Annotated in this window: 222 protein-coding genes and 5 tRNA genes (2 of these 227 only partly in view); 136 read left to right on the plus strand and 91 right to left on the minus strand. The window is 66.0% G+C overall.

The annotated features are described in order from the left end of the window. From KNJ79_RS10075 to KNJ79_RS10100, 6 genes are all read left to right on the plus strand, one after another. Positions 1–198 carry the 3' portion of a zinc-binding dehydrogenase gene (locus tag KNJ79_RS10075; protein WP_317153842.1) on the plus strand. The gene continues 939 nt to the left of window position 1, outside the view, so 198 of the gene's 1,137 nt are visible here — the last part of the coding sequence; its start codon lies off the left edge, out of view; its stop codon occupies positions 196–198. Positions 199–345: 147 nt separating this feature from the next. After that, positions 346–1,668: an HD-GYP domain-containing protein gene (locus KNJ79_RS10080; protein WP_317153843.1), complete on the plus strand. Its 1,323-nt coding sequence runs from the start codon at positions 346–348 to the stop codon at positions 1,666–1,668. A gap of 123 nt (positions 1,669–1,791) precedes the next feature. Further along, entirely contained in the window at positions 1,792–3,180 is a 1,389-nt protein-coding gene (locus KNJ79_RS10085; protein WP_089214467.1) for a TIGR03013 family XrtA/PEP-CTERM system glycosyltransferase, read from the plus strand. A 2-nt stretch (positions 3,181–3,182) separates the two neighbouring features. Continuing rightward, the gene (gene prsK, locus KNJ79_RS10090) at positions 3,183–5,279 is read left to right on the plus strand and encodes an XrtA/PEP-CTERM system histidine kinase PrsK (protein WP_317153904.1); all 2,097 of its coding nucleotides are present in this window, start codon (positions 3,183–3,185) and stop codon (positions 5,277–5,279) included. Continuing rightward, entirely contained in the window at positions 5,276–6,658 is a 1,383-nt protein-coding gene (gene prsR, locus KNJ79_RS10095) for a PEP-CTERM-box response regulator transcription factor (protein WP_317153844.1), read from the plus strand. Before prsK ends, prsR begins: the two co-directional genes overlap by 4 nt. Next, on the plus strand, positions 6,651–8,504 hold the full coding sequence (locus KNJ79_RS10100; RefSeq protein WP_317153845.1) for a tetratricopeptide repeat protein: 1,854 nt from the start codon (positions 6,651–6,653) through the stop codon (positions 8,502–8,504). Before prsR ends, KNJ79_RS10100 begins: the two co-directional genes overlap by 8 nt. Before the next feature lies 1 nt (position 8,505). On the opposite strand, the gene KNJ79_RS10105 is transcribed toward KNJ79_RS10100, so the two are convergent. Both KNJ79_RS10105 and KNJ79_RS10110 read right to left on the minus strand, forming a co-directional pair. Next, positions 8,506–8,853: a GntR family transcriptional regulator gene (locus KNJ79_RS10105; RefSeq protein WP_317150967.1), complete on the minus strand. Its 348-nt coding sequence runs from the start codon at positions 8,851–8,853 to the stop codon at positions 8,506–8,508. Positions 8,854–8,923: 70 nt separating this feature from the next. Continuing rightward, positions 8,924–9,505, minus strand: a complete 582-nt coding sequence (locus KNJ79_RS10110; RefSeq protein ID WP_317150968.1) for a nitroreductase family protein — start codon at positions 9,503–9,505, stop codon at positions 8,924–8,926. A gap of 167 nt (positions 9,506–9,672) precedes the next feature. Here KNJ79_RS10110 and KNJ79_RS10115 point away from each other — a divergent pair, with 167 nt between their 5' ends. The 4 genes from KNJ79_RS10115 to KNJ79_RS10130 are packed head-to-tail and all read left to right on the plus strand — an operon-like array spanning position 9,673 to position 14,764. After that, on the plus strand, positions 9,673–11,301 hold the full coding sequence (locus tag KNJ79_RS10115) for a peptide MFS transporter (protein WP_317150969.1): 1,629 nt from the start codon (positions 9,673–9,675) through the stop codon (positions 11,299–11,301). Between the two features lie 14 nt (positions 11,302–11,315). Then, entirely contained in the window at positions 11,316–12,722 is a 1,407-nt protein-coding gene (locus KNJ79_RS10120; RefSeq protein ID WP_089214776.1) for an amidohydrolase, read from the plus strand. After that, positions 12,719–14,020, plus strand: a complete 1,302-nt coding sequence (locus KNJ79_RS10125) for an amidohydrolase family protein (RefSeq protein WP_317150970.1) — start codon at positions 12,719–12,721, stop codon at positions 14,018–14,020. The genes KNJ79_RS10120 and KNJ79_RS10125 overlap by 4 nt, the downstream gene beginning before the upstream one ends. Positions 14,021–14,065: 45 nt before the next feature. After that, entirely contained in the window at positions 14,066–14,764 is a 699-nt protein-coding gene (locus tag KNJ79_RS10130) for an NnrU family protein (RefSeq protein WP_317150971.1), read from the plus strand. A gap of 276 nt (positions 14,765–15,040) precedes the next feature. Here KNJ79_RS10130 and KNJ79_RS10135 read toward each other — a convergent pair whose 3' ends face one another. Next, positions 15,041–16,036 (minus strand): aldo/keto reductase, encoded by a 996-nt coding sequence (locus KNJ79_RS10135; protein ID WP_317150972.1) that lies wholly within the window; start codon positions 16,034–16,036, stop codon positions 15,041–15,043. Further along, the gene (locus tag KNJ79_RS10140; protein WP_317150973.1) at positions 16,033–17,280 is read right to left on the minus strand and encodes a dicarboxylate/amino acid:cation symporter; all 1,248 of its coding nucleotides are present in this window, start codon (positions 17,278–17,280) and stop codon (positions 16,033–16,035) included. Before KNJ79_RS10140 ends, KNJ79_RS10135 begins: the two co-directional genes overlap by 4 nt. A gap of 106 nt (positions 17,281–17,386) precedes the next feature. Here KNJ79_RS10140 and glmM point away from each other — a divergent pair, with 106 nt between their 5' ends. From glmM to folP, 7 genes are all read left to right on the plus strand, one after another. Then, entirely contained in the window at positions 17,387–18,724 is a 1,338-nt protein-coding gene (gene glmM / locus KNJ79_RS10145; protein ID WP_317150974.1) for a phosphoglucosamine mutase, read from the plus strand. Positions 18,725–18,773: 49 nt separating this feature from the next. Next, complete coding sequence (locus tag KNJ79_RS10150; RefSeq protein ID WP_089214478.1) at positions 18,774–19,007, plus strand: DUF1272 domain-containing protein; 234 nt, start codon at positions 18,774–18,776, stop codon at positions 19,005–19,007. Between the two features lie 16 nt (positions 19,008–19,023). Next, the gene (thiD, locus tag KNJ79_RS10155; protein ID WP_317150975.1) at positions 19,024–20,178 is read left to right on the plus strand and encodes a bifunctional hydroxymethylpyrimidine kinase/phosphomethylpyrimidine kinase; all 1,155 of its coding nucleotides are present in this window, start codon (positions 19,024–19,026) and stop codon (positions 20,176–20,178) included. A 127-nt stretch (positions 20,179–20,305) separates the two neighbouring features. Beyond that, complete coding sequence (locus KNJ79_RS10160) at positions 20,306–20,863, plus strand: ribonuclease HII (RefSeq protein WP_317150976.1); 558 nt, start codon at positions 20,306–20,308, stop codon at positions 20,861–20,863. Positions 20,864–20,881: 18 nt separating this feature from the next. Further along, positions 20,882–21,778 (plus strand): oxidoreductase, encoded by an 897-nt coding sequence (locus KNJ79_RS10165; protein ID WP_317150977.1) that lies wholly within the window; start codon positions 20,882–20,884, stop codon positions 21,776–21,778. A 228-nt stretch (positions 21,779–22,006) separates the two neighbouring features. Continuing rightward, positions 22,007–23,146 carry a site-specific DNA-methyltransferase gene (locus tag KNJ79_RS10170; protein ID WP_317150978.1) on the plus strand — a complete coding sequence of 380 codons (1,140 nt, stop codon included), beginning with the start codon at positions 22,007–22,009 and terminating at the stop codon, positions 23,144–23,146. A 178-nt stretch (positions 23,147–23,324) separates the two neighbouring features. Further along, complete coding sequence (gene folP / locus KNJ79_RS10175; protein ID WP_317150979.1) at positions 23,325–24,455, plus strand: dihydropteroate synthase; 1,131 nt, start codon at positions 23,325–23,327, stop codon at positions 24,453–24,455. Between the two features lie 6 nt (positions 24,456–24,461). On the opposite strand, the gene KNJ79_RS10180 is transcribed toward folP, so the two are convergent. Beyond that, positions 24,462–25,895, minus strand: a complete 1,434-nt coding sequence (locus KNJ79_RS10180; protein WP_089214484.1) for a sigma-54-dependent transcriptional regulator — start codon at positions 25,893–25,895, stop codon at positions 24,462–24,464. A gap of 230 nt (positions 25,896–26,125) precedes the next feature. Here KNJ79_RS10180 and KNJ79_RS10185 point away from each other — a divergent pair, with 230 nt between their 5' ends. From KNJ79_RS10185 to KNJ79_RS10210, 6 genes are all read left to right on the plus strand, one after another. Beyond that, positions 26,126–26,248, plus strand: coding sequence for an aa3-type cytochrome c oxidase subunit IV (locus KNJ79_RS10185; protein ID WP_089214485.1), 123 nt, complete (start codon positions 26,126–26,128; stop codon positions 26,246–26,248). A 10-nt stretch (positions 26,249–26,258) separates the two neighbouring features. Beyond that, the gene (locus KNJ79_RS10190) at positions 26,259–27,380 is read left to right on the plus strand and encodes an NAD(P) transhydrogenase subunit alpha (RefSeq protein ID WP_317150980.1); all 1,122 of its coding nucleotides are present in this window, start codon (positions 26,259–26,261) and stop codon (positions 27,378–27,380) included. A 114-nt stretch (positions 27,381–27,494) separates the two neighbouring features. Beyond that, positions 27,495–28,082, plus strand: a complete 588-nt coding sequence (locus KNJ79_RS10195) for a fasciclin domain-containing protein (protein WP_317150981.1) — start codon at positions 27,495–27,497, stop codon at positions 28,080–28,082. A gap of 153 nt (positions 28,083–28,235) precedes the next feature. Further along, positions 28,236–28,517 (plus strand): NAD(P) transhydrogenase subunit alpha, encoded by a 282-nt coding sequence (locus KNJ79_RS10200; RefSeq protein ID WP_053554080.1) that lies wholly within the window; start codon positions 28,236–28,238, stop codon positions 28,515–28,517. Positions 28,518–28,630: 113 nt separating this feature from the next. Next, complete coding sequence (locus KNJ79_RS10205; protein ID WP_089214488.1) at positions 28,631–30,052, plus strand: NAD(P)(+) transhydrogenase (Re/Si-specific) subunit beta; 1,422 nt, start codon at positions 28,631–28,633, stop codon at positions 30,050–30,052. A gap of 111 nt (positions 30,053–30,163) precedes the next feature. Continuing rightward, positions 30,164–30,862, plus strand: a complete 699-nt coding sequence (locus KNJ79_RS10210; RefSeq protein ID WP_089214489.1) for an aspartate/glutamate racemase family protein — start codon at positions 30,164–30,166, stop codon at positions 30,860–30,862. A gap of 150 nt (positions 30,863–31,012) precedes the next feature. Here KNJ79_RS10210 and KNJ79_RS10215 read toward each other — a convergent pair whose 3' ends face one another. Next, positions 31,013–31,426, minus strand: a complete 414-nt coding sequence (locus KNJ79_RS10215) for a DUF2147 domain-containing protein (RefSeq protein ID WP_170935414.1) — start codon at positions 31,424–31,426, stop codon at positions 31,013–31,015. 98 nt (positions 31,427–31,524) lie between these two features. Here KNJ79_RS10215 and KNJ79_RS10220 point away from each other — a divergent pair, with 98 nt between their 5' ends. The 7 genes from KNJ79_RS10220 to KNJ79_RS10250 all read left to right on the plus strand — a co-directional run bounded on the left by KNJ79_RS10220 (position 31,525) and on the right by KNJ79_RS10250 (position 37,249). Then, on the plus strand, positions 31,525–32,727 hold the full coding sequence (locus KNJ79_RS10220) for a parallel beta-helix domain-containing protein (RefSeq protein WP_317150982.1): 1,203 nt from the start codon (positions 31,525–31,527) through the stop codon (positions 32,725–32,727). Then, on the plus strand, positions 32,724–33,749 hold the full coding sequence (locus KNJ79_RS10225; RefSeq protein ID WP_089214492.1) for an SO2930 family diheme c-type cytochrome: 1,026 nt from the start codon (positions 32,724–32,726) through the stop codon (positions 33,747–33,749). Before KNJ79_RS10220 ends, KNJ79_RS10225 begins: the two co-directional genes overlap by 4 nt. Before the next feature lie 165 nt (positions 33,750–33,914). Then, complete coding sequence (maiA, locus tag KNJ79_RS10230) at positions 33,915–34,547, plus strand: maleylacetoacetate isomerase (RefSeq protein ID WP_317150983.1); 633 nt, start codon at positions 33,915–33,917, stop codon at positions 34,545–34,547. A gap of 105 nt (positions 34,548–34,652) precedes the next feature. Beyond that, positions 34,653–35,099 (plus strand): MarR family winged helix-turn-helix transcriptional regulator, encoded by a 447-nt coding sequence (locus tag KNJ79_RS10235; RefSeq protein ID WP_317150984.1) that lies wholly within the window; start codon positions 34,653–34,655, stop codon positions 35,097–35,099. Beyond that, complete coding sequence (locus KNJ79_RS10240) at positions 35,092–35,373, plus strand: HPr-rel-A system PqqD family peptide chaperone (protein ID WP_317150985.1); 282 nt, start codon at positions 35,092–35,094, stop codon at positions 35,371–35,373. Before KNJ79_RS10235 ends, KNJ79_RS10240 begins: the two co-directional genes overlap by 8 nt. Further along, positions 35,370–36,236 carry an HprK-related kinase A gene (locus KNJ79_RS10245; protein WP_317150986.1) on the plus strand — a complete coding sequence of 289 codons (867 nt, stop codon included), beginning with the start codon at positions 35,370–35,372 and terminating at the stop codon, positions 36,234–36,236. The genes KNJ79_RS10240 and KNJ79_RS10245 overlap by 4 nt, the downstream gene beginning before the upstream one ends. A gap of 5 nt (positions 36,237–36,241) precedes the next feature. Further along, entirely contained in the window at positions 36,242–37,249 is a 1,008-nt protein-coding gene (locus KNJ79_RS10250) for a nucleotidyltransferase domain-containing protein (RefSeq protein WP_317150987.1), read from the plus strand. Between the two features lie 143 nt (positions 37,250–37,392). Here the strand turns inward: KNJ79_RS10250 and KNJ79_RS10255 are convergent, their stop codons facing one another. Continuing rightward, complete coding sequence (locus KNJ79_RS10255; RefSeq protein ID WP_317150988.1) at positions 37,393–38,058, minus strand: HAD-IA family hydrolase; 666 nt, start codon at positions 38,056–38,058, stop codon at positions 37,393–37,395. 48 nt (positions 38,059–38,106) lie between these two features. Between KNJ79_RS10255 and glmU the strand changes: the two genes are divergently transcribed. The 10 genes from glmU (at position 38,107) to istB (ending at position 45,549) form a co-directional block, all read left to right on the plus strand. After that, positions 38,107–39,465, plus strand: coding sequence for a bifunctional UDP-N-acetylglucosamine diphosphorylase/glucosamine-1-phosphate N-acetyltransferase GlmU (glmU, locus tag KNJ79_RS10260; protein ID WP_317150989.1), 1,359 nt, complete (start codon positions 38,107–38,109; stop codon positions 39,463–39,465). A gap of 66 nt (positions 39,466–39,531) precedes the next feature. Continuing rightward, positions 39,532–39,690 carry a GNAT family N-acetyltransferase gene (locus tag KNJ79_RS22515; RefSeq protein WP_394357175.1) on the plus strand — a complete coding sequence of 53 codons (159 nt, stop codon included), beginning with the start codon at positions 39,532–39,534 and terminating at the stop codon, positions 39,688–39,690. A 41-nt stretch (positions 39,691–39,731) separates the two neighbouring features. Then, positions 39,732–40,049, plus strand: coding sequence for a hypothetical protein (locus KNJ79_RS10265; protein WP_089214497.1), 318 nt, complete (start codon positions 39,732–39,734; stop codon positions 40,047–40,049). 49 nt (positions 40,050–40,098) lie between these two features. Next, positions 40,099–40,341 carry a CopG family ribbon-helix-helix protein gene (locus KNJ79_RS10270; protein WP_317150990.1) on the plus strand — a complete coding sequence of 81 codons (243 nt, stop codon included), beginning with the start codon at positions 40,099–40,101 and terminating at the stop codon, positions 40,339–40,341. 6 nt (positions 40,342–40,347) lie between these two features. Next, positions 40,348–40,713 (plus strand): type II toxin-antitoxin system VapC family toxin, encoded by a 366-nt coding sequence (locus KNJ79_RS10275; protein WP_317150991.1) that lies wholly within the window; start codon positions 40,348–40,350, stop codon positions 40,711–40,713. 18 nt (positions 40,714–40,731) lie between these two features. Next, complete coding sequence (gene glmS, locus KNJ79_RS10280) at positions 40,732–42,555, plus strand: glutamine--fructose-6-phosphate transaminase (isomerizing) (RefSeq protein ID WP_317150992.1); 1,824 nt, start codon at positions 40,732–40,734, stop codon at positions 42,553–42,555. After that, positions 42,552–42,965 (plus strand): GFA family protein, encoded by a 414-nt coding sequence (locus tag KNJ79_RS10285; RefSeq protein WP_212541882.1) that lies wholly within the window; start codon positions 42,552–42,554, stop codon positions 42,963–42,965. The genes glmS and KNJ79_RS10285 overlap by 4 nt, the downstream gene beginning before the upstream one ends. Positions 42,966–42,969: 4 nt before the next feature. Beyond that, the gene (locus KNJ79_RS10290; protein ID WP_317150993.1) at positions 42,970–43,215 is read left to right on the plus strand and encodes an HAD hydrolase-like protein; all 246 of its coding nucleotides are present in this window, start codon (positions 42,970–42,972) and stop codon (positions 43,213–43,215) included. A 76-nt stretch (positions 43,216–43,291) separates the two neighbouring features. Further along, positions 43,292–44,785 carry an IS21 family transposase gene (istA, locus tag KNJ79_RS10295; RefSeq protein ID WP_031294232.1) on the plus strand — a complete coding sequence of 498 codons (1,494 nt, stop codon included), beginning with the start codon at positions 43,292–43,294 and terminating at the stop codon, positions 44,783–44,785. Then, positions 44,782–45,549, plus strand: coding sequence for an IS21-like element ISSsp5 family helper ATPase IstB (gene istB, locus KNJ79_RS10300; protein ID WP_007686288.1), 768 nt, complete (start codon positions 44,782–44,784; stop codon positions 45,547–45,549). The genes istA and istB overlap by 4 nt, the downstream gene beginning before the upstream one ends. Before the next feature lie 43 nt (positions 45,550–45,592). Here istB and KNJ79_RS10305 read toward each other — a convergent pair whose 3' ends face one another. Continuing rightward, positions 45,593–45,904 (minus strand): LysE family translocator, encoded by a 312-nt coding sequence (locus tag KNJ79_RS10305; protein ID WP_317150994.1) that lies wholly within the window; start codon positions 45,902–45,904, stop codon positions 45,593–45,595. A 74-nt stretch (positions 45,905–45,978) separates the two neighbouring features. On the opposite strand from KNJ79_RS10305, the gene KNJ79_RS10310 reads away from it, so the two are divergent. The 8 genes from KNJ79_RS10310 to queE all read left to right on the plus strand — a co-directional run bounded on the left by KNJ79_RS10310 (position 45,979) and on the right by queE (position 52,906). After that, a complete protein-coding gene (locus tag KNJ79_RS10310; RefSeq protein ID WP_317150995.1) occupies positions 45,979–46,431 on the plus strand; it encodes an Lrp/AsnC family transcriptional regulator in 453 nt (150 codons plus the stop codon). A 239-nt stretch (positions 46,432–46,670) separates the two neighbouring features. Continuing rightward, complete coding sequence (locus tag KNJ79_RS10315) at positions 46,671–47,657, plus strand: LLM class flavin-dependent oxidoreductase (RefSeq protein WP_317150996.1); 987 nt, start codon at positions 46,671–46,673, stop codon at positions 47,655–47,657. Between the two features lie 153 nt (positions 47,658–47,810). Continuing rightward, a complete protein-coding gene (locus KNJ79_RS10320) occupies positions 47,811–48,998 on the plus strand; it encodes an aspartate aminotransferase family protein (RefSeq protein ID WP_089214506.1) in 1,188 nt (395 codons plus the stop codon). Then, positions 48,995–49,921 (plus strand): ornithine carbamoyltransferase, encoded by a 927-nt coding sequence (gene argF / locus KNJ79_RS10325; RefSeq protein ID WP_317153905.1) that lies wholly within the window; start codon positions 48,995–48,997, stop codon positions 49,919–49,921. The genes KNJ79_RS10320 and argF overlap by 4 nt, the downstream gene beginning before the upstream one ends. Then, complete coding sequence (gene hslO, locus KNJ79_RS10330; RefSeq protein ID WP_317150997.1) at positions 49,918–50,832, plus strand: Hsp33 family molecular chaperone HslO; 915 nt, start codon at positions 49,918–49,920, stop codon at positions 50,830–50,832. The genes argF and hslO overlap by 4 nt, the downstream gene beginning before the upstream one ends. Before the next feature lie 136 nt (positions 50,833–50,968). Beyond that, a complete protein-coding gene (locus KNJ79_RS10335; protein ID WP_089214508.1) occupies positions 50,969–51,382 on the plus strand; it encodes a DUF3617 domain-containing protein in 414 nt (137 codons plus the stop codon). A 191-nt stretch (positions 51,383–51,573) separates the two neighbouring features. Further along, on the plus strand, positions 51,574–52,269 hold the full coding sequence (gene queC, locus KNJ79_RS10340; protein WP_317150998.1) for a 7-cyano-7-deazaguanine synthase QueC: 696 nt from the start codon (positions 51,574–51,576) through the stop codon (positions 52,267–52,269). Positions 52,270–52,273: 4 nt separating this feature from the next. Further along, positions 52,274–52,906, plus strand: coding sequence for a 7-carboxy-7-deazaguanine synthase (queE, locus tag KNJ79_RS10345; protein ID WP_317150999.1), 633 nt, complete (start codon positions 52,274–52,276; stop codon positions 52,904–52,906). 3 nt (positions 52,907–52,909) lie between these two features. On the opposite strand, the gene KNJ79_RS10350 is transcribed toward queE, so the two are convergent. Further along, complete coding sequence (locus KNJ79_RS10350; RefSeq protein ID WP_317151000.1) at positions 52,910–53,254, minus strand: hypothetical protein; 345 nt, start codon at positions 53,252–53,254, stop codon at positions 52,910–52,912. Positions 53,255–53,263: 9 nt separating this feature from the next. Further along, on the minus strand, positions 53,264–53,917 hold the full coding sequence (gene lipB / locus KNJ79_RS10355; RefSeq protein ID WP_317151001.1) for a lipoyl(octanoyl) transferase LipB: 654 nt from the start codon (positions 53,915–53,917) through the stop codon (positions 53,264–53,266). A 127-nt stretch (positions 53,918–54,044) separates the two neighbouring features. On the opposite strand from lipB, the gene KNJ79_RS10360 reads away from it, so the two are divergent. Further along, complete coding sequence (locus KNJ79_RS10360) at positions 54,045–54,794, plus strand: hypothetical protein (RefSeq protein ID WP_317151002.1); 750 nt, start codon at positions 54,045–54,047, stop codon at positions 54,792–54,794. Positions 54,795–54,833: 39 nt separating this feature from the next. Then, positions 54,834–55,694, plus strand: coding sequence for a hypothetical protein (locus KNJ79_RS10365; RefSeq protein ID WP_317151003.1), 861 nt, complete (start codon positions 54,834–54,836; stop codon positions 55,692–55,694). 37 nt (positions 55,695–55,731) lie between these two features. Here the strand turns inward: KNJ79_RS10365 and hemF are convergent, their stop codons facing one another. Both hemF and KNJ79_RS10375 read right to left on the minus strand, forming a co-directional pair. Further along, positions 55,732–56,592 carry an oxygen-dependent coproporphyrinogen oxidase gene (gene hemF / locus KNJ79_RS10370; protein ID WP_317151004.1) on the minus strand — a complete coding sequence of 287 codons (861 nt, stop codon included), beginning with the start codon at positions 56,590–56,592 and terminating at the stop codon, positions 55,732–55,734. Next, complete coding sequence (locus KNJ79_RS10375; RefSeq protein WP_317153906.1) at positions 56,589–57,047, minus strand: tRNA (cytidine(34)-2'-O)-methyltransferase; 459 nt, start codon at positions 57,045–57,047, stop codon at positions 56,589–56,591. Before KNJ79_RS10375 ends, hemF begins: the two co-directional genes overlap by 4 nt. Positions 57,048–57,267: 220 nt before the next feature. Between KNJ79_RS10375 and petA the strand changes: the two genes are divergently transcribed. The 4 genes from petA to KNJ79_RS10395 are packed head-to-tail and all read left to right on the plus strand — an operon-like array spanning position 57,268 to position 60,543. Then, positions 57,268–57,825: a ubiquinol-cytochrome c reductase iron-sulfur subunit gene (gene petA / locus KNJ79_RS10380; protein WP_089214516.1), complete on the plus strand. Its 558-nt coding sequence runs from the start codon at positions 57,268–57,270 to the stop codon at positions 57,823–57,825. A 14-nt stretch (positions 57,826–57,839) separates the two neighbouring features. Beyond that, positions 57,840–59,123 (plus strand): cytochrome b, encoded by a 1,284-nt coding sequence (locus tag KNJ79_RS10385; protein ID WP_317151005.1) that lies wholly within the window; start codon positions 57,840–57,842, stop codon positions 59,121–59,123. Positions 59,124–59,154: 31 nt separating this feature from the next. Further along, positions 59,155–59,964, plus strand: a complete 810-nt coding sequence (locus tag KNJ79_RS10390; protein ID WP_089214518.1) for a cytochrome c1 — start codon at positions 59,155–59,157, stop codon at positions 59,962–59,964. 24 nt (positions 59,965–59,988) lie between these two features. Beyond that, positions 59,989–60,543, plus strand: a complete 555-nt coding sequence (locus tag KNJ79_RS10395) for an adenine phosphoribosyltransferase (protein ID WP_317151006.1) — start codon at positions 59,989–59,991, stop codon at positions 60,541–60,543. 259 nt (positions 60,544–60,802) lie between these two features. Here KNJ79_RS10395 and KNJ79_RS10400 read toward each other — a convergent pair whose 3' ends face one another. Continuing rightward, the gene (locus tag KNJ79_RS10400; RefSeq protein WP_089214520.1) at positions 60,803–61,594 is read right to left on the minus strand and encodes a DUF1134 domain-containing protein; all 792 of its coding nucleotides are present in this window, start codon (positions 61,592–61,594) and stop codon (positions 60,803–60,805) included. 249 nt (positions 61,595–61,843) lie between these two features. On the opposite strand from KNJ79_RS10400, the gene KNJ79_RS10405 reads away from it, so the two are divergent. Then, positions 61,844–61,936 (plus strand) — tRNA-Ser (locus KNJ79_RS10405). A gap of 40 nt (positions 61,937–61,976) precedes the next feature. Here KNJ79_RS10405 and KNJ79_RS10410 read toward each other — a convergent pair. After that, positions 61,977–62,699, minus strand: coding sequence for an energy transducer TonB (locus KNJ79_RS10410; RefSeq protein WP_317151007.1), 723 nt, complete (start codon positions 62,697–62,699; stop codon positions 61,977–61,979). A gap of 48 nt (positions 62,700–62,747) precedes the next feature. Continuing rightward, on the minus strand, positions 62,748–63,614 hold the full coding sequence (locus KNJ79_RS10415; protein ID WP_089214522.1) for an alpha/beta fold hydrolase: 867 nt from the start codon (positions 63,612–63,614) through the stop codon (positions 62,748–62,750). A 92-nt stretch (positions 63,615–63,706) separates the two neighbouring features. On the opposite strand from KNJ79_RS10415, the gene KNJ79_RS10420 reads away from it, so the two are divergent. Continuing rightward, positions 63,707–64,498, plus strand: coding sequence for an SDR family oxidoreductase (locus KNJ79_RS10420; RefSeq protein ID WP_317151008.1), 792 nt, complete (start codon positions 63,707–63,709; stop codon positions 64,496–64,498). Between the two features lie 98 nt (positions 64,499–64,596). After that, the gene (locus KNJ79_RS10425; RefSeq protein ID WP_089214523.1) at positions 64,597–65,862 is read left to right on the plus strand and encodes an MFS transporter; all 1,266 of its coding nucleotides are present in this window, start codon (positions 64,597–64,599) and stop codon (positions 65,860–65,862) included. On the opposite strand, the gene rsmD is transcribed toward KNJ79_RS10425, so the two are convergent. Together rsmD and KNJ79_RS10435 are read right to left on the minus strand one after the other, a co-directional pair. After that, a complete protein-coding gene (rsmD, locus tag KNJ79_RS10430) occupies positions 65,837–66,382 on the minus strand; it encodes a 16S rRNA (guanine(966)-N(2))-methyltransferase RsmD (protein ID WP_317151009.1) in 546 nt (181 codons plus the stop codon). The two genes, KNJ79_RS10425 and rsmD, sit on opposite strands and share 26 nt — an antisense overlap. Then, a complete protein-coding gene (locus KNJ79_RS10435; protein ID WP_317151010.1) occupies positions 66,379–67,227 on the minus strand; it encodes a pseudouridine synthase in 849 nt (282 codons plus the stop codon). Before KNJ79_RS10435 ends, rsmD begins: the two co-directional genes overlap by 4 nt. Before the next feature lie 154 nt (positions 67,228–67,381). Here KNJ79_RS10435 and KNJ79_RS10440 point away from each other — a divergent pair, with 154 nt between their 5' ends. The 3 genes from KNJ79_RS10440 (at position 67,382) to KNJ79_RS10450 (ending at position 70,137) form a co-directional block, all read left to right on the plus strand. Beyond that, the gene (locus KNJ79_RS10440; protein ID WP_317151011.1) at positions 67,382–67,819 is read left to right on the plus strand and encodes a response regulator; all 438 of its coding nucleotides are present in this window, start codon (positions 67,382–67,384) and stop codon (positions 67,817–67,819) included. A 63-nt stretch (positions 67,820–67,882) separates the two neighbouring features. Further along, positions 67,883–68,623: a DUF1223 domain-containing protein gene (locus KNJ79_RS10445; RefSeq protein WP_317151012.1), complete on the plus strand. Its 741-nt coding sequence runs from the start codon at positions 67,883–67,885 to the stop codon at positions 68,621–68,623. A gap of 83 nt (positions 68,624–68,706) precedes the next feature. Further along, complete coding sequence (locus tag KNJ79_RS10450; RefSeq protein WP_317151013.1) at positions 68,707–70,137, plus strand: AmpG family muropeptide MFS transporter; 1,431 nt, start codon at positions 68,707–68,709, stop codon at positions 70,135–70,137. Here KNJ79_RS10450 and KNJ79_RS10455 read toward each other — a convergent pair. From KNJ79_RS10455 to purB, 9 genes are all read right to left on the minus strand, one after another. Continuing rightward, on the minus strand, positions 70,109–71,425 hold the full coding sequence (locus KNJ79_RS10455) for a bifunctional folylpolyglutamate synthase/dihydrofolate synthase (RefSeq protein WP_317151014.1): 1,317 nt from the start codon (positions 71,423–71,425) through the stop codon (positions 70,109–70,111). The two genes, KNJ79_RS10450 and KNJ79_RS10455, sit on opposite strands and share 29 nt — an antisense overlap. A gap of 140 nt (positions 71,426–71,565) precedes the next feature. Then, the gene (accD, locus tag KNJ79_RS10460) at positions 71,566–72,417 is read right to left on the minus strand and encodes an acetyl-CoA carboxylase, carboxyltransferase subunit beta (protein WP_317151015.1); all 852 of its coding nucleotides are present in this window, start codon (positions 72,415–72,417) and stop codon (positions 71,566–71,568) included. Then, the gene (gene trpA, locus KNJ79_RS10465) at positions 72,414–73,205 is read right to left on the minus strand and encodes a tryptophan synthase subunit alpha (protein WP_317151016.1); all 792 of its coding nucleotides are present in this window, start codon (positions 73,203–73,205) and stop codon (positions 72,414–72,416) included. Before trpA ends, accD begins: the two co-directional genes overlap by 4 nt. Beyond that, positions 73,202–73,510: a hypothetical protein gene (locus tag KNJ79_RS10470; protein ID WP_317151017.1), complete on the minus strand. Its 309-nt coding sequence runs from the start codon at positions 73,508–73,510 to the stop codon at positions 73,202–73,204. Before KNJ79_RS10470 ends, trpA begins: the two co-directional genes overlap by 4 nt. Further along, on the minus strand, positions 73,507–74,718 hold the full coding sequence (gene trpB, locus KNJ79_RS10475) for a tryptophan synthase subunit beta (protein ID WP_317151018.1): 1,212 nt from the start codon (positions 74,716–74,718) through the stop codon (positions 73,507–73,509). Before trpB ends, KNJ79_RS10470 begins: the two co-directional genes overlap by 4 nt. Positions 74,719–74,833: 115 nt before the next feature. After that, positions 74,834–75,466 (minus strand): phosphoribosylanthranilate isomerase, encoded by a 633-nt coding sequence (locus KNJ79_RS10480; protein ID WP_317151019.1) that lies wholly within the window; start codon positions 75,464–75,466, stop codon positions 74,834–74,836. 137 nt (positions 75,467–75,603) lie between these two features. Beyond that, positions 75,604–76,278, minus strand: a complete 675-nt coding sequence (pyrF, locus tag KNJ79_RS10485) for an orotidine-5'-phosphate decarboxylase (protein WP_317151020.1) — start codon at positions 76,276–76,278, stop codon at positions 75,604–75,606. Further along, entirely contained in the window at positions 76,275–76,616 is a 342-nt protein-coding gene (locus KNJ79_RS10490; protein WP_089214534.1) for a lipopolysaccharide assembly protein LapA domain-containing protein, read from the minus strand. Before KNJ79_RS10490 ends, pyrF begins: the two co-directional genes overlap by 4 nt. A 59-nt stretch (positions 76,617–76,675) precedes the next feature. Next, positions 76,676–77,992 (minus strand): adenylosuccinate lyase, encoded by a 1,317-nt coding sequence (purB, locus tag KNJ79_RS10495; RefSeq protein ID WP_317151021.1) that lies wholly within the window; start codon positions 77,990–77,992, stop codon positions 76,676–76,678. Positions 77,993–78,191: 199 nt separating this feature from the next. On the opposite strand from purB, the gene KNJ79_RS10500 reads away from it, so the two are divergent. Further along, positions 78,192–78,689 (plus strand): EF-hand domain-containing protein, encoded by a 498-nt coding sequence (locus tag KNJ79_RS10500; protein ID WP_089214536.1) that lies wholly within the window; start codon positions 78,192–78,194, stop codon positions 78,687–78,689. A gap of 93 nt (positions 78,690–78,782) precedes the next feature. Here KNJ79_RS10500 and rnk read toward each other — a convergent pair whose 3' ends face one another. Then, positions 78,783–79,181: a nucleoside diphosphate kinase regulator gene (gene rnk / locus KNJ79_RS10505; RefSeq protein ID WP_317151022.1), complete on the minus strand. Its 399-nt coding sequence runs from the start codon at positions 79,179–79,181 to the stop codon at positions 78,783–78,785. Positions 79,182–79,396: 215 nt separating this feature from the next. After that, positions 79,397–80,089, minus strand: coding sequence for a RadC family protein (gene radC / locus KNJ79_RS10510; protein ID WP_317151023.1), 693 nt, complete (start codon positions 80,087–80,089; stop codon positions 79,397–79,399). Positions 80,090–80,294: 205 nt separating this feature from the next. Between radC and KNJ79_RS10515 the strand changes: the two genes are divergently transcribed. From KNJ79_RS10515 to KNJ79_RS10550, 8 genes are all read left to right on the plus strand, one after another. After that, positions 80,295–83,450 (plus strand): YdbH domain-containing protein, encoded by a 3,156-nt coding sequence (locus KNJ79_RS10515; protein WP_317151024.1) that lies wholly within the window; start codon positions 80,295–80,297, stop codon positions 83,448–83,450. Beyond that, positions 83,447–83,659: a YnbE family lipoprotein gene (locus KNJ79_RS10520; protein ID WP_089214540.1), complete on the plus strand. Its 213-nt coding sequence runs from the start codon at positions 83,447–83,449 to the stop codon at positions 83,657–83,659. The genes KNJ79_RS10515 and KNJ79_RS10520 overlap by 4 nt, the downstream gene beginning before the upstream one ends. A gap of 21 nt (positions 83,660–83,680) precedes the next feature. Then, positions 83,681–84,088 carry a YdbL family protein gene (locus KNJ79_RS10525; protein WP_394357117.1) on the plus strand — a complete coding sequence of 136 codons (408 nt, stop codon included), beginning with the start codon at positions 83,681–83,683 and terminating at the stop codon, positions 84,086–84,088. A 157-nt stretch (positions 84,089–84,245) separates the two neighbouring features. Then, positions 84,246–84,629 carry an AtpZ/AtpI family protein gene (locus KNJ79_RS10530; protein ID WP_394357118.1) on the plus strand — a complete coding sequence of 128 codons (384 nt, stop codon included), beginning with the start codon at positions 84,246–84,248 and terminating at the stop codon, positions 84,627–84,629. A 57-nt stretch (positions 84,630–84,686) separates the two neighbouring features. After that, the gene (locus KNJ79_RS10535; protein ID WP_089214787.1) at positions 84,687–85,469 is read left to right on the plus strand and encodes a F0F1 ATP synthase subunit A; all 783 of its coding nucleotides are present in this window, start codon (positions 84,687–84,689) and stop codon (positions 85,467–85,469) included. Positions 85,470–85,510: 41 nt separating this feature from the next. Continuing rightward, the gene (locus tag KNJ79_RS10540; RefSeq protein WP_067108963.1) at positions 85,511–85,741 is read left to right on the plus strand and encodes a F0F1 ATP synthase subunit C; all 231 of its coding nucleotides are present in this window, start codon (positions 85,511–85,513) and stop codon (positions 85,739–85,741) included. A 98-nt stretch (positions 85,742–85,839) separates the two neighbouring features. Continuing rightward, positions 85,840–86,337 carry a F0F1 ATP synthase subunit B family protein gene (locus KNJ79_RS10545; RefSeq protein WP_089214542.1) on the plus strand — a complete coding sequence of 166 codons (498 nt, stop codon included), beginning with the start codon at positions 85,840–85,842 and terminating at the stop codon, positions 86,335–86,337. Next, positions 86,330–86,866: a F0F1 ATP synthase subunit B family protein gene (locus KNJ79_RS10550; RefSeq protein WP_089214543.1), complete on the plus strand. Its 537-nt coding sequence runs from the start codon at positions 86,330–86,332 to the stop codon at positions 86,864–86,866. The genes KNJ79_RS10545 and KNJ79_RS10550 overlap by 8 nt, the downstream gene beginning before the upstream one ends. 297 nt (positions 86,867–87,163) lie before the next feature. Here the strand turns inward: KNJ79_RS10550 and KNJ79_RS10555 are convergent, their stop codons facing one another. Further along, entirely contained in the window at positions 87,164–87,820 is a 657-nt protein-coding gene (locus KNJ79_RS10555) for a glutathione S-transferase family protein (protein ID WP_317151025.1), read from the minus strand. 78 nt (positions 87,821–87,898) lie between these two features. Here KNJ79_RS10555 and uvrC point away from each other — a divergent pair, with 78 nt between their 5' ends. The 8 genes from uvrC to KNJ79_RS10595 all read left to right on the plus strand — a co-directional run bounded on the left by uvrC (position 87,899) and on the right by KNJ79_RS10595 (position 95,218). Beyond that, positions 87,899–89,833, plus strand: a complete 1,935-nt coding sequence (uvrC, locus tag KNJ79_RS10560) for an excinuclease ABC subunit UvrC (protein WP_317151026.1) — start codon at positions 87,899–87,901, stop codon at positions 89,831–89,833. A gap of 57 nt (positions 89,834–89,890) precedes the next feature. Continuing rightward, on the plus strand, positions 89,891–90,283 hold the full coding sequence (locus KNJ79_RS10565; protein WP_317151027.1) for a PaaI family thioesterase: 393 nt from the start codon (positions 89,891–89,893) through the stop codon (positions 90,281–90,283). Beyond that, the gene (gene recO, locus KNJ79_RS10570) at positions 90,271–91,008 is read left to right on the plus strand and encodes a DNA repair protein RecO (RefSeq protein WP_317151028.1); all 738 of its coding nucleotides are present in this window, start codon (positions 90,271–90,273) and stop codon (positions 91,006–91,008) included. Before KNJ79_RS10565 ends, recO begins: the two co-directional genes overlap by 13 nt. 146 nt (positions 91,009–91,154) lie before the next feature. Continuing rightward, positions 91,155–92,246, plus strand: coding sequence for a 3-isopropylmalate dehydrogenase (gene leuB, locus KNJ79_RS10575; protein WP_394357119.1), 1,092 nt, complete (start codon positions 91,155–91,157; stop codon positions 92,244–92,246). An 18-nt stretch (positions 92,247–92,264) separates the two neighbouring features. Next, positions 92,265–93,470 (plus strand): trans-sulfuration enzyme family protein, encoded by a 1,206-nt coding sequence (locus KNJ79_RS10580; RefSeq protein ID WP_317151030.1) that lies wholly within the window; start codon positions 92,265–92,267, stop codon positions 93,468–93,470. Positions 93,471–93,487: 17 nt separating this feature from the next. After that, entirely contained in the window at positions 93,488–93,889 is a 402-nt protein-coding gene (apaG, locus tag KNJ79_RS10585) for a Co2+/Mg2+ efflux protein ApaG (RefSeq protein ID WP_317151031.1), read from the plus strand. Then, a complete protein-coding gene (locus tag KNJ79_RS10590) occupies positions 93,886–94,677 on the plus strand; it encodes a LysR family transcriptional regulator (protein WP_317151032.1) in 792 nt (263 codons plus the stop codon). The genes apaG and KNJ79_RS10590 overlap by 4 nt, the downstream gene beginning before the upstream one ends. A gap of 58 nt (positions 94,678–94,735) precedes the next feature. Then, positions 94,736–95,218, plus strand: coding sequence for a DUF417 family protein (locus KNJ79_RS10595; RefSeq protein ID WP_317151033.1), 483 nt, complete (start codon positions 94,736–94,738; stop codon positions 95,216–95,218). On the opposite strand, the gene KNJ79_RS10600 is transcribed toward KNJ79_RS10595, so the two are convergent. Both KNJ79_RS10600 and parE read right to left on the minus strand, forming a co-directional pair. Beyond that, on the minus strand, positions 95,204–96,520 hold the full coding sequence (locus KNJ79_RS10600) for a serine hydrolase (RefSeq protein ID WP_317151034.1): 1,317 nt from the start codon (positions 96,518–96,520) through the stop codon (positions 95,204–95,206). The genes KNJ79_RS10595 and KNJ79_RS10600 overlap by 15 nt on opposite strands. A gap of 52 nt (positions 96,521–96,572) precedes the next feature. Next, entirely contained in the window at positions 96,573–98,552 is a 1,980-nt protein-coding gene (gene parE, locus KNJ79_RS10605) for a DNA topoisomerase IV subunit B (RefSeq protein ID WP_089214551.1), read from the minus strand. 172 nt (positions 98,553–98,724) lie between these two features. On the opposite strand from parE, the gene KNJ79_RS10610 reads away from it, so the two are divergent. Next, positions 98,725–99,558, plus strand: a complete 834-nt coding sequence (locus tag KNJ79_RS10610; RefSeq protein WP_317151035.1) for an outer membrane protein — start codon at positions 98,725–98,727, stop codon at positions 99,556–99,558. Positions 99,559–99,611: 53 nt separating this feature from the next. On the opposite strand, the gene KNJ79_RS10615 is transcribed toward KNJ79_RS10610, so the two are convergent. Further along, positions 99,612–100,007, minus strand: a complete 396-nt coding sequence (locus KNJ79_RS10615) for a PaaI family thioesterase (protein WP_317151036.1) — start codon at positions 100,005–100,007, stop codon at positions 99,612–99,614. After that, entirely contained in the window at positions 100,004–100,687 is a 684-nt protein-coding gene (locus KNJ79_RS10620) for a GcrA family cell cycle regulator (protein WP_089214791.1), read from the minus strand. Before KNJ79_RS10620 ends, KNJ79_RS10615 begins: the two co-directional genes overlap by 4 nt. Positions 100,688–100,809: 122 nt before the next feature. Between KNJ79_RS10620 and KNJ79_RS10625 the strand changes: the two genes are divergently transcribed. After that, positions 100,810–101,682 carry an ABC transporter permease gene (locus KNJ79_RS10625; protein WP_089214554.1) on the plus strand — a complete coding sequence of 291 codons (873 nt, stop codon included), beginning with the start codon at positions 100,810–100,812 and terminating at the stop codon, positions 101,680–101,682. Positions 101,683–101,694: 12 nt separating this feature from the next. On the opposite strand, the gene hspQ is transcribed toward KNJ79_RS10625, so the two are convergent. Continuing rightward, complete coding sequence (gene hspQ, locus KNJ79_RS10630; RefSeq protein ID WP_089214555.1) at positions 101,695–102,081, minus strand: heat shock protein HspQ; 387 nt, start codon at positions 102,079–102,081, stop codon at positions 101,695–101,697. 165 nt (positions 102,082–102,246) lie between these two features. Between hspQ and KNJ79_RS10635 the strand changes: the two genes are divergently transcribed. The 3 genes from KNJ79_RS10635 (at position 102,247) to KNJ79_RS10645 (ending at position 105,423) form a co-directional block, all read left to right on the plus strand. After that, a complete protein-coding gene (locus KNJ79_RS10635; protein WP_317151037.1) occupies positions 102,247–102,891 on the plus strand; it encodes a Yip1 family protein in 645 nt (214 codons plus the stop codon). A gap of 429 nt (positions 102,892–103,320) precedes the next feature. After that, positions 103,321–104,229 (plus strand): tyrosine-type recombinase/integrase, encoded by a 909-nt coding sequence (locus tag KNJ79_RS10640; protein ID WP_317151038.1) that lies wholly within the window; start codon positions 103,321–103,323, stop codon positions 104,227–104,229. A gap of 3 nt (positions 104,230–104,232) precedes the next feature. Beyond that, on the plus strand, positions 104,233–105,423 hold the full coding sequence (locus tag KNJ79_RS10645) for an IS91 family transposase (RefSeq protein ID WP_317151039.1): 1,191 nt from the start codon (positions 104,233–104,235) through the stop codon (positions 105,421–105,423). A gap of 350 nt (positions 105,424–105,773) precedes the next feature. Here KNJ79_RS10645 and KNJ79_RS10650 read toward each other — a convergent pair whose 3' ends face one another. Both KNJ79_RS10650 and KNJ79_RS10655 read right to left on the minus strand, forming a co-directional pair. Continuing rightward, on the minus strand, positions 105,774–106,268 hold the full coding sequence (locus tag KNJ79_RS10650) for a Mov34/MPN/PAD-1 family protein (RefSeq protein WP_317151040.1): 495 nt from the start codon (positions 106,266–106,268) through the stop codon (positions 105,774–105,776). Further along, positions 106,265–108,031 (minus strand): HesA/MoeB/ThiF family protein, encoded by a 1,767-nt coding sequence (locus tag KNJ79_RS10655; protein WP_317151041.1) that lies wholly within the window; start codon positions 108,029–108,031, stop codon positions 106,265–106,267. Before KNJ79_RS10655 ends, KNJ79_RS10650 begins: the two co-directional genes overlap by 4 nt. Before the next feature lie 290 nt (positions 108,032–108,321). Here KNJ79_RS10655 and KNJ79_RS10660 point away from each other — a divergent pair, with 290 nt between their 5' ends. The 3 genes from KNJ79_RS10660 to KNJ79_RS10670 are packed head-to-tail and all read left to right on the plus strand — an operon-like array spanning position 108,322 to position 109,807. Beyond that, a complete protein-coding gene (locus KNJ79_RS10660; protein WP_317151042.1) occupies positions 108,322–108,645 on the plus strand; it encodes a helix-turn-helix domain-containing protein in 324 nt (107 codons plus the stop codon). After that, on the plus strand, positions 108,642–109,472 hold the full coding sequence (locus KNJ79_RS10665) for an ImmA/IrrE family metallo-endopeptidase (protein ID WP_317151043.1): 831 nt from the start codon (positions 108,642–108,644) through the stop codon (positions 109,470–109,472). The genes KNJ79_RS10660 and KNJ79_RS10665 overlap by 4 nt, the downstream gene beginning before the upstream one ends. Then, a complete protein-coding gene (locus KNJ79_RS10670) occupies positions 109,469–109,807 on the plus strand; it encodes a hypothetical protein (protein ID WP_317151044.1) in 339 nt (112 codons plus the stop codon). Before KNJ79_RS10665 ends, KNJ79_RS10670 begins: the two co-directional genes overlap by 4 nt. Before the next feature lie 76 nt (positions 109,808–109,883). Here the strand turns inward: KNJ79_RS10670 and KNJ79_RS10675 are convergent, their stop codons facing one another. Continuing rightward, on the minus strand, positions 109,884–110,456 hold the full coding sequence (locus KNJ79_RS10675) for a thermonuclease family protein (protein ID WP_317151045.1): 573 nt from the start codon (positions 110,454–110,456) through the stop codon (positions 109,884–109,886). Between the two features lie 140 nt (positions 110,457–110,596). Between KNJ79_RS10675 and KNJ79_RS10680 the strand changes: the two genes are divergently transcribed. The 6 genes from KNJ79_RS10680 to KNJ79_RS10705 all read left to right on the plus strand — a co-directional run bounded on the left by KNJ79_RS10680 (position 110,597) and on the right by KNJ79_RS10705 (position 116,088). Next, a complete protein-coding gene (locus KNJ79_RS10680) occupies positions 110,597–110,902 on the plus strand; it encodes an excalibur calcium-binding domain-containing protein (protein ID WP_317151046.1) in 306 nt (101 codons plus the stop codon). A 12-nt stretch (positions 110,903–110,914) separates the two neighbouring features. Further along, positions 110,915–111,751, plus strand: a complete 837-nt coding sequence (locus KNJ79_RS10685) for a hypothetical protein (protein WP_317151047.1) — start codon at positions 110,915–110,917, stop codon at positions 111,749–111,751. 75 nt (positions 111,752–111,826) lie between these two features. Then, positions 111,827–112,207, plus strand: coding sequence for a hypothetical protein (locus KNJ79_RS10690; RefSeq protein WP_317151048.1), 381 nt, complete (start codon positions 111,827–111,829; stop codon positions 112,205–112,207). 98 nt (positions 112,208–112,305) lie between these two features. After that, positions 112,306–112,956, plus strand: coding sequence for a hypothetical protein (locus tag KNJ79_RS10695; protein WP_317151049.1), 651 nt, complete (start codon positions 112,306–112,308; stop codon positions 112,954–112,956). Between the two features lie 14 nt (positions 112,957–112,970). Next, on the plus strand, positions 112,971–114,881 hold the full coding sequence (locus KNJ79_RS10700) for a caspase family protein (RefSeq protein WP_317151050.1): 1,911 nt from the start codon (positions 112,971–112,973) through the stop codon (positions 114,879–114,881). Positions 114,882–114,891: 10 nt separating this feature from the next. Then, positions 114,892–116,088, plus strand: a complete 1,197-nt coding sequence (locus tag KNJ79_RS10705; protein ID WP_317151051.1) for a hypothetical protein — start codon at positions 114,892–114,894, stop codon at positions 116,086–116,088. A gap of 229 nt (positions 116,089–116,317) precedes the next feature. Here KNJ79_RS10705 and KNJ79_RS22520 read toward each other — a convergent pair whose 3' ends face one another. From KNJ79_RS22520 to KNJ79_RS10725, 5 genes are all read right to left on the minus strand, one after another. After that, positions 116,318–116,665 carry a helix-turn-helix domain-containing protein gene (locus KNJ79_RS22520; RefSeq protein ID WP_394357120.1) on the minus strand — a complete coding sequence of 116 codons (348 nt, stop codon included), beginning with the start codon at positions 116,663–116,665 and terminating at the stop codon, positions 116,318–116,320. A gap of 585 nt (positions 116,666–117,250) precedes the next feature. Next, positions 117,251–118,180, minus strand: coding sequence for a nucleotidyltransferase and HEPN domain-containing protein (locus KNJ79_RS10710; RefSeq protein WP_317151052.1), 930 nt, complete (start codon positions 118,178–118,180; stop codon positions 117,251–117,253). A gap of 52 nt (positions 118,181–118,232) precedes the next feature. Next, the gene (locus tag KNJ79_RS10715) at positions 118,233–118,481 is read right to left on the minus strand and encodes a sigma factor-like helix-turn-helix DNA-binding protein (RefSeq protein WP_317151053.1); all 249 of its coding nucleotides are present in this window, start codon (positions 118,479–118,481) and stop codon (positions 118,233–118,235) included. Then, on the minus strand, positions 118,478–119,629 hold the full coding sequence (locus KNJ79_RS10720) for a tyrosine-type recombinase/integrase (protein ID WP_317151054.1): 1,152 nt from the start codon (positions 119,627–119,629) through the stop codon (positions 118,478–118,480). The genes KNJ79_RS10715 and KNJ79_RS10720 overlap by 4 nt, the downstream gene beginning before the upstream one ends. Positions 119,630–119,774: 145 nt before the next feature. Beyond that, a tRNA-Ser gene (locus tag KNJ79_RS10725) sits at positions 119,775–119,864 on the minus strand. Positions 119,865–120,003: 139 nt separating this feature from the next. On the opposite strand from KNJ79_RS10725, the gene KNJ79_RS10730 reads away from it, so the two are divergent. The 7 genes from KNJ79_RS10730 (at position 120,004) to KNJ79_RS10760 (ending at position 128,235) form a co-directional block, all read left to right on the plus strand. Beyond that, positions 120,004–121,182, plus strand: coding sequence for a CaiB/BaiF CoA transferase family protein (locus tag KNJ79_RS10730; protein WP_317151055.1), 1,179 nt, complete (start codon positions 120,004–120,006; stop codon positions 121,180–121,182). 73 nt (positions 121,183–121,255) lie between these two features. Beyond that, positions 121,256–122,134, plus strand: coding sequence for a glutathione-dependent disulfide-bond oxidoreductase (gene yghU / locus KNJ79_RS10735; protein ID WP_317151056.1), 879 nt, complete (start codon positions 121,256–121,258; stop codon positions 122,132–122,134). A gap of 183 nt (positions 122,135–122,317) precedes the next feature. Then, on the plus strand, positions 122,318–122,749 hold the full coding sequence (locus tag KNJ79_RS10740) for a TadE/TadG family type IV pilus assembly protein (protein WP_317151057.1): 432 nt from the start codon (positions 122,318–122,320) through the stop codon (positions 122,747–122,749). A gap of 4 nt (positions 122,750–122,753) precedes the next feature. Next, entirely contained in the window at positions 122,754–124,379 is a 1,626-nt protein-coding gene (locus tag KNJ79_RS10745) for a TadG family pilus assembly protein (RefSeq protein ID WP_317151058.1), read from the plus strand. Between the two features lie 118 nt (positions 124,380–124,497). After that, positions 124,498–125,379 (plus strand): PAS domain-containing protein, encoded by an 882-nt coding sequence (locus KNJ79_RS10750; protein WP_317151059.1) that lies wholly within the window; start codon positions 124,498–124,500, stop codon positions 125,377–125,379. Between the two features lie 410 nt (positions 125,380–125,789). Further along, on the plus strand, positions 125,790–126,983 hold the full coding sequence (locus KNJ79_RS10755) for an acyl-CoA dehydrogenase family protein (protein WP_317151060.1): 1,194 nt from the start codon (positions 125,790–125,792) through the stop codon (positions 126,981–126,983). A gap of 112 nt (positions 126,984–127,095) precedes the next feature. Continuing rightward, positions 127,096–128,235, plus strand: a complete 1,140-nt coding sequence (locus KNJ79_RS10760) for an acyl-CoA dehydrogenase family protein (RefSeq protein WP_317151061.1) — start codon at positions 127,096–127,098, stop codon at positions 128,233–128,235. Positions 128,236–128,446: 211 nt separating this feature from the next. Here KNJ79_RS10760 and KNJ79_RS10765 read toward each other — a convergent pair whose 3' ends face one another. The 5 genes from KNJ79_RS10765 to lptD all read right to left on the minus strand — a co-directional run bounded on the left by KNJ79_RS10765 (position 128,447) and on the right by lptD (position 134,855). Then, positions 128,447–128,929 (minus strand): hypothetical protein, encoded by a 483-nt coding sequence (locus tag KNJ79_RS10765; protein ID WP_317151062.1) that lies wholly within the window; start codon positions 128,927–128,929, stop codon positions 128,447–128,449. Positions 128,930–129,143: 214 nt separating this feature from the next. Further along, a complete protein-coding gene (gene rsmA, locus KNJ79_RS10770; RefSeq protein ID WP_317151063.1) occupies positions 129,144–129,980 on the minus strand; it encodes a 16S rRNA (adenine(1518)-N(6)/adenine(1519)-N(6))-dimethyltransferase RsmA in 837 nt (278 codons plus the stop codon). Position 129,981: 1 nt separating this feature from the next. Continuing rightward, complete coding sequence (gene pdxA, locus KNJ79_RS10775) at positions 129,982–131,001, minus strand: 4-hydroxythreonine-4-phosphate dehydrogenase PdxA (RefSeq protein ID WP_317151064.1); 1,020 nt, start codon at positions 130,999–131,001, stop codon at positions 129,982–129,984. Then, positions 131,001–132,341: a peptidylprolyl isomerase gene (locus tag KNJ79_RS10780; RefSeq protein ID WP_317151065.1), complete on the minus strand. Its 1,341-nt coding sequence runs from the start codon at positions 132,339–132,341 to the stop codon at positions 131,001–131,003. Before KNJ79_RS10780 ends, pdxA begins: the two co-directional genes overlap by 1 nt. 144 nt (positions 132,342–132,485) lie before the next feature. Further along, positions 132,486–134,855 (minus strand): LPS assembly protein LptD, encoded by a 2,370-nt coding sequence (gene lptD / locus KNJ79_RS10785; protein ID WP_317151066.1) that lies wholly within the window; start codon positions 134,853–134,855, stop codon positions 132,486–132,488. 130 nt (positions 134,856–134,985) lie between these two features. Here lptD and KNJ79_RS10790 point away from each other — a divergent pair, with 130 nt between their 5' ends. From KNJ79_RS10790 to ndk, 4 genes are all read left to right on the plus strand, one after another. Then, entirely contained in the window at positions 134,986–136,440 is a 1,455-nt protein-coding gene (locus KNJ79_RS10790) for a leucyl aminopeptidase (RefSeq protein ID WP_317151067.1), read from the plus strand. 153 nt (positions 136,441–136,593) lie between these two features. Then, positions 136,594–137,043, plus strand: coding sequence for a DNA polymerase III subunit chi (locus tag KNJ79_RS10795; RefSeq protein WP_317151068.1), 450 nt, complete (start codon positions 136,594–136,596; stop codon positions 137,041–137,043). A 9-nt stretch (positions 137,044–137,052) separates the two neighbouring features. Next, positions 137,053–137,571, plus strand: a complete 519-nt coding sequence (locus KNJ79_RS10800) for a hypothetical protein (RefSeq protein WP_317151069.1) — start codon at positions 137,053–137,055, stop codon at positions 137,569–137,571. Positions 137,572–137,754: 183 nt separating this feature from the next. Next, on the plus strand, positions 137,755–138,177 hold the full coding sequence (gene ndk, locus KNJ79_RS10805) for a nucleoside-diphosphate kinase (protein ID WP_089214569.1): 423 nt from the start codon (positions 137,755–137,757) through the stop codon (positions 138,175–138,177). A 52-nt stretch (positions 138,178–138,229) separates the two neighbouring features. Here ndk and cls read toward each other — a convergent pair whose 3' ends face one another. From cls to purM, 3 genes are all read right to left on the minus strand, one after another. Then, entirely contained in the window at positions 138,230–139,675 is a 1,446-nt protein-coding gene (gene cls, locus KNJ79_RS10810; protein ID WP_317151070.1) for a cardiolipin synthase, read from the minus strand. A 42-nt stretch (positions 139,676–139,717) separates the two neighbouring features. Continuing rightward, positions 139,718–140,620, minus strand: a complete 903-nt coding sequence (gene purN / locus KNJ79_RS10815) for a phosphoribosylglycinamide formyltransferase (RefSeq protein WP_317153908.1) — start codon at positions 140,618–140,620, stop codon at positions 139,718–139,720. A 192-nt stretch (positions 140,621–140,812) separates the two neighbouring features. After that, positions 140,813–141,919, minus strand: coding sequence for a phosphoribosylformylglycinamidine cyclo-ligase (gene purM, locus KNJ79_RS10820; RefSeq protein WP_317151071.1), 1,107 nt, complete (start codon positions 141,917–141,919; stop codon positions 140,813–140,815). A gap of 302 nt (positions 141,920–142,221) precedes the next feature. On the opposite strand from purM, the gene KNJ79_RS10825 reads away from it, so the two are divergent. The 4 genes from KNJ79_RS10825 to KNJ79_RS10840 are packed head-to-tail and all read left to right on the plus strand — an operon-like array spanning position 142,222 to position 147,791. Further along, complete coding sequence (locus tag KNJ79_RS10825; protein ID WP_317151072.1) at positions 142,222–143,493, plus strand: heavy-metal-associated domain-containing protein; 1,272 nt, start codon at positions 142,222–142,224, stop codon at positions 143,491–143,493. Then, on the plus strand, positions 143,493–144,152 hold the full coding sequence (locus tag KNJ79_RS10830; protein ID WP_089214574.1) for an HdaA/DnaA family protein: 660 nt from the start codon (positions 143,493–143,495) through the stop codon (positions 144,150–144,152). The genes KNJ79_RS10825 and KNJ79_RS10830 overlap by 1 nt, the downstream gene beginning before the upstream one ends. 5 nt (positions 144,153–144,157) lie before the next feature. Beyond that, a complete protein-coding gene (locus tag KNJ79_RS10835; protein WP_317153909.1) occupies positions 144,158–146,329 on the plus strand; it encodes an RNA degradosome polyphosphate kinase in 2,172 nt (723 codons plus the stop codon). Further along, positions 146,322–147,791: a Ppx/GppA family phosphatase gene (locus tag KNJ79_RS10840; RefSeq protein ID WP_317151073.1), complete on the plus strand. Its 1,470-nt coding sequence runs from the start codon at positions 146,322–146,324 to the stop codon at positions 147,789–147,791. Before KNJ79_RS10835 ends, KNJ79_RS10840 begins: the two co-directional genes overlap by 8 nt. A gap of 3 nt (positions 147,792–147,794) precedes the next feature. Here KNJ79_RS10840 and rnd read toward each other — a convergent pair whose 3' ends face one another. Continuing rightward, on the minus strand, positions 147,795–148,982 hold the full coding sequence (rnd, locus tag KNJ79_RS10845) for a ribonuclease D (protein WP_317151074.1): 1,188 nt from the start codon (positions 148,980–148,982) through the stop codon (positions 147,795–147,797). A gap of 107 nt (positions 148,983–149,089) precedes the next feature. Here rnd and KNJ79_RS10850 point away from each other — a divergent pair, with 107 nt between their 5' ends. Both KNJ79_RS10850 and KNJ79_RS10855 read left to right on the plus strand, forming a co-directional pair. Beyond that, a complete protein-coding gene (locus KNJ79_RS10850) occupies positions 149,090–149,419 on the plus strand; it encodes a hypothetical protein (protein ID WP_170935421.1) in 330 nt (109 codons plus the stop codon). Further along, positions 149,419–150,930: an FAD-binding protein gene (locus KNJ79_RS10855; RefSeq protein ID WP_317151075.1), complete on the plus strand. Its 1,512-nt coding sequence runs from the start codon at positions 149,419–149,421 to the stop codon at positions 150,928–150,930. Before KNJ79_RS10850 ends, KNJ79_RS10855 begins: the two co-directional genes overlap by 1 nt. Before the next feature lie 8 nt (positions 150,931–150,938). On the opposite strand, the gene KNJ79_RS10860 is transcribed toward KNJ79_RS10855, so the two are convergent. After that, positions 150,939–151,187 carry a hypothetical protein gene (locus KNJ79_RS10860; RefSeq protein WP_317151076.1) on the minus strand — a complete coding sequence of 83 codons (249 nt, stop codon included), beginning with the start codon at positions 151,185–151,187 and terminating at the stop codon, positions 150,939–150,941. A gap of 144 nt (positions 151,188–151,331) precedes the next feature. On the opposite strand from KNJ79_RS10860, the gene aspS reads away from it, so the two are divergent. The 6 genes from aspS (at position 151,332) to KNJ79_RS10890 (ending at position 156,224) form a co-directional block, all read left to right on the plus strand. Beyond that, positions 151,332–153,113 carry an aspartate--tRNA ligase gene (gene aspS / locus KNJ79_RS10865; RefSeq protein WP_317153910.1) on the plus strand — a complete coding sequence of 594 codons (1,782 nt, stop codon included), beginning with the start codon at positions 151,332–151,334 and terminating at the stop codon, positions 153,111–153,113. 39 nt (positions 153,114–153,152) lie between these two features. Further along, positions 153,153–153,488, plus strand: coding sequence for a hypothetical protein (locus tag KNJ79_RS10870; protein ID WP_317151077.1), 336 nt, complete (start codon positions 153,153–153,155; stop codon positions 153,486–153,488). Continuing rightward, positions 153,485–153,871 (plus strand): type II toxin-antitoxin system VapC family toxin, encoded by a 387-nt coding sequence (locus KNJ79_RS10875; RefSeq protein WP_089214580.1) that lies wholly within the window; start codon positions 153,485–153,487, stop codon positions 153,869–153,871. The genes KNJ79_RS10870 and KNJ79_RS10875 overlap by 4 nt, the downstream gene beginning before the upstream one ends. 11 nt (positions 153,872–153,882) lie before the next feature. Further along, positions 153,883–154,779 carry an alpha/beta fold hydrolase gene (locus KNJ79_RS10880; protein ID WP_317151078.1) on the plus strand — a complete coding sequence of 299 codons (897 nt, stop codon included), beginning with the start codon at positions 153,883–153,885 and terminating at the stop codon, positions 154,777–154,779. 59 nt (positions 154,780–154,838) lie between these two features. Continuing rightward, complete coding sequence (locus KNJ79_RS10885; protein WP_317151079.1) at positions 154,839–155,624, plus strand: polyphosphate kinase 2 family protein; 786 nt, start codon at positions 154,839–154,841, stop codon at positions 155,622–155,624. A gap of 63 nt (positions 155,625–155,687) precedes the next feature. Continuing rightward, positions 155,688–156,224, plus strand: coding sequence for a J domain-containing protein (locus KNJ79_RS10890; protein ID WP_089214583.1), 537 nt, complete (start codon positions 155,688–155,690; stop codon positions 156,222–156,224). Positions 156,225–156,226: 2 nt separating this feature from the next. Here the strand turns inward: KNJ79_RS10890 and KNJ79_RS10895 are convergent, their stop codons facing one another. From KNJ79_RS10895 to KNJ79_RS10910, 4 genes are all read right to left on the minus strand, one after another. After that, positions 156,227–158,620 (minus strand): TonB-dependent receptor, encoded by a 2,394-nt coding sequence (locus KNJ79_RS10895; protein WP_317151080.1) that lies wholly within the window; start codon positions 158,618–158,620, stop codon positions 156,227–156,229. A gap of 1 nt (position 158,621) precedes the next feature. Further along, a complete protein-coding gene (locus KNJ79_RS10900) occupies positions 158,622–159,554 on the minus strand; it encodes a FecR family protein (protein WP_317151081.1) in 933 nt (310 codons plus the stop codon). Next, positions 159,544–160,158 (minus strand): RNA polymerase sigma factor, encoded by a 615-nt coding sequence (locus tag KNJ79_RS10905; protein WP_317151082.1) that lies wholly within the window; start codon positions 160,156–160,158, stop codon positions 159,544–159,546. The genes KNJ79_RS10900 and KNJ79_RS10905 overlap by 11 nt, the downstream gene beginning before the upstream one ends. A 191-nt stretch (positions 160,159–160,349) precedes the next feature. After that, positions 160,350–163,553, minus strand: a complete 3,204-nt coding sequence (locus KNJ79_RS10910) for an autotransporter outer membrane beta-barrel domain-containing protein (RefSeq protein ID WP_317151083.1) — start codon at positions 163,551–163,553, stop codon at positions 160,350–160,352. 180 nt (positions 163,554–163,733) lie between these two features. Between KNJ79_RS10910 and KNJ79_RS10915 the strand changes: the two genes are divergently transcribed. Then, entirely contained in the window at positions 163,734–164,447 is a 714-nt protein-coding gene (locus tag KNJ79_RS10915; protein ID WP_317151084.1) for a 2OG-Fe(II) oxygenase, read from the plus strand. Between the two features lies 1 nt (position 164,448). On the opposite strand, the gene KNJ79_RS10920 is transcribed toward KNJ79_RS10915, so the two are convergent. Further along, positions 164,449–164,538: transfer RNA gene (locus KNJ79_RS10920), tRNA-Ser, on the minus strand. Positions 164,539–164,690: 152 nt separating this feature from the next. Here KNJ79_RS10920 and KNJ79_RS10925 point away from each other — a divergent pair. From KNJ79_RS10925 to mazG, 10 genes are all read left to right on the plus strand, one after another. Continuing rightward, positions 164,691–165,749, plus strand: a complete 1,059-nt coding sequence (locus KNJ79_RS10925) for a lytic murein transglycosylase (RefSeq protein WP_317151085.1) — start codon at positions 164,691–164,693, stop codon at positions 165,747–165,749. Beyond that, the gene (locus tag KNJ79_RS10930; protein ID WP_317151086.1) at positions 165,733–166,719 is read left to right on the plus strand and encodes a septal ring lytic transglycosylase RlpA family protein; all 987 of its coding nucleotides are present in this window, start codon (positions 165,733–165,735) and stop codon (positions 166,717–166,719) included. The genes KNJ79_RS10925 and KNJ79_RS10930 overlap by 17 nt, the downstream gene beginning before the upstream one ends. Before the next feature lie 76 nt (positions 166,720–166,795). Continuing rightward, positions 166,796–167,977, plus strand: a complete 1,182-nt coding sequence (locus tag KNJ79_RS10935; RefSeq protein ID WP_317151087.1) for a D-alanyl-D-alanine carboxypeptidase family protein — start codon at positions 166,796–166,798, stop codon at positions 167,975–167,977. Beyond that, positions 167,971–168,600 (plus strand): dTMP kinase, encoded by a 630-nt coding sequence (gene tmk, locus KNJ79_RS10940; protein ID WP_317151088.1) that lies wholly within the window; start codon positions 167,971–167,973, stop codon positions 168,598–168,600. Before KNJ79_RS10935 ends, tmk begins: the two co-directional genes overlap by 7 nt. Continuing rightward, complete coding sequence (locus tag KNJ79_RS10945; RefSeq protein WP_317151089.1) at positions 168,588–169,562, plus strand: DNA polymerase III subunit delta'; 975 nt, start codon at positions 168,588–168,590, stop codon at positions 169,560–169,562. The genes tmk and KNJ79_RS10945 overlap by 13 nt, the downstream gene beginning before the upstream one ends. Positions 169,563–169,734: 172 nt before the next feature. Then, positions 169,735–171,312, plus strand: a complete 1,578-nt coding sequence (gene metG / locus KNJ79_RS10950) for a methionine--tRNA ligase (RefSeq protein ID WP_317151090.1) — start codon at positions 169,735–169,737, stop codon at positions 171,310–171,312. Beyond that, complete coding sequence (locus tag KNJ79_RS10955; RefSeq protein ID WP_317151091.1) at positions 171,312–172,088, plus strand: TatD family hydrolase; 777 nt, start codon at positions 171,312–171,314, stop codon at positions 172,086–172,088. The genes metG and KNJ79_RS10955 overlap by 1 nt, the downstream gene beginning before the upstream one ends. Before the next feature lie 13 nt (positions 172,089–172,101). Continuing rightward, on the plus strand, positions 172,102–172,869 hold the full coding sequence (locus KNJ79_RS10960; protein ID WP_089214595.1) for an MBL fold metallo-hydrolase: 768 nt from the start codon (positions 172,102–172,104) through the stop codon (positions 172,867–172,869). Beyond that, positions 172,866–173,042 carry a hypothetical protein gene (locus tag KNJ79_RS10965; protein ID WP_170935423.1) on the plus strand — a complete coding sequence of 59 codons (177 nt, stop codon included), beginning with the start codon at positions 172,866–172,868 and terminating at the stop codon, positions 173,040–173,042. Before KNJ79_RS10960 ends, KNJ79_RS10965 begins: the two co-directional genes overlap by 4 nt. A 119-nt stretch (positions 173,043–173,161) precedes the next feature. Next, complete coding sequence (mazG, locus tag KNJ79_RS10970; RefSeq protein ID WP_245836491.1) at positions 173,162–173,887, plus strand: nucleoside triphosphate pyrophosphohydrolase; 726 nt, start codon at positions 173,162–173,164, stop codon at positions 173,885–173,887. Here mazG and hflX read toward each other — a convergent pair. The 7 genes from hflX to dusB form a co-directional block, all read right to left on the minus strand. Beyond that, the gene (hflX, locus tag KNJ79_RS10975; RefSeq protein ID WP_317151092.1) at positions 173,865–175,205 is read right to left on the minus strand and encodes a GTPase HflX; all 1,341 of its coding nucleotides are present in this window, start codon (positions 175,203–175,205) and stop codon (positions 173,865–173,867) included. The two genes, mazG and hflX, sit on opposite strands and share 23 nt — an antisense overlap. A 7-nt stretch (positions 175,206–175,212) precedes the next feature. Further along, positions 175,213–175,710, minus strand: a complete 498-nt coding sequence (gene hfq / locus KNJ79_RS10980) for an RNA chaperone Hfq (protein WP_089214598.1) — start codon at positions 175,708–175,710, stop codon at positions 175,213–175,215. Between the two features lie 114 nt (positions 175,711–175,824). Continuing rightward, complete coding sequence (gene ntrX, locus KNJ79_RS10985) at positions 175,825–177,204, minus strand: nitrogen assimilation response regulator NtrX (RefSeq protein ID WP_089214599.1); 1,380 nt, start codon at positions 177,202–177,204, stop codon at positions 175,825–175,827. Continuing rightward, positions 177,194–179,485, minus strand: a complete 2,292-nt coding sequence (locus tag KNJ79_RS10990; RefSeq protein WP_317151093.1) for a sensor histidine kinase — start codon at positions 179,483–179,485, stop codon at positions 177,194–177,196. The genes ntrX and KNJ79_RS10990 overlap by 11 nt, the downstream gene beginning before the upstream one ends. 82 nt (positions 179,486–179,567) lie before the next feature. After that, positions 179,568–180,986: a nitrogen regulation protein NR(I) gene (ntrC, locus tag KNJ79_RS10995; protein ID WP_317151094.1), complete on the minus strand. Its 1,419-nt coding sequence runs from the start codon at positions 180,984–180,986 to the stop codon at positions 179,568–179,570. Continuing rightward, entirely contained in the window at positions 180,983–182,077 is a 1,095-nt protein-coding gene (locus KNJ79_RS11000) for a two-component system sensor histidine kinase NtrB (RefSeq protein WP_089214602.1), read from the minus strand. Before KNJ79_RS11000 ends, ntrC begins: the two co-directional genes overlap by 4 nt. Continuing rightward, positions 182,074–183,072: a tRNA dihydrouridine synthase DusB gene (gene dusB, locus KNJ79_RS11005; protein WP_317151095.1), complete on the minus strand. Its 999-nt coding sequence runs from the start codon at positions 183,070–183,072 to the stop codon at positions 182,074–182,076. Before dusB ends, KNJ79_RS11000 begins: the two co-directional genes overlap by 4 nt. Before the next feature lie 97 nt (positions 183,073–183,169). Between dusB and KNJ79_RS11010 the strand changes: the two genes are divergently transcribed. Together KNJ79_RS11010 and KNJ79_RS11015 are read left to right on the plus strand one after the other, a co-directional pair. Continuing rightward, the gene (locus KNJ79_RS11010; RefSeq protein WP_317151096.1) at positions 183,170–184,351 is read left to right on the plus strand and encodes a bifunctional 2-C-methyl-D-erythritol 4-phosphate cytidylyltransferase/2-C-methyl-D-erythritol 2,4-cyclodiphosphate synthase; all 1,182 of its coding nucleotides are present in this window, start codon (positions 183,170–183,172) and stop codon (positions 184,349–184,351) included. After that, positions 184,348–184,908: a CinA family protein gene (locus KNJ79_RS11015; RefSeq protein ID WP_089214605.1), complete on the plus strand. Its 561-nt coding sequence runs from the start codon at positions 184,348–184,350 to the stop codon at positions 184,906–184,908. The genes KNJ79_RS11010 and KNJ79_RS11015 overlap by 4 nt, the downstream gene beginning before the upstream one ends. Positions 184,909–185,157: 249 nt before the next feature. On the opposite strand, the gene KNJ79_RS11020 is transcribed toward KNJ79_RS11015, so the two are convergent. Further along, the gene (locus KNJ79_RS11020) at positions 185,158–185,598 is read right to left on the minus strand and encodes a type II toxin-antitoxin system RatA family toxin (protein ID WP_317151097.1); all 441 of its coding nucleotides are present in this window, start codon (positions 185,596–185,598) and stop codon (positions 185,158–185,160) included. A gap of 3 nt (positions 185,599–185,601) precedes the next feature. Next, on the minus strand, positions 185,602–186,537 hold the full coding sequence (gene lipA, locus KNJ79_RS11025; RefSeq protein WP_089214607.1) for a lipoyl synthase: 936 nt from the start codon (positions 186,535–186,537) through the stop codon (positions 185,602–185,604). A 62-nt stretch (positions 186,538–186,599) separates the two neighbouring features. On the opposite strand from lipA, the gene KNJ79_RS11030 reads away from it, so the two are divergent. From KNJ79_RS11030 to KNJ79_RS11045, 4 genes are all read left to right on the plus strand, one after another. Beyond that, a complete protein-coding gene (locus KNJ79_RS11030) occupies positions 186,600–187,238 on the plus strand; it encodes a carbonic anhydrase (RefSeq protein ID WP_089214608.1) in 639 nt (212 codons plus the stop codon). A 47-nt stretch (positions 187,239–187,285) separates the two neighbouring features. Beyond that, a complete protein-coding gene (gene putP, locus KNJ79_RS11035) occupies positions 187,286–188,719 on the plus strand; it encodes a sodium/proline symporter PutP (protein WP_317151098.1) in 1,434 nt (477 codons plus the stop codon). Further along, on the plus strand, positions 188,712–189,422 hold the full coding sequence (locus tag KNJ79_RS11040; RefSeq protein ID WP_317151099.1) for an NYN domain-containing protein: 711 nt from the start codon (positions 188,712–188,714) through the stop codon (positions 189,420–189,422). Before putP ends, KNJ79_RS11040 begins: the two co-directional genes overlap by 8 nt. A 93-nt stretch (positions 189,423–189,515) precedes the next feature. Beyond that, positions 189,516–190,856: a chloride channel protein gene (locus KNJ79_RS11045; protein WP_317151100.1), complete on the plus strand. Its 1,341-nt coding sequence runs from the start codon at positions 189,516–189,518 to the stop codon at positions 190,854–190,856. Between the two features lie 65 nt (positions 190,857–190,921). On the opposite strand, the gene KNJ79_RS11050 is transcribed toward KNJ79_RS11045, so the two are convergent. From KNJ79_RS11050 to ettA, 3 genes are all read right to left on the minus strand, one after another. After that, on the minus strand, positions 190,922–192,478 hold the full coding sequence (locus KNJ79_RS11050; RefSeq protein WP_317151101.1) for an arylsulfatase: 1,557 nt from the start codon (positions 192,476–192,478) through the stop codon (positions 190,922–190,924). A 129-nt stretch (positions 192,479–192,607) separates the two neighbouring features. After that, a complete protein-coding gene (locus KNJ79_RS11055) occupies positions 192,608–193,057 on the minus strand; it encodes a PaaI family thioesterase (protein ID WP_089214613.1) in 450 nt (149 codons plus the stop codon). Between the two features lie 4 nt (positions 193,058–193,061). Continuing rightward, the gene (gene ettA / locus KNJ79_RS11060; RefSeq protein WP_089214614.1) at positions 193,062–194,741 is read right to left on the minus strand and encodes an energy-dependent translational throttle protein EttA; all 1,680 of its coding nucleotides are present in this window, start codon (positions 194,739–194,741) and stop codon (positions 193,062–193,064) included. 146 nt (positions 194,742–194,887) lie between these two features. On the opposite strand from ettA, the gene KNJ79_RS11065 reads away from it, so the two are divergent. Both KNJ79_RS11065 and KNJ79_RS11070 read left to right on the plus strand, forming a co-directional pair. Next, positions 194,888–196,276, plus strand: coding sequence for a M28 family peptidase (locus KNJ79_RS11065; protein ID WP_317151102.1), 1,389 nt, complete (start codon positions 194,888–194,890; stop codon positions 196,274–196,276). Positions 196,277–196,279: 3 nt separating this feature from the next. Then, positions 196,280–196,708 carry a hypothetical protein gene (locus KNJ79_RS11070; RefSeq protein WP_317151103.1) on the plus strand — a complete coding sequence of 143 codons (429 nt, stop codon included), beginning with the start codon at positions 196,280–196,282 and terminating at the stop codon, positions 196,706–196,708. A gap of 86 nt (positions 196,709–196,794) precedes the next feature. Here KNJ79_RS11070 and KNJ79_RS11075 read toward each other — a convergent pair whose 3' ends face one another. Together KNJ79_RS11075 and KNJ79_RS11080 are read right to left on the minus strand one after the other, a co-directional pair. Continuing rightward, positions 196,795–196,962, minus strand: a complete 168-nt coding sequence (locus KNJ79_RS11075) for a peptide ABC transporter permease (RefSeq protein ID WP_141133904.1) — start codon at positions 196,960–196,962, stop codon at positions 196,795–196,797. Between the two features lie 2 nt (positions 196,963–196,964). Next, a complete protein-coding gene (locus tag KNJ79_RS11080; RefSeq protein ID WP_089214617.1) occupies positions 196,965–197,336 on the minus strand; it encodes a PRC-barrel domain-containing protein in 372 nt (123 codons plus the stop codon). Between the two features lie 26 nt (positions 197,337–197,362). On the opposite strand from KNJ79_RS11080, the gene KNJ79_RS11085 reads away from it, so the two are divergent. After that, on the plus strand, positions 197,363–197,611 hold the full coding sequence (locus KNJ79_RS11085) for an EF-hand domain-containing protein (protein WP_317151104.1): 249 nt from the start codon (positions 197,363–197,365) through the stop codon (positions 197,609–197,611). 10 nt (positions 197,612–197,621) lie between these two features. Here KNJ79_RS11085 and KNJ79_RS11090 read toward each other — a convergent pair whose 3' ends face one another. From KNJ79_RS11090 to KNJ79_RS11115, 6 genes are all read right to left on the minus strand, one after another. Next, positions 197,622–198,041, minus strand: coding sequence for a YidH family protein (locus KNJ79_RS11090; RefSeq protein WP_317151105.1), 420 nt, complete (start codon positions 198,039–198,041; stop codon positions 197,622–197,624). Positions 198,042–198,154: 113 nt separating this feature from the next. After that, positions 198,155–198,231, minus strand: a tRNA-Pro gene (locus KNJ79_RS11095). A gap of 48 nt (positions 198,232–198,279) precedes the next feature. After that, entirely contained in the window at positions 198,280–199,755 is a 1,476-nt protein-coding gene (locus KNJ79_RS11100) for a M20 family peptidase (protein WP_317151106.1), read from the minus strand. 65 nt (positions 199,756–199,820) lie between these two features. Continuing rightward, a tRNA-Ile gene (locus KNJ79_RS11105) sits at positions 199,821–199,896 on the minus strand. A gap of 54 nt (positions 199,897–199,950) precedes the next feature. Further along, positions 199,951–200,979, minus strand: a complete 1,029-nt coding sequence (locus KNJ79_RS11110; RefSeq protein WP_317151107.1) for a polysaccharide deacetylase family protein — start codon at positions 200,977–200,979, stop codon at positions 199,951–199,953. A gap of 13 nt (positions 200,980–200,992) precedes the next feature. Beyond that, positions 200,993–202,657, minus strand: a complete 1,665-nt coding sequence (locus KNJ79_RS11115) for a sensor histidine kinase (RefSeq protein WP_317151108.1) — start codon at positions 202,655–202,657, stop codon at positions 200,993–200,995. A 182-nt stretch (positions 202,658–202,839) separates the two neighbouring features. Here KNJ79_RS11115 and KNJ79_RS11120 point away from each other — a divergent pair, with 182 nt between their 5' ends. After that, the gene (locus KNJ79_RS11120) at positions 202,840–203,313 is read left to right on the plus strand and encodes an Lrp/AsnC family transcriptional regulator (protein WP_089214799.1); all 474 of its coding nucleotides are present in this window, start codon (positions 202,840–202,842) and stop codon (positions 203,311–203,313) included. A gap of 87 nt (positions 203,314–203,400) precedes the next feature. Here KNJ79_RS11120 and KNJ79_RS11125 read toward each other — a convergent pair whose 3' ends face one another. Both KNJ79_RS11125 and KNJ79_RS11130 read right to left on the minus strand, forming a co-directional pair. Continuing rightward, positions 203,401–204,699 (minus strand): tetratricopeptide repeat protein, encoded by a 1,299-nt coding sequence (locus KNJ79_RS11125; RefSeq protein ID WP_317151109.1) that lies wholly within the window; start codon positions 204,697–204,699, stop codon positions 203,401–203,403. A gap of 197 nt (positions 204,700–204,896) precedes the next feature. Further along, positions 204,897–205,193 (minus strand): Hpt domain-containing protein, encoded by a 297-nt coding sequence (locus tag KNJ79_RS11130; protein ID WP_089214624.1) that lies wholly within the window; start codon positions 205,191–205,193, stop codon positions 204,897–204,899. Positions 205,194–205,261: 68 nt separating this feature from the next. On the opposite strand from KNJ79_RS11130, the gene KNJ79_RS11135 reads away from it, so the two are divergent. Then, positions 205,262–207,622 (plus strand): hypothetical protein, encoded by a 2,361-nt coding sequence (locus KNJ79_RS11135; protein WP_317151110.1) that lies wholly within the window; start codon positions 205,262–205,264, stop codon positions 207,620–207,622. 158 nt (positions 207,623–207,780) lie between these two features. On the opposite strand, the gene KNJ79_RS11140 is transcribed toward KNJ79_RS11135, so the two are convergent. The 12 genes from KNJ79_RS11140 to nuoG form a co-directional block, all read right to left on the minus strand. Further along, the gene (locus KNJ79_RS11140) at positions 207,781–208,041 is read right to left on the minus strand and encodes a DUF1467 family protein (protein ID WP_317151111.1); all 261 of its coding nucleotides are present in this window, start codon (positions 208,039–208,041) and stop codon (positions 207,781–207,783) included. A gap of 3 nt (positions 208,042–208,044) precedes the next feature. Continuing rightward, positions 208,045–209,679: a ribonuclease J gene (locus KNJ79_RS11145; RefSeq protein WP_317151112.1), complete on the minus strand. Its 1,635-nt coding sequence runs from the start codon at positions 209,677–209,679 to the stop codon at positions 208,045–208,047. Beyond that, a complete protein-coding gene (locus KNJ79_RS11150) occupies positions 209,676–210,461 on the minus strand; it encodes a type III pantothenate kinase (protein WP_317151113.1) in 786 nt (261 codons plus the stop codon). Before KNJ79_RS11150 ends, KNJ79_RS11145 begins: the two co-directional genes overlap by 4 nt. A gap of 3 nt (positions 210,462–210,464) precedes the next feature. Next, positions 210,465–211,268: a biotin--[acetyl-CoA-carboxylase] ligase gene (locus tag KNJ79_RS11155; RefSeq protein WP_317151114.1), complete on the minus strand. Its 804-nt coding sequence runs from the start codon at positions 211,266–211,268 to the stop codon at positions 210,465–210,467. Beyond that, entirely contained in the window at positions 211,190–212,620 is a 1,431-nt protein-coding gene (nuoN, locus tag KNJ79_RS11160) for an NADH-quinone oxidoreductase subunit NuoN (protein ID WP_089214630.1), read from the minus strand. Before nuoN ends, KNJ79_RS11155 begins: the two co-directional genes overlap by 79 nt. Continuing rightward, entirely contained in the window at positions 212,617–214,164 is a 1,548-nt protein-coding gene (locus KNJ79_RS11165; protein ID WP_317151115.1) for an NADH-quinone oxidoreductase subunit M, read from the minus strand. The genes nuoN and KNJ79_RS11165 overlap by 4 nt, the downstream gene beginning before the upstream one ends. A gap of 8 nt (positions 214,165–214,172) precedes the next feature. Then, positions 214,173–216,224 (minus strand): NADH-quinone oxidoreductase subunit L, encoded by a 2,052-nt coding sequence (nuoL, locus tag KNJ79_RS11170; RefSeq protein ID WP_089214632.1) that lies wholly within the window; start codon positions 216,222–216,224, stop codon positions 214,173–214,175. A 114-nt stretch (positions 216,225–216,338) separates the two neighbouring features. Next, positions 216,339–216,644, minus strand: coding sequence for an NADH-quinone oxidoreductase subunit NuoK (gene nuoK / locus KNJ79_RS11175; protein WP_089214633.1), 306 nt, complete (start codon positions 216,642–216,644; stop codon positions 216,339–216,341). Then, a complete protein-coding gene (locus tag KNJ79_RS11180; RefSeq protein ID WP_317151116.1) occupies positions 216,641–217,252 on the minus strand; it encodes an NADH-quinone oxidoreductase subunit J in 612 nt (203 codons plus the stop codon). The genes nuoK and KNJ79_RS11180 overlap by 4 nt, the downstream gene beginning before the upstream one ends. 164 nt (positions 217,253–217,416) lie before the next feature. Then, complete coding sequence (gene nuoI / locus KNJ79_RS11185; RefSeq protein WP_003051603.1) at positions 217,417–217,905, minus strand: NADH-quinone oxidoreductase subunit NuoI; 489 nt, start codon at positions 217,903–217,905, stop codon at positions 217,417–217,419. Beyond that, entirely contained in the window at positions 217,902–218,945 is a 1,044-nt protein-coding gene (gene nuoH, locus KNJ79_RS11190) for an NADH-quinone oxidoreductase subunit NuoH (RefSeq protein ID WP_317151117.1), read from the minus strand. The genes nuoI and nuoH overlap by 4 nt, the downstream gene beginning before the upstream one ends. 155 nt (positions 218,946–219,100) lie before the next feature. Then, positions 219,101–220,450, minus strand: partial view of an NADH-quinone oxidoreductase subunit NuoG gene (gene nuoG / locus KNJ79_RS11195; protein WP_317151118.1) — the 3' portion only. 663 nt of this gene lie beyond the right edge of the window; only the last 1,350 of its 2,013 coding nucleotides appear in the window; its start codon lies off the right edge, out of view; the stop codon is at positions 219,101–219,103.

Here is a 220,450-nt window from a genome sequence, read left to right on the forward strand (position 1 = left end):
CTCACACCCTTCATGCAAAAGGCGGGCGCGGACGTCGTCGGGCGGATGCGTGCGCGCGTGGTCGCCGAACTGACGACCACCTTCAAGAGCCACTACAGCCACGAAATCTCGCTGACCGATGCCCTCTCGCTCGACACGATCGCAAATTACAATGCGAAGCGCACGGGCGAGAAATATCTGATCCGGCCGCACGGTTGAAGTGCCGGCCGCCGAGCCGCTAGCCGTGCGACGCTGCGATTTAATCTCGTCTTTCCCGTGCCGTTAACGCTCTTCAGTGGTTGATCGCGCGCACGGGGCCAACAGTGCATGCTGCTTAGGATAAGTCCGGACGAAGTTGAGATCGGTATGTTCATCCACACCTTTGAGGGGCGGTGGATCGATCATCCCTTTTGGCGCAGTCGCTTCCTGGTCGAAACCTCCGAACAGCTAGAAAAGATCCGGCAATCGCGCGTCGAGGCGCTGGTGATCGACCCTAGCCGCAGCGTCGTCATGCCGGTGATCGACGAGGGCGCGGCGACCGATGACGGCCCCGCGGAGAAAGAGCCGCCAGCGTCTGGCCCAGCGGTCCCTGCCGCCGCCCGTGCAGAAGCGATCGATCGTCCGCCGGTCCACACCATCGCCACGCCATGGCCGGTGGCGGCACGCCCGCAGCCGCTGTTCGCGCCCGAGCGCGCGCGCGACGTCCGGCGTGCCCGGAAAAGCTATGGTCCCGAGCGCCGGCGTGCGCTGCGGGTGATCGACAAATCGCGCCGTGCGATGGTCGACGTGTTCGAATCGGCTCGCCTCGGGCGCGCGATCGAGGTCAAGTCGCTCGTCCTTCTGACGCAGGAAGTGGCCGATTCGATCCACCGCGATCCGCGCGCACTGCTCAATCTCGTCCGGCTGAAGAACAAGGACGAATATACCTATCTTCACTCAGTTGCGGTCTGCGCGCTGATGATCAATTTCGCGCGGCACCTGCAACTGGACGAGGCGACGGTACAGGATTTGGGGGTCGCCGGCCTGCTGCACGACATCGGCAAGATTGCGATTTCGGACGACATATTGCTGAAGCCCGGCGCGCTCGACAGCCGCGAGCGTCAGGCGGTCGAGGAACATCCCGTAGCCGGGCACAAGCTGTTGGCGCGGTCCCTCTCCATTCCACCAGCCGCGCTCGAGGTCTGCCTGCGACATCATGAAAAATTCGACGGCACGGGTTATCCCGACGGGCTGAACGGCGAGAAGCTCTCGCTCTTCGCGCGAATGGCGGCAATCTGTGACGTCTATGACGCCGTGACCTCCGACCGTGCCTATAGAGCGGCGTGGGCACCGTGCGAAACATTAACCGAAATGCAGAGCTGGCCGGGACATTTCGATCCGAAACTGCTCGAACGCTTCGCCGACAGTCTGGGCATATTTCCGATCGGAACGCTGGTCCGGATTTCGAACGGGTTGCTGGGTATCGTCTCGGGCAATTGCGGCACGCTCGACGAGGACGTCACGGTCCGCGCCTTTTTCGACAGCGACCGGCTCGAAGACATCGAGCCCTATGATTGCACCATCTCGCCGGGCGCGGACGATCCGCGGATCATCTGCCGCGACAGCCCGACCTTCTGGCGCTTCGACGATTGGGACGCGATGCGGATGCGAGTCATGGCCACGCGCGTCGGCCGCCCCGAAAAGGCCTGAGCGCCCGCGACATATTCCAAGCGAAGACGAGCCGGCTCCAGGGGCGGCCAGGTAAGTGTAAAATTAACCGACAGTTGACGCCTGCCGCGCTATAGACCCGAGCGAAAGGGCGCTGCGTCTTCGATGTTCAGACTGTTCAAACATTATGTTCCGCACGCGGTCGTCTGGCTGGCGCTGATCGAGTTTGCCGTGGTGCTGCTGTCGGCCGAGGCGGCGTGGCACCTCTATGCGCATCAGGCCGATTTCGACGCGGGGGGGCTCGGTGAGCGCTGGCTGCCGCTTTTGACCTTTGCGCTTTCCAATTCGCTCGCGATGATGGCGGTCGGCATGTACGGGACCGAGGCGCTGCGCTGGCTGGGTTTCGCGACCGCGCGGCTGATCGCGGCGATTTCGCTCGGCGTGATTTTTCTGTCGTTGCTCCGCTTCCTGTTGCCCGGCGCGACGCTGTGGCGCGCGAACAGCCTCTATGCGATCGTCTTTGTGATCGCCGGTATCTTCCTCGTCCGTTTCGCGGTGACACAGCTTGGTGGAACCGAAGCCTTTCGCCGCCGCATCCTCGTGCTCGGTGCCGGACCGCGCGCGGCGCGGCTCGCGGCGCTCGCGGCGCGGCCGGGGAGCGGGCTCAGCATCGTCGGCCATATCGCGATGGCCGGCAACGAGCGCGCGGTCGCGGGAGCGCTGCCGCGCGGCGCGGTCGCCAACCTGGCCGAACATGCGGTGACGCTGGGCGCCGGCGAAGTCGTATTGGCGATGGAGGAGCGGCGCGGGGCGCTGCCACTCGCCGCATTATTGCGGGTCAAGACGACCGGGGTTCATGTCAACGATATTGCGAGCTTCATCGAGCGCGAGACGGGGCGCATCGACCTGGCGACGACCAATCCGAGCGGACTGATTTTCTCGGACGGATTTTCGGCGGGCCAGCGGATTTCGAAGGTCGGCAAGCGCTTGTTCGACATTATGGCGAGCCTGGTCGTGCTGATCGTAGGCCTGCCGCTGATCCTGGTCGCAGCGATCGCGGTCAAGCTCGACAGCAAGGGACCGGTTTTCTATCGCCAGCAACGCGTCGGCCTGTTCGGCGAGCCCTATGATATCGTCAAGATCCGCTCGATGCGCACCGACGCCGAAGCCGCGGGCAAGGCAGTGTGGGCGAGCGAAAACGACCCGCGAATCACGCGCGTCGGCCGCATCATCCGCCAGCTCAGGATCGACGAGCTGCCGCAGCTCTGGTGCGTGCTGAAGGGCGAGATGAGCTTCGTCGGGCCGCGGCCCGAGCGCCCCGCCTTTGTCGAGGAGCTGACGCGCGAGCTGCCCTTTTACGCCGAGCGCCACATGGTGAAGCCGGGTCTCACCGGCTGGGCGCAGATCAACTATCCCTATGGCGCGTCGATCGAGGATGCGCGCGCGAAGCTCGAATACGACCTCTATTATGCGAAAAATTATTCGCCCTTCCTCGACCTGTTGATCCTGCTGCAGACGGTGCGCGTCGTGCTGTGGCCCGAAGGGGCGCGGTGACGATGCTCGCGGCGCTGTCGCACCTGCTCGCGGGCGCTGCGCTCGCAGGATTCGCTGGCGTCACCCTGTGGTTGCTCAGCCGGCCGCGCGCCCGGATGGCGGCGCTGATGCCGGCACCGAAATGGCTGGTCGCCGCCGCCGTGGCGACCGCGCTCTGGTGCCTGCCGGTCTATGTCTTCGGACCGGGTTCGGCCGAGGGTCTCGTCGGCCGCGCGCTTCGCAATGTCGCCTGGCTCGGCTGGCTCGGCGCAAGCTTCTGGTCGCACGATGCGCCGATGTCGCGGCCGCAGAAACTGATTCAGCGTCTGCTCATCGCGATTTCGCTGGTCGCGGCGGTCGTGGCGGGGGCGACGCTGCTGCGCACCGGACAATCCTCGCTGCCGTGGATCGGGCTGAGCCTCTCGCTGACCGCGATGATCACCGCCTCGGGCGGGTTGCTGCTCGTCGACAGCGGCGTGCGGCACGGCGGATCGGGTCTGCGGATGCCGATCGTGGCGGTGGCGGGTGCTTTCGCGATGCTCTGGGCCTACGAGCTCAACGTCCAGCTGATCGGCGCCCTGACCGGAAAGCCGGCCTCGACCCTGATGCTGCTGGCCCCCGCCGTCGCGCTGCTGATGCTGCCGACTTTCGTGCTCGCCGCGATGGACGTCGGGCGCGAGCGCATCCGATTGTCGCGCCCTGCCGCGATGCGGACGATCGCGCTGCTCGGCGCCGCGGCCTATCTGGTGCTGATCGGGCTCGCGGGGGCGGTCGCGCGGCTCGGCGGCGGCGATTATGGCGAGCTGGCGCAGGGGTTGTTCCTGATCGTCGCGCTGGGGGCGGGCGGCCTGCTGCTCGCTTCGCCGCGGTCGCGTGCGTGGCTCTCGGTGACGATCTCGAAGCATTTTTTCGAGCATCGCTATGATTATCGCACCGAATGGATGCGGTTCACCGCGACGCTGGGGCAGAGCGACGAAGGCGACAGCAACCTTTATCGCCGCGTTGCCAAGGCACTCGCCGAACTGACGGGAAGCCCGGCGGCGCTGCTGATGCTGCCCGACGTCCAGGGCTGTTTTCGCATCGCCGACCAGTGGCGCTGGCCGGCGCGCATCGACGATGAGCTTTCGCTTTCCTTGCGCTGCGCCTTCACCTTGCAGGAGGCGCAGCACATCGTCGACCTCGACGCCGTCCGGCACGGCGTTGCTGTCGAGCCCGATCTGGCCATTCCCGAGTGGATGATCACCGACACGCGTGCATGGGTCGTCGTTCCGGTGCTGCATTTCGGCCGCATGATCGCGCTCGCCGTGCTGCATCGCCCCACCGTGTCGCGCGCGCTCGATTGGGAAGATCTCGACGTGCTGCGCATCGCGGGGCAGCAGGCGGCGAGCTATCTCGCCGAATCACAGAGCCAGGCGGCGCTATCCGAAGCGAAGCGCTTCGATGAGTTCAACCGCCGCTTCGCCTTCATCATGCACGACATCAAGAATCTCGCGAGTCAGCTGTCGCTGCTCGCGCGCAATGCCGAGCGTCATGCCGACAAGCCGGAGTTTCGCGCCGATATGATCGAGACGCTCAAACTCTCCGCAGGCCGGCTGAGCGATTTGCTCGCGCGCCTGTCGCCCCGCGAGCGCAACCGGGCGAGCGAGGCGGCGCATACGCTGGTCGAACCGCTGCTCTCCGACATCGCCGCGCAGATGCGCCCGCGCCGCAACATCTTCGTGGGCTGCACGACCGGCCTCGCGGCGTGGGCCGATGTGGCTTCGGTGCGGCAGATCCTCGAACAACTCGCGACCAATGCGATCGACGCCTCGCCCGAGGGAAGCCCGGTGCAGATCATCGCGGCGAAGGAAGCGGGGCGCGTGCGCATCGACGTGCTCGACCAGGGCTGCGGGATGAGCCGCGACTTCATCCGCGAGGAGCTGTTCAAGCCCTTCGTCTCGACGAAGGAAGGCGGTTTCGGCCTCGGGGCCTTCGAGGCGCTGGGGCTCGCGCAGGCGATGAACGGCACGATCGAAGTGCTGAGCGAGCCGGGCGAGGGGAGCTGCTTTACGCTGTGGCTGCCCGCGGCGGGGGAGAATGGCGCCGATGGCGGCGAAGAGTGGATGAAGGTGGCATCATGACCAAGGAAGCGGCCGAGACGCCGCGCAAGCTGCTCGTCGTCGAGGACGACGCCGGGCTCCAGACGCAGCTCAAATGGGCCTATGACGATTATGAGGTGCTGATCGCGGGCGACCATGACGCGGCGCTCGACCTGCTGCGCGCCGAGGAGCCCGCAGTGGTGACGCTCGACCTCGGCCTGCCGCCCGATCCCGACGGGACCCGCGAGGGTTTTCGCGTGCTGAGAGCGATTCTCGAAATGAAGCCCGATGCCAAGGTGGTCGTCGTGTCGGGGCACGGCGAACGCGCGAGCGCGCTCACCGCGATCGCGAGCGGGGCATGGGATTTCTATCAGAAACCGATCGACATCGAGGAACTCGGGCTGATCGTGCGCCGCGCCTTTCACGTCCGCGACCTCGAGGTCGAGAATGCCCGGCTTGCCGAAGCGGGAGCGAGCGACAATCGCGTGCTCGGCGGGATGATCACCGGCGCGCCCGAGATGCTGAAAGTCGCGCGCACGATCGAGCGCGTCGCCAATCTGGACGTGTCGGTGATGCTGCTCGGCGCGAGCGGGACCGGCAAGGAACTGCTCGCGCGCGCCCTGCACGAGGCGAGCGCGCGGCGCGACGGCGCGTTCGTCGCGATCAACTGCGCCGCGATCCCCGAGAATCTGCTCGAAAGCGAGCTGTTCGGGCATGAGAAGGGGGCGTTCACCGGCGCGGTCAAGACGACCGAGGGGAAGATCGAGCTCGCGCACGACGGGACCTTGTTCCTCGACGAGGTCGGCGACATTCCGCTGCCGCTGCAGGTCAAATTGCTGCGCTTTTTGCAGGAGCGGACGATCGAGCGGATCGGCGGGCGCAAGGCCATCGCCGTCAACACGCGCATCGTCTGTGCGACGCACCGCGACCTCGATGCGATGATCGCCGCGGGCAGCTTTCGCGACGATCTTTACTACCGGCTCGCGGAGATGGTGGTGAAGATCCCTTCGCTCGCCGAGCGGCCGGGCGACGCGGTGCTGCTCGCGCGGCATTTCCTTCACCAATATGCGCCCGAGATGAACCCCGCGGTGCGCGGTTTCGCATCCGACGCCTTGCAGGCGATCGACGAGGCGCGCTGGCCGGGCAATGTCCGCGAGCTCGAAAACCGGATCAAGCGCGCGGTCATCATGGCCGACGGCAAGCTTGTAACGAAGGACGACCTCGATCTGGCGGCGGGCGCGGGCGACGCGGACGAGGCGGCATGGCTCAATCTGCGCAGCGCGCGCGAGGCGGCCGACCGCGTCGCGATCCGCCGCGCGATGGCGCAGAGCGAGGGCAATATTTCGGCGGCGGCGAAGCTGCTCGGGATCAGCCGGCCGACGCTCTATGATCTCTTGAGGCAATATCGGATGCATGGCTGACATGACGGCGGGGCGGCTTCGGGCCGGCGCGCTGCTCGCGGCGTTGCTGCTCGCCGGCTGCGGTGGGCGTGAAGCCGAGGCGCCGCGCGCGGCGCTCGAGCGTCAGCGCGCCGAATTGACGCGCTATGTCGCCGATCACCCCGAAGCGGTGCGCGAGCGCGCCGCGCTGGCGCGCGTCGCCATGCGGCTCGGCGACGGCGTGACGGCCGAAGCGGCGGTCGAGGAGGCGATCGCGGCGGGCGGCGCGGGCGAGGTGCTGCGTCCGCTGCTCGCGCGCGCCTATGCGATGCAGGGCGAGGGCGACCGGGCGATCGCGACGCTCGATGCGGGGCCGATCGCACCCGAAATGCTCGGCGAAGCGGCGTGGGTCGAAGCCAATGTCCGCCTCGATCGGGGCGACCTGGACGGCGCGCGCAAGGCCTTTGACCTCGCGCTCCGCGAGCGGCCGCGCGAGGCGGGGCTGTGGGCCGACGTCGCGCGCTTTCGTGCCGCCAACGCCGACGCGCGCGGCGCACGCCAGGCGGTCGACCATGCGATCGACCTCGACGCCGGAAATGGTGCGGCGCTCGCGCTCAAGGCCGATCTGGTGCGCGATCAGCAGGGACTGGCGCCCGCGCTTGCATGGTATGACAGGGCGCTCGCCGCCGACCCCGGCAATGCCGAGGCGTGGATCGAGCGCGCGGCGACGCTCGGCGATCTCGGCCGCTATCGCGAAATGCTCGCGTCGCTGCGCCGTGCCGCCACGTTGACGCCGGGCGAGCCGCGCCTTTTCTATCTGCAAGCCGTACTCGCCGCGCGCGCGGGCAACTACCGCCTCGCGCGCAGCCTGCTCCAGCGCACGCGCGGGCAGCTCGACGACGAGCCGGGATTCATGCTGGTCAGCGCAATCGCCGAATTGCAGCTCGGCGGGCAGGCGCTCGCCGCGACCTGGGCCGAACGGCTGGTCGAGGTGCAGCCGCATAATTTTACCGTCCGCCGCCTCCTTGCCGCGGCGAACTGGGCCGATGCCGACGATGAGGGCGCGGCAGCGGCGCTGGCCCCGATCGTCGCGCGCGCCGACGCCGACAGCTGGTCGCTGCTGCTCGCGGCGCGCGTCGCGGCCGAGCAGGGCGACGGGAAGGGCTCGGCGGCCTATCAGGACCGCGCGGCGCGCCTGGCCCGCGGCGCGGCGGCGCCCTTCGCGGTCGATGATGATCCGCTGCTCGTCGCGATGGCAGCCGAAGCCGCGCCGCTCGATCCGTCGAAGGTGATTCCGGCGATCGCGGCCGACGTGATGCAGGGCAACGGTGCGCGCGCGCTCGAACGTGCGGCGCGGCTGCGCGACGCCAATCCCGGGGTCGCCGACGCGCACCGGCTGTTCGGCGATGCCGCGCTGGCGGAAGGGCGCCTGGACCTTGCAGTCGCCGCCTTTCGCAAGGCGCGCAACCTCGATGCGGGCGAAGGTGCGGCATTGCGCCTTGCCGACGCGCTGCTTCGCAGCGGCGATTCCGCGGGAGCCGCCGCGGCGGTCGCTGCGTTACGCGAAAGCGGCCCCTCGAGCATCGCCGCCGACCGGTTCGCCGGCCGCCTGGCGCTCGATCGCCGCCGCTGGGATGCGGCGATCGCGGCGTTCGAGCGCGTGCGCCGCCGCCTCGGCGACCGCGACGCGGTGATCCTGCGCGATCTTGCGCGGGCGTGGATGGCAAAGGGCGAAGCGAAGCGCGCGCTGCCGCTGGCGGCGCGCGCCTATCGACTGCAACCGCTCAATCGCGGCATCATGCTGCTCTATGCCGATCTGCTCGAAGCGCAGGGCGATGCGGCGAATGCCGCCGCGCTGCGCGACAAGGCGGCGCAGGCCGGTCGGTAGCTCAGGCGTCGCTGAGGTCGAGCAGGGTGCGCGCGTCGAGGCCGATGCGGCGCATCTGCTGCGCGACGGGCGGCCAGACGTTGGTCAGGAAATCGTCGCGCATCAGTTCGCGCAGCCGTTCGGTCGCGCCTTCGGCGACGAACATGCCGACTCCACGCTTGACCGTCACCAGTCCCTCGTCCTGAAAGGTCTGATAGGCCTTTGCCACGGTGAGCGGATTCGCGCCCTCCTCGGCCGCGAGCGAGCGCACCGACGGCAGCATGTCGCCGTCGCCATAGGCGCCGTCGAGGATCGCGTTGGCGATGACGTCGCGCAGGCGCTGATACACGGGCTTGGACTGATCGAGCATGCCGCCTTAATGCCATAAGACAGCAGGACAGTCAAATCGCCCACTTGCTCGACCGGTCCAGTTTTTGAAACTAAATGTCCCAGTCGCCGACCACGTCATCATAATCTGGCCGCGGCCGTTCGGACAGCTCGGCGCCAGGGGTTCCGAAAAAGAAGAATCCCACGATCGTGTCGCCGTCGCGCGCACCAAAGGCGGCCGCGACGTCGCGGTTATAGGCGGCCCAACCGGTAAGCCAGCTCCCCACGAAACCGTGCGCATGCGCGGCGTGGAGCAGGTTCATGCCGACCGCGCCCGCCGACATCTGCTGTTCCCAGACCGGGATCTTGCTGTCCTGCACCGGCGTCGAGAGGAGCAGGAGCAGCGTCGGCGCCTGATGCGCGAACTGGTCGAGCGCCGAGAGGTCGAGTCCCTCTGCCCCCGGATGCTCGGCGATCCAGGCGCGTTTGAGCAAGTCGGCGAGCCTGCCGCGCTGGTCGCCCGCGACGGTGACGATGCGCCACGGTGCGAGCTTGCCATGGTCGGGCGTGCGCAAGGCGAGCGCGACGATGTCGCGCAGCGTGTCGGCATCGGGGCCGGGCGCGATCATGTCGCGCGCCTTGCCCGAACGGCGGGTGGCGAGGTGCGAGCGGAGCGAGGAGATGTCGTTGAACATGGCGGGGCATGTGGCCCTTTTGCGAGGCTTTCGCAAGAGCGTCGCGGCGCCTCCATTGGTTTCACGCGCAATTAGATTCTTTCAATCCGTCATTTTCGCGCTAGGTTGCGCGCCATCGCGCGGCAAAAGCCGCAGCAAAATCAAACGGGGACAAGGGACGCACACGCATGAAAGATATAGGTTTGTGGGATGAAGGGGACTGGCTGGCGGTCATCGCGGTCGTGGTATTGGGCGCGTTTCTGACCGTCGGCGCGATGATCGCGGCGAGCAAGAAACCGGAATTCGCCGGCCACCCCCGCGGCCTCTATATGCTCTTCTTTGCCGAGATGTGGGAGCGCTTTTCCTACTATGGTATGCGCGCGCTGCTGATCTTTTACCTGACGCAGCACTGGCTGTTTTCGGACGGCAAATCGAACCTGATCTATGGTGCCTATACCAGTCTCGTCTATATTACCCCGGTGCTTGGCGGCTATCTGGCCGATCGCTATCTCGGACAGCGCAAGGCGGTGCTGTTCGGCGGGGTGCTGTTGTCGCTCGGCCATTTGTTCATGGCGTTCGAGGGCACCGGCGGACAGTCCGATCCGACGATCAACATCTTCTGGTTCGCGCTCGCGCTGATTATCGTCGGCTCGGGCTTTTTGAAGGCCAACATCTCGGTCATGGTCGGCCAGCTCTATCGCCTGACCGACATGCGCCGCGACGCCGCCTATACGATCTTCTACATGGGCATCAACGTCGGCGCCGCGCTTGGCACCATCCTCGTCGGCTATCTGGGCCAGACCGTCGGCTGGGCCTATGGCTTCGGCCTTGCCGGTATCGGCATGGTCGCCGGCCTGATCGTCTTCGTGCTCGGCAAGAAGGTGCTGCTCGGTGCGGGCGAAGCGCCCGAACCGCTCGCGCGCAGCAAGGAAATGACCATCTATGGCATCGGCCTCGCCGCAGTCGCGGTGATGTGGGCGCTGGTACAATATCAGGATGTCATCCAGACGCTGCTGATCATTTCGGGCTTCGCCCTGCTCGGCTGGGTGCTCTTTCAGGCTTTCAGGCTCGACAAGGAGCCGCGTGAGCGGATTTTCGCCATCCTGTTCCTCATCGCGCTCAACCCGCTCTTCTGGGGTCTGTTCGAGCAGGCGGGGGGCAGCTTCAACCTCTATACCGACCGCTATGTCGATATCGGCGGGGTGCCGGCTTCGGTGTTCCAGTCGATCAACCCCATTTATATCATCCTGTTCGCGCCTGTCTTCGCCGCGCTGTGGCAATGGCTCGGCAAGCGCGGGCTTGAGCCGTCGGCGCCGGCGAAATTCGCGCTGGCGCTCGCGCAGGTCGGCCTCGGCTTTCTCGTCTTCGTCTGGGGCGCGAAGAGCGTCGGAATGGAAACGATGACGCCCGTGATCTTCGTCTTCCTGCTCTATCTGCTCCACACGACCGGCGAGCTTTGCCTGTCGCCGGTCGGGCTCAGCGCGATGAACCGGCTCGCGCCGTCCTTCATGGCATCGCTCATCATGGGCGCCTGGTTCTACATGACCGCGGTCGGCAATTTCGTCGCGGGCAAGATCGGCGAGGCGACCGGCGGCGAGAGCGGCGAAATGACCAAGGAGGCGACGCTCGCCATCTATAACGAGATCGGCTGGATCACGCTCGGGGTGGCGGTGGTCGTCCTTGCGCTGTCGCCGATCGTCAAGCGCTGGATGCACCTCGACACGCTGCGCGACCGTCCGTCCGATGTCGCGGGCGCCGAGGAACTGGGCGAGGCACAGGCTGCCGGCGTCCACCCCGAACCCAAGCCGGCGAGCTGATCATGGTCCGGGGCATGAAGAGCGGCCTTCTGGCCGCGGCGACGCTGGTGTTCGCAGGATGCGCGGCGACCGACGCGCAGCCGCAGGCGGCGGGGAGCGACGCCGCGCCGGCGGCGACCGGCGCGAAGGCCGAACGGTTCGACAAGAACCCCTATCCCTCGACCTATCACGCCTATCCGGGCCGCGTGACCGCGGTGACGGGCGTGACGATTTTCGACGGCGAGGGCGGGCGGATCGACGGCGGCACGGTGGTGCTGGCGGAGGGCAAGGTCGCGAGCATCGGCGGCGCCGATACAGCAATCCCCGCCGACGCGCTGGTGATCGACGGGCGCGGCAAGTTCGTCACGCCGGGGGTGATCGACGTCCACAGCCACCTCGGCGTCTATCCGTCGCCCGGCGTCGACGCGCATAGCGACGGCAATGAGATGACGAGCCCGACGACCCCCGAAGTATGGGCCGAGCATAGCGTCTGGCCGCAGGACCCGGGCTTTTCGCGCGCGCTCGCCAACGGCGGGGTGACGACCTTGCAGATCCTGCCGGGCAGCGCGAACCTGATCGGCGGGCGTTCAGTGACGCTGAAGAATGTGCCGTCGCGCACCGTGCAGGGCATGAAATTCCCCGGCGCGCCTTATGGCATGAAGATGGCGTGCGGCGAGAATCCGAAGCGCGTCTATGGCGGCAAGGGGCGGATGCCCTCGACCCGCATGGGCAATTTCGCGGTCGACCGCCAGACCTGGGCGAAGGCCGCAGCCTATAAGAAGAAGCTCGATGAGGGCAAGACGGTCGATCGCGACCTCGCGATGGAAACGCTCGCGGGCGTGCTGTCGGGCGAGATCCTCGTCCACAATCACTGCTACCGCGCCGACGAAATGGCGCAGGTCATCGATATGAGCCACGAGTTCGGCTACAAGGTCACCGCGTTCCACCACGCGGTCGAGGCTTACAAGGTCGCCGACCTGCTCAGGAAGGAAGGCATTTGCGCCGCGCTGTGGGCCGACTGGTGGGGCTTCAAGATGGAGGCCTATGATTCGGTGCCCGAAAATCTGCCGATGGTCGAGCAGGCGGGGGCGTGCGCGATCGTCCATTCGGACGATGCGAACCAGATCCAGCGGCTCAATCAGGAGGCGGCAAAGGCGCTCGCCGCGGGGCGCCGCATGGGGCTGACGATCAGCGACGAGCGCGCGTGGCGCTGGCTCGCGATCAACCCCGCGACCGCGCTCGGCATCGCCGACAAGACGGGCAGCCTGAAGCCCGGCAAGATGGCCGACGTCGTGCTGTGGAACGGCAATCCGTTCAGCGTCTATACGCGTCCCGAAAAGGTATGGATCGACGGTGCGCTGCTGTACGACGCCGATGATCCGAAGCGGCGGCCGGTGAGCGATTTCGAGTTGGGCCAGCCGGGCGAGGGAGATGTGAAATGATCCGCGCGCTCCTGCTTTCCGCCGCCGCGCTGCTTGCGCTTCCTGCTGCGGCGCAAGACGTCGCGATCACCAATGCGAAGCTCGTCATCGGCGACGGCAGCGCGCCGGTCGAAGGCGGCACCGTCGTCGTGCGCGGCGGCAAGGTCGTCGCGGCGGGTGCGGGCGTTGCGGTGCCCGCGGGGATCGAAACGGTCGATGCCGGCGGCCATTATGTGACGCCGGGGATCGTCGCGGCGTTCAGCCGCGTCGGGCTGACCGAAGTCGATGCGGTCTCCGGCACCAACGATCGCAGCGCGCCGCGCACGCGCTTTTCCGCCGGGCTCGACATTGCGCCGGCGCTCAACCCGATGGGCTCGCCGGTCGTGGTGAACCGCGCAGCGGGCGTCACGCGCGCAGTTGTGGCGCCCGGAGGCAGCAGCAATTTGTTCGCAGGTCAGGGCGCGGTCGTCGATCTGGGCGACGACATGGCCATGGTCACGCGCCCGCGCGCGCTGCAATATGTCGCCTTTGGCGAGGATGGCGCGTCGAAGGCGGGCGGCAGCCGCGCCGCGACCTTCCTGCTCTTTCGCGAACAATTGCTCGCGGCGCGCAGCTATGCCCGCGGGGCCGCGACGCTCGCCGAATGGGGCAATGACGCGATGATCCAGCGCGCCGACGCCGACGCGCTGGTGCGCGTGATCGACGGCACGACGCCGCTGTTCGTGCGCGTCGACCGCGCCGCCGACATATTGAACGTCGTCAAGCTGAAGCAGGATTTTCCCGCGATGAAGCTGGTGCTCGTCGGGGCGACCGAAGGCTGGCTGGTGGCGCCGCAGATCGCGGCGGCGCGCGTGCCGGTGATCGTCTCGCCGCTCACCGACCTGCCGAACAGCTTCGAACAGCTCGGCGCGACGCAGTCGAACGCCGGGCGGCTCGAAGCCGCGGGGGTGACGGTCGCGGTCGGCGTGTTCGACGACGACGATGCGCACAAGATGGGCTATGCGACGCAATATGCAGGCAATCTGGTCGCGCTGACCAAAATGCCGGGCACGAGCGGGTTGAGCTGGGATCAGGCCTTTGCCGCGATCAGCAGCGGCCCCGCGCGCGCGGTGGGCATGGACGATCGCATCGGCTCGCTGAAGCCGGGGCGCGTCGGCGATGTGGTGATCTGGGATCGCGATCCGCTCGAGCTGGGCAGCCGCCCGACCGCGATCTGGATCGACGGCAAGCGCCAGTCGCTGACGACGCGGCAGGACCGGCTGCGCGACCGCTATGCCGATCCGGCCGAGGGCGCGCTGCCCAACGCCTATGACTGGTAGCTGCCGCGCCTGAACCGACGCGGCCATGATGAAGGGAAGAGGGCCGTGGAACCGATGTCGTTGCTGATCGTCACCTGCGCGCTGTTCGTCGGCTCGCACCTGATCCTGTCGCACCCGCTGCGCGAGCCGCTCGCGGGGCGGATGGGCGAGCGAGCCTTTCAGATCGTCTATTCGCTGGTCGCGATCGCGACGCTGGTCATGGTGGTGCAGGCGTGGCGGTCGATGCCGCCCGAACCGCCGCTCTGGGCGGTCGACGATCCGCTGTGGGCGCTCGCATCGCTGATCGTCCTCGTGGCGAGCATCTTGTTCATGGGATCGCTCGTCGGCAATCCCGCGCTTCCCGCCCCCGGCGCCGCCGCGACCGCGCAAAGGGCGCCGCGCGGCGTCTTTGCGATCACCCGCCATCCGATGATGTGGGGCTTTGCGCTGTGGGCGCTCGCGCATGCGCTCGTCATGCCGACGCCGGCGCAGCTCGTCCTGTCGGCAACGATCGCCTTCCTCGCGCTCGTCGGGGCGGCGGGGCAGGATGTGAAGAAGGCGAAGCAGATGGGCGATGCGTGGCGCCACTGGACGGCGCGGACGAGCTATCTGCCCTTCGCCCGCCAGTTCGGCGGCGCAGCGCCGTGGGGCGACACGATCCCGCGCGGTCACGCGCTGTGGGGCGGGATCGTCCTTTGGCTCGCGGCGACCTGGGCGCATGGCGCGCTCGGCTATATCGCCGCGGGGATCTGGCGCTGGATCTGAGCGCCGCGATGGCCGCCGCCGACGCGCATCTGTCGGATATGGCGCTGCGGCTGCACCACAAACTCGACGTGCTCGCCGAGGCGGTGAACGAGATCAAGGGGCGGGGGTGAGCGTTTCCGCCCTTCAAGATGGATTTGCCAAAGTTCGTGTGTCCCCGCGGAGCCGAAGGCGGCGCGTAGCGCCAACGCGGGGACCCATCACCGGTCGTTTTCCAATGGCGCCGGCAGGAGATGGGCTCCCGCCTTCGCGGGAGCACACGCTATGTCCTACAATATCCTACAGCCGCACCATCCGCATCCCCTGTTCGCCGTAGCGTGGGCCGCTTGTGGCGCCGACGGGTGCCGCCGCCGCGATCGCGGCGAGGTCGTCGGCGTCGAGCGTCAGGTCGGCGGCGGCGACGCTGTCCTCCATCGTCGCGCGGCGCTTGGTGCCGGGGATCGGGACGATGTCGTCGCCCTGCGCGAGCAGCCAGGCGAGCGCGACCTGCGCGTTCGAGACGCCATGCTTTGCCGCGACGTCCGCGATCGCATCGACGATGCGCAGGTTGGCGGCGAAATTCTCGTCCGACCAGCGCGGGTCATTCCGCCGCCAGTCATTCTCGGGCAGCTCGTCGCGGCTGCGCACCGTGCCGGTCAGGAACCCGCGGCCGAGCGGCGAATAGGGGACGAAGCCGATGCCATGTTCGCGGCAGACGGGCAGGATTTCGGCCTCGACCTCGCGCTCCCAGACCGAATATTCGCTCTGCAGCGCGGTGATCGGCGCGGTTTTCGCCGCGCGGCGCAGCGTGTCGGGGCCTGCCTCGGAGAGCGCGATGTGGCGCACCTTGCCCTCCTTGACGAGCTCCATCATCCCGCCCACCGTCTCCTCGATCGGGACGTTCGGGTCGACGCGGTGCTGGTAGAAGAGGTCGATCGTGTCGATGCCGAGCCGCTGGAGCGAGCCTTCGCACGCGCGGCGGGCGTTTTCGGGCGAGCCGTCGACCCCGGTGATCGTCTTGCCTTCGAAGCGGAAGCCGAACTTGGTCGCGATGACGAGGCCCTCGCGCCGGCCCTTGATCGCCTGTCCGAGCAGTTCCTCGTTGCTGAACGGGCCATAGATTTGCGCGGTGTCGAAAAAGGTGACGCCAAGGTCGATCGCGCGGTGGATCGTGCGCGTCGCTTCATCCATGTCGGCGGCTTCGCCATAGAGGATGTTGCCGCCCTTGATCATCGGCATGCAGCCGATGCCGATCGCGGACACTTCAAGGCCGTGGCCGAGGGTGCGATATTTCATGCTCGCTCTCCATGATTGTCGTCGGGGGAGCCGCGCGCCGCGAATTTGGTTGCCGCGACGTCGGCGATGACATTGCCGACTGTACGCCAGATGTCGGGAAAAGTCTCGACCGCAACGAGCAGGCCGAGCGGGCCGACGGGAACACCCATGGCCCCCGCGATCGGGGCGATCGACACGACATAGCTGATCGAGCCCGGCAGGCTGACCGAACTGAGCGCCGAGGCGACCGCGACGAGCAGCCCCATCACGACAGCCCAGATGCCGATATCGACGTGGAACAGCCACGCGATGTAGAGCACGACGGCGAGGTTCATCGCCGTGCTGGTGAAGCGAAACAGCGCGACCGCTAGCGGCAGCACGACGTCGGCCTTCTCCGGATCGACGCCGAGTTCTTCCGATGCCTCGAGCATCGCGGGCAGGCTGGCGAGCGAGCTTTGCGTGCTCACCGCAACCGCGAAGGTCGGGATCATCGCCCGGGCGAAGCGCAGCGGCGACAGGCCGGCGAAAAGAAAGGCGAGCGCGAAGGCGAGGATCACGCAGCAGACGCCGATGCCCGAGACGATCAGCACATAATGGACGAGCCCGCCGAACGCCGCGAGCCCCGCCTTGATCGCGAGCGCATAGCCGAGCGCGAAGACCCCGACGGGCGCGACGGCGAGCACCCAGCCGATGACGACGAGCATGGCGTCGCCCAGCGCCTTGAACAGCCCGGCCAGCGTCGCGCGCTGTTCGGGCGCTATGCGCGTGATCGCAAAGGCGAAGATCGTCGTGAAGACGATCAGCGGCAGCACCGCGGTCTCCGCCGCTGCGGCAATCGGGTTGGTCGGGACGAGGCCGAGGATGAAATCGGCGAAGCCGGGCGATGGCCCGGTCGCGGCTTCACCGCCGAGTCCGTGCCGCAGCGCCGCAGCGGCATCGGCCGACAGCGGGAACAGCCGCAGCAAAAGCGGGGTCATCACGAAGGACATCGCGCCCGAGATCATGATCGCGGCGATGAAGGTCGCGACGGCGCGCGCCGCGAGCCTGCCCGCGCGCGCCGCGTCGGCGGTCGCGGTGATGCCGGTGATGAGCAGCGCGACGATCAGCGGCACGATCGTCATCTTGAGCGCGTTGAGCCAGAGCTGCCCGATCGGCTCGATGATCGGCAGCGCGCGCGCCGCGACGTCGGGCGCGAGCGCTTCGGCGCCAAGCCCCAGCAGCATCCCGGCGATCAACGCCGAGAGAATGATCCATGCCGATTTCAAGCTCAAAGTCCCCCGCCAACTTGCAAAGAAAAAAGCGGTAACCTAGGGCCGGTGGAGACCGACGGGACACCATGCTTCCGCCGAAGGATTAAGTAGCGGAGCGACCATGCGCAAGTTTTTCGGAACCGACGGGATTCGCGGGCTGACCAACAAGGCGCCGATGACCGCCGAGGTCGCGATGCGGGTCGGCATGGCGGCGGGCGCGCATTTTCTGCGCGGCGCGCACAAGCATCGCGTCGTGATCGGCAAGGATACCCGCCTGTCGGGCTATATGATCGAAAATGCACTCGTCGCGGGCTTCACCAGCGTCGGCATGGACGTCGTGCAGGTCGGCCCGATGCCGACCCCGGCGGTGGCGATGCTCGTGCGCTCGATGCGCGCCGACCTCGGCGTGATGATCTCGGCGAGCCACAATCCCTTCGCCGACAATGGCATCAAATTGTTCGGCCCCGACGGCTACAAGCTCTCCGACGCCGACGAGGTGCAGATCGAGGCGTTGCTTGCCGGCGAACCCCGGCTCGCCGAGCCTGCGCAGATCGGCCGCGCCAAGCGGATCGAGGACGCGCGCGGGCGTTATATCCACGCGGTCAAGCAGAGCTTGCCCCAGCATATCCGCCTCGACGGACTGAAGATCGTCGTCGATTGCGCGAACGGCGCCGCCTATAACAGCGCACCGACCGTGTTCTGGGAGCTCGGCGCCGACGTCGTGGCGATCGGCGTGTCGCCGAACGGGCTCAACATCAACGACCAGTGCGGATCGACCGCGCCCGCCTTGCTTCAGGAGACGGTCGTGGCGAGCGGCGCCGACATCGGCATCGCGCTCGACGGCGACGCCGACCGGCTGATCGTCGTCGACGAGGCGGGCGCGATCGTCGACGGCGATCAGATCATGGCGCTGATCGGCGCGAGCTGGGCGCGGCAGGGGCGGCTGACCGGCGGCGGGGTCGTCGCGACGGTGATGTCGAACCTGGGGCTCGAACGCTTCCTCGAAGGCGAAGGGCTGAGGCTCGAGCGCACCAAGGTCGGCGACCGCTATGTTCTCGAGCGGATGCGCGAGGGCGGTTTCAACGTCGGCGGCGAGCAATCGGGGCACATGATCCTGTCGGATCATGCGACGACCGGCGACGGGACGCTCGCGGCGTTGCAGCTGCTCGCCGAACTCGTTACGGGGGGCAAGCCCGCGAGCGAATTGCTTCACCAGTTCGACGCCGTCCCGCAGATTTTGAAGAATGTCCGCTTTGCGGGCGGGAAGCCGCTCGACGATAGCGCGGTGCAGGCGGCGATCGCCGAGGGCGAGGCGACGCTTGCCGGACGCGGGCGGCTCGTGATCCGCGCGTCGGGTACCGAACCGGTCATCCGCGTGATGGCCGAAGGCGACGATGCCGGCGAGGTCGAGCGCGTCGTCGACATGATCTGCGACGCGGTGCGCGTCGCGGCGGGCTGATATATCGAAAGGGCTCCGCCAGAGTGCGGAGCGAAGAAAGGTTTTGACTATGCTGGAAATGCGTCCCGATTGCGAACGGTGCGGCCGCGACCTGCCTGCCGACAAGCACGGCGCCTTCATCTGTTCGTTCGAATGCACCTTCTGCGCCGATTGCGCCGACAAGCTGGAGGAGCGCTGCCCCAATTGTGGCGGCGACCTGCTCGACCGGCCGATGCGTGAAGGCCCGGCGCTGGCGAAATTTCCCGCTTCGACCGAACGGCGCCATCCGGGAGCGCGGGGCTGATCGTGCGGAGGGCGGCATGACCGCGCGCGTTCTCATCATTGCGGGGTCCGACAGCGGCGGCGGCGCCGGGATTCAGGCCGACATCAAGACGGTGACGATGCTCGGCGGCCACGCGATGACCGCGATCGCCGCGATCACCGCGCAGAACACGCTCGGCGTGCAGGGCGTCCATGCGGTGCCGACCGAGATGGTGCTGATGCAGATCGACAGCGTCGTCGCCGATATCGGCGTCGACGCGGTGAAGATCGGCATGATCGGCAGCGCCGAAACCGCGGCGGCGGTCGCCGAGCGGCTGGGACGTCCCGACCTTGCCGGTGCGGCGGTAGTATTCGATCCGGTGATGGTATCGACGAGCGGGTCGACGCTCGCCGATGCGGCGACCGTGCGCGCCTTTCAGGCGTTGATGGCGCGTGCGGCTGTGACGACGCCCAATGCGGGCGAGCTTGCGGCGCTCGGCGGCGAGGAGGCGGTGCTCGCACATGGCTGCGCGCTGCTCGCCAAGGGCGGGCATGGTGAAGGCGACATGGTGGTCGACCGGTTGATCGAACCCGAGGCGGGCGAGGTTGCGCGCTGGGAAGCGCCGCGGATCGACACGCCGCACACCCACGGCACCGGCTGCACGCTCGCGAGCGCCATCGCGACCGGGCTCGCGCAGGGGATGCCGCTCGAACCCGCGGTGGCGCGCGCGCGCGACTTCGTGCGGCTAGCGCTGCTCGATGCGCCGGGGCTGGGCGGGGGGCACGGCCCGATGGGGCAGCAGGCCGTTCGCAACGACGGGCTGTTCACCGGTCCCGCACTCAACCAGATCACACTGCCCGCGGCCGATTATGCCGCGTCGGTCGCCTTCTACAAGCAGCTCGGGTTGACGCAGATCGTCGATAGTCCGGACAATGGCTATGCGCGGTTCGAGGCGGCGAACGGCGTCACCCTCTCGATCCATCTTTCCCCTCCCGCAAGCGGGAAGGGAGAAACGGGAGCCACCACCTATCTCGAAAGCGGTGCGCTCGATGCGTGGGTCGCCTATCTGGCGCGGCGCGGGGTGCGCTTCGACCAGATGCCGAAGGACGAGGATTGGGGCTGGCGCGAGGCGCGGTTGACCGATCCCGACGGTAACCGCTTGTGTCTTTATCAGGCGGGTGAGTATCGGAGGTTTCCGCCGTGGCGGATCTGATCTCCTCTCCCGCTTGCGGGAGGGGCCAGGGGTGGGCGCATCTCGCCCTGGTCCCGGCCCACCCCGCTGCGACTAGCGAGCAAGCTCGCAAGTCTCGCTGCCCCTCCCGCAAGCGGGAGGGGAGGCCATGTTGATCGTCGGCGTCGACGAGGCCGGGCGCGGGCCGCTCGCGGGGCCGGTTGTGGCCGCGGCGGTGATCCTGTGCGAGCGCGGGATCGACGGGCTCGACGATTCCAAGAAGCTCTCCGCAAAGCGACGCGCCGAGCTCGACATCGAGATCAAGGCGCATTGCCGCTGGGGCGTGGGTGAGGCGAGCGTCGCCGAGATCGACGCGATCAACATATTGCAGGCGACCTTCCTCGCGATGACGCGCGCGGTCGAGGCACTGGGGTGCGATCCGCACGAGATACTGGTCGACGGCAACCGCCTGCCGCGCTGGCGCTATCGCGCGCGCGCCATCGTCGGCGGCGATGCGCTGCACCCGTGCATCTCGGCGGCGAGCATCGTCGCCAAACAGCATCGCGATCGCTTCATGGTCGCGGCTGCGCGCGACTTTCCGGGCTTTGGCTGGGAAAGGAACATGGGCTATGCTACGCCCGAGCATCTGACGGCGCTGCGCCTCCACGGCCCGACGCCGCTCCATCGGACCAGCTTTGCACCGGTTGCGCAAAGGTCATTGATCTGATCGAGAAGAGGGGGCGCGATGAGGGACGGATTTACGGCCGACGATGTTGCGGCGCAGACCGGCCGCACCTTCCTGATCACGGGCGCCAATGCGGGCATCGGGTTCGAGGCGGCGCGGGTTCTCGCCGCGCGCGGCGGGCGGGTGATCCTCGCATGCCGCGACGAAAGCCGTGCCACGGCGGCGATCGAGCGCATTCGCGCCGATGTGCCGAAGGCCGAGCTCTCCTTCCGGCGCCTCGACCTCGCCGATCTCGATCAAGTGCGCGAAGCGGCGGCGGCGGTGCTGGCGGGACCGCGGATCGACGTGCTGATCAACAACGCCGGGGTGATGATCCCGCCGCGCAGCTTGACCCGGCAGGGTTATGAGCTGCAGTTCGGGGTCAACCACCTCGGCCACTTCGCCTTCACCGGACTGGTCCATCGGCACGTCGACGACCGGATCGTGGTCACCGGCAGCCTCGCGCATCGCGGCGGTGAGATGGATTACAGCGACCTCGGCGCGGAGCGCGGCTATCATAACTGGTCGCGCTATCAGATGAGCAAGCTCGCCAACATGCTCCATATGTTCGAGCTCGACCGGCGGCTCGGCGCCGCCGGTCGCGCGACGCAGGCGATCGGCTGTCATCCCGGCGTCGCGCTGACCGAGCTGCAGCGGCACCTGCCGATGCCGCTGCGCTATCTGGCGCCGCTCGCCGCGCCCTTCTTCAACAGCGCGGCGCGCGGCGCGTGGCCGACCTTGCACGCCGCGACCGGCGCGCATGTGCAGGGTGGCGACTATGTCGGGCCGCAAGGGCTGGGCGAGGTCACCGGGCGATCGGGACCGGCGCGCACGGCGGGCGTCGCGCGCGATCCGGCGCTGGCGCGCGAGCTTTGGGAGCGCTCGATCGACCTCAGCGGGGTCGATCCGGGGATTTGACCGCGCGCGCCGGCCCGCGCCGAAAAAATTTCCGCGCTGAGTCCTCATCGCCACACCACCAGTGGTTGAGTCTCCGAGTCGCGACCGACTCCATATGTCGTGGCAGACTCCTTTCGTTCTCCTGCCGTTAACCATTTTGTCAGGGCTTGGGCCTAGCGACTCGTGCTTGACGGCGGGTGTCGCCGGACTCATCAGGGCCTTCTTTGGTTAAGAACGAGGGGCAAGCGCATGGGTGTGATGGAGCGGGTCAAGGCGCCGGCGGCGAAGGCACGGACGGCGAAAGCGACCCCGGCGGACCTGCCGCTCGACCGCATATTGCAGGGCGATTGCATCGAGATGATGCGCTCGCTGCCCGCGGCGTCGGTCGACATGATCTTCGCCGATCCGCCCTATAATCTCCAGCTCGGCGGCGATCTCCTCCGCCCCGACGGCAGCCAGGTCGACGCGGTCGACGATGATTGGGACAAGTTCGACAGCCTTGCCGCCTACGACCGCTTCACCCATGCCTGGCTCGCCGAGGCGCGCCGCATCCTCAAACCCAACGGCAGCATCTGGGTGATCGGAAGCTATCACAATATCTTCCGCGTCGGAGCGGCATTGCAGGATCAGGGCTATTGGATCCTCAACGATGTCGTGTGGCGCAAGGCGAACCCGATGCCCAATTTCAAGGGCACGCGCTTTACCAACGCGCACGAAACGCTGATCTGGGCGTCGATGGGCGAAAAAGCGCGCTATACGTTCAACTATCGCGTGATGAAGACGCTGAACGACGAGTTGCAGATGCGCAGCGACTGGCTGATCCCGATCTGCGGCGGGCCGGAGCGGCTGAAGAAGGGCGGGCACAAGGTGCATCCGACACAGAAGCCCGAGGCTTTGCTCTATCGCGTGCTGCTCGCCTGCTCGAACCCCGGCGACGTGATCCTCGATCCCTTTTTCGGCACCGGCACGACCGGCGCGGTCGCGAAGCGGCTGGGGCGCCATTATATCGGGATCGAGCGCGAGGACGATTACATCGCGGCGGCGAAAGAACGCATCGAGATGGCGCTGCCGCTCGACGAGAGCACGGTGAAGACGATGATGGCGCCCAAGGCGGCGACGCGCGTTGCTTTCGGCACGCTCGTCGAATGCGGGATGATCGCGCCGGGGTCGCGGCTCACCGACGCGAAGCGCCGCTGGCAGGCGGTGGTGCGCGTCGACGGCAGCCTCGAATGCGAAGGCCAACCGGCAGGCTCGATCCACAAGGTCGGCGCGGGCGTGCAGGGCGCGCCGAGCTGCAACGGCTGGACCTTCTGGCACATAGACGACGGCAGGCAATTGCGCGTGATCGACGCGGTGCGGCAGGACTGGCTGCTCGCGAACGAGGCGTAGGGATATTCGACAAGTGTTGGACAACAGAGCCGCGTGTCCCCGCGAAGGCGGGGACCCATCTCCGGTCGGTTCCAGATGGCGCCGGCGGGAGATGGGCTCCCGCGTTGGTGCTACGCGCCGCCTTCGGCTCCGCGGGAGCGCACGGCTTTTATTCGGCGGAAGGGCGTAGCGAAAACCGATGTTCCAGCCACTCATCAAGGCCGACCTCGGCAAAGCGTCTTCCGATGCCCGCGTCTATCTGCGCCCCGCCTGCCTCCTCGACCGGCCGCACGAGTTCGACGACGCCTGCTTGCGCATTGCGGATACGATGCTGTGGTTCGCCGCGTGGCACGTCAGCGTGCGTGACAAGGACGCGGTGAAATCGGCGATCGTTCTGGTTCCCGAACTCGACGACTGGATCGCGGCGATGCCCGATGCGCTGGCCGAAGCCGCGGCCGCGCAGCGCGCCGCGACGCAGCGGCCGCGCGGGACGCTGCAGCTCGGCGAGCGGACGATCCGCCTCAGCGAACCGCAGCTGATGGGCATTTTGAACGTCACCCCCGACAGCTTCTCCGACGGCGGCAAGCATGTCGACCAAGCGGCGGCGATCGACGCGGGCTTTGCGATGGGCATGGCGGGCGCGGCGATCGTCGATGTCGGCGGCGAATCGACACGCCCCGGCGCGCCGCTGATCTGGGAAGGCGATGAAATCCAGCGCGTCGAAGGCGTCGTCGCGGCGCTTGCGAAGGGCGGGGTTGCGGTGTCGATCGACACGCGCAAGGCCGCGGTGATGGAGGCGGCGCTCGCCGCCGGCGCGGCAATCGTCAACGATATTTCGGCGCTGCGCTACGACGAGCGCGCGATCGAGGTCGTCGCAAATGCGGGCTGCCCGGTGGTCCTGATGCACGCCCCCTCGGCGAAGAGCGACCCGCACGAGGGAGGCAGCTATGCGCACATCCTCTTCGACGTCTACGACATGCTCGCCGAGCGGATTGCGGCGTGCTCGGCGGCGGGGATTGCGCGCGAGCGGATCATCGTCGATCCGGGCATCGGCTTCGGCAAAGGGGTCGCCGACAATCTCGCGCTGGTGAACGGCCTTGCGCTCTTCCATACGCTCGGCTGCCCGGTTCTGGTCGGCGCGAGCCGCAAGCGGATGATCGGCGCGCTCGACAATGAGGCCGCGGCCGATGCGCGGCTCGGCGGCTCGATCGCGCTCCACTACCAGGCAGCGGGGCAGGGGGCACAGCTCTTGCGCGTCCACGATGTTGCCGAGACGCGGCAGGCGCTGCGGATCTGGCGCGGCCTGCGCGACGCGGCGCTGACGGCCTGAGCGCGCTCAGGCTGCGGTGTCGATGCCGAGTTCGCCGAGCTTGCGATAGAGCGTCGAGCGCCCGATGCCCAGACGGCGCGCCACCTCGCTCATCCGGCCGCGATAGTGGCCGATGGCGAGGCGGATGACGTCGGCTTCGATCTCCTCGAGCGGGCGCAGATTGCCGTCGGGAAGATAGAGGGTGACGCCGATCGCTTCGCCGTTGATCGCGATCTCGCCGTCATTGTTCGCCGTTCCGCCGCCCAGCGCCGCCTCGATCGCCGAAAAATCGGCTGCGGTGAGGACGTCGGTCTTGCTCTCGACCGCGGCGCGGAACAACACGTCCTGTAGCTGCCGGACATTGCCCGGCCATGCATAGGAGACGAGCAGGCGCAGTGCATCGTCGGTGATGCCGATCTGTCCCATGCCCGGCAATCCGCTGATGCGGGTAAGCAGGTGGCGCGTGAGCGGCCCGATGTCGCCGCGGCGTTCGCTGAGCGAGGGCAGCGTCAGCTGCGCCGTCGTCAGCGCATAATAGAGATCCTCGCGGAAATGCCCGGCCTCGATCAGCTTGTCGAGCGGGCTCGCGCTGGTCGAGATGATCCGGACGTCGACATTCTGCCGGATGCTGCCGCCGATCATCTGGACTTCGCCGGTGCTCAGAAATTCGACGAGCCTGGCCTGCGTTTCGAGCGGGATGCACTCGATATGGTCGATGATGATGCTGCCGCCGTCGGCCTGCACCAGCCGGCCGATCTGGCGATCGAAGGCGCCGGGAAAGGCGCCGCGCTCGTGCCCGAACAGTCCCGATCCGATCAGCCCCGGCGACACCGCCGAACAATCGACCATCACCAGCGCGCCGCGCGACCGCGGGCTGGCGCTATGGATCGCGCGCGCAAAAACCTCTTTGCCGGCGCCGGGCTTGCCGTTGATCATCACCGGGATGCGCGCGCGCGCCGCCTTCGCGGCGATCGCGAGCGCGGTACGGAAATTGGGTGAGGAGCCGATGATTTCCTCGAAACCGAGCGGCGCGCGGAGCTTTTCGGTCAGCGGCCGGAGCTCGCCCTGCGGACCGCCGGAGCCGGTAACGCGGTCGAGCGCTTCGAGCAGCCGGTCGGGTGCGATCGGCTTCTGGACGAAATCGCTCGCCCCCGCGCGCATCGCGGCGACCGCCATTTCGACTCCGTTGCGCATCGTGATGACGACCAGCGGCAGCGCGGGGCGCCAGCGTCGCAGTTCGGCGACGAATTCGGGGATCGGGATGCCGGGCGCGCCCTGATCGACGATCACTGCGTCGAGCGCCATGCCGTCCTGCGTTCCCAGTCTGGCGAGCGCGGTGTCGGTATCGGCCGCGATCACGCTGCGCCAGCCGCCACGCGAGGCGAGCGCCGAAAGAAAGCGCTGTTGCGCCGGTTCGCTGTCGACGATCATCAGCATTCGTGTGTCGCGGTTGGTCGCCATCGTTCCCGATTCTTCCCTTTGTTCCAGTCCAATATGCCATTGTTCCGCGTTGGGACAGTGACCTACGCCACAGGGGGTAAAGGGGCGATTAAGGCCGCACGACATTTGCGGCCCCGAAGCGCCGCGACACGCGGCCCCTTGAGCATCGCGGGAGGCGTGGCTAAGACCGGCGCGAATCCGGATTTTCGGCCCGCGCGCGCGGCCGGGCAAAGCTATGTAGGGGAAGAGCGATGGCGGAACAGGAAATGAAGACGGCGAACGAAACCTATGCGGGTTTTCTGAGCCTGCTCAAGACGGGCACGATCCTGACCGTGATCGTTGCGGCCTTCGTCGTCCTCCTGATCGCGTCCTGACGCGACCGGCATGCGCATCGCCGTATTGAAAGAGCTCGCCCCGGGCGAGACTCGTGTCGCCGCGACCCCCGAAACCGTGAAGAAATTCATCGGGCTGGGCGCCGAAGTTGCCGTTGAATCGGGAGCAGGCAACCATGCCTCGATTGCCGACGCCGATTATAGCGCCGCGGGCGCAAAGGTCGGCAGCCGCGCCGACACGCTGAAGGGCGCGAACATCATCCTCGGCGTGCAGGGGCCCGATCCCGAGAGCCTGTCGGGCTTTGCCGACGGGGCATGGCTGGCGGCGGGGCTCAACCCGTTCGGGGAGCGCGCGCGCGTCGATGCCTATGCCCAGTTGGGGATCGAGGCGCTGGCGATGGAATTCATGCCGCGCATCACGCGTGCGCAGTCGATGGATATCCTCTCGAGTCAGGCGAATCTAGCGGGCTACAAGGCGGTGCTGATGGCGGCGAACGCCTATGGCCGTGCCTTTCCGATGATGATGACCGCCGCCGGCACGGTGAGCGCCGCCAAGGCGTTCGTGATGGGCGTCGGCGTCGCCGGGCTGCAGGCGATCGCGACCGCGAAGCGCCTCGGCGCGCAGGTCAGCGCGACCGACGTGCGCTCGGCGACCAAGGAGCAGATTCTCAGCCTCGGCGCCAAGCCGATCTTCGTCGAAAGCGTCGCGGGGATCGAGGGCGAGGGCGCGGGCGGCTATGCCACCGAAATGTCCGACGAATATAAGGCGGCGCAGGCCGAACTTGTGTCGTCGCATATCGCGAAACAGGACATCGTCATCACCACCGCGCTGATCCCGGGCCGCCCCGCGCCGCGGCTGATCTCGGATGCGCAGCTCGCGACGATGCGCGCGGGCAGCGTGATCGTCGACATGGCGGCCGAAAGCGGCGGCAATGTCGAAGGTTCGGCGCCGGGCGAAACGAAGAAGATCCACGGCGTCACGGTGATCGGTGCGCAGAATATCGCGGCGCTGATGCCCGCCGACACGAGCGCATTGTTCAGCCGCAACCTGTTCAATTTCCTCTCGGCTTTCTGGGACAAGGAGGCGGGCAAGCCCGTGCTGGACGAGGAGATCGGCAATGCTGTGCGGCTGACGCAGGGCGGCAAGGTCGTCAACGAGCGGTTGCTCGGCTGACGCGGCCGACTTTCTGCTGAAACTTTCGCGCCCCACTGCGCGTTCGCGGGAGGGACGGAGGCGAGCTTCTGATATGCTCGCCCGTCCTCCGGCGGGATTTCGAACGAGGAGAGCATGAGCGTGAACAGGCAGCTTCTATGCGCGGCCGCCGTGGCGGCGATCACCCTGACGGGATGCGACAAGACCCCCGAGCCGCCGGCGACCGAGACGATGAAGATCGACGGCGGCGCGGTGGCCGGAACCACCGATGCGTCGCACAATATCATCGAAAATCTGATGGCGATGCCCAATGAAAAAACGCTGGTTTCGGCAGTAACCGCGGCGGGGCTCGCCGAAATGCTGTCGGGCGACGGGCCATACACCGTCTTCGCGCCGAGCGACGCAGCGTTTCAGCAGGTTCCGGTGGTCACGCGCAACGGCTGGATGCGCCCCGCGCAAAAGGATGTGCTCGCCGGCGTGCTCAAATATCATGTCGTCCCGGGCAAGCTGGCGGCGGCCGACCTTGCGGCGAAGATTGAGCAGGGCGCCGGCAAGGCGGTGCTGACCACCGTCGACGGGCAGGAACTGACCGCCTCGATGAACGGCGACAAGATATTGCTCACCGCGGCAAGCGGTAACAAGGCGACCGTGACCGCCAGCGATCTCGACCAGTCGAATGGCGTCGTGCATGTCGTCGATGCGGTGCTGTTGCCCAAGACGTAGAGCCTCCGTGCTGCCGTGAAATTTTATGTCGCTAAACGCCGGTATTTTTGGCGATAATGCCTCGCGGGCGCGACTTTTCGACCGCTTAGGAGTCGACAGCCCCGCTCCCGGGCTGCAATAGGGGCGCGCACGGAATCAACAGGGGAGTATGCCGTGGATTTCATCGCCATCTTTTCGATCTTCGTCCTCGCCTGTTTCGTCGGCTATTTCGTCGTCTGGTCGGTGACCCCGGCGCTGCACACGCCGCTGATGAGCGTGACGAACGCGATTTCGTCGGTGATCATCGTCGGCGCGCTGATCGCGAGCGCCGCCGCGGGCTCGCCGCTGTCGAAATGGCTGGGCCTCGCGGCCGTCGTCATGGCGAGCGTCAACATCTTCGGCGGCTTCGCGGTCACCGAACGCATGCTCGCAATGTACAAGAAAAAAGAGCGCTAACAGTCGGAAATCAATCGTCACCCCGGCGAAGGCCGGGGTCTCCACGTCAAGGCCTGACGCAATGATGAGATACCGGCTTTCGCCGGGATGACGGCAGGGGGACAAGCCTTATCATGCACGAAGTCGCACCGATCAATCCCTGGGTGGCACTGGCCTATCTGGTTGCCGGGGTCTGTTTCATCCTCGCGCTGCGCGGCCTGTCGTCGCCCGCCTCCTCGCGGCGCGGCAACCGCTTCGGCATGGCGGGCATGACGATTGCGGTCGTCACCACCCTGTTGACGCACGAACTCGCCAACCCGGTCGAGGTGATCGGCGCGATCGCGATCGGTGCGGTGATTGGCCTCGTGATGGCGCGGCGGATCGCGATGACCGCGATGCCGCAGCTCGTCGCCGCCTTCCATAGTCTCGTCGGCCTCGCCGCGGTCGCGGTGGCCGCGGCGGCCTATCTCAATCCCGGTGCCTTCGGCATCGCCGATGCCACCGGGCAGATTTTCACCGTCAGCCGCATCGAAATGGGGCTCGGCGTCGCAATCGGCGCGATCACCTTTTCGGGGTCGGTCATCGCCTTCCTGAAGCTCAACGGCAATATGTCGGGCGCGCCGATCATCCTGCCGCTGCGCCACGTCATCAATCTCGGCACGCTCGCGGCGATCCTCGGGCTCATCGGCTATTTCCTGACCGACCAGTCGCCCGCGGTGTTCTGGACGATCACCGCGCTGAGCTTCCTGATCGGTTTCCTGCTGATCATCCCGATCGGCGGCGCCGACATGCCGGTCGTCGTGTCGATGCTCAACAGCTATTCGGGCTGGGCCGCCGCCGCGATGGGCTTTACGCTGCATAACAGCGCGATGATCATCACCGGCGCGCTCGTGGGCTCGTCGGGTGCGATCCTGTCCTACATCATGTGCCGCGCGATGAACCGCAGCTTCATCAGCGTCATCGCCGGCGGCTTCGGCGCCGATGCGGCGGCAGCGGGCGGCGCGGCGAAGGAGCAAAGGCCGTGGAAACCCGGCAGCGCCGAGGATGCGGCCTTCCTGATGAGCCAGGCCGACAATGTCATCATCGTTCCCGGCTATGGCATGGCGGTTGCGCAGGCGCAGCACGCGCTGCGCGAAATGGCCGACATGCTCAAGAAGGAGGGCGTGAACGTCAAATATGCGATCCACCCGGTCGCGGGCCGTATGCCCGGCCATATGAACGTGCTGCTCGCCGAAGCGAACGTCCCCTATGACGAGGTGTTCGAGCTGGAAGACATCAACAACGAATTCGCGCAATGCGACGTCGCCTTCGTCATCGGCGCCAACGACGTGACCAACCCGGCGGCCAAGACCGACAAGACGTCGCCCATCTATGGCATGCCCGTCCTCGACGTCGAAAAGGCGAAGACGGTGCTGTTCGTGAAGCGCTCGATGGGCGGCGTCGGCTATGCCGGGGTCGACAACGACGTCTTCTACATGGATCAGACGATGATGCTGCTCGGCGACGCCAAGAAAATGGCCGACGATATCGTCAAGGCGCTCGGCGAGGGGCACTAGTTTTTCCGTCGCCCCCGCGAAGGCGGGGGGCCGCCATCGCCCTTGCGCAGGATTGCTTGCGGCCCCCGCCTTCGCGGGGGCGACGATAATTTTGAGGGATAGTTTCATCATATGCGCAAGATCGGTTTGATCGGGGGAATGAGCTGGGCATCGACCGAGCTCTATTACCGCCATCTCAACAAGGGCGTGCAAAAGCGCGTCGGGACAGGTTGTTCGGCGCCGATCCTGCTCGAAAGCCTCAACTATTGCGAGCTGTCGCGGCTGACCACCGAAGAGCAATGGGCACATGCCAGGGACGTCCTCATCGAATCGGCAAAGCGGCTCGAAGACGGCGGCGCGACCGCATTGATGATTGCCGCCAATTCGATGCACCGTGTCGCCGAGGATGTGGCGGCCGCGATCTCGATTCCGATCCTCCATATCGTCGACGAGACGGGCGAGAGGCTGCACGCCGACGGGGTGAAGGCGGCCGCGGTGATCGGCACACGCAACGTGATGACCGAACCATGGTTCCGCCAGCGGCTGGTGCGTCATGGCCTGACGCTCGCGCCCTATGACGGCGAGCGCGTCGAAGAGATCGACCGGATCATCTATGACGAGCTGATGCAGGGCAAGGTGAGCGAAGGTTCGCGCCGCACGATGCGCACCTTCATCACCGACATCGCGAAACAGGATATTCAGGCGCTCGTCCTCGCCTGCACCGAACTCGTGATGCTCGTCGATCCCGACGCGAACGTCCTGCCGATCTACGACACGACGCGCATCCACGTCGCCGCGGGGGTCGACTGGATATTGGGCGACGCGCCCTAGAGTGATTTCGAGTGAAATGGAACATTTCACGGCTCGGAAATCACGGCAAAACAAGAATCTAGAGTGCCGGTTTTGATTCTATCAAAACCGAACGCACTCTAGAATCTGCCCTGTTCAGGCGGAATCATTTCCTGCTGCGGTTCAATCTCTCTATGCGATCCGCGTCCAGGTCACCGTCCGGCAAAAGATCGATACGCATCCCTTCATCGTCAGCCGGTCGCCCTTCACGCGCAGATGTGCGGTGTAATAGCGCCCGTCCTCGGGGCTATAGCCTTGTCCCTTCCAGCCGTCGCCCGTTCGCACCAGATCCCAATAGATTTGCAGCCCCTCGACCTTGCGGCTGCGCTTGGCCGCGTCGGGATTGCGCACGTCGCGCTGACCGCCCGGGGGCTCCTCGATCAACAGCCGCTCGATCCGGCCGCACATCCTGCCGCCGCACGGCGCCATCGCGACGATGCCTTTGCCGTCGTCGGTTTTCCAGCGTCCGGCAAGGCCCGCCGGCGCCGCTGCGAGCGACGGGGCGGCGATCAGGGCGCCGAGCGCCAGACCTGTCCTGTATAGCATTGCGACCTCTCCCTCTTTTGACACGCATGTCAGCAACATTGCTTGGCATCCGTCAACACTTGTCGCATGATCGCTGCCAAACATGGGGAGAGAGAGCGATGCGAGTCCTGTTCCTGCCGATCGCGGCCGCCGTCGCGGTCGCTGCCACGCCTGCCGCCGCCAAGACGATCAGCGTCAGCGCAGCAACACCGGACGCCAATGAAAAGCTGCAAGAGGCGCTGATCCTCGCCGAGCCCGGCGATGTGGTCGAACTCGGTGCGGGAGTGTGGAAACTCACCGACGGCCTGTCGCTCGACGTCGATAAGGTCACGCTGCGCGGTGCCGGGGTGAAGGACGGCGAGGGTTCGATCCTCGACTTCTCCGGCCAGCAGGGCGCGGGCGAGGGGCTGCTCGTCACCTCCGACGACGTGCTGCTCACCGATTTCGCGGTGCTCAATACCAGGGGCGACGGGATCAAGTCGAAGGATGCGAACCGCATCGTCTATCACCGGCTGCGCGTCGAATGGACCGCGGGGCCGAAGGAGACCAACGGCGCCTATGGCATCTATCCGGTCGAGAGCCGCGACGTGCTGATTGACAGCGTTTATGTCCGGGGCGCGTCCGACGCGGGCATCTATGTCGGCCAGTCGAAGAATGTCGTCGTGCGCGATTCGATCGCCAAGGAAAATGTCGCGGGGATCGAGATCGAGAATTGCTATGACGCCGACGTCCACGACAATATCGCGGTGCAGAATACCGGCGGCATCCTGGTCTTCGACCTGCCGAGCCTGCCGCAGCAGGGCGGGCACAACGTCCGCGTCTTCGACAATATCGTGCAGGACAACAGCACGCCGAACTTCGCGCCCAAGGGCAATATCGTTGCGAGCGTGCCGACCGGCACCGGGGTGCTGGTGATGGCGAACCGCCGCGTCGAAATATTCGGCAATGCGCTGGAGAATAACGGCACCGCGAATGTGATGATCGTCGGCTATCGCTATCCCTATGACGACGCGAAATATCAGCCGCTGCCGCAGGACATCCTCGTGCGCGACAATGTCCATGGCAAGGCGGGCTTTGCGCCGGCTTTCCCCGGCGGCGCCGAGATGGCGGCAGCGATGGGCGGCACGATCCCGCCGATACTGTGGGACGGTGCGGGGAGCGCGGTCGTCAACGACGACGTCGGCGTCCTGTCGCTTGGCCTGCCCGACGTTTCGACCCCGCAGAGCGAAGCGCAACCCTCGCCCGCCGACCTGAAGGGCGATGCCCCCGCCACGCTGCCCGGCGTCACCCTGCCCGCCAGCATGGAGGCCAAGGTTCAGTGAGACGTATCGCCGCCGCCCTCGCCGCGGCGCTGCTGTGTGCGAGCGGCGCGGTCGCGGTGCCCGAGGCCGGTCCCAACCAGGCGGCGATCGACGGCGATGCGATGCCGCGCAAGCTCTCCGAATTCGGGATATTTCGCGCCGGCACCAGCGAGCCGGTCGACGCGCTGCTCGGCTATACGCTGCACACGCCGCTGTTCAGCGACTATGCGCAGAAACAGCGGCTGATCTGGGTGCCGCCGGGCAAGCAGGCGACGCTTTCCGACGATGGCCATATCGACTTCCCGGTCGGCAGCATGATCGTCAAAAGCTTCGGCTGGCCCGGGCAGAATGGCGGCCGCCCGGTCGAGACGCGCCTGCTCCTCCACCGCGCGGACGGCTGGACCGCGCTGCCCTATATCTGGGATGCCGACGGCAAGGATGCGACGCTGGCGATCGCCGGGCGGCGCGTGCCCGTGACCTTCAAGGCGCCCGACGGCGCTATGCACAGCATCCCATATGCGGTGCCGAACAAAAATCAGTGCAAGGAATGCCACAGCAAGGCGGGCGAAATCGTCCCGATCGGTCCCAAGGCCGCGAATATCAATTTCGAAAATGCGCTAGACCGTCATGATTTCGCAAGGTTTTTTGCGGAGCCTCCCATTTCGGCCGACCCGATGCCGCAGTGGGACGACCCGGCGAGCGGCACGCTCGAGCGGCGCGCGCGCGCCTATCTCGACGTCAATTGCGGTCATTGCCACAACCCGCAGGGGAGCGCCTCGAACAGCGGCCTCTTCCTGCGCTGGACCGACCCCAAGGGCGTCAGTCTGGGCATCGGCAAGCGCCCGACCGCCGCGGGACGCGGCAGCGGCGGAATGGAATTCGCGATCAAGCCCGGCGATCCCGATCACAGCTTCCTGATCTATCGTCTCGAGAGCCTCGACCCCGGCATCGCGATGCCCGAGCTCGGGCGCTCGACCGTGCATAGGGAGGGTGTCGCGCTGCTCAGGCAATGGATTGCGCAGATGCCGAAGGACGGGCATTAGCCGGTTAGCTTTCCCGCCCTCGTCATTGCGAGGAGCGAAGCGACGCGGCAATCCAGCGTGGCGTAAACCGCTCTGGATTGCTTCCCCCGGCTTTCGCCGGGGTCGCAATGACGAGGCTTTGTCCAGACGCTTGCCAAAACGACCAAATAGTTTCTAGGTCTGCCTATGGCCACCCTCGTCCTCCACGATTATTTCCGCTCCTCGGCGAGCTTCCGCGTCCGCATCGCGCTCAATCTCAAAGAGCTCGACTATGATCGCGTCGAGGTCAGCCTGATTGCAGGCGAGCAGAAGAGCGACGCCTATCTCGCTCAAAATGCGCAGGGTTTCGTACCGATGCTCGTCGCCGATGGCGAGCCGATCATCCAGAGCCTCGCGATCATCGACTGGCTCGACCGCGCCTTTCCCGAGCCGCGGCTGATCCCCGACGAGGCGATGCCGCGCGCGGTCGCCCTCGCGCAGGCGCATGTCGTCGTATGCGACATCCATCCGCTCAACAATCTGCGCGTGCTCAAATATCTGACCAGGGACCTCGGGCTCAACGAGCAGACCAAGGATCATTGGTATCGCCACTGGGTCGCGGAAGGCTTCGACGCGCTCGAGGCGATGGCGGGCGAGGGGCGCTATCTGGGCGGCGACGTGCCGGGGATCGCCGACTGCTGCCTCGTCCCGCAAATGTATAATGCGCGGCGCTTCGACCTGCCGCTTGACGCTTATCCGCGCCTTGTCGCGATCGACGCGGCGTGCATGGAGCTCGAAGCCTTCCAGCGCGCGCATCCCGATGCGGTGAAGGCGGGTTAGCTCAACCGATGATCGTCATTCCGGCCTTCGCCGGAATGACCGGCCATGGGGAAGCGCGCGCATTCGGGGCTTGCGGGGCGCCGCGGCTGCGATAGGATGCGCGCTATGGCCGCCAAGACGCTGAACCTCGACCAGTTCCTTCCCTATCGCCTGTCGATCGCGTCGAACGCGCTGTCGGAACGGATCGCCGAGGAATATCAAAGCCGCTTCGGGCTCAAGATCCCCGAATGGCGGCTGATGGCGGTGCTCGGCGAAGGCCAGCCGAAGACGCAGCGCGAACTCGTCGCCGCGACGCGGATGGACAAGGTGACGGTCAACCGCGCCGCCAAGGCGCTTGCCGACCGCCAGCTGATCGCGCGGCAGGCGCATGAAGCCGATGGGCGCTCGCATCATCTGGCGCTCACCGAAACCGGCCGTTCGCTCTACGACGCCATCGGCCCCGCCGCCCTCGCGACCGAAGAACGGCTCGAATCGCATCTCAGCGCTGCCGAGCGCAAGACGCTGATGGCCATCCTTGCAAAGCTGATCAAAGCCGCCGAAGATTATGGGTGATCGCCGCTACCGCGCCGCGCCGCCGGGGGCGCTGCGCGTCGAGCCGCTGGGCGAGCTGACCGCGATCTTCGACCGGCGGTCGGTCCAGACGCATCTGGTCGTGTCGCCCATCCCCGAGATTCTCGCCGCAATGGGCGAGAAACCGTGCGACGCCGCGACCCTCGCCGCACGGCTCGCCGCCGATTTCGAGGTCGAGGCCGAAGGCGACGTGCACGCGGTCGTCGCCGAACGGCTGCGCGAACTCGCCGACCTCGGGCTGGTGGCGCCGGCGTGAGGCACGGCACGCGCATCGCGGTCGGTCCGGTGCAATTCCGCGTCGGCAGCGATTGGGCGAAACCGATCGCGGCACTCGACCGGCTCTACGCGGACTATCCGCAGCACGAGGACCGGCCCGCCGATGCGACGGTGCGACTGTTCGCGGCGCGGCCGTGGCGGCGCTGGCTGCGCCCGTCGGTGCATATCGGCGGCGATTATGTCGTCCCCGACGCGCTGCCGCTGCCGCTCTCGATGGGGCTGCTCGCCGCCGAAATGGGGATGAATTTGCAGGTCGCGCTGGGCTGGCGCCGGCACCTGCTGCTCCACGCGAGCGCGGTCGCGAAGAATGGCCGCGCGGTCATAATGTCGGGCGCGTCGGGATCGGGCAAATCGACGCTCGCCGCGCTGCTCGGCGAGGGAGGCTGGCGTCTGATGGGCGATGAATTCACGCTGATCGCGCCCGCCAGTGGCGAGGCTTTCGCCTTTCCGCGCGCGGTGAGCCTGAAGAATCAGGCGATCGCCGAGCTGGCGTCGCGCGTCGATCCGGCGCGGCTCGGGCCGCTGCTTGCCGGCACGCCCAAGGGCGACATCCGCCACCTGATCCCGCGCGCCGATGCGATCGAGACAATGCACGAGCCCGCACGGCCCGCCTTGCTCCTCTTTCCGCGCTTCGGCGGCGAGGCGGCGGTCGTGCCGATGGGCGAGGGCGAAGCCTTCGTGCGGCTCACCGAGGCGTCGACCAACTATATCGCGCTCGGCGAAGCAGGCTTCGACGCGCTGACCCGGCTGGTGCGCACCGTGCCGGCCTTCGCCATCGCCTATCCCGACAGCGCGAGCGGCATCGCGCTGGTCGAAGATCTGTGGGCGGAGGCGGCACGGTGAGTGCGATGGCAATCCTCGTAGCGCTGTTCGCCGGGCGCCGCGACGCGGCGGCGCTGGCCCCGCGCGAGTGGGACGGGGTGATCGGCGTCGCACGGGCCGAGGCGATGCTCGCGACGCTGGCGCACCGGCTCGCCGAGGTCGACGTGCCTGAACCCGTCGCACTGCTGCTCGCCGACCAGCGCCGCGCCGCCGAAGTCGCGACCGGGCAGGCGCTGTGGGAGGCCGAGATGGCGCGGCGCGCGCTCGCGCCCGAGCGGATCGAATTCGTGCTGCTGAAAGGCACCGCCTATGCCGCCGCGGGCCTGTCCTGCGCGGCGGGCCGGCAGATCGGCGACCTCGACATCCTCGTCGGCAAACACGATCTGGCGCGCACCGAAAATGCGCTGCTCAAGGCGGGGTGGGAGTGGGTGAAGTCCGATCCCTATGACGACACCTATTACCGCGCGCATATGCACGAGCTGCCACCGCTGATTCACGGGGGCCGCGACCGGATGATCGACGTCCACCACACGATCCTGCCGCGCACGCACAGGAAGACGCCCGATCCGCTCGCGATGCTCGCCGATGCGGTGCCGGCTCCGGACGGGTTCGCGGTGCTGTGTCCGACCGACATGGCGTGCCACTGCGCAGCGCACCTGCTCGCTGACGGCGATTTGCAGGGGGGATTGCGCAATTTGTGGGACTTCCACTGCCTTGCCAGCGACTTTGCCGTCGCCGATCCGGGGTTCTGGGGCAAGCTCGACGGGCGCGCCGATCAGCACGGGCTTCGAAGCGAAGTGCGCCGCGCGGCGCGGCTCGCGCGCGACCTGTTTGGCACGCTGCTTCCGTCGGGATGGGATGCGCACGACCCGACCGACCGCTGGTTTCGCCGCCGCCTGCTCGCCCGAGACGATTGGGGGCGATCGAGCGATTTCCTGCTCCAGCAGGCCTTCTACGTCCGCTCGCACTGGCTGCGGATGCCGCCGGCGATGCTCGCGCGTCATTTGTGGACCAAATGGCGCAAGCGGAGATGATCGCTGACCGTGGATGACCCTCCGTGTATCCCCGCGAAGGCGGAGGCGGCGCGTAGCGCCAACGCGGGGACCCATCTCCGGTCGGTTCAAGATGGCACCGGCAGGAGATGGGCTCCCGCCTTCGCGGGAGCACATACCTTACTTCAAAGCCTGGCGAGCAAAGGCACCAACTCGGCATAATCGCCGATTACATGGTCGGCGCCCAGATCGCCGACCGGATGGTGAAGCTGGCCGAAATCGACCGCAACGCTCGTTGCCCCGGCGCCTCGTGCCGCCATGACGTCATGGATGCTGTCGCCGACGAAGGCGGTGCGTCCGCCCCCGCACGCGGCGATCATTGCGCGAACCGGCGCGGGCGACGGCTTCGCCTTGCCGGGGCCGAGCGTGTCGCCCCCGACGATCGCCGCCATGCGGCCCGCGATCCTCAGCGCATCCAGCAAGTCGCGCGCGAGCCGCTCGAGCTTGTTGGTCACCACCGCGGTCTTCACCCCGAGCGCCGCCAGCCGGTCGAGTGCCTCGACCGCGCCCGGGAACAGCCGCGTCCGCTCGGCAACATGCGTTTCGTAATAGGCGATCAGCTCGCGATAAAGATGTCCTGAATCGTCGGGTATGCCGCCCGTCGCCGTCAGCCCCTGTTCGAGCAGATGCGCGGTGCCGAGCCCGATCATCGGCCGCACCGCCTCGACATCGAGCGGGTCGCGCCCGGCGACGGCGAGCGCATGGTTGAGCGCCGCGGCGATGTCGCCCACGCTGTCGACGAGCGTGCCGTCGAGGTCGAAGCCGACGATGGCGAAGGGAAAATCGTGCATCGCGGGCGACATGCCGCGATGCTCTGGAATCCGCAAGGATTTGCTGGCATGGCAGCGCGCATGAGCAACGCGATCGCCGCCGTCATCCTCGCCGCGGGCAAGGGCACCCGCATGAAGTCCGATCTGCACAAGGTGCTGCACCCGATCGCGGGCCGCCCGATGCTGCTGCACCTGATGGCGAGCGTCGACGAACTGAACCCCGCGAAAAAGGTGGTCGTCGTCGGCGACAAGGCGGACCAGATCGAAGCCGCGCTGAACGGGAGCGCTGCGCTCGCGGTGCAGGAGCCGCAACTCGGCACCGGCCATGCGGTGCAACAGGCCGAGGCGGCGCTGGCGGGTTTCGATGGCGACGTGCTGATCCTCTATGGCGACGTCCCCTTCGTGCCGCCTGCGACGATGCGCGCGATGATCGACCGCCTCAATGCGCCCGATACGCCCGCAGTGGTCGTCCTGGCGTTCGAGCCTGCCGACCCGCTGCAATATGGGCGCGTCATCACCGACGGTGACCGCGTCGTGAAGATGGTCGAGCACAAGGACGCGACCGAGGCCGAGCGCGCGGTGCGGCTGTGCAATTCGGGGCTGATGGCGGCGAAGGCGCGCGATCTGTTCGCGCTGCTCGCGCGCGTCACCGACGACAATGCCGCGAAGGAATATTATCTCGTCGACATCGTCAATATCGCCAACGCCGACGGGCGGCATTGTGCGGTAGCGAGGGCCGACCCGGCCGATGTCGCCGGCATCAACAGCCGCGCCGAACTCGCCGCCGCCGAGGCGCAGTGGCAGAGGTTCAAGCGCGATGAGGCGATGGCGGAGGGCGCATCGCTGCGCGCGCCCGAAACCGTGTGGTTTTCCTGGGATACCGAGCTGGGCCGCGACGTTACGATCGAGCCCAATGTCGTGTTCGGCCCCGGCGTGACGATCGCCGACAATGTCATCGTCAAGGCGTACAGCCACATCGAGGGCGCGACGATCGCGGCGGGGTGCGAGGTCGGCCCCTTCGCGCGGCTGCGTCCCGGCACGGTGCTCGGCGAAAAGGCGAAGATCGGCAATTTCGTCGAAACCAAGAAGGCCGAGCTCGGCAAGGGCGCCAAGGCGAACCATCTGACCTATCTCGGCGACGTCACGGTCGGCGCGAACGCCAATATCGGCGCGGGCACGATCACCTGCAATTATGACGGCTATTTCAAATATCGCACCGAGATCGGCGAAAATGCCTTCATCGGATCGAACAGCGCGCTCGTCGCGCCGGTGAAGATCGGGCGCGACGCGATCGTCGGCGCGGGCAGCGCGGTGACGCGCGACGTCGCCGATGGCGAGCTGCGGCTCGTGCGCGGCGAACAGCTCGTCAAGCCGGGCTGGGCCGATCGCTTCCACGACGCGATGCGCAAGAAAAAGGCGGAGAAATAGCCGCGCGGGCGAGCGGCTGCCGGGAAAAGTCTCGACTTCGGGTTTGAACCTGCCCGCACAAGGCGTATCTTCGCCAATACCGGTCCCGGCAATGCGGGGTCGATCGCACTGCTCGAGCGGCTGGGTTTCCGGCGCGAAGGGCGGCTTCGCGGCGAATGGCCGACCCATGTCGGGGTGCGCGATTCGCCGATTTTCGGGATGTTGCAGGGTGAACGGCCGGCTTGAGTCTTCGCTTTGGAGTGCCCCTTGCATCGGGAGACACGATTATGAGCGACCGCTACGACGGCAAACCTTTCCTGATTCTGATCGACGCCTGGGTGCTCGATGCGATCGGCCACCTCGACGCCGACTGGCAGGCGACGGTCGAGGCGATGGAGCCGCAACTGCGCCAGACCTTCGGCGGCGAGGGCGCGTGGCAGGACATCGTCGCCGAACAGATGAAATTTCCCGACGGGCTCGGCGCGCAGGTCGAGCGCATCTGGCTCGACGGCAAGGCGCGGTTCGAGGAAGCACGCGGCGAGGCGCCCAATCCGGTGGCCTTTGCGCAGATGTTCGTCGACAGGAATTTCCAGCGCGCAGAGTGAATGTCACCGCGATGCTTGCAATGATATCATGATATGATATCTATATATCATGACTCGCATCTTGACCGAAATCCCCGACGAAGACGTGCAAAAGCTGGATGCGCTCGCGGCGCGGACCAACCGGTCACGCGCTGCCGCCATTCGCGAGGCCGTGCGGCTCTACCTCGTTCAGAATAGCGGCAGCACCGACTGGATCGCGCGCGGGGCAGGCTATTGGAAGGACCGGGCCGACATCGGCGATGCGGTCGGCTATCAGCGCGCGCTTCGCGAAGACCGCGATTCATTCGATTGAGCGCCCGTGTCCGATCCCTTTTTCGATACCAATATTCTGATCGACTGGTTGAAAGACCGGCCGCAGGCGAGCGCCGAACTGTCGCGCTACAAGCGGCATCGCATCAGCCGCATCGTGTGGACCGAAATATTGGCGGGCGAAGCGCTTGAGGGCCGCGATGCGGTGCAGCAACTGCTCGCGCCTTTCGAAATCGTCGAGATCGACGCGCGGATCGCTTCGGCCGCTGCCGACATCCGCCATCGCACGCGAATGAAACTGCTCGACGCCTATGTTCTGGCGACCGCGCAGGTGAACGGCGCGATATTGATTACCCGCAATAGCAAGGATTTTCCGGCGAACATGCCGGGCATCCGCATTCCTTACACAATCTGACAAGAAAGCCCTCCAACCATGTGCGGAATCATCGGAATCATCGGCAAGGAAGCGGTGGCGGACCGGCTCGTCGACGGCCTCAGGCGCATGGAATATCGCGGCTATGATTCCGCAGGTGTCTGCACGGTGGAGGGCGGCGAGCTGATCCGCCGCCGCGCCGAGGGCAAGCTCGCCAATCTGGTCAGAGAACTTGGCGTCAACCCGGCTCCCGGCAATGTCGGTATCGCGCACACGCGCTGGGCGACGCACGGCGCGCCGACGACGAGCAACGCGCACCCCCACGCGACCGGCGAGGTCGCGCTCGTCCACAATGGCATCATCGAGAATTTCAAGCCGCTGCGCGAGGCGCTGGCCGGTCGCGGCCGCAAATTCGAGAGCGAGACCGATACCGAGGTCGTCGCGCATCTCGTTTCCGAACAGGTCGAAGCGGGCCATTCCCCCGCCGATGCCGTGAAGGCGGTGCTGCCGCAACTGCGCGGTGCCTTCGCGCTCGCGATCGCCTTTCGCAGCCACCCCGACCTCTTGATCGGTGCGCGGCTCGGCTCGCCGCTCGTCGTCGGCTATGGCGAAGGGGAGACCTATCTGGGCTCCGACGCGCTGGCGCTTGCGCCGCTGACCCAGCGGATATCCTATCTCGAAGAGGGCGACTGGGTCATCATCGGGCGCGAAGGCGCGAAGATATTCGATAGCGAAAACAATCCGGTGAGACGCGAAGTTACGACGTCGGGCGTCACTGCGGCGGCGGTCGAGAAGGGCAATTACCGCCACTTCATGCAAAAGGAGATTTTCGAGCAGCCGACGGTGGTCGCGCAGACGCTCTCCTCCTACATCCGCCCGCTCGAACAAACGGTCGCGCTGCCGCAGATGGATTTTGACCTCAGCAAGATCGACCGCATCACCATCGTCGCCTGCGGCACCAGCTTCTATGCCGGGATGGTCGCCAAATATTGGTTCGAGCAATTCGCGCGCGTGCCGGTCGACATCGACGTCGCGTCGGAGTTCCGCTATCGCGACCCCGTACTGCAACCCGGCGGACTCGCGCTCTTCATCTCGCAGTCGGGCGAGACCGCCGACACGCTTGCCGCGCTGCGGCACTGCAAGGCGGCGGGGCAGACGATCGCGGTCGTCGTCAACGTGCCGACGAGCAGCATGGCGCGCGAGGCCGATCTGCTGCTCCCGACGCACGCGGGGCCGGAGATCGGCGTCGCCTCGACCAAGGCCTTCACCTGCCAGCTCGCGGTGCTCGCCGCGCTTGCGGCGCATCTGGCGCTCAAGAAGGGCAAGCTGTCGGCCGATGAGGAGCGCGAGATCGTCAAGCATCTGATCGAGGCGCCCGCTGCGCTCAATGCCGCGCTCGCGCACGACGAGGACATTGCGGCAATGGCGCACCTCGTCGCCCCCGCGCGTGACGTGCTCTACCTCGGGCGCGGACCCGATTATCCGCTCGCGCTCGAGGGCGCACTAAAACTCAAGGAAATCAGCTACATCCACGCCGAAGGCTATGCGTCGGGCGAGATGAAGCACGGCCCGATCGCGCTGATCGACGAAGCCGTGCCGGTGATCGTTCTCGCGCCGTCGGGCCCGCTCTTCGAAAAGACCGTCAGCAATATGCAAGAAGTGATGGCGCGCGGCGGCAAGGTCGTGCTGATCAGCGACGCCGACGGCATCGCCGAAGCCGGCGAGGGCTGCATGGCGACGATCGAAATGCCCAGGGTTCACCCGCTGATCGCGCCGCTTGTCTATGCCGTGCCGGTGCAGCTGCTCGCCTATCATGTTGCGGTGGCAAAGGGCACCGATGTCGACCAGCCGCGCAATCTGGCGAAGTCGGTGACGGTTGAATGAGCTGGGAAGCCTCCTGCCACTGCGGCGCCGTCTCGATCCGCCTTGCCAAGGCGCCCGAAGAGGTCGCCGAGTGCAATTGCTCGCTCTGCTTTTCGCACGGCATCCTGTGGGCCTATTATTCGCCGCGCGATGTCGTGATCGAGGGGGCGACGCGGACCTATAACCGCGCCGATCGCGCCAGCCCCAATTCGGACCTGCATTTCTGCGCGACCTGCGGCTGCTCGACGCACTGGTCGGCGACCGAGGGGTTGATAGAGCGGATGGGCGGCGAGGTCGACCTGATGGGCGTCAATATGCGCCTGTTCGGCCCCGCGCAGCTCAGCGGGATCAGGCTGGTCTTTCCCGACGGACGCGGCTGGTCGGGCGAGGGGCCGTGGGACTATGCGCGCGATGCAGAGGTCATGCCCTGACGCCATGTCCTTCGCTGCCATCATCTTCGATTTCGACGGCGTGATCGCCGACAGCGAGGTGCGCGCGAACCGGTCGCTCTCCGAAAGCCTGACCGCGATCGGGATGCCCGCGACCTATGAGGACTGTCTGCGCGACTATTACGGGCATAATTGGCAGGAGACGGCGCGGCGGATCGAGGCGCGCTTCGGGCGGCCGCTGCCCGCCGTGAGAACGGCGGAGCAATATTCGACCACGGTAGCGGCGGGATAGTCCTGCTGCGGGCGGCGTAAAAGTCGTCCACCTTGAAGCCTTTCTGCCGAGTCAGGGAGGTGTGGGGATCTACAGCGTGGAACTTTATCTTCAGGTCCGTCTGGCTTGCGCGGATGGCATGAGCCAACGGGCGGCGGCGAAGCGTTTCAATGTGTCGCGCGATACGGTACGCAAGATGCTGTCGTTTTCATCGCCGCCGGGTTACCGGCGCCAGTCCGTACCGCAGCGCCCGAAGCTGGACGGGTTTGTGGCGATCATTGATGGATGGCTTGAGGGTGACCGCAGTGTCCCGCGCAAGCAACGCCATACGGCGAAGCGGGTATTCGACCGTTTGCGCACCGAGCATGGTTTCACCGGCGGCTATACGATCATCAAGGATTACATCCGGGAGCGCGAACAGCGCAGCCGGGAGATGTTCGTGCCGCTGGCGCACCCTGCGGGAGATGCGCAGGCCGATTTCGGGGAAGCGCTGGTGGAGATCGGCGGGGTGGAGCAGAAGGCCTACTTCTTCGCGCTCGATCTGCCGCACAGTGATGCCTGCTATGTGCGGGCCTATCCGGCGGCGGTGGCGGAGGCCTGGGTGGACGGACACGTGCATGCCTTCGCGTTTTTCGGCGCGGTACCGCGCTCGATCGTCTATGACAACGATCGCTGCCTTGTGGCGAAGATCCTGCCCGACGGCACGCGGCAGCGTGCAACATTGTTCAGCGCTTTCCTGTCACATTACGTGATCCGCGACCGCTATGCTCGCCCGGGCAAGGGGAACGAGAAGGGCAATGTGGAGGGGCTGGTAGGCTATTGCCGGCGCAACTTCATGGTGCCGATCCCGAAGTTCCCGACCTGGGAGGCGTTCAACCTGTGGCTGGAGGAGCAATGCCGCGAGCGCCAGCAGGACAAGGTGCGCGGGCAGAGCGAGACGATCGGTGAGCGGCTGCAGCGCGATCTCGCGGCCATGCAGCCTCTGCCCGCTACACCCTTCGAGGCCTGCGATCAGAAAGGCGGGCGGGTCTCCTCGCAATCCCTGGTGCGCTACAGGACCAACGATTATTCGGTTCCGGTGGCCTGGGGCCATCAGGAGGTCTGGATCAGGGCCTATGTCGATGAGGTGGTGATCGGCTGCCGCAGCGAAGTCATCGCCCGTCATCCTCGTTGCTATGCCCGCGAGGAGGTTGCCTTCGACCCGCTCCATTATCTCCCGCTGATCGAGCAGAAGATCAACGCATTCGACCAGGCTGCGCCTTTGCAGGGCTGGGACCTGCCCGAAGCGTTCACGACACTGCAGCGGTTGATGGAAGGGCGCATGCACAAACATGGCAAGCGCGAATATGTGCAGGTACTGCGCCTGCTGGAAACGTTCACCCTCGCCGATCTCCAGGCGGCGGTCGAACAGGCCATCGATCTTGGCGCCATCGGCTTCGATGCCGTCAAGCACCTCGTCCTGTGCCGGATCGAACGCGTACCGCCCAGGCTGGACCTGGACGTCTATCCCTTCCTGCCACGCACCACGGTCGAGAAGACCTTTGCCAGAGCCTATCTGAGCCTGCTCTCCGACCGGCAGGAGGCCGCATGAGCGATCAGGCCCCGGAGATCCTTCTCGCTCACCATCTCAAGGCGCTCAAGCTGCCTACGTGCCTGCGTGAGCATCACAAGCTCGCGCGGCAATGTGCCGCTGAAGGCGTCGATCATATCCGCTTCCTCGCCCGCCTCGTCGAGATGGAAATGATCGACAGGGAGCGTCGCATGGTCGAGCGGCGCATCAAGGCCGCGCGCTTCCCCGCCGTCAAAAGCCTCGACAGCTTCGACTTCGCCGCCATCCCCAGGCTCAACAAGATGCAGGTGCTCGAGATGGCGCGCTGCGAGTGGATCGAGCGGCGTGAGAACGCCATCGCTCTGGGGCCATCAGGCACCGGAAAGACGCACGTAGCGTTGGGGCTCGGACTGGCAGCATGCCAGAAAGGACTGTCGGTGGGCTTCACCACCGCGGCAGCGCTGGTCAGCGAAATGATGGAGGCCCGCGACGAGCGCCGTCTTCTGCGCTTCCAGAAGCAGATGGCCGGATACAAGCTGCTCATCATCGACGAACTGGGCTTTGTGCCGCTCTCCAAGACCGGCGCCGAACTGTTGTTCGAGCTGATCTCCCAGCGTTACGAACGCGGCTCCACCTTCATCACCAGCAACCTGCCCTTCGACGAATGGACCGAAACCTTCGGATCTGAGCGTCTCACAGGCGCGCTCCTCGATCGCCTGACCCATCACGTCAGCATCCTCGAGATGAACGGCGAAAGCTATCGCCTCGCGCACAGCCGGGCCCGCAAGGCCAAAACCAGACCCTGAAAATTACACCAATGCCGGGGGGAGTGGCCCTCGGGCTACGCCCTCACGCCACTCCCCCCGGCATGTAACACGATGGCCTGGTTTTACGCCGCCGAATGGCCGACTTTTGCTCCGCCGTTGACACCACTTTCAATATCGTCCCCAGCGCCGGGAAGAGGTCGAACAGCCCCATCAGCCCCACGCCGACCAGCACGATCATCAGCATGAAGCCGAGCCCGACGCCCAGCGCGTGCGGAACAGTGCGGCGCAGCCCGAAATTGGCGCCCGATGCCATCAGCATCATATTGTTCGGCCCCGGCGTGATCGACGAGACGAAGGCGAAAGCCGAAAGGGCGAGAAGAGCGGTTTGATTCATGCGGCGCAATATAATCAGGAAAGGCGCGCCGTGGATTGCAAAGATGTCTTCTAATCGGCTAGAATTTGCAATCCATGAGCAAGATGGACGCCATAGACCGCAAGATATTGCGCGAACTGACCCGCGACGGTCGCATATCCAATATCGAGCTCGCCGACCGCGTCGGCCTGTCGCCCTCGGCCTGCCTGCGCCGGGTGCAGGAACTCGAACGCTGCGGGGCGATCAAAGGGTATCGCGCGGTGATCGACCCCGCGAAGCTGGGGCTGACCTTCATCGCCTATGTCACCGTCGGCCTGTCGTCGCACACCAAGGCCTCGCAGGCGGGGTTCGAAGCGGCGATGGCCGAAGCGCCCGAGGTGCGCGAGTGCCACAACATCACCGGGACGATCGAATATCTGCTGCGCGTCGAAACGGAGAATCTGGCGACTTACAAGCATTTTCACACCGAAGTGCTCGGCGTGCTGCCGCAGGTCCATTCGATCACCACCTATGTGCTGATGGACTCGCCGAAGGACGAGCGGGGGTAGATAGCAAACCCCTCCTCTTCAGAGGAGGGGCAGCGAGACTTACGCGCTTTGCGCGTTAGTCGCAGCGGGGTGGTGCCTGATCTCTTGCGTGCTGTCGCGCGCCACCACCGGCGTCGGGTGAACAGTCCCCCGGACTGTTCAGGTCGGTCCGGGGGACCGACCGACCCGACACCCCCCTCCTCTGAAGAGGAGGGGCTTTACGGCTTGAACCGCCGCCCCACCCACCGCATATCGGTTGCATGCCGAAACTTTCCTTTCTCGACCTCGTGCCCGTCACCGACACCGGCACGATCGCCCGGTCGCTCGCCAACGCCGCGGATCTCGCTCGCCATGCCGAGGCGCTCGGCTACCATCGCTATTGGGTCGCCGAGCATCACGGCATGGCGGGTATTGCAAGTGCGGCGACCGCGGTGGTGCTCGCGCATATTGGCCACGCCACCGCGACGATGCGCATCGGCGCGGGCGGGATCATGCTGCCCAACCACGCGCCGATGGTGATCGCCGAACAGTTCGGCACGCTCGAGGCGCTGTTTCCCGGCCGCGTCGATCTGGGGCTCGGCCGTGCGCCCGGATCGGACCAGCGCGTCGCGCACGCGCTGCGTCGCACGCTCGCGAGCGACGAGCGGCAATTCCCGCAGGATGTGGTAGAATTGCAGGCGTTTCTCGCCGGCGACGAACGCCTCGGCATCCGCGCGGTGCCGGGCGAGGGGAGCAGGGTGCCGCTGTGGATCCTGGGGTCGAGTCTGTTCGGTGCGCAGCTCGCCGCGGCGCTCGGGCTGCCCTATGCCTTTGCCAGCCATTTCGCGCCCGACGCGCTCGACGAGGCGCTCGACGTCTATCGCCGCCAGTTCAAGCCGTCGGAGCAGCTTTCCGAACCCTATGCCGCCGCGGCGTTCAACGTCTTCGCCGCCGACACGCGCGAGGAGGCCGAACTGCTCACCAGTTCGCAGCAACAGGCCTTCGTTGCGCTGCGCACCGGCAATCCGGGGCGGATGAAGCCGCCGCTCGCGGGCTATAAGGACAGCCTGCCGCCGAACGCGCGGGCCATTCTCGACCATGTGCTGCAATGTTCGGCGACCGGAACGGTCGACGATGTCGCGGCGGGGCTGAAGGCCTTCGTCGAGCGGACCGGCGTCGACGAGGTGATTGTGGCCTCTTCCATGTACGATCACGCCGCGCGCAAACATTCGCTGGCGCTGGCGATGGAGGCGGCGAAAGCGCTGTGACGACCGATGCGATGCCCCCGGTTTCATCATATTCGGTGGTTCCGAGCCCCGTGTTGACGCGGCTCCGGCTGCGGCAGTATAGGAGCGGCCCGACCGAGGGCGGCCCGCATGGGGTCGCCTTTTTGCTTTGTCTGCTCACGAAAGGTGCAAGCCATGTCGATCACGCCGCTGATGCCCGTCTATCCCCGGTGCGCGGTGCGTCCGGTCCGCGGCGAGGGGGCCTATCTGATCGGCGAGCGCGGCGAGCGTTATCTGGACTTTGCAAGCGGCATCGCGGTCAATCTGCTCGGCCACGGCCATCCGCATCTGACGCAGGCGATTCAGGAGCAGGCGGCGACGCTGATGCATGTGTCGAACCTCTACGGCAGTCCGCAGGGCGAGGCTTTTGCCGCGCGGCTCGTCGAGCATACGTTCGCCGATACCGTCTTCTTCACCAATTCGGGCGCCGAGGCGGTCGAGTGCGCGATCAAGACCGCGCGCGCCTATCATTCGAGCGCGGGCAATGCCGAAAAGCATGTTCTGATCACCTTCAACAATGCCTTCCATGGGCGCACGCTCGGCACGATCTCTGCGACCAATCAGGAAAAGCTGCGCAAGGGGTTCGAGCCGCTGCTGCCGGGCTTTGCCTATGCGCCGTTCGACGACCTCAACGCGGCGCTCGACCTCGTCGACGACAATACCGCCGGTTTCCTCGTCGAGCCGATCCAGGGCGAGGGCGGCATCCGCCCGGCGTCGCAGCCCTTCCTTCAGGCGCTGCGCGACATCTGCAACGAACGCGACCTGATGCTGATCTTCGACGAGGTCCAGTGCGGCGTCGCGCGCACCGGCACGCTCTATGCCTATGAACAATATGGCATCGCCCCCGACATCATGGCGAGTGCGAAGGGCATCGGCGGCGGCTTCCCGCTCGGCGCGTGCCTCGCGACCGAAAAGGCGGCGCGCGGCATGGTGATCGGCACCCATGGCTCGACCTATGGTGGCAACCCGCTCGCGATGGCGGCGGGGCAGGCGGTGTTCGACGTGATCCTCGAGGACGGGTTTCTCGACCAGGTCAAGGCGACCGGCGAGCGGCTGCGCGGGGCGCTCGAGCAGCTGATCCCCAACCATGACGGGCTGTTCGACAGCGTGCGCGGCATGGGATTGATGCTCGGGATCAAGATGACATCGGAAAGCCGCCCCTTCGTCGCGCATCTGCGCGACAATCACGGGCTGCTGACCGTCGCGGCGGGCGACAATGTCGTGCGCATCCTGCCGCCGCTCAACATCGAGCAAAGCCATATCGACGAGTGCATCGAGAAATTGTCGGCGGGCGCGGCGAGCTATACGCCGCCGGAAAGCTGATGCGGCACTTCCTGAACCTGTCGGACGCCGGCGCCGATTCGGTGGCGGCGATGCTGTCCGATGCGATCGACCGCAAGGCGGCGCGCGCCGGTTGGCCAAAGGGGCGGGCCGATGCCGACGCCCCGCTCGCCGATCATGTGCTGGCGATGATCTTCGAGAAAAGTTCGACGCGCACCCGCGTGTCGTTCGACATGGCGATGCGCCAGCTCGGCGGCAGCGCGATCGTCATGGACGCGGGCTCGATGCAGCTCGGCCGCGGTGAAACGATCGCCGACACCGCGCGCGTCCTGTCGCGCTATGTCGATGCGATCATGATCCGCACCGACGATCATGCGAAGATCGAGGAACTCGCCGCCTATTCGAGCGTGCCGGTCATCAACGGGCTGACCGACCTGTCGCATCCGTGCCAGATCGCCGCCGACCTGCTGACTTTGGTCGAGCATGGCAAGGCGCTCCCGGGGCTCGAGCTGGCGTGGCTCGGCGACGGCAACAATGTCCTCACCTCGCTGATCGAGGCGGCGGGCCTGTTCGGCTTCAACATCCGCGCCGGCGTGCCGCAGGGCTATGAACCCGATGCGTCCTTCGTCGAGGCGGCGCGGGCCAGGGGTGCGCGCGTCGACCTCGTGCGCGACGCGCGCGAGGCCGTTGCGGGCGCGGACGTCGTCGTCACCGACACCTGGGTGTCGATGGGGCAGGATCATGCGCACAACAAGCTCGCCGCGATGGCGCCCTTTCAGGTCGACGAACGGCTGATGGGCGAAGCGAAAGACGATGCGCTCTTCCTCCACTGCCTGCCCGCGCACCGCGGCGAGGAAGTCGTCGATGCGGTGATCGACGGCAAGCAGTCGCGCGTCTGGGATGAGGCCGAGAACCGCGTCCATGCGCAAAAATCGGTGCTTTTGTGGGCGCTTGAAAAGCTGTGAGCGAAACGACCGAAACCTGGTTCGACCAACCGCTCGCCTTCACCATCGCCGAACGCCATGTTCGCGGGCGGTTGGTGCGGCTTTGCCCGGTGCTCAACACGATCATGACGGCGCACAGCTACCCGCCCGCCGCCGAAAAGCTGCTCGCCGAAGCGCTGGTGCTGACCGTCCTGCTCGGCTCGACGCTCAAGGATGCGGGAAGCCAGCTGACCTTGCAGGCGCAGACCGGCGGCGGTCCGGTCGAATTGCTCGTCTGCGACTATAAGGACGGCGAACTGCGCGGCTATCTGAAGTTCGACGCCGAACGGCTGGCCGAGGTCGGCAGCGATCCGACGCTGTTCGCGCTCTTCGGCGAAGGCTTTCTGGCGATCACCTTCGACCAGGCCGCGACCGGCGAGCGTTATCAGGGGATCGTGCCGCTCGAAGGAACGTCGATTGGCGACGCGGCCGAACATTATTTCGAACAGTCCGAACAAATCCCCAGCCTGATCAAGCTGTCGTCGCGCCACGATGCGGAGGCGGGATGCGTCGCCGGCGGACTGCTGCTCCAGCATCTGCCCGAGGGCGAGGTCGGCCGAGACCGTCTCCATGTCCGGCACGACCATCCCGAGTGGGAACATGCGCGGACGATCGCCGAAACGCTGAAGGGCGACGAACTCACCGACCCCGCGACCTCGCTCGAAACGCTCGCCTGGCGCCTGTTTCACGAGGAAGAGGTGCGCATCGAGCCCGGTGCCGCCATATCGCGCGGTTGCCGGTGCAGCACCGGCTATTTCGCCGGCGTGCTCGCCAAATTTCCCGAAGCCGAGCGGCGTGACATGGCCGACGAGGCGGGGGTGATCCGGATCGACTGTGCCTTCTGTTCGCGCATCTTCCCGGTTCCGCTCGACGAGATTTCGGCCGCCTCCTGACCCGCCGGCCCCGGCCGCGCATCGACGAAGCGAGGCATATCGTCGCCAAGCGGTTGAAATGTCACGAGGGCGTTGTTATCTCGGCCGCCGTGCAGGGGTCGCATTCTTGCCGAATGGCGTCGTTGGACAGGTGGATATGGCGATCGTCTCTCCCAAATCGCGTTACATTTTCGCCCTCGGAGCGCTGATCGGCGCCGGCTCGGTCGCGGCACCGGCGCAGGCGCCGTCGCTTGCGATGCTCGACCGGCTCGAAAAGGGCCGGTGGGAACTGACCGAGCGCGGTCAGCAAAAGCCGCTCCAGACGATGTGCCTCGGCGATGCGCGCAAGATGATCCAGATCCATCATCCGCGCGGCGAATGCTCGCGCTATGTGATCGAGGACCGTCCGGACTCGGTGACCGTCCACTATACCTGCCCCGGCGCTGGGCACGGCCGCACGACCATCCGTGCCGAAACCAACCGCCTCGTGCAGATCGACACGCAAGGGATCGCAGGCGGCAAGCCCTTCTCGCAGGCGATCGAGGCGCGCCGCGTCGGCCCCTGCGGCTGACGGCTCAAACGGTAACGCCGAATTAACCATTCATGCTGCATAAGGGCGGCACGACGCACCGATGTGTGTTCTTCTCCCTAACGGCATTATGCCAAACTGGGTCGTATGGCACTTTGCCCTGCGGCCCATTTCTTTGTTGCGCCGCAGCACACGCCCTTGCACGCGCCGCCGCCGGGGCGTATCGGGCGCCTATGCAGATGATGCACGGAAAGACGATGATCGTCCTGCTTTCGGGCGGGCTCGACTCGATGGTATGCGCCGGTCTGGCGCGCGAAGCGGGCGCGCGGATCGTCGCGCTGACGGTCGATTACAACCAGCGCCACCGCGTCGAGCTCGAATCCGCGGCGCGGATCGCCGCCGCGGTCGGCGCCGCCGAGCATATCGTCCTGCCGCTCGATTTGCGGCGCTTCGGCGGTTCGGCGCTGACCGACGATATAGCGGTGCCCAAGGAAGGTGTGTCGCAAGACGATATTCCGGTCACCTATGTTCCCGCGCGCAACCTGATTTTTCTGTCGCTGACGCTGGGCCTTGCCGAAGCACGGCTTGCGCAGGACATCGCGATCGGGGTCAATGCGCTCGACTATTCGGGCTATCCCGACTGCCGCCCCGAATTCATCGCCGGGTTCGAGGCGCTGGCGCGGCTCGCGACGCGCGACGGCGACAAGGGCGTCGATTTCAAGATCCACGCCCCGCTTCAGCACATGACCAAGGCCGACATCGCGGCAGAGGCGGCGCGGCTCGGCATGGACGCCGGGATGAGCTGGTCGTGCTACGACCCGACGCCGGCGGGGCTGCACTGCGGCCAGTGCGACAGCTGCCGCCTGCGCCACAAGGGCTTCGTCGACGCCGGGCTCGCCGATCCGACGCGCTACGCCGTCGCGGTGTGATCCGATGGCCTATGCGGTCAAGGAAATCTTCCTCACCCTGCAGGGCGAGGGTGTGCAGGCGGGGCGCCGCGCGGTCTTCTGCCGCTTCGCCGGCTGCAATCTGTGGACCGGACGCGAGCAGGATCGCGCCAAGGCGATCTGCCAATTCTGCGACACCGATTTCGTCGGCACCGACGGAACGCTCGGCGGCAAATATGCCGATGCGGCGGCGCTGGTGCGCATCATCGCCGAATGTTGGGGCGAGGGCGGGGACGACCGCTTCGTCGTGCTGACCGGCGGCGAACCGATGCTGCAGGTCGATGATGCGCTGATCGACGCGCTCCACGCGGCGGGCTTTACGATCGCGATCGAAAGCAATGGCACGCAGGCGGTGCCGCGCAGCATCGACTGGATCTGCATCAGTCCCAAGGCTGGAAGCGAACTTGTGCAGACGAGCGGCGACGAGCTGAAGCTCGTCTGGCCGCAGCCGGGCAGCGATGTCGACCGGCTCGCGGCGCTCGACTTCCGCCACCGGCTGATCCAGCCGCTCGACGATCCGAACGCCGCGGCGAACGTCCGCGCGTGCATCGACCTCGTGATGGCCGATCCGCGCTGGCGCCTGTCGCTCCAGGCGCACAAGGCGCTCGGGCTGCGCTGAGGGTCAGTCGGCGCCGGTTTTGCTTGCCGCGTCGGGCGTGACCGACTGCTTGACCTTGGGGGCCGGGACGGCGTCGGGATCGGCCTTTTCCTCGCTCTCTTCGGTGGCCGCCGCCGCCTCGTCGTCGGCCTTCTTCCCGGCGGGCTTCGCCGTGTCGCCCGCGGGCACGCTGTCGTCGACCGCGGTGCCGTCGATATTCGTATCGTCGAGCACGATCATCGAATCGCTGATCGTGCCGGGCTCAACCTCGACCGCGTCGAGCTTGGTCGTCGTCTTGTTCGTCGAATCGCTCCCGCCACAGGCGGCGAGCGTCAAAAGGAGCGCGGCGGGCAGGATAAGGCGGGTCATGGGCCTGTCCTAATCGCTCGGCGAAAGCTTGTCGAGAAAGGCGGGCAGGCTTGCGTGCAGCGCCGCGTCCACCGCCGCGAAATCGGCGTCGATGCCGAGCGCGGCGAGGCTCGTCACCGGAAATTCGGCGATCCCGCACGGCACGATGCCGCCGAAATGCGAGAGGTCGGGAGCGACGTTGAGCGAGAAGCCGTGCAGCGTCACCCAGCGACGCACGCGCACGCCGATCGCCCCGATCTTCGCCTCGCGCCCTTGCGGATCGTCGGTCCAGATGCCGATGCGCCCCTCGGCGCGGCGCGCGGCGACCCCGAAGCTACCCAGCGTGTCGATCACCCAGCCTTCGAGCGCCGAAACGAAGCCGCGCACGTCGCGCCCGCGCTGCGCAAGGTCGAGCTGGACATAGCCGACGCGCTGGCCGGGGCCGTGATAGGTATAGCGCCCGCCGCGCCCCGCATCATAGACCGGAAAGCGCGGATCGAGCAGTTCGGCGGGGTCGGCGCTCGTTCCCGCGGTGTAGAGCGGCGGATGCTCGAGCAGCCAGATGCGTTCGCGCGCTTCGCCGGCATGGATCGCGGCGGCGCGGGCCTCCATGTCCGCAAGCGCCCCCTCATAGCCGGTGAGGCCGGGCGACACGGTCCATTCGGGCAGGGTGGGGTGGGTCATCGCGCGCCTCTGCACCCGCGCGCGCGCCGAAGCAAGAGACGTGCGGCTCGGGGCGCCGGTCGGGACAAGGGCTGGACAGCCGCGGCGAAGAGCGCCACTCTGCGTGCGACCATTAAATCACGGAGAGATGATGCGGAAATTCGACATGGCTGCGGCATGGGACGATGCGCGGCAACTGATGCGATCCTATACGGCGCTCACCGTCGCGATTGCCGCGGTTTTCCTGTTCCTGCCCGCGCTTGCCTTCGCGTGGCTCGGCCCTGCGCCCGTTGCGCCGACCGAAGGCATGGGGATCGACCAGATAGTGCGGATCTATGAACAGAATATGGTGCAGAGTCTGGTCCCGCGCATCGGCGTCGCGCTCGCTGCGCTGATCGGCACCGCGGCGATACTGCGACTGTGGCTCGCGCGCGGCGGGGTGAGCGTTGGCGAATCGCTCGCCTTTGCGCTGGCGCTGTTTCCGACGCTGATCGCGATCGAATTGCTCACCAGCCTCGCGTTCGCGCTCGGCCTGTTGCTGCTCATCGTTCCGGGCCTCTATCTCGTCGGCCGCCTCGCGGTGACTGTTCCGGCGGCGATTGATCGCGGCATCCGAAATCCGATTGACGCCATCCGCACCAGCTGGCGGCTGACCGACGACAATGGCTGGAGCATATTCTTCTTTCTCTTGCTGGTCACGCTGGTGATCGGGATCATCAGCGTCATCGCGGGGGTGGTGACGATGTCGCTGTTCGGCGCCGAAGCGGGCGCAGGGAAGATCGTTTCCGGATTGGTCGGGGCCGCGTTCATCGCCGCGGGCAGCTTCGTCTCGCTCGCCGTTTCGGCCGCCATCTATCGGCAACTTGCGGCGGAGGGCACCGCAGGCGTTTTCGAATAGGCCGCCAAGGCCATCATGGAATTTGCAGGGGAGAAAACCATGAACCGGATAAGCATCAGTCAGGCCTGGTCCTACACGACCAGCTTCTTTAACGGGCAGGGCGTCAACCACGCCATCGTCCTGATCGGGGTCGGCATCCTCGTGCCGCTGATTCTGCAATTGCTGCTCGGCGGCGGGGCGACGATGTTCGACCCCGCGAGCATGGCCGAAGGCGGCGGTGCAGCGGCGATCGCCGCGATGGGCGCGGGTGGCTTCCTGCTCAGCCTCGTCAACTATCTGCTCCAGACGGGCAGCTATTTCGCATCGTGGCGGATCGGTTTGACGGGTGGCGGCGAGCCGGTCGGCACGGCAATCGGTTACGGCCTGATCGCCGCGCTGCCGGTGTTCCTGCTCACGGTGGTCATCGTGCTCGTCCTCGGCATCGTCGGTTTCCTCGTCTTCGGAAGCGCGATCATGTCGATGGCGTCGGGACAGCGGCCGAGCGATTCGGCGCTCGCCGGGCTGGGCCTTGCGCTCTTCCTGCTCGTGCCGCTGTTCCTTCTGTTTCTTGCGTGGGTTGCCGCACGCTTCTGCTGCACCGGGCCGGCGATGGCCGACCAACGCAGCTATAATGTGCTGAGCGCCCTCGGCACCTCGTGGCGGATGACCGCCGCGTCGCAGTGGAAGATTCTCGCCTATTTCATCCTGCTCGGGATCGCGATGTTCGTCGTCTTCATGATCCTCGGGATGATCGTCGGCGTTTCGGCCTTTGCCGGCGGGCTCCAGAGCACCGGGTCGATGTTCAGCCTGATCGTCGGGGCGATCATCATCAGCATCCCGCTCGCCTATCTGCAGGTCGGCGTGCCCGCGGGCATCTATCGTGCGCTCGGCGGGACGAGCACGAGCGAAGTATTCGCCTGAACGACCATGGACGAGGGGGCGCTGCGGCGCCCCCTCGTCACGCCCATTTTGCGAGCGGCGGCAGGCTCATCAGGATCGCGTCGATATTGCCGCCGGTCTTGAGCCCGAACAGCGTGCCGCGGTCATAGACCAGATTGAATTCGGCATAGCGGCCGCGCCAGACGAGTTGTTCCTCACGCTCGGCCTCGGTGAAGGGCTGGTTCATCCGGCGCCGCACGATCTGGGGAAAGACGTCGAGGAAAGCCTCGCCGACCGCGCGGGTGAATTCGAAATTGCGGTCATATTCGGCATCGTCGCCGCATTCGAGATGGTCGTAGAAGATCCCGCCGACGCCGCGATGCACCCCGCGGTGCGGGATATAGAAATAGTCGTCGGCCCATTTGGCATAGCGTTCATAGACGTCGGGGCCAAAGGGCGCGCAGGCAGCGCGCAGCCGTGCGTGAAAGGCGTCGGTGTCTTCCCGATAGGGGATCGGCGGGTTGAGGTCGGCGCCGCCGCCGAACCAGCGCTTTTGCGTGACGAGGAAGCGGGTGTTCATATGCACCGCCGGCACATGCGGATTGGCCATGTGCGCCACGAGGCTGATCCCCGTGGCAAAGAAGCTCGGATCCTCGTCCGCACCGTGGATCGACTGCGCGAAGTCGGGGGCGAAGTGGCCGCCGACCGTCGAGACGTTGACCCCGACCTTTTCGAAGACCTTGCCCGTCATCACCCCGCGCACGCCGCCGCCGCCTTCGCCGGGGGCAATGCCCTCAGCCTCGCGGTCCCACGGCGTGTAGGCGAAGGTCGCGTCACTCCCCGCTTCGGCCTCGATCGCCTCGAACTCGGCGCAAATGCGGTCGCGGAGCGATTCGAACCAGTCGCGGGCCGCCTGCTGCTGGGGATCGAGCGAAATCATGATGCGAAACCTTTCGTCTGCCGAAGCGCCTCGGCGAGCGCGATGCCAGCCGCGACCGCGACGTTCAAGGAGCGAAAGCCGGGCCGCATCGGAATCGCGACCCGCGCGTCGGCCGCGGCGTGGACATGCGCTGGCACGCCCGAGGATTCGGACCCGAACAATAGCATGTCGGCGGGGGTGAAGGCGAAGGCGGGAAGGGGCGTCGCGCCCGCGGTGGTCAGCAGCACGATCCGCCTGCCCGCCGCCGCGCTCCACGCGCGAAACGCGTCCCAGTCGGCGTGGCGCCGGACATTGGCGCGCACCGCATAATCCATTCCGGCGCGCTTCAGGGCACCGTCGGAAAAGGGGAAGCCGCACGGTTCGACGATATGTGCTGCGGCGCCGAAACAGGCGGCGGTGCGCAGCGTCGTGCCGACATTGCCGGCGATATCGGGCTGGAATAGCGCAAGGTCCATCATGGCTCCATAGGACGAGCCGCGGGTCAAATCGAGGGGCCGCCGATACGATCATCGCGCGGCAGGGCAAGCGGAAATTGTCTGTTGGCAAGCCCATTATGTGCGGCTATCAGGCCCGCAATTCCCGGAGGGGCTGCCGGGAGAGGCGCATGTTCGTGCCTGCAACGGGGCGGTCCATTCCGGCGGAATTTTGTCAGTTCACCCATGCAAGGGCAGTCGAATGGCCAGTGAAACCAATCTCAACGCCGGCATCGAAGAAGGCGTCCGGCGCCGGGATTTCATCAATATCGCCGCCGTCAGCTTCGCCGGGGTCGGCGCCGTCGCGGTGGTCCTGCCGCTGGTCAACCAGATGAACCCGTCGGCCGACGTCCTGGCGCTGTCGTCGACCGAGATCGACATTTCGGCCATCGAAACGGGGCAAGCGATCAAGACGAGCTGGCGCAAGCAGCCGGTTTTCGTCCGCAACCTGACCGCAACCGAGATTGCGGCGGCGAACAAGGTGCCGCTCAGCGAACTGCGCGACCCGCAGACGCTCGCCGAGCGCACCAAAGTGGGCAAGGAAAACTGGCTGATCACCCTCGGCGTCTGCACGCACCTTGGCTGTGTCCCGCTCGGTGCCGCCGAAGGCGAGCCGCGCGGCGATTTCGGCGGCTATTTCTGCCCGTGCCACGGGTCGCACTACGATACCGCGGCGCGCATCCGCAAAGGCCCGGCGCCGAAGAACCTCGTCGTGCCGCCCTATGAATTCACCAGCGACACCGCTGTAACGATCGGCTGAGGAGCGAGATTGAGATGAGCTTTCCCTGGGCCAAGCAATATGAACCCCAGCAGCCGCTGATGAAGTGGCTCGACGAGAAGCTGCCACTGCCGCGCCTCGTCTATAATGCCGTCGGCGCGGGCTATCCGGTGCCGCGCAACCTCAACTATTTCTGGAACTTCGGCGTTCTTGCCGGGGCCGCGCTGGCGATTCAGATCATCACCGGTATCGTGCTCGCGATGCACTATGCCGCGAATGCCGGCGTCGCTTTCAACTCGGTCGAGCATATCATGCGCGACGTCAACGCCGGCTGGTTCATCCGCTACGCGCACATGAACGGCGCAAGCATGTTCTTCATCGTCGTCTATCTCCACATCTTCCGCGGCCTTTACTACGGTTCGTACAAGGCGCCGCGCGAGATGGTGTGGCTGCTCGGCGTCGTGATCTTCCTCCTGATGATGGCGACCGCCTTCATGGGCTATGTGCTTCCCTGGGGTCAGATGAGCTTCTGGGGTGCGCAGGTGATCACCGGCTTCTTCTCGGCGATTCCGGTCGTCGGCGAGCCGATCCGCGTCTGGCTGCTTGGCGGCTTCGCGCCGGACAATGCCGCGCTCAACCGCTTCTTCTCGCTGCACTATCTGTTGCCCTTCGTGATCGCGGGCGTCGTGATCCTGCACATCTGGGCGCTGCACATTCCGGGGTCGAACAACCCGACGGGCATCGAGGTGAAGGACGAACAGGACACGGTCCCGTTCCACCCCTATTACACCGCGAAGGACGGCTTCGGGCTCGGCATCTTCCTGCTCATGTTCGTGCTGCTGACCTTCTTCAGCCCGAACCTGCTCGGTCATGCCGACAATTATATTCCGGCGAACCCGCTCTCGACGCCGGCGCATATCGTCCCCGAATGGTATTTCTGGCCCTTCTACGCGATCCTGCGCGCCTTCACCTTCAACTTCCTGTGGATCGACGCAAAGCTGTGGGGCGTCATCGCGATGTTCGCCTCGATCGCGCTGCTGTTCTTCCTGCCGTGGCTCGACAGCTCGCCGGTCAAGTCGTCGACCTATCGCCCGCTGTACAAGAAGTTCTTCTGGGTGCTTGTGCTCGACGTGCTGCTGCTCGGTGTCTGCGGGAAAATGCCGGCGGAACAACCGTGGGTTGTCCTCAGCCAGATCGGCGCCGCCTATTATTTCGCCCACTTCCTGATCATTCTGCCGATCGTGTCGCGGATCGAACGTCCGGCGCCGATGCCGAACTCGATCACCGAAGCGGTTCTCGCAAAGCATGCCGACGACATGTCGGCGGCGGCAACGGCCTGAGCGCCGGACTTTAATAGGAGCTGAAACAGCCATGGTTCGTCCGCTCGGATTTCTCGTCGGCCTTGGTTTTATCGCGGCGCTGTTGTGCGCGATTTTCACCACGCCGCTTTCCAACGAGCCCAACGCCGCGCATGAGTTTCACAAGCACCCGCGCCACCTCGCCCTGTCGAGCGACGGGCTGTTCCCCCGCTGGGATTTGCAGAAGCTGCAGCGCGGGATGCAGGTGTACAAGGAGGTTTGTTCGGCCTGCCACAGCCTGAACCATGTCGCCTTCCGCGACATCGGCGAACTCGGCTATACCGAAGGCCAGGTTAAGAGCTTCGCCAAGGGCTTCCAGGTGCCGTCGGTCAATCCCGATACGGGCGAGCCGGCGACGCGCGATGGCCTGCCGTCGGATTATTTCCCGGCGCCCTATGCCAATGAAGTCGCGGCGCGCGCGGCGAACAACAATGCGCTGCCGCCCGACCTGTCGCTGATCACCAAGGCACGCGAAGGCGGCAAGGACTATGTCTATTCGCTGCTCACCGGCTTCCAGAACCCGCCGGCGAATCTGCCGAAGGAACTGCAACCGGCGACGGGCCTGCACTACAACCCCTATTTCGCGAATCTCAACCTCGCGATGGCGCCGCCGCTCAGCGACGGCCAGGTCACCTATGCCGACGGCACCAAGGCGACGGTCGATCAGATGGCGAGCGACGTCACCGCCTTCCTCGTATGGACCGCCGAGCCGAAGCTGGTGAAGCGGGTGCAGGTGGGCTGGGCAGCGGCGCTGTTCCTCGTGATCTTCTGCGTCCTCGCCTATCTGTCGTACCGCAATATCTGGGCCGACAAGAAGCATTGATGGGGTAAAGGGGCGGCTGGGCCGATGATCGCGCTGCCGCCCCGTCCCGACCTCGATCTGGCGGCGCTCGTCCGCACCATCCCCGACTTTCCGAAACCGGGGATCCGGTTCCGCGACATCACGACGTTGATCGGCGACGCTGAGGGCTTTTCCGAGAGCGTCAGGCGCCTCACCGATCGTGCCGCGGTCTATCGCCCCGATCTGATCGTCGCGGTCGAAGCGCGCGGCTTTCTGTTCGGTGCCGCGATGGCGACCGCGATGGGGCTCGGCCTCGTCCCGGTGCGCAAGGCGGGCAAGCTGCCCGGCGTGACGATCGGCGTCGACTATGAACTCGAATATGGCGTGGACAGGCTCGAACTGCACGAAGGCGCGGTGGTCGCGGGGCACCGCGTCATCCTGATCGACGACCTGCTCGCGACCGGCGGCACGATCCTCGCCGCGGCGCAGCTGATGCGCAACGTCGGGGCGGAGGTCGCGGCGGCGATGTTCGTGATCGACCTGCCCGACCTCGGTGGCTCAGCGCGGCTGCGCGATGCGGGGCTCGCCTGCGAGACGCTGATCGCGTTCGATGGGGATTAGCGGTCGAGACGGCTGCTTCGGGGTGGGGAGCTGTCGTCCCCCATCTTCGTCATTCCCGCGAAAGCGGGAATCCAGGGCGTGCGTCGGCCGACCCCACACGGGATTCCCGCTTTCGCGGGAATGACAAGGTTATGATACAAAATGTCGCCGATCTATCGCAAGCCGACAAATTCGCCGCGAAACGGCGGCCGCTTGCTTAGACAAGAAAAAAGCCCGCGCCGAAGCGCGGGCTCTCGCCCCCTTGGCAAGCACGCGGGGATCAGAAGGGCAGCCAGCTCTGCTTCTTGCGGAACTTCATATAACCGACGTTGGCACCCAGCCGCGCGCCGACGCCGACGCGGATCGGGATCAGGACGATGTCGCCGCTGCGCAGGTAGCTCGCGTTGAATCCGCCGATCAGATAGGCCGCGCCCTCACCCGCGGGGAAGCGCTTGTAGAGATCCTCGCTGTCGAAGAGATTATAGACCAGGATAAAGGTGTTCCCCGCATTGGCGCCCGCGTCGAAGCCGATCGACGGTCCGGTCCAATAGGCGGGCATCTCGCCCTCGACCTTGTGATAGAGCGTGCCCGAGCCATAGCGCACGCCGATGCCGAGCGCGCCGCTCGCTTCGCGGCCGACGATATAGGCGTTGGGCTCGCCCTGCTTCTTGAGGACGTCTTCGATCAGGCTTGCAAGCCCCTGCGCGCCCTTGCCGAACACTCCTTCGGCGGCGCCGATCAGGTCGTCCTCCTTATAGGTCGTGCCCGGGTCGGCGGTCGTGGCGGCGGTCTGCGGATCGGTCCCGACCGTGGCGGTCGTTGCGGGTGGGTCGACCGGCGCGCCGGTGATCTGTTCGTCGCCCGTCGCGAGGTCGCCGTCATAGGAGGGAGTGCTGCTATCGGTCGAAGGATAGGCCGGCGGCGGGGGTGTCTGGTCGGGATTGTCGAGGTCCGAATCGATCACCGTATTCGGATCGACCTCGGTCATCTGCGCGGCGGCGGGGAGCGGCGACAGGGCAAGGCCGAGCGTCGCGAGCGCCATCGCGGCGAATTTGGTTAAGACTGGACGCATGCATTCCCCCACTATTCCGGTGGCGCCGCCAAAAATCGTCGCGACGCGCGTTAATCATGACTCCTGCTGTGACTCGCGGGCAATGAACGGGCGATGACCCGAGTCGATTTTACGCCGGAACGAATCCCTTTTACCGCGAACGGCACGGCACGGCAGAAAAAAAGGACAATATTGGGCGTTGCGGGCCGCCGCACTGCTGGCTATAGCGCCCGCTCAGGCCAACACTGTCGCCGACGCGGCGGGCCATGCGGAGACGTGGGTGAGTGGCTGAAACCAACGGTTTGCTAAACCGTCGTACTGGTAAATCCGGTACCGAGGGTTCGAATCCCTCCGTCTCCGCCACCTCCCTTTTTCGTTCTTTTTCGATACCACGGCTCGCCCCCTAACGCCGTTCGAGCCACCAGCGCTGGCGCCAGCCATATTGCGTGGCGATGGCGGTTCCCGCAGCGTTGGTCGCGGGTCTGAAACGAAAGCGCTCTTCGATCAGGCGGCAGGTGGTCGCGTCGAGCGATGCGTCGCCGCTCGATCGCGTGATGCGGCAGCCCGTCGCGCGGCCCGTCGGCTGGACGGTGAAGCGCACTTCGACCTCGCCACCGGATTTCGCGCGGCTCGCGGCTTTCGGATAATCGCTGTCCTCGATGCGGCCCCTGAGCAGGACGGGGCGCGTTCCACCGCCGCCCGTGCCATCGCCCGAACCACCCGACCCGGTGCCGTCGCCCCGCCCCCCGGCACCCGAGCCGGGGCCGGGCGCCGGTGCCGCACCCGCTGCGGGCTCGGTGCCTTTTCCCGGGCTCGGCGCCGCAGCGACCGGCGGCGGATCGGGAAGCCGAATCTTCGGTTCGGGCGCCGCGACTGGCGCCGCCTTTGCGACCTTTGCCGGTGGAGCGGCTTGGCCCGCGGCCTTGTCCGCTTTGGGCTCCGCGAGCGGCGGCGCTTCGGGCGGCGGCGCGGGGAGGGCAATCGCGGTGATGGCCTCGCTCGCCGTGCGCACCGCGCTGAGATCGAGACCGCTCGCCAGTCCCGCGCCGATCAGGGCGACCGCGGCCAGCGCAGCGCCGGCGGAGGCGGCCCGCTGCTGGCGCGAAAGCTGTCCGGTATAGACCATGCGACCCTCTCCGGACGCGCCGCTTCCGCGCGCCCTCAGGCGGTCATCCTAAAGGAATTCGTCTAGCGTGGACATGAACCGGTCGAACTGGTCGTGGTGGAGCCAATGGCCGGCATTGTCGAACTCGATCACCTTCGCGGTGCTGAAATGCTCGATCCGGCCGTCCTTTTCGGGATTGGAGGCCCAGCTGTCGGCGCCGTAAAGGAGCAACGTCGGACAGATGATCGCCGACCACAGCGCTTCGATGTCGTTCTGCGGCAGGTCGAACACCGGCCAGACGTTCAGATAATTGTCGAACTTCCAGCTCCAGCTGCCGTCCTCATTGCGGTTGATCCCCTGCACGGTCAGGTGGCGCGCCTGTTCGGGGGTCAGATAGGCATTCTCCGCCATCATCCGCGCGAGCGCATCGTCGAGCGTTGGATAGCGCTTCGGCATTCGGCCCGCCGCCTGGCGCTTGTCCTCGATCCATTTGCGGAAACGGTCGCCGACCGGGATCGCCGCGCGCTCCGCAATCACTTTCGGCGAGGGGCCGAGGCCCTCGATCGCGACGAGCTTTGCGACATTTTCGGGATAAAGGCCCGTATAGCGCAATGCGATATTGCCACCGAGCGAGTGCGCAACGATCGTCACCGGCGCGAGGTCGAGCTGGTGGATCAGCTGCGCGAGGTCATAGACGAGCGTGTCCATGTCGTAATTGGCGTCGGGCGACCAGGCGCTGTCGCCGTGACCGCGCAGGTCGGGCGCGATGACATGATAGCGGTCCGCCAGCCTTTCGGCGACCCAGTCCCAGCTCCGGCAATGGTCGCGCCCGCCGTGGACCAGCAACAGAGGCGGCGCCTCTTCATTGCCCCAGTCGACATAATGCAGCTTCAGCCGCTGCGAAATGAAGCTGTGCGAAGTGGGGCCTCTTGTCATCCTGTCGTCCTTGCTGTCTGTTTGGGTTTCAAAAGGCGACCGAGGTGCGATCCGTCAACCCCGGATCGCGAATGGGAAAGGGAGAGAAGGCGATGTCGACGTTCCGGGACAATCTGCTCGAGGGCAAGACCGCCTTCGTCGCGGGGGGCACCAGCGGGATCAACCTCGGCATCGCGAAACGCTTTGCCGAGCTCGGCGCCAAGGTGGCGGTCGCCGGCCGCGACCCCGAAAAGGCGCAGCGCGCTGCCGCCGAGATCGGCGCGGGCGCGATCGGTCTCTCGGGCGATGTGCGCGATTATGACGCGATCCGCGGCGTGATGGAGGCCGTTGCCGACAGGCTGGGACCGATGGACATCGTGATCTCGGGCGCGGCGGGCAATTTCCTCGCGCCGGTGCTCGGCATGTCGGCCAACGCCTTTCGCACCGTCGTCGATATCGACCTCAACGGCACCTTCAACGTGTTTCGCGGCTGCCACGACCTGCTCAACACGCCCGGCGCGTCGCTGATCGCCATCACCGCGGGACAGGCGGTCAACGCCTCGGCGTTGCAGGCGCATGCCTGCGCCGCGAAAGCCGGGATCAACCAGCTGATCCGCGTCCTCGCGCTCGAATGGGGACCCGATGTGCGGATCAACGGCATTTCGCCGGGTCCGATCGCCGACACCGAGGGCATGAAGCGCCTTGCCCCCGATGCGGCTTCGCGCGAGGCGCATTATGCACGCATCGCGATGAGGCGCTGGGGCAGGATCGAGGAGGTCGCCGAATCGGCGGTGTTCCTCTGCTCGCCCGCCGCGAGCTACATCACCGGCACGATCCTCGATTGCGACGGCGGCAGCCAGGTGGGCGACGCTTCGCGTATCGACCTTGCACGCGGCATGGCCTAGGGCGGCGATCCTTTCCGGCAGAACAAGGGCTTGCGCGCCGGGGCGTCCTGCGTCCAAAGCGACGCCGAACCGGAAAGGGGAGAGCGGCGCCCGTGGATATGGCACCCTATCGCGCGCATCGGCGCATATTGACCGCGAGCCTCGTCGGCACGGCGGTCGAATTCTATGATTTCTATATCTATGGCACCGCAGCGGCGCTCGTCTTCGGTCCGCTCTTTTTTCCGTCGGAGTCCGAATCGGCGCAGCTGATGCTCAGCTTCATGAGCTTCGGCCTCGCCTTTTTCGCGCGGCCCGTCGGCGCGGTGGTGTTCGGCCATTTCGGCGACCGCATCGGGCGCAAGTCGACGCTCGTCGCCTCGCTGATGCTGATGGGCGGCTCGACGCTGCTGATCGCCTTCCTGCCGACCTATGCAATGGCGGGGTGGATCGCGCCGCTGCTCCTTTGCATCCTGCGTTTCGGGCAGGGATTCGGACTCGGCGGCGAGTGGGGCGGCGCCGCGCTGCTCGCGGTCGAATATGCGCCGCCGGGCTGGCGCGGACGCTTCGGCATGTTTCCGCAGCTCGGCGCGCCGGTCGGTTTCATCGCGGCGAACGGACTGTTCCTGCTGCTCGGCCTATGGCTCGGCGATGACGATTTCGCCGACTGGGGCTGGCGCATTCCCTTCCTCGTCTCGGCGGTGCTCGTGGGGCTGGGACTCTGGGTGCGGCTCAAGATCCGCGAAACCCCGGCCTTTGCCGAAGCGATGGAAAAGGAGCCGCCGGTCGGCGTGCCGATGGGCGAGTTGCTGCGCAGCCACGCGCTGACGACGCTTGCAGGCACCTTCGCGGTCGTCGCCTGTTTCGCGATCTTCTATCTCGCGACGAGCTTTGCGCTCGCGCACGGCACGACCGCGCTCGGCTATCCGAAGGAAGAGTTTCTGCTGATCCAGCTCGGGGCGATCCTCTTCCTCGCGCTCGGGATCGTCGTCGCCGGCTATTGGAGCGACGGCGCAAGCGCGCAGCGCGTGCTCGGCTGGGGCTGTGCCGCGACAGTGCTGATCGGCTTCGTCTTCGGCCCGTCGCTCGCCTCGGGCGCGTGGGGCATCGTCGCGCTCGGCCTGTCGGCGTCGCTGTTCGTGATGGGGCTCGTCTATGGCCCGCTCGGCGTGTGGCTGCCGGGTCTGTTCCCGGTGCGCGTGCGCTACACCGGCGCGTCGGTCGCCTTCAACGTCGGCGGGATCATCGGCGGCGCCGGGGCGCCGATCGCCGCGCAATGGCTGAGCGACCAGGGCGGGACCAGCTTCGTCGGACTGTATCTGGGCGTCGCCGGTTTCTTGAGCCTGCTTGGCCTGCTGCTCGTCAGGAAGCGCGTCGTAGCAGCGTAAGCCGCGCCTTGCCGACGCGGCGTTCGGCGTCGATTTCGAACCCCGCGACCGATACATCCTCCTTGTCCGCGGTCTCGATCGAGATCCAGCTGTCGGGCCCGATCCAGCCGAGCCGGTTCAGCTTGTCGAGCGCGACGCTGCCCGCGCCGGTGCCATAGGGCGCGTCGAAGAGCAGCAGGTCATAGCTGCGCGGCGCCGGGCCGAGGCTCAGCACCGAGCCAGCGCGCACGTCGGCGCGGGGGCCGGCGCCGAGCGCGGCAAGGTTCTTCTTCAGCGCATCGAGCGCATCCCGATCCTGTTCGCCGAACAGGCAGCGTTCGGCGCCGCGCGACAGCGCCTCGATTCCGAGCGCGCCCGATCCGGCGAACAGGTCGGCGACATAGAGCCCTTCGAAGCTGCCGAGGCGGCTCGCGAGCATCGAGAAGAGGGTTTCGCGCATGCGGTCGGCGGTCGGGCGCGTCGCGTCATTCTTTGGCGCGAGCAGCTTGCGCCCGCGCCATTCGCCGGCGATCACCCTCATTTCGCCATCCGCCGCCGGAACTGGAACAGCGCATCGCGCGGGACGACCTCGACCGCGCCGACGTCGAGCCCTTCGACGCCGAATTCGCCATAGCGGGTGCGGATCAGCCGGCTGACCTGCAACCCCAGATGTTCGAGGACACGGCGCACCTCGCGGTTCTTGCCTTCGGTCAGGGTCAGCTCGATCCACTGGTTGCGCCCGGTGCGGCGTTCCAGATTGGCGTCGATCCTGCCATAGCGGATGCCGTCGATGGTGACGCCGAGCGCCAACTCCTCGAGCTGCGCCTGGCTGATGTCGCCGAAGGCACGCGCGCGATAACTGCGCTCGACCCCGCTCGCGGGCAGTTCGAGCTGGCGCTTGAATTCGCCGTCGTTGGTGAGCAGCAGCAGCCCCTCGGTATTATAGTCGAGGCGTCCGACCGGCATCAGCCGCGGCAGGCCCTTGGGCAGGACGTCATAGATCGTCTTGCGCCCCTTGGGATCGCGCGCCGCGGTCAAACAGCCTGCGGGCTTGTGAAAGCGATAGAGGCGCGTCGACACGGGCTTTGCGACCGGATTGCCGTCCACGGTCAGCCCTTCGAGCGACGTCAGCAGCGGCGCGGGCTGCGCGATCGTCTCGCCGTTCAGCGCGACGCGGCCCTCCTCGATCATCCGCTCGACATCGCGGCGCGAACCCACGCCGGCGCGCGCGAGCAATTTGGAAATACGCTGCGGCCCATCCTCGTCGCGCGGCTCTTCAGCAGGCTTGCGGGCGGGGCGTTCGGTCCGCGCGCTACGGCGTCCGCGCGGAGCTTCGCGCTCGCCGCCGGAGCGGGCAGGGGATCGGGGAGGTCTGCGCGTCGTCATGGGAACGGATGGGGCTTTCATGTCGTTATTTGCAACAGCAGTGTTGCTGTGCGGCCACGCTCATAGCCGGAAAAGCATCGCTTCGTCGATGGCAAGCAAAAGGCCGCTTGCAGGCGGGCCGAGCCGGAGTCATGCCGCCGAAGAAGGAGTGTCCATGCTGTTCGCGTCGCGTCCGTCGTGCATCAAGCGGCTGCTGGTCGTCGAGGATGACCCGCTGGTCGCGTTCGACAATGAGCGGACGCTGAAACACGCAGGCTATGACGTCGTCGCATCGGTCGATTCGGGTGAGGCGGCGGTCGTATTGCTCGCATCCGAACAGGTCGATGCGCTGGTGCTCGATCTGGCGCTGGCCGGCGATATGACGGGCCGCGAAGTCGCCCGGGTCGCGCGCGACCGCGGCATCGCAGTGCTGCTCGTCACCGGAAAATGCCCCGACGACGCCGGGGACATCGCGCTCGCCTGTCTCAACAAGCCGCACAGCGCGGCAGCGCTCATCGGCGCGTTGCGCGCAATCGAGACGATGATCTGCCAGAACAAGGCGCCGCGCAAGGTCAGCGGTCTCCAAACCTATTGGCGGCCCGAAGCCGCGTAACTTGTTTCCCTCTCCTCCCGAATGCTATCGGGACCCGCAGCGGGGCGGATGGGAGATAGGCGCATGAAAATCCTGCTCGGCCTTGGCGGCGTCGTTGGGCTGGTTGTCGCGATGCTGGTCTTCGGCTTTCCGAACCGTGCGCCGGCGGCGAGCCATGCGGAGAATGCGCTGGCGCAGCCGGTGCTCGTCGAGCTTTTCACCAGCCAGGGCTGCTCGTCCTGCCCGCCCGCCGATCGCCTGCTCGCCAGGCTCGACGGCGAGGACGGGGTGATCGCGGTGAGCCGCCCCGTCACCTATTGGGACCGCCTCGGCTGGAAGGACACGCTCGCGCGCAGCGGCAACGACCGGCTCCAGCGCGACTATGCCGCGCGGGGCATCCCCGGCAGCGGCGTCTATACGCCCGAAGCGGTGGTGCAGGGCGCGGCGGCGGCGGTCGGGTCGGACGAAAGCGCGCTCCGTGACCTGATCGCCGGGAGCCGCAAGGACAAGGCGATCGCGCTCGCGCAGCAGGGTGCGGAAGTCGTCGCCTCGCGGGCGCGCGCCAATGTCGAACTCCGCTTCCTCGCGATTGCAAGCCACTCGATGGTCGACATCGCCAAGGGCGAGAACCGCGGCCGCAGGATCGGCTACACCAACGTCGTCCTCGCCGAACAGCTCGCCCCCTGCGACCCGTCGCTCGCGTGCCGCGCGCCGATCCCGGCGGGCATAGCGGGCCGCAAGGGCGCCGACCGTTGGGCCGCGATATTGCAGGATCGCGACGGCGGAACGGTGCGCGCCGTGCGCTGGATACGCCCGGCGGCCTAATCCCCGCTTCCAATTTGCCGCCAAGGCTTTAGGCCTGTTGCCCGACGGATAGGACCGCATCGGGCAGCAAAGGGAGGGTCGTCATGCAGCTAGGTCTCGACAGCGCGATACTGGTCGGTGTGATCCTGCTCGTCGTTGGCCTGGCTTTCGTGATTCCGTCGTTCGCGCCCTATCGCAAGCCGATGCCGATCGTCGCCTTCCTGCTCGGTATTTCGAGCGGCTTTCCGCTGACGCTGCTGATTGGAACGATGGCCTATTGGCTTTCGAAAGTAGGCGTCGACAAGTCTGCGATCGGTTTTGCGATCGGTCTGACGACACCCTACACTCTCAAATTTCTCTGGGCGCCGCTCGTCGACAAGCTGCCGATTCCGATCCTGACCCGCGTGTTCGGGCAACGGCGCGGGTGGCTGTTCTTCATCCAGGCGCTGCTCGTGATCGCGATCTGGCAACTCGGCGCGAGCAACCCCACCAACGGCAATCTGGCGCCTTTCGCGATCTGCGCGATCATCGTCGCCTTCCTCTCGGCGACGCAGGACATCGTCATCGACGCCTATCGCATCGAGATTTTGACCGACGCCGAGCTTCCGCACGGCACTGCAATGAACCAGTTCGGCTATCGCACCGGCAACCTGATCGCCGGGGTAGGCACCATCGCGCTTGCGTCGCCCGAAGGACTCGGTCTTGGCTGGGCGGCTGCCTATGGCTTCACCGCACTCGCCGTTTTGCCGGCCGTCATTGGGGCGCTCTTCGCCGGCCCCGGACGCTTTCATCCCGCACACGCGCGCGGCGGCGAACATGGCTTCGGCGCGTGGCTCAACGAGACGGTGATCAGCCCGTTCCGCGAATTTCTCGGGCGCCACGGCGCCGTGCTGATCCTGCTGTTCGTGCTGATCTACAAGGTCGGCGACGCGATGGGGCAGGGGATGCTCAACCCGATGATTGTCGAACTGGGCTTCACCGACACCGAGTTCGTCGCGATCAACAAGGGCGTCGGCTTCGTCGCGCTGATCATCGGGTCGGCGTGCGGCGCGCCTTTCATCGCATGGCTAGGCATGGGACGCGCGCTGCTGATTTCGGGGCTGTTGATGATGTTCAGCAACCTGCTGTTCGCGGTGCTGGCGTCGGTCGGCCATTCGCCGCTGATGCTCGCGATCGCCGTGGGGACAGAGAATTTTACGAGTGGGATCGGCCTCACCGTCTTCGTCACCTATCTTTCGGGGCTTTCGAGCCTGGCCTATACCGCGACCCAGTTCGCGCTGCTTTCCTCCTTCGCCGCCGTTGGCCGAACCTGGCTCGCCGCACCCGGCGGTTATGTCGCCGAACAGCTGGGTTGGGTCGGTTTCTGGCTGTTCACCGTCGTCATCGCCGTGCCCGGTATGTTGCTCTTATGGATGCTCTGGAGACGCGGCTTCGTCGTTCAGACGGTGCGACAGCCAAGCACTGAGGACGAGGGGCACGAGGTTGCCGATCCCGAAGCGGGACAAGCTATTCCGGCAGTTCCCCGTTCGACCTGAGCACCTCGCCCGCAAGATAGAGCGAGCCTGAGATCAGGACGATTTCGTTCGCCGGATCGACCTCGAGGCTGGACAGCGCAGCCTCGACCGACGCGGCCGCCTTCGCATTGCGGCCGAACGCTTTCGCATCATGGTGCTCATGCCCCGGCACCGGGACCACTGTCACCGACGCCAGATGCTGCGCCAGCGGCGCGAGGATCGCATCGGGGTGCTTGTTCGCGAGCATCCCGGTGACGAGGTGGATGCGACGCGGCTCGTTCGCGAAAAAGCGTGCGAGATGCGCGCCCGCATCGGCATTGTGCGCGCCGTCGAGCCAGATTTCGGCCGCCGGCGCGACGAGCGCGGTGAGCGGTCCGGGCTCGAGCCGCTGCAGCCGTGCGGGCCAGAAGGCGGCCGAGACCCCCTTTGCAATCGCATCGGGGCCGGGCTTTGCACCCGGCGCCAGATGAAGCATCGCGATCGCGAGGCCCGCATTGCGCATCTGGTGCAGCCCGGGCATCCGCGGGCGGAGCAGCGCGGGCAACGTCCCGTCCATCGACGACCAGCGGAACGCATCGCCGGCCGGTTCGATCGACCAGGCTTTGCCCTCGACGAAGGGAACTACGCCGACTGCCTCGGCGCGCGCCTCGATGACGCGCGCGAGCGGTCCGGGATAGGCGAGCGTCGCGAGCGCCGCGCCGGCCTTGACGATTCCCGCCTTTTCCCATGCGATCCGTTCGGCAGGCGGTGACGGCGTGCCGTCCTCGGGGGCCAGCAGAAAGGCCTCATGGTCGATGCCGAGCGATGCGATCCCGCAAACCGCGGGCGCGGGAATGACGTTCGTCGCGTCGAGGCGGCCGCCGAGCCCGACCTCGACGATCACATCGTCGGCGGGGGTGCGCGCGAAGGCAAGGAAGGCGGCGGCGGTCGTCACCTCGAAGAAGCTCGCCTGCAAGCCGTCGGCCGCGTCGAGCACCTCTTCGAGCAGCGCCGCGAGCAGCGCATCGTCGATCAGCTGCCCCGCAAGGCGGATACGCTCGTTGAAGCGCACCAGATGCGGACTCGTATAGGCGTGGACGCGGCGCCCCTGCGCCTCGAGGATCGCGCGCAGATAGGCGCAGGTCGACCCCTTGCCATTGGTTCCGGCGACATGGAAGGTTCGCGGCAGCCGCGCCTGCGGATTGCCGAGCCGGGCGCACAGTTCGGCGATGCGCTCGAGCCCCAATATGTCGCGTCCCGGCGACAGCGCCGCGAGGCGGTCGAGTTGCGCCTGGACGGCGGGATCGGAGCTGTGTGCGTGGTCGGGCATGGTCGAGCCTTGAGAATGAAGAGCGCTTGGTCCTGCCCCCCCCGTCATGCCGGACTTGATCCGGCATCCATCTGCGCGGTCGTCGCATGGACCCCGGATCAAGTCCGGGGTGACGAACAAAAAAGGCCTGACCCGCGCCCTTACGCCGCCTTCTCCGGCGCCAGATAGCCGATCAGCCGCCCCAGCGTCTGCGGCAGATCCTTGCGGTGCACCACCATGTCGATCATCCCGTGCTCGAGCAGATATTCGGCGCGCTGGAACCCTTCGGGCAGCTTTTCGCGGATCGTATTCTCGATCACGCGCTGGCCTGCAAAGCCGATCAGCGCATTGGGCTCGCTGATCTGGACGTCGCCGAGCATCGCATAGCTCGCGGTGACCCCGCCCGTCGTCGGATCGGTGAGCAGCACGATATAGGGCAGGCCCGCGCGGCGCAGCCGTTGCAACGCGACGGTCGCGCGCGGCATCTGCATCAGCGACAGCGTGCCCTCCTGCATCCGCGCGCCGCCCGCGGCGGTGATCGCGACATAGGGACAACCGCGCTTGATCGCCTCCTCGACGCCCGCGACGAAAGCCTCGCCCACGGCGACGCCCATCGATCCGCCCATGAAGGCGAAATCCTGCACGCCGATCACGACCGGGCGGCCGTCGATGCGGCCGAAGCCGTTCTGATAGGCATCGCGCTCGCCGGTCTGCGCGCGCGCCGCCTTGATGCGGTCGGCATATTTCTTGGTATCGCGGAACTTGAGCGGATCCTCGGGCGCCGCGGGTGCGGACAGCAGCTCGTGGAGGCCCCCGTCGAACAGCTGCGCGAACCGCTCCTTGGCGCCGATGCGGTCGTGATGGTCGCAGCGCGGGCAGACGTTCAGATTGTCCTCCCACTCCTTGACGAACACCATTTGCTGGCACTGGCGGCATTTGTGCCAGAGGTTGTCGGCGGTATCGCGCTTCGCGGTGAAGGGCAGGGCGTTGCGGACGCGGTCGAGCCAGCTCATGCGGCGATCTCCTTTGCGCCGTGGATAGCATCGGCGAGGGTGCGGGTGAAGGCTTCGAGGTGCGGCGCGGCCTGTTCGCCATGCTCGGCGATGATGTCGATCAGCGCCGAGCCGACGACCACGCCGTCGGCAACGCGCGCGATGGCGGCCGCCTGTTCGGGGGTGCGGACGCCGAAGCCGACCGCGACGGGCAGGTCGGTCGCGGCCTTCAGCCGCGCGACGGCCTCTTCGATGCTGGCCTGCGCGGCCTGCTGGAGCCCGGTGATGCCGGCGACCGACACATAATAGAGGAACCCTCCCGCGCCGTTCAGCACGTCGGGCAGGCGCGCCGCGTCGGTGGTCGGCGTCGCAAGGCGGATGAGGTTGACGCCCGCCGCGCGCAGTGCCGGGCCGAGTTCGGCGTCCTCCTCGGACGGAATATCGACGCAGATCACGCCATCGACGCCCGCCTTTGCGCATTCGGCGGCGAACCAGTCGGCGCCGCGCACCGTCATCGGATTGGCGTAGCCCATCAGGACGAGCGGGGTGTCGGGGTGGCGCTGTCGGAACGCGGCGGCCTGCGCGAAGATGTCGGCGGTGGTGGTGCCTTTGGCGAGGCTGCGCAGGTTCGCCTTCTGGATCGCAGGGCCGTCGGCCATCGGATCGGTAAAGGGCATCCCAAGCTCGATCACATCGGCGCCCCCTGCGACGAGCGCGTCGAGGTTGGCGGCGGTGTCGCCATCGCCTGCGGTGATGAAGGCAACGAGCGCGGGGCGCGGCTTGGCGAAGGTGGCGGCGAAGCGGGTCATAAAGCAGCCTTGCAAGACGCGAGATCTTCCGCCGTCAAAATCCTGTCGTAGGGCTTCCAAAAAGGATCCTGATAAGCGTCGCTAATGTTCGCAATTGATGGAAATCTACCTTGTCGGTGCAAAATGGCCAAAGCCGTTTGCAACTGAGCGAGCCGGTGCTCGCCTTCTGTTTCTCTGAAGTCATCCAGCGCGGCATCGAAACTGGCGTACAGGTCCGGAGCCATTTGATTCCAATAGCCATCCATAAAATAGGCGAAGATTTTGCCGTTGTCGTTCGCGGCAATTGCTTGGTCCCGCTCGCTCACAACTTCACCCCCAAGGCATCCGCCACCGTCGCAATATCCTTATCCCCCCGGCCCGAGCAGTTGACGATGATGATCTTGTCCTTGCCCAGCGTCGGCGCGATGCGTTCGGCGGCGGCGATGGCGTGCGCGCTTTCGAGCGCGGGGATGATCCCTTCGAGTTTCGTCAGCTTCTGGAAGCTCGCCAGCGCTTCGGCGTCGGTGACGGGCTCATAACGCACGCGGCCGATGTCGTGCAGCCAGCTATGTTCAGGGCCGATCCCTGGATAGTCGAGCCCCGCCGAGATGCTGTGCGCTTCGGTGATCTGGCCGTCCTCGTCCTGGAGAAGATAGGTCTTGTTACCGTGGAGGATGCCGGGGCGGCCGCCCGCAAGGCTCGCCGCGTGCTTGCCGTCCAACCCTTCGCCCGCCGCTTCGACCCCGACGATTTCGACACCTTCGTCGTCGAGGAAGGGGTGGAACAGCCCGATCGCGTTCGATCCGCCGCCGACGGGGGCGATCAGCATGTCGGGCAGGCGCCCTTCGGCTTCGAGGATCTGCGCGCGCGCCTCCTCGCCGATCACCGACTGGAAGTCGCGCACCAGTTCGGGGTAGGGGTGCGGCCCGGCGACGGTGCCGATGATGTAGAAGGTGTCGTGGACATTCGCGACCCAGTGGCGCAGCGCCTCGTTCATCGCGTCCTTCAGCGTCCTGGCGCCGCTTTCGACCGCAACCACCTCGGCGCCGAGCAGCTTCATCCGGAACACATTCGGCTGCTGCCGCGCGACGTCGACCGCGCCCATGAAGATGGTGCAGGGCAGGCCGAACAGCGCCGCGACGGTCGCGGTCGCGACGCCATGCTGGCCGGCGCCCGTCTCGGCGATGATCTTCGTCTTGCCCATGCGCTTGGCGAGCAGGATCTGGCCGATGCAATTGTTGATCTTGTGCGCGCCGGTGTGGTTGAGGTCCTCGCGCTTGAGGTAGATTTTCGCCCCGCCCAGCTCTTCGGTCAGCCGCTCGGCGAGCCACAGCGGGCTCGGGCGGCCGACATAGTGCTTCAGCAGATGTTCGAACTCGGCGCGGAATTCGTTGTCGGTCTGCGCCGCCCGATATTCGCGCTCGAGGTCGAGGATCAGCGGCATCAGTGTTTCGGCGACATAGCGGCCGCCGAATTGCCCGAAATGGCCGCGTTCGTCGGGGCCGGTGCGAAGGCTGTTGGATCGGTTGTTCATGTCATCCTCAACCGTTCGCCCTGAGGAGCCATTGAGCTTGTCGAAATGGCGTCTCGAAGGGTGCTTCGAGACGGGTCTTCGCCAGGCTCAGCCCCTCCTCAGCACGAACGGACTCTCAAATATTGCGTGCCGCTTTAAGGAAAGCCGCCATCTTGTCCACATCCTTGACGCCGGGGGCGCTTTCGATCCCGGTCGACACATCGACGAGCGGCGCCCCCGTCGCTGCGATCGCCGCCGCGACATTGTCGGGATCGAGCCCGCCGGCGATGCCCCAGTCCATCGTGTGACGATAATTTTTGAGCAGCGACCAGTCGAAGCGCGTGCCGGTGCCGCCGGGCAGCGCCTGCGCGGGCGCGTCGAACAGGATGCGGTCGGCGATACCGTGATATTTCTGCATCCGGTCGAGCGTCCCGGCATCCTTGAGGCCGATCGCCTTCCACGCCTCGATCGCGACATGCTGCTTGACCGCGGCGATCCATTCGGGGGTTTCGCTGCCGTGGAACTGGACGATGTCGGGCTTCACCGTTGCGACCGCCTTGCCCGTGAGTTCGGGCGGCGCGTTGACGAGCAGCAACGCGACCCTGACCGCCGAACCGGCGCGCTGGCGCAGCGCTGCGGCGGTGGACAGGTCAAGGTGGCGCTGGCTCGGCTCATAATGAACGAGCCCGATATGCGTCGCACCGAGCCGGATCGCGGCATCGACCGCGTCGGGGGAGGTAAGGCCGCAGAATTTGACAAGTGGGGGCATGGTTATCGAGCCTGATTCGAGAGTTCCGTGCTCCCGCGAAGGCGGGAGCCCATCTTCGGTCGGCGCCATATTGGACCGGTCGGAGATGGGTCCCCGCCTTCGCGGGGACACGCGGCCCTGTCAATAAACCGGAACTGCTAAAGCGTCGCCTCGATCTCGCGCGCCGCAAGGTCGGGATCGGACGACTGGCTGATCGGGCGGCCGACGACCAGGATCGAAGCTCCGTCGGAAAGCGCCTGCGCGGGAGTGACGATGCGTTTCTGGTCGCCCGCCTTGCCGTTCGCGGGGCGGACACCCGGAACGACGAAGAAGCCGCCGGGCCACGCCTTGCGCGCCGACCTCACTTCGTGGCCCGAACAGACGATGCCGTCGAGCCCCGCCTCGCGCGCCAGCGCGGCCAGACGGACGACCTGGTCGTGCGGCGTTCCGCCGACGCCGATGTCGTCGAGATCGGGCGAATCGAGGCTGGTGAGCACCGTCACCGCCACGACCTTCGTGCCCACGCCCGCCACCGCCTTCGCCTCTTCGAGCATCGCGCGGCCGCCCGCGGCGTGAACCGTCAGCACCGCGGGTTCGAGCGGGCGCAGCGCCTGGATCGCCTTGGCGACGGTATTGGGAATGTCGTGGAGTTTGAGGTCGAGGAAGATCGGCAGGCCGATCTTCGCCATCTCATGCACGCCGTGATGGCCGTTGGCGCAAAAGAATTCGAGACCCAGCTTCAGCCCGCCGACATGGTGCCGGACTTTCTGCGCCAGCGTCTGGGCGGCGTCGAGGTGCGGCGTGTCGATGGCGAGGTAGAGCGGCGATGTCATTGTGTTTCCAACGGCGATGGGGGGATGTCGTCCACCGGGCGCGGCGCCGGCGTCGGGGCGGGGGCCGGGTCCGAAGGCCGGCTGGCCATGGCGCGCAGGTCGGAGAGCTGGCGTTCGCTATGGTCGAGCCGGCGGTTCAGCGTCCAGCGCGAGGCACGCAGCGCGATCCACAGCGGCACGCTGCCGATCAGGAAAGAGACGAGGATCAGCACCGGCAGCTTGGTGTCGAGTACCTGCCCCGGCCAGATCGTCACGGTCACCGGAATCCAGTTGGCCATCGAAAAGATGACCAGCACCGCGGTCAGCAAGACCCAGATGATCGTTCGCAGGATTCCCACTTCGTTGCTCCTCGTCCGGCCCCGCCCGTTTCTAAGCGAGTTTCGTGCGCGTTTCCAGCCTATCCGGCGCCGAAGACGCGCGCGAAGATCGTATCGACATTCTTCATATGATAGCCGAGGTCGAACAGGTCGGTGAGCTGCTCGGCCGACAGGCGCGCGGTGACCTCGGGGTCGGCCTTGAGCAGTTCGAGCAGCGACAGTGCGCCGTCCGATTCCCACACCTTCATCGCGTTGCGCTGGACGAGCGCATAGCTGTCCTCGCGGCTCGCCCCCGCCTGCGTCAGCGCGAGCAGCACGCGCTGCGAATGGACGAGCCCGCCCATGCGGTCGAGATTCTTCTGCATCCGCTCAGGATAGACAAGCAGCTTGTCGATCACACCGGTCAGCCGCGCGAGCGCGAAGTCGAGCGTGACCGTCGCGTCGGGGCCGATGAAACGCTCGACCGACGAATGGCTGATGTCGCGCTCGTGCCACAGCGCGACATTCTCCATCGCGGGGATCGCCGCGCTGCGCACCATCCGCGCGAGGCCGGTCAGATTTTCGGTGAGCACCGGGTTGCGCTTGTGGGGCATCGCCGATGAGCCCTTTTGCCCCGGCGAGAAATATTCCTCGGCCTCGAGCACCTCGGTGCGCTGCAAATGCCGCACCTCGACCGCGAGCCGCTCGATCGACGAGGCGATGACGCCCAATGTCGCAAAAAACATCGCGTGGCGGTCGCGCGGGATCACCTGCGTCGATACCGGCTCGACCGCAAGGCCGAGCTTCGCCGCGACATGCGCCTCGACGCGCGGGTCGATGTTGGCGAAGGTCCCGACCGCCCCCGAAATCGCGCAGGTCGCGACCTCCGCCCGCGCGGCGATCAGGCGCGTCTTGCAGCGCGAAAATTCGGCATAGGCCTCGGCGAGTTTGAGCCCGAAGGTGACGGGTTCGGCGTGGATGCCGTGGCTGCGCCCGATCGCCGGGGTGAGCTTATGCTCATAGGCCCGCCGCTTGATCGCCGCGAGCAGCGCATCGAGGTCGGCGAGCAACAGGTCCGCCGCCTGCGTCAGCTGCACCGCAAGGCAGGTGTCGAGCACGTCGCTCGACGTCATGCCCTGATGCATGAAGCGTGCCTCGTCGCCGACCTGCTCGGCAACCCAGGTCAGGAAAGCGATGACGTCGTGCTTGGTCACCGCCTCGATCGCGTCGATCGCGGCGACGTCGATCGCGGGCTTGGTCGCCCACCAGTCCCACAGCGCCTTCGCCGCCGATTTGGGGACGACGCCCAGTTCGGCGAGCGCGTCGGTCGCATGCGCCTCGATCTCGAACCAGATGGAGAAGCGATTCTCGGCCGACCAGATCGCGGTCATGGCCGGGCGAGCATAGCGCGGAACCATATAATTTCCTTCCTTAGCGGCGCCTTGTCGGACGATCGGACCGAAACTGCGGCAGGGCGCGCCCTAGCAGGGGCCGGGCGTTTTTCCAATCGGGCGGAATCGGCAACTTTACGCCCCGCTTCCGGATTGGTCGCACGCCCCTTCAATATGGGCGGCGGACCGCACGGACAGGCTCCGCCGCCGTCACAGGAGATACAGGATGTTGAAACAGATGCTTTTGATCGGCGCCGCCGCGATCAGCTTCCCCGCGCTCGCGCAGGAAACGCCCCCGGCGGGCGACGATATGGCGCCGACGGCGCAGACGCCGACCGAGCCGGCCCCCGACGGCATGGATACCGCGACGCCACCGGTCGATCCGTCGACGCCGCCGACCGACCCGACCACGCCGCCGAGCGATCCGACGACGCCGCCGGCGGGTGAAGCGACGAGCGAGCCCGGCGCCGCTACGCCCGATCAGGTCGCGCAGATCGTGAACCAGGAATTCCCGACCTATGACGCCGACTCGACGCAGGAACTCAACGAAACCGAGTTCGCGACCTGGATGAAGAAGCTGCGCACCGCGACCGACCCGACGGTCGATCCCGAATCGGAGCAGGTGAAGAGCTGGATCGGTCAGGCTTTCGCGGCGGCCGACGCCGACAAATCGGGCGGCGTCACCAAGGAAGAGCTGACCGGCTTTCTGTCGCGCGGCGCTTGATCGAGCGCCCTTGACGGGGTGGTGCAGCCGTCGGGATGGCCGGCGGCTGCATCCGCCACATCAGGAGCTGCCGGAGCGATCCGGCGGCTCTTTCTATGCGCGCACGACCCTGACGATCGCGAGCCGGCGCTGCTGGCCCTCGCGGTCGGGCCACAGGATCGACTGCCCCTCGCGCATCCCGATCAGCCCCGCGCCGACCGGGGTCAGGATCGACACGCGCCCCGCCGAAATGTCGGCGTCGGCGGGATAGACGAGCTCGACGGTGCGCGACTGGCCATTGCCTTCGTCGACGAATTCGACCCTGCTGTGCATTGTCACGACATCGGCGGGCATTTTTGCCGCCGGATGGATTTTGGCACGGTCGATTTCCTGCAGCAGCAGCTCGGCGGCGGGCGAGCGCTCGCGCCGCGCGAGTGCGAGGTCGGTCAGCGTGTCGGCTTCGGTGTCGATCATGTGGATGGCCGGCCGCTTGGCCGGGGCGCGCTTGGTCATCGCTGAATGCTTTCAAGTCGAGCGCAGGCGCCAAGCCTGTCGCTGCATGGTGATGGTCAGAAAAAGGAGTTCGCCCCGGGCTCGGGGCGCAATGCTCCGGACCCGGGGTCAGCTGCCGGCGAGCAGCTGGCCCGCGTGCGAGTGAAGGCGCGAAGAGTGAAGACGACTCTGCATCGGCGCGATGATGTCTCGCCCGGGCGGACAAGTCAAACGCCCTAAAGCAACCCCAGCGACCGAAAACTGCGGAAATCAGAGCCGCCGATAATGATATGATCGTGCAGCTGGATTCCCAGCCGCCCCGCGGCGTCGGCGATGTCGCGGGTGATCGCGATGTCCTGACGGCTCGGTTCGGGGCTGCCGCTCGGATGATTGTGGACGATTATCATCGCCGCGGCGCCGAGTTCGAGCGCGCGCTTGACGATCTCGCGGACATAGATCGCCGACTGGTCGATCGACCCTTCGCTCGCCAGTTCGTCGCGGATCAGCATGTTGCGCGAGTTGAGATAAAGGACGCGCACCCGCTCGACGTCGAGCGGCCCCATGTCGGCGCGCAGCCAGTCGAGCAGCGAATCCCAGCTGGAAAGCAGCGGCTTGTCGCGAAACTCGCCCTTGAGCAGCCGCAGGCTGGTCAGTTGAACGATCTTCAGCGCGGCCACCGCGGTGTCGCCCATTCCCGGCACGCGGCGGAGCGATTCGGGATCGGCGCTGACGAGCTGCGCCAGCGACCCGAACTCGCCGAGCAGCGCCTTGGCAAGCGGTTTGGTGTCGCGGCGCGGGATGGCGAGCGCGAGCAGATATTCGACCAGCTCATAATCGGCCATGCCCTCGGCATCGCCGCCGATCAGCCGCGCGCGCAGCCGCGAACGGTGGCCCGCATGATCGGGGACGGTGGCGGGCGTGTCGGCCATGCCTCGCGAATAACCGCCTTGTCGGCCATGCTCAACGGTCATAGACATCGGCAGACAGCGATGCGGACCAATTTCCTGCATCGAAAGGAGATTTCCGGTGTTGTGGCGCCGGAGGGATTCGCGGTCGAAGGACGGTATTTGCGCCTCATGACAGCATCGCAGACCCGCGAAACCTCGTCCCCGACCGCGCCGCGGACGATCGGCGATGCGTGAAGAAGCGGCCGCCGCGCCGCGCCCGAAACGCCTGTTCAAGAAGCGCTGGATGACCGCGGGCGCCGTTGCCGCGCTCGCGGCGGCGCTCTGGGTTGCGCGCGAACCGATCGTCGACAGCTTCATTCGCGATCAGTTCGATGGTCGCGGCATTCCTGCGCGCTACACGATCGACGAAATCGGCTTCAGCACCGAAAGACTGACCGATGTCGTGATCGGCGATCCGGCGAAGCCCGACCTCACGGCCAGGCTGGTCGAGGTGCAGATGGCCTATGGTCTCTCCGGCCCCTATGTCTCGACGATCCGCGCCGACGGGGTGCGGCTCTATGGCCGGTTCGCCGACGGCCAATTGTCGCTCGGCGCGCTCGATCGCTTTCGCGACCCGGCCGACACCACGCCCTTCGCCTTGCCCGACCTGGCGGTGGTGCTGCGCGATGCCCGCGCGCGGATCGACACGCCGTGGGGCGCGGTCGGCGCCTCGCTGAACGGGATGGGCAATCTGCGCAAGGATTTCACCGGCAAGCTCGCGCTGGTCGCCCCGGCGATTGCGGCGGGCGGCTGCGTCGCGCGCAACGTCAGCTTCTATGGCGACCTGCGCGTGCGCGACGTGCGGCCGCAGCTCGAAGGCCCGCTGCGCGGACGCACGCTGAACTGCACCGACGGGGGTGTCGCGGCCGTTTCGCCGCAGATCGCGCTCGACCTGTCGCTCGACGAAACGCTGCGCAGCTGGAAGGGTGAGGCCGACGCGGCGATCAGCCGGCTGATGGCGGGCGCGGTGCGCGCGGATCGCGTCGCGCTGCTCGCGCGCTTCGACGGCACCGCCGAGCGCACCTCGCTCGCCACGGAGGCGAAGATCGCGCAGCTGCGCGGCAATGATTTTTCGGCCGAAACCGTCGCGCTCGACGCGAAGGCCACGGTCGGGCGCGCGGCGCCGATCGCGGGCGGGACCATCCGTTTTGCACGGGCAAAAGCGAGCCCTGGCCTGCGCCGCACGCTGGCCGATGCGGGGAAGGGGCTCGCCGGAACCCCGGTCGGCCCGCTGGCGGCCAAGGCCGGCGCGGCACTGGCGGCGATGCTCGCCGATACCGGCGGCGGCGCAAGCTTCCTGCTGACCGGCGAAGGGCAGGCGCAGCGCATCGAGGTGAGCGCGGCGAACCTTGCAAGCGCGAGCGGCGCGCGGCTGTCGGGCGGCAGCGAAAGCCGCGTCACCTATCTGTTCGGCGCCGATCGTCCGGCGTGGCTGATCGACGGGCTGTGGCGGTTCGGCGGCGGCGGCCTGCCTTCGGGTGAGCTGACGCTCGACCGGAGCGCCGACGGCAATCTCGACGGCATCGCCCGCTTCGACAGCTATGCGGCGGCCGACGCGCGGCTGGGGCTCGATCCGGTGCGCTTTTCGAGCGGCAAGCGCGGCACGATCCGCTTTACGACCCGCGCCGCACTTTCGGGGCCGCTGGGCGACGGGCGCATCGAGGGGCTGTCGCTGCCGCTTTCGGGCGCGATCGCGCCGAGCGGCGGCGTCGCGCTCGATGGCGGCTGCACTCGGGTCGGGTTCGAAAGGCTCGGCGTTGCGGGTTTCCGCTTCGCCCGGACGGCCCTCGACCTGTGCAGCAATCCCGGCGATGCGCTTTTGAGCGCCGGCAAGGACGGGCTGCGCGGGCGGATTGCGATCCCCCGGATTGCGCTGCGCGGCACGAGCGGCACGTCGCCCTTCGCCTTCGAAACGGGGCGCGGCGAAATCGACCTTGCGACGATGCGCTGGGCGCTTGCCGATGCCGACGTCCGGCTCGGCGAAGGGGAGGGCGCGACGCATTTCGCCGCCGCGACGATCTCGGGGCAATCGACGGCGCAGGGGCTGGCGGGCGAACTCGCGGGGGCCCGCGGCAAGATCGGCGCCGTGCCGCTGCAAATGTCGGAGATCGCGGGCGAATGGCGCTGGGCGAATGGCGCGTTGACGCTCGACGGCGGGCTGGTGCTCACCGACGCATCGCCCGACCCGCGCTTCGCGCCGCTCGTCAGCGACAATGCGGCGCTGCGTTTCGCCGATGGCGCGATCGAGGCGACCGCGGGGTTCGACGAACGCAGAAAAGGCCGGAAAATTCTCGACACCGTGATCCGGCACGATCTCGGCACGGGGGTCGGACACGCCGACCTGATCGTCGACGAACTGCGCTTCGACGACGGCTTCCAGCCCGACCAACTTACCCGCCTCGCGCTCGGCGTCGTCGCCAATGTGCAGGGGTCGGTCGACGGAACCGGGCGAATCGACTGGACGCCCGAGGGCGTGACGAGCCGAGGACGCTTCACCACCACCGACACGAATCTCGCCGCCGCTTTCGGCCCCGTCACCGGCCTGTCGGGCACGCTCAACTTCGACGACCTGCTGGACCTGCGTTCGGCACCGGGGCAGACCGCGACGCTGGAGGAGGTGAATCCGGGCATTCCGGTCGTTGGCGGCACGATCGAATATCGGCTGCTCGGCGACAATCGCGTGCGGATCGAGGGCGGGCGCTGGCCGTTCGCCGGGGGCGAACTGGTGCTCCATCCCGCGCTGCTCGATTTCAACGCGGCGCAGACGCGGCGGCTGTCCTTCGACATTGTGGGAGTCGATGCCGCGGTGTTTCTGCAGCAGTTCGGCTTCGAGAATATCAATGCGAGCGGAAAATTCGACGGCACGCTGCCGGTCGAGTTCGGCGGGCTCGGCGCGCGGATCGTCGGCGGGCGCATCGACGCGCGGCAGGGGGGCGGGACGCTCGCCTATGTCGGCGAATTGTCGAACCACAATCTCGGCACGATGGCGAATTTCGCATTCGGGGCGCTGCGCTCGCTCAAATATGACGATCTGTCGATTCTGCTGAGCGGCGATCTCGACGGCGAGATGGTGACCGACATCCGCTTTGGCGGCGTGGGGCAGGGCGAGGGCGCGACGCAGAATTTCCTGACGCGGCAGGTTGCGAAGCTGCCCCTGGTCTTCAACGTGAAGATCCACGCCCCCTTCCGCCAGCTGATCACTTCGGCCAAGGGATTCTACGATCCGACGGTCCTGATCGAACAGAATCTGCCGACCTTGCTGCGCGTGCAGGAACAGATCGACGCGGCGAAAGCGGGTGACGATGCCCCCGTTCAGCCCCCAGAAAGCGAGCCCATGCCATGACGAGAACCGAAATTGAGAGGAGATGGACGGTCGGAGGCCGGAAACTGGCGATATTGGGAGCGGCGGCAAGTCTTGCCGCCTGCGTTCAGGTCGATACGCCCGACAAGCCGATCGAAATCAACCTCAACATCAACATCAAGCAGGAAATCGTGTACAAGCTCGATGGCGATGCGAAGAAATTGATCGAGCAGAATGGCGACATTTTCTGATCGAAACCGATTATGGGGTGAATGATGACGAAGCTATGGAAACAGTGGAAGGCGAGCGGACTGCCGATGGCGGCGATTGCCGTGACCGCCGCGGTCGCCGTGGCGGTGCCGTCGGCGATGGCGCAGCGCGATCCCGCCTATGAAAAGGCGCGCGCGGCGGGCCAGATCGGCGAGCAGCCCGACGGCTATCTGGGTATCGTGGGGTCGGCAACCAAGGAAGTCCGCGACCTCGTCACCGACATCAACATCAAGCGCAAGGCGGCTTATACGAGCAATGCGCCGCAGGGCAGCACGGTCGAACAATTCGCCTTTGCCACCGGCTGCAACCTGATCGCCAAGACCAGGCCGGGCGAGAAATACAAGGCGCCCGACGGTCGCTGGCTGACCCGCGACAGCGGTCCGCCGGTGCGCGACACGCGTTGCCCCTGACATTTTCCGATTTTTCAAGGGTGCCCGCGGGCACCACATGCCGCCGCGCCCCTAAACGCGGCGGCATTTTTATGTGGCCCGCCAAGCATTGACTTAATCGGGCGGCATTTCTAAACGGACCGCGCCTCAGGGGTTCCCCGATTTTTCGGGCCGTTTTTTGCAGGCGGAATCGGGGCTTTCCGGTTCCGTTTCAGGAGGATGGCGGGAAATGACGGGGAATGGCAGCGATCCGGAACCAGCTTCACAGGATTCGCGCCTGGTCTCGCTCCAAGAGCGATTGGACCGGGCCGAAGCCGCAGAAGCGAAAAGGGCCGGAAGCGGCGCGCCCGAATCCGACGCCAATTATCGGCTCGGCAATCGGGTTTTGGCCGAATTGCTGGGCGGGATGCTGGGCGGCGCGTTGATCGGCTGGCTGATCGACCGGTTCGCGGGCACCTCGCCATGGGGTCTGTTGGGGATGCTGGCCCTCGGGGTCGTCGTCGCCTTCAGGAATATATTTCGCATCGCCAACGACGCTTCGCGTCGCGGCGGGTCGAAATAGGTTTGAATTCAGCCCGGCGGCGTGAGTCGACCGGGATTTAAGTGTGGAGTGACGCGCGTGTCCGCAGAGGCCGGTAAATTCGACCCCATGCACCAGTTCACCGTCGAGCCGGTCGCGAAGTTGTTCGCGGTTGGCGGGCGCGAAGTGTGGCTGACGACGAGCGCGCTGTGGATGGCCGCCGCGGCGATCCTCCTCTGGCTGTTCATGCTCGGCGGCATGAAGCGCCAGCTCGTCCCCGGTCGCTGGCAGGCCGCGGTCGAGGGCTTCACGGGTTTCATCTCGTCGATGATGTCGACGAACATCGGTCCCGAAGGGCGCCGCTACACCCCTTACGTCTTTTCGCTCTTCATGTTCATATTGTTCTGTAACCTGTTGGGATTGATGCCCTTTGCCATCGGCGGCATGCACCCCCTGACGGTGACGAGCCACTTCACCATCACCGGCGTGCTCGCGATCCTGTCCTTTGCGATCGTGCTGATCGTCGGCTTCTGGCGCCACGGGCTCCATTTTTTCTCGCTCTTCGTTCCGCACGGCACGCCTTGGCCGATGATCCCCTTCATCGCGCCGATCGAGTTCGTGTCGTTCATGGTGCGCCCGTTCAGCCTCGGCCTGCGACTGTTCGTCGCGATGACTGCGGGGCATGTGCTGCTCGAAGTGTTCGCCAACTTCATCATCCAGAGCTCGGGCGCCGGCGCCGCGATCGGCCTGCCGGTCAGCATCGCCAGCCTGGCGCTGATGATCGGGATCAGCGCGCTCGAACTGCTCGTCGCCGGCATCCAGGCCTATGTTTTCGCTCTGTTGACCTCGCTCTATATCAACGACGCGGTCAACCTCCACTAATCCCGTTTAAAACCAAACGATTACCTCAAGGAGTTAAGTTCATGGACGCACAAGCAGCGACGCTCATCGGTGCCGGTCTGGCCGCTATCGGCGCCGGTATGGCCGCGATCGGCGTGGGCAATGTTTTCGGCAGCTTCCTGGAAAGCGCGCTGCGCAACCCGGCGGCCGCCGACGGTCAGCAGGGCCGCCTGTTCATCGGCTTCGCCGCGGCGGAGCTTCTGGGTCTGCTGTCGTTCCTGATCGCGATCCTGCTCTATCTGAAGGCGGCCTGAGGCCGGCGCCGCGCCGTCGGGGCCTGACCCGGTCCGGCGGCGCGGCGGCCTTCGATGCGCGTGAGCGCATCGCGCAGTCGTCAATCGGAAGAAGAACCATGCCACAGATCAACCAGCTCGCGGAAAACTGGTATTTCGCCTCGCAACTTTTCTGGCTCGCGCTGATTTTCGGCGCGGTGTTCGTGGTGATCGGTCTCGGCATGTATCCCAAGATCGAAGCGACGGTGGACGCGCGCGATCGCAAGGTCGCCGACGACCTTGCCGCGGCCAAGGCGGCGCACGCGGCGGCCGACACGATCGAAGACCAGTATCGCCAGCAGAGCGACGCCGCGCGCGCCGCAGCGCAGGCGGCGGTCCAGTCGGCGAAGGACAAGGCGGCCCGCGACGCCGAAAAGCGTCTCGCCAAGGTCGATGCCGAACTTGCCGGCAAGATGGCGGCGGCCGAAGCCGACGTCGCGGCAGCGCGCAGCTCGGCGATGGCCGAAATCGAGTCCGTGGCGGCCGAAGCCGCGGGCGACCTCGTCGCGAAGCTGTCGGGCGTGAAAGTCGCCGCAGCCGACGCGAAGCAGGCTGTAAAGGCGGTGCTCCATGGTTGACCTGATTCTTTCCGAAGCCGCCGGTGCGGCGGAGCATGGCGGCGGGTCGTTCCTGTCGTCGCAGAGCTGGTGGGTCGCGCTCGCGATGCTCATCTTTTTCGGCATTCTGCTGTGGAAGAAGGCGCCGGGCTCGATCGGCGCGATGCTCGACAAGCGCATCGCCGACATTTCGAAGCAGCTGAACGAGGCCGAGCAGTTGCGCCTCGACGCCGAAGCGCTCAAGGCCGAGTATCAGGCAAAGCTCGCCGACGCGACGCGCGAGGCCGAGGAAATGCGCACCCGCGCCGAAGCCGAAGCCGAAGCGCTCGTCGCCAAGGCGAAGGCCGACGCGACCGCACTGATCGCGCGCCGCAAGCAGATGGCCGAAGACCGCATCGCCGCGGCCGAAGCCAATGCGCTCGCCGAAGTGCGTACGGCGGCCGCGAAGGCGGCAACCGAAGCCGCGGCGACGCTGATCGCCGCCAAGCATGACGCGGCCGCCGACAAGGCGTTGGTCGATCAGGCGATCGCCTCGGTCGCCAAGGGCTGAGCCTTTCCACATCGCCGAACCAAAACGCCCGCGGATTTCCGCGGGCGTTTTGTTTTGGATATGCTTGCCTGCGATCGGACAAAATCCGTGTGCTCCCGCCCTTCGGCTGCCTTGCAGGCCCTCAGGGTAAACTTCAGCCAAAGGCTGAAGGCGGGAGCCCATCTCCGGCCGGCGCCATCTTGAACCGACCGAAGATGGGTCCCCGCGTTGGCGCTGCGCGCCGCCTTCGGCTCCGCGGGGACACACAAACTTCCCTATGTGCATCATTCAAAAAGCTGAGCAGCCCTTCGGGCGGACCTATCCTTCCGACCGCCCGCCCGCGACCTCGGCGGCCCACGCCTTGGTCGCGGGGCAATTGTCCATCGCGCGCGCATAGGCGTCGCGCGCGGCCGTACGCGCGACATAGGCGCGCTCGACCGGACCGAGCGTGAAACAGCCGGTGCGCTCGGCCAATTCCAGCGCATAGGTCACCGAAATGTCGGCCGCGGTAAAGCGCTCGCCCGCCATATAGGGCGTCTGGTCCAGCTGCCGGCGCACGAGACCGAGCCGGCTTTCGAACGTTCCGAGCGCCCAGCCCGTCGTCCAGTTCCGCTTTTCGCCCTCGGGCGCAAGGATCTCGGTCGCGACGATCGCGTTGATCGGCCCGGCGAGCCCCGCTTCGCCCATATGCAGAAATTGCTGATAGGTCGCAAAGGCCGGATCGTCCGGCGTCGGCGCCAGATCGCTCGGCCCGCGCGTCGCCAGCAGATATTCGAGGATCGCGATCGATTCGACCATGATTATGTCGCCATCGACGATCGCCGGGATGAAACCCGCCGGATTGATCGCCAGAAATTCGCGATCCTGCTCGACCCCCGCGAGCAGATCGACCGGGCGCACGCGATAGGCCAGCCCCATTTCCTCGAGCAGCCACACGACCCGGAAACGGCGTCCTTCGCCATAGACGGTAATCATCGCGTCCACTCCTCTGAAATGGCCGATTTACCCCGCACACTATGGCGGCTCGCGCCGGCTTCGCCTACATGCAAAATCATGGTTCGCCCCAACGCTCCCGACCGGTTCAACGAAGAAAAGGCCACCTATGTCGTCCGCGGCAGCGGCGAAGCGGGCGACAAGCCCGACCTGACGCGCGGTGCCGACGTCATCCGCGGCGTGGTCAAGAAGCTGCCGGTGCGGCCCGGCGTCTATCGGATGCTCGATGCGCGCGGCGACGTGCTCTACGTGGGCAAGGCACGCGCGCTGAAAAATCGCGTCACCAACTATACGCAGGTCGCGCGCCTGCCGCAGCGGCTGCAACGCATGGTCGCACAGACGCGCGCGATGGAAATCGTGACCACGAACAGCGAAGCCGAGGCGCTGCTGCTCGAGGCGCAGCTCATCAAGCGCTATCGCCCGCCCTACAACGTCCTGCTGCGCGACGACAAAAGTTTCCCCTTCATCCTGCTGCGCGCCGACCATGATTTCCCGCGCGTTCAGAAGCATCGCGGCGCGCGGCGAGCGAAGGGGCGCTATTATGGGCCGTTCGCCAGCGCGGGCTCGGTGAACCGCACGCTCAACGCGCTGCAAAAGACCTTTCTCCTCCGCAGTTGCACCGACAGCTTCTTCGCCAACCGCTCGCGGCCCTGCCTGCTCTATCAGATCCGCCGCTGTTCGGCGCCGTGCGTGGGGCGCATCGACAAGGCCGACTATGCCGAGCTGGTGAGCGACGCGCAGGACTTTCTCGAAGGCCGCTCGACCGCGGTGCAAAAGCGGCTCGGCGACGCGATGACCAAGGCGGCCGAGGCGATGGACTATGAACTCGCGGCGGTGCTGCGCGACCGGTTGAAAGCGCTCACCTTCATCCAGGGCAGCCAGTCGGTCCACGCCGAGGGGCTGGGCGACGCCGACGTCTTCGCGCTCGCGGCGAAGGGCGGGCAGCTCTGCATCGCGGGCTTCTTCATCCGCGGCGGGCAGAATTGGGGGCATCGCAGCTTCTTCCCGGCGCATGTCGCGGGGGTGCCCGAAGAGGAAGTGATGGCGAGCTTCCTGATGCAATTCTACGAAGGCGTGCCGCCGCCGAAGCTCATCCTCGTCGACCGCGAGCCCGACGATTGCCCCATACTCGCCGAGGCGCTCGGCGAGACGGCGGGACGCAAGGTCGAGATCAGCGTGCCGCAGCGCGGCAACCGCCGCCGCCTGCTCGAACAGGCGGTGCGCAACGCCGGCGAGGAACTCGACCGGCGGCTCGCCGAAAGCAGCAGCCAGGCGAAGCTCGGGCGCGAACTCGCCGACCTGTTCGACCTCGACGAACCGCCGCAGCGCATCGAGATTTACGACAACAGCCATATTCAGGGCACCAACGCGCTCGGCGCGATGGTCGTCGCGGGGCCGGAGGGCTGGATCAAGGGCGCCTATCGCAAGTTCAACATCAAGCGGCCCGAAACGCAGCCCGGCGACGATTTCGCGATGATGCGCGAGGTGTTCCAGCGCCGTTTCGCGCGCGCGATCGAGGAAGACCCCGAACGGACGAAGGGCGAGTGGCCCGACCTGGTGCTGATCGACGGCGGCAAGGGGCAGGTGTCGGCGGCGGGCGCGGTGCTCGCCGAACTCGGAATCGACGATCTGCCCTATGTCGGCGTCGCGAAAGGCCCCGACCGCAACGCCGGGCGCGAAACCTTTTACCTGCCCGACGGGCGCGAATTCACGCTGCCGCCGAACAATGCGGTGCTCTTCTACATCCAGCGGCTGCGCGACGAGGCGCACCGCTTCGCGATTGGCGCGCACCGGCAAAAGCGCGCCAAGGCGATGGGAAGCTCGCCGCTCGACGAGGTGCCGGGCATCGGCCCCGCGCGCAAGAAAGCGCTGCTGATGCACTTCGGCACCGCGCGCGCAATCAAGGGCGCAAGCCTCGAGGATCTGAAGAAAGCGCCCGGCGTCAGCGCTGCCGTCGCGCAGGCGGTATATGATTTCTATAACCCGGGGGGATGATATCGAAACCACGCCCTCCCCTGAAGGGGAGGGGCTTGGGTTAAGAAGGGACAATCTATGGATTTCGCCGCCACCATGCCGCTTGCAGCCACACTCGGCGTCACCATCGACGAGGGCAGCAAGGACCGCGTCGCGGGCAAGCTGCCCGTGCGGCCCGAAATCTGCACCGCGGGCCAGATCGTCCACGGCGGCGCGATCATGGCCTTCGCCGATTGCCTCGGCGCGGTCGGCGCCTTCCTGACCTTGCCCGAGGGCGCCAGCGGCACGACGACGATCGAGAGCAAGACCAATTTCCTCGGCGCCGGACCGGTCGGCGCGCTGCTCATCGGCGAGGCGACCCCGGTGAAGATCGGCAAGCGGTTGTCTGTATGGCAGACGCGCATCCGCACCGAAGCGGGCGCCGAGGTCGCGTTGGTCACGCAAACGCAGATGGTGCTTTGGCCAGCCTGAGCGCCGAGGCGATCGTCTGCGCGGTGCGCGCGCATGGCGAACATGGCGCGATCCTGCGCGCGCTGACGCGCGAAGCGGGGCTTGTCGCGGGCTATGTGCGCGGCGGACGGTCACGGCGGTTGCGGCCGATCCTGATGCCCGGAAACGCGGTCGCGTTCGAGCTGCGCGCGCGAACCGAGGAACAGCTCGGCGGCGCGACGGTGGAGCTGCTGACTAGCCGCGCGCCGCTGCTCGCCGAACCGCTGCCCGCCGCGGCGATCGACTGGGCGACGAGCCTGACCGCGGCGACGCTGCCCGAGGGCCAGCCCTATCCGGCGCTCTACGACGCGCTTGGCGGCCTGCTCGACGCGGTCGCGGTTGCGGCTGCGGCGCGGCAATGGGCGGCGGCGCTCGCGCGCTACGAACTGCTGCTGCTCGCCGAACTCGGCTTCGGGCTCAACCTTGACGAGTGCGTGGCGACGGGTGCGAGCGACGGTCTCGCTTTCGTCAGCCCCAAAACCGGCGGGGCGGTAAGCGCCGCCGCGGCGCAGGGCTATGAAACGCGGCTGTTTCGCTTGCCGCCCTTCCTGCGCGCACCCGATCCCGACCCGTCGCTCGCCGACGTGTTGGACGCGCTTGCGATCACCGGCCATTTTTTGGGTCGCGACCTGCTCGACGGGCGCAACCGCGACTTGCTGGCGGTGAGGGAAAGATTGACCGTTCGGCTCAACAGGGCGGTTGCGTGACGCGCTGTCGCTGCCTAGAGCGTCGGCGTCCCTGAGCGACAAACTCTGTGCTCCCGCGAAGGCGGGAGCCCATCTCCGGTGGGCTCTATGTTGAACCGGCAGGTGATGGGTCCCCGCCTTCGCGGGGACACGCGGTCTGACTGGCGATGCGGACACCGGTTCGTAATGATGTGCGCGAAGGAACCCGGATATTGAAAATCCTGCTGCTCGCCGGCGACGGCATCGGTCCCGAGATCATGGCAGAGGCCGAGCGGGTGCTTGCTGCGCTCGACGTCCCGGTGACGCTCGACCGCGCGTTCGTCGGCGGCGCGGCCTATGAAGCGACCGGCCATCCGCTGCCGCCCGAAACGCTCGCCAAGGCGAAAGCCGCCGACGCGATCCTGTTCGGCGCCGTCGGCGATCCGCGCTTCGATACGGTCGAGCGCCATTTGCGCCCCGAACAGGCGATCCTCGGGCTCCGCTCCGAACTCGGTCTCTTCGCCAATCTCCGCCCGGCAAAGCTCTTTCCGGGGCTCGAGGACAGCTCGGCGCTGCGCCCCGAGGTCGCGGCGGCGATCGACCTGCTCATCGTCCGCGAGCTTAACGGCGACGTCTATTTCGGCGAAAAGGGCCTGCGCACGACCGCGAACGGCGAGCGCGAGGGCTATGACGTCATGTCGTACAGCGAAAGCGAAGTGCGCCGCATCGCCCACGTCGCCTTCCGCGCCGCACAGGGGCGGCAGGGCCGGCTCTGCTCGGTCGACAAGGCGAATGTGCTCGAAACCTCGCAGCTGTGGCGCGACGTGGTGATCGAAGTGGCGAAGGATTATCCCGGCGTCGAACTCAGCCACATGTATGTCGACAATGCCGCGATGCAGCTCGTGCGCAATCCCGGCCAGTTCGACGTCGTCGTCACCGGCAATCTGTTCGGCGACATCCTCTCCGATCAGGCGTCGATGTGCGTCGGCTCGATCGGGCTGCTCGCCTCGGCCTCGCTTGGCGAAGGGACGAAAGGGCTTTACGAGCCGATCCACGGCAGCGCGCCCGACATCGCGGGGCAGGGCGTCGCCAACCCGCTGGCGATGATCCTGTCGCTCGCGATGCTGCTGCGCCATTCGGGCGGCGACGAGGCGAGCGCCGCGCGGATCGAGGCGGCGGTCGCGAGGGTGCTCGCCGACGGCTGCCGCGGCGCCGATCTGGGCGGAACGATGGGCACGGCGGCGCTCGGCGACGCGGTCGTGGCGGCCCTGAGAAACTAGAGTTACGGACAGAGAAACATGAAGAAGACCACCGGATTCGATCGCGACAAGACGCGGAACTGGCGCCCCGCGACGCAGGCGGTGCGCGGCGGGACGTGGCGCAGCGAGCATGGCGAGACGTCCGAGGCGCTCTTCCTGACCTCGGGCTATACCTATGACAGCGCCGAGGAGGTGGCGGCGCGCTTCGCGGGCGAAGCCGTGGGCATGACCTATTCGCGGCTCCAGAACCCGACCGTCGCGATGCTCGAAGAGCGCATCGCGCTGATGGAGGGCGCCGAAGCGTGCCGGACGCAGGCGAGCGGCATGGCGGCGATGACAACGGCCTTGCTCTGCCAGCTGTCGCAGGGCGACCATATCGTCGCGGCGAAGGCGGCCTTCGGCTCGTGCCGCTGGCTCGTCGACAATCTCTTCCCGCGCTTCGGGATCGAAACGAGCGTCGTCGACGGCCGCGACAATGATGCGTGGGAAAAGGCGATTCGGCCCAACACCAGGGTTTTCTTCTTCGAAACCCCCGCTAACCCGACGCTCGACATCGTCGATCTCGAGCATGTCTGCGCCCTCGCGAGGGCGCACGGCATCACCAGCGTCGTCGACAACGCCTTCGCGACGAGCGCGCTCCAGCGGCCGATGGACTTCGGCGCCGACGTCGTCGCTTACTCGGCGACCAAGCTGATGGACGGGCAGGGGCGCGTGCTCGCCGGTGCCGTCTGTGGGACCGAAAAGTTCATCAACGATGTGCTGCTGCCGTTCCAGCGCAATACGGGTCCGAACCTGTCGCCCTTCAACGCGTGGGTTGTGCTCAAGGGACTCGAAACGCTCGACATGCGCGCGCGGCGCCAGTCCGAAAATGCGCTCGAAGTCGGCAAATTCGTCGAAAGCCGCGTTCCGCGCATCCTCCACCCCGGACTCGCGAGCCACCCGCAGCATAATCTGGCGATGCGCCAGATGGACGCATCCGGGCCGATTTTCGCCTTCATCCTGGAGGATCGCGCGCAGGCGATGGCGTTCCTCGACGCGCTCGAACTCGTCGATATCAGCAACAATATCGGCGATTCGCGCAGCCTCTGCTGCCATCCTGCCTCGACGACCCATTATGGCGTCAGCGCCGAAGCGCGCGCCGACATGGGCGTCGAAGAGGGGATGCTGCGGATCAATATCGGGCTCGAAGACCCGCGCGACCTGATCGCCGATCTCGACCAGGCATTGACCAGGGTGGGGCTATAGGCGACGCTGTGCTGGCGATGCTCGACTCGCTTTTCCCTTTCTCGGCCGCGACGGGGCCGATCACGGTGCGCGTGTCGGTCAGCTATTTGCCCGAACAGTCGCATCCGGCGCTCGGGCGCTGGTTCTGGGCCTATCATATCCGGATCGAAAATCACGGCGCGCTCTCGGCGCAGCTCCTCAATCGCCACTGGCAGATCCGCGACGGCGACGGGCAGGTCAGCGAGGTCGAGGGCGAGGGCGTTATCGGCGAACAGCCGCTGATCCAGCCGGGTGGCGCGTTTCACTATGTGTCGGGCTGTCCGCTCACGACGCCCGGCGGATCTATGGTCGGAAGCTATATGATGGAACTCGGCGACGGATCGCAGATGCTCGTCGCGATCCCGCAATTTCCGCTCGCGGCGCCCGCGACTGCGCCATGAAGCGGACGCACCTGCCTCTCAACGCGCTCCGCGTCTTCGATGCCGCTGCCCGGCATCTGAGCTTCACGCGCGCCGCCGACGAGCTCGCGGTGACACCCGCCGCGGTCGGGCAACAGATTCGCGCGCTCGAAGACATGCTCGGCGTCGTCCTTTTCCGCCGCACGCCGAAGGGGCTCGAACTCACGGGCGAAGCGACCGCGGGACTCGACGCGCTGCGCCAGGGCTTTCTGCAATTCGAGGAATCGGTGCGCGCGATGCAGGCCGGGCAATCGTCGCAGTCGCTGACGATCGCCGCGCCGCGCGACCTCACCGCCAAATGGCTCGCGCCCCGCCTCGCGCGCTACAGCCAGCAGGCGCCCGACGTGCGCTTCACCCTCGTCTCGTCCGACGGCGGCATCGACTTTACCGAAGCCAATCTCGACCTCGCCATCTTCTGGACCGACGGTCCGGGCGAGCATGAGGGCGTCGCGCTGTCCGATCCGGCGATGGTGACCGTCGCCGGACCCGCAAGCGACAGCGAAACGCGCATCGCCTGGCCCGGCTGCCCCGCCGAAGACTGCGAGCCCGCGCTGCGGCTCGGCGACGCGGGGCTCGCGATCGACGCGGCGGCGAACGGGCTGGGACAGGCAAATGTTCCCGCGATGCTCGCCGAGGCCGATCTGGCGGCAGGCCGCGTCCGGCTGGTCCGCGAAGCGTTCGCGGTAAAACGCGGCTATTGGCTCGTCGCGCCGACCCCGCAATGGCGCCAGGCGAAGGTCAAGGCGCTGGTCGCGGCGCTCACCGATTGATGTAACCCCGCCGGCGCCCGGCACGAATATCTCCGAAACGTCCTTTGGGGGTATTTGTATGCGCGAAATTCCGGGCGGGCTTCCGCCTCAAACTTTCTCGATCGGCGCCCTGCGCTGGTCGCTGGTATTTATCTTCGCCATGTTCGGGATCGCGAAATTCGCATCCTATGAAGCCGAAGGCGTCGCTGGCATCGCCATGCATTATCCGCTCTTCGCCTGGATGTATCCGCTGATCGGGGTCCAGGGGACGAGCAATGTCATCGGGACGGTCGAGTTGGCGACGGGGGCGCTGATCGCGCTGGGGGCCTGGTCGCATCGGGCGGGGTTGCTCGGCGGTCTGATGGGAATGGCGACCTTTCTCGTCACGCTCAGCTTCAGCTTCGGCGTGCCGCTGTGGCAAGACGGGTTCGGCTTTCCCTTCATGGGATCGACCGCACAATTCCTGTTCAAGGACGCAGTGCTGCTCGCCGCCTGTCTGGCGCTTGCCCTGCACGCCGGCCACGCGCTGCGTACGAATGGCGCGGCTCTATTTGGCCGCTAACGCCAGCAGCCGCGTCACCAGCCCGTTGATCGTCTCGGCCGCGGCATCGCCGTCGGGATTGTTCCAGCTTGCCGTGACGACGAACCATTTGCCGTCCGATTTGCGCTGCCCGAGCAGGCTCATCGACAGCACGCCGAGTTCGGACCCGCCCTTGTAACCCAGATAGCGCCAGTCGGCGGCCGCGATGGGGCCGACGCCGCTGTTGATCGCCATCGCCGCCATCGCCTCCTCCGACCCGCGCGCCTTCAGGTCGATCAGCGCGCGCGCGACGTCCTGGGGACTCGCGAACCATTCGAGGCTGTCGATGAAGCGCGGCTTGCCGCCAAAACTTCCGCCGTCGACATTTTCGAGGATCAGCCGGCCCTTGTTCGCGTCGATCAGCGCGCGCTGCGCTTCGTCGTCACCGGCAAGAAAGGCGGCGCGCTCAGCGGCGAAATTATTGCCCTTCAGCGCGAAGGCTTCGACCGTGGTCAGGAAAGGAATATTGCGCGACGGGTCGCTGTTCCCGGCGGCGCGCATCCGCGCCTCGACTGCCTCGCGGCCGAGCAGGTGAATCAGCGTGTCGGCAGCGCCATTGTCGCTCACTGAAATCATCCAGTTGGCGAGCGTCTGCAAGGTCACCGGCGTGTTCTTCGGCCAGCCCGCGGTCGCGGCCGAGGAAAAGCTGAGGTGCGAGAGCGGCGCGACCTCGTCCCAGCGATGCTTGCCGGCGGCGATCTGCGCGGCAAGCTCATCGAGGACATAGAGCTTGAAGGTCGATCCGACGGCGAACGGCGTGTCGGCGTGCGCGGAGGCGAGGGGAGCGATGCGGTTTCCGTCGATTTCGGCGACCAGAAAGCCGGTCTCGCCGGGCAGCACTGCGAACTCGGCGGCGACGCGGTCGAAGCTGTCGTTCGCGACCTCGAAATGCTGGAAGCGCAGGCCATCGACCCGCCGGTCGGGCCCGGCCTCGACGCTGAGCGCGACCGTGCCGACCGCCTTTTCGAAGCGGAGCGTCACCGTGCCGCGCCGCGCATCGGCCGCGTCGGTCGATACGACCGCGACCGGCCGGCCATATTGCGCGACCAGATTGGCCGCGATCGTCTTGAACTGCGCCTCGGGCACCGCCTGCTGAAAGACCGGCGCGAAATAATCGGCAAAGGCGATGCGGCCCTCGAGGAGATTGGGAAGCTCCGCTGCGCGGCGTTCGAAGCCGGTGGTGGCGGGGACTGTGGACGCAGGCGTTTGGGCAAATAGCGCAGGAGCGGGGAGAGCGGCGGTGAGCGGGAGAAGCGCGATAAGGGCGGTGCGGAAGCCGGTCATGGCGTCATTCTTCCCTTCCATCCTCTCCCCTGAGGGGGGAGGGGGGCCGGCTTCACGCGTCGATCGCCGCTTCGTCGAGGCTCGCCGCATTCGCCTGGATGAAGTGAAAGCGGTGCTCGGGATGCTTGCCCATCAGCCGGTCGACGAGATCCTTGACCAGATGCCGCTCCTCATATTCCTGCGGCAAGGTGACGCGCAGCAGGCTGCGCGTCGCCGGGTCCATCGTCGTTTCTTTCAACTGGTTGGGGTTCATTTCTCCCAAACCCTTGAACCGGCCCACATCGACCTTCTTGCCCTTGAAGACGGTCGCCTCCAGCTCGGCGCGATGCGCATCGTCGCGCGCATAGGCCGAGGTCGCGCCCGCGGTCAGGCGATAGAGCGGCGGCTGCGCCAGATAGACGTGGCCGTTCCGCACGATGTCGGGCATTTCCTGAAAGAAAAAGGTCATCAGCAGGGTCGCGATATGCGCGCCGTCGACATCGGCGTCGGTCATGATGACGATCTTCTCGTAACGCAGCCGGTCGGCGTCGCAATCCTTGCGCATCCCGCAGCCGAGGGCGAGCGCGAGGTCGGCGATTTCCTGATTGGCGCGGATCTTGTCGGCGCTGGCGCTCGCGACGTTCAATATCTTGCCACGGATCGGCAGGATCGCCTGCGTCTTGCGGTCGCGCGCCTGCTTGGCGCTGCCGCCGGCGCTGTCGCCCTCCACGATAAATAATTCCGTGCCTTCGGGGCCGTCGTTCGCACAATCGGTGAGCTTGCCCGGCAGGCGCAGCTTGCGCGCGCTCGTCGCGGTCTTGCGCTTCACCTCGCGCTCGGCCTTGCGCTTCAGCCGTTCCTCCATCCGTTCGAGGATCAGGCCAAGCAACGCGCGGCCGCGGTCCATATTGTCAGAGAGGAAGTGGTCGAAATGGTCGCGAATCGCGCTCTCGGTCAGGCGCGCGGCCTCGGGGCTCGACAGCCGGTCCTTGGTCTGGCTCTGAAACTGCGGGTCGCGGATGAACACCGACAGCATCATCTCGCCGCCGTTGAACACGTCGTCGGCGGTGATCTGTGCCGCCTTCTTCTGTCCGATCAGCTCGCCGAACGCGCGCAATCCCTTGGTGAGCGCGGCGCGCAGCCCCGCCTCGTGCGTGCCGCCCGCGGGGGTCGGGATGGTGTTGCAATACCAGCTGTACGATCCGTCGGACCAGAGCGGCCAGGCGATCGCCCATTCGGCGCGGCCCTGCTCGCCCGCGAAATCCTGCCGTCCGACAAAGGGTTCGGCGGTCGCGCACTCGCGGGAGCCGATCTGTTCCTTCAGATGGTCGGCAAGGCCGCCGGGGAACTGGAACACCGCTTCGGCGGGCGTGTCGTCGCCGACCAGCTCGGGCGCGCATTTCCAGCGGATTTCGACCCCGGCGAACAGATAGGCCTTCGATCGCGCCATGCGATAGAGGCGCTGCGGCTTGAAGCGGCCATGCTCGCCGAAAATCTCGGGATCGGGGGTGAAGGACACGCTCGTGCCGCGGCGGTTGGGGGTTGGGCCCAGCTTTTCGAGCGGCCCCAGTGGCACCCCGCGCGCGAAACGCTGGCGATAAAGCTGCCTGCCCTGCGCGACCTCGACCTCGGTCTCGCTCGACAGCGCGTTGACGACGCTGACCCCGACGCCGTGAAGGCCGCCCGAGGTCGCATAGGCCTTGCCTTCGAACTTGCCGCCCGAATGGAGGGTGGTGAGCACGACCTCGAGCGCCGACTTGCCGGGAAATTTGGGGTGCGGATCGACGGGAATGCCGCGGCCGTTGTCGGTGACGGTCAGCCGGTTGCCTGCGTCGAGCGTGATTTCGATGCGGCTCGCATGGCCGGCAACCGCTTCGTCCATGCTGTTGTCGATCACCTCGGCGGCGAGGTGATGGAGCGCGCGTTCGTCGGTGCCGCCGATATACATGCCGGGGCGCCGGCGCACCGGTTCGAGCCCCTCGAGCACTTCGATCTGCGAGGCGTTGTAGCTTTGCGGCTCGGAACCCGCGGCGTCGAACAAATCGTGACTCATGCCTTGGCTATAGGGGGCGGGAAAGCCCGCTGGCAAGGAGGGTTTTCGATGCCTCCGTCCATCAGCGTCGCGGCCCGTTTCGTCTCATTTCCGTCATAAAGCGGAACCTCGCCAACCGGCCGCGGGTTTGGCGGAAGGCTGCAAAGCCATTCAAAACATTGGAGTAAAAAATATGAAGTTCAGAGCTCTCCTCGCCGCCGTGGCCGCCGGTGCGATCGCCGTGCCCGCCATGGCCCAGGACCGCGACCCCGCGGAGGATTTCAACGGGCCCTATATCGGCGTCGTCGGCGGCGCGTCGCTGCAGCCCAGCGACCGCAACGAAACCCTGCTGTTCGATACCGACCTCGACGGCAATTATGGCGACACCGTCAATACGGCGACCGGCGCCAATGCCTTTTCGCCCGGCTTCTGCGGCGGACGCGCGACGAGTTCGTCCCCGACGAGCGGATGCCGCAACGACGTCGACGGCGCCGAATATTATCTGCGCGTCGGCACCGACCACCGCATGGGCAATTTCGTCGTCGGCGCGCTGGTCGAAGGCGGCCGCAGCGAAGCCAAGGACAGCGTGTCCGGCTTTTCGACCGGCCCGGACAGCTATATGCTGACCCGGCGCGGGCAATATCAGGCGGGCGCCCGCCTGCGCGCCGGCTATACGCCCGGCGGCGGCGCGCTCTTCTATGTCACCGGCGGCGGCGCCTATGCGCGGATGAAGAACAGCTTTTCGACGACCAACGCCGAAAACAGTTTCGCCGACACCGGCAAGAGCAACGCCTGGGGCTATAGCGTTGGCGGCGGCGCCGAAGTGATGGTGACGAACGGCCTCTCGCTCGGGCTCGAATATCTTTATACCGACCTCAAGGACAATGACTATCGCGTTGAAGTCGGCCAGGGATCGGCGCCCGACACCAACCCCTTCCTGCTCGACGCGGGCGGGACGAACATGATCCGCAGTTCGCCGTCGTTCAAGACGCACAGCGTGCGCGGCACGCTCAGCTATCATTTCTGAATTATCGGAAGTGGATGGGAAAGGCGCCGGGCCAGGATCCGGCGCCTTTTCCGTTAGGCGCTCGGCGCGGGAAAGATTGCGAAATTGCCGTTGGCGCTCGCGACCAGCCGGTCGTCCTGATAGAGCCGCGCATCCATATTGGCGATGCGCTTGCCGCGGTGGAGTACTTCGGCATCGCAGATCAGCCGGCCCTCGCGCACCCCGACATGATAGTTGAACTTGATCTCCAGCGTCGCACACCAGAAATGATCGTCGAGCTCGCTGGTCAGCGCGCCGCCCATCGCGGTGTCGGCGAGCGAATAGGCGACGCCGCCGTGCGCGACGCCTTGCGGGTTGAAATGGCGCGCGCGGTCGATGTCGATCGCCATGCGGCACTTGCCGCCGCCGCGCTCGACCATTTCAAAGCCGAGGAAGCGCGCGAATTCGAACTCCTGCCCGAACGGCCTCACCGGACACGCGGCCCGCCGAAGGGTGGCGGCGGGGGCGGACGGCGCGTGCCGCGCGGCAGCTGCGCCTGATAGGCGCGGCCGCAATGCTCGACGCAATAAGGGAATCCGGGGTTCACCGGCTCGCCGCAGAAATGGAAATCGGGCTCGCCCGGATGCCCCATCGGCCAGCGGCAGATGCGGTCGTTGAGGTCGAGCAGGCTCGTCTTGTCGGCGATCTCCGGGCTCGGTTTCGCGGGCACCAGCCGGCGCGGCGGCGCGGGCGGAATCGGCGCCTGCTGGTCACCGGGCCCCTGGCGGATGAAGCCGCCGGGACCGATCGAGACGATGCGCGGCGCGTCGGGTTTCGGCGCCGCTTCGCTCTCGGACTCGGCGGTTGGAGCCGGCGCGGCGGCCTTGGGTTCGGCCTTCGGTGCCGGGGCCGGACGCGGGGCGGCGGGTGCGGCTGCGCGCGGAGCAGGGGCGGGCGCCGCGGGCTTGGGCGCGGCGGGCGCCTTGGCGGGCTTCGCGGGCTTGTCGGTCGCCTTGACGGGCGAGGGACGTGATTTCAACCCCAGGCGGTGCGCCTTGCCGATCACCGCGTTGCGGCTCACCCCGCCGAGTTCGTCGGCGATCTGGCTGGCAGTCAGCCCCTTTTCCCACATGCCGCGCAGCTGTTCGATGCGCTCGTCCGTCCATGACATCGTCTGTTCCTCATTTCCTTCCACGCCGCGGGTATTGCGACGATCCGCCGGCGGGATCGTTCGTCCCGCCGGGACGCAGCCCGGCTTGCGGTAAAGTCGGGGAGGCGATAGGCGAGATCGCCATGAACGACCAGCCCCAAATTTCGCGCTTCGACTCGGACAATCGCCCCGCGGCTCCGGCTTTTGCCGAACCCGGCGTGCCGCAGATCCGTGCGCTCAACCTTCCCGGCCTGCAAGCCCTCTATGTCAAGGAGGTGCGGCGCTTTTTCAAGGTCCAGCTCCAAACTATCTGGGCGCCCGCGGTCACGACCCTGCTGTTTCTCGTCATTTTCACCGTCGCGCTGGGCGGCGCGGGGCGCAAGGTCATCGGCGTGCCCTTCGCCGATTTCATCGCGCCGGGGCTGATCATGATGGCGATGCTCCAGAACAGCTTCGCCAATGCGAGCTTCTCGCTGCTCGTCGGCAAAATCCAGGGCACGATCATCGACTATCTGATGCCGCCGCTCGCGGTCGGCGAGCTGATCATCGCGCTGATCGGCGCCGCGGTGACGCGCGCGGTGTTCGTCGGCCTCGCGCTGTGGCTCGCGATGCTGCTGTGGCCCGGCGTCCATGTCATCCCGCAGCATTTCTGGGCGGTCGCTGCCTTCGGCCTGCTCGGCGCGACGATGATCGGCTTCCTCGGCCTCATCACTTCGGTCTGGGCGGAAAAGTTCGACCATGCCGCCGCGGTGACCAATTTCGTGGTGACGCCGCTCGCTTTGCTGTCGGGCACCTTCTATTCGGTCGACCGCCTCGCGCCGTGGTTCCAGTCGGTCGCGCACCTCAATCCCGTCTACTATGCGATCATGGGCTTTCGCTACGGCTTCATCGGCACCGTCGATTCGACGATCGCCAATCCGCTGCTGATCGCCGTGCTCGCGCTGCTTGGCGTCAACGCGCTGCTCGGCGTCATCACCTATCGCCTGCTCGCGACGGGGTGGAAGCTCAAGGCCTGATCCGGCCCCCGCTTAGTGCCGGTGGATCGACCGGATCCGGTAGCGCCCCTTTTCGATCCCGTCGAACATCGCGTCGATCTGCGGATGATCGACCGGGCCATGCTCGGCATCAGCCACCAGATTCTGCTGGCTGACATAGGCGATGTAGGAGGATTCCTCATTCTCCGCGAGCAAATGATAATAGGGCTGTTCCTTCGCCGGGCGGATCGCTTCGGGGATCGCCTGATACCATTCCTCGCTGTTCGAAAAGACCGGATCGACGTCGAAGACGACGCCGCGAAAATCGAACATGCGGTGCCGCACGATGTCGCCCGGCGCAAAGCGCGCGCGTTCTATCAGCGGAGCGGGCACGCCGCCTTCGACTTCACCCTGATACTCGGACGGATTTTTTGCTATCATATGGTCAATTTATGGCGGTGAGCCGATCTTTCAAGCGCTATCCACCGGCCCCGCGGAGTATCAGGAGCGGATGTGACTTGAATCACCGAAATATTCCCGCACACTGGGCATATCGACTTGGGAGTTTGATTTGATTTCATAGCATCAGCAACAGGGGACAGGCATATGACCGACGAATCCTTTCGCAATCCGACGCCGCCGGAAGAATCGGGGCAGGCGATCGTGCAGCGCGCCAAGGACATATTGTTGAAGCCCAAGGAGACCTGGGCCGTTATCGACGGCGAGGCGGCGACGGTCCAGTCGCTCTATGTCCCCTATGTCCTCGTCCTCGCGGCGATCGGCCCGCTCGCCGGACTGATCGGCGGACAGCTTTTCGGCTATCGCTTCCTCAATGTCACCTATCATCCGCCACTGGCCGGAGCGCTCGTTTCGGCAGTTCTGTCCTATGCGATGACGCTCGCGGCGGTCTATATCGTCGCGCTGGTGATCGACGCGCTCGCGCCGACCTTCGACGGGCAGCAAAGCCGGATCCAGGCGCTCAAGGTCGCGGTCTATTCGGCGACCGCGGGCTGGGTCGCCGGCATATTCAACCTCATCCCCGGGCTCTTCCTGCTCGCCATGCTCGCGGGCCTCTACAGCCTCTATCTTCTCTATCTCGGCCTGCCGCGACTGATGAAAACGCCCCAGGACAAGGCGATCGTCTATACCGCGGTTGTCGTCGTCGTCACGATCGTGTGCATCTTCGCGATCAGCGCAATCGTCGGCCTGCTCGCGGTCCAGGGCAATCCGGCTTTCGGCGGCAGCCTCTAGGGTCGTCAAACGATACCGGTCGGGCGAAAAACCGCCTGACCGGATCGCGCGGTCAGGGAAGGAAAATGGAGGAGAGTGAGGAATTTTGGAAAAAACCTAAATATTTGTAATGATTTAGGTAACTCGCTCGCCCGATTTTTTTACCACACATCTTACCTCACGCATTCCGAATGCGTGTTTCAGACCGCGATTTTTCTATGCCAGAATAGCCGATTCTTGTCGATAGTTTTCGGCGACACGTCAGCGCATTTGGGGTCCCTGGAGCGATGGGCCAGATAGTTCTCGCTTGGGTGCTTCTGGCCGATGCACGAACCGCTCCGCGGATTGGCGTTAGCCTCGATGTAAAGCGGCCCAGCGAGCGCCGCGCCTGATTGAACGCGAGCTGCCGCAGGCAGACCCTTTCGGCTCCTTTACCTGAGGAGTCGAACGATGAATGAGCTTATCCAGATTGGTCCGATCAGCCCGCTGCGCCAGCGGCTGATCGACGACATGACCATGCGCCGCTTCTCGAAGGAGACGCAGCGCAACTATCTGCGCGATGTCGGACGGTTCGCGACCTGGCTCGGGCGCTCGCCCCACACCGCGAGCGCAGAGGATGTCCGGCAGTTCCAGATCGAGCAGCAGCAGGCGGGCGTCCCGGCGCCGACCATGAACAGCATTGTCGGCGCGCTGCGGTTCTTCTTCACGCACACGCTCGACCGCCCCGACCTCGCGCGCAAGCTGGTCCGCACCAGGCAGGTTCGCAAGATCCCGGTCGTACTGACCATGGCCGAGGTGAAGCGGCTGCTCGATGCAACGCGCTCCTTGAAGCACCAGGCGGCGCTGTCGGTCGCTTACGGCGCGGGGCTGCGCGTCGCCGAGGTATCGGCGCTGAAGGTCAGCGATATCGACAGCAAGCGCATGCTGCTGCGGATCGAGCGCGGCAAAGGCGGGCGCTACCGCAATGCCATGCTGCCCGAAGGCCTGCTCCTGCTCCTGCGCGACTGGTGGCGCGCGGGACGGCAACAGGGCATTCTCGTTCCCGACGGCTGGCTCTTCCCCGGACAGAGCGCCGCGGCGCCGATCAGCACGCGCCAGCTCTACCGTGTCGTCGTCGAAGCCGCGGAGGCCGCGGACATCGACAAGCGCGTCGGACCGCACACCTTGCGCCACAGCTTCGCCACCCACCTGCTCGAGGACGGTGTCGATATCCGCGTCATCCAGGCATTGCTCGGCCATGCCAAGCTAAACACCACCGCCTTCTACACGCAGGTCGCGACCAAGACGGTACGGTCGATCGTCAGTCCGCTCGACAGGCTCGCGCTCGCATCGCCGAGCGAGGAGGCACCCGACGGCTGAGCGATGCGCGCCTCGCTCGAGGTTGCCGACATCTTCCGTTCTGCCGGACCCGCGTATCGCACCGGCCATGCCGGGCACCTCAGCCTGCATCAGCTCAAGATCATGTCGGCGATCGAGCATTGCCGCACCGCCGCGCTCGGCGGTCATGTCGAGGCCTGCACCGACTGCGGACACTGGCGGATCGCCTACAACAGCTGCCGCAACCGGCACTGCCCCAGGTGCCAGGGCGCCGCGGCGCGCAGCTGGCTCGAGGCGCGCGAGGCCGACCTCCTCCCGGTCGGCTACTTCCATGTCGTGTTCACGCTGCCTGCCGAGGTCGCCGCGATCGCCTATTACAACAAGACGCCCCTCTATGACCTGCTGTTCAAGGCCGCGGCCGATACGATGCTGACCATCGCCGCCGATCCGAAGCACCTCGGCGCCCGGATCGGCATCACCGCTGTGCTTCACACATGGGGCTCGGCGCTGACCCATCATCCGCACATCCACATGATCGTGCCCGGCGGCGGCATCTCGCGCGATGGAACGCGCTGGATATCAGCACGCCCCGCCTTCCTGCTCCCGGTCCGCGTCCTTGGTGCGCTGTTTCGTCGCCTTTTCCTGACCCGCCTGCGCGCGCTGCACGACACCGGCAAGCTCGCTTTCTTTGGCAGCCTCACGCATCTCGCCGAGCGGCGCGCTTTCCTGCGGCACCTGTCACCCGTCAGGAAGAAGCGCTGGGTCGTTTATGCCAAGCCGCCGTTCGCCGGGCCCGAGGCGGTGCTCGCTTATCTCGCGCGCTACACTCACCGCGTCGCCATATCGAACAGCCGCCTCCTCCGCTTCGACGAGGCCGGAGTCACCTTCCGCTACAAGGATTACCGCAAGTCCGGCGCTGGACGGCAGCAGGTCATGACGATCGCCGCCGACGAGTTCATCCGCCGCTTCCTCCTCCACGCCCTGCCGCGCGGGTTTCATCGCATCCGCCACTATGGCCTCCTCGCCAGCGCACGCCGCAAGGATCATCTCGAACGCGCTCGCCGCCTGCTCGATGTCGCACCCCCACTCACCGAGGAACCGACCGACGAGCCCGAGCCCCGGCCGACCTGCCCGTGCTGTGGCGGTACGATGATCATCATCGAGGTCTTCGAGCGCCGCTATCAGCCTCGCGCGCCGCCCCAGTCGGCGGTCTCATCCGGGACAACTGCGCCGTGACCCGGCACGGCCTGGCACCGACGCGATCCAGCGCACACCCGCGCCTGGAAGCGGACCCGCTCGCGCCGACGCTGCTCATAAGCGGACATTGCACGCCCAAAATCGGACGGTCCGACTTTCAGCGTCCGCTTTTGCGGCCCTTATCCAGACGGTCCGCTGTCGCGCACGTCCGCTTCTGGGCAGCAACTGGCTACCCCAGCATCCGCGCAAAACAGCTTTCCCCATAGCTCAGCCCATGACCACCGCGGTTCGGGCACCGAAGACTTTCCGACGCCTGGCGGCGTCTGAAACTCTCAACGATAACGGACATTCAGCTTTCGATTGCTCGGAAATGAAAAGCGGACGTAAGATCAGGCCGCTTCCATTATCACGGGCCATCCACTTGGCGGGTCGAAAATCTTCGTCTCCTGCGCGGTGATTTCGAAGCGCCCAAAATAGCCCGAGCGACACCCGAGCCAGGCGCCTCTATCCCATCCAGTTTCCGCACCGGCCAAAATCGCCATCAAAGGCGCTTTCACCCGCCGCTCAATCTTCGACAGCGTTCGCTTGTCGATCTCGCTCATCGCTGCAAGACCATCTGGATGGGTGTGCCAATCGCCGAGATAGTCGAGGTCGCCGCCGGTAGAATCAAAAATGGCGCGGAGTTGAGCACGCTGCCACACGCCGTCGGGCAAAAGCATATGCCGACCGTGCAATGCGCGAGGCCCTGGCCCGATCAACCCCGTCACAATGCGATCATTTCCGTCCCTCCAGCCAAGCAAAATCCCCCCAGTTTCGAGAGGAAAGCTACTGGAGGCGAGGTCTTCCATCTCGGCCATTATCTTGCGCGCCAGCCAAATTGTCATACGGCCCCGCAACCGGAACATTGGGGATGTACCGCAATCCCTCCTGCCTCCCAGCGCGGAAGCGATCGGCGGCCATCCTGAACCAGCGCCACCGATGACCAGTCCCAATCGCCAGCATCAAACGCCTCGGGAGCAAGAAGCCCTATCGCGCTACGCGCGACTTCCATCGACACTTCCTGGAGATCGAAGCTCCCGCCAGTGAACGTCGGCGAGTTGCAACCTACGGGGACAACCGTGGCCGACGGATCGCTCGGCGGAAGTGCAACGCCACCATCGCTCCAATGTTCGTTCAGGCAGATCCAGCAAGCAGGTGCGCCAGAACGAAGGCGCACGACGATTCCGCCTGCCACTCCTTCGGTCGCATAGCCGATAACCAATGGCCTCCCAAGGTCGCGGCATTCGTGCGCGAGTGCGGCCTGGCACTCGGTAGAAGCGCTCGTGTCGACGACGAGATCGGCCTCTGCGATCAAACGGCGTAGCTCAGACCTCGGTTCCGGGGTCGCCGACCGCGCCGTGTCGACATCCGTCGTTGCGGCGCCAAGCCGTCCGGACAGGCCGTCGACCCGCGTGGAAGGATAATTGCGCATAATGAAATCTCGTAGCGCCGCAACCTTGGGGACGCCCCATGCGGATCGCCCAAGAGGCCAGCGCACGCTGTTCCCAGGTTCGACGATGTCACGGTCGACAATCGTTAGTTCGCCTATGCCAGCCCGGACCAGTTCGAGCGCCGCAAAACTGCCTATCGCGCCGACCCCGCAAAGTAATATCTTCTTATCGCGCAAGGCGGCAGCGACAGGCAGCCGCGCGAATAGGTCGTTGGAAATCTCGAAACTCCGCACCAGCGCAACCGAGCGCTTCCCGTCGCCCTTGCCGCGCCACCGTTCGACAAGAAACAGCCAGCCGTCTCCCGATTTGTCCGCCCCGTAGGCGACCTCATCCTCGAAGACGATTGCAGTTATCCGCAGGTCGCGGTTTCCACGCCCCTGCAACCGCCGATATGCTTTGTTCGCGAGCGCCTGACGCGCGATTTCTTCCTCGGCCGCCGCCAAGAGTGCCGTTGGTTCCTGGGGAAGCGGACGATGAAGTCTGACCCAGCGCCCCTCGCTCCTTTTCCAGCTTCCTGACCATCCCGCAGGTGAGAAAGGCGATGCAAGCCAAGGTCCGGCTAGCGGGCTGGCGCGATGAAAAACGGCCTCAAACCAGCTTGTGGTGCCGTCCGCGGCGCGAGGGCTTATCGAGAAATCGGCGACACCGCATGCCTGCGCCGGAACAGCGGGACGCGACAAATAGACGGCCGACACGGGCTCTGCCTCGTGCGCGAAGTAATTGACGAGTGGATCGGGCGCCTGCTCCTCGATCTCGGCCGCCGCATCCCATTGGCCTTCAGCGCGGAGTGCGTTCACGTCGATTATTTTGGGCAGTTGTTCATGGATCAGATCTGCCACGCGCTGGTGCGAGTACCATTGCCCCGCGTCGGGAACGAGCAGGCAAAGCCCTCCGTCAAAGGGATTCTTGTGTCGCGCAACATCGAGATCGGGTGCGGTGACTGCCGGTCGGCAAAAAGGATGAAGCGGCGAATAGCCTACGTCCAGCTTGACGATCCGATCGCTTGCCGGCCATTCGACTGCCAGGATCAGCGATCCATTTTGTTCGTTCGCTATCGCGACCGTCGCGCCGTGCGCAGCGAATGCGGCCATCTCTGCATCATAGAGAGATGGCCAGCACTTCCACCAATCGGTGACCTCATTCGCCTTCACGGTCACGACGCGCCTCAGCCGACCGGACGGTGCGACGGCGGGTTGGAGGGCACGGGCGGGCCATCAGGGCGACCCGGCGTATGGCTCGGGGGACCCTTGGGTACGTCCGGATGTTCGGGGTGTTCCGGATGGCCAGGGCGGTCAGGCTTATTACCGTTGGACATTGATCAATTCCTTTCTTGCAACCGGACGCTTGAGTTCGGAGTTCCGGTAAGCGATATATGGGTATCGCGAGTTCGCGGTTCAAGGAAAAAAAAATTCGGTATAACCGAACCGGTAGAAATTTAGGGGTCGTCATGTCATCCACGTTGGGAAAGAAGGTCAACAACCTCAGGCGCGAGAAAGGTCTCACGCTCGAGCAGCTCGCGAGTGCGACGGGCAGCAGCAAAAGCTATATGTGGGAGATCGAGAACAAGGCGGTCGCCCGTCCCTCTGCGGAAAAGCTGAACAAGATTGCCGAGGTGCTTGGCGTCACGCCCGAATTCCTTGTCGACGAAGAGAAGCGCGATCCGACCGTCGATGAGCGCGATGTTGCCTTTTTCCGCAAATATCAGTCCGCCGATCCAGCGGTGAAGGACAAGCTCAAGCGCATCCTCGACGTACTGGACGAGGATGAATGACGAAAGATCCTGCACGTCCTGGCGCGTGGGCCAATCTCCTGAGCCAAGCTTGGGGATCACGCTTCCCGGTTGATGTAAAGGCAATCGCGCTCGAATATTCGACGCGCTTTCCCGATCCGATCAAGACGATAGCAAAGGCCGATGTAGCGACCTTCGAAGGCGCGCTCTGCCCGCTGCCCAAAAGCGGCAAATGGGCTATCCTTTACAATCCAGGTATCAGTTCGCCGGGCCGTATTAATTTCACGCTGGCCCATGAATTCGGCCACTACCTTTGTCATCGATCGCTCCGGCCTTTGGGTTTCGAATGCGGCGAAGAAAGCATTTACGGCGTCGGCAACGACGATGATGAGCGACGTATCGAGCAGGAAGCCGATACATTCGCATCCTATTTGCTGATGCCGATCGATGATTACCGCGATCAAGTCGGGCGTGGGACCATGTGCCTCGACCTGCTTGCCCATGCCGCCAACCGTTATGCGGTTTCCTCAACCGCCGCCGCCATCAAATGGCTGGACTTTACAAGCGAACCGGCCGCACTCGTGGTTGCCACAAACGGCTTCATACTATGGTGCTGGCGCAGCAAAGCAGCGAAGCGCCGGGGGATTTATTTTGAGCGGGGAACACCTCTTCCGGCAAAATCCTGGGCAGCAAATCCGACGCGTGTCGCCGGCGCCAACGGGATCGAACTGCCTCGAAATGTCTGGAGTCCAAGGAGCGAAGCCCGCGAGATGGCGATCTTTGCTGACCGCTATGAGATGACTATTTCTCTGGTCGTATTCGGCGAAGAGGTCTGGAATTCCAACACTTGGCAATCGGAAAGGTCATGATGAAGGATTGGCTTGAGATTGTCGCCAATATCGCGGCGATCCTGACGGCGGCCATTGCTGCGCTAGCCTATTTCCATTTCATCTGGGGCGAGAGGGCTCGGCGGCGTGCGCTCGAGGATCATCTGCGAGAGGAAGCGCTTCTATCGCAAGACGAAGGCCGCCGAACGATTATCCACCTGATGGCCTACTTATCCATGACCGAGGCGGAGGTTTTGCGCGCAGGGTTTCAAAGCAAGTTGGTTCGCTCGGAACCAGGCGTCGATGATCAAGGCCGGGCGAACAGGCTCTATTTCCGTTACGACGGCGAGGACCTTCCTCGCCGTCGTCCATTATGAGATTGCGCCGGCTGGCCGGTTGTAGTCAGCCGGTTTGGGGAGGAGTACGCGCTCAAACGGACATCTCACACTCGGCTTAGCACCAAGGTCGGCGTCCATCCGCATACCAGCGCGCGAGCCCTTCACCGACGAGCGTCTCCCCAGCGCTTTCACCGTCTACCAACACGATGCGCAACTTCCGCCCATACTGGTCTGCATCCCGATCGATGGCTTTCAACGAGATACTCCCGCTCTGGAGAATCTCTCGCAGCCGCACCGTAGCGCGGTCTCCAAGGTCCTTCTCGGCCTGACACCGATAGTCGTGAGTCTCAGGCGTATCGATATCCGCAAGTCGGATCTTCACCCCCGCGAGCCAGATCGTGTCGCCATCAACCACGCAATTGTAGCCGCCGCCCGTATGACAGAAAGAGAAGCTCTGCCGCTTGGAAGGCGCTGTCGTTTCAGATGTCTCAGCGATCGCAGCGCTAACAAGCGCCAGCGGTCGACCGGACACACCTTCGAACCAACCCGACAGGTAGCCTTGGGTGACCGCAATTGTTCCGGCGAAGACCAGCAGAAACAGGACGAACGCGGGAGGCCCGCGACGGGGCGATAGCCGCTTCGGCGGCCGCTTCCATTGGCTTCCCTGCCGACCGCGATACTTGCGCATGATGCCTCCCCGATAGGCGCAGCATAGTTCCACGATGCTCGGCTGCCATCCCGAAATCGAACAGAACAAAATCGACGGACGCAAATACAGGATTCGACAGTCGTTCCGTTACGAGGCATCTTCCTTTTGGGGACGGGGCTATGCATTATTTCCTAATCGCTGCAGCATTGGTGGCTTTGACCTTGCCCGGCGTCGCGGCTGCCCACGGGGGCGGCCTCGCGGCTGATGGCTGTCACAATGACCGCAGGAACGGCGGACGGCACTGCCACCGCGCGCCGAGCGCCCCTGCGCCACGCGCCGAACGGCCCCAGCGCCTTTCCGGTCCATCGCGGGCATTTCCCAATTGCAGCGCAGCGCGTGCCGCAGGGGCAGCACCGGTGCGCCGCGGCGATCCTGGTTATGGTCAACACCTCGACCGCGACAACGACGGTATCGGATGCGAATGACTTGGGGGAACAATGACCACATACTTTAAGATTGCAGCGGCGATTGCACTCGCCTGCTGTCCCGCCGGTGCGGCTGCCGAGGATCTGACGATCAATGACATCATCGCGCTGACAGAGATGCAACTCGGCGACGCCGCCATCATCGCGAAGATCGAAGCCGAAGCGGCAAGCTTCGACCTCAGCACCGATCAGATGATCGAACTCAAGAAGAAGGGCGTATCGAGCAACGTCATCGCGGCCATGGTACGGTCGGGCAAGGCCGATACCGCTGCCGAACTGTCGGTGGACTCGTCCGATCCCAATGTGCCCCATCCGCCGGGCGTCTACCTCCTGCACGGGACCGTCGAGAAAGGACGGATGGAGCGCATCGAGCCTACCAGCTCGAGCCAGGTCAAGACCGGCGGCATCTGGGGCTATGCCCTGACTGGCGGCATTGCCTCGGCGAGCGTCAAAGTGTCGATCCCGAATGCTGCGGCGCGGGTCGTCTCGACCAGCAAACCCTATTTCTACTTCTTCTTCGACGAGTCCCAAAAGGGCGCGGCTGCGAGCTCCTTCATGGGATCGGCCTTTCTCGCGAGCTCGCCCGCCGACTTCAACCTTGTTCGCCTCGACAAGAAGAAGGACCGCCGCGAGGCGCGCGTCGGCAGCATGAACATCGGCGGGGCCAAGATGGGGGTAATGGACAAGGACCGCATCACGATCGAATATGAACTCGTCCGTCCGGGTGTCTACAAGGTCAAGGCCGGCGACCCGCTGGTGCCTGGCGAATATGGCTTCCTCTACTCGCTGCCGGGCGCCGCGGCGGGCGGGGCCGCTAATGCCCGCATCTTCGATTTCTCGGTGAAGTAATCCGCGGCGAACGCCACGAGGATGCAGAAAGCAAAATAGCGGAGTGGAGTTTAAATTGACGAGCAGGAGGCGATCATGTTCGGATTTGGCCGGGTCGATGGACTAAACAGAAAAGAATACAATAATCGAGTGAAGAACTTGCTTGAAAATCGCTTTGCGATTGATACGGATCACATGCGCAATCCGCGCTTCCCTGGAATAATCACGTTCGGTCAATTGATCGACCAAGGATGGTTTCAGAAGTGCTGCCCAGAGGATAACGCGCTATTCATAGCCCTCGCATATTGGGAGGGTTGTGCCAAGGAAGGAGGGTTGGGCTTAGCAGAAGCCTTGAGGATCGACGACGCTGTAAGTGCATTTATCCCCGAACTTGCCATCGCGGGGAAAATTTCAGATGCCCGAGCTCGCCAGTTTGTGAGTTTCTACGACAGTAATTGCTGGAGGCTGATGCGCTAACGACGCGCGCTACCGAGAGCAGAGCCAATGCGGCTTGCCACCTTGTACTACTAGTTCAGACTTGCTTCACGCTTCTGCGGAAAATGTTAAAGCGCGATATGAACGCAGCAGACACAGTGATTCCCGAGCCCGATCCGCGCTTTCGCTGCTTCGAACGCCCCGAAGAAGAAGCAGCCGTCGAGAAGTCGATCGCGAAACTGCTCGGAAAGCTGCAGAAGCAGTCGCAAAGCTTGTTTGTGAATGAAGAGAATATTCTTCGGATGAACCATGGTGCCAGATGGGTCCACTCGGCTCGCGAAGAAGACCCTGACACCACAATGCATCGGATTTCGGTCGAGTGGGTTTTGCCCTTTAAGGATCTCGCCGATAACGACCTCAGCCTCATTGCCCGCTCAATCCTGCCGATAAGCAAGGACATGCAGCGGCAATTTGCAGAGAATATGTACGGGGTCGTCGGCGCCGCTGCTGAAAAAGTCGGCAATGTCGTCGACGCCCGGGCTGTGGGATCCTTTCCCCAGTCGATGCTAGAGATGCTCAAGAAAATCGAGCTCGGCGTCGATCGCGACGGCAGTATCAGCATGCCGCAGACGCACGTGAACGCCGAAACATTCGAGCGAATAAAGCAGGAGTTCGAGGATGTGTCGCCCGAACTGGAGGCCGAGTTCGAGCGGGTCAAGGCCGAGAAGATACAGGCGGCGCTCGAGAGAGAAGCCGAACGCAAAGCCAAGTTCAAGACGGCCAAAATATGAGCGGAAGGGCCCTTTTGACGATCGGCTGCGATCGTTACGATCATCTGTCACCGTTGCTCGGCGCTGAGGCTGACGCATCGGGCATATTTGATCTGCTCATTGCGCCGCAGGTCGGCGACTATGATGCCGGACGCTCGCTGCTCCTTCGAACACCTACCCTCGGCGAGGTCCGCGACGCCCTGACCTCCATCCTGTTTACAGGCGAAGCGCTGGACACGCTCACGGTGGTCTTCGCAGGGCATGGCGCCGTCGGTGGCGGCAGCTTCTATATGGCCATGCGCGATAGCCGCGCCGATGCCCTGTCAGCCACCGCACTGTCGCTTGCCGATCTCTTCCGCATGATATCCGAAGCCTCGCCGCGTCAGACCTATATAGTCATCGACGCCTGCCAGTCGGGTGGCCTGATTTCCGACCTCAATGTGATCCTCAAATCCGAGGTTATGGGCGAGTTCGGGACGCCGGGAGTGAGCTTGCTCGCCACCTCGGCATCAGACCAGTCTGCCATCGAGATCGACGGGAGAGGGGTAGGAACGACTGCGCTGATGGAATGCATCAGAGGCGACATGTTCCTCCAGGATACGAGTGCAACGCTCGACCTAGTGGAGATTGGCCGCGCCGTCTCGCAGCGCGTCAGTGCGGCGGGCGAGCAGACTCCCGTGGTCTGGGGCCTCAATCTCTACGGTCCGGCCGGCTTCTGCAAGAACCCACACGCCGGGACAGGCGATGCGCCGCTCCGCAGCGTGCAGGCAGGATGGCCGGACGTAAAGATCGGCACCGCTATTCGGGAAGGCCTGCCAAAACTCTGGGCGCCCTATGTCACGATACAGAACCGCTGGAACGCGCGCGACTTCGTCGACCGGCTGGGCTCCGTTCTTGTCGATTTGAAGGCTGAGCCCGCGGCCCAGGCCACTTTCGCTCGGCGAATGGCTGACGCGTGCGCTGTGCAGGCCCAGCAGTCGTCTGATCATGCTCGGGAAATCGAGGTCCGCGCAGCGTGCGTCGTCGCGCTCCTGCCTTGGTCCCGCGAAACGCCGGTTGCAGATTATCTATCCGAAGCGTGCTCCGGTATCGCTTCACTGGTCGAGGAGATGGTCGACGATGCGGCCGCGGCGCTCGACAATTATCAATTCTCGCTGGTGACGGGCGGGCTGAGCGAGCTTTATCATCTGCCGATTCGAATATCGCAGCTTCTTGGATGGGCCGGATTCGCAGTCCACGCCCGCCTCTGGAACGGCGAGGACAGCGACGCAGCCACGCGATGTCTGAGCGAATTGCTGGCGCGCATCTTCAACACCTATTCCCTGTCGCTGGTAGCGATGAGTGACGCCCAGTCGCCGGCCGCCATGTCCGCGCTTTCCGCCATGTCGCGCGCCGGTCTCGTTGAGGAAGGCGAACAGCTTCTCGGTCATCTGTTCTCATCTGGTATTGCCAATCGTGGTCAGGTTGCCCGACCCGATCTCGCACCCGATCAAATTCTGGACTATCTGATCGCACGGGCCGCTCGGCCCGGAAAGGTCGGAGCAGAATTCCTCGCGACGCCCACCGAATTGATGCTGACGCTACTTCGGTCCGCACCGCTTTTCGACCTTACCGATGAACTCGACACGGCGCTCGATAAGATCGATCACCTCGCACTCAACGCCTATCTGCCAGAAACCTTCCAGGATTTTGGCGGCACGACGATCATGGGCGGTACGAATGCCGTGTTCCAGATCGGTCATGATATCTGGAGCATCGCCGACATCGAAACCGCATGGCCTAGCAACCCCGTACCCGACGGTCCCGGAGTTGCAATGACAGCCCTCGCCGCCAGCCTGCTGTTTCCCGATCGAACGCCATGGTTCCTTTTGCCGTTGCGACAGACGGTCGAAGGGAAGTCCTGCGCTGCCGGAACAATGTTATCGGGTTCGACCGTCGATAAGTGAGAGAATTCGAATGAGAGACGCGGTGCTGGACGAGGGGTCCAACAATTCCGAACTCAAGGTAGGAAATCTCGGCGAACCGATCCGGCTTACAGATATCAACTTCGCTGGCATCTCAGCAACGGCGGCGCGGGCCAACGAAACGGTCACGGTCTGGACCCGGATGGAGATTACCTCGGACGAGGCACTCTTCCACAAGCTCATTGCCAACGTGGCAGCTGCGATCGAGTATCGCGCCCAAGCTGCTGGCGCTTACGATCGGCTAGAACGGGCGTCGACGGTCCTCCTCGTAATCAAGCCTAACAATAGCGCGGAACTCTGGATCGATCGTGCGGCGATCGCGGTGTCTACGACGTTGAAGCGCCCTGGGCCGATCAAGGCCGGCACGGTGCTTTTCGAGAAGGATACGGTTGATATCACCGGCATCTGGTTCCCTCGCGTCGACATCGGCCCAGCGGATCGGATCCTGTGCATCATCCGTGAGGGATGGCGCTTCGGTCTGTTCTTCGATTTCGATCGGAGCGAAGGGCAAGAACTATCCATCGGGGACGCCAAGCGCTCGATCGGCCGAATGGTTCGGAAAATGCGTTACGCGGATCTGTACGCTGCGCTTGCACATGAGCCGACCTTTGATTCGATCGTCGCTGCGGGATGGTTCCCCTTCCTCGAGTTGATGAAGGGAGAATTTCGCAGCCTCCTCGACGCGCAGGAGGCCGGCTTCGAGCTCGACGATGCCGAGCACGCACTGATCGAGAAGTTCGACGCGGAGCGGCTCGACCGCATGTTCAATCGATGGATGGGCCGGCCGCATTTGAAATCTCGCGAAGCCATATTGCGACCTGCAATCGCAGCCTTCGGCGCGAAAGAGCCGGTGACCGTCATCAAGATCGTGCTGAGCGAGATCGAGGGCGTGATGTCGGATGCCCATTATGAGGCAAGCGGCATCCGGACGCACAAGATCCCGAAACTACTTGGGTTCATGATGACGCTCGCCGAGCAACGAGCCGGTGGGAGTGACACCCTCTTCTTCCCACTCGAGTTTGGGCAATATCTGAAGAATTATACCTACGCTGGCTTCAATCCGGGCGATATTGGGCGAGCGGGTTCTCGGCACGCCGTCAGCCATGGCGCTGTGGCGAGCGACCTCTACACGATGCCGCGCGCGCTGCAGGCGCTGCTCACCTTGGACCAATTGGCGTTCTACACGTAGGCTGAGGAAGGATCCCCGCTTGCCTTAGCTTTGATCAAACTGGCAAAACGCTCCCTTGCGCACTCTGGAGGTCGCGCCATTAAAGCACGGCAGCTTTCCGTCGACTTAGCGTGAGTGCCGAATGCCCAAATTCAGACCCCCAGCTGCCCACAGTGCCCGGCAAACCCACGTCCGCTTTCAAGCGCCGCCCCGCGACGGTCGGAACGGCCGACATCAGGCGCGAAGCTGCCTAATCCTGCTCGAAGAGGGGAATGGACGCAAAATCGTTAGGGGCGCGCCTGCTGCGAGATTGGCGACCAGATTTCCGTACGTCGTCCTGATTGCTGCGGCGTCGGATCTGCGCCGCCGTGCGGCTGGTAGAAGTGCCGCGCTGCCGTTCAATCAAGTCGCGAAGGCTTTCTGTCAGGACCAACGTGGCGGCGCCCATCTTTACGATCTCGACTTCGCCTCTCGCGATTAGAAGGTAGAGAGAACTGCGACTTATGCCCGTAAATTGACAGGCGTCGGGAACCCGCATGCTGATGGGCTCGATTGCAAGCGGCGACGACGGCGGAGGGGCAGGGGATTGGAAAGGCATAACGGTGCTCTCGCGGAACAATTGTGACGGGACGGTTGGAAGGGCGCCGCCCCGTCGCGCTCGATTATCCAGATTCGTGCTGCGCTAATCCACACGACGTTTGTACGCCACCGCCTGTTCTCCTACGCCGGGCTGCCTTCAATTCGGCCCGATGGACTCTCTTGGTTGTCGGCGGACGCCATGGCATACGGAGATAAAGCAACGCGTTCTCGGACGCAGGCTGAGTGTCGCAGGAAAGCGGCGATTGCCCGGAACGCGGGTCGAAAGATTGTCCCGACACCGGTTCAGCGCTGCCGATTAGCGCGCGGCTGAATCGCCGCTAACGTCATTTTCGTCCGCCATGTTCATGTCCCGCGAGGGTGCGGATGCGCACCTCGATACGTCGCGGAAATACGTCACTTTGCGACAGAGAGGCGGCGGCGACGTCGGATCAGCCGCTCGAAAAGTGGCGGAAAAGCGCTATGCATCCGTGCGTGAGGTGTGTCTCTCCAATATGTGGGTCCGATGCGAAGCATCGCGGCCCGGACTCTTACGACCCGTCAGCATCGAGAGCCCAGGGGCGACTGACCGCTCTGGGATGGTCAATCAAAGGTGAACTGAGGCTTTGTTCTCGAGCTCGGCGATCCGATCTGAGCAAATCGCGTGGACCGCGCGGCCCAACTCCTCGACGCAGCCACCAAGCCATTGCAGCTCAGCCTCGGTGATGCGGTAATGCTTGCTGTAGCGGGCCTTCACATAGGCCTCTTTGAGCTTCTCGAAGCGCGCCCGATCTTCGCGGCGCTCGCGCGGCCAAGCATCGACCAGCCGCAGGTCGATCCGCTCAGCCTGGGTGCGCAGGAAAGCGAGGTTGTGGACGTGCGGCGTGTAGAAGGTGCAGACCAGCAGGACGCAGTGGTACAGGCGCTCGGCAGACTGGTGCATGTTAAATGCTGCTTCCCGCAGCCCGCCGTCGTTTGCCAGAAACTCAGCTGCACTTTTGAACCGGCCCGCGCTCGGATACCATTCATCGAAATACTCCCGCGCCATCGCTAGCGCCTGCGTAGGCGTTTTCGGCTTGGGCGTGTGGAGCGGTTTGTCGTCATATTCATAGAGCGCGATCCCGTCGCGCGCGACGTCCATGAAGAAATACCGCCCGTGCGCCAGCCCGTCGTTCACTTCCTGCAGGGTGTGGACGATGAAGTTGACCGGGGTCTTGAGCGTTTTGTCGATCGCCAGTTCGCGAATGAGCCGGTCTTCGAGCTTGGCCCAGAAATCGACCTTCTCGGTGAGACGCTTGTCGTTGACGATAATGAGAAGGTCGAAGTCCGAGCGGTAGCCTTTGGCGGTGTGCGGCTCGTCGACCCAGCCGCCGCGCGCATAGCTGCCGTAGAGGATGATCTTGTCGATCCGGCCCTTCTTCTTCCAGCCCATCGTGCCGAGCGCGATGGCATCCTCGAACTCTTCGAAGACGATTGCCTTCACGCGTTCGAGCTCGCGCTGCTTGTTCGCGGGAAGATGATCGAGGTCGGTTTTCATTGCTGGCGGCACCCTGTCGGCGCGGCGGCTGCTTGGCAAGGTGGAAGCGGCGTCACCGCCTCCAGAATTGCCACCACCTACGGTTCTTTCTGTCGACCGACTGGGCGATGACCCGCAAACTGCGGATCATCGCTTCCTCGACCTCGGCGACGCTGACGCCATGGCGCTCCGCCAATTGGCGATAGCTTAGCTCCTCCACCCGATGGCCGAGGAAGATGGCGCGATCCGCCGCGTCGATCCGATCGACAGCGCGCTCATATTGACGGAGGAGATAGCGCCGCGCGCGGGTGTAGCGGCTCACGACTTTTTGCCTTCGCAATAGTCGGCCCATTCCACCATCATTACGCGACGCTTCTCAAGGAGATTGCCGCGCCGATACGCAGCCTCCGTCTTGTTCGCGACGATGTGGGCGAGGGCGGCTTCGGCGACGTCGCTGGGATGATTGGTTTCTTCGCTCACCCAATCCCGGAAGGAAGACCGAAAACCGTGCGCCGTGTATGGCTGTCCCATCTCCTTGAGCAATTTGCTCATCGTCATATCCGACATCGGCTGTTTGCCGCGGACGCCGGGAAAGATGATGGGGCAGCCGGGAAGGCGAAGTTCCGCGCACCGCTGGACAATGCGGATGGCGCGGGGGCAGAGGGGCACCACATGCTCCCGGTTTGCCTTCATACGGCCCTTGGGGATGGTCCACAGGCCATCGGCAAGGTCGATCTCATCCCAAGTGGCTCCGCGCACCTCGCCCGACCGGGAGGCGGTGAGGATGGCAAATTCGAGCGCAAGGCGACTGAATGACTCTCGCTCGCGCAGCGCAGGGATGAACGCAGGAACCTTCGCGTAGGGCATTGCTGCAAAGTGGCCGTCCTGCTTCGGTTGGCGTGGCAGGCCTTTCGTGATCGCCTGCATCGGCGCTTCGCTGTCGCGGTAGCCCGACGAGTAGGCCCAATTGAGGACGGCGCCGACCCGCTGGCGAACGCGGCGGGCAGTTTCGGGTTTCGATAGCCATATCTCCGACAGGAGGTTGCGGATCATCGGGCCGGTGATTTCATTGACCCGGACGTTGCCGATGTGCGGGAAGGCATAATCGCGGAGGCTTTGCTGCCACTGCGCCTCGTGCTTCTCGTTCTTCCAAGTCTTGCGGTGAGCGGCCAGCACCTTGGCGGTGGCTTCACGGAAGGTCGGAATGCCTTGCGCCTTCCGGCGCTCGAAAAGCGGGTCCAGCCCGATCTCGACCTGACTGCGGATTTCCCGCGCCCGCTCGCGGGCGTCCGCGAGGCTGACTTTTGAGGCGCTGCCCAAGCCGAAGTCTCGGCGGTTACCCGCCTTCTGGACCCGGCATACCCAGCTCTTGCTGCCTCCCGGCTGCACGACGAGATAGAGGCCGTCACCATCGGAGAATCGTCCGGGACGGCTAGCCGACTTAACGGCGCTGACCGATAGCCTTTTCATGCTGATTTTTTCCCACGTTTCTTACCACAAATTCAAATGTGTGGGTCTGGACAGCATGGGATACATGAGGACACGAAACACCCCGGAGAGCCTAGGTTTTCCTACGCTCTCGGCGGATGGTCGTGGATGTGTGGAAATAAGAAAATGGAGGAGAGTGAGGGATTCGAACCCTCGGTACCCTTGCGGGCACTTCGCATTTCGAGTGCGACGCTTTCGACCACTCAGCCAACTCTCCTCGCTGAGGCAGGGGCCAACTAGCGATGCCCGCGCGATCTTGCAACCCTCTCGTCACAATTTCGCGACGCGCCCCACTGGCGGCAGCAGCGAGCCGCTGCTAGCCCCGGGGACGAACGAAGCGGCGGGAGAGACATATCGTGCCATTGCGCGGCATCAAGGTGCTCGATTTCGGGCGCTATATCGCCGGTCCCTATTGCGCGGCGCTGCTCGCCGACTATGGCGCCGACGTCATCCGGATCGAGGCGCCGGACGGCAATGACGATCGCTATACGGTTCCCGTCGCCAACGACGGGTCGGGCGCGATGTTCCTGCAAATGAACCGGAACAAGCGCTGCCTGACCTTGAAGCCCGGCAGCCCCGAAGGCCGTGAGATCGTCCGGCGGCTGGTCGCGGCCGCCGATGTCGTCGTCGCCAACCTGCCGCACGACGCACTGGTCAGGCTGGGGCTCGACTACGACAGTCTTGCCGCGATCAACCCGCGCGTCATCCTGGCGACCGCCTCGGCTTTCGGGCGCGAAGGGCCGCTTGCCGAACGGGTCGGCTTCGACGCGGTGGGGCAGGCGATGTCGGGCACCGTCCATCTGACCGGAACCCCCGATCAGCCCTATCGCGCGCAGGTCAATTATGTCGACTTCGGCACCGCGCTCCACTGCGCCTTCGGCGTGATGCTCGCGCTGCGCGAGCGCGAGACGACGGGGAAGGGGCAGTGCGTGTCGGGGTCGCTGTTCGGCACCGCGCTCGCCATGTCGAATGCGCTGACGATCGACCATGCGCTGAACGGGATCGAGCGTCAGCCGATCGGCAATCGCAGCTACAGCTCGGCGCCGACCGACCTGTTCCGCACCCGCGACGGCTGGATCGTCACCCAGATCGTCGGCGCGCCGATCTTCCGCCGCTGGGCCGAACTCGTCGAGCGTCCCGACCTGATCGACGATACGCGCTATGCCAGCGACATTTTGCGCGGCGACAATGGCGCCGAACTGAGCGCGATCATGCAGGCGTGGTGCAACTCGCGCACCAGCGAACAGGCGATCGACGAACTGGCGGCGGTGCGCGTTCCCGCGGCCCCGGTCGTGCGCCCCTCCGAAGCGCTGGCGCACCCACAGGTCGCCGCAATGGGCCTGGTCGAGGCCACGGCCTATCCCGGCACGCCGCGCGCGGCGCCGGTCATCCGGGCTCCGATTTCGCTGTCCGCCAGCGCCAAGACCGCGCCCAAGCGCGCGCCGCAGGTCGGCGAGCATAGCGACACGATCCTGCGCGAGATCGGCTATGACGATGCGGCGATCGCAGCTTTGCGCGCGCAAAGGATAATTTGAGCCCGCCCGCTGGACGAAGCGGCGTCACCGCATTAGATACCGGTCAGTATAAAATTTAGCGCAGGAGCCAGCGATGACCGAGCAGAGCGAATATGTGCCGCCGAAAATCTGGACGTGGGACAAGGAAAGCGGCGGACGATTCGCCAATATCAACCGCCCGGTCGCCGGGCCGACGCACGACAGGGACCTGCCCGTCGGCAAGCATCCGCTTCAGCTCTATTCGCTCGGCACGCCCAACGGCGTGAAGGTGACGGTGATGCTCGAGGAATTGCTGGAAGCCGGCCATTCGGGCGCCGAATATGACGCCTGGCTGATCCGCATCAACGAAGGCGACCAGTTTTCGAGCGGTTTCGTCGACATCAACCCGAACAGCAAGATTCCGGCGTTGCTCGACCGCAGCGGCGACAAGCCGGTGCGCGTCTTCGAATCGGGCGCGATCCTGATCTACCTCGCCGAAAAATTCGGCGCCTTCCTGCCGAGCGACCCCGCCGCGCGCGCCGAAACGCTGTCGTGGCTGATGTGGCAGATGGGAAGCGCCCCCTTCCTCGGCGGCGGCTTCGGGCATTTCTATGCCTATGCGCCCTTCAAGCAGGAATATCCGATCAATCGCTATGCGATGGAGGTGAAGCGCCAGCTCGACGTGCTCGACCGGCGCCTCGCGGAAAGCGAATATGTCGCGGGCGGCGACTATAGCATCGCCGACATGGCGATCTGGCCCTGGTACGGCGCGCTGGCCAAGGGGCTCGTCTATGACGCGGGCGAATTCCTGCAGGTGCAGGAGTATAAGAATGTCCAGCGCTGGACCGACCAGGTCGCGGCGCGCCCCGCAGTGAAGCGCGGACGCATGGTCAACCGCGTGATGGGCGATCCGGCGAGCCAGCTCCACGAACGCCACGACGCCTCGGATTTCGAACTGCGCACGCAGGACAAGCTCGAACCCGCAGCCGAATAGCGGATTTTCCGCGCCGCCGCCCGGCGCGCGCGTTAACCGGCCAGCAAAGCCGACGGTTTCGCGCGCACGGCGGTGCTCCGAATATCTGCAAATTCCATAAAATGATCCGCATCGGCGGGCGACGCCGCTTTCATTCGCGCCCGCCATGCTTGCCGCATGTCCTGCCCGAATCGTCTCCGTCGGTTGTCCGCCCGTTCGCTGTCCGCAGCCGCCAATCGGCTGCTGCGCAGCGAGCGGGCGGCTGCCGTCGTCGAGATGGCGCTGGTGCTGCCGCTGTTCGTTGCGCTCGCGATGGGCATCCTCGTCTATGGGCAATATTTCATGCTCGCGCACAGCGTGCAGCAGGCCGCGAACGACGGCGCGCGCGCCGCGATCATAGGGCTCGACGCCGCCGACCGGCGCGACATTGCGGAGCGCGCGGTGGGCCGCAGCCTCGCCGGCGTGGCCGGAGCCTCGGCCGAAAACCGCGCTATCGCGGTTTCGGAGACGAGCGATGCGGTGACCGTCGCGGTCAGTTTCACCGTGCCCGAGGGCAATTTCCTGCGCACCTCGCTCGTGCCGTCGCCCGGCAACGTCATCCGGGCGAGCGCGACCTTCGAGCTGCCGGCGGACTGAGGCGATGGCACGCGCGCCCCTCCACATGTTCGGCCGCGACACGCGCGGCGGGATCAGCATCATGGCGGCGTTCGGGCTGACCATGCTGATCGGATCGGCGGCGCTCGCGGTCGATGTCGGCTCGCTCTATCTCGAGCGCCGCAAGCTGCAGGGAATCGCCGACGCTGCGGCGCTCGCGGCGGCGGGGCGCCCGGGCGAGGAACGCGCCGCGGCCGAGCGGATCATTGCCGCGAACTGCGATTGCGGCATCGTCATCGCGCGCTTCGAGGCGGGCACCTATAACCGCGATGTCGCGATCCCTGCGGAAAAGCGCTTCACCGTCGGCGGCACCGCACCCAATGCAGTGCGCGTCGTCCTTACCCGCGACCGCCCGCTCTATTTCGGCCGCTTCCTGACGGGACGCGACGATAGCATCATCAGCGCCGCCGCGACCGGCGCGCGGCAGGGCTATGCCGCCTTCTCGCTCGGGTCGCGCGTCGCGTCGGTCCACGACGGCGTTGCCAACGCCGTGCTCTCGGCGCTCACGGGCAGCAAGGTCGACCTGTCGGTGATGGATTATAATGCGCTGGCGAGCGCCGACATCGACCTGCTCGCCTTTTCCGAAGCGCTGCGCACCGAACTCGACGCCGACGTGCTGACCTTTGGTCAGACGCTCGACACGCAGGTGACGCTGCCGCAGGCGCTGTCCGCGCTGGCGAGCGCGAGCGACGGCGAGGTTGCGACCGTCCTCGAACGGATCGCCGACGGCGCGCTGCCGCGCACGCTCATCCCGTCGCGCGCGATCGACCTCGGGCCGCGCGCGTCGAGCATCCGTGTCGACGCCGCCAATCCGGTGCGCGTCAATGCGATGAGCCTGTTGCAGACGATGCTCGCGCTCGGCAGCGCCAACCGCCAGCTCGATCTGTCGCTCGCCAGCGACCTTCCGGGCGGATCGGGAATCGACGTCGCGCTGCTCATCGGCGAGCCGCCCGCCCATTCGCCGCTGATCGCGGTCACCGACGATCAGGACGTCATCGTCCGCACCGCGCAGGTCCGCCTCAAGCTCGGCGCCCGGGTCGAAACGCCGCTCGCGAAGGTCGATTTGCCCGTCGTCGCCGAACTCGGCTCGGCCGCGGCGCGCATTTCGTCGATAGATTGCGGGCAGAATGCGCGCGACGCGGTCTCGCTGGCGGTGACGACCGCGCCCGCGACGCTCGCCATCGGCGCGGTCGATGCGGGCGATTTCCAGAATATGCAGCGCCCGCTCGCCCCGAAAGCGGCGCGCGTGCTGCAACTGCCGCTCGCCAGCGTCGATGCACGCGCCGAACTCACCCTCGCCGATCTTTCCGAAAAGCCCGTCGACTTCTCGCGCGACGAGATCGCCGACGGCACGGTGAAGACGGTCGAGAGCGACGGCCTCGTCGCCGGCGCCGCAACCTCGCTCGCCGACGACCTCGAGCTCAAGGTCAACCTGCTCGGCCTCGGCCTCAACCTGGGTCCGCTGACCGCGACCGTGGGGCAGGCGGTCGGGCGCGCCGCGCCGGTGCTCGACGGCGTGCTCGAAGGGGTGACCGGCGTGCTCGGGCTGCACCTCGGCGAGGCAGACGCGCGGGTCAACGAGCTACGCTGCGGCCGCGCGCGGCTGGTCTGATCCTCCGTAACGGCGCGAGACCGGACGCGTTCAACCGCCGATTCATCCATAGTGGCGCACCGAAACGCCCCGCGCAGCCTATGATGACCGAATGCTTCGGTATTTCGGGGAGGCAAAGGTGGAACCAGGTCAGGAGCCCCAGCGCGTATCGGCGGCGGAGTTCATCCGCGGCTTCGGAAGCTGGCGGATGCAGGCGTCGCGCAAGCCGCTCGTCGTCACGCACCACGGCAAGGACGCGCATGTGCTGATCTCGCTCGCCGATTACCGCCGGCTCGATGGGGGAGGCGAGGCGCCCGGCGATCGGCTCGCGGCCTCGCAGGCCGCGATCGTCGAATCGCTGCGCGATGCGGTGATCTTCGTCGATCGCGGCGCACGCATTGCGGCGGTCAATCCCGCCGCATCCGACCGGCTCGAGGCGCCCGCCAGCGCGCTTGTCGGATGCGAGCTCGCAGCGGCGCTACCGGGTTTTGCGGGCACGATGCTCCACGCGCATCTGCTGCGGATGCTCCACCACCGCGAGCGCTTTTCGGGCGAGGTGCCCGGGCTGATCGAGCCGCGCCGCTGGATGCAGGTCGACCTCGTGCCGCTTGCGATCGGCGGTGCGATGATGCTGCGCGATACCGGCGATACCTGGGCGACCCTCGCCGAGCAGGACGCGCGGCGCGCGCTCGCCGACGCGGTCGAGATCGACGGGGCGCTCGGCGTCGCGCGCATTTCGGTGCGCGAGCAGGTCGAGGCGGCCAATCCGGCGCTTGCGGCGCTGGTCGGCACCGACGAAGCCGCGCTGCGCCGGGTGCGCTTTACCGCACTATTGCCGCTCGGCGCGCGCCAGGCCTTCGGCGAAGCGCTCGAAACCTTGTTCCGCACCGGCACCCCGACGCGGCTCGACAGCGCGCTGGTGACGCGCGACGGCGACACGCTGCCGGTGCGCCTCGCGCTCGTCGAGCGCCGCTCGGCCTATGCGAGCGACGGTGCGGTCATTCTGGTAACCCCGCGCTAGCGTTTCCGCCGATCGCCTGGTGCTATCCCGGCCGGGACGGTGCAGTTGTTTTCGCACGAAGCCACAAAGCCACCAAGAAGAAGGCGGGGGCCGATAGGCCAGTTCCTTTATCGACGGTGCGGCCGGTCGCATGGTCGCAGAGGAACGCCGCTTCGCGGTCGGCGCTCCATCTTCGTGGCTTTGTGGCTTCGTGCGAAACAAAAATATCGCGGCGCCGAGAGAGAGCGCCGCACCACGCCCCCCATCAAGCCGATATTTATCCCGGCACACCCGCCCGGAACGCTGGACAAGCCGGCGCGAACGGCGCACCCTGCTTGTTCACAGCAGTGAAGGTTGCGGCCTACAACTTTCCGTTTACGTAAAGGTGAGCGCTTTCTATAAGGGCGCCCTGATCCAATGGGAGAATCACGATGGACATGGAGTTCAGCCCCGAAGATCTTGCCTTCCAGAAGGAAGTGCGCGACTTCATCGCCGAAAATTATCCCGCCGAATTGCGCGGCAAGCAGGACGAGGGCGAGGAGCTGAGCAAGGAGGATTTCCTCGCCTGGCACAAGATCCTCTACAAAAAGGGCTGGGTCGCCCCCGCGTGGCCGGTCGAATATGGCGGCACCGGCTGGACCCCGACGCAGCGTTTCATCTTTTCCGAAGAAACCGCGCACGCCGATTGCATCCGCCTGCTGCCCTTCGGCCTGTCGATGGTCGGGCCGGTGATCTATACGTTCGGCACCCCCGAGCAAAAGGCGCGCTTCCTGCCGCGCATTCTCTCGGGCGAGGATTGGTGGTGCCAGGGCTATTCGGAACCCGGCGCGGGGTCGGACCTTGCGAGCCTGCGCACCACGGCGGTGCGTGACGGCGATCATTATGTCGTCAACGGGCAAAAGACCTGGACCACGCTCGCGCAGCATGCCGACTGGGGCTTCTTCCTCGTGCGCACCGACAAGGATGCGAAGCAGCAGGAAGGCATCAGCTTCCTTTTGATCGACATGAAATCGCCGGGCATCACCGTGCGCCCGATCATCACGCTGGGCGGCGAGCACGAAGTCAACGAAGTCTGGCTCGAAGACGTCCGCGTCCCCGTCAATCAGCGCGTTTACGAAGAGAATAAGGGCTGGACCTGCGCCAAGTTCCTGCTCGCGCACGAACGCACCGGCATCGCCGGCGTCGCGGCGTCGAAGCGCGGGATCGAGAAGGTGAAGGCGATCGCGCGCACCGAACTCGACGGCGACAAGCCGCTGCTCCAGAACCCCTTCTTCAAGCGCAAGGTCGCCGAGCTCGAAATCGACCTGACCGCGCTCGAATTTACCGAATTGCGCGGCCTTGCCGGCCCGAACGCCGGCAAGGGGCCGGGGCCCGAATCGAGCCTGCTCAAGATCAAGGGCAGCGAAATCCAGCAGCGGCTCACCGAGCTGACGCTCGAAGCCGTCGGCCATTATGGCGCGCCCTATTTCCGCGGCTTCGGCGAAGGGGACAACGAGCATCCGATCGGCCCCGACTATGCGCACCGTGCCGCGCCGACCTATTTCAACATGCGCAAGACGACCATCTATGGCGGATCGAACGAGATCCAGCGCAACATCATCGCGAAGATGGTGCTCGGCCTCTAATCGGAAAACAGGCGTCATCCCGGCGAAGGCCGGGATCTCGACCTTTCGGCTTTATGCACCGGCGAGACCCCGGCCTTCGCCGGGATGACGATCAAGTTCAGGAACGACGACAATGGATTTCACCTACACCGAAACGCAGGACATGATCCGCAACACGCTCTCGCGCTTTCTGGCCGACACCTATGACTTCGAAACCCGCCAGAAGTTCATCAATAGCGACGAAGGCCGCGATCCCGCGATCTGGACCGCGCTCGCGCAGGACCTCGGCATGCTCGGCGCGTCCTTTGCCGAAGAGCAGGGCGGCCTCGGCGGCGGCGCGCTCGAAAATGCGATCATCATGGAAGAGTTCGGCAAGGTGCTCGGCATCGAGCCCTATCTGCCGACCGTGGTGATCGGCGGCGGCGCGCTCAAGGCCGTCGGCGGTGCGCAGGCCGACGCGATGATCCCCGAGATCATCGCGGGCAATGCGATCATCGCCTTCGCCTATGCCGAACCGCAGGGCCGCTATGATCTCGCCAATCTGACCACCACCGCGAAGAAGGACGGCGCGGGCTGGGTGCTGAACGGCCACAAGAGTGTCGTCTATGCCGCGCCCTGGGCGACGCATCTGCTCGTCACCGCGCGCACCGGCGGCGGCCAGCGCGACCGCGACGGGGTGTCGCTGTTCCTGATCGACGCCAAGCTCCCGGGCATCGTGCGCCGCGACTATCCGACCGTCGACGGCAATCGCGCGTCCGAAATCTATTTCGAAAATGTCGCGATCCCCGGCGACGCGCTGCTCGGCGGCGAAGGCGCGGGGCTGGGCCTCATCGAACAGATCGTCGACGAAGCGACCGTCGCGATCTGCGCCGAGGCGACGGGCGTGATGCAGAAGCTGCACGAAGGGACGCTCGAATATACGCAGCAGCGCAAGCAGTTCGGCATCCCGATCGCGAAGTTTCAGGTGCTCCAGCACCGCATGGTCGACATGTTCATGGAGGTCGAACAGGCGCGCTCGATGACGATCATGGGCACGCTCAAGCTCGACCTTCCGGCGGCCGAACGCATGGCGGCGGTGTCGTCGGCGAAGAACAAGGTGTCGCGCGGCGCCAAATTCGTCGGCCAGAATGCGATCCAGACCCACGGCGGCATCGGCATCACGCAGGAACTCGCCATCGGCCATTATTTCAAGCGCGCGACGCTGATCGAAGGCCAGTTCGGCAGCGCCGACTATCATATCGAACGCTTCGAACGCCTGACGCTGGCGGAATAGCGGCGGCCTTCGGCCTAGAAATCCTCCCCGCGGCGCAGCCGTGGGGAGGGGGACCGCCGAAGGCGGTGGAGGCGCGAGCGCGCAGCGCTCGCTTCGCTCGCGTCCCCTCCGTCAGCGCTTCGCGCTGCCACCTCCCCATCGCTGCGCGACAGGGAGGATTTGGAACGTCCGTCCCCACCCCCGAAGCCGCAATATTCTAACTCCTGCCCGGCTAAAACCCGCTGGCGAACGCCACGACAACCCGTTTGGCCGGTCGCGCTTCGGGCGCTGCCGCATAGCATCGCTCCAAATTGGCCAGCCGCACGGCGGCCTGCGGATGCTCGGCATCGCTACGCATCCGGCCCGCGTTGGCCTCGAGCCATTCAAGATCGCCGATACCGAACCAACCGAGCCGCTTCCCCATCTGGATCGCCCAGCAATCGGCGGCCAGCTCACCATAGCCGAACAGCTGGTGCGCGCATTCGTGCGCGTACCAGAAATGCTGAATGGCGGGCGGCATCGAAAACAGGGTCGGGTCGAGCAGGATATAGCCCGGATAGGTCATGGCGACTTCGCCGAGGCCGGTGACGACGGTCCGGGCCGCACCGCACCGCACGGGCGTGCCCGCAAGGACCAGTTCGCCGGCGGGAATGATTTTGGCGGACTTGCCGAATGCCTGCCCCGGCACGGCCGTGACTGCGAGAACGAGGGCCATGATGGCGATTCTCGGGCACAAGGTCGAACCTCCTTCCGCCCCCAAGCATGTGCAGCATGAAAGAATGGGGTAGGACGACAGGTCCGAAAATCGGCTCCATCGCTGGAGCGAGCAGGGAATTATACTAGAATGTTCCGGAGAAAATACTTGGCTCGATCTCGAAATATCCGGGAAAGTTACTGATTTATATTGCCTGCACGACAGGCCGGAACATTCAGCACTTCAGCAATCGCGCCAGCGCCACCCATTCGTCGACGCCCACCGTTTCGGCGCGCCGCGTCGGGTCGATCCCGATCGCCTCGAGCGCCTCGACCGCGCCCGGAATGCTCTTCAGGCTCTGGCGCAACATCTTGCGGCGCTGGCCGAAGCCTTTTTCGGTGAGCCGCGACAGGAGCGCCGGGTCGACGCCCTCGGGCTCTTTGCCGGGGAGGATACGGACGATCGCCGACATCACCTTCGGCGGCGGCGTGAAGGCCGACCGGTGGACCTTCATCGCGATCTTCGCCTCCGCCCGCCATTGGGCAAGGATGGCAAGGCGGCCATAGGCGTTCGTCCCGACCGGGGCGACGATGCGTTCGGCAACCTCCTGCTGGAACATCAGCGTCAGCGATTGCCAGCGCGGCGGCCATTCGGCGGGCTCGAGCCAGCGCGTGAACAGCGCGGTGCCGACATTATAGGGCAGGTTGGCAACGATATGATACGGTCCGCCGGCGAGGGCGTCGGGATCGACCGTCATCGCGTCGCCCTCGATCACCGTGAGCCGCCCGTCGAATGCCTCGTTCAGTTCGGCGAGCAAGGGCAGGCAGCGATGGTCGCGCTCGACCGCGATCACGCGCGCGCCGGCGCGCAGCAACGCGCGCGTCAGCCCGCCGGGGCCGGGGCCGACCTCGAACACCGTCGCGCCGTCGAGGTCGCCGGGCAGCGCTGCGATGCGATCGAGCAATTGCTCGTCGAACAGGAAATTCTGCCCCAACGCCTTGCTCGCCGACAGGCCGTGCGCACGCACCGTTTCGCGCAGCGGCGGCAGGCTGCGCGCGGGAGTCCTGCTCATGTCACGCGGCGGGAACGCAGCGCCGCGCGCGGCTCGCGGCGAGCTTTGCCGCCATCGCGATCGCGGCGATCGTCGGGCCGGGGTCGGCGCGGCCGCTTCCGGCGATGTTGAACGCCGTTCCGTGATCGGGCGAGGTGCGCACGATCGGCAGTCCGAGCGTCAGATTGACCCCGTCGTGGAAGTGCAGCGCCTTGAACGGCGCGAGCGCCTGATCGTGATAGGGACAGAGCAGCGCATCATATTGGTCGCGGATACCGGGCGCGAACAGCGCATCGGCGGCGAACGGGCCGTCGATCGCAATGCCGTCGGCGACGAGCTGCGCGACCGCGGGGGCGATGATGCGGATCTCTTCGTCGCCCAGCCGCCCGCTCTCGCCCGCGTGCGGGTTCATTCCCGCGATCGCGAGGCGCGGCGCCTCGATCCCGAAATCGCGCTTCAGCCCGCGCGCGACGATGCGCGCCTTGGCGACGATCAATTCGCCGGTCAGCCGCTCGGGCACCTCGGCAAGCGGAATATGCACGGTCAGCGGCACGACGCGCAGCGACGGCCCCGCGAGCATCATCACCGCATTGGTCGCGGTGACGCCGCAGCGTTCGGCGATGAATTCGGTCTGGCCGGGATGCGTATAGCCGATACCCTGCAACGCATGTTTCGACACCGGCCCGGTGACCAGCGCGGCGCTTGCCTGGTTGCGGGTCAGCCCGATGCCGGTCTCGAGCGCGTGCAGCGCGCAGGCCGCGCCCGCCGCGGTCGGCTCGCCCGGGGTCAGCGGCCCGCTGTCCTCCAGGTGCCAGACGGGCAGGGCGTCGGCAAAGGTCGCCGCCACCTCGTCCATGCTGCCGACGCGCACGAGCGGGCCGTTCCACACCGCGCCTACGGTGGCCGCATCGCCGATCGCGACAAAGGGCGGCAGCGCATGGTCGCGCCGCGCTGCCCAGGCGCGCGCCGCGACTTCGGGGCCGACGCCGGCCGGGTCTCCCATGGTGACCGCGATCGGGCGCCGTGTCAGTCCGTCACTCATCAGCTATATTCGATCACGGCGTCCCGGCGCAGGTCGCGCAGATAGCGCTGGGCCCGCTTGTTGACCTTTTCGTCGAGCAGCCGCTGCTCGATCTGCTCGGCGCTCGGCTGCCCCGCCGCCTGCGGCATGTCGCGGCCGCACAGGACGAGCACGCTGATGCCCTGATCCTCCGATCCGAAGGGCTGCGTGCTGCGGCCGATCTGCATGTCGAGCAGCGTCTGCTGCAGCGGCGCGGGCAGCTGGCGCATCGCGATATTGTCGCGCGACACGATCTGCGCGCCGAGCGAGCGCGCCACCTCGTCGGCCGCGCCGCAGCCCGAAATATTGCTCGTCGCGGTGGTGAATTTGCTCGCGAGGTCGGTCGCCTGCGCTTCGGTCGTGCCTGCCGGGAAGTCGAGCGAAATCTGCTTGAGGCTGAGTACCGCGTCGCGCGGGTCGGCGGTGAGCACCTGGCGCCGGTCGACCATCAGCAGGATCGAAACCCCGCCCGGCACCTCGATCGGTCCGACGAGCTGGCCCGGGCCCATCTGCGCCGCCGCTTCGGCCATCGAGGCCGGAAGCTGACCCGCCCGAACCCAGCCGAGGTCGCCGCCGACCACCGCGGTCGATGCTTCGGAGAATTGCCGCGCATAGGCCGCGAACGATCCCCCGGCCTGCAACGATTGCATGATCTTCCGCGCATTTTCGACCACCGCGTCGATATTGTCCTGCGTCGCGGTCATATAGATTTCGCCGAGGTGATATTCGTCCTGGCCCTTGGCGTCGTTGAGCCGCTTGAGCACCGCGTCCACCTCGTCGGTCGAAACGTTGGTCGTCGACTGGATGTTGCGCGACAGCAGGCGATCCCATGCGAATTCGCCGCGGATCTGCTGCTTGACCGCTGCCGCCGACGATCCTTTCGATGCCAGATATTTGCTGAATTGCTCGGGCGTCTGCTTGAAGCGCGTCGCGAGCTGAGCGAACTGCTGGTCGATCAGATTCTCGTCGATCTCGATCTCGGCCTGTTTCGCGGCCTGGATCTGCAGCTTTTCGTCGATCAGATTGCTGAACACCTGCTGGCGCAGCCGCTGCTCTTCCTCGGCCGACAGCTTGACGTCGCTGTTCGCGATGCGGATCAGCGCCATGCGCTGCTCGATGTCGGTCGAGGTGATGATCTCGCCGTTCACCGTCGCCGAGGGGCGATAGACATTGGCCTTCGCGTCGCCATAGAGGTGAACATTGCCGGGAATGTCGAGGCTGGTCGTCGGCGTCGCGCCGTCGTCGGAGACGGTCTGGGCCACGGCGGTGCCGCCGATGGCGGCCGCGGCGATCAGGCCGATCATGGTCGAAAATCTGGTCATCTTCACCCTATTCGAGAAACAGTGGCACGCTCCGTATCAGCGGATGCGCCCGATGGTCCAGCGCAATCCGCCCCCGGACCCCTTTGCGCGCCGCTTAGCGCCGCGACGCTGAACGCAGGCTGAGCGCCCCGCATCCGCGCCCCTCTAGAAGCCGAGGTTGCGGAAGGCGACGCGGAACAGAAAGCTGTTGCCGCTCTTTGCGTCGCCCGAATCGATATAGTCGCGGCGCCATGTCACCGCGAGCGACAGGCAATCGTCGTCATAGGCCAGGCCCAGGCGGTGGCGAATCGGCTGCCAGCCATCGCTCGTCGAGGCCGGGTCGTCACTCTGGCCGGTCAGGTCGACCGTCGCCGAACCGAAGATCGACCAGCTGCGCGCCACTGCAACCCGCCCGCCGACCCGCACCTCCTCGCGGTCCTGCAGATCTTCGGCCAGGCTGGTGATGTCACGGTTCAGCCGGGAATAGCCGACGAGCGCATAGGTCGACTGGCTGCCGATCGTCGCGTCGAACTCGTTGCGCCGCACCGCCAGATTGTCCTTGTCGAGCCGGAAGCGGTGCGTCAGGCGCAGGAAGTCGCGATAGGCGACCGTGGTGCGCCCGACGATGTCCGACGTGCGGCTGGTCAGGCCGGTGCCGTCGGGGAACAATGTCGGCTTGTCCGACAGGCGATAGCTTTGCCCGACCACCGTGTTGATGCTGAACCCGGGGCGGCTGTAATTCCATTCGAACCCATAGGTGATGCGCGCGCCGTCCTCGAAGCGGTCATAGCCGTTGAAGCGGTTGATCGCGAATAAATTGCTGTCCTCGAGGTCGAAGGCGCGCGAATCCTCGTTCGGAATGTCGAGATTCTCGATCGGCGGCGTCGCGACGATCTGCACCCGCGGGGTCAGCGTCTGGGTGCCGCCCATCAATTCGCCGACGAAGGGCCAGCGCATGTCGGCCGCGACCGCCGCGATGCCGCGCGCCTGCCACCCCGACCGACCGCGATAGCCGGGGATGGCGGTCAGCAGATTCTCGTCGCTGTGATAGACGTCGCCGCGCACCAGCGCGGTCAGCGTGACTTCCTGCCCCAGCGCGGTCAGACGCCGCAGGTCCCAGCGCGCGCCGGCAAAGGCGCGCTGCGTGTCCTGCCCCGCGGTGCGCCCGATGGCGAGCGTGTTGAGCTGCAATTCGAACTGCCCGCCCAGCCATGGGTCGTCGAACCGCTGGCGATAGTCGATGATCGGCAGCGCGATCGGCTGCTGCCCCTGCACGTCGTTGGCGCGCAGCGTCTGCGTCGCCCAGCCCGCGATCGACAGATAGCTCCGGTTGCCGATCCGTTCGGCCTCAAAGGTCGAGCGCAACCGGTCGTCACGGCTGATGTCATAGCGGCGCATGAAGGTGCGGTCGGTGGTGATGCGTCCCGAATAGCTGATGCTCCAGCGCGGATCGATCTGGAACTTGCCCGCACTTTCCAGATAGCCGCGAAATTCGTCGGTGCCCGTCGTCGGCGCCGCCGACGTGTCGTTGATCGGCACGACCGAGCTGTAGGTGGCATAGCCGTTGATGCGAAAGCTGCCGAAATCGGTGAGCGCGCGGAACTCGCCCTCGACCATCGGCACCGCCTCGGTATAGACGTGCGGCGTGACCGTCAGATCGCGGTTCGGGGCGAGGCGGAGGTAATAGGGAAGCGCGATCTCGAACCCATTGTTGCGGTCGAGGCGAACATTGGGGACGAGCAGGCCGCTCCCCGCCTCGCTCGACGCGGGGTGGCTGAGCCCCGGCAGCGGGATCAGCGGCAGGCCGAAAATCTCGACCCGCGCACCCTTGTATTTGATCTTGTTCTTCGACTGGTCGTACATCACGCGCACGGCGCGGATCTGCCAGGTCGGCTTTTTGGGGCATCCTTCGGGATCGACGACGGGGCAGGGCGTATAAGCGCCGTTTTCCAGCACGACATCGCCATTGTCGAAGCGCTCGCCGCGCGCGGCCGCCATGCGGGCGCCATTCTCCAGCACGACGAGCAGATTGTCGATCACCCCGTCGCGCAGGCTGTCGCTCAGTTCGACGCGCTCGCCATAGGCGGTGTCGCCTTCGGGATTGCGGATCGCGACATCGCCCTCGGCGACGACCTGCCCGCTCTTGCGATTCCACGTCACCTTGTCGGCGCGCAGCGCGATCGCGTCGCGGTTCATCTCGACATTGCCCTCTGCGACGACGACGTCGCTTTCGCTGTCGTAATGCAGATTGTCCGCGGCGAAACCGATCTGGTCCTCGCCTTCGACCTGCGGCGCGTCGACCGGGACCGGCGACACGTCGGGGGTCTGCAGATTCGGCCCGTCTGGCAGAGGCGCGTCGGCGGACAGCGTCGGAACCACCGGCGGGACGGCAGGGTCGCCCTGCTTTTGCTCGGCGGCAGGGCGATCGGGCGCCGCCTGCGCCAGCGCCGGAACCGACGTAAAGGCGATCGCGCTCGCCGTCGCCAACCAGAAGCTGCGTGCGCCGCTCGGACAAGGGGACAAAGCCCGGCTCATTTGATCAACTTTGTCCCATGCCTATATAGCGTCCACCCGGACCGGACCGGCTGCTTTGTTTTGCAACTCGCAGGCGAAACCCCTATCGGTCCGGCACGTTGCAATCAATCATCGCATAAGAAAGTTAAGCATGGACATTCAGTTTGTCGCGCAAATCGGCGCATCCGCCGATGTGATCGCCTTCCCGGTGCGCAAGGGCGAGGTGGGTTCGCTCGCTGGACCCCATGCCGCCTTGCTCGCCGCCGCAGCGGCGCAGGCGCGCTTCGAGGGCGTGGCGGGCGCGGTCGCTGAAACGGTGGCGCTCGACGGCGATGCAGCGAAGCGGCTGCTGCTCGTCGGCATCGGCGAGGGCAGTGTCCATGACCTCGAACGCGGCGGTGCGGCGCTCACCGCGCGGCTCCAGACGAGCGGCGCGAGCGCGGTGTCGGTCGATTTCACCGCGACCAAGGCCGACGAAGAGGACGTCCTCGCTTTCGCGATGGGCGCGAAACTTCGCAACTGGCGCCTCGACACCTATCGCACCAAGCTCGCCGACACCGCGAAGCCGAGCCTCGAGACGATCACCATCGCGTCGGCCGCCGGCGACATTTCGGAGCGCTGGGCGGGCTATTCGGCGGTCGCCGACGGCGTCGCGCTGACGCAGACGCTCGTCGCCGAACCGCCGAACATCCTCTATCCCGAAAGCTTCGTCGAACGCTGCCAGCATCTCGCCGACCTCGGCGTCGAGCTCGAAATACTCGACGAACGCCAGATGAAGGCGCTCGGCATGGGCGCGCTGCTCGGCGTCGCGCAGGGGTCGACGCGCCCGCCGCGGCTGCTCGCGATGCGCTGGAACGGCGGCAAGGCGGGCGAGGCGCCGGTCGTGTTCGTCGGCAAGGGGGTCACTTTCGACACCGGCGGCATCAGCCTCAAGCCCGGGCCGGGCATGGATATGATGAAGTGGGACATGGGCGGCGCGGGCGCGGTCGCGGGTGCGATCAAGGCGATCGCCGGACGCAAGGCAAAGGCGAATGTCGTCGGTGTCGTCGGGCTCGTCGAAAATATGCCCGACGGCAATGCGCAGCGCCCCGGCGATATCGTGACCACCATGTCGGGCCAGACGGTCGAGGTGCTCAACACCGACGCCGAAGGCCGGCTCGTGCTCTGCGATGCGATCGCATGGGCGCAGAAAAGCTATGATCCCAGGGTCATCGTCGATCTTGCGACGCTCACCGGCGCGATGGTCATCTCGCTCGGTCACGAATATGGCGGCATGTTCGCGAACGACGACGATCTCGCGGCCAAGCTGCTCGGCGCGGGCGAGGCGAGCGGCGACAAGCTGTGGCGCTTCCCGCTGTCGCCGGCCTATGACAAGCTGATCGACAGCCCCATTGCCGACATCAAGAATATCGGCCCGCGCGAGGCGGGATCGATCACCGCGGCGCAGTTCCTCAAGCGCTTCGTGAACGAAGGCGTCGCCTGGGCGCACCTCGATATTGCGGGCATGGCGTGGCACGACAAGGACGGGCCGACCTATGCCAAGGGCGCGACCGGCTATGGCGTGCGCCTGCTCGACCGCCTGATCGCCGACCATTTCGAGGGGTGAGATTGGCTTCGATCCAAACCCCGTTTGTCCTGAGGAGGGGCTGAGCGAAGTCGAAGACCCGTCTTGAAGGACGTCTGCGTGGCGGCAATGCCCTTCGAGACGCCATTTCGACAAGCTCAATGGCTCCTCAGGGCGAACGGATGAGGAGAACGCATGATCCGCGTCGATTTCTACCGCCTGACCCGCGATCCCGTCGAGCGCGTGCTCCCCGCGATCGCGACGCGCATCCTCGACGCCGGTGACCGGCTCCTCGTCGTCGCGGCGCCCGCGATGCAGCGGCAGGCGATAGACGCCGCGCTCTGGGCGCATCAGCCCGCGAGCTTCCTGCCGCACGGCATGGCCGGCACCCCCGACGCCGCCGACGAACCGATCCTGATCGCGGGAACGCTCGACACGCCCGCCGCCAACGGCGCGGCGATGCTCGCGATCGCCGACGGCGAATGGCGCGAGGAGGCGCTGGCATTTGACCGCACGTTCCTCTTCTTCGATAACAGCCGCATCGACGACGCCCGCGCGACATGGAGAACGCTCGGCGCGGCCGAGGGCGTCGAACGGCATTTTTGGCAGCAGGACGACCGTGGTCGCTGGTCGGAAGGCCCTTGAGGAGAAGCGATGATGCGGATTGCGATGGCGGTGATGGCGGCGAGTCTGGTTCTCGCCGGGTGCGGGTCGAAATCGGATACCGAATTGGCGAGCGGGACGATTACCGATCCCGATACGGGCGAGAAAACCGACTATAGCGTCACGACCGGCGGCGACGAAGGCAATCTCAGCATCAAGACCGAGGATGGCGAGATGCAGTTCGGCAGCGGCGCCGCCAACGCGAAGCTCCCCGACGGCTTCGCCCCCTATCCGGGCTCAAAGATGACCGGCGGTTTCACCGCGACCGGCAAGGACGGGCAGGGCGGCATGGCGAGCTTCGAAGCGCCGGGCAAGGCCGAGGATGTCATCGCGCATTTCCGCCGCCAGGCCGAGGCCGCGGGCCTGAAGGTGAATGCCGAAGTCAGTTCGGGCAACACGCTGCTGCTCGGCGCCGAAAGGCCCGACGACAGCAAATCGGGCGTGCAGGTCACCGCGACGCAGCAAGGCAATATGGTGAAGGGCAGCGTCACCTACGGCATGGGCGGCTGACGCCTCACATCACCCCTCCCCTTCAGGGGAGGGGCAGCGAGACTTGCGAGTCCTGAGCTTGTCGAAGGGCCGCTAGTCGCAGCGGGGCGGGCGCCGACCCTCGCGCCTTCTGTTCTTGCGGTGCGGCAAAAGCGCGGCTAGAGGCGCGCGCAACCCAATCCAAGCACATACAGGAGCTTCCCCATGGCGGTCACCCGCACCTTCTCGATCATCAAGCCCGACGCGACGCGTCGCAACCTGACCGGCGCCGTTACCAAGATGCTCGAAGACGCCGGCCTGCGCGTCGTCGCGTCGAAGCGCATCCACATGACCCGCGAGCAGGCCGAAGGCTTTTACGCGGTCCACAAGGAGCGCCCCTTCTTCGGCGAGCTCGTTGAATTCATGACCTCGGGGCCCGTGGTCGTCCAGGTTCTCGAGGGCGAGAATGCGATGCAGCGCAACCGCGACGTCATGGGCGCGACCAACCCCGCCGACGCCGCCGAAGGCACGATTCGCAAGACCTTTGCCGAAAGCATCGAAGCGAACACCGTCCACGGCTCGGACTCGGACGAAAATGCGGCGATCGAAATCGCCTATTTCTTCAAGCCCGAAGAAATCGTCGGCTGAACAAAAAAACCGAAAGAAGGCCGCCGGAGCGATCCGGCGGCCTTTTTGCTGCTCAAAGCAGCGGGCTCAGCGTCGCGAGCAGGTTGCGCCAGATCCGCCGGCCCGTCCCGACCCGCGCCAGCGCCTCGGCGGTCACCGCATCGGCATCGGCGCGATACGCCTCCTGCCGCGCGCGCACCTCCGCGGTGAAGGCGGGGTCGGCGAAGAGGATATTATTCTCGAAATTCAGCTCGAAGCTCCGCCGGTCGAGGTTCGCCGACCCGACGAGCGCGACCTCGCCATCGACGGTGATCGTCTTCGCATGAAGCAGCCCGGGACGATATTCATAGAGCCGCACCCCCGCCGCGATCAGGTCGTCGTAATAGCTGCGGCTCGCCGCCGCGACGATGCGGCTGTCGTTGCGCCGCGGCACGATCATCGTCGTCGCGACCCCGCGCCGCGCGGCGTCGAGCAGAGCAAAGAGCAATTGCTCGTCGGGCACGAAATAGGGCGTCGTGACGATCAGCTCGCGCCGCGCCGCATGGATCAGCGCGCTGAAGCAGGCGGGCATCGCGGGGTAGGGCAGGTTCGGCCCCGTCGCGATCACTTGCGCCGCGATTCCCGGCGCGGCGGCGGGCGGCGGCGCCGCCTCGGGCTGTAGCAGCGCGCCCACATCGTCGCCGCGCTCGCTTTCCCAGTCGGCGGCAAAGACGAACTGGCACGCCTGCACCACCGGCCCCTCCCAGCGCATCATGATGTCGATCCACGGCGCATAGCGCGACTTGATGCGAAATTCGGGATCGGCGAGATTCTGGCTGCCGCACCAGGCGATGCGATTGTCGACGATCAGCTGCTTGCGGTGATTCCTCAGGTCGAAGCGCCCGCGAATCAGCGTCCAGACGAGCCCGCCGATCGGCAGCGCGATGCGCGCGTCGATTCCGGCATTACGCATTTCGATCCAGTGTGCCGAGCGGATGAAGCCGCGCGACCCCAGCGCATCGGCGAGCACCCGCACCGCCACCCCGCGCTTCGCCGCGCGAACCAGTGCATCCTTGATCCGGAACCCATTGTTGTCGGCGAGCCAGATATAGAAGCACAGATGGACGCTCTCCCGCGCCGCGTCGATATCCTCGACCATCATGCGGATCGCGGCATTGCTGTCGGGCGCCAGCAGCGCGCGATTTCCCGCGGTCGGGGGCAGGCGGTTCACCGTCTCGGCGAGCGCAAAGGGCGCCGCATAGGGCGTCGCGCGCAGCCCCGCGCGCACCGGTTCATTCTCGCCCGGATGCGGCAGATGCTCTTCGATCGTGCGATAGCGCGCGCGCCGCTTCGCGCTGATCCGCGCCTCGCCGAGCAGCAGATAGGCGACGACGCCGAGCACCGGCACCGCGATCGTCGCGATCAGCCAGGCGATGCGCGACGCCGGCTCGCGCTGCGGCCGCAGCAATATCCGCCCGATCACGACGGCATAGATCGCGAAGGAAAGGATCGACAGGGCGAGGGCGACGTCCGTGTTCACGCCGCCTTTTCACCCATCTTCACGGCAAAAGCCAAGCGCGCGTCAGAAGTCGTCGGCGGCCGCCATCAATCCCGCGAGCTTCTTCGGCGCCACCGCGCGCCAGCTTTTCGCGATCCAGCCCGCGAGATGCTCCCAGTCATTGTCGCCAAGGTCGAGACGGATCGCGATCCACCCGTCGCCGAAATAGGCGGGGCGGAAATAGCGCGCTTCGTCCTGCTCGATCAGCATCGCCTGTTCTTCGGCGCCGCTGATCTTGACGAGCAGCGCGGTGCGCCCGTCGCCATGATGGTCGGCCGAAAACCACGCGAATTTCTTGCCCTTGACGATGCCGAAGCAGGGCATGCCGTGCGACAGCGTCTCCTCGGCCTCGGGCATCGCCATCGCCGCCTCGCGCACGCGGCCCAGCCAGTAATCGGGGGTCCGCTCGCGCATCACAAAAGCGGCGAGCGTCGGCGGATAAAGCTGATGCTCGGCGATCCGCACCCGCGCACTCAGCGTCTCGGCGGTGTCGTCGGGCAGAATTGCCACCGGCGTCTGCGCGAGCACCGGCCCGTCGTCGAGCGCCGGCGTCACGACATGGACGCTGCACCCGCCGTGGCGGTCGCCGTTCGCGATCGCCTGCGCATGGGTGTCGAGCCCCTTATATTTCGGCAGCAGGCTCGGATGGATGTTGAGCATCCGCCCCGCCCAGCGCGCGACGAAATCGTCGCTCAATATCCGCATATAGCCCGCAAGCGCGACGAACTCGGCGCCGGCTTCGAGCAATTGCTCATCGACCAGCACGTCGAAGACCGCGCGGCTCATGCCCTTGTGCGACAGGCTCCACGTCGCGACCCCCTCGGCCGCCGCGAGTGCAAGCCCCGGCGCATCGGGATTGTTGCTCGCGACGAGCACGACCTCATAGGGGCAGCTTTCCGCCTTTGCGGCGTAGAGCAAGGCGGCCATATTCGTGCCGGTGCCCGAGATCAGGACGGCGACGCGGGCTTTCACAGCGATCCTCCCCGGAACGGGGAGGGGGACCAGCGAAGCTGGTGGAGGGGCACAGGCTGGGCCGGCTGACGTCGAAAGGTCACGCAGAACCGCACGTGCCCCTCCACCATCCTGCGGATGGTCCCCCTCCCCGTTTCGGGGAGGATCTTACGCATCATGCGTCGCCGACCACGCCGCCATCGCGCTCCACGTCCCGGCGCCGCCGCTCACCGTGCAGCCCTTCGCACCCTCGGCGATATGCCCGATCCGGAACACCGTCTCACCCGCGGCTTCGAGCGCCGCGGTCACGTCCGCCACATCGCCCTCGGCGACGACCACCGCCATGCCGATCCCGCAGTTGAAGGTGCGCGCCATCTCCTCGGGCTCGATAGTCCCCTGCGCCTGCAGAAACGCCATCAGCCGCGGCTGCTCCCACGCATCGGCATCGACATGCGCGTGCAGCGTTTTCGGCAGGATGCGCGGGATATTTTCGAGCAGGCCGCCGCCGGTGATATGCGCGAGCGCATGGACCTTGCCGCTCTTCACCAGCGGCAGCAGGCTTTTCACATAGATGCGCGTCGGCGCCATCAGCGCGTCGATCAGCAGGACGGTCTGGTCGAACAGGGCAGGGCGGTCGAGCTTCCAGCCCTTGTCGGCGGCGAGCCGGCGCACGAGCGAAAAGCCGTTCGAATGCACCCCCGACGAGGCGAGGCCCAGGATAGCGTCGCCCGCTGCCACCTTGTCGGCGGTCAGCACGTCGCCGCGCTCGACCGCGCCGACGCAGAAACCGGCGAGGTCATAGTCACCGTCCGAATACATCCCCGGCATTTCGGCGGTCTCGCCGCCGATCAGCGCGCATCCCGCCTGCTTGCACCCTTCGGCAATGCTGGCGACCACCGCAGTCGCGACATTGTTGTCGAGCCTTCCGGTCGCATAATAATCGAGGAAGAAGAGCGGCTCGGCGCCCTGCACGATCAGGTCGTTGACGCACATCGCGACCAGGTCGATGCCGACCCCGTCGTGGCGCCCCGATTCGATCGCGAGCTTCAGCTTGGTGCCGACTCCGTCGTTGGCGGCGACGAGCAAAGGATCGGTGAATCCCGCCGCCTTCAAGTCGAAAAAACCGCCGAAACCGCCAAGGTCGGCGTCGGCGCCGGGGCGCCGCGTCGCGCGGGCCAGCGGGGCGATGGCACGGACCAGCGCATTGCCGGCGTCGATCGACACGCCAGCCCCGGCATATGTATAGGGGACGGGCTCGTTGTGCTTGGATTCCATAGAAGGCGCGACTAACGAGTTCAGCCGACAAATGCCATGATTTCCTTGTCGGCGTTCGCCGCTTTGGCCTAGAGCAGCCTGAATCGTCGTTCCCGTCATATGCTTCACGCAAAATGGCAAAAGGTGGTTATCGCAGCTTGGCACTGAGGACATTGACAGGAATCGTCATTGCGAGGAGCGAAGCGACGCGGCAATCCAGAGCTTGCGCAAGCCGCCCTGGATTGCTTCGCTCCGCTCGCAATGACGAAGGACGTGAATCCGGCGTCGTCAGCTATTTGGTCGGGATAAGGCATTAGGACATCATGATTTCGGCCGCACTTCCTCGCTTTCGCTCCGGTTTTCCACGATCGGCTCTCCGCCGCGACTGGCGCCTGTTTGCGCTCGCCGGCCTGCTGATCGCGCTGCTCGTTACGGGGATCGTTCAGGGGCAGATCGCGCGCGGTGACCGCGGCATCACGCCGATCAACAGCAGCGGCGACTTTCTGACGAGCGGCATCAAGATCGACGTGACCGCGAAAAATGCGGAGGAAGCGCGCGAACTCGGCTGGCGCGAGGCGCAGCGCAAGGGCTGGGCGCAGCTCTATCGCAAGACGAACGGCAGCGACGGCCCGGCGCTCGGCGATTCGGTGCTCGACGGCATCGTCACCGCGATCGTCGTCGAAAAGGAAGAATTCGGCCCGCGCCGCTATGTCGCGACCCTCGGCGTCCAGTTCGACCGCGTGCGCGCGGGGCAGATTCTGGGGGTCAGCGGCCGCACACTGCGCTCGCCGCCGCTGCTCGTCATTCCGGTCTATTCGATCGCGGGCATTCCGCAGGTCTTCGAACGGCGCAGCGAATGGCAGCGCGCGTGGGCCGAATATAATACGGGGCAAAGCGCGATCGACTATGTCCGCACCGCGGGAACGGGCGCCGATACCCTGCTCATCAACGCGGGGCAGGTGGGCCGCCGGGGCCGTGTGTGGTGGCGCGTCATTCTCGATCAATATGGCGCCGCTGACGTGCTGATACCGACCGCGCGCATCGAATACAGCTATCCGGGCGGTCCGATCACCGGCCATTTCGCCGCGCGTTTCGGCCCCGACGACGAATTGCTCGGCACCTTCACCATGACGGGCCCCAGCACCCGCGCGCTTCCCGACATGATGGAAAAGGCGGTGGCGCGGATGGACCGCATCTACACCGACGCGCTCGCGGCGGGCACGCTCAGGACCGACCGCTATCTCGTCCTCGAAAAGCCGGTCGAGGTCGAGGATCTGCCCGAAGAAACGATCGGGGACGACGCCCTCGCCGGCGAGATCGACGTCAGCGTCCTGCCGCCGGCGACGCCGCAGCCCGGCGTCGCGAGCTTCACCGTCCAATATGCCTCGCCCGACGTCGAATCGGTGTCGGCGACCGAGCGCGCGGTGGGCGCGGTTCCCGGCGTGCAGTCGGCCTCGACCACCAGCCTCGCGCTCGGCGGCACGTCGGTGATGCGCGTGTCCTTCCGCGGCGACATCGCCGCGCTCAAGGCGGCGCTCGAAGCGCGCGGCTACGAGGTCCAGCAAGGCGGCAACACGCTTCGGATCAACCGCTGATGGCGCGCGCATCGGGCCAATTTGCGCTGCCGCTCGACTGGAGCGCGGGCGGCGCCAACGACGGTCCGCTGATCGTCGGGGCGAGCAACGCCGATGCCGTGCGCTATCTTCAGCATGTCGCGACCTGGCCGGTCCGCACCGCGATCCTCGTCGGCCCGCCGCGATCGGGACGCAGCCTGATCGGGCGCATCTTCGCCCGCGAAACCGGCGGCCGCGTGATCGACGGCGCGAAAAGCGTGTCGGAGGAGGAGATGTTCCATGCGTGGAACGCGGCGCAGGCGAGCGGCACGCCGCTGCTCGTGATCGCCGATACCCCGCCATCCGCGTGGAATATCGGGCTTCCCGACCTCGCCTCGCGGCTGCGCGCGGTGCCCGTGCTCACCATCGGCGAGCCCGACGACTGCCTCGCCCGCGATCTCATAGAGGCGCTGTTCGCGCAGCGCGGCATGACGATCTCACCCGAAATTCCGTCCTATGTCGTGCCGCGGATGGAGCGCAGCTATGCGATGATTCACCGCGTCGTCGATGCCCTCGATTCGGCCTCGCTCGCGCAGGGGCGGCGGATCGGGGTTCGTCTCGCGCGTGAAACATTGCTGTCACAGGGGCTGATCGACCCCGATTTGCTGGAGCGGGATTCGCGCTCTTCACCGGCAGGATGACCCCCATGTCGCAGACCGAAACGCCGCTGCACGCCGACTTCGAACCCGACACCGCCCCGCCGGCCTTCGGGCCCGACCGCTTCTTCAACCGCGAACTTTCGTGGCTCGCCTTCAACCGGCGGGTGATGGAGGAAGCGCGCAATCCCGCGCACCCGCTGCTCGAACGCCTGCGCTTCCTGTCGATCTCGGGCAGCAATCTCGACGAATTCTTCATGGTTCGCGTCGCGGGGCTCAAGGGACAGCAGCTTCAGGGGATCGACGACCGCTCGGCCGACGGCCGCACGCCGGGCCAGCAGCTCGCCGAAATCGAGGCCGAGGTGAACCGCCTCGTCGACCAGCAGCAGAGCGAATGGCAATATCTCCACGGCCAACTCGCCGAACAGGGGGTGATCGTCCACGGCGACGGGTCCGACGCGGCAGCGCTCCGCGCCTCGCTGCGCCAATATTTCGTCGACCAGATTTTTCCGATCCTGACCCCGCAGGTCCTCGACCCCGCGCATCCCTTTCCCTTCGTGCCCAACCGCGGGCTCGGCATCATCTTCGACCTGGAGCGCAAGGCGACGGGCGACACGGTGCGCGAGCTGGTGATGATCCCGGCGTCGCTGCCGCGCTTCGTGCCGGTGCCGGGCGAAGAAACAGGCTTCGTCCCGGTCGAATATCTCATCGAAATCTTCGGCGACCTGCTCTTTCCGGGCTATGCCATCCGCTCGCGCGGCGTGTTCCGCGTCATTCGCGACAGCGACATCGAAATCGAGGAAGAGGCCGAGGATCTGGTGCGCCTGTTCCGCACCGCGATCCGCCGCCGCCGCCGCGGCCGCGTCATCCTGCTCGAACTCGCCGCCGACATGCCGGGCGAGCTTGCCGAGGTGCTGCACGCCGACATTCAGGGGCACGAGGCGATCGTCGCCAAGATCGCCGGTTTCGTCGGGCTCGCGGCGCTTTCGGCGATCGTCGACGTCGATCGCCCCGACCTCAAATTCCCGGCCTATTCGCCGCGTTTTCCCGAACGAATCCGCGAACATGGCGGCGATTGTTTCGCTGCGATCCGGTCGAAGGACATCGTCGTTCACCACCCCTATGAGAGCTTCGACGTCGTGCTCTCCTTTCTGCGCCAGGCCGCGGCCGACCCCGACGTCATCGCGATCAAGCAGACGCTCTATCGCGCCGGCAACCAGTCGCCGGTGATCCGCGCGCTGATCGAGGCGGCCGAGGCGGGCAAGTCGGTGACCGCGGTGGTCGAACTCAAGGCGCGCTTCGACGAAGAGCAGAATCTCCTCTGGGCGAACCAGCTTGAGCGCGCGGGCGTGCAGGTCGTCTATGGCTTCATCGAGTGGAAGACCCACGCCAAGATTTCGATGGTCGTGCGCCGCGAAGGGCAGGGCTATCGCACCTACTGCCATTTCGGGACCGGCAATTATCACCCGATCACCGCACGCATCTACACCGATTTGAGCTTCTTCACCGCCGATCCGCGCGCGGGGCGCGATGCGGCGCAGCTCTTCAACTATATCACCGGCTATGTCGAGCCCGATCACCTCGAAATGGTCATCATGTCGCCGCTCAATATGCGGAAAAGCCTGTGCAAGCTGGTCGATGACGAGATTCGGGCGGCGCGCGCCGGGCGGCCGTCGGGGGTGTGGGCGAAGATGAACAGCATCGTCGATCCCGACATCATCGACAAGCTCTACGAAGCGAGCATGGCGGGGGTGCCGATCGAGCTCAGCGTGCGCGGCATCTGCTGCCTGCGTCCCGGCGTGCCGGGCCTGTCGGAGACGATCCGCGTCAAGTCGGTCGTCGGCCGCTTCCTCGAGCATAGCCGCATCTGGGCCTTCGCGGGCGGCGCGGCGCTGCCGCACCAGCGCGCGAAACTCTATATCTCGAGCGCCGACTGGATGCCGCGCAACTTCGACCGGCGCGTCGAATATATGATCCCGATCGAAAATCCGACCGTCCACGACCAGATATTGGACCAGGTGCTCGTCGCGAACTTCATCGACAATGAACAAAGCTGGGAACTTCAGCCCGACGGCACCTATCTGCGCTTAACTCCGGGCGACAAGCCATTTAATCTACACCATTATTTTATGAACAACCCCTCGCTCTCGGGCCGCGGCACCGCGCTCCACAAACGCCACGACGTCCCGACCCTCGCCTTCGATATGCGCGAAGATGGATAAAATCCGCGCCCACCGCTCCGCCGTCATCGACATCGGCTCCAACTCCGTCCGTCTCGTCGTCTATGAAGGTCCGGCGCGCGCGCCCGCGGTCATCTTCAACGAAAAAGTCGCCGCCGGCCTCGGCCGCGGCCTCTCGATCGACGGCCGTATCGCCGACGAGGATGCAATGCGCGGTCTGGTGGCGCTGCGCCGCTACGCGCTGCTTGCGCGGCACATGGAGGTGAAGGATCTGCAATGCGTCGCCACCGCCGCGGTGCGCGACGCGACCAACGGCGCCGATTTCATCGCCGGCGCCGCTGAAGCGGGCCTCAAAATCCGCCTGTTGTCGGGCGAGGAGGAAGCCGAAGCCGCCGGTTGCGGCGTCCTGTCGGCGATCCCCGAGGCGCGTGGCATTGCCGTCGATCTCGGCGGCGGCAGCCTCGAACTGGCTGAGGTTGCGGGTGGCGAGATCGGCCGCTGTGCATCCTTTCCGCTCGGCGTGCTGCGCCTGCCGGCGCTGCGCAGGGACGGGCAACAGGCGTTCGAGCGCGCGGTCCGCAAGATGTTGAGGGCGGCGGGCTGGCCGGGGAACCTGACCGGTTCGCCGCTCTATCTCGTTGGCGGCTCGTGGCGCGCGCTCGCGCGCCTCGACCTCGACCTTACCAAGGATCCGCTCGCGGTGCTCGACCAGCATCGCCTGCCGCGCAGCGCGTTGCGCCGTCTGCTCCGCGCGACCAAGCGACTGAGCTTTGACGAGCTCAAGGCGATCCCCGGGATGGCATCGAACCGCGCCGCGACGCTGCCCGACGCCGCGGCGCTGCTCGCAGCGCTCGTCAATATCATCGACGTGCCCGAGATGACCGTGTCATCGTCGGGCCTGCGCGAAGGCTTGCTCTATCAGGCGCTCGACAGAAAGGTGCGCGCGCAGGACCCGCTGATCGTCGCCGCCGAATTCGAAGGCCGCCGCCTCGCGCGTTTTACCCCGCACGGCCGCGCGATCGCCCACTGGATCGCGCCGCTCTTCGCCAGCGAATCACCCGCCGACGCCCGCATCCGGCTTGCGGCGAGCCTGCTCAGCGATGTCGCATGGTCGGCGAACCCCGATTTCCGCGCCGAGCGCGGCACCGAGATCGGTCTGCACGGCAATTGGCGCGGAATCGATATCGAGGGGCGCATCCTGCTCGCACGCGCACTCCACGCAGGTTTCGGCGGCGCCGATGCCGATTTTCCGCCAATGGGGACGCTGGTTCGCGAGGAACGGCTGGCGCGCGCCCGGCAATGGGGCATCGCGATCCGCCTCGCCCAGCGCTTGACCGGCGGCGTCGAGGCGCCGCTGAAGGCGAGCGCGATCGCCGAAACCGACGGCAAGCTGACGCTCAGCCTCGATCCGGGCTGGCATCATCTTGTCGGCGAATCGGTCGAACGGCGGCTGCGCTCGCTGGCGCAGGCGCTCGACACCAAGCCCGAGATCCGGCTCCTTTGAGGGTCAGTCGGCGGTAGCGGGAACGGGTTCGATCCGGCTCATCAACAGCTTGCCGTCCTTGACCGCGAAGCCCATCCGCCCCTCGACAAGGTCGAGCGCGGCATGACCGAAAACCTCATACCGCCAGCCCTGCATCATCGGAATATCGTCGCGTCGCCCGGCGGCAAGCGCTTCGAGGTCGTCGCTGCGCGCGATCAGCCGCGCCGCAACATTGAGTTCGCGCGCGCGGATTTTGAGCAAGAGCTTGAGCAGGTCGGCGACGAGCGCACCTTCCTTGCCCAGCCCCGGCCCGCGCGGCACGCGGTCGGGCATATCGTCCTTCGACAGCGGGGCGGCGGAATCGAGCGCCTGCATCAGGCGGCCGCCGATATCGTTCGATTTCCACGTCGCGGACAGCCCGCGCACGCGGCCGAGCCCGTCCTGATCCTTCGGCGGATGCGCGGCGAGGTCGGCGAGCGTCTCGTCCTTGACGATGCGCCCGCGCGGCAGATTCTTGTTCCGCGCCTCGCGCTCGCGCCATGCGGCGAGCGCCTTCAACCGCCCGAGCACATCGGGCTTGCGCGACGGCATCTTGATCCGCTGCCACGCCCGCTCCGGATCGACCGCATAGTTCGCCGGGTCCGCGAGTTTTTCCATTTCTTCGTCGAGCCAATGCCCGCGGCCGGTTTTCACCAGCTTCTTGAGCATCATCGGGAAAATCTTCGCGAGATGGGTGACGTCGCCGATCGCATAGTCGATCTGCCGCTTGTCGAGCGGCCGCCGGCTCCAGTCGGTGAAGCGAGCGCCCTTGTCGAGATGCACGCCGAGCCATGCTTCGACAAGGTTCGAATAGCCGACCTGTTCGGCCTGGCCGAGCGCCATCTGGCCGATCTGCGTGTCGAAGATCGGGTGCGGCGTCTTGCCGGTCATATTGAAGATGATTTCGACATCCTGCCCGCCGGCGTGGAAGACCTTCAATATCTCTTCGTTGTCGACGAGCAGGTCGAGCAGCGGGGCAAGGTCGATGCCCGGCGCCATCGGGTCGATCGCGGCGGCGTGCGCGTTGTCGGCGACCTGGATCAGACAGAGTTCGGGCCAGAAAGTATTCTCCCGCATGAACTCGGTATCGACCGCGATGAAATCGCTGTCCCGGATCAGATCGCAAAATTCGATGAGCGCTTCGCTGGACTCGATTAACGGATGGACTTGCATGTCGCGCCTATACAGCTAGTTGATGCGGACGGGCAGGAAAAATTGTCCAAATCTCTTCGGGTCGCGCAGCCGGAATACCGGCATGGGGTAAACAGAAGGGGTTTGTCATGTTGTGGGTCGGTTGGGGGGTCGCCCTCCTCGCGCTCGCGCTGCTCGCGGGGCAATATGCCGCCGGACAGGCGGATATGTTCGTCTCGATCGCCAATCCGCGACCGCTCGACGAAGATCATATGGTGGTGACGCTGAAAGGATGGGGATTCGCGAGCAAGGCCGCGCAGCCCTTCCTTGCCGGCGCTTCCGACTTCGGACTGTCCGATGTGCGCGTCTATGCCACGCGGCGCCAGATGCTGAAGTCGATCGCCAGCTTCGGCTTTGTGCGGCCAGTGACCGTCGCGTGGCGCGCCCATGCCGGCATCCAGCCGCTCGGGGACGCCTGATGCCGATCGTGCAGCTGGGCGATCCGGGGCGATGGACCAATTATCACGGCACCGGCTTTTGCCGCGACGCGGCGCGCTTCGACCTGCGCAGCGGCGATGCGCAGCGCGGGCGCGACGAACTCGCGATCGCGGCGGCGGCGGTGCAGGACTGGCTCGGACGCGCCAGGGCCGAAGGCAAGCGCGTGCGTCCGCTCGGCGCGGGCTGGTCGCCCTCTAACATCAACATATGCGCCGACGGCTGGCTGCTCCACACGCGCCGCTTCAACCGCTGTTTCCGGATCGCGCAGGACGACGTGCGACCCGGCATCGACGCCGCGAGGCTGATGCTCGTCGAAGCCGGCGCGCTGGTCGACGAGGTTTCGGACAAGCTCGAGGAGCAGGGGCGCTCATTGTGGACGAGCGGGGCGGGCAACGGCCAGACCTTTGCCGGCGCCTGCGCCACCGGAACCCACGGTTCGATGGTCGCGCGCGGCGGCATTCAGGATCATGTCCGGGCGGTCCAGATCGTCACGCCGCGCGCGGCCTATTGGGTGGAACCCGAAGCAGGCGTGATGACCGACGATTTCATCGCCGCCGCGGGCGCGGTGCCGCTGCGAAACGACGATATTTTCGCCGCGGCGCAGCTTCCGGTCGGATCGCTGGGCATCGTCACCGCGATGGTGGTCGACAGCGTGCCCAAATTCCTCGTTCGGCCGATCCAGAATTTGCGGATCATCGACCGCGATGCGCTCGACTGGCTCGCCGCGGGCGACTTTCGCCGCTTTTCGGTGGCCTATGCGCTCGATCGCGACCCGGCGTTCGTCCAGATGATCGTCAATCCCTATAAGCCTTTCAGGCGGCCCGCGATGCTGCGCTTTCTCTATCGCGAGGACTGGCGCCCCGACTATCCGCGCGCGACGCCGGGCGAGCTGGGCGTCGGCTATGATGCGTTGAGCCTGCTCGGCCGTTTCCTCGACGATTATCCGTTCGCGCGTGGCGCGCTGCTGCAATTTGCGATGAAGCGCGGCTATGCGAGCGGACCCGATGTCGACGATCCGCCGGTCTATGGCAGCTGGGGGGAGGGGCTCGACACGCACCGCCCGCTCGCCGACCTGTTCAACGCCTCGGTGACGATCGACCGCGCCGACCTGCCGCATGTCTTCGAACTCGTCTGCCACGCCTATGCGCGGCACGGCGGATCGACGGTGATGACGGTGCGCTTCATGGAGCGCGCGCAAGGTCTGCTCGCGCCCGCGCGCTTCCCGCACAATGCGGTGATCGATTTCGACGGACCGCGCAGCGAGCGCACGGCCAAGGCCTATCAGGCGGTCGTCGACCTGCTCGATGCCGAAGGCGTCGCCTTCACGCGCCATTGGGCCAAAAGCTGCCGGCTCGACGCGGCGCGCGTCGCCGCCGATTATGGCGAGGATCTGCAACGCTGGCTGGCGGCGCGCAACCGGCTGATCCCCGATCCGGCGGATCGCGCCCTGTTCCGCAGCGAAGTGCTCGACGGGCTGGGCCTGACCTGCTGACGCGGCGGTCAGCGCAAGCGGCGGACCAGACGCTTGACGCCGGCAATGAGCAGCCGCTGCGCAACGATGCCCACCACCACGCCGGCAAGCTTGCGACCGGGATGCGCGGGCTCGGCCGAGGGGGAGGCTTCGGCGGCTGTCACTGCCTCCGGTTTGCCCGGCTTCGGCGGCGTCGATTTGGGCTTTGCGCGAACCGCCTTGCCCGCTGCCTTGACTGGTTTTGCCATCGCCACCCCTTTCGATTTCGGCGCGCGCATCGAAACGGTTCCGCCGTGCGCTGTCAACCGCGGCGGGCGAAAATCCCTTGGCGCCCCTTGACAAAAGCCGCTTTGCCCTGCCTTAGGCGCGCCATGTCTGCGCGCTGATTTTCCGCGCGTCTCCAACACATGAAAGACCGAATGATGCACGCCTATCGCACCCATAATTGCGGCCAGCTTCGCAGCCAGGATGTCGGCCAGACGGTCCGCCTGTCGGGCTGGGTGCATCGCAAGCGCGACCATGGCGGGCTGCTCTTCGTCGACCTGCGCGATCACTACGGGGTGACCCAGATCGTCGCCGACAGCAGCGATCCCGCCTTTGCGACGCTCGATGCGCTGCGCTCCGAAAGCGTCGTGACCATTACCGGCGACGTCGTCGCGCGCTCGGCCGAGACGGTCAATGCGAGCCTGCCGACCGGTGAGATCGAGGTTCGCGCGCGCGAAGTCGCGGTGCAGTCGTCGGCAGCCGAACTGCCGCTGCCGGTCGCGGGCGAGCAGGACTATCCCGAGGACATTCGCCTTAAATACCGCTTCCTCGACCTGCGCCGTGAACGGCTGCACGCCAATATCCTGCTCCGCTCGAACGTGATCGCGAGCCTGCGCCGCCGCATGGTCGATCAAGGCTTCACCGAATATCAGACACCGATTCTGACCGCCTCGTCGCCCGAGGGCGCACGCGACTATCTGGTGCCGAGCCGCGTCCATCCCGGCAAATTCTATGCGCTGCCGCAGGCGCCGCAGATGTTCAAGCAGCTGCTGATGGTCGCGGGCTTCGACCGCTATTTCCAGATCGCGCCCTGTTTCCGCGACGAGGATGCGCGCGCCGACCGCTCGCCCGGCGAATTCTACCAGCTCGATTTCGAGATGAGCTTCGTCACGCAGGACGATGTGTTCAATGCGATCGAGCCCGTGCTCGCAGGGGTGTTCGAGGAATTTGCGAATGGCAAATCGGTGACGCCGGCGGGGCAGTTCCCGCGCATTCCGTATCGCGAGTCGATGCTGAAATATGGCAACGACAAGCCCGACCTCCGCAATCCGCTCATCATCAGCGACGTGTCGGCGCACTTCGCCGGTTCGGGCTTCGGCCGCTTCGCCGACATCGTCGCCGCGGGCGACGTGGTGCGCGCGATTCCTGCGCCCGGAACCGCCGAGAAGAGCCGCAAATTCTTCGACGACATGAACAGCTGGGCGCAGGGCGAGGGTTTTGCCGGCCTTGGCTACGCGACGCGCAAGGGTGGCGAGTGGGGCGGGCCGATCGCCAAGAACCACGGGGCCGACAAGATGGACGCGCTCGCCGCCGAACTCGGCCTCGGCCCCGACGACGGGCTGTTCTTCGCCGCGGGCAAGGAGGCGGTCGCGGCGAAACTCGCGGGATTGGCGCGCACGCGCGTCGCCGAACAGCTGGACCTCATCGACGCGAACAGGTTCGAGCTGTGCTGGATCGTCGACTTCCCGATGTTCGAGGCCGACGAGGAGACGGGCAAGATCGACTTCAGCCACAACCCCTTCTCGATGCCGCAGGGCGAGCTCGAAGCGCTGGAGACGAAGGACCCGCTCGACATTCTCGCATGGCAATATGACATCGTCTGCAACGGCGTCGAACTGTCGTCGGGCGCGATCCGCAACCATCGCCCCGACATCATGTACAAGGCCTTTGAAATTGCGGGCTATAGCCAGGCCGAGGTCGATGCCAATTTCTCCGGCATGATCAACGCCTTCAAATATGGCGCACCGCCGCACGGCGGGTCCGCACCGGGCGTCGATCGGATCGTGATGCTGCTCGCTGACGAGCCCAACATTCGCGAGGTCGTCGTCTTCCCGATGAACCAGAAGGCCGAGGATCTGATGATGGGCGCCCCCGCACCCGTCACCGACAAGCAGCTCAAGGAATTGCATATCCGGCTGGTGGACGGCCCCAAGGGCTGATCTTTGCAGTTCATGTGAAACTGTGCTACACTGTTTCACATGAAGAATGTCACTATCGCGCTCGACGAGGAAACCCATCGCCGCGCGCGCATCCGCGCCGCCGAGTTGGGCACGTCGTTGTCGGCGCTGGTGAAGGCCTATCTGGAACAGCTCGGGAGCGGTGAGACCGCCCCGGCAACGGGAGTGCGCGAGATGCCGACGAGCTTTACGGCGATGCCGCCCGTCGCTTCGGGCGCTCCGCCCAAACCCCGCAAGCCGCGGCAGCCGGGCGCGCTGAAAGGCAAGATCTGGGTCGCCGACGATTTCGATGTTACGCCGGACTGGCTGATCGACGCTTTTGAAGGCAAGGATTCGGACCTGCCCTGGCCCGAATGAGGCTGCTGCTCGACACGCATGTCCTGCTGTGGTGGCTCGGCGATAATCCGCGTCTCGGGCCGGAGGCGCGCGGGCGTTTCCAGCGCGGCGACGACGAGCTTTATGCGAGCATCGCCTCGCTGTGGGAAATCGCGATCAAAAACCGGACGGGAAAGATCGACGCGACGGCATCGCTGATCGCTGCCCATCTTGCCGACTGCGCCATCCCGGTTCTTCCCGTCGAACTCGCACATCTTACCTTGCTCGAGCAATTGCCGCTGATCCATCGCGACCCGTTCGACCGGATGGTGGTCGCGCAGGCGCTGGCGCTGTCGGCCACCGTCATCACCGACGATGCGATGATCGGCGCCTATGGCATTCCCTGCATCGCGGCGGGCAAATAGCAATGCCTCCCATGCGCGAACACCGGCTCGAAACGCCTGAGGGCGACATCTGCTGGTTCGAATGGGGGAGGCGCGGCGCAGCACCTTCATTGCTGCTGCTCCACGCGACCGGCTTTCATGCGCGGCTGTGGGATCAGGTCGTCGCGGCGTTGCCGTCCGGTACACATGTCATTGCCCCCGATCACCGCGGGCACGGACGCAGCTTCAAACCGGCATCGCTGTCCGACTGGGCCACCAATGCAGAGGTGCTGCTGCCGCTGGTCGACCTCTTTGCGGGCACGCCGCTGGTCGGATGCGGGCACAGCATGGGCGGCTATGTTCTCACGCGGCTGGCGGCCGAGCGGTCCCCGGCGTTCGGCCATCTCGTGCTCGTCGATCCGGTGATCATGGCGCCGGCGCTCTATGAAGGCGCGGGCGAGGGGGCGGTGCCCGACCCGGCGCTGCACCCGGTCGCACGGCGGCGCAACCGCTGGGAGGGCGCGGAGGCGATGCGCGCGCGCTTCGCGGATCGCTTGCCCTACAGCCGTTGGCAGCCGCAGGTGCTCGCTGACTATTGCACCTATGGCCTGCTTCCCTCGGCCTCGGGCGAAGGGTTCGAACTCGCCTGTCCGCCCGCACTCGAAGCGTCGATGTACCAGAATGCGCTGCGGACCAATCCCCACCGCTGGCTCAAAGAGCTGGTTGCACCGGTCACGCTGGTCCGCGCGCCAGCGGGAGAACGCGGCGGCGATCTCGACTTTTCGCGAAGCCCGACCTGGCCGGAGCTCGGCACGTATCTCGGCGCGCGACGCGACGAGTTATGGGCGGAAAACAGCCATTTTATCCCGATGGAAGATCCAGCCCGGGTCGCCGCGCTACTGGCCACTTCTGTATCAAAACTGGACGCTTTCGGGCCTCAACAGGGTTAACCGCGTCGCCACTCTTGCACGGCCGTGATAGCAGCCCGGCGAGATCAAAGAGGCACGCGATGACCATCGACCTCGCCGACTATGAGGCCGGCGCGAAACATGAGGGCAAATATGGAGACGACCTGCTCGCGCTGCAGGAACGGCTCGAGCGCGTGCAGGCCGCACATATCACGCATCGTCAACGTAGCGTCATCATGATCGAAGGCTGGGATGCGGCGGGGAAGGGCGGCATCATCCAGCGGATGACCGCGCGGCTCGACCCGCGCTATTTCGAAGTCTGGCCGATCGGCGCGCCGACCGAGGAGGAAAAGGCGCGGCATTTTCTGTGGCGTTTCTGGACGCGCCTGCCCGGCAATCGCGAAATCTCGATCTTCGATCGCAGTTGGTACGGCCGCGTCCTCGTCGAGCGCGTCGAGGGCTTTGCGACCGAAGCCGAATGGCGCAAGGGTTATGACGAGATCAACGAGTTCGAGGCGCAACTCACCGGCAGCCGCACCAACCTCGTCAAACTCTTCATCCATGTAACGCAGGCCGAACAGGACAAGCGCCTCGCCGACCGGCTGAACGATCCGTGGAAGCGCTGGAAGACGGGCATCGAGGATTATCGCAACCGTGCGCGGCGGGCGGATTATCTCGACGCGATGCACGAGATGTTCCGGCTCACCGACACGCGTTGGGCGCCGTGGAAGGTGATCGACGGCAACAACAAGAAGGCGGCGCGGATTGCCGCGCTGACCCATGTTGCCGAAGCGCTGGAGGCCGCGGTGCCGATGACGCCGCCCGATCGCGACCCCGCGCTCGTCGAACTCGCATCAGAGGCGTTTGGCTACAAGGTGAAAGACTAGCCTATCCCCTATTTTGCGGCCCTTCGGCTAGCAATGCGGCGAGCCAGTTGTTACATGGGCGGGATGAGCCGCGCCAAGAGATCCGACGATTGGGGTTTTCCCCGCTGGCGCGCCTATGGAGCGTCGCGCGAGGCGCAGCAGGTCCGCATTTGCGACCGCCACGGCTGCACCCAGCCCGGCAATTGCCCGGCGCCCAAGTCGCCGAACAGCCCCGATCGCTGGTATTTCTGCGAAAGCCACGCCGCCGAATATAATCGCGGCTGGGACTATTTCGCCGGGCTGAGCGCCGAGGAGGCCGCCGAGCGCGCGGCGAGCGAAGCACGCGGCGCGCGCAGCTATGCCCGCGCCCAGCATTATGGCTGGGGCGGCGAGGGCGACGGCAGCCGCAGCGCGGACGAAATGCGCGCGCTTGAGGTGCTGGGGCTCGACCCCGACAGCGATTTCGAAGCCGCAAAGAAAGCGTGGCGCGGCCTGGCCAAGGAATGTCATCCCGACGTCAAGCCGGGCGACGCCGATGCTGCAAAACGCTTCGCCGCCGGGCAGGCCGCCTTCGAGGTGCTCAAGCAGGCCGAAGAGCGCAAGAGCTGGAAGCCCGCGTGACCCTAATAAGCGACGTCGATGGCGACGCGCAGCGTGCGCGGGCGTAGCGGCGTCAGATAACCGTCGCTGCCTTCGACGAAAGGCGTGCCCAGCGCGAAGCGGTTGCCGCGTTCGTCGAGCAGATTGGTAAGCGTCAGCGTCAGCCCGCGACGCGCGTTGCCGACGCGCATTGCAAGGCCGGTATCGACATAGTCGCCCTGGCCCTCGCCGAGCACGGGGCCGATCCCGAGACGCGACGGGCCGATATATTTGGCCCAGCCGTTGACGCGAAACTCCTCGCCGTCGCCGACGATCGTCCAGTAATTGAAGGCTCCGCGAACCGCGTGGCTCGCGACATTGGGAATGCGGCCAAGGCGTGCGGGCGCCGCCATCGCGATCAGCGCGATCTGCGGCGCCAGATCGTCGACCTTGCTCTCGTTATAGACCGCGCCGAGTTCGAACGACAGCTGCCGGGTCGGGCGCACCGCCAGCGCACCCGAGATGCTGGTGATCCGACCGTCGCCGATGTTGGCGGTGCTCGGAAAGCCGCTCGCGTCGATGAAATCGGCCTGGATGTCGCGCCAGCGGCTGTAGGATAGCGAAACATAGGCATCGAATGGCGTCTCGCCGCGCTCGCCGACCCGTACGCCGCCCTCCCAGGTGCGCACCTGATCGTTGCTGAATCGGCGCACGAAATTGCCGTCGATCGCGAGCCCGCCCGGGCGGAATCCTTCCTGGTAACGCGCATATAACGTCAGATTTTCGAGCGGCGTCGCGAGGAGCGAGAAGGAGGGGAGAAGATCGGTTTCGGTGCGATGCGCGGCGATGGCGCGGTTGGCGTCGGCGAGCGCGAAAGGCACGTCCTCGCCGCTGCCGCCGAGCCGCGCGTGTGAGACGCGCACCCCGCCCGTCGCGACGAGGTCGCGGGCGATTTCCACCGTCGCTTCGCCATAGCCGGTGAATTCGGTGACCGTGTTGGCGACCCCGGTGAGCGGCGCCTGGAACATCGCCTCGCCATATTCGCGCCGCTGGCGCGTCCTGTTGTCGACGAAGCTCGCCCCGACGACCCAACCGAGACCATCGTGAAAGGGGCGCGACAGCCGCGTTTCGCTGACGAACATCCGCGTCGCATTATATTGATCGAGCAGCCGCGGCGTTTCACCAACCTTGCCCGCGTCGAAGCGCTCGAACAGCTTGTGGTCGATGAAGGCGCTCGACGACTGCAGGTGCAGCCCGTCCCAATCCTTCGCGATGACGAGCGTACCCATCGCGTAGCGCGCGCGTGCATTCTGCTCGACCATCGAATAGCGGGTGAGCGGCGGGGCGTCCTTGTCCGCATATTGCGCATCGTCGGACGTGATGCGTTGATAGACGCCGCCCAGGTCGATCGTCCAGTCGTCGCCGGCATCGAAGCGAAAGGTCGCGCGCCCCCCGCGCGTATTGACGCGGTTGACGTCATTCTGGCCGCGTAGGGGGTTGTCGATATAGCCACCCTCGGTGAGCATATAGCCAACGAGGCGCAGTGCATGGCCGTTGTCGCCGACGGGCAGGTTGGCGATCGCGCCGATGTCGCCGCCGGGGTCGCCATGCTGCGTTACCGATGCGCCCGCGATCGCCTGGAGTTCGATCGCATCGGGATCGGGTGCGTTGGGGACGACGCGGATGATCCCGCCGAGCGAGCCCGCGCCGTAGAGCGTGCCTTGCGGGCCTTCGAGCACTTCGACATTGTCGACATCATAGAGGCGGAGGTCAGGGTCCGGCGCGTTGTAGCTGAGGCGGATATCGCCGAGATATTGTCCCACCGTCGCCTGTGTCGGGCCGGTGAAGCTCGAATCGGCGATGCCGCGGATGAACAGCTTGTTCCGCCCCGCACCCAAATGGGTCGAGGATATGGTGGCCATGCGCGACAGGATCGATTCGGTGCCGCGCTCGCCGCCGAATGCCAGATCGTCGCCATCCATTGCGGTGACGACGCCGGCGAAGTGCGAATAGGGTGTGTCGGCCTTCGACGCGGTGACGACGATCTCGTCCTCGGGCCTGGCCACCATCGCCGGTGGCGGCGTCGGAGCCGTTGCAGGCGGCGGCGAGGTCGAGCGTTGCGCGACCCTTTGCGCCGGCCGCCGTTCTATGCGCCAGCTTGTCCCGCTGACCCGCACGGCGCGCGCCGCAGTCCCCGCGAGCATCCGCGCCATCGCCTCGCCGACTGGCATCCGTCCGCGCACCGAGCGAACACGGCTTTTCCACAGATCGGCGTCGGCGACGCTGACGCTGACTCCTGCCTGGCGACTGAGCACGGGAAGCGCCGCCGCAAGGCTGCCCGAAGGGACGTCGAATGCGCGCTCTTCGGCCGCCATTGCCTGTGCGGGCAGGGCGATCGCGGCGCCGGCGACGAACAGGGAAAGAAAACCGCGGGTCATCTCAGCGCATCAGCACCCAGCCATCGCCCTGCCGCTCGGCCCGCGTTCCCGAGAGGGCCGCGAGATCGGCCATTGTCCGCGCCCGATCGCGATCTATGACCAGCGCGCCGCGAAAGACGAGCGCTTCGGCATTGGGCGCGATCTCCACGTCGATTCCCGCCGTGCGTTTCAGGTCCGCGGCGACCTCGCCGAGCGGCGCGCCATTATAGACGAGCAGCCCCGTGCGCCAGCCGCCCACGGTGGCGGCTTCGACGTCGTGGACCTGCGGCGCGGCACCGTCGCGCGCTTCGAGTCCCTTGCCCGCCGCGAGACGAACATTCTCGCGCTTCGGATTATAGGCGACGATACCTTCGGAAACGGCGATCGAAATGCGCCGTTCCCCGCGCACAATGTTAAAGGCGGTTCCCAGGTCCACGATCTCGGCCTCGCCAGCTTCGACAACGAACGGATCGGCATCCTTGTGCGTGACATGGAACATCGCTTCGCCGCGCTCGAGCCGCGCGAAGCGCGGGCGGTCGTCGTCGAGAAGGAGCGTGGAGGCCCCGTTGATCTCGATTTTCGATCCATCGGCAAGCGTGATGCTGCGGTGCTCGCCCGCGAGCGTCTCGATCCGCTGCGTGTCGTCGAAAAGGCCAAAGCTCGACACGCCGATCACGCCGACGATCGCCGCGGCCAGCGCGCCGCCCAGCCAGGCGCGGCGCGAGGGACGATGACGGATCGGCTCGGCGTCCCAGACGATCTGCGGCTGCTCGGCGACGGGCAGGGCGTCGAGGTCGGCGTCGAGGCTGGCGAGCGCATCATAAGCGGCAGCATGCGCCGGATCGGCTGCGAGCCAATCGGTGAAGCCGTCCCAGTCGGCAAAGGCGGGATCGCGCTGGCGGATCAGCCAGCCGGCCGCCTCTGCGTCGATGGCAATGGTGGGGTCAGCTTGCATCGAACTGCCTCCGCACGGCCGCAAGCGCGGCATAGACTTTGCGCAAATCGGCTTCGACGGTGCTCAGGCTTACCCCCATTTCGGCGGCTATATCGCGCTGGAGCATTCCGTCGACCCGGAACCGGCGAAAGATACGCGCGGGCCGTTCGCCCGTCGCTGCGATCGCCGCTTCGACGAGCGCCAGCTGCTCGCGCGAGATCAGCGCGCTTTCGGCCGTGGGTTTCTGAACCGCGGCGGCCTCGCCCCATGCCTTGTCGCGCAGCGCGCTCTGCCTTGCCGACCGATAGCGGTCGAGCATCAGATTGTTCGCCGCGCGCATCACATAGGCGAGCGGTTCGCCGATCGGTCCGCTCGCCTTTTCGGTCAAGCGCATCCACAGATCCTGAAACAGATCCTCGGCGGCGTCGCCCGCGCCGCGCACTTCCAGAAACCGGACGATACGCGCGCGGTTGGCGAGCAATACGCCCTCGATGCCATGTGCGGCGTCGGTCCGATCGGTCGCCTGTGTCATATAATATTTGGTTCGCAGCGCCGTCTTTTGTCTGGCGGTGCCGGCGGCGCCGGCCCTGTCCTGCCCCCTGAAACCGCTGTGATATAACGGCATCGCAGCGTCATGCAACCGCAGCGACACAAACCCCTCCGCCACGCGGGCGGAGGGGCGGAGGGGAGAAGCGAGTGCGGTCATCGGTTTGCGACTCCAGAGGCAAGGGGGAAGCAGGGTGAGGGGCGCTTCCCCCTTGCGGAGGCAGGGCCCGCCCGGGGGGATTGGGCGAACCCTGGAAGAGGGCCGGTCCGTTACAGACCGACCTTCAGGCTCGCGCGGAAGGCCCATCCAACATGATTTTGTTGTTCCTCCGCGGAGATTTCGCCACCGACCTGAAAGGCCGAGTTGCCCGCGATCCCGCGCAGGCGGCCGACCCAGCCGCTCGTGCGTTCCGCGGGGACCAGGGTGAAGGGGTCGCCGTCCTTGAACGAGGCGACGGTGGCGCCGAGCGACCCGCCGACGATCTGCCGCCGTCCGCCCTCGAGTTCGAAACGCGTCCAGCCGTCATATTCGTCGGCGCCGCCGAACTCGAGCCCGAGCGCAACGGTGCCGGTAACCGCCAGCTCGTCGCTGTCGCGCGCTCCGACCGTCAGGTCGAGCGCATCGCCGCCGCCGGTTTCGGTGTAACCGTCTTCCTTGAGCTTGTAATAGTCGACCGCGACCGTGGGGCGCAGCGTGAGCCCGCCGAGGCGGCCGTCGTGCGCGACGCTGCCCGAGGCCGAATAGAGCGTGCCGTCCCACTTGCCGCGCATCGTCTTGTCGATGTCCTCGGCGCCGGCCTCGGCGCGGAAGACGCGCGTGCCCTTCATCTTGATCGGCGCGCCCGAAATGCGCGCATTCGCCATCCAGCCGTCCGAGCGCAGCCGCCAGTGCAGCGAGCCTTCGAACTGGCTGGTGGTCACCTGATTGTCGTTGAGGCCATTGCCGTCCTTGCCGTAAAGATAGGCGATCGAACCGCCGAAGCTGCCGACGTCGGTCTTGATTTCGGCGCCGCCCGAAATGCCCCAGCCCGACACGTCATAGCTTGCGGTATCGCCGAGGCTCTTCGACGTGCCCCATACGGCCTGGTTCACCCAATAACCCCATTTGCCCTCGTCCTGATAGGGCGCATTGGGGTCCTGAAGATAGCGGGCGAGCGCGCGTGAGCCGGTGGTGACGGTTTCGAACACGCCTCCTTCATGCTCGGGCAGCATCTGCTGCATCCGCGCGCGGAAGGTATCGCGGTCGGTGATGTCGAGGAACACGCCCTCGATATCCTCGTCGGCGGCAAGCGCGTCGATCACCGCGTTGAAGGCGCCGGCTTCCGAGCGGTTGAGTTCGAGCTCGTCGACGCTCTTGCGCTCGACATCGACGATCAGCTGGGTGCCGGTCGCGGTCAGCTCGCCCTTGAAGAGATAGGGGAGCAGCGTCGTTTCGGTGGTGAGATTGTCGGCGCCGGTCAGAGAGCCTGCGGTGACGACGATATGCTCGCCCTCGGCCTCGTCGAGGCTCGACAGCTTGAGCGCGAGCTTTGAATCTTCGGCAAAGCTCGCATTGCCCGTGACCGTCAGCGCGGTGCCGCCGTCGCCGCCGTCGAGCGTGACCGCCAAAATGCCCTCGTCGGTGACCGACAGCGACGAAATCGTCGCCGCGCCGCCGACGTCGAACGCGCCGCCGTTCACCGCAACCGCAAGCCCCGCCGAATTGGCGAGCGTGCCCGAGAAAACCGCCGATCCGCCGATGGTCAGGCTGTCGGCACCGCCGCCGAAATCGGCCAGGCCGACGAAGCGCGACGAACCTTCCATGGCAAGGCTGTCGTTGCCCGCGCCGAAAGCGACATCGCCGGTGTAGGCGGCATCGCCCGACAATTTCATCTGATCGTCACCGGCGCCGAATCCGGTGTTGCCCGTCACGGTGCCGTCGGCGATGTCGAAAACATCGTCGCCGCCGCCGAAACGGACGTCGCCGGTGATCGAAGGCGCCGTAACGCCCGAGGCGACCGCAACTTGCTTGACCGTCGCGCCCCCGGCGTTCGCCGCCAGGTCGATTGCGATATTCTCGCCATCCTCCTCGGCGCCCTTGGCGCTGATCGCGCCGCTATTCTCGACCAGATCGACGTTGCCCGACAGGTCGACGATCGCGCGCGCCGTCGCAGCCTTGCCGCCGACTTCGGCGTTGATCGTTCCGCTGTTGCGGATCGTCGCGACATGGCTCCCGCTCTCGACGAGGATCGCGGTCGCGACATCGGCGGCATTTTCACCGCCGGTCTTCGCCTCGACCTTGCCCGAAACGCGGATTTCGGGAACCGTCGCACCCGCTCCGATCCGGATCGCGGTTGCCGAAGCATCTTTCGAGATCGCATTGACCGAGCCGCCGACCTTGACGCCGCCCGAAATATCGACCGCGCCGCCGAGCCCGCCGATCTGGAGGCCGGTGGCATCCTTGCCGGCATAGAGCCCGTTGCCGACGACCGTACCGTTGATGATCAGGCCGAAATCGGTCCCGGTGCCCGCAACCGCGCCGATCGTGACGTCGCGGTTGGCCGAGCCGATGCGCATCGCAGGCGCTTCGCCAAACGAGCGGACGGCGGCCGCGCCCTCCTTGTCGTCGTCGATGCCGTCGTCGTCCTCGTCCTTGTCGTCCTTGTCGGCGTCCTTGGGTGCTACGGCGAGGATGACGCCGCCGCTGACATCGCCTTCGATCGACAGCGCCGGCCCGCCCTGAAGCAGGTCGTCGGCGTCGAGCTTCGACGGATCCGACGGCGCCGTGATGAAGCGATAACCGCTCGCGGTGAGCTCGCCCTGGATTTCGAGCGCGCCGCCGATGTCGCCAGTGATCTGTGCGGCCATCGCATTCTCGCCGATCGCGGCGACCTTGCCCGCGATGCGGACGTCGCCGGTCACGTCCTGCAACCCGATGCCGAGCGCGTTATCGCCCAGCACGGACACGGTGCCATTGTTGGTGAACTTGCCCGTCAGCGGGCCGCCGAGACGAATGCCCGCCGAATCATTGCCCTCGACGGTGATCGCGCCTTCGTTGGCAATATTGCCGGCGAAGGCGCCGCCGGTGCCGATGCCGGTGCGGCCGTTGCCGACCGCGAAGGGGCCGTCCTTGTCGCCGTCCTTGTCGATGTCTTCGCCTTCATAGCTTTCGTCGATGACGATCTTGCCGGTGGCACTGTTGGTGATCGACCCGGTGACGCCGGCTTCGGCAAAGATGCCGGTGGCGCCGTTTGCATTGCCGATCTGGATCGTGCCCTCGTTGACGACCTTGTTGTTGCTGTCGATCGTCACCGCGGTGCCGCCGGCCGGCTTGATCGAGCCGTCCTTGGTGATCTTGATGTCGTCGGGCGCGCCCGATTTCACGGTCGAGGTTTTGACCGGCGTCGTCGTCGCGGAATTGATCGTGGTTTCGGCATAAGAAGGCGCGGCCACCATGGCGGCCAGGCAGGTCGATGCCAGCAAAGTCTTGCGCATGAAATTCCTCTTGTGATCGGTCGGGACGTCCTCCCGGGACAATCGCAAGACGGAGCGGCGAGGGCGGGGCCTTGGAAAATTCTCGAGGTTCGTTGCGGCGCGCTTTGATCGCAAGAAGCGGAGCGCAGAGGCGAGACCCGCTGCCTAGGGAGAGCGGCCCGAGATGCTGAGGAGTGCCCCATGCCAGCCGACCCCAACCGCCGTTTTGCTATTCCCGACGCCGCAGGTCTGACCGACGATCTCGATCGCAACGGCTGGCATATTTTGCCGCAGTTGCTGAGCGCCGACGAATGCCACGCCTTGCGGGCGTCCTACGATCGCGACGATCTGTATCGCAGCACCGTTCATATGCAGCGGCACGGCTTTGGTCGCGGTGAATATCGGTACTTTGGCTACCCGCTCCCCGACATGATTGCGGCGCTTCGGCGTAGCTTATACCCACCACTCGCGGCGGTTGCGAACGCCTGGGCCGAGCGGTTGCGGCAGGACGCGGCCTATCCCGCCGGGCACGCGGCTTTTCTCGACGACTGCCGCGAAGCCGGGCAGGCGCGCCCGACGCCGCTGATCCTGCGCTATCGCGCGGGCGACTATAATTGTCTGCATCAGGACCTGTACGGCGCCATGCATTTTCCGCTGCAGGTCGCGATCCTGCTTTCGAAACCCGGCGACGAGTTCGAGGGCGGCGAGTTCGTCCTGACCGAGCAACGACCGCGGATGCAGTCGCGGGCGCAGGTCGTTCCGCTCCGGCAGGGCGATGCGGTCGTGTTCGCGGTCAACGAAGCCCCGCGCATCGGCGCGCGCGGCCCCCATCGCGTCAAGCTTCGGCACGGCGTCAGCGAGGTGCGGCGCGGAGAGCGCTACGCGCTCGGCATCATCTTTCACGATGCGGCATGACTGGCGGACAGGGTGGGATTCGAACCCACGGTGAGCGTGAACCCACGGCGGTTTTCAAGACCGCTGCCTTAAACCACTCGGCCACCTGTCCTCTGCGCGCGACATAGCGCGCGGGCGCGGGGCGGCAAGCCCAAAGATTGCGCGCTCGCTCCGGCGCGGCTTTGACTCGGGCCGTCGCGAGCGGCTCTGGTCAAGGCGGGTGCATCTGTGCCACTCTTTGCCTATGGGGAAGGGATGACGCACATGAAACCTTTCAGATTCGGACGTCTTTTCCCTCTCCTCGGCGTGGCGCTCTCGGCGTGGCTGCTCAGCGCCTCGGCGCCGCTCCACGCGCAGGGGAGCGGCAATGCCGCCTTCGATGCCTATATCCAGTCGCTGTGGCCCAAGGCGCAGGCACGTGGGGTCTCGCGCGCGACTTTCGACCGGGTGACGGCGGGGTTGCAATATAACAGCCGCGTCGTCGCGCTCGACCGCGACAATCTGGGCAGCCCGCCCGATCCCAACCAGCCGATCCCGCCCTTTGCGCCCTATAAGGCGAAGCATGTCGATGCGGCGCGGATCAACGGCGGGCGCAGCGTCCACGACCGGCTGCTGCCGCTCCTGTCGCGGATCGAGGCGCGCACCGGCGTTCCGCCGAGCATAATGATCGCGATTTTCGGGCACGAAACCGCCTATGGCGCGGTGACCGGTGGTTTCGACCTGCCCGAAGCGCTCGCCACGCTCGCCTATGAAGGACGCCGCCGCAGCCTGTTCGAGCCCGAATTCCTCGCGACGCTTGAAATGGTCGAAAAAGGCGTGCCGCGCAGCGTCCTGAAAGGCAGCTGGGCCGGCGCCTTCGGCTATCCGCAATTCCTGCCTTCGGTCTATCTGCGGCTCGCCGAGGATGGCGACGGCGACGGGGTCGCGCGCATCTGGTCGAGCGAGGCCGATGCGGTCGAATCGATCGGCGCCTATCTGCGCCACGCCGGCTGGCGTCCGGGACAGCCGTGGGGCATCCCCGTGCGCGTTCCCGCGGGTTTCGACCGCAGCCGCCATGCCAACAAGCTGGTGCCGACGCGCTGCCCGCGCGTGTTCGAACGCCACAGCCGCTGGCGCTCGATGGCCGAGTGGCGCGCCGACGGATTGCAACCGCTCGGCGGCCGCTGGCCCGACGGGTCGATCCAGGCGACCTTGCTCGAACCCGACGGTCCCGGGAACACCGCCTATTTGCTCACCGGTAATTATCGTGCGATATTGGACTATAATTGCTCCAATTTTTACGCATTGTCCGTGGGGGTGTTGGCGGATGAAATCGATCGTTAGGGGCGGCGTCGCGATCGCAGTGATGGCGCTTGTCGCCGGATGCGCGGCGTCGGGCAGCGAGGGCGGAGCGGCCGACAGCAAAGCCGCACCGTCCGCGCCCACCCTCGCCGCCGATACGCCGGTGGTGATCGGCGCGCCCTTCATGGTGCAAGGTGTGACCTATACCCCCGTCGATATCTCCGACTATGACGAGGTCGGCTATGCAGGCGTCTATGGTGCCGACCTTGCGGGCAAGCCGACCGCCAACGGCGAAATATTCGACCCCGCTGCGATTTCGGCGGCGCACAAGACGTTGCCGCTGCCGAGCTATGTCGAGGTCACCGCGCTCGATACGGGGCGCACGATCCTGGTGCGCGTCAACGATCGCGGGCCGATGGTGAACGACCGGCTGATCGACCTGTCGCCCGCCGCCGCTGCACAGCTCGGGCTGACCGATACCACGACCGGCGTGCGCGTCCGCCGCGTCCATCCGCCCGCCGCCGAGCGCGCGCAGCTGCGCGCCGGGCGACCGGTGCCCGAACGGCTGCCGACCCCCGACTCGCTGCTCGCGATCCTGCGCAGCAAATTGAGCGGCATGCCTTCGCCCGCGGCGATCGCGGCTGGGGTCGCCAAGCCTGCGACGCCCGCCGCTCCGCCAGCCCGCGTCAAGCCCGGAGACGACCGCCTCTCCGTCGAAGGCCCGAACGGCCAGCCCGCGCCGCCCACAGCCTCGGCGCCGCCCAAGCCCGTAACCGCGGTCCCAAAGCCCACTCCCGCAACCACCGGCAGCTACAGCGTTCAGGTCGCAACATTCGGCAACAAGGCGAACGCCGATGCCACCGCAAAGGAATTGGACGGTGCGATCACGCAAGCCGGCAATTTGTGGCGCGTAACGATGGGACCGTTCGCAAGCGAAGCCGAAGCGCAGAGCGCGCTTGCGAAGGCAAAGGCGAAAGGCTTCGGCGACGCACTGATCCGCCGCGAGCGCTGACCCCTTTCCATCGCGCGGCGGGCATTCTACACGCCGGATCATGCGGTGGACCATATTAGCGAAAAGCGGGGCGGCTTTGTTCGCAGCGGCGGCTCTGACCCTTGCCCTTCCGGCGACATCGGCGAGCGGCACCGTCGCCCATGCGCCCGCCAGCCGTCCGCTCTATACCACCGCCGCACCCGTCGCGATGCTCAAGGACATGGATTCGGGCGCGATCCTGTTCGAACGCGGCGCGGACAAGCGGTTTGCGCCCGCCTCGATGGCAAAGGTGATGACCGCCTATGTCGTGCTCGATCTGATCGACAGCGGGAAATTGTCGCGCGGCGCGATCTTTACGGTCGACCAGAAGACCTATGACAAATGGAACGGCAGCAATGGTGGTTCGACCATGTTCCTGCGCGCCGGCGAAAAAGTCTCGGTCGACGAACTGCTCAAGGGGCTGATCACCGTTTCGGGCAATGACGCGGCGGCGGTGCTGGCGGTGGGCATCGACGGCAGCGAAGAGGTTTTCGTCAATCGAATGAATACAATGGCCAAGCTCCTTGGGATGACGTCGAGCCATTTCGGCACGCCCAACGGCTGGCCCGACGGCGGCGTGACCAAGGTGAGCGCCGCCGATCTGATCACGCTCGCCGACCGGCTGATCCGCGATCATCCCGGCGGCTATGCGCGCTATTTCTCTATACCGCGTCTCCAGCACGGCACGGCGCCCGACGGCACGCCGATCGTCCAGCCGAACCGCAATCCGATCCTCGGCAACATCGAAGGCGCCGACGGATTGAAGACCGGGCACACGAGTGAGGCGGGCTATTGCTTTCTCGGCTCGGCAAAGCGCAATGGCCGACGTCTGATCCTCGTGGTGGCGGGAATGGACAGCGAAAAGGCGCGCCGCGACGAAGCCGAACGGCTGATGCGCTGGGGGTTCGAGGCATGGGAAGGGCGCGAACTCGTCCCGGCGCATGCAAAGGTCGGGCACCTCGACGTCGGGCAGGGCGATGCCCCCACGGTCGCGGCCGAGGCGGCGATCCCGGTGCGAATGACGGTGCCCAAGGGATATGAGGGCGGCTTCCGCGCGACGATGCGCGCCCGCGCGCCGCTGGCCGCCCCGGTCGACAAGGGTGCGCGCATCGCCGAATTGATCGTCACGCCCGACGGTCTGCCGCCGCAGGCGACCCCGCTGCTTGCGGCGAACAATGTGGGGAAGGGCGACGGTTGGGATCGCCTGCGCACCGGCTTTTACCGGCTGACGGGATGGTGACGGGGCGCTTCATCACGCTCGAGGGCGGTGAGGGGGTCGGCAAATCGACCCAGATCGCGGCGCTCGCCGCGGCGCTTGCGGCGCGCGATGTCGAGGTGGTCGCGACGCGCGAGCCCGGGGGCAGCGCGGGGGCCGAAGCGATCCGCGCGCTGCTGATGGAAGGCGCCGACGAGCGCTGGGACGCGCGCAGCGAAGCGCTGCTCTTCGCCGCCGCCCGCGCCGACCATGTCGCGCGCACGATCCGTCCGGCGCTCGCGCGCGGCGCGTGGGTGCTCTGCGATCGCTATGTCGATTCGAGCCGCGCCTATCAGGGCGGCGGCGGCGGGATCACCGATGCCGACATCCTCGCGCTGCACGACTTCGGCTCGAAGGGCCTGCTGCCCGATCGCACCTTCCTGCTGACGGTGGGCTCGGGCGAAGCGGCACGTCGGCTCGCATTGCGCGATGCCGCCGGCGCCGATCGCATGGGAAGCAAGCCCGCCGACTATCAGGCCCGCCTCGCCGCGCGTTTTGCCGACATGGCGGCGGCCGAGCCCGATCGCTGGCGCGTGATCGACGCCGAAGCGTCCGCGGAAGCGGTGACCGCGGCGATCTTGGCAGAGCTCGAAGCATGGCTGCCCTGATCGGCCATCACGACGCCGAAAAGGCTTTCCTCGACGCGTGGCGCGGCGGGCGGCTGCATCACGCCTGGCTGCTCGCCGGGCCGCAAGGGATGGGGAAGGCGGCGTTCGCCGCACGCGTCGCGCGCTTTCTGGTCACGCATGGCGCGGGCGGCGAGGGCAATGCGGCGACGCTCGACGACCCCGGCGATGCCGCCGCGGCGAAGCTGGTCGATGCGGGCAATCATCCCGAAATCCTGCGGCTCGAACGCCAGGTCAAGGACAAGGGCAAGGATCTGGCGCGCAACATCACGGTCGAACAGGTGCGCGAACTGAAGGGCCGGCTCAACTTCTCGCTTTCGCTTGGCGACTGGCGGGTGATCGTCGTCGACGCGATCGACGATCTCGAGCCCGGCGCCGCCAACGCCTTTTTGAAGACGCTCGAGGAGCCGCCGGCGAAGACGCTGTTTTTGCTCGTCAGCCATTCGCCCGGACGCTTGCTCCCGACGATCCGCTCGCGGTGCCGAATGCTGCGTTTTCAGCCGGTTGAGCGTGACGCCATGACGACATGGCTGCACGAGCTGCGCTCGATGCTCGACATGAGCGAGCTGCGCGCGATCGTTGCCGCGTCGGGCGGCGTGCCGGGGAAAGCGCTCGCGCTGATCGACAGCGACGTCGCGGCGATGGAGAAGAAATTGCTGGCGATCGCGGCCTCGGGCGATCCCGACAACCGGCTCCGCGAGGCGCTGGCGAAAGAGGTCGGGGGCGCCGCCAACCGTGCGCGGCTCGAACTCGTCATCGACATCGTCCCGGCGCTGCTGTCGCGCATCGCGCGCGAACGCCCCCTCGCGGAGATCGAGCCAGTGCTCGTCCAGTGGGACAGGGTGCAGCGCACCGTGCGCGACGCGGTGCGCGGCTCCTACGACGGCGCGATGGTCGGGTTCGAAATCGGCAATTGCCTCGCCGAACTGGCACCGCGCCAATAGCGGCCTGGGGGTGGGGAACTTCCGTTTGCTCACCTTCGCCATCCCGGACTTGATCCGGGTTCCAGTCCCCCGGCGCCGGTCCAATGGACCCCGGATCAAGTCCGGGGTGACGAGGAGGGGGGCGGCCATGCAATCCCTTTCCCTTCCACCCGCCAACCGCTAAGGCGCGCGCATGTCCACGGAAAAGACCCCTTTCTACATCACCACCGCGATCAGCTATCCCAATGGCCGCCCGCATATCGGCCATGCCTATGAGGCGATCGCCACCGACGTCATGGCGCGCTTTCAGCGGGCGCGCGGCCGCGACGTGCGGATGGTCACCGGCACCGACGAGCATGGGCTGAAGATGTACCAGACCGCGCGCGGCCAGGGGCGGGCGACGATCGACCTTGCCGACGAAATGTCGGGATATTTCCGTGCGATGTATGCCAAGCTGAATATCAGCTATGACCGCTTCATGCGCACGTCCGACCCGGCGCACCATGCGGCGTCGCAGGCACTGTGGCGCGCGATGGCGGCGAACGGCGATCTTTATCTCGATCGTTACGAAGGCTGGTATTCGGTCCGCGACGAAGCCTTTTACGACGAGGAGGAACTCGTCGAAGGGGAAGGGGGTGCAAAGCTCTCGCCGCAGGGCACGCCGGTCGAATGGACCGTCGAGGAAAGCTGGTTCTTCCGCCTGTCGGCCTATCAGGACCGGCTGCTCGCGTTCTACCGCGACAATCCCGATTTCATCCGCCCCGAAAGCCGCCGCAACGAGGTGCTGCGCTTCGTCGAGGGCGGGCTCAAGGATCTCAGCGTTTCGCGCACCAGCTTCGACTGGGGCGTTCCGGTGCCCGATTCGCCGGGCCATGTGATGTATGTCTGGGTCGATGCGCTCACCACCTATCTCTCGGGGCTCGGCTACCCCGATGCGGGGAGCGATTTCGCGCGTTTCTGGCCTGCCGACATTCATATGATCGGCAAGGATATCGTGCGTTTTCATACCGTTTACTGGCCGGCCTTCCTGATGAGTGCCGGCCTGCCGCTGCCGAAGCAGGTGTTCGGCCACGGCTTCCTTTTGAACCGCGGCGAGAAAATGTCGAAATCGCTCGGCAATGTCGTCGACCCGATGGCGCTCGCCGAACAGTTCGGGGTCGATGCACTGCGCTATTATCTGCTGCGCGAAGTCAGCTTCGGGCAGGACGGCAGCTATTCGGCCGAAGCCATCGTGCGCACCGCCAACGCCGATCTCGCGAACAGCTTCGGCAATCTGGCGCAGCGCAGCTTATCCATGATTTTCAAGAATTTGGACGGCGAACTGACGGCCGACTATCAGCCGGCATCCGACGATGTTTCGCTGATCGGCGATATTCTCGACATGGCAGGGACGCGCCTGCCGCGCGAGTTCGAACAGCTCGCTTTCTCGATCGGCATCGAGGACTGGATCCGCGCGGTCTTTGCGTGCAATCAATATGTCGATGCGCAGGCGCCCTGGGCGCTGCGCAAGACCGATCCCGAGCGGATGCGCGCCGTGCTGATGACCCTGTTCCAGGCGGTGCGGACGCTCGCGATCGCGATCCGCCCGGTCGTGCCCGACGCCGCCGACAAATTGCTCGACCAGATGGGCATCGCACCCGATGCGCGCGACTTCGCGGCGCTGGCCGATACCGACTGGTTCGCAAAACTCGCCGCGAGCGGCTTCAAGGTGGGTCAGCCCGTTCCCATCTTCCCGCGCCTCGAGCTTCCCGATGGGGAAGGGGAAGCCTGATGCTCGTCGATTCGCACTGCCACCTCAATTACAAGGGCCTCGCCGAGCAGCAGGGCGAGGTGCTCGAACGCGCGCGCGCCCGGGGCGTCACCGCGATGCTCAACATCGCGACGCGCGAGAGCGAGTGGGACGAGGTGCTCGCCGCGGCCGAGACCAATCCGGATGTCTGGGCGAGCGTCGGTATCCATCCGCACGACGCCGATCAGCATCCCGATGTCGACACCGCAAAGCTCGTGGAGCGCGCCGCGCACCCGCGCGTGATCGGTATCGGCGAGACCGGGCTCGACTATTATTACGACAAGAGCGACCGCCAGCGGCAGCAGGATAGTTTCCGCCGCCATATCCACGCGTCGCAAGAAGCCGGCCTGCCGATCATCGTCCACACGCGCGAGGCCGAGGCCGACACGCTGGCGCTGCTCGGTGAGGAAATGGGAAAGGCGACTTATCCGGGCGTCATCCATTGCTTTACCGCGAGCGACGATTTCGCGCGCAAGGCGCTCGATCTCGGCCTCTATATCTCGATTTCGGGCATCGTGACGTTCAAGAATGCCGCCGATTTGCAGGCGACCGCCAAATGGCTGCCGCAGGACCGCTTGCTGATCGAAACCGACTCCCCCTTCCTCGCTCCCGTCCCGCATCGCGGCAAGACCGGCGAGCCGGCGTTCGTCGCCGACACGCTGGCGTTTCTGGCGGAGCTGCGCGGCGAGGACCGCGAGGCGCTGGCGGAGGCGACGAGCGTCAATTTCTACCGTCTTTTCAACAAGGCGCAGCCATGACGTCACGCGCCGCATGAAGGTACGGATTCTCGGATGCGGCACCTCGTCGGGGGTGCCGCGGATCGGCAACGACTGGGGTGCGTGCGATCCCGACAATCCGCGCAATCTGCGCAGCCGCGCGTCGATTCTCGTTTCGCTCGGTGGCTATCGGCTGCTCGTCGACACGAGTCCCGACATGCGGATGCAATTGCTCGACGCGCGTGTCGGCGAGGTCGATGCGGTGATCTGGACGCACGAACATGCCGACCATTGCCACGGGCTCGACGATCTGCGGCAGATCATGCATTTGCGCCATGGATCGCCGGTTCCGGCCTATGCGCGCGACCATGTGCTCGAAACGCTCAAATGGCGCTTCACTTATGCCTTTGCGGGCAATGCGGGCTATCCGGCGTCGATCGACCCCATCGAACTGCGCGATCATCAGTCGATCGGACCGATCGAAGTCTCGGCGATCGACATGCCGCATGGCCCGATCCTGGCGTCGGGTCTCATCTTCAGCGATGGTGCGCACAGGGTCGGATATGCAACTGACTTTTCGCGATTTACTGATGATATGGTCGAGTTCTTCCAAGGCGTCGACCTGTTCGTGATCGACGCGCTGCGCCGCTATCCGCACCCGACGCACCCGCATCTCGCCATGACGCTCGAAGCGCTCGCGCAGGTCGGCCATCCGCGCGCGATCATCACGCACATGGACAATACGATGGATTATGACGACCTTGCGGGCGAATTGCCGCCGGGCGTCGAGCCGGGCTATGATGGGCTGGAGGTGCAGCTATGACGATGGAAACCGGCGCTGACATGCTGTGGTTTGCAATGGCGTTCACGCTGGTGGTGAGCGCGCTCGTCGCGCGGCGCTTGCCGATGAAGGACTGGCTGAAGATGGGGCTCGCATGGGCCGCGATCTTCGCGCTGGTGTTTCTCGTCATCCGGACGTGGCAGCTGGTGACGTGAGGGCCCCCGAGCTTCGCCATTCCATCGCATATTTAACATAATATATATTATCGGATAATCCAATGTCTCAGACCGCGAGCGGCTCCCCCCGGTCCCCCATCGATCGATTGCTGGCGATCATGCGCCAGCTGCGCAACCCGGACGGCGGCTGCGAATGGGATCTGGCGCAGGATTTCGATACGATCGCGCCTTACACGATCGAGGAAGCCTATGAGGTTGCCGACGCGATCGCCGGCGGCGATCCTGCCGCGATTTGCGACGAACTCGGCGACCTGCTGCTTCAGGTCGTCTTCCACGCCCAGATCGCGACCGACAAACAGCTTTTCGGCTTCGACGATGTCGCCAACGCGATCTCGGACAAGATGGAGCGGCGCCACCCGCATATCTTCGGCAACGCGCGAACCAGTGACGTGCGCCAGCAATGGGAAGCGATCAAGGCAAGCGAGCGCGCCACCGACGGGCCGCAGAGCGCACTCGCGGGTGTCGCGCTGTCGCTCCCGGCGCTGCTGCGTGCGCAAAAGCTGCAAGGCCGCGCCGCGCGCGTCGGCTTCGACTGGCCCGACACCGAAGGCCCGCGCGACAAGATCGCCGAGGAACTCGCCGAAGTTGCCGGCGCCGACAGCGACGCCGCGCGCCACGAGGAAGTCGGCGACCTGCTGTTCGCCGTCGTCAACTACGCCCGCAAGCTCGGCGTCGATGCCGAAGGCGCGCTGCGCGATGCCAACGCCAAGTTCGCACGGCGCTTTTTCGCAATGGAAACCCAAGCCGGCGGCAGCCTCGACGGCCTGTCGCTCGATGCGCAAGAAGCGCATTGGCAGGCGGTCAAACGCTCGGAACGAAGCTAGCTTCAGGCCACAATCGTTCAAAACGTGCGCGGTCTGCCGGATCGAGGCGCACGGTCAGCAGATGGCCACCATCCTTCGCCTCGTCGGTGAGCACTTCACCGCGCGCGTGGAGCCATGCCATCGCCTCGCCTTGATCGAAGCGCAGCGCAATCCGCACCAGTTCGTGCCGCGCGGTCAGTTCGGCCGCCATCAGCGCGCGCGCGGCATCGACGCCCTCGCCGGTTTCGGCCGAGATCACCGCGACGCCACGCCGCCGCGCCGCCATCTCGAGGATCGCCGCACGCCGTTCCGCACTCGCGGTGTCGATCTTGTTCCATATCTCGATCTGCGGGACGGGGCGCACCGCCTCGCCATCCTCCCCTTCCCCCTCGACGACGCCGAGCGAGGTGAGGATGGCGCGCACATCGTCATATTGCGCCTCGGTATCGGGATGCACGATGTCGCGGACGTGGACGATCAGGTCGGCGGTCGTGACTTCTTCGAGCGTCGCGCGGAAGGCGGCGACGAGCTCGGTCGGCAGGTCGGAGACGAAACCGACAGTATCGGACAGGATCGCCTTGTCGATGCCGGGGAGGCGGATTTCGCGCATCGTGGGATCAAGCGTCGCGAACAGCATGTCTTCCGCCATGACGTCGCTGCCCGTCAGCCGATTGAAAAAGGTCGATTTTCCGGCGTTGGTATAGCCGACCAGCGCGATCACCGGCCACGGCGCGCGTTGACGCTTTGCGCGCTGTAATTGCCGCGTTCGGCGCGCGTCGTCGAGCTGGCGGCGGATGCGCGCCATGCGGTCGCGGATCATCCGGCGGTCGGCCTCGATCTGCGTTTCGCCGGGGCCGCCGAGGAAGCCGAAGCCGCCGCGCTGGCGTTCGAGGTGGGTCCAGCTGCGCACGAGCCGCCCCGCCTGATAGTCGAGGTGCGCGAGTTCGACCTGCAACCGCCCCTCGGCGGTCGCCGCGCGCTCGCCGAAGATTTCGAGGATCAGCCCGGTGCGGTCGATCACCTTCGCGCCGAGCTCGGTTTCGAGGTTGCGCTGCTGAATCGCGGTGAGCGGCGCGTCGACGATGACGAGCTGCGCCTCGCTCGCCGCGACGTCGGGCTTGATCGCCTCGATCTGCCCGACCCCGATCAGCGTCGCAGCGCGCGTCTGACGCAGGCGAAGCGGATGCACCGCGACGACGTCGAGGCCGATCGCGACTGCGAGCCCCTTTGCCTCACCCACACGCGCGTCGAGGTCGCGCGAAAGCCCCTGCCCGTGCCATTCGGGCACGACCAATATTGCGCGGGCGCCGCGCGTCACTTCGCCGACGCTATCGTCCATCGGTTCGTCAGGCGTCCTCGGCCTCGTCGTCGCCATTGTCGGTCAGGTTGACCGGACCATTGGGCTGCACGGTCGAGATCGCGTGCTTGTAGACAAGCTGCACCTGCCGCTCGCGCTCGAGCAGCATGCAGAAGAGATCGAAGGCGACGATGTCGCCCTGGAGCATCACGCCATTGACGAGGAACATCGTCACCGATTCCTCCGACCGGCGCACGGCGTTGAGGAAGACGTCCTGCAATGCCTTGCCCTTGCTCGCCGGCGCGCTGCGGACATCGTCGCCGAGCGCCGCAAGGTCGAAATCGTGCGACGGCATGATCGTCGAGATCGCGTGCTTGTAAACGAGCTGCGACTGGCCGTCGCGGCGCAGCAGCAGCGAGAAATTGTCGAACCAAGTGATGATTCCCTGCAACTTGACCCCCTTGACGAGGAACATCGTTACCGGGGTCTTGCTGCGGCGCAGGGCGTTGAGGAAGAGATCCTGGAGATTCTGGTTCTTGTCGGACACTTTGGCCTCCTGTTCTTGGCGGCATCGCCGCTGGGGGTTCGTTTATCGAACCGCCATTTCATATTGACGACGGCAATATGCTGCAAAGCGCTCCGCACGTCTAGGACAAAGCCGTCACGTTTCGTCCGAAGAGTTTTCGGTCAATCCCAAAAGCTTCAGCTTGCGGTGAAGCGCCGATCGCTCCATGCCGATGAAGGTCGCGGTGCGCGAGATATTGCCAGAAAAACGGTTGATCTGGATGCGCAGATATTCGCGTTCGAAATTCTCGCGCGCTTCCTTGAGCGGGATCGCGGTGATCGATTCGGAGCCCGGCATCATGTCGCTGCCGCCGCGCACCAGCTCGGTGGGCAGCATATCGGCGTCGATGCGCGCGAGCCGGTCGCTCGGCGCGAGAATCATCACGCGCTCGATGACGTTGCGCAGTTCACGGACATTGCCCGGCCAATCATGCGCCTGTAGCGCCGCCATCGCCTCGGCGCTCATCTCGGGCGGCGCGACGCGGCGATCGGCGGCATAGCGGCGGATATAATGATCGCACAGGCTGGCAATATCGTCGCGCCGCTCGCGCAGCGGCGGGATATGCACCGGGACGACATTGAGCCGGTAATAGAGATCCTCGCGAAAACGCCCCTCGGCGATTTCGGCGGTCAGGTCGCGCGCCGAGCCCGAGATGATGCGCACATCGACGCGGATCATCGTGCGGCCTCCGACGCGGGTGAAGCTCTGATCGGTCAGCACGCGCAATATCTTGCCCTGCGTCGTCAGCGGCATGTCGGCGACCTCGTCGAGGAAAAGGGTGCCGCCGTGCGCCTGTTCGAGCAGGCCGACGCGGATCGCGCCGTCGTCGCTTTCGGTCCCGAAGAGTTCGGCCTCGACCGTTTCGGGGTCCATCCGCGCCGATGAAATCACGCGGAACGGCGCGTTCTGGCGCCCGCTCCAGCCGTGGAGGACGCGCGCCGCAACCTCCTTGCCGACGCCGGGCGCGCCGGTGATGAGGACGCGGCTGCCGGTGCCGGCGACGCGTTTCAGCGTCGCGCGGACATTGTTGATCGCACCGCTGTTGCCGGTCAGCTCTTCGGCGGGGCCGGCCTTTTCGCGCAGCTGTTCATATTCGAATTTCAGCCGCTCATTCTCGGTCGCGCGCGCGACGAGGTGGAGCAGCCGTTCGGCCTCGAAGGGCTTTTCGATGAAATCGAACGCCCCGCGGCGGATCGCCGCGACCGCGGTGTCGAGCCCGCCGTGCCCCGAAATCACGATGATCGGCAAGGTGGGGTCGAAGGCCTTGATCGCCTCGACGAGTCCCAGCCCGTCGAGCCGCGAGCCCTGGAGCCAGACATCGACGAGCGCGAGCGACGGGCGGCGCTGGCGGATCGCTTCGAGCGCGGCGTCGCTGTCCGGCGCGGTCCGCGCTTCATAGCCTTCGTCCTCCATGACGCCGGCCACCAGCTCGCAAATGTCGCGTTCGTCGTCGACGATCAAAATATCAAGTGCCATGATCTTCTCTGTCTTGCCGGCTGCGGGTGCGAATCCGTCCCGGCACTGATTCACCTTGCCCCGCTGTTCCCTCCCCGCTTTTGCCGACGAGCGGCCCGAGCCGGTCGGGGTGCAGGGTCAGCGTCACGCACGTCCCCTGCCCCGCCGGATTGTCGGAAAATTCAAGTTCGCCAAAATGTTGCTCGACGATCTTTTGCACGATTGCGAGCCCCAGACCGGTGCCGCCGCGCCGCGTCGTCATATAGGGCTCGGCGATCGCGTCGCGCGCCGCCGGCAGGCCGATACCGTCATCGAGCACCGTGATCCGCACCTCGCCGCGCGCGCCCATATCGAGCTTGGCCTCGATATTCCCGACGGCGGGCGCATCGTCATTTTTCGATTTTTCTTCAATTGCTTCGACAGCATTTTTGACGATGTTGGTCAGCGCCTGCGACAGCAGGCGGCGATCGCAGACGAGCGGTTCGATCTCGTTCGGCGTGCGGACGCTGAAATGGATGTCGGGCTTGGCCACCTCGAACAGGAAGACCGCCTGCTTCAATATGTCGCGCACATCCTCGACGCCGAAGGTCGGCTTGGGCATCCGCGCGAAGCTCGAAAATTCGTCGACCATCCGCCGCATGTCGTGGACCTGGCGGATGACGGTGTCGGTCAGCCTGCGGAATGTCGCCTCGTCGCCCTCCACCTTGTCGCCGAAGCGGCGCTGCAAGCGCTCGGCGGCGAGCTGGATCGGCGTCAGCGGGTTCTTGATCTCGTGCGCGATGCGCCGCGCGACGTCGGACCAGGCGGCGCGGCGCTGGTCGAGCAATTGCTGGGTAATGTCCTCGAAGCTGAGCACGAAACCGTCGCCCTGCGCGACCGCCTTGGCGGCGAGCGTCGCGGGTTCGGCGTCGGCGCGCGCGAACTGGACGATCGCCTCATGCTCGTCGCTGTCGATGAGCGCGGCGAGTTCGGGCGCGACGTCGGCAAGCGATTTGCCGGTCAGGCTTTCGCCTTCGGTCCCTATCAGGCGCTCCGCCGCGGCGTTGGCGAGCAGTATCCGCCCCTGCGCATCGACCGAGACGACGGCCGAGGTGATGCCCGAGAGCACCGCCTCGATGAAGCTGCGCCGCGTCTCGAGCTGTTCGTTGGCATGAACCAAGGCGTCCGTTTGGCCCTGCAACTGCTCGGTCATGCGGTTGAATGCATTGGTCAAAACCGCAATTTCATCCTCGCGATTGGAAGGTTCGACGCGCACCGACAGGTCCCCGCCCGCGGCCGTGCGCGCGGCGCCGGCCAGATTGCCGATCGGCCGGACGATGCGATCGGCGACGACAATCGCCCCGATGACGGCCAGAGCGAGCAAAAGCAGCGAACCGAGATACAGAGCACCGTTGAATTGCAACTGCAGGAACTGCGAACGCGCAAACAGCGCATTATAGTCGGCCAGCACGGTGCGTGCCCGCTGAAATTGCTGAAGACCGGCTACATTGGCCTCGCGCGATGCATATACATAGACATTCTGGCGATCGGGCAACCGCGTCGCAGCTTCGAACCGATTGGTTTGACGTCTCACCACGACTTCTTCACCGGCATTCAGCCGGTCGATCATCGCCGAAGACAGCCGCGCATCCGCTGCCCGGTTGTCAGGATCAATCATGACGGCAGTGCGCGCGATGCCGTCATCGCCCACCTCGATAATCGCGGATTCGTTCAACTCGCGAATGACGACCTGCTGCAGGTAACGATCGGTGAAGGCCCGACTGTCGATCGGATATTCGGCCAGATAGCGGCTGAGATCATTGGCCATCGCGGCGGTCTGGGCACCGACCGACTTCTGACTGTCCTCATAAAAGGCCTGGGCGAGGCTCGCGGCATTTTCGAACATGCCACGCGAGCGCTCCGAATACCAAAAATCGACGCCGAACTGAAAAAGAAGGGAGGCAAAAAGCACGACAAGCAGTGTCGGCACTGCGGCGATGAGGGAAAAAAGCGCGACGAGCCGGACGTGAAGGCGTCCATTTCCGCCACCCATGGTACGGCCGGCGCGCGCGCGCGCGACGCGGCTGCCGATCAGCACGATCAGCGCCATCGCGGGCACGAGGTTCGCGATCATGATCGCCGCGACGAGCGCGGGGGTTAGCAATCGCTGGCTCTGCGCGTCGCCGGTCACGAAGATATAGGTCGCAATCCCGATGCTGAGGATCAGCGCGAGCGTATAATATTCGGGCGCTGCAAAGCGCCACACCCGTGCGGGCTGTTCGTCGGACCTGTCGTCGAAAGGCAGGGGAGCGGATTGCGCCATTGTGGCTTCGATACGACAAAGCTGTTGCATAGAAAACACACAATATGCGCTTCGGCCGGATTAACTGCCGGGCCGGGCGCGGTCAGGGCTGCGCGGGGTCGATAGCGAGCTGCACGAGCCGCTTGCGTAGCGTGTTGCGGTTGATGCCAAGACGTCGCGCGGCCTCGAGCTGGTTGCCGCGCACCTCGCGCAGAGTGCGGCGCAGCAGCGCTGTCTCGACGATCGCTTCGAGGCGGCTGTGGACGTCGCCGTCGCCTTCGCCGCCGGCGAGCTGTTCGCGCGTCCAGTCGTCGACCGCGCGCGCGATCAACTCGGCGGGGTCGGCGAGCGAAACCCCTTCCCCGCTTTCGCGCAGCACCGATTCGACATCGCGCGGGCCAACGATCGTGTCGCGCGAGAGCACGGCAAGCCGCTGCACGACATTCCCCAGTTCGCGAACATTGCCGGGCCAGTCGTGGCGTTCGAGAAGCTGCATCGCCGCGGGGGCAAACTGGCGATCGGGCAATCCCGAATGGCGCCCCGCGTCGATGAAATGGCGAACGAGCGCGGGAATGTCGCTCCGCCGATCGCGCAGCGGGGGCAGCGTCACCGGAATGACGTTGAGCCGGTAGAAGAGATCCTCGCGAAAGCGTCCGTCGGCAACGAGCGTGCGCATGTCGCGGTGCGTTGCGGCGACGACACGCACGTCGGCTTTCAGCGCCTGGCTGCCGCCGACGGTCGAATATTCATTGCTCTGGAGCACGCGCAGCAGCCGCGTCTGCGCCTCGAGCGGCATGTCGCCGATCTCGTCGAGAAACAGCGTCCCGCCCGCCGCCTGCTCGAAGCGGCCGGCGTTGCGGCTCGTCGCGCCGGTGAAAGCGCCCTTTTCATGCCCGAACAGCTCGGCCTCGATCAGTTCGCGCGGGATTGCCGCCATGTTGATCGCGACGAACGGTCCGCTGCGCCGAAGCCCGGTCGAATGGATCGCGCGCGCGACCACCTCTTTGCCCGTGCCCGATTCGCCGAGGATCAGCACCGCGAGGTCGTTGGTCGCGAGCCGCGCGATGGTGCGATAGACCGCCTGCATCGCGGGCGCGCGGCCGACAAGCCCGTGGCTGTCCTGCGGCGCCGCATCGGCGCCCTCGCTGGGCAGCGTGCGCCGCTGCAGCGCGGCGCGCACGCTCGCGGTCAGTTCGTCGAGGTCGAAAGGCTTGGGCAGATAATCATAGCTGCCGATCCCCGTCGCGCGCACCGCGGTGTCGAGCGTATTCTGCGCCGACAGGACGATCACCGGGGTCAGCGGATCGACCCCGACGCCCGGCAGCGAGTCGATGCCGTCGCCATCGGGCAGCACGACGTCGGTGATGATCAGGTCGGGGCGATGATCGGCGAGCCAGGCGTTGCGCTCGGCGATGCTGCCGACCGAGGCGAACTGGCCGCATTCGGTCGCAAGCGTTTCGCGGATGATCAGCGCGATCGCGGGATCGTCCTCGACGAGCAGAATGGTCTTGCCGGCGGTCATGACGTCACCGCCTTCTGCGCCGCGGTGGGCAGGTGGACGCGAAAGCGCGTCCAGTCGCCGTCGCGCATATGCTGGACGGTGCCGCCCATGTCGCGGGCGAGCTTGGCGACGAGCGCGAGGCCGAGCCCTCTACCCTCGCGCTTGGTCGTGACGAAGGGGTCGAACAGGTCGCCGCGAATATCGGCGGGAACGCCCGGACCATTGTCGCTGACGCTGAGCTCGATCGGCAGCGCGATGCGGCCGCGCCCGTCGCCATTGTCGATCGAGAGCCCGTGGCGATAGGCGGTCGCGATGCGCACCACCCCGTCGTCGCGCCCAGCGAGCGCTTCGCAGGCGTTGGTGACGAGGTTGAGCAGGATCTGCACCATCGCATCGTGGTTGCCGAGAACGAGCGGCAGCGAGGGGTCGAAATCCTCGGCAAAGCGGACGCCGTCGAATTGCCGCGCGCGCACCGCCTCCATCGTCTGGTGGATCGGCGGATAGAGGTTGATCGCCGAGCAGGCGAGCGGTTGCCCGCGCGAAAAATGCTCCATCTGGTCGATCAGATTGGTGATCCGGTCGACCTCGGCGCAGATGAGCGTCGTGAAGCGCTCGCCGCCGGCGTCGACCTTGCGTGCGAGAAGCTGCGCCGCGCCCTTGATGCCGGCGAGCGGGTTCTTGATCTCGTGCGCGAGCATCGACGCCGCGGCGCCCGCCGCTCGCCCCGAGCGGCCGATCGCGCCGCCCATCAGCTCGGCCTCGCTCTGCGACGGGACAAGCGCGAGGATGCGGTGGCCGTTGCTCCCATAGGGGACCATCTGCATGTCGACGAAGATCGCCTTGCGCCCGCCGACCGCGATTTCGGCGCGGTGCGCGAACAGCGCCGGGGTCGCGGGATCGCTCATCCGCTGGCGATAGCTGCGGTCCATGCGGATGACGTCATAGACCACGCGCCCGACCATCACCGATCGGCTGAGATTGCACAGCTGCTCGGCGGCGGCGTTGACGAACAGCACCACCCCGCCCTTGTCGAGCAGCAGCGTGGCCACCGGATGCGACTGGATCAGCTCGTCATGGTCGAAGGTCGGAATGCTCGACGACTGCGCGGTCACGCGGCCGCCCTGCTGAGGAAGGGACCGTAAAAGCCCTCGAGCGCGTCGAGCACGCCCTTGCTGTCGGGGATCTGGTTGACCTTGTTGCGGAATTCGGCCGAGCCGGGGAGCCCCTTGACGTACCAGCCGAGATGCTTGCGCGCCATATTGACGCCGGTCATCTCGCCATAATGGTCGAGCATCGCACCGTAATGCGTTGTGATGATGTCATATTGTTCGTCGATACCGGGATCGGGGCGCTCGCTCTCGCCGCGCAGCGCCGCCATCACCTGGCCGAGCAGCCACGGGCGGCCATAGGCGCCGCGGCCGATCATCACCCCGTCGGCGCCGCTCTGCGCGAGCGCGGTCCGCGCATCGTCCGACGAACAAATATCGCCGTTGACGATCACCGGGATCGACACCGCCTCCTTGACCGAGCGGATGAAGCGCCAGTCGGCGGCGCCGCGATACATCTGGTTGCGGGTGCGGCCGTGGACGGTGACCATCTTCGCGCCCAGATCCTCGGCGATATGCGCGAGTTCGGGAGCGTTGAGGCTGTCGTGATCCCAGCCCATGCGCATCTTTACCGTGACCGGCACGGAAACCGCCTCGACGCAGGACTTGATCAGTTCGGCGGCGAGCTTCAGGTCGCGCATCAGCGCCGATCCGGCATCGCCGTTGGTGACCTTGCGCACCGGGCAGCCCATGTTGATGTCGATGATCGCCGCGCCGCGGTCCTCGTTGAGCTTCGCCGCCTCGCCCATTTCATAGGGGGTGCAGCCGACGAGCTGCATCGACACGGGTTCCTCGACCGGGTCCCACGCCGCCTTCTGGATCGACTGGCGCGTTTCGCGGATCGCCGCCTGGCTGGCGATCATCTCGGTGACATTGAGCCCCGAGCCGTAGCGGCGCACGAGCGTGCGAAAGGGGCGGTCGGTGACGCCCGTCATCGGCGCGAGGATCACCGGATCCGCGATCGTGACAGGACCGATCTGGATGGGCCGCAGCGGCGCCATGGGGGGAGCTTTCGTCAAAATTGCCTAAAATTTAAGCAGCGCCCTACACGCTCAACGGCTTTCCCGCAAGCCGCCGCTGCGCTACCCGGCGCGGGATATGACCGACTCCGCTCCCTCGCCCGTTCGGCGCGTCGCCGCCATCCTGCTCGCGGGCGGCGTCGGCGCGCGTGCCGGGCTGGGCCAGCCCAAGCAGCTCGCGCTGCTCGGCGGCAAGCCGGTGCTGCAATGGAGCCTCGACACTTTTGCCGCGCATCCCGCGATTTCGGGCGGGGTGCTCGTCGCGGGCGACGACGTCATGGCGTCGATCGCCGCGCTACCGGAAGGCTGGATTTCCGCACGTCCCGGCGCCGAACGCCAGCAATCGGTGGCGAACGCGCTGGCAGTCCTTGGCGATTGGGACGACGATGCGCTTGTGCTGGTTCACGATGCCGCGCGGCCGGGGGTGCCGGCGGCGGTGATCGACCGCCTGCTCGCAGCGCTCGATCAAGGCGCCGCAGCCGCGATCCCCACCCTGCCCGTTCCCGACACGCTGGTTGCGCAGCGCGGCGGCGAGGCCGGCGAGGTCGTCGATCGCTCTGCGCTCGCGCGCGTCCAGACGCCGCAGGCGTTCCGGCTCGGCACATTGCGGCGCGCACATGGCGGCGCCGGCGACGGCGCGGCGACCGACGATGCGCAACTCGTCCGGCGGCTCGGCGTGCCGGTCGTCGCGGTCGAGGGTGAGGCGCGACTCCATAAACTGACCTATCCCGACGATATGGCGATCCTGTCGGGGCTGCTGGAGACGAAGGCGATGATGCGAACTGCGGTCGGAATGGGGTATGATGTCCACCGCCTCGTCGCGGACAAGCCGCTCTGGCTCGGCGGCGTGGAAATCGCGCATAGTCATGGGCTTGAAGGCCATAGCGATGCCGACGTCGCGCTCCACGCGCTGACCGACGCGATCCTCGGCGCGCTCGGCGACGGCGACATCGGCGCGCATTTTCCGCCCAGCGATCCCGAATGGCGCGGCGCGGCGTCATGGCGTTTCCTCGAATTCGCCGGTCAGCGTGTGACAGCAGCAGGCGGACGGATCGGGCATCTTGACCTGACGATCATCGCCGAAGCACCGAAAATCGGCCCTTTTCGGGACAATATGCGCGCGCGCATCGCCGAAATTCTTGCGATTTCGCCAACGCGCATTAGTGTGAAGGCGACCACCACAGAGCGGCTGGGCTTTACCGGGCGCCGGGAAGGGATCGCCGCACAGGCCGTCGCCACGTTACAACTTCCGGAGACATGAGTTTGCAGCCCGACCTCGAATCGCGCCTTGCCGCGCGTGAAGCCGCCGCCACGGCCGCCCTCGACGCCAACCGCGCCGCGGGGCGCCGCGTCGCGATCGCCGAAAGCTGCACCGGCGGCATGGTGTGCGCCGCGCTGACCGACATAGCCGGCAGCAGCGATGTCTTTTCGGCGGGCTTCATCACCTATTCGCGTGCCGCCAAACAGTCGCAGCTCGAGGTGAGCACCGAAATCCTCGACACCTTCGGCGAAGTCGCGCTCGCAACCGCCTGGGCGATGGCAGCGGGCGCGCTGACCAAGAGCGACGCCGACGTCGCGGTGGCGATCACCGGCATCGCCGGGCCGGGCGGCGGGTCGGAGAAGAAGCCGGTCGGGCTCGTCGTCTTCGCACGCGCGCTGCGCGGGCAGGACCCCGACGATTATTTCACCCAGCGCATCCAGTTCCAGTCGACCGACCGCGCCGCGATCCGCCATGCCGCGACATTGTTCGCGCTCGAACTGCTTCAGCCCGAGAAGGATTCGCTCAGACCGTCCGAGGACGTCGAGCTGCCGGCGTAGGAATATCGTCGCCTTTCGCTAAAGCATGTTTCGTCATTGCGAGCGAAGCGAAGCAATCCAGAGCGTTTTACGCACACTCTGGATTGCTTCGCTTCGCTCGCAATGACGAGGATTACGGATGCAAAAGGGATAATGACCATCATCTTTCGCTGAAGCGTGCGCTCCCGCGAACCTTTGCAAGGTTTCGCTCAAAGTCGATCGCGCTCCAGCCCGCCTGCGGCCTCCGCCTTCGCGGGGGCGACGGTTATTTTATGCGGGAGCGCCGTAAAGCGCCGCAGCGCGTTCTTCGAAGGCTGCGATCATGCGGCGCAGCGCCTTGTCGAACATCTGTCCGGCGAGCGCTTCGAACAGGCGGTTGCGGAACGAGAAATCGACCATGAAGTCGACCCGGCTACCCCCGTCGTCAAGCGGTGTGAAATGCCATTCATTTTCGAGATGGCGCATCGGGCCTTCGAGATAGTGAACATCGACATGCGACGGCCGCCGCTTCTCGACGCGGCACGAAAAGCTCTCGCGCAGCCCCTTGAACCCCACGATCATGTCGGCGACCGACTCGGTCTCGCTGTCGCTTTTGACGCGCAGCGCGACGACCCACGGCAGAAAATCGGGATAGTGCGCGATGTCGGTGACGAGCGCGAACATCTGCTCGGCGCTGTACGGCAGCTCGCGCGTTTCGTGGTGGCGGGGCAAGGCTCAGTCGGCGGCCGCACGCGCGAGCTTCGCCTCGCGCGCCGCGCGCATCCGCTCGAAATCGTCGCCGGCGTGATAGCTCGAGCGCGTCAGCGGCGACGAAGCGACCTGAAGGAAGCCCTTCGCGCGCGCGATCTGCGCATAGGCGTCGAAGGCCTGCGGGGTCACGAAGTCGATCACCTTGGTGTGCTTCGGCGTCGGCTGGAGATATTGGCCCATCGTCATGAAATCGATGTCGGCGCTGCGCATGTCGTCCATCACCTGATGCACTTCCATCCGCTCTTCGCCGAGGCCGAGCATGATCCCCGACTTGGTGAAGATCGACGGATCGCGGCGCTTGACCTGTTCGAGCAGGCGCAGCGAGGCGTAATAGCGCGCGCCGGGGCGGATCGTCGGATAGAGCCGCGGCACGGTTTCGAGATTGTGATTATAGACGTCGGGCCGCGCATCGACGATCGACGCGACCGCATCCTCGGGCTTGTTGCGGAAATCGGGGGTCAGAATTTCGATCGTCGTCTGCGGCGTTTCGCGGCGCAGCGCCTCGATCACGCGCACGAACTGACGCGCACCGCCGTCGGGCAGGTCGTCGCGATCGACCGAGGTGATGACGATATGCGTCAGCCCCATCTTCGCCGCCGCGACCGCGACATGCTCGGGCTCGAGCGGGTCGACCGCGCGCGGCATCCCGGTCTTGACGTTGCAGAAGGCGCAGGCGCGCGTGCAGGTGTCGCCAAGGATCATCACCGTGGCGTGCTTCTTGGTCCAGCATTCGCCGATATTCGGACACGCCGCTTCCTCGCACACCGTATTGAGGTTCAAATCGCGCATCAGCTTGCGCGTCTCGGCATAGCCGGGGCTGGTCGGCGCCTTGACGCGAATCCAGTCGGGTTTGCGGGCGCGCTGCGAGGGCTGCGAAAGCGGTTGGACGGGTGCGTTCATCGCGCTCACATAGGCGCGCGCGCGCCTCTTCTCAACCGTCGATCTTGTGCTAAGGCGCGCGCATGACTCGCTTTGCAGAACTGATTGAGGGCTATCGCCGCTTTCGCGCGACGGACTGGGAGCAGCAGCGCGCACGTTGGGAGGAACTCGCCGAAGGCCAGTCGCCCAAGGTGATGATCATCGCCTGTTCGGACAGCCGGTCCGAACCCGCGCAGATTTTCGATACCAGTCCGGGCGAGATATTCGTCGTCCGCAACGTCGCGGCGCTTGTCCCGCCGTTCGAGACCAGCCCGGGGCGCCATGGCGTCTCCGCGGCGCTCGAATTCGCGGTGCAGTTCCTCAACGTCGAGGAAATCGTCGTGATGGGGCACGGGCTGTGCGGCGGCTGCCATGCCGCGCTGCACCGGACGATGGAGGGCGCCGAGCCGGGACGCGGCGGCTTCATCGCCGACTGGATCGCGCTGCTCGACGAAGCGAGCGCCGCCGTTCGCGCGAGCCACACCGACATCGACAATCGCGACGCGGGCCGTGCGATGGAAATGGCGGGGGTCAAGGTCAGCCTGGCCAATCTGCGCACCTTCCCGTGCATTCAGGAGCGCGAGAAGCGCGGCACGCTGAAGCTGCGCGGCGCCTTTTTCGCGATCAGCGACGGCATCCTGCATCTGCTCGACGAGGAAAGCGGAACGTTCGCGCCGGCTTGAACGGCCTCCCCTTTCTTTCGCGGCCAAAGGCGCTACACCCTGCCCAGATGAACAATGCGACCCTCTTCGCCATCGGCGCCTATTTCGCGCTGATGCTCGGCATCGGGCTCTATGCCTGGCGCAAATCGACCTCGGATAGCAGCGAATATCTCTTGAGCGGGCGCAGCCTCGGCCCCGCGGTCACCGCGCTCGCGGCCGGGGCTTCGGACATGTCGGGATGGCTGATGCTCGGGCTTCCCGGCGCCATCTATGTCTCGGGGCTCGCCGAAAGCTGGATCGGCATCGGGCTCTTCTTTGGCGCGTGGGCGAACTGGGTGCTCGTCGCGCCGCGGCTGCGCGAACAGACCGAGCGCCTCGGCGCGCTGACCATCCCCGAATTTCTCGGCAATCGCTTCGCCGATCAGAGCCATATCCTGCGCATCGTCGCCAGTCTGGTCATCGTCGTCTTTTTCGCGGTTTACAGCGCCTCCGGCCTCGTCGCGGGCGGCAAGCTGTTCGAATCGGCGTTCGGCCTCTCCTATCAGACCGGCCTCTGGGTCACCGCGTCGGTGGTCGTCGCCTATGTCGTGCTCGGCGGCTTCCTTGCGGTCAGCCTGACCGATTTCGTGCAGGGCACGATCATGATGATCGCGCTCGTCGCCTTGCCGCTCGTCGCGCTCGGCAATTTCAACGAAGGCGCGAGCGCAGCCGACGTCCTTCGCGACATCGACCCGGCGATGCTCAGCCTGTTCGGCGGAACGAGCCTGCTTGGCGTCATATCCGCAGCCGCATGGGGACTCGGCTATTTCGGGCAGCCGCACATCATCGTGCGCTTCATGGCGATCCGCTCGGTTCGCGACATTCCTACTGCGCGCTTCATCGGCCTTGCCTGGATGCTGATCTCGCTGACCGGCGCGATCGCGGTCGGGCTGGTCGGGCGCGCGTGGTTCACCGCGCACGCGACGCCGATCGACGATCCCGAGACGGTGTTCATCCTGCTCGGACAGGTGCTGCTGCATCCGCTCGCGCTCGGTTTCCTGCTCTCGGCGATCCTCGCCGCGATCATGAGCACGATTTCGGCGCAGCTGCTCGTCACCGGATCGTCGCTGACCGAGGACTTCTATCGCCTGTTCGTGCGCCGCGACGCGGGCGAGCGCGAGATCGTCACCGTCGGGCGCCTGTCGGTGGTCGCGGTCGCCGCGGTCGCGATGATTCTCGCGCAGAATCCGAACGGCAGCGTCCTCGGCCTCGTCTCGAACGCCTGGGCCGGATTCGGTGCGGCGTTCGGGCCGGTCATCCTGCTCTCGCTGATGTGGCCGCGCATGACGCTGGGCGGCGCGCTCGTCGGAATGGTCGCCGGCGCACTGGTCGTCATCGTCTGGATACAGGCGGGACTCAGCGCCACGCTCTATGAGCTGGTTCCCGGATTCGCCGCGGCGATGCTCGCGATCGTCGCGGTCAGCCTCGCCGCCCCCGAACCGAAGGAGATCGCCCATGGCTGACGGCAATGTCGCGCTGCTGATCGACGCCGACAATGCGCGCCCCGCGGGGCTCGACCCGGTGCTCACCGCGCTCGCCGAGCTCGGCACGGTCAACATCCGCCGCGCCTATGGCAATTGGCGCAAGCCCGCGCTCAAGGGCTGGGTCGACCAGCTCCACCGCTTCGGGATCGAGCCGCAGCAACAGTTCGACCTGACGAAAGGCAAGAACGCCACCGACATGAAGCTGACGATCGACGCGATGGACCTCCTCTATCGCGGGCGGCTCGACGGGCTCGGCATCATGTCGAGCGACAGCGATTTCATGCCGCTCGCGATGCGCGTGCGGCAGGACGGCATTCCCGTCTATGGTTTCGGCAGCGCAAAGACGCCCGAGGGGTTTCAGGGTGCCTGCACGCGCTTTATCGACGTCGACGCGCTCGTCGATGCGGGCCGCGAGCAAAGCGGGACCGACAAGAAACCGGCGGCCAAGAAAGCGATCGACCCCGACGTGATCGAACTGCTCGGCAATGCATGGAAAACCGCAAAGCGCGACGACAATGGCTTCGCCTTGCTCGGCGAGGTCGGGCAGATCGCGGGCAACCGGTCGAGCTTCGACGTGCGCAACTATGGCTATACGCGCCTGTCCGACATGATCGCCGACATCCCCAATTTCGTGACCGAGCGCGCCGAAGGCGGACCGCTGCGCGTCAAAAGGCTGCGCTAGGAATCGCTCTCTACACGACGATTTTGCAACTCAACCGAACGAATCGAGTTGCAGGGGTTGTGCTCGGCGGACGCTCAGTCCACAGGGACGCCCATGCCGACCAAGCCAAATCTGCCGCGCTGGGTGCGCCTGTGGCAGCTGCGCGCGCAGCGCCGGGCGCGCAGCGAGGTCGTGGACATCTGGCGCCGCGCCGCGATGGTCGGCGGCGCCCTGCTCCTCGGCTTCGTCGCGCTCGCCTTTGCGAAGGCGGGGGACGAGGCGCAGAAGCTGATCTTCCATATTTCGCATCGGGCGTGGTGGCTGCCCATCCTCGTCACCCCGGCGGGCTTCGCCTTCGTCGTCTGGGCGGCGAACCGCTTTTCGCCCGAATCGCGCGGGTCGGGCATTCCGCAGATCATCGCCGCCGGGCGCCGCCCGGAGCTTGAAGCGAACGGCCCGCTCGTCTCGCTGCGCACCGCCTTCGCGAAGCTGGGGCTGACCTTGTCGACGCTCGCGGTCGGCGGATCGGTCGGGCGCGAGGGGCCGACGGTGCAGGTCAGCGCCGCGATCATGATCGCGATGCACCGTTTGCTGAAAGTCCGCATCACCGCGGGCGTCTATATCGCGGGCGGCGCCGCGGGGGTCGCGGCGGCGTTCAACACGCCGCTCGCCGGGATCGCCTTCGCGATCGAGGAACTCGCCTCGGCCTATGAACAGCGCGTCGCGGTGCTGACGATGGGCGCGGTGATGATCTCGGGCCTCGTCAGCCTCGCGGTCGCGGGCGACTATATCTATTTCGGCGTGATGCGCGACACGCTGGGGGTCGGCGACACCTTGCTGATCGCGCCAGTCGCCGGATTGGGCGGCGGGCTCGCCGGCGGGCTGTTCGCGCGTATCGTCCTTGCGGCGAGCGACAGGACCGCCGACTGGGCGCGCCGCGTCGCCAAGCGCCCGATCCTCTTCGCCGCCGGTTGCGGACTCGTCGTCGCGCTGGTCGGCGTCGCGACGAAGGGCGCGACATGGGGCACGGGCTATGACGTCACCAAGTTCCTCGTCGAAGGCAACCACGGCAAGCTGTGGTTCTTCCCCGCGAAATTCGCCGCGGCGCTCGCTTCGACGCTGAGCGGCGCGCCGGGCGGTATCTTCGCGCCGTCGCTCGCCGTGGGCGCGGGTTTCGGCAATCTGCTGACGCCGATCTTCCCCGAAAGCCCGGTCGGCGCGGTCGTGATGATGGGAATGGTCGCCTATTTCGTCGGCGTCGTGCGCGCGCCGCTGACCGCGGTGATCATTCTGATCGAGGCGACCGCGGCGCGCGGCGTCATCCTGCCGCTGTTCGCGACCGCGCTGATCGCCGACTGGACGAGCGCGCAGATCTGCCCGACCCGCCTCTATCACGGCCTCGCGCGGCGGATGATGCCGCAAAAGGGCAAGCCGCCCGCGGTCGCGGTTCCCTGACGCCGCAACGAGAAAGGGCGCACGCCGCAGCGCACGCCCTTTCCCGAGACGCCTCTGGAAGATCGTCAGTTGCTGCTGCCACCAGGATTCGACAGCAACGCCATCGCTTTCTCAAGAGCGACATGGACGCTCAGCGTGTCCGCCGCTTGCCGGGGCGGGAAAGCCTTCAGGCTCTCTAGGTGATCTTTGATGATCGGCGCGCCGGCGGTCGGTGCCCACATCTTGGCCGCGAAGAATTTGCGCCCCGCATAGCCCCATTCATGGCTCTCTGGATCGATCTTCTCCATCGGATCCATCAGCAAGTTGAAGAGATAGGGCACGCTGGGATAGACTTTCTCGTTCCACCAGCTCCCTTCCTTTTTGACGCCGATGTGCATCTTCCACGATCCGACGCGCACCGCCATCAGGTCGGTCTCGTCGTAGTAGAAATAGTGCTGGCGTGCCGATTTATCCGTCTTGCCGGTCCAGTGATCGAGCTGATTATAGCCATCGAGATGAACCTTGTAGGTGACCCCATTCATCTTGTGGCCCTTGAGCAGCTTGTCCTTCAGGTCCGGGACGCCAGCCGCTGCGGCCAGTGTCACGTACAGGTCTTCGTGGCTTTGGAGCGCATTCGAAGAACTACCAGCGGGGATCTTGCCCGGCCATTTGATCAAGCAGGGGACGCGCACGCCGCCTTCCCAAGTCGTGCCTTTCTCGCCACGGAACGGTGCATAGCCACCGTCTGGCCACAGCATCAACTCGTTGCCATTGTCGGTCGAATAGATAACGATCGTATCGTCCTCGACGCCCATCTCCTTCAGCTTCGCGAGCAGTTGCCCGACCTGCTCGTCATGCTCGATCATCTTGGCGCGGACGACATCTTCCTCTGCACGGCCCTCGTCCACCGCCTTCTGAATATATTCCTTCGTCGGGTGGGAGTAGATGTGGATTGCAGTGGTGTTGAACCAGCAGAACCACGGCTTATCGCCCTTGCCCACGCGGTCGAGCCAGTCGAGCGTCTTTTCAGTCACCTCGGCGTCGAACGTCTCCATACGCTTGCGGGTAAGCATACCGGTGTTCTCAATCTTCTGCTTGCCACGCTTGCCGAAGACCCCGTCCTCGGTTGGATCATCCTCGTCGGTAGCCCAGGCGTGGAATGTCCCCCGGGGGCCATAGGTTTTTGTGTATTCCGGATTTTTCTGTCCCGGATAATCCAGTTCCTCGGGCTGCTCCTCCGCGTTGAGGTGATACAGGTTGCCGAACCATTCGTCGAATCCATGGACGGTCGGGAAGAACTCATTGCGGTCGCCCAGGTGATTCTTTCCGAACTGGGCGGTGGCGTAGCCTTCGTTCTTCAGCACTTCGGCGAGGGTAGGGTCTTCCTTCTGAATGCCGAGTTTCGATCCCGGCTGGCCGATCGTGGTCATGCCTGTGCGAATGGGCAGTTGTCCCATGATAAAGGCGGCGCGGCCAGCGGTGCAACTGGGCTGCCCATAATGATCGGTAAAGATCATACCGTCCTTGGCGATGCTGTCGATGTGGGGCGTGCGGCCCATCATTCCATGCGTGTAGGCACCCACATTCCACATGCCGATGTCGTCACCCCAGATGACGAGAATATTGGGTTTTCCGTTGGGCATCGCAGATCTCCTCGTTGCGCATGAGTCGAGGAGAAGCCTATCGAAAGGCCTTTGCCGGCCTATCGGGGTAAACACCGATTTAGTCGGGGACGCTGGCTGAGGCCCGATATATCGACCGCGCCGCGCGGGTCACGGAATCGCGTAGGTCACGCTCGCCTGCCCCACGGGCCGGCTCGCCTCTTCGGTGTAGAGCCGCACGTCCATCACGGCGAGCCGCTTGCCGAGCCGGAGCAGCGTCGCTTCGGCGTTGAGCGGTTTCGGCAGGCACGGGCGCAGGAACTGATAGTTGAGCGCGCTCGTCACCGCCATCGCGACGGGGCCGATATGCGCGAGGACGAGCGCATAGGCCGCCATGTCGGCGAGCGCCATCTGGGTCGGCCCCGAAATGAGCCCGCCGGGGCGCAGCATCGTCTCGGCCGGCTCCTGCCGTGCGACGATCCGCCCCGGCTCGGCCGAGATCACGCGGCCGCGCGATCCCGGCGCCGAATTGGGGAAAGCCTCCGCCATGAATGCGTTGAGCGCGTCCACGTCCATGCGGATCGCGTCCGACGACGGCGGCGTGCCCTCCCCTTCGCTCATCGGCTTATCGCGTCAGCTTCTTGTACGAAGTGCGATGCGGACGCGTCGCCTCGTCACCGAGGCGGCGGATCTTGTCCTCTTCATAGGCTTCGAAATTGCCCTCGAACCATTCGACATGGCTGTCGCCCTCAAAGGCCAGGATGTGCGTCGCAAGGCGGTCGAGGAAGAAGCGGTCGTGGCTGATGACCACCGCGCAGCCGGCGAAATTTTCGAGCGCTTCCTCGAGCGCCGCGAGGGTTTCGGTGTCGAGGTCGTTGGTCGGCTCGTCGAGCAGCAGCACGTTACCGCCGGCTTTCAACATCTTCGCCATATGGACGCGGTTGCGCTCGCCGCCCGACAGCATCCCGACCTTCTTCTGCTGATCGGTGCCCTTGAAGTTGAACGCGCCGACATAGGCGCGCGTCTGCATCTCGTGCTTGCCGACGGTCATCATGTCGTGCCCGCCCGAGATTTCTTCCCAGACATTCTTGTTGGGGTCGAGCGCGTCGCGGCTCTGGTCGACATAGCCGAGGCGCACCGTGTCGCCGAGCGTGATCGAACCCTCGTCGGGCTGTTCCTGTCCGGTAAGCAGGCGGAACAGCGTCGATTTGCCCGCGCCGTTGGGGCCGATCACCCCGACGATGCCGCCCGGCGGCAGCGTGAAGGACAGATCCTCGAAGAGCAGCTTGTCGCCATAGGCCTTCGACAGATTTTCGACCTCGATCACCTTGCCGCCGAGGCGCTCGGGAACCTGGATGACGATCTGCGCCTTGCCGGGGGCGCGGCTTTCCTGCGCTTCGACGAGCTGATCGAAGCTCTTGATGCGCGCCTTCGACTTGGCCTGGCGCGCCTTTGGCGACTGCCGGATCCACTCGAGTTCGTCCTTGATCGCCTTCTGGCGGCCGGCGTCCTCGCGCGCCTCCTGCTCGAGCCGCTTGCCCTTCTTGTCGAGATAGGTCGAATAATTGCCCTCATAGACAAAGTAGCGGCTGCGATCGAGTTCGAGGATCCAGTTCACGACATTGTCGAGGAAATAACGGTCGTGGGTGACGAGGATGACGTTGCCCGGATAGTCGACCAGGTGCTTTTCGAGCCACGCGACGCTTTCGGCGTCGAGATGGTTGGTCGGCTCGTCGAGCAGCAGGATCGACGGCTTTTCGAGCAGCAGGCGGGTGAGCGCGATGCGGCGCTTTTCACCGCCCGACAGATTTTCGACGCTCCAGTCGCCCGGCGGGCAGCGCAGCGCTTCCATCGCGATTTCGAGCTGGTTGTCGAGCGTCCAGCCGTCGACCGCGTCGATCTTTTCCTGCAGCTCGCCCATTTCGGCCATCAGCGCGTCGAAATCGGCGTCCTCGGGCGGATCGGCCATCAACGCGCTGATCGCGTTGAAACGGTCCATCATGTCGGCGACGCCGCGGACGCCGTCCATGACATTTTCCTTCACCGTCTTGGTCGGATCGAGCTCGGGCTCCTGCGGCAGATAGCCGACGCTGATCCCTTCACCCGGCCACGCCTCACCCGTGAAATCCTTGTCGATACCCGCCATGATCTTCATCAGCGTCGATTTACCCGTGCCGTTCGGGCCGACGATGCCGATCTTCGCGTCGGGATAGAATTGCAGGTTGATATTGTTGAGCACCGGCTTTTGCGCGCCGGGATAGGTCTTCGACAGACCCTTCATCACGAAACTATATTGGGCGGCCATCGAACTGCTCCGAAATCTGGATAGGCCGCGCCCTCGATCCGGGCGGCGGCGGGGAGAGATTTAGATCGAGCGCCGGTTAGCGAATGGGCGCGCGCTTGGCAATCGGCGCTTGCTCCGCGCGCGGGCTGGCCGCTAGGACGGCGCGCATGAAAAATATCCCCGCACCCGTCCGCGTCGCCGGACTCGCCGCCGCCATCCTCTCCACGTCCAGCGTCTTCGCCTTGCAGGCGCCGACCGCCGCCGAGCTGGCGCAACAGGGCGACGACCCGGCGTGGGAGATCACCGAAGGGCTGACCACCGAAATCGGCCCGCGCCCGGCGGGCAGCGATCGCGAGGCGGCGGCGCGCAAATGGGCGGTCGCAAAGCTCAAGGCGATGGGCTTCGCCAATGTGCGCGAGGAACCCTATCAGATGCCGGTGTGGCAGCGCGGCGAAGAAAAGGCGTGGCTTACCGCGCCCTTCGTGCCGCAAAGCCTGACGATCACCGCGCTCGGCAACAGTGGCGCGACGTCGCCCGCGGGCCTCGAAAGCGAAGTTGCCTATTTTTCCGGCTTTGACGCGCTCGCGGCGGCGCCCGACAGCGCGGTGAAGGGCAAGATCGTCTTCATCGACAATCAGATGGAACCGACGCAGGACGGCAGTGGCTATGGACTCTATGGCCGCGGGCGTTTCGTCGGGCCGAACGTCGCGGCGAAGAAGGGCGCCGCGGCGATCGTTATCCGCTCGATCGGCACCGACGATCATCGCAACCCGCACGCGGGCGTGACCAATTTCGAGGACGGCGTGACGCCGATCCCGGCGGGTGCGATCTCGAACCCCGACGCCGACCAGCTCGTCCGCCAGTGGCAGCGGATCAGGGCCGGCGGCACAAAGGGGCCGCTCAAGCTGAAGCTGCTCCTCACGCCCGAGGCCATCGGTGAACGGACGTCGGGCAACGTCATCGCCGAAGTGCCGGGCCGCGACGCGGACGCCAGCCCCGTGATCGTCGCCTGCCACCTCGACAGCTGGGACCTCGGCACGGGGGCGATCGACGACGCTGCAGGCTGCGGCATCGTCGCCGCGGCCGCCAGGCATGTGATGAGCGCCGGCCAGCCGCGCCGCACGATCCGCATTCTGTGGGCGGGCGCCGAGGAGGTTGGGGTGTTCGGCGGCAAGGCCTATTTCGACGCGCACGGCAAGGAAAAACATGCCGTGGCGCTCGAATCGGATTTCGGTGCCGACCGCGTATGGCGCGTCCAATTCAAACTTCCCGAAAGCGCCGCCGATCTTGAGAAGCGCGTCAGCGCCGCCGTGGCCCCCTTCGGCGTCGTCACGGGCCATGACGAAGCGCATGGCGGCGCGGACGTCGGGGCGCTGGTCGAAGCCGGCACGCCTGCGGTCGATCTGGGTCAGGATGGGACACGTTATTTCGACGTTCATCACACGCCCGACGACACGCTCGACAAGGTCGATCCGGCGCAATTGCGGCAGAATGTGACGGTCTGGGCGGCAACTCTGGCGATTCTCGCGAACAGCAGCGACAGCGAGCTGCCATAGGCCTTGACGGCGAATGGCCGATTTCCGCGCGGCCGTTCCATCTCAATTATTTTTGTTGACGATTCACGCGGAACGTCTAAATCCCGCCGCTCGCGCAACGGGAAATTTGCCCTAGCGCGGAAAGGCATTTTAGGGAGCCCACACATCATGAAGAAGTTTGCTGCTATCGCCGTTGCCGCCAGCATGTTCGCCCTCGCCGCTTGCGGCGAGAAGGCTGCTGACGAAGCCACCACCACCGAAGCTCCGGCCGCTGACGCGACCATGGAAGCCGGTGCCGACGCTGCCGCTGCCGGCGCTGACGCCGCTGCCGAAGGTGCGGAAGCTGCTGCGACCGCCGCTGACGCCGCTGCGACCGACGCTGCTGCGCCGGCTGCCGACGCTGCTGCTGCTCCGGCTGACGCCGCTGCCGCTCCGGCCGAAGAAACGAAGTAAGTCACAGCCCTTCGGGGCAATGACCGAACCGAAAAGAGGCGGTCTTCCTTCGCGGAAGGCCGCCTTTTTCTTTGCCGCGGGACAAGTCAGCCCGGCGCCAGCAGCGCGGCGATCAAGGCGACGATCGCAAAGGCGACCAACCCGCCCAGAAAGATCAGGCGGCGTAGGCGCGATCTCAGGATGATCTCGCCGCCGCGCGCATCGCGCGCCGAACAGACCGGCGCGTTCGCGGGCTCTTCGTCGCGCCCGGCCATCGTCAGAGCATCGGATAGCTCAGGCCGTAATAGCCATAGATGGTCCGGCCATAATCATCGGTATATTCGGGCGCTTCCTCGCGAGCGTAACGCGGCGCACCTTCGACCTGCTCCTTCGTCAGATTGACGACGTAGCCGCCCTTGTCGGTATCATAGGTCAGCATTTCCCACGGAATGGGATAATGATCGCTGCCCAGGCCGAACAGGCCGCCGAATTCGAGCACGGCATATTCGCTCTTTCCGGAGCGCTTTTCGATCATAACGCTGGTGATCGTGCCGAGCTTTTCGTTTTGGGGATTGTACACCGCAGTGCCCTCGACCTTGTCGGAGGCGATCAGGCGGTGCGTTTCGGTTCTTTCGAGGGTGTCAGCCATGGTTCCTTCTCCTGCTTGGGATGGGGATGACGCTGCGAGGGGGTTCGCAGCGCCACCTGTCAGACCAACGGGCCGCACCGCGCGATGTTCCTTCGGCCCGTCGCAGCCGGGCCACAGCTGCGCGGGAGCGGCGCCGCGAACCGCTTGCACGGCGCCGCGAAGAGCTGGGCGCCGCCCCGGCTCCGGTCTTCGACTGCGCCGACAGCAACGGCGACGGCTATGTCGACCGGGCCGAACTCGCGGCGCTGAAGGCGAAGCGTTCGCAGGCCTATTGACCCGGCGTGATCAGATCGCGCGCGTCGCGATGCCCGCGAACAGCAGCACGCCGATGACCGACATGAAGGCCGCCATCAGCAGCACCGGGCGGCCGAGCCGGAATTTGCCTGCCTGCTCGAGATCGCGGAGCGTCAGCCAATAACCGATCGTCCCGAGCAGGATCGACCCGACGCCCATCGCCGCGAGAACCAGTCCCACCGTTTGCGGGCTCTGACTGTTCTGGATCGTCCCCGCGTCGGCCATCGACTCGAGCACCTTGTAGATGGTGAAGCCAAAGCTGAACATCGACAGCGCGGTGCGGATCCACGCCATCAGCGTCCGGTCCGCCGCCATCACCGTGCGCAGTTCGCCCAGATCCTTGGGCCGCGCGGGTATCCGTTCGATCTCTGCCATGTCGCTCCCCAGGCCCGCCTTGCTCGCCACGAGCACGGCCCATCCTCGCCGCAAACGGGAGAAACCGACATCGGGACAAATCCCGAGGTGGCGCGGCGACATTACCGGGGGCTTCCGGCACCCGAGCGTCGATGCCGGGAGAGGGTAATTGGTCGGGGAGACAGGATTCGAACCTGCGACATCCTGCTCCCAAAGCAGGCGCGCTACCGGGCTGCGCTACTCCCCGACACGACGCGCGCCTTAACAGGATGGCGCGCGAAGTCTATCCCGAACGTCAACCCGTCGCGGTGGCGATCAGCCGCGCGTAGAAATCGATCATCCGCTTGAAGCTGTCGACCGCCATATGTTCGTTCGTGCCGTGGATCATCGCGGCCTCCTTCAGCGAGACGTGCATCGGCATGAAGCGATAGACGTCCTTCGACACCGGCTCCATGCTGCGGCTGTCGGTGCCGGCGACGACGAGCGTCGGGGTCAGCACCGCGTCGGGCGCGTCGGCGCGCGCTGCGGCGACGATCCATTTCCAGCCCTGCGAGTTGGTCGACGAAATGCGCGACGGCTCGCGCGGCGGCTTGACCCACGACAGATCGACGTCGAGGTCGCCGACCGCCTCCTTCGCGCGCGCCATCACGTCGGCCGAGCTGTTCCACGGCGCGATGCGATAGTTGATGAGCGCGTTCGCCGACTGCGGCAGAACATTCTCCTTGGGGCTACCCTGCAGCATCGTCGGCGCGATCGTGGTGTGAAAGGCGGCGGCGGTCGAAGCCGATGCCGCGATCTGCCGCCTGAGCAGCGGCGCGAACAGCCAGCGGTTCGCGACCGCCATCCTGGTCGTCCCGCCCTTCTTCGCCGCCAGCGCCTCGAGCATCGACGCGCCGGGGCCGCGCACTTCGAGCGGGAACGGATGGTCGGCGATCGCGAGTACCGCCTTGGCGAGCGTCGTCACGCCGGTCTGGGCGGGCGGCATCGAGCTGTGGCCGCCCGGCGCGTTCGCGGTGACCTTCAGCGTGCCATAGCCTTTTTCGCCGATCCCGATCATGATCGCCGGCCCGTCGATCACCGGCGTGTCGGTCAGCACGACGCTGCCCTCGTCGATGGTGAAGATCGCCTCGACCCCGTCGGCCTTCAGCTTTTGCGCGGCGGAGACGGCGCCCGATCCGCCGGCCTCCTCGTCATGCCCCGAAACGAGATAGATGCCGCGCTTCGGCTGGAAACCCGCACCCGCGAGCGCCTCGATCGCCTCGAACAGCCCGATCAGCGATCCCTTGTCGTCGACCGTCCCGCGGCCCCACACGGCATTCTCGGCAATCGCGCCCGAAAAGGGCGGATATTTCCAGTCGCCCTCGGTGCCTTCGGTCACCGGCACGACGTCCTGATGCGCCATGACGATGATCGGCGCGAGCGATGCGTCGCTCCCCGGCCAATGATAGATCAGCGTGCGGTTGGGCAGGATGGTCCGCGTCATCGCCTTGTGCGCGGCGGGATAGGTCGCGGCGAGCCAGCTGTGCAGCCGGTCCCACTCGGCGATCTGGTTGTCGGCGGGGTCCTGGTGCGAGATCGTCGGAATCTGCGCCGCGGCGCTCAGATGCTGAACCGCCGCGTTCAGGTCGAAGGGCGGCGCGGGCGCGAGCGTCACATCCTTGCCGTCGGCGATGTCCCTGGGTTCGAAAGTCGCGGTCCGCACCGCGACCACTCCGGCCGCCACGGCAAGGATCGCGATCCCTCCCAGCAAGATCGTGCGCCCTTTCGCCATCGTCCCCTCTCCTTTTTTGGTGGAAGGGTCTTTGGACCAACTAACGGCGATGCTGGCAAGGGAAATGGTGGGCCCGGCAGGACTCGAACCCGCAACCTAGCCGTTATGAGCGGCCAGCTCTAACCATTGAGCTACAGGCCCCGAAGGGTTTCGCGGGCGATAGCGGAGCGCGCGCCCGATTGGCAAGAGAGTCGATCAATCGGCGGCCATCGCGACGACCGCGTCGGCGCGCGTCGGCTCGACACCGCGGCGCGCAAGATGGCTCAGCACGACATCCCACCAGCGATAGAATTGCTCCAAATCGGCGTCGGAGCGGACATAGGGCGTGTTGCCCGGCTGGAGCGAGGGCGAGTGGAAGGAAAAGGTAAGCAACGGCAGTCGCTGTTCGACCGCGATGTCGATCGCCCGGCAGGCGCGCGCCGCGGGAATGCCTTCGGGGGTCAGCGCGATCCGCTCGACGAGCCCGAGTCGCGCGAGCAGCGCCCGCGCATGCGTTCCCTCGCGCGCGACGCAGTGATAAAGGCCCTGCCCCCTGCTTCCCAGCAGACCGCCGAACAGCGTCGTCACCGGCACTTCGAGCAGATCGCCCGCCTCGGTGCGCACGCGCCAGGGGTGCAGCGGCGCCTCGCGATAATCGGGGCCGTGCCCGGCGCGATAGTCGAACCCCGACCGCACCGAGGTATCGCAGCGAAAGCCGAGTTCGGTCAGCATCGCCGCGGTTTCGGGGCCGAGACCATAGCGCCCCGCCCGATAGACGGCGGGAGCGACGCCGAACGCATCGCGGATCGCGTCACGCAGCGCGCGCATCTTGGCGCGCTGCAGATCGGGCGGCAGATTGCCGGTATAGCTGTTGCGCTCGTTCACCGGCTCGTCGTGCGGCGGCGTCACCCACGGATGGAGCTGTGCCCCGATGTCGCAGCGCCCGCCCGCCTGCGCGTCGCCCAGAATTGCGCGCGCGCGCTCGTCGGCGACGATCGGCCAGTCGACCAGATAGATGGGCGCGACGCCGGCGCGCTCGAACCAGGCCTGGCAATCGGCGAGCGCAGGCACCGAATCGAGGCGATAGCCGTCGCGCGCGAAGGGCTTCGACCAGTCGAAATCCTCTTCGGTGTCGATCGTTACCCAAAAGCGCGGACGCTCTCCATCGGCCAGACGGATCACGTCCGCCGATGCGGGACGGTCGAACAAATTGCCCCCCGCCTGCAAGCCGCTCCCCTCTGCCACGAATGGCTCCCGTTCAGTCGCCCTGCCGGACCTCCCGGTCGGCGTCGATCCCGGGGTTGGCCGAGCGGAGGTGCAAGGTCAAGGCGTTATGCCCGATATGGAGCCGTCCCCCCGAGCCGCGCGCGAGGCTGTCGACCAGCCGCAACGAGAAGCCGAGGCTCAGCACCGCCGCGCCGGGGGCTTCGCCCTCGGGACTGAAGCCCGGGTCGAGCAGTTCGGCGGTGCTTGCGAAGCGGATCGCCGCGGGTCGGACGAGCCGCAGCTGCAGCATGTCGTCATGCGCGTCTTCGATCACGAGCTGTCCGGCCATCGTCGTGCCGGGATCGCAAATATCGACGAGGGCGGTGATCAGGCGCCCGATCATCCGCCGCGCGTCGGCATCGCTCGCCTTCGCCAGAAAAGGCCCCCCGACCCGCGTAACCGTCAGGTCGACGCGCTGGTCGTCGAGGAGGCTCGCGAGGTCGCTTTCGACCTCCGCCACGATCGCGCCGAGATCGGCGACCATCGCCGGGGCGTCCTCGGCGGGCTCGGCTTCGGTGCGCGTCGCGACGTCGAGATCGTCGATGATCTGCTGAATCGCCGCCGCGTCGGATACGATCGTCTCTGCCATCGCGCGATAGGACTGGCTGACCGGGCCGAACATCTGTCCCGATATGATCTGCGCAAAGCCCGAGATCGCGTTGAGCGGGCTGCGCAGCTCGTGGATCAGCTGGCGGATCGAATCGCCCGAATCCTCCGCGACGCGCCGCCCATAGGGGATTTCGCTGCGCAGCGGACGCCGCGCGGTGCCGCGATAGCCGCGGAACTGGCCGGTCGCGCGGTCGAACCAGGGCAGCGCCGAAAAGCGCCACTCACCGGCTTCGCTCGGCCGTCCTTCAAGCATCATCCGCGCGTTGATGATTTCGGCGCGCTGGCGAAAGGCGCCCGCCGCGACGCCGTCGACGCCGGGTTCGCCGCCGATCGGCGCTTCGGCGATCGACAGGCCGATGAGCGCGCCGCGCACGATGCCCTCGACCCACTGGACGACCCCGTCGGGGCCGGTTTCGAAGCTGAAGCCTTCGCTCGCGCTCTCGCCGGTCGAGGCGCTGGACCGGGCGCGCGACGACTGAAATTTGCCAATCCGCCGAACAAGCTCGCTGATCTGGCTCGGCTCGCGCCCGGCTTCCGGCTCGTCGGCGCCTGCGCCGCCGGGGCCGGCCGCCGGCGCATGGCCGGCGACGGCGGGCTCCGGCCGCGTTGTTGCGGCCGCAGGCGGCTCGGGCAAGGCCACCGAGCCGCTTCCCAGGGTCGCGAGGGCGCGCCGGGTCCCTGCGGGCAGATCGTCGCGCCCGGCCAGAATCGACCGCGCGACCGCGCCGGTCGCCGGGAGCAGCGCGAGCCAGGCTGCATCGGACAGGCGGACATCGCGCAGCAACGCCGCCGCGACGCTCGGCACGTCATTGGCGTAAAAGGCTGCAAGCGGCGCAAAACGGCAATGCCGCGCAACGGCGCGGGCGCAATCGCGGCGAATCGGCTCGGGAACCCGCGAACGAAGCGCGGCGAGCATATGGAAGGCGCGGCGGACATCGGCGTCGTCCAGCCGATCGCCGCGCTGGGCGAGGATATCGGAAAGCTGGCGCCAAACCGCGATACTCGCGCGGCCGTCGGCGGGCGCGTGGCGCAGGATGGTCGAGATCATCGTGTCAGCAGTCACCCGCAACCGGCCCCACACCCGTCTTTGTTGGTTAGCATTTGATTAGCGGCTAGCTCGAATCCGGCAAACTGGAAAGCGTCTTAACCATCGCGTCGCATTGTGGGACAATTGCAATCGCCTGAAATAATATTATGGTCGCGCTATTCGTGGAAAGCGGAAGTTACAAAATGGCGAGCCAGAAATTCGATCAGATCGACCTGCAAATTCTAGGTGAACTACAAAAAAACGGACGGATCACCAATGTCGAGCTGGCGCAGATGGTCGGGCTCACCGCGCCGCCGTGCCTGCGCCGCGTGCGCGCGCTCGAGGAATCGGGCGTCATCCGGTCCTATCACGCCGATCTCGATGCGGCGAAGCTCGGCTATGGCATCACCGTTTTTGCGATGGTCAGCCTGCGCAGCCAGGCCGAAGCCGACCTGAAGGCGTTCGAAGATTATGTCGGCGGCCTCGCCGAAGTGCGCGAATGCTATATGCTCAACGGCGAAATCGACTTTCTGCTGAAGGTCGTGGCGCGCGATCTGCAGAGCTTCCAGTCCTTCCTGACCGCGCATCTGACCTCGGCGCCGAACGTCACGAGCGTCAAGACCTCGCTGACCATCCGGACCGCGAAACAGCTCGCGGGAATTCCGGTAGACATCTGATCCCGGCACCGAATCGCCGGCACCGAATCGAAAGGGGCGCCGGCATGATGCACGGCGCCCCTTCCATTTTGCGAGAAGCCGGGACGATCAGTTCGCCGCCGCGGGTTGCGCCGCGGGCGCGGCACCGGCGGGCGCCGGATTGAGCTTCGCGAGCCAGAATTTGGCGGCCAGCGCATAGGCGCCGCCGACCTGGCCGAAGCCCGTCTTTGCCGCCGCCGTATCGCCCGCCATCGCCTGCGCCGCGGCGAGGCGATAGGTCCACATATCCTTGTCGGCGCCCGCATTGACCGCCGCCTGATAGAGCGGAATCGCTTCGGCGTAGCGGCCATAGCCGAACAGCGCATCGCCGGTCGCGCCGGCGACCTTCGGGTTCGAAAGCGTCGAAGGCTTCTTGGCATAGGCGCCGATCGTCGATTCCTCGTCGCCCGCGCGTTCGGCCTGCGCCTTCTTCATCTCCGAAAGCTGCGAATCGGTCGCCGAGACGACCCCCGCCTTCTGTCCGGCGTCGATCACCGCAACCGCCTCACCCGGCAGCGCGGCTTCGGTCGCCAACTGCGCATATTCGGCAAATTCGGCGCGATTCCGCAGCGCGTCGGTCGCGCGCATCAGGCGAAACACATCGAGCGAAAGCTGCTTGTTGGCGCCCGCCTGGCCGAGCACGAGGCGAAGCGCCTGATTCCACACCTGGGGGTCCGGATAGGCCTGCGCCCGAAGCGCGAGCAGGTCGAACGCCTCGTTGGTGCGATTGGCCTTCTGCAGCGCGTTGATGGGGTTGACGAACATCCAGTCGGGGGGCGTCTGGCCCGCGGCCATCATGCGGTCGATCTCTGCCTTGGCAAAGGCGATGCCCTTGTCGGTCTGCCCGCCGTTCACATAGCTTTCGAGGAGCATCGCCGGCAGATTGGACTCGGTCGACCCGGCGGCCTTCGCCGCCTCGAGGCGCTGGATAGCCTTGGCATAATCCTTCTTCTGATAGGCGAACTGGCCCGAGAAGAAGTTGAAGGTCGCGGCGTTGGCGGGCTGCACCTTGCCCGAATCGAGCGCCATATCGAGCCCCTTCTCCTGAAGGGCCTGATCCTTGTTCAGGATGCCGAGCTGAAGCGTGAAAAAGCCGAGGAAATATTTGTCATCGTCGGTGGTCGCCGTTCCCTGCCCCTCTGCGATCGCGGCCTGCAGCGCGGCGGCATCCTGCTTCTTCAGCGATTCGTCCATCTTCTGAACGGCCGGCAAAAAGCCTTTGCTCGGCGAAGCCTGCGGGCCCTCGGCGGCCTCTTCCTTCTTCTGCTTTTCGCGGGCGGCGGCGGGCGCCGCCGCGGTCGTCATCAGCGCGCAGCCCAGCACGGCGGCCATCGCCGTTGCGGGCATCGAGCGGAAACGGTGAAACATGCGAATCTCTCCTTAGAAATCGACCGTAAAGGGGGGGAAACTTCAAGCGGCCGGCGTTTGGTAACGCGGCTAGACTGCCCGCGTTGCCAAGGCAAGACGGGCGCGGTCGATTCGCTATGCCGACAAACGGCTGAACGGGGTTTGAACCCGGTTCGTCGACGCGAGGCGTTCGGCCGCCAGGGCGCCGGACCGGAAGATCAGGCGAGCACGTCGATCGCAGCGTTGATCCGGCGCAGCACGTCGGGATCGCCCGGCACCCCCGCCATCGCCTCTTCGGCGAGTTCGATCAGCGGCACGATGCCGAAGGTTCCGGCAAGGCTTTTAAGGCGCAAAGCCGCCATATTCCAGTTGGCGTCGCAACGCGAGCGGCGCAGCAGGTCGGCGAGTTCGCGCGCGCCGCTTGCAAAGGTCTGGCGCAGGTCGAGCGCCGCCGCCGGGTCGCCTCCGACCGCGGCCGAAAGATACCGGTCGAGGGGGCCGCTATCGAACGACATTCCACAGCCCTGTCATCGCATGGTTAAGTTTCCGTTTCATGGACGACATTTGATGCTAATATGGCGCCATGACGGGGCAGAAGAAGATCGTCGGTTTGTGGCGCGATTCCGCGACAAATCAGGATGCGAACGAAGCGGCGGCGGTCGAACCCGCCGCCACGGAAACGGTGCCGGCTGCCGAAGTCGAAGCACCGGCGGAGCGCGACTGGCTCGACATGTCCGCCCTGACCGATGAGGACGAAGCGGCGGCGGATTCCGCGCCCCCGCCCGCCACGCGCGACCGCATGGTCGGCGTTGGCCTTTCGCTGCTCGCCGCCGGCTGGACCGGCTTTGCCCTGTGGGTGGCGACGCACGGGTTCACTGCGGCGCCTGCCCTCGCCGCCTGGCCCGCACTGATCGCGACGATCGCGATGCCGCTCGCGCTGCTTACGCTGCTGTGGATGGCCTGGCTGCGGTCGGGACGCTCGGAACAGGCACGCTTCGCGAGGGTGGCGGCGGCATTGCGCGCGGAAAATATCGCGCTTGGCGATACCATGCGCGCGCTCGGTCAGCATCTTGCCGATGCGCAGAAACAATTGTCCGAACAGGCGGCGCTCGTCCAGCAATTGGGGCTCGATACGGTCGCGCGGCTGCACGAAAGCAGCGACAAGCTGGCGAGCAATGCGTCGGTCATCGCCAATGCACACGACCAGCTCGCGCGCTCGGGCGATGTCGCGATGCAGCGCATGGACGGCCTGCTCGCCGGCCTGCCGCGGATCGACGACGTCGCGCAGCGCCTCGCGGTCAATTTCCGCGAGGCGGGTCTCGTCGCGCACCAGCAGGGCGCCAATCTCGAAGCGAAGCTCGCCGCGCTGTCGGAGGAGGCGGCAAAGGCCGCGCAGACCGGGCAGGAATCGGCCGCGAGCCTCGACGATGCGATCGGCACGCTGCGCACCAGCGGCAAGGAAGCCGAAAGCGAATTGCTCGCCGCCTCGGCCGCGATCACCGGCGCGCACGGCACGACGCTGGCGCAGATCACCAATGCGGCGGGTTCGATCCGCGAAGAACTCGCGGCGACCGTCGAAGCGCTGTCGGCGCGGATGGATGCGAACTGGCAGCAGTTCCGCGAAGGCGTCGAAGCCGCCGCGAGCGAACTCGACGCGCGCATCGCCGCGGCGCGCGCCGCAGGCGAGATGATCGGCGCCGACCTCGACCGTTATGGCGAGGCGGGCGAAGCCCTCACCAGCCGGATCGGCGAAGAAGCGGTTCGCGTGCGCGAGCATCTGGAATTGCTCGATGTCAGCGTCTCGGCGAGCACCGGCGTCATCGGGCGCGCGATCGACGACACCAAGGCGCAGCTTGCCGCCTTCCTCGCCGACGTCACCAAGGGCAATGGCGCGGCGCACGAGCTGATCGGCCACGCCGAATCGCTGCTCCTCGCGCTCGATGCGGTAACGCGCGAACTCGACGAGACGCTGCCGAATGCGCTCGATCGCATGACCGCGCATGGCAGGACGACGCAGGGCGCGCTCGCCGAGATGAAGCCGATGCTCGAGGCGTCAGAACTGGTTGCGCAGTCGACGCTGTCGCACGTCAACGCGGTCCGCGCGACGCTGCCGCGCAATGAAGAACATATCGCCGCGCTCGGCGAACGGCAGGAAGCGCTGACCGCGCGCATCGCCGCCGCGCTCGCCGACGCCGACGCCGCGCTCGCAAAGCTGCGCAGCGGCGCCGACGAATTTGCCGAACAGGGCGGCGCGCGCATGGCCGCGACGCTCGACGAGGTGCGCGCGACCGCCGAAACCGCAGCGGCCGAGGCGCGGCAGACGCTCGACGCGCTGATCGCCGGCGCGCGCGCGACGATGGAGGCGACCGCGAGCGAAACGATCGACGCCGCCTTCAAGAGCGAGGTGATGAAGCAGCTCGCCGAGATCGAAGCCGCGTCGCAGCGCGCGGTCGAGGCGGCGAACGGCGCCGCCGAACGGCTGATGCGCCAGATGATGACGATCATGGACACCAGCGCGAGCGTCGAGCAGCGCACGCTCGAGGCCGAACAGGCGATCGCCGCGTCCGATCGCGACAATCTTGCCAAGCAGGTCGGTCTGCTCACCGAGGCGCTCAAATCGACCGCGATCGACGTCACCAAAATCCTGTCGGCCGAGGTCAGCGATACCGCATGGGACGCCTATCTGAAGGGCGACCGCGGCGTCTTCGCGCGCCGCGCGGTCAAGCTCGTTGAAACGAGCGAGGCCAGGGAAATCCTGCGCCTCTATCAGAACGACGACGGTTTCCACGCCGCGGTCAACCAGTTCATCCACGACTTCGAAGCGATGCTCCGTCTGCTCATCGGCGCGCGCGACGGCTCGGCGATCAGCGTCACGCTGCTCTCCTCCGACATCGGCAAGCTCTACGTCGCACTGGCGCAGGCGATCGACCGCCTGCGGGGGTGATGCGCCGGACGTCGGCTAACGACCGGTTCCTACTTACCAATCATCGTCACCCCGGACTTGATCCGGGGTCCACGACTTCGGCGCTGCTATGGATCCCGGATCAAGTCCGGGATGACGAAGGAGAGTGGGCGAATGACAACCCCACCCCAAAGCCGCCGCTACGCCCGCCCCGCGATCACGTCGGGGTCGACCCAGCCCTGCAGATAGGCGAGGTAGAAGAGCAGAAAGATCGCGGCGGTCACCACCGTCATCTGAACCATGATCCGCAGCGGGCGAATGCGCACCGGCGCGCCGGGCTCCTGTCCCTTCACGAAAACCTCGTCCTCGTCGCCCGCGCGGCGGCCGTGGAAGGGGAGCACGAAGAAGGCGCTGAACACCCACATGAGCAGATAGATGGCAAGGGCCGAGGTCCACTGCATCGGTCAGACGTCCACGATCAGCACGTCGACGATCGGCTTTTTTCCGGTCCAGTCGGTCGCGACGCGGCGCACGCCGAGGCGGATCGCTTCCTTCAGCGCATCGCGGTCGCGCGCCTTTTTCGACGCCGCCTGCTCGGCCGCCTCGTTCATCTCGTCGAGAAAGGCCTCGCGGTCGTCCTCGACCGGCACGCCGCGATACTGGATTTCACTACCGATATAGCCTCTGGCGCCGAGCACCACCGCAACCGAAATCTGGCCGTTCCACGACAGCTTGCGCCGCTCGTTCAGCGTCTCGCCATCCGCAGGCAGGATCACGTCGCCGTCGAGCACGAGCCGCCCCGACCGCACCCGCTCGACGATCGTCGCCGCGCCCGGTGCCAGGCGGCAAAGGTCGCCATTTTCCTGCACCAGCGCCGCCGGAATCCCCTGTTCGAGCCCGAAGCGCGCCTGCTCGTGCATGTGCCGGACTTCGCCATGCACCGGCACGATCAGCTTCGGCCGCAGCCAGCCATAGAGCGCCGCGAGCTCGGGCTTGCCCGGATGGCCGCTGACATGGATATGCGCCTGCTTTTCGGTGACGGTCAGCACATCCTTCGCGGCAAGCTGGTTCATGATCCGCCCGATCGCGATCTCGTTGCCCGGGATCTGCTTGGAGGAGAAGACGACGGTGTCGCCGGCCTCGAGCTTGATCTGGTGGACGTCGCCCGCCATGCGCGCGAGCGCGGCGCGCGGCTCGCCCTGCCCGCCGGTCGCGATCACCATCACCTGGTCGCGCGGCAGCCGCATCGCTTCGTCGAAATCGACCGTCGGCGGGAAATCCCTGAGATAGCCGACCGAGCGCGCGACGCTGAGGATACGGTCGAGCGAGCGCCCCGCGACGCACAGGCTGCGCCCGGTCGCGCGCGCAACCTCGCCCAGCGTGTGCAGCCGCGCGGCGTTCGAGGCGAAAGTGGTCACCACCACCCGCCCCTTCGCCGCGCCGACCGCCGCGACGAGCCCCGCGCGCAGGTCGCCTTCGCTGCCCGATGGCTGGGTGTTGAAGACGTTGGTCGAATCGCACACCAGCACGTCGACCCCCTCGTCGCCGATCGCCGACAGCATCGCCGCAGTCGCGGGCTCGCCGAGGATCGGTTCCTCGTCGAGCTTCCAGTCGCCGGTGTGAAACACGCGGCCATAGGGCGTGTCGATCACCACCGCGCTCATTTCGAGAATCGAGTGCGCGAGCGGCACCATGCGCAGGCGGAACGGCCCGAGTTCGAAGCGCGCGTCGATGTCGACGGTGCGGACCTCGACCTCTTTCTCCAGCCCCTCTTCGGCGAGCTTGTGCGCGATCAGCCCCGCGGTGAAGCGGTTGGCATAGAGCGGCACGCCGAGTTCGGCGGCAAGATAGGGGAGCGCGCCGATATGATCCTCGTGCCCATGCGTCAGCACGATGCCGAGCAGATTATCGCGGCGATCCTCGATGAATTCGAGGTCGGGCATCACGATGTCGATGCCCGGATAGTCGGGCGTCCCGAAACTGACGCCCAGATCGAGCATGATCCACTTGCCGTCGCAGCCATAAAGATTGGCGTTCATGCCGATCTCGCCCGACCCGCCGAGCGCGAGAAAGAGCAATTCCTTGCCGGGGACGGTCATCGGGAAGAGCCTCTCTGATTATATAAGTGCATAAGTCCGTTCAATGTCAGGTCGGGTTCGACGCGATCGAAGAGATGCGCCTGTTCCTGAAACAGCGCAGCGAGCCCGCCGGTTGCGATCACGGTGAGCGGCTTGTCGATTTCGGCCTTCATCCGCGCCATCAGCCCCTCGATCATCGCGACATAGCCCCAATAGACCCCGATCAGCATCTGGCTTTCGGTCGTGCGGCCGATCACGCTGTCCGACCCCGGCGCCTCGATCGCGATGCGCGGCAGCTTCGCCGCGGCGTTGACCAGCGCCTCGAGCGACAGATTGACCCCCGGCGCGATGATCCCGCCGAGATACTCACCCCCCGGACCGATATGGTCAAAGGTCGTCGCGGTGCCGAAGCTGATGACGAGCTTGTCCGTGCCGGGCGCGATCGCCTGCGCCGAAATCGCGTTGCACGCCCGGTCGGCGCCGACCGACTGCGGCTCGTCGACCTTGAGCGCGATGCCCCAGCTCACCGGCGGCCGCCCGGCGACCAGCGCCTCGACCCCGAAATATTTATCGGCGAGGAGCTGAAGATTGTGCAGCGCGCGCGGCACGACGGTCGAGATGATGACCGCGTCGATCTCGCCGCGGTCGAGCCCTTCGAGGCGCAGCAGCTGGTCGAGCCACACCATATATTCGTCGGCGGTGCGGCGGTCGTCGGTCGCGATACGCCAGCGCGCAAGCGCCTCGGAATCCCTGAAAACCGCAAATTTGGCATTGGTGTTGCCGACATCAATCGCAAGCAGCACGGGCTAGTCCCCTTCCCTCACCGGACGGCGCAATTCGATGTCGCCCGCATGTATCAGCATGACCTCGCCGCCCTCGCGGCGCAAGCGCAGCGCGCCATCGGGCGCCAGGCCGTCGAAAATCCCCTCGATCGCCTGCTCCGACACGCGCAGCGGCGTGCCGACGGGATGCCCCTGCGGCAGCCACATATCGACGATGCGCACGACGCCCTCGTGCCGCCACGTCCGCAGTGCATCCGTCATCGCGACCGCCAGCACCTCGGCGAAGCGGTCGCGGTCGATAGGCGCGCCCATCTCGGCGAAGCAGGCGGTCGCGCGGTCGGGCAGTTCGGGCGCGGAGACGAGGTTGACTCCGATCCCGATCACCACCGCGTCGCCGCTGCGTTCGAGCAGGATGCCCGAACATTTGGCGCCATCGACCAGCACATCGTTCGGCCATTTCAGCTCGAACGCGACCGCGGGCGCCAATATCCGCACCGCCTGCGCCAGCGCTACCCCGGCAACGAGCGCGAGCGTCGCGGCAAGCGGATCGCCGGGGGTCAGCCGCACCACCGTCGATCCCATGAAATTGCCTTCGCCGTCGCCCCACGCGCGGCCCAGGCGGCCGCGCCCGGCGGTCTGGCGGTCGGCGACGAGCCAATGCCCCTCGCCGACAGGCTCGCCGCGTGCCAGCCGCGCCAGCAGGTCGGCGTTGGTCGAACCGGTCTGCTGGATCCGCTCGATCGGCGGGATCAGAACAGCACCGAAGCCGCGTGCGCCGAAGCCGTCGCGAGCGGACCGATGAAGAGGTAACCGATCACCGACAGCCACAGCGCACTTACCGCGACGATCGTGCCTTCGAGGATATTGCCGCCGCCCGACACCTCGGCCTCCGACCGCTCGTCGAAATACATCGTCTTGATGACCGCGATATAGTAAAAGGCGCCGATCACCGAGGCGACGATGCCCGCGACCGCGAGCGGGACGAGGTTCGCGTTCACCGCGGCCTCGAACACCAGATATTTCGGCCAGAAGCCGAACAGCGGCGGGATACCCGCGAGGCTCAACAGGAACACCGCCATCGCCGCGGCCAGGCCGGGGCGATATTGCGACAGGCCCGCGAGCGCCGGAATGCTTTCGACCTGCTGGCCCTCGCGGTCGCGCAATTGCAGCACGACGAGGAAGCTGCCGATCGTCGTGACGACATAGACGAGGAGGTAGGACAGCACCGCCTCGACCCCCTGCTGCGTCCCGGCGGCGAGGCCGATGAGGATGAAGCCGACATTGTTGATCGACGAATAGGCGAGCAGGCGCTTGATATTCTTCTGCCCGATCGCGCCGACCGCGCCGAGGATGATCGAGGCGAGCGCGAGGAAGATCACGATCTGTTGCCACGCGCCGATGGCGGGCGCCATCGCACCGACGATCACGCGGGTCAGCAGCACCATCGCCGCGACCTTGGGCGCGCTCGCGAAGAAGGTCGTCACCGGGGTCGGCGCGCCTTCATAGACGTCCGGGGTCCACATGTGGAACGGCACCGCGCTGATCTTGAACGCGAGACCCGCGATCACGAACACGATCCCGAAGAGCAGGCCGGTGCCCATCTCGCCGCCCAGCGCTTTGGCGATGCCGGCGAAATCGGTCGTGCCCGTAAAGCCGTAGAGCAGCGAAATGCCATAGAGCAGCATTCCGCTCGCTAGCGAGCCGAGGACGAAATATTTGAGCCCGGCCTCGCTCGACCGGTCGTCGGTGCGCATGAAGCTTGCGAGCACATAGGCGGCCAGGCTGTTGAGTTCGAGCCCGACATAGAGCGTCATCAGGTCGCGCGCGCTCGCCATGATTCCCATGCCCAGCGCGGCGAAGAGGATCAGGACCGGATATTCGGCGCGCATCCCGTCGCGGAAAAAGCGCGGCGCGATGGCGATGCAGACAAAGCTCGCGGCATAGATGAGCAGCTTGGCGAAGCCGCCGAAGGCGTCGACCGCGAGCGTGCCCGAAAAGACCGTCGCCTCCGTTCCGAACAGCGCGATCACCGCGACCGCCGCCGCCGCGAGCGTGACCAGCGACGCGAGCTGATAGAGCCCGACCTGCCGGTCGCCGGCAAAAGTGCCGAGCATCAGCGTGATCAGCCCGCCGATCGTCAGGATCAGCTCGGGCCAGATGAGGGCGAGATCGGCGCTCATTGCACGCCTCCCGCCTGATGCGCTTCGCCATGCGCGGGCTCACCATGCGCTTCGGGCGCCCTGGGCTTGCCCGCCGCGAGATGCGCGTCCCCCGCGGGCTTCGCCGGGGCAAGGCGCGCGACCACCGTGGTCACGTCGCCGCGCATCGGCGCGAGGAAGCTTTCGGGATAGACGCCCATCCACAGGGCCACCGCGGCCAGCGGCACGAAGATCGCCCATTCGCGGGCCGTGATGTCGGGCATCGCCTTCACATCGTCCTTGGTCAGATCGCCGAACACGACGCGGCGATAGAGATAGAGCATGTAAGCGGCGCCGAGGATGACGCCGGTGCCGCAGACGAGCGCAACCCAGCTCGACGCTTCATAGATGCCGGCAAGGCTCAGAAACTCGCCGACGAAGCCGCTCGTGCCGGGCAGGCCGACCGACGCCATGGTGAACAGCATGAAGAAGAGCGCATAGGCCGGCATGTTCACCGCAAGCCCGCCGTAGCGGCCGATCTCGCGCGTGTGCAGCCGGTCATAGATCACGCCGACGCAAAAGAAGAGCGCGGCCGACACGACGCCATGGCTCAGCATGATGATCAGCGCGCCCTCGATCCCCTGCTGGTTGAAGGCGAAGAGGCCAGCGGTGACGATCGCCATGTGCGCGACCGACGAGTAAGCGATCAGCTTCTTCATGTCGTTCTGCACCAGCGCGACGAGGCTGGTGTAAACCACCGCGATCATCGAGAGGGCAAAGACGATCCACATCAGCTGCGCCGACGCATCGGGGAACATCGGCATCATGAATCGGAGGAAGCCGTATGCGCCCATCTTCAAGAGCACGCCCGCGAGGATCATCGACCCTGCGGTCGGCGCCTGGACGTGCGCGTCGGGAAGCCAGGTGTGGACCGGCCACATCGGCATCTTGACCGCCAGGCTGGCGAAAAAGGCGAGCCACAGCCACGTCTGCATTTCGGGCGGGAAATTATAGGCGAGCAAGGTCGGGATGTCGGTCGTGCCCGCTTCGCGGATCATCGCGATCATCGCGATCAGCATGAGCACCGACCCGAGCAGCGTGTAGAGGAAGAATTTGAACGCCGCATAGATGCGGTTCGCGCCGCCCCAGATGCCGATGATGAAATACATCGGGATCAGACCCGCCTCGAAGAAGATGTAGAAGAGGATCAGATCCTGCGCGCAGAAGACGCCGATCATGATCGTCTCCATGACGAGGAACATCGCCATATAGAGCCCGACGCGCCTGGTGATCGCGTCCCAGCTCGCGAGGATGCAGAGCGGCATCAGGAAAACGGTGAGCATGATCAGCATCAGCGCCATGCCGTCGATCCCGAGCGCCCACTGGAAGCGCCCGAACAGGTCGGCGCGCTCGGTGAACTGCCACTGCGCGCCGCCGATGTCGAAGCGCGCCCATAGGACGATGCCGAGCGCGAAGTCGATCAGCGTCGCGGCGAACGCGATCAGCCGCGCGTTGCGGTCGGTCACGAACAGGCAGGCGATCGCCGCGACCATCGGCACCGCCAGCATCAGCGAAAGGAGCCCCATGCCGCCGCTCACAGGAATTTCACCATGGCCCAGCTGGCGAGGCCGACAAGCCCGAGCAGCATCACGAACGCATATCCATAAACATAACCCGATTGCAGCCGGACCGCGAGCCGGGTCCCCCCTTGGACGAGCGCCGCGGCACCATCGGGACCGAAGCGGTCGATGGTGCCTTCGTCCCCGCGCTTCCAGAAGAAGCGCCCGATCGCAAAGGCGGGCTTCACGAACAGGACGTTATAAAGCTCGTCGAAATACCATTTGTTGAACAGGAATTTGTGCAGCAGCCCGAACTGCGCAACGAAGCGCGCCGGCAGCGTCGTGTCGCGGATATAGCTGTTCCACGCGATAAACAGGCCGGTCGCCATCACGACGAAGGGCATCAGCTTGATGAGCGTCGGCACCTCGTGCGCGGCGTGCATCAGATGTTCGTCGAACGCGATGCTGCCCTTCCAGAAAGCCATGCCCTCTTCGGGATAGATGAAGGGATGCGCGAAGAGGAAGCCGGCAAAGATCGCGCCGAGCGACAGCACGCCGAGCGGGATCAGCATCGAAAGCGGGCTTTCGTGCGGGTGATAGCCGCCCGTCCCTTCATGCGCATCGGCGGCATGGGCGTGCGCGACATCGTGCCCCGCATGTTCGTCGGCCGGATGGTCGTGGTGATCGCCATGCACCGCATGCTGGATATGCTCGCTCGCCGCCCAGCGCGGCTTGCCGAAGAAGGTCAGGAAGACGAGGCGCCACGAATAGAAGCTGGTGAGCAGCGCCGCAAAGACGCCCACCCAATAGGCGACCTGACCGCCCTCGCCCGCCGCGAACGCCGCCTCGAGGATGCCGTCCTTCGAATGGAAGCCCGCGAAACCGATGCCGGCGAGCGGAATGCCGACGCCGGTGATCGCCAGCGTCCCCGCGGTCATCGCCCAGAAGGTGAAGGGAATTTCTTTCCGCAAGGCCCCATAATAGCGCATGTCCTGCTCATGGTGCATCGCGTGGATCACGCTGCCGGCGCCGAGGAACAGCAAAGCCTTGAAAAAGGCGTGCGTGAACAGGTGGAACATCGCCGCGCCATAGGCGCCGACGCCCGCGGCAAAGAACATGTAACCAAGCTGGCTACAGGTCGAATAGGCGATGACGCGCTTGATGTCCCACTGCGTCGTGCCGACCGTCGCAGCGAACAGGCAGGTCGCGGCGCCGACGAAGGTGACGACGCCGAGCGCGACGGGGGCGGTTTCGAACATCGGTGACAGGCGGCACACCATGAACACGCCCGCGGTGACCATCGTTGCGGCGTGGATAAGCGCCGACACCGGGGTCGGGCCCTCCATCGCGTCGGGAAGCCAGGTGTGGAGCCCAAGCTGCGCCGACTTGCCCATCGCGCCGATGAACAGCAGGAGGCACAGGATCGTCATGGTGTCGAGCCGCATGTCGAGGAAGGTGATCGTCGATCCCGCCATCCCCGGCGCCGCGGCCAGAATCTCGGGGATCGACACCGTGCCGAACACCAGGAAAGTCCCGAAAATGCCGAGCATGAAGCCCAGATCACCCACACGATTGACGACGAACGCCTTGATCGCGGCGGCATTGGCGCTCGGCTTCTTGTACCAGAAACCGATCAGCAGATACGACGCGAGACCGACGCCTTCCCAGCCGAAGAACATCTGGACGAGGTTGTTCGCGGTCACGAGCATCAGCATCGCGAAGGTGAACAGCGACAGATAGGCGAAAAAGCGCGGCTGGTCCGGGTCTTCCTCCATATAGCCCCAGCTATAGAGGTGGACGAGCGCCGACACCGTCGTGATCACGACGAGCATCACCGCGGTCAGCGTATCGACGCGCAGCTCCCAGTCGAACTGGAGAGCGCCCGACGACACCCAGTGCAGCACCGGGGTCACGCTCGGCTCGGCGCTGCCGGCGACGAACGACAGGAAGATCGGCCAGCTCAGCGCACAGCTCGCGAACAGCGCGCCCGTCGTCAAGATTTTCGACGCGGTGGTGCCGATGACGCGCTGGCCAAGGCCTGCGATAAGCGCCGCGAGCAGCGGCAGGAATACGATGGCCTGGATCATGCGGAGGCTCCGTCGTCCCAGCGAAAGCTGGGACCGCTCACGGTCCGGCGCTGCGTTGCCAAGAGGGCGATCCCAGCTTTCGCTGGGACGACGAGGATGGTGTCGGTCACCGGCTTACCCCTTCATCCGGTTGGCATCGTCGACGGCAATCGTGCCGCGGCCGCGGAAATAGATAACGAGAATGGCGAGCCCGATCGCCGCTTCGCCGGCGGCAACGGTCAGCACGAACATCGCGAATACCTGTCCGACGAGGTCGTTCAGCGCGCCGCTGAACGCAACGAGGTTGATGTTCACCGACAGGAGGATCAGCTCGATCGCCATCAGGATGACGATGATATTCTTGCGGTTGATGAAGATGCCGAGCACGCCCAATGTGAACAGCACCGCCGAAACGGCGAGATAGTGGCCGATGCCGATCATAGCTCCATCCCCTGCCCGACGCCCGGATCGACGAGGCGCGTCGCGTCCTGCGGACGGCGGCGCACCTGATCGGCGATTTTCTGCGGCCGCACCCCGCCGCGGGTGCGGTGGGTGAGCACGATCGCGCCGATCATCGCGACGAGAAGGACGATGCCCGCCGCCTCGAACAGGAAGATGTAGCGCGTATAGAGCAGCTCGCCGATCTGCTGGATATTGCTCTTGTCGGGGGTCGCCGGCGCGGCGCGCGCCGCCAGGTCGATCCCGCCCGCGCTCCACGCGCCGAGTGCGAACACCAGCTCGGCGGCAAGGATCACCGCGACGAGCGCGCCCAATGGCAGGTAGCGCACGAACCCGGCACGCAGCTCGGCGAAGTCGATGTCGAGCATCATCACGACGAACAGGAACAGCACCGCGACCGCGCCGACATAGACGATGATCAGCAACATCGCGATGAACTCGGCGCCCGCGAGCAGCATCAGCCCCGCCGCATTGAAGAAGGCGAGGATCAGCCACATGACGCTGTGGACCGGGTTGCGCGCGAAAATCACCATCGCGGCCGAGGCGATGACGATGGTGGCGAAGAGGTAGAAGGCGATAAGCTGGATCATGCCGCGCCCCCCACCTCAAAGCCGTATCCCCGAGCGGAGCCGAGGGGCTCGTTCGAGCGAAGCGAGAACCCGCACCGAAGCTGCCTCGACTTCGCTCGGCAAAGTCCCTCGTCTTCGCTCGGGATAGTCGGGTATTGGAGCCAGTGAATCATGTCCGCGCGCCCTTACCGATAGGGCGCGTCGGCGGCAAGATTCGCCGCAATCGCGCGCTCCCATTTGTCGCCATTGGCGAGCAGCTTGGCCTTGTCATAAAGCAGCTCCTCGCGCGTTTCGGTCGCGAATTCGAAGTTCGGCCCCTCGACGATCGCATCGACCGGGCACGCTTCCTGGCAGAAACCGCAATAGATGCACTTGGTCATGTCGATGTCGTAGCGCGTCGTGCGGCGCGAGCCGTCGTCGCGCGGTTCGGCCTCGATCGTGATCGCCTGCGCGGGGCAGATCGCCTCGCACAGCTTGCACGCGATGCAGCGCTCCTCGCCGTTCGGATAGCGGCGCAGCGCATGTTCGCCGCGGAAACGGGGGCTGAGCGGGTTCTTCTCGAACGGATAGTTGATCGTCGCCTTCGGCTTGAAGAAATATTTGAGCGTGAGGGCGTGCGCCTTCACGAACTCCCAGAGGGTGAAGCTTTTGACGAGATGGCCTACGTAACTCATGAATACCTCGTCAGCATCAGATAGCCGGAGATCAGGAACACCCAGATCAGCGAGATCGGCAGGAAGATTTTCCAGCCGAGACGCATCAGCTGGTCGTAGCGGTAGCGCGGGACGGTCGCCTTGACCCAGCTGAAGACGAAGAAGAAGAACAGGATCTTCGCGAACAGCCAGATGATGCCCGGAACGGCATAGAGCGGCGCCCAGTCGACAGGCGGCAGCCAGCCGCCCCAGAAGAGCACCGCGTTGAGCGTACACATCAGGAGCACATTGGCATATTCGCCGAGCCAGAAGAGCGCGAAGCTCATCGACGAATATTCGGTCTGATACCCCGCAACGAGCTCGCTTTCGGCTTCGGTCAGGTCGAACGGCGCGCGCGCGGTTTCGGCGAGCGAGGAGATGAGGAACATCACCGCGAGCGGGAACAGCAACAGGTTGAAGCCGAAGGCGTTGACGATGCCGAGCCCGTGCCCCTGCTGCGCCTTGACGATTTCGTTCATGTTGAAGCTGTCGGCAAAGAGCACGACGCCGATCAGGATGAAACCGATCGAGACTTCGTAGGAAATCATCTGCGCCGACGCGCGCAGCGCCGAAAAGAAGGGATATTTCGAGTTCGACGACCAGCCCGACAGGATCACGCCGTAAACGCCGAGCGACGAGATGGCGAGGATGTAGAGCAGCCCGACATTGATGTCGGCGAGCACCGCGCCCGAATTGAACGGGATCACCGCCCACGCCATCAGCGCGACGGTGAAGGTGATGATCGGCGCGATCAGGAACAGCCCGCGGTTTGCGCCCGACGGGATGATCGTTTCCTGGAGGAAAACCTTGAGGCCGTCGGCGAAACTCTGGAGCAGGCCGAAAGGCCCGACGACATTCGGCCCGCGCCGCAGCGCCATCGCCGCCCAGATCTTGCGGTCGGCATAGATGATCATCGCCACCGCGAGCATCAGCGGCAACGCGATGAGCAAGATGCCGCAGATCGTGGCGACGCCCCACGCCCATTCATAGGACATGCCGAGGGATTGGAAAAATTCGGTCATTTCTTAAATCCTCCCCACTTGTGGGGAGGTGGCGGCCGCGCAGCGGCTGACGGAGGGGGTTGGCCTCCATGCGCTGCGTAGCGTGCGGGCGCGAACCCCCTCCACCGCTTCGCGGTCCCCCTCCCCGCAAGCGGGGAGGATTTGATTATGGCGCATCATTCCGCCGCCTCCGCAAGCTCGGCGCCATGCAGGATTTCGTCCGAGCAGCGCTGCATCGTCGGCGACGCGCGGCAGATGGCGTTGGTGAGGTAGAAGTCCTTGATCGGCAGGCCCATTTCGCGCGCCTCGGGCTTCGCGTCGAGCTTCGGCGGCGCCCAGCCATAATCGACGAGCCCCTCGACGCCCAGCGCGGGCACCGCCGCGATCATCGCCGCGCGGCACTGGTCGAAGCTGTCGAAACCGACGCTGACGCCCAGCGCATCGGCGAGCGCGCGGAAGATGCTCCAGTCCTCGCGCGCGTCGCCCGGCGCGAACACCGCCTTCTCGCTGCGCTGGACGCGGCCCTCGGTGTTGACCGTGGTGAAATCCTTCTCCGTCCACGCCGCGGCGGGCAGGATGACGTCGGCGGCATGCGCGCCCTTGTCGCCGTGATGGCCGACATAGACTTTGAAACTATCGGAAAAGGCCGAAAAATCGACCTCGTCGGCGCCGAGGAAAAAGGTCAGCTTCGGCTTTTTCACGACAATATCCTTGATCCCGCCCGGCTGCGCATAGCCGAGCATCAGCGCGCCCATCCGCGCCGCCGAGAAATGGACGACGTTGAAGCCGTTCCAGCCGTCCTTCACCGCGTTCACCGCCTTGGCGAGCGCAAGGCCCGCGCCGTGGACGCCGGGCACCGCGAGCGCGCCGCCGCCGAAGACCAGCATCGGCCGCTCGGCGCCCTTCAGCGCGTCGAGCGCCGCCTTGGGCAGCTTCGCGACGAGCGAAGCGTCGTTGCCCAGCCATTCGGTCTTGTAGGTGAGGTCGACCTCCGGCCCGATCGCAAAGACCTTCGCGCCCTTCTTCCACACCGCCTTGCGCACGCGCGTGTTGATGAGCGGCGCTTCCCAGCGCAAATTCGTACCGACGAGCAGGATCACGTCGGCATTCTCCGCCTCGGCGATGGTGGTGTTGAAATTGACCGCCGACAGGCTGGTCACGTCATAGGCGAGCCCCGTCTGGCGCCCTTCGAGCAGGTCGGAGCCGAGCGCATTCACCAGCGCCTTCGCCGCGAACATCGTCTCGCAATCGGCCATATCGCCGGCGATCGCCGCGACCGACGACCCGGCGTTCACCACCTTGATCGCGTCGAACGCCTCGCTCCACGTCGCTTCCTCGAGCTTGCCGTTCCGGCGCACATAGGGGCGGTCGAGGCGGCGGCGGATCAGGCCGTCGACATGGTGGCGCGTCTTGTCGCTCGCCCATTCCTCGTTCACATCATCGTTGACGCGCGGCAGCACGCGCAGCACCTGCCGCCCGCGGCTGTCGATGCGGACATTGGTGCCGACCGCGTCCATCATGTCGAT

Origin of the sequence: Sphingopyxis indica (assembly GCF_032879645.1) — a bacterium.
GTDB classification, from domain to species: domain Bacteria; phylum Pseudomonadota; class Alphaproteobacteria; order Sphingomonadales; family Sphingomonadaceae; genus Sphingopyxis; species Sphingopyxis indica.

What these genes read in the sequence shown, in the direction of transcription:
- KNJ79_RS10080 (WP_317153843.1), top strand. Translation starts at nt 346, where the DNA reads ATGTTCATCCACACCTTTGAGGGGCGGTGGATCGATCATCCCTTTTGG.
- KNJ79_RS10085 (WP_089214467.1), top strand. Translation starts at nt 1,792, where the DNA reads ATGTTCAGACTGTTCAAACATTATGTTCCGCACGCGGTCGTCTGGCTG.
- prsK (WP_317153904.1), top strand. Translation starts at nt 3,183, where the DNA reads ATGCTCGCGGCGCTGTCGCACCTGCTCGCGGGCGCTGCGCTCGCAGGA.
- prsR (WP_317153844.1), top strand. Translation starts at nt 5,276, where the DNA reads ATGACCAAGGAAGCGGCCGAGACGCCGCGCAAGCTGCTCGTCGTCGAG.
- KNJ79_RS10100 (WP_317153845.1), top strand. Translation starts at nt 6,651, where the DNA reads ATGGCTGACATGACGGCGGGGCGGCTTCGGGCCGGCGCGCTGCTCGCG.
- KNJ79_RS10105 (WP_317150967.1), bottom strand. Translation starts at nt 8,853, where the DNA reads ATGCTCGATCAGTCCAAGCCCGTGTATCAGCGCCTGCGCGACGTCATC.
- KNJ79_RS10110 (WP_317150968.1), bottom strand. Translation starts at nt 9,505, where the DNA reads ATGTTCAACGACATCTCCTCGCTCCGCTCGCACCTCGCCACCCGCCGT.
- KNJ79_RS10115 (WP_317150969.1), top strand. Translation starts at nt 9,673, where the DNA reads ATGAAAGATATAGGTTTGTGGGATGAAGGGGACTGGCTGGCGGTCATC.
- KNJ79_RS10120 (WP_089214776.1), top strand. Translation starts at nt 11,316, where the DNA reads ATGAAGAGCGGCCTTCTGGCCGCGGCGACGCTGGTGTTCGCAGGATGC.
- KNJ79_RS10125 (WP_317150970.1), top strand. Translation starts at nt 12,719, where the DNA reads ATGATCCGCGCGCTCCTGCTTTCCGCCGCCGCGCTGCTTGCGCTTCCT.
- KNJ79_RS10135 (WP_317150972.1), bottom strand. Translation starts at nt 16,036, where the DNA reads ATGAAATATCGCACCCTCGGCCACGGCCTTGAAGTGTCCGCGATCGGC.
- glmM (WP_317150974.1), top strand. Translation starts at nt 17,387, where the DNA reads ATGCGCAAGTTTTTCGGAACCGACGGGATTCGCGGGCTGACCAACAAG.
- KNJ79_RS10150 (WP_089214478.1), top strand. Translation starts at nt 18,774, where the DNA reads ATGCTGGAAATGCGTCCCGATTGCGAACGGTGCGGCCGCGACCTGCCT.
- thiD (WP_317150975.1), top strand. Translation starts at nt 19,024, where the DNA reads ATGACCGCGCGCGTTCTCATCATTGCGGGGTCCGACAGCGGCGGCGGC.
- KNJ79_RS10160 (WP_317150976.1), top strand. Translation starts at nt 20,306, where the DNA reads ATGTTGATCGTCGGCGTCGACGAGGCCGGGCGCGGGCCGCTCGCGGGG.
- KNJ79_RS10165 (WP_317150977.1), top strand. Translation starts at nt 20,882, where the DNA reads ATGAGGGACGGATTTACGGCCGACGATGTTGCGGCGCAGACCGGCCGC.
- KNJ79_RS10170 (WP_317150978.1), top strand. Translation starts at nt 22,007, where the DNA reads ATGGGTGTGATGGAGCGGGTCAAGGCGCCGGCGGCGAAGGCACGGACG.
- folP (WP_317150979.1), top strand. Translation starts at nt 23,325, where the DNA reads ATGTTCCAGCCACTCATCAAGGCCGACCTCGGCAAAGCGTCTTCCGAT.
- KNJ79_RS10180 (WP_089214484.1), bottom strand. Translation starts at nt 25,895, where the DNA reads ATGGCGACCAACCGCGACACACGAATGCTGATGATCGTCGACAGCGAA.
- KNJ79_RS10185 (WP_089214485.1), top strand. Translation starts at nt 26,126, where the DNA reads ATGGCGGAACAGGAAATGAAGACGGCGAACGAAACCTATGCGGGTTTT.
- KNJ79_RS10190 (WP_317150980.1), top strand. Translation starts at nt 26,259, where the DNA reads ATGCGCATCGCCGTATTGAAAGAGCTCGCCCCGGGCGAGACTCGTGTC.
- KNJ79_RS10195 (WP_317150981.1), top strand. Translation starts at nt 27,495, where the DNA reads ATGAGCGTGAACAGGCAGCTTCTATGCGCGGCCGCCGTGGCGGCGATC.
- KNJ79_RS10205 (WP_089214488.1), top strand. Translation starts at nt 28,631, where the DNA reads ATGCACGAAGTCGCACCGATCAATCCCTGGGTGGCACTGGCCTATCTG.
- KNJ79_RS10210 (WP_089214489.1), top strand. Translation starts at nt 30,164, where the DNA reads ATGCGCAAGATCGGTTTGATCGGGGGAATGAGCTGGGCATCGACCGAG.
- KNJ79_RS10215 (WP_170935414.1), bottom strand. Translation starts at nt 31,426, where the DNA reads ATGCTATACAGGACAGGTCTGGCGCTCGGCGCCCTGATCGCCGCCCCG.
- KNJ79_RS10220 (WP_317150982.1), top strand. Translation starts at nt 31,525, where the DNA reads ATGCGAGTCCTGTTCCTGCCGATCGCGGCCGCCGTCGCGGTCGCTGCC.
- maiA (WP_317150983.1), top strand. Translation starts at nt 33,915, where the DNA reads ATGGCCACCCTCGTCCTCCACGATTATTTCCGCTCCTCGGCGAGCTTC.
- KNJ79_RS10235 (WP_317150984.1), top strand. Translation starts at nt 34,653, where the DNA reads ATGGCCGCCAAGACGCTGAACCTCGACCAGTTCCTTCCCTATCGCCTG.
- KNJ79_RS10240 (WP_317150985.1), top strand. Translation starts at nt 35,092, where the DNA reads ATGGGTGATCGCCGCTACCGCGCCGCGCCGCCGGGGGCGCTGCGCGTC.
- KNJ79_RS10250 (WP_317150987.1), top strand. Translation starts at nt 36,242, where the DNA reads ATGGCAATCCTCGTAGCGCTGTTCGCCGGGCGCCGCGACGCGGCGGCG.
- KNJ79_RS10255 (WP_317150988.1), bottom strand. Translation starts at nt 38,058, where the DNA reads ATGCACGATTTTCCCTTCGCCATCGTCGGCTTCGACCTCGACGGCACG.
- glmU (WP_317150989.1), top strand. Translation starts at nt 38,107, where the DNA reads ATGGCAGCGCGCATGAGCAACGCGATCGCCGCCGTCATCCTCGCCGCG.
- KNJ79_RS10265 (WP_089214497.1), top strand. Translation starts at nt 39,732, where the DNA reads ATGAGCGACCGCTACGACGGCAAACCTTTCCTGATTCTGATCGACGCC.
- KNJ79_RS10270 (WP_317150990.1), top strand. Translation starts at nt 40,099, where the DNA reads ATGACTCGCATCTTGACCGAAATCCCCGACGAAGACGTGCAAAAGCTG.
- glmS (WP_317150992.1), top strand. Translation starts at nt 40,732, where the DNA reads ATGTGCGGAATCATCGGAATCATCGGCAAGGAAGCGGTGGCGGACCGG.
- KNJ79_RS10285 (WP_212541882.1), top strand. Translation starts at nt 42,552, where the DNA reads ATGAGCTGGGAAGCCTCCTGCCACTGCGGCGCCGTCTCGATCCGCCTT.
- KNJ79_RS10290 (WP_317150993.1), top strand. Translation starts at nt 42,970, where the DNA reads ATGTCCTTCGCTGCCATCATCTTCGATTTCGACGGCGTGATCGCCGAC.
- istB (WP_007686288.1), top strand. Translation starts at nt 44,782, where the DNA reads ATGAGCGATCAGGCCCCGGAGATCCTTCTCGCTCACCATCTCAAGGCG.
- KNJ79_RS10305 (WP_317150994.1), bottom strand. Translation starts at nt 45,904, where the DNA reads ATGAATCAAACCGCTCTTCTCGCCCTTTCGGCTTTCGCCTTCGTCTCG.
- KNJ79_RS10310 (WP_317150995.1), top strand. Translation starts at nt 45,979, where the DNA reads ATGAGCAAGATGGACGCCATAGACCGCAAGATATTGCGCGAACTGACC.
- KNJ79_RS10315 (WP_317150996.1), top strand. Translation starts at nt 46,671, where the DNA reads ATGCCGAAACTTTCCTTTCTCGACCTCGTGCCCGTCACCGACACCGGC.
- KNJ79_RS10320 (WP_089214506.1), top strand. Translation starts at nt 47,811, where the DNA reads ATGTCGATCACGCCGCTGATGCCCGTCTATCCCCGGTGCGCGGTGCGT.
- KNJ79_RS10335 (WP_089214508.1), top strand. Translation starts at nt 50,969, where the DNA reads ATGGCGATCGTCTCTCCCAAATCGCGTTACATTTTCGCCCTCGGAGCG.
- queC (WP_317150998.1), top strand. Translation starts at nt 51,574, where the DNA reads ATGCAGATGATGCACGGAAAGACGATGATCGTCCTGCTTTCGGGCGGG.
- queE (WP_317150999.1), top strand. Translation starts at nt 52,274, where the DNA reads ATGGCCTATGCGGTCAAGGAAATCTTCCTCACCCTGCAGGGCGAGGGT.
- KNJ79_RS10350 (WP_317151000.1), bottom strand. Translation starts at nt 53,254, where the DNA reads ATGACCCGCCTTATCCTGCCCGCCGCGCTCCTTTTGACGCTCGCCGCC.
- lipB (WP_317151001.1), bottom strand. Translation starts at nt 53,917, where the DNA reads ATGACCCACCCCACCCTGCCCGAATGGACCGTGTCGCCCGGCCTCACC.
- KNJ79_RS10360 (WP_317151002.1), top strand. Translation starts at nt 54,045, where the DNA reads ATGATGCGGAAATTCGACATGGCTGCGGCATGGGACGATGCGCGGCAA.
- KNJ79_RS10365 (WP_317151003.1), top strand. Translation starts at nt 54,834, where the DNA reads ATGAACCGGATAAGCATCAGTCAGGCCTGGTCCTACACGACCAGCTTC.
- hemF (WP_317151004.1), bottom strand. Translation starts at nt 56,592, where the DNA reads ATGATTTCGCTCGATCCCCAGCAGCAGGCGGCCCGCGACTGGTTCGAA.
- KNJ79_RS10375 (WP_317153906.1), bottom strand. Translation starts at nt 57,047, where the DNA reads ATGGACCTTGCGCTATTCCAGCCCGATATCGCCGGCAATGTCGGCACG.
- petA (WP_089214516.1), top strand. Translation starts at nt 57,268, where the DNA reads ATGGCCAGTGAAACCAATCTCAACGCCGGCATCGAAGAAGGCGTCCGG.
- KNJ79_RS10385 (WP_317151005.1), top strand. Translation starts at nt 57,840, where the DNA reads ATGAGCTTTCCCTGGGCCAAGCAATATGAACCCCAGCAGCCGCTGATG.
- KNJ79_RS10390 (WP_089214518.1), top strand. Translation starts at nt 59,155, where the DNA reads ATGGTTCGTCCGCTCGGATTTCTCGTCGGCCTTGGTTTTATCGCGGCG.
- KNJ79_RS10395 (WP_317151006.1), top strand. Translation starts at nt 59,989, where the DNA reads ATGATCGCGCTGCCGCCCCGTCCCGACCTCGATCTGGCGGCGCTCGTC.
- KNJ79_RS10400 (WP_089214520.1), bottom strand. Translation starts at nt 61,594, where the DNA reads ATGCGTCCAGTCTTAACCAAATTCGCCGCGATGGCGCTCGCGACGCTC.
- KNJ79_RS10410 (WP_317151007.1), bottom strand. Translation starts at nt 62,699, where the DNA reads ATGGTCTATACCGGACAGCTTTCGCGCCAGCAGCGGGCCGCCTCCGCC.
- KNJ79_RS10415 (WP_089214522.1), bottom strand. Translation starts at nt 63,614, where the DNA reads ATGACAAGAGGCCCCACTTCGCACAGCTTCATTTCGCAGCGGCTGAAG.
- KNJ79_RS10420 (WP_317151008.1), top strand. Translation starts at nt 63,707, where the DNA reads ATGTCGACGTTCCGGGACAATCTGCTCGAGGGCAAGACCGCCTTCGTC.
- KNJ79_RS10425 (WP_089214523.1), top strand. Translation starts at nt 64,597, where the DNA reads ATGGCACCCTATCGCGCGCATCGGCGCATATTGACCGCGAGCCTCGTC.
- rsmD (WP_317151009.1), bottom strand. Translation starts at nt 66,382, where the DNA reads ATGAGGGTGATCGCCGGCGAATGGCGCGGGCGCAAGCTGCTCGCGCCA.
- KNJ79_RS10435 (WP_317151010.1), bottom strand. Translation starts at nt 67,227, where the DNA reads ATGACGACGCGCAGACCTCCCCGATCCCCTGCCCGCTCCGGCGGCGAG.
- KNJ79_RS10440 (WP_317151011.1), top strand. Translation starts at nt 67,382, where the DNA reads ATGCTGTTCGCGTCGCGTCCGTCGTGCATCAAGCGGCTGCTGGTCGTC.
- KNJ79_RS10445 (WP_317151012.1), top strand. Translation starts at nt 67,883, where the DNA reads ATGAAAATCCTGCTCGGCCTTGGCGGCGTCGTTGGGCTGGTTGTCGCG.
- KNJ79_RS10450 (WP_317151013.1), top strand. Translation starts at nt 68,707, where the DNA reads ATGCAGCTAGGTCTCGACAGCGCGATACTGGTCGGTGTGATCCTGCTC.
- KNJ79_RS10455 (WP_317151014.1), bottom strand. Translation starts at nt 71,425, where the DNA reads ATGCCCGACCACGCACACAGCTCCGATCCCGCCGTCCAGGCGCAACTC.
- accD (WP_317151015.1), bottom strand. Translation starts at nt 72,417, where the DNA reads ATGAGCTGGCTCGACCGCGTCCGCAACGCCCTGCCCTTCACCGCGAAG.
- trpA (WP_317151016.1), bottom strand. Translation starts at nt 73,205, where the DNA reads ATGACCCGCTTCGCCGCCACCTTCGCCAAGCCGCGCCCCGCGCTCGTT.
- trpB (WP_317151018.1), bottom strand. Translation starts at nt 74,718, where the DNA reads ATGAACAACCGATCCAACAGCCTTCGCACCGGCCCCGACGAACGCGGC.
- KNJ79_RS10480 (WP_317151019.1), bottom strand. Translation starts at nt 75,466, where the DNA reads ATGCCCCCACTTGTCAAATTCTGCGGCCTTACCTCCCCCGACGCGGTC.
- pyrF (WP_317151020.1), bottom strand. Translation starts at nt 76,278, where the DNA reads ATGACATCGCCGCTCTACCTCGCCATCGACACGCCGCACCTCGACGCC.
- purB (WP_317151021.1), bottom strand. Translation starts at nt 77,992, where the DNA reads ATGGTTCCGCGCTATGCTCGCCCGGCCATGACCGCGATCTGGTCGGCC.
- KNJ79_RS10500 (WP_089214536.1), top strand. Translation starts at nt 78,192, where the DNA reads ATGTTGAAACAGATGCTTTTGATCGGCGCCGCCGCGATCAGCTTCCCC.
- rnk (WP_317151022.1), bottom strand. Translation starts at nt 79,181, where the DNA reads ATGACCAAGCGCGCCCCGGCCAAGCGGCCGGCCATCCACATGATCGAC.
- radC (WP_317151023.1), bottom strand. Translation starts at nt 80,089, where the DNA reads ATGGCCGACACGCCCGCCACCGTCCCCGATCATGCGGGCCACCGTTCG.
- KNJ79_RS10515 (WP_317151024.1), top strand. Translation starts at nt 80,295, where the DNA reads ATGCGTGAAGAAGCGGCCGCCGCGCCGCGCCCGAAACGCCTGTTCAAG.
- KNJ79_RS10520 (WP_089214540.1), top strand. Translation starts at nt 83,447, where the DNA reads ATGACGAGAACCGAAATTGAGAGGAGATGGACGGTCGGAGGCCGGAAA.
- KNJ79_RS10525 (WP_394357117.1), top strand. Translation starts at nt 83,681, where the DNA reads ATGATGACGAAGCTATGGAAACAGTGGAAGGCGAGCGGACTGCCGATG.
- KNJ79_RS10540 (WP_067108963.1), top strand. Translation starts at nt 85,511, where the DNA reads ATGGACGCACAAGCAGCGACGCTCATCGGTGCCGGTCTGGCCGCTATC.
- KNJ79_RS10545 (WP_089214542.1), top strand. Translation starts at nt 85,840, where the DNA reads ATGCCACAGATCAACCAGCTCGCGGAAAACTGGTATTTCGCCTCGCAA.
- KNJ79_RS10550 (WP_089214543.1), top strand. Translation starts at nt 86,330, where the DNA reads ATGGTTGACCTGATTCTTTCCGAAGCCGCCGGTGCGGCGGAGCATGGC.
- KNJ79_RS10555 (WP_317151025.1), bottom strand. Translation starts at nt 87,820, where the DNA reads ATGATTACCGTCTATGGCGAAGGACGCCGTTTCCGGGTCGTGTGGCTG.
- uvrC (WP_317151026.1), top strand. Translation starts at nt 87,899, where the DNA reads ATGGTTCGCCCCAACGCTCCCGACCGGTTCAACGAAGAAAAGGCCACC.
- KNJ79_RS10565 (WP_317151027.1), top strand. Translation starts at nt 89,891, where the DNA reads ATGGATTTCGCCGCCACCATGCCGCTTGCAGCCACACTCGGCGTCACC.
- leuB (WP_394357119.1), top strand. Translation starts at nt 91,155, where the DNA reads ATGCGGACACCGGTTCGTAATGATGTGCGCGAAGGAACCCGGATATTG.
- KNJ79_RS10580 (WP_317151030.1), top strand. Translation starts at nt 92,265, where the DNA reads ATGAAGAAGACCACCGGATTCGATCGCGACAAGACGCGGAACTGGCGC.
- apaG (WP_317151031.1), top strand. Translation starts at nt 93,488, where the DNA reads ATGCTCGACTCGCTTTTCCCTTTCTCGGCCGCGACGGGGCCGATCACG.
- KNJ79_RS10590 (WP_317151032.1), top strand. Translation starts at nt 93,886, where the DNA reads ATGAAGCGGACGCACCTGCCTCTCAACGCGCTCCGCGTCTTCGATGCC.
- KNJ79_RS10595 (WP_317151033.1), top strand. Translation starts at nt 94,736, where the DNA reads ATGCGCGAAATTCCGGGCGGGCTTCCGCCTCAAACTTTCTCGATCGGC.
- KNJ79_RS10600 (WP_317151034.1), bottom strand. Translation starts at nt 96,520, where the DNA reads ATGACCGGCTTCCGCACCGCCCTTATCGCGCTTCTCCCGCTCACCGCC.
- parE (WP_089214551.1), bottom strand. Translation starts at nt 98,552, where the DNA reads ATGAGTCACGATTTGTTCGACGCCGCGGGTTCCGAGCCGCAAAGCTAC.
- KNJ79_RS10610 (WP_317151035.1), top strand. Translation starts at nt 98,725, where the DNA reads ATGAAGTTCAGAGCTCTCCTCGCCGCCGTGGCCGCCGGTGCGATCGCC.
- KNJ79_RS10620 (WP_089214791.1), bottom strand. Translation starts at nt 100,687, where the DNA reads ATGTCATGGACGGACGAGCGCATCGAACAGCTGCGCGGCATGTGGGAA.
- KNJ79_RS10625 (WP_089214554.1), top strand. Translation starts at nt 100,810, where the DNA reads ATGAACGACCAGCCCCAAATTTCGCGCTTCGACTCGGACAATCGCCCC.
- hspQ (WP_089214555.1), bottom strand. Translation starts at nt 102,081, where the DNA reads ATGATAGCAAAAAATCCGTCCGAGTATCAGGGTGAAGTCGAAGGCGGC.
- KNJ79_RS10635 (WP_317151037.1), top strand. Translation starts at nt 102,247, where the DNA reads ATGACCGACGAATCCTTTCGCAATCCGACGCCGCCGGAAGAATCGGGG.
- KNJ79_RS10640 (WP_317151038.1), top strand. Translation starts at nt 103,321, where the DNA reads ATGAATGAGCTTATCCAGATTGGTCCGATCAGCCCGCTGCGCCAGCGG.
- KNJ79_RS10645 (WP_317151039.1), top strand. Translation starts at nt 104,233, where the DNA reads ATGCGCGCCTCGCTCGAGGTTGCCGACATCTTCCGTTCTGCCGGACCC.
- KNJ79_RS10650 (WP_317151040.1), bottom strand. Translation starts at nt 106,268, where the DNA reads ATGACAATTTGGCTGGCGCGCAAGATAATGGCCGAGATGGAAGACCTC.
- KNJ79_RS10660 (WP_317151042.1), top strand. Translation starts at nt 108,322, where the DNA reads ATGTCATCCACGTTGGGAAAGAAGGTCAACAACCTCAGGCGCGAGAAA.
- KNJ79_RS10665 (WP_317151043.1), top strand. Translation starts at nt 108,642, where the DNA reads ATGACGAAAGATCCTGCACGTCCTGGCGCGTGGGCCAATCTCCTGAGC.
- KNJ79_RS10670 (WP_317151044.1), top strand. Translation starts at nt 109,469, where the DNA reads ATGATGAAGGATTGGCTTGAGATTGTCGCCAATATCGCGGCGATCCTG.
- KNJ79_RS10675 (WP_317151045.1), bottom strand. Translation starts at nt 110,456, where the DNA reads ATGCGCAAGTATCGCGGTCGGCAGGGAAGCCAATGGAAGCGGCCGCCG.
- KNJ79_RS10680 (WP_317151046.1), top strand. Translation starts at nt 110,597, where the DNA reads ATGCATTATTTCCTAATCGCTGCAGCATTGGTGGCTTTGACCTTGCCC.
- KNJ79_RS10685 (WP_317151047.1), top strand. Translation starts at nt 110,915, where the DNA reads ATGACCACATACTTTAAGATTGCAGCGGCGATTGCACTCGCCTGCTGT.
- KNJ79_RS10690 (WP_317151048.1), top strand. Translation starts at nt 111,827, where the DNA reads ATGTTCGGATTTGGCCGGGTCGATGGACTAAACAGAAAAGAATACAAT.
- KNJ79_RS10695 (WP_317151049.1), top strand. Translation starts at nt 112,306, where the DNA reads ATGAACGCAGCAGACACAGTGATTCCCGAGCCCGATCCGCGCTTTCGC.
- KNJ79_RS10705 (WP_317151051.1), top strand. Translation starts at nt 114,892, where the DNA reads ATGAGAGACGCGGTGCTGGACGAGGGGTCCAACAATTCCGAACTCAAG.
- KNJ79_RS22520 (WP_394357120.1), bottom strand. Translation starts at nt 116,665, where the DNA reads ATGCCTTTCCAATCCCCTGCCCCTCCGCCGTCGTCGCCGCTTGCAATC.
- KNJ79_RS10710 (WP_317151052.1), bottom strand. Translation starts at nt 118,180, where the DNA reads ATGAAAACCGACCTCGATCATCTTCCCGCGAACAAGCAGCGCGAGCTC.
- KNJ79_RS10720 (WP_317151054.1), bottom strand. Translation starts at nt 119,629, where the DNA reads ATGAAAAGGCTATCGGTCAGCGCCGTTAAGTCGGCTAGCCGTCCCGGA.
- yghU (WP_317151056.1), top strand. Translation starts at nt 121,256, where the DNA reads ATGACCGAGCAGAGCGAATATGTGCCGCCGAAAATCTGGACGTGGGAC.
- KNJ79_RS10745 (WP_317151058.1), top strand. Translation starts at nt 122,754, where the DNA reads ATGGCACGCGCGCCCCTCCACATGTTCGGCCGCGACACGCGCGGCGGG.
- KNJ79_RS10755 (WP_317151060.1), top strand. Translation starts at nt 125,790, where the DNA reads ATGGACATGGAGTTCAGCCCCGAAGATCTTGCCTTCCAGAAGGAAGTG.
- KNJ79_RS10760 (WP_317151061.1), top strand. Translation starts at nt 127,096, where the DNA reads ATGGATTTCACCTACACCGAAACGCAGGACATGATCCGCAACACGCTC.
- KNJ79_RS10765 (WP_317151062.1), bottom strand. Translation starts at nt 128,929, where the DNA reads ATGGCCCTCGTTCTCGCAGTCACGGCCGTGCCGGGGCAGGCATTCGGC.
- rsmA (WP_317151063.1), bottom strand. Translation starts at nt 129,980, where the DNA reads ATGAGCAGGACTCCCGCGCGCAGCCTGCCGCCGCTGCGCGAAACGGTG.
- pdxA (WP_317151064.1), bottom strand. Translation starts at nt 131,001, where the DNA reads ATGAGTGACGGACTGACACGGCGCCCGATCGCGGTCACCATGGGAGAC.
- KNJ79_RS10780 (WP_317151065.1), bottom strand. Translation starts at nt 132,341, where the DNA reads ATGACCAGATTTTCGACCATGATCGGCCTGATCGCCGCGGCCGCCATC.
- lptD (WP_317151066.1), bottom strand. Translation starts at nt 134,855, where the DNA reads ATGAGCCGGGCTTTGTCCCCTTGTCCGAGCGGCGCACGCAGCTTCTGG.
- KNJ79_RS10790 (WP_317151067.1), top strand. Translation starts at nt 134,986, where the DNA reads ATGGACATTCAGTTTGTCGCGCAAATCGGCGCATCCGCCGATGTGATC.
- KNJ79_RS10795 (WP_317151068.1), top strand. Translation starts at nt 136,594, where the DNA reads ATGATCCGCGTCGATTTCTACCGCCTGACCCGCGATCCCGTCGAGCGC.
- KNJ79_RS10800 (WP_317151069.1), top strand. Translation starts at nt 137,053, where the DNA reads ATGATGCGGATTGCGATGGCGGTGATGGCGGCGAGTCTGGTTCTCGCC.
- ndk (WP_089214569.1), top strand. Translation starts at nt 137,755, where the DNA reads ATGGCGGTCACCCGCACCTTCTCGATCATCAAGCCCGACGCGACGCGT.
- purN (WP_317153908.1), bottom strand. Translation starts at nt 140,620, where the DNA reads ATGGCCGCCTTGCTCTACGCCGCAAAGGCGGAAAGCTGCCCCTATGAG.
- purM (WP_317151071.1), bottom strand. Translation starts at nt 141,919, where the DNA reads ATGGAATCCAAGCACAACGAGCCCGTCCCCTATACATATGCCGGGGCT.
- KNJ79_RS10825 (WP_317151072.1), top strand. Translation starts at nt 142,222, where the DNA reads ATGATTTCGGCCGCACTTCCTCGCTTTCGCTCCGGTTTTCCACGATCG.
- KNJ79_RS10830 (WP_089214574.1), top strand. Translation starts at nt 143,493, where the DNA reads ATGGCGCGCGCATCGGGCCAATTTGCGCTGCCGCTCGACTGGAGCGCG.
- KNJ79_RS10835 (WP_317153909.1), top strand. Translation starts at nt 144,158, where the DNA reads ATGTCGCAGACCGAAACGCCGCTGCACGCCGACTTCGAACCCGACACC.
- KNJ79_RS10840 (WP_317151073.1), top strand. Translation starts at nt 146,322, where the DNA reads ATGGATAAAATCCGCGCCCACCGCTCCGCCGTCATCGACATCGGCTCC.
- rnd (WP_317151074.1), bottom strand. Translation starts at nt 148,982, where the DNA reads ATGCAAGTCCATCCGTTAATCGAGTCCAGCGAAGCGCTCATCGAATTT.
- KNJ79_RS10850 (WP_170935421.1), top strand. Translation starts at nt 149,090, where the DNA reads ATGTTGTGGGTCGGTTGGGGGGTCGCCCTCCTCGCGCTCGCGCTGCTC.
- KNJ79_RS10855 (WP_317151075.1), top strand. Translation starts at nt 149,419, where the DNA reads ATGCCGATCGTGCAGCTGGGCGATCCGGGGCGATGGACCAATTATCAC.
- KNJ79_RS10860 (WP_317151076.1), bottom strand. Translation starts at nt 151,187, where the DNA reads ATGCGCGCGCCGAAATCGAAAGGGGTGGCGATGGCAAAACCAGTCAAG.
- aspS (WP_317153910.1), top strand. Translation starts at nt 151,332, where the DNA reads ATGCACGCCTATCGCACCCATAATTGCGGCCAGCTTCGCAGCCAGGAT.
- KNJ79_RS10870 (WP_317151077.1), top strand. Translation starts at nt 153,153, where the DNA reads ATGAAGAATGTCACTATCGCGCTCGACGAGGAAACCCATCGCCGCGCG.
- KNJ79_RS10875 (WP_089214580.1), top strand. Translation starts at nt 153,485, where the DNA reads ATGAGGCTGCTGCTCGACACGCATGTCCTGCTGTGGTGGCTCGGCGAT.
- KNJ79_RS10880 (WP_317151078.1), top strand. Translation starts at nt 153,883, where the DNA reads ATGCGCGAACACCGGCTCGAAACGCCTGAGGGCGACATCTGCTGGTTC.
- KNJ79_RS10885 (WP_317151079.1), top strand. Translation starts at nt 154,839, where the DNA reads ATGACCATCGACCTCGCCGACTATGAGGCCGGCGCGAAACATGAGGGC.
- KNJ79_RS10890 (WP_089214583.1), top strand. Translation starts at nt 155,688, where the DNA reads ATGAGCCGCGCCAAGAGATCCGACGATTGGGGTTTTCCCCGCTGGCGC.
- KNJ79_RS10895 (WP_317151080.1), bottom strand. Translation starts at nt 158,620, where the DNA reads ATGACCCGCGGTTTTCTTTCCCTGTTCGTCGCCGGCGCCGCGATCGCC.
- KNJ79_RS10900 (WP_317151081.1), bottom strand. Translation starts at nt 159,554, where the DNA reads ATGCAAGCTGACCCCACCATTGCCATCGACGCAGAGGCGGCCGGCTGG.
- KNJ79_RS10905 (WP_317151082.1), bottom strand. Translation starts at nt 160,158, where the DNA reads ATGCCGTTATATCACAGCGGTTTCAGGGGGCAGGACAGGGCCGGCGCC.
- KNJ79_RS10910 (WP_317151083.1), bottom strand. Translation starts at nt 163,553, where the DNA reads ATGCGCAAGACTTTGCTGGCATCGACCTGCCTGGCCGCCATGGTGGCC.
- KNJ79_RS10915 (WP_317151084.1), top strand. Translation starts at nt 163,734, where the DNA reads ATGCCAGCCGACCCCAACCGCCGTTTTGCTATTCCCGACGCCGCAGGT.
- KNJ79_RS10925 (WP_317151085.1), top strand. Translation starts at nt 164,691, where the DNA reads ATGAAACCTTTCAGATTCGGACGTCTTTTCCCTCTCCTCGGCGTGGCG.
- KNJ79_RS10930 (WP_317151086.1), top strand. Translation starts at nt 165,733, where the DNA reads ATGAAATCGATCGTTAGGGGCGGCGTCGCGATCGCAGTGATGGCGCTT.
- tmk (WP_317151088.1), top strand. Translation starts at nt 167,971, where the DNA reads ATGGTGACGGGGCGCTTCATCACGCTCGAGGGCGGTGAGGGGGTCGGC.
- KNJ79_RS10945 (WP_317151089.1), top strand. Translation starts at nt 168,588, where the DNA reads ATGGCTGCCCTGATCGGCCATCACGACGCCGAAAAGGCTTTCCTCGAC.
- metG (WP_317151090.1), top strand. Translation starts at nt 169,735, where the DNA reads ATGTCCACGGAAAAGACCCCTTTCTACATCACCACCGCGATCAGCTAT.
- KNJ79_RS10955 (WP_317151091.1), top strand. Translation starts at nt 171,312, where the DNA reads ATGCTCGTCGATTCGCACTGCCACCTCAATTACAAGGGCCTCGCCGAG.
- KNJ79_RS10960 (WP_089214595.1), top strand. Translation starts at nt 172,102, where the DNA reads ATGAAGGTACGGATTCTCGGATGCGGCACCTCGTCGGGGGTGCCGCGG.
- KNJ79_RS10965 (WP_170935423.1), top strand. Translation starts at nt 172,866, where the DNA reads ATGACGATGGAAACCGGCGCTGACATGCTGTGGTTTGCAATGGCGTTC.
- mazG (WP_245836491.1), top strand. Translation starts at nt 173,162, where the DNA reads ATGCGCCAGCTGCGCAACCCGGACGGCGGCTGCGAATGGGATCTGGCG.
- hflX (WP_317151092.1), bottom strand. Translation starts at nt 175,205, where the DNA reads ATGGACGATAGCGTCGGCGAAGTGACGCGCGGCGCCCGCGCAATATTG.
- ntrX (WP_089214599.1), bottom strand. Translation starts at nt 177,204, where the DNA reads ATGGCACTTGATATTTTGATCGTCGACGACGAACGCGACATTTGCGAG.
- KNJ79_RS10990 (WP_317151093.1), bottom strand. Translation starts at nt 179,485, where the DNA reads ATGGCGCAATCCGCTCCCCTGCCTTTCGACGACAGGTCCGACGAACAG.
- ntrC (WP_317151094.1), bottom strand. Translation starts at nt 180,986, where the DNA reads ATGACCGCCGGCAAGACCATTCTGCTCGTCGAGGACGATCCCGCGATC.
- dusB (WP_317151095.1), bottom strand. Translation starts at nt 183,072, where the DNA reads ATGGCGCCGCTGCGGCCCATCCAGATCGGTCCTGTCACGATCGCGGAT.
- KNJ79_RS11010 (WP_317151096.1), top strand. Translation starts at nt 183,170, where the DNA reads ATGACCGACTCCGCTCCCTCGCCCGTTCGGCGCGTCGCCGCCATCCTG.
- KNJ79_RS11015 (WP_089214605.1), top strand. Translation starts at nt 184,348, where the DNA reads ATGAGTTTGCAGCCCGACCTCGAATCGCGCCTTGCCGCGCGTGAAGCC.
- lipA (WP_089214607.1), bottom strand. Translation starts at nt 186,537, where the DNA reads ATGAACGCACCCGTCCAACCGCTTTCGCAGCCCTCGCAGCGCGCCCGC.
- KNJ79_RS11030 (WP_089214608.1), top strand. Translation starts at nt 186,600, where the DNA reads ATGACTCGCTTTGCAGAACTGATTGAGGGCTATCGCCGCTTTCGCGCG.
- putP (WP_317151098.1), top strand. Translation starts at nt 187,286, where the DNA reads ATGAACAATGCGACCCTCTTCGCCATCGGCGCCTATTTCGCGCTGATG.
- KNJ79_RS11040 (WP_317151099.1), top strand. Translation starts at nt 188,712, where the DNA reads ATGGCTGACGGCAATGTCGCGCTGCTGATCGACGCCGACAATGCGCGC.
- KNJ79_RS11045 (WP_317151100.1), top strand. Translation starts at nt 189,516, where the DNA reads ATGCCGACCAAGCCAAATCTGCCGCGCTGGGTGCGCCTGTGGCAGCTG.
- KNJ79_RS11050 (WP_317151101.1), bottom strand. Translation starts at nt 192,478, where the DNA reads ATGCCCAACGGAAAACCCAATATTCTCGTCATCTGGGGTGACGACATC.
- KNJ79_RS11055 (WP_089214613.1), bottom strand. Translation starts at nt 193,057, where the DNA reads ATGAGCGAAGGGGAGGGCACGCCGCCGTCGTCGGACGCGATCCGCATG.
- ettA (WP_089214614.1), bottom strand. Translation starts at nt 194,741, where the DNA reads ATGGCCGCCCAATATAGTTTCGTGATGAAGGGTCTGTCGAAGACCTAT.
- KNJ79_RS11065 (WP_317151102.1), top strand. Translation starts at nt 194,888, where the DNA reads ATGAAAAATATCCCCGCACCCGTCCGCGTCGCCGGACTCGCCGCCGCC.
- KNJ79_RS11075 (WP_141133904.1), bottom strand. Translation starts at nt 196,962, where the DNA reads ATGGCCGGGCGCGACGAAGAGCCCGCGAACGCGCCGGTCTGTTCGGCG.
- KNJ79_RS11080 (WP_089214617.1), bottom strand. Translation starts at nt 197,336, where the DNA reads ATGGCTGACACCCTCGAAAGAACCGAAACGCACCGCCTGATCGCCTCC.
- KNJ79_RS11085 (WP_317151104.1), top strand. Translation starts at nt 197,363, where the DNA reads ATGACGCTGCGAGGGGGTTCGCAGCGCCACCTGTCAGACCAACGGGCC.
- KNJ79_RS11100 (WP_317151106.1), bottom strand. Translation starts at nt 199,755, where the DNA reads ATGGCGAAAGGGCGCACGATCTTGCTGGGAGGGATCGCGATCCTTGCC.
- KNJ79_RS11115 (WP_317151108.1), bottom strand. Translation starts at nt 202,657, where the DNA reads ATGATCTCGACCATCCTGCGCCACGCGCCCGCCGACGGCCGCGCGAGT.
- KNJ79_RS11120 (WP_089214799.1), top strand. Translation starts at nt 202,840, where the DNA reads ATGGCGAGCCAGAAATTCGATCAGATCGACCTGCAAATTCTAGGTGAA.
- KNJ79_RS11125 (WP_317151109.1), bottom strand. Translation starts at nt 204,699, where the DNA reads ATGTTTCACCGTTTCCGCTCGATGCCCGCAACGGCGATGGCCGCCGTG.
- KNJ79_RS11130 (WP_089214624.1), bottom strand. Translation starts at nt 205,193, where the DNA reads ATGTCGTTCGATAGCGGCCCCCTCGACCGGTATCTTTCGGCCGCGGTC.
- KNJ79_RS11135 (WP_317151110.1), top strand. Translation starts at nt 205,262, where the DNA reads ATGACGGGGCAGAAGAAGATCGTCGGTTTGTGGCGCGATTCCGCGACA.
- KNJ79_RS11140 (WP_317151111.1), bottom strand. Translation starts at nt 208,041, where the DNA reads ATGCAGTGGACCTCGGCCCTTGCCATCTATCTGCTCATGTGGGTGTTC.
- KNJ79_RS11145 (WP_317151112.1), bottom strand. Translation starts at nt 209,679, where the DNA reads ATGACCGTCCCCGGCAAGGAATTGCTCTTTCTCGCGCTCGGCGGGTCG.
- nuoN (WP_089214630.1), bottom strand. Translation starts at nt 212,620, where the DNA reads ATGAGCGCCGATCTCGCCCTCATCTGGCCCGAGCTGATCCTGACGATC.
- KNJ79_RS11165 (WP_317151115.1), bottom strand. Translation starts at nt 214,164, where the DNA reads ATGGGGCTCCTTTCGCTGATGCTGGCGGTGCCGATGGTCGCGGCGATC.
- nuoL (WP_089214632.1), bottom strand. Translation starts at nt 216,224, where the DNA reads ATGATCCAGGCCATCGTATTCCTGCCGCTGCTCGCGGCGCTTATCGCA.
- nuoK (WP_089214633.1), bottom strand. Translation starts at nt 216,644, where the DNA reads ATGATCGGCATCGGCCACTATCTCGCCGTTTCGGCGGTGCTGTTCACA.
- KNJ79_RS11180 (WP_317151116.1), bottom strand. Translation starts at nt 217,252, where the DNA reads ATGATCCAGCTTATCGCCTTCTACCTCTTCGCCACCATCGTCATCGCC.
- nuoI (WP_003051603.1), bottom strand. Translation starts at nt 217,905, where the DNA reads ATGAGTTACGTAGGCCATCTCGTCAAAAGCTTCACCCTCTGGGAGTTC.
- nuoH (WP_317151117.1), bottom strand. Translation starts at nt 218,945, where the DNA reads ATGACCGAATTTTTCCAATCCCTCGGCATGTCCTATGAATGGGCGTGG.